Origin of the sequence: Pseudomonas sp. GW531-T4 (assembly GCF_017349615.1) — a bacterium.
Taxonomy (GTDB): Bacteria; Pseudomonadota; Gammaproteobacteria; order Pseudomonadales; family Pseudomonadaceae; genus Aquipseudomonas; species Aquipseudomonas chlororaphis_I.
Window position 1 is genome coordinate 1 of sequence record NZ_JACMZT010000001.1, and the last position, 228234, is coordinate 228234.

General features: G+C 63.0%; 213 protein-coding genes, 4 tRNA genes and 1 pseudogene (1 of these 218 only partly in view). 107 read left to right on the top strand and 111 right to left on the bottom strand.

Annotation, left to right across the window (positions count from 1 at the left end):
- The 6 genes from msrQ to J4D28_RS00030 form a co-directional block, all read right to left on the bottom strand.
- Positions 1-619, bottom strand: a 619-nt coding sequence (gene msrQ, locus J4D28_RS00005; RefSeq protein WP_041989187.1) for a protein-methionine-sulfoxide reductase heme-binding subunit MsrQ, incomplete at its 3' end; no start/stop codon positions are given.
- Positions 619-1632: a protein-methionine-sulfoxide reductase catalytic subunit MsrP gene (msrP, locus tag J4D28_RS00010; RefSeq protein WP_103331752.1), complete on the bottom strand. Its 1014-nt coding sequence runs from the start codon at positions 1630-1632 to the stop codon at positions 619-621. The genes msrQ and msrP, both read right to left, overlap by 1 nt.
- Positions 1633-1695: 63 nt before the next feature.
- Positions 1696-2553: a CDP-diacylglycerol--serine O-phosphatidyltransferase gene (pssA, locus tag J4D28_RS00015; protein ID WP_009050877.1), complete on the bottom strand. Its 858-nt coding sequence runs from the start codon at positions 2551-2553 to the stop codon at positions 1696-1698.
- Between the two features lie 145 nt (positions 2554-2698).
- Entirely contained in the window at positions 2699-3715 is a 1017-nt protein-coding gene (gene ilvC, locus J4D28_RS00020) for a ketol-acid reductoisomerase (protein WP_007959661.1), read from the bottom strand.
- A gap of 45 nt (positions 3716-3760) precedes the next feature.
- Positions 3761-4252: an acetolactate synthase small subunit gene (ilvN, locus tag J4D28_RS00025; protein ID WP_007924620.1), complete on the bottom strand. Its 492-nt coding sequence runs from the start codon at positions 4250-4252 to the stop codon at positions 3761-3763.
- 2 nt (positions 4253-4254) lie between these two features.
- Positions 4255-5979 (bottom strand): acetolactate synthase 3 large subunit, encoded by a 1725-nt coding sequence (locus J4D28_RS00030; RefSeq protein ID WP_007924621.1) that lies wholly within the window; start codon positions 5977-5979, stop codon positions 4255-4257.
- Positions 5980-6382: 403 nt separating this feature from the next.
- Here J4D28_RS00030 and J4D28_RS00035 point away from each other — a divergent pair, with 403 nt between their 5' ends.
- A complete protein-coding gene (locus J4D28_RS00035) occupies positions 6383-6805 on the top strand; it encodes a DUF4124 domain-containing protein (RefSeq protein WP_009050878.1) in 423 nt (140 codons plus the stop codon).
- A gap of 18 nt (positions 6806-6823) precedes the next feature.
- On the opposite strand, the gene J4D28_RS00040 is transcribed toward J4D28_RS00035, so the two are convergent.
- The 3 genes from J4D28_RS00040 to mrcB are packed head-to-tail and all read right to left on the bottom strand — an operon-like array spanning position 6824 to position 10231.
- Positions 6824-7159, bottom strand: coding sequence for a YqcC family protein (locus J4D28_RS00040; RefSeq protein ID WP_009050879.1), 336 nt, complete (start codon positions 7157-7159; stop codon positions 6824-6826).
- Positions 7159-7890 (bottom strand): M48 family metallopeptidase, encoded by a 732-nt coding sequence (locus J4D28_RS00045; RefSeq protein WP_016703656.1) that lies wholly within the window; start codon positions 7888-7890, stop codon positions 7159-7161. The genes J4D28_RS00040 and J4D28_RS00045 overlap by 1 nt, the downstream gene beginning before the upstream one ends.
- 16 nt (positions 7891-7906) lie before the next feature.
- Positions 7907-10231, bottom strand: coding sequence for a penicillin-binding protein 1B (gene mrcB, locus J4D28_RS00050; protein ID WP_009050881.1), 2325 nt, complete (start codon positions 10229-10231; stop codon positions 7907-7909).
- A 117-nt stretch (positions 10232-10348) separates the two neighbouring features.
- On the opposite strand from mrcB, the gene J4D28_RS00055 reads away from it, so the two are divergent.
- The 4 genes from J4D28_RS00055 to J4D28_RS00070 all read left to right on the top strand — a co-directional run bounded on the left by J4D28_RS00055 (position 10349) and on the right by J4D28_RS00070 (position 13641).
- On the top strand, positions 10349-11905 hold the full coding sequence (locus J4D28_RS00055; RefSeq protein ID WP_103331753.1) for a bifunctional aminoglycoside phosphotransferase/ATP-binding protein: 1557 nt from the start codon (positions 10349-10351) through the stop codon (positions 11903-11905).
- 90 nt (positions 11906-11995) lie between these two features.
- The gene (locus J4D28_RS00060) at positions 11996-12340 is read left to right on the top strand and encodes a pentapeptide repeat-containing protein (protein WP_009050883.1); all 345 of its coding nucleotides are present in this window, start codon (positions 11996-11998) and stop codon (positions 12338-12340) included.
- Positions 12341-12552: 212 nt separating this feature from the next.
- Positions 12553-12825, top strand: a complete 273-nt coding sequence (locus J4D28_RS00065; protein WP_009050884.1) for a TfoX/Sxy family protein — start codon at positions 12553-12555, stop codon at positions 12823-12825.
- 15 nt (positions 12826-12840) lie between these two features.
- Positions 12841-13641, top strand: a complete 801-nt coding sequence (locus tag J4D28_RS00070) for a Crp/Fnr family transcriptional regulator (RefSeq protein ID WP_028683403.1) — start codon at positions 12841-12843, stop codon at positions 13639-13641.
- Between the two features lie 235 nt (positions 13642-13876).
- Here the strand turns inward: J4D28_RS00070 and J4D28_RS00075 are convergent, their stop codons facing one another.
- From J4D28_RS00075 to J4D28_RS00090, 4 genes are read right to left on the bottom strand one after another with little or no spacing between them, the layout of a single operon-like run.
- Positions 13877-14740 carry a ChaN family lipoprotein gene (locus J4D28_RS00075; RefSeq protein WP_103331754.1) on the bottom strand — a complete coding sequence of 288 codons (864 nt, stop codon included), beginning with the start codon at positions 14738-14740 and terminating at the stop codon, positions 13877-13879.
- A gap of 21 nt (positions 14741-14761) precedes the next feature.
- The gene (locus J4D28_RS00080; RefSeq protein WP_016703660.1) at positions 14762-15529 is read right to left on the bottom strand and encodes a heme ABC transporter ATP-binding protein; all 768 of its coding nucleotides are present in this window, start codon (positions 15527-15529) and stop codon (positions 14762-14764) included.
- Complete coding sequence (locus J4D28_RS00085) at positions 15529-16512, bottom strand: iron ABC transporter permease (RefSeq protein WP_164486319.1); 984 nt, start codon at positions 16510-16512, stop codon at positions 15529-15531. Before J4D28_RS00085 ends, J4D28_RS00080 begins: the two co-directional genes overlap by 1 nt.
- Before the next feature lie 50 nt (positions 16513-16562).
- On the bottom strand, positions 16563-17450 hold the full coding sequence (locus J4D28_RS00090; RefSeq protein ID WP_103331755.1) for a hemin ABC transporter substrate-binding protein: 888 nt from the start codon (positions 17448-17450) through the stop codon (positions 16563-16565).
- A gap of 213 nt (positions 17451-17663) precedes the next feature.
- Here J4D28_RS00090 and J4D28_RS00095 point away from each other — a divergent pair, with 213 nt between their 5' ends.
- Entirely contained in the window at positions 17664-17981 is a 318-nt protein-coding gene (locus tag J4D28_RS00095) for a Rieske (2Fe-2S) protein (protein WP_009050890.1), read from the top strand.
- Here J4D28_RS00095 and sfsA read toward each other — a convergent pair.
- Complete coding sequence (sfsA, locus tag J4D28_RS00100; RefSeq protein WP_009050891.1) at positions 17978-18691, bottom strand: DNA/RNA nuclease SfsA; 714 nt, start codon at positions 18689-18691, stop codon at positions 17978-17980. The two genes, J4D28_RS00095 and sfsA, sit on opposite strands and share 4 nt — an antisense overlap.
- Positions 18691-19863 (bottom strand): pyridoxal phosphate-dependent aminotransferase, encoded by a 1173-nt coding sequence (locus J4D28_RS00105; protein WP_009050892.1) that lies wholly within the window; start codon positions 19861-19863, stop codon positions 18691-18693. The genes sfsA and J4D28_RS00105 overlap by 1 nt, the downstream gene beginning before the upstream one ends.
- A gap of 336 nt (positions 19864-20199) precedes the next feature.
- Here J4D28_RS00105 and dksA point away from each other — a divergent pair, with 336 nt between their 5' ends.
- From dksA to J4D28_RS00185, 16 genes are all read left to right on the top strand, one after another.
- Positions 20200-20640 (top strand): RNA polymerase-binding protein DksA, encoded by a 441-nt coding sequence (dksA, locus tag J4D28_RS00110; RefSeq protein WP_007924645.1) that lies wholly within the window; start codon positions 20200-20202, stop codon positions 20638-20640.
- A gap of 144 nt (positions 20641-20784) precedes the next feature.
- Positions 20785-21681: a tRNA glutamyl-Q(34) synthetase GluQRS gene (gene gluQRS / locus J4D28_RS00115; protein WP_103331756.1), complete on the top strand. Its 897-nt coding sequence runs from the start codon at positions 20785-20787 to the stop codon at positions 21679-21681.
- A gap of 77 nt (positions 21682-21758) precedes the next feature.
- Positions 21759-21935: a hypothetical protein gene (locus J4D28_RS00120; RefSeq protein WP_003176118.1), complete on the top strand. Its 177-nt coding sequence runs from the start codon at positions 21759-21761 to the stop codon at positions 21933-21935.
- A complete protein-coding gene (locus J4D28_RS00125; protein WP_009050894.1) occupies positions 21919-24873 on the top strand; it encodes a sensor histidine kinase in 2955 nt (984 codons plus the stop codon). Before J4D28_RS00120 ends, J4D28_RS00125 begins: the two co-directional genes overlap by 17 nt.
- A 22-nt stretch (positions 24874-24895) precedes the next feature.
- Positions 24896-26332, top strand: a complete 1437-nt coding sequence (locus J4D28_RS00130) for a sigma-54 dependent transcriptional regulator (RefSeq protein WP_009050895.1) — start codon at positions 24896-24898, stop codon at positions 26330-26332.
- 734 nt (positions 26333-27066) lie between these two features.
- Entirely contained in the window at positions 27067-28470 is a 1404-nt protein-coding gene (locus J4D28_RS00135; RefSeq protein WP_009050896.1) for a polynucleotide adenylyltransferase PcnB, read from the top strand.
- 4 nt (positions 28471-28474) lie between these two features.
- Positions 28475-28954 carry a 2-amino-4-hydroxy-6-hydroxymethyldihydropteridine diphosphokinase gene (folK, locus tag J4D28_RS00140; RefSeq protein WP_009050897.1) on the top strand — a complete coding sequence of 160 codons (480 nt, stop codon included), beginning with the start codon at positions 28475-28477 and terminating at the stop codon, positions 28952-28954.
- Between the two features lie 236 nt (positions 28955-29190).
- Positions 29191-29991, top strand: a complete 801-nt coding sequence (gene panB, locus J4D28_RS00145; protein WP_009050898.1) for a 3-methyl-2-oxobutanoate hydroxymethyltransferase — start codon at positions 29191-29193, stop codon at positions 29989-29991.
- Positions 29988-30842, top strand: coding sequence for a pantoate--beta-alanine ligase (gene panC, locus J4D28_RS00150; RefSeq protein ID WP_009050899.1), 855 nt, complete (start codon positions 29988-29990; stop codon positions 30840-30842). The genes panB and panC overlap by 4 nt, the downstream gene beginning before the upstream one ends.
- A gap of 109 nt (positions 30843-30951) precedes the next feature.
- Complete coding sequence (gene panD, locus J4D28_RS00155) at positions 30952-31332, top strand: aspartate 1-decarboxylase (RefSeq protein ID WP_007924662.1); 381 nt, start codon at positions 30952-30954, stop codon at positions 31330-31332.
- Between the two features lie 239 nt (positions 31333-31571).
- Entirely contained in the window at positions 31572-33236 is a 1665-nt protein-coding gene (gene pgi, locus J4D28_RS00160) for a glucose-6-phosphate isomerase (protein WP_009050900.1), read from the top strand.
- 171 nt (positions 33237-33407) lie between these two features.
- Positions 33408-35345 carry an acetate--CoA ligase gene (gene acs, locus J4D28_RS00165; RefSeq protein ID WP_009050901.1) on the top strand — a complete coding sequence of 646 codons (1938 nt, stop codon included), beginning with the start codon at positions 33408-33410 and terminating at the stop codon, positions 35343-35345.
- Between the two features lie 39 nt (positions 35346-35384).
- Positions 35385-36251, top strand: coding sequence for an oxygenase MpaB family protein (locus J4D28_RS00170; protein WP_009050902.1), 867 nt, complete (start codon positions 35385-35387; stop codon positions 36249-36251).
- A 151-nt stretch (positions 36252-36402) separates the two neighbouring features.
- Entirely contained in the window at positions 36403-37581 is a 1179-nt protein-coding gene (locus J4D28_RS00175) for an acetyl-CoA C-acetyltransferase (RefSeq protein ID WP_124309584.1), read from the top strand.
- A 184-nt stretch (positions 37582-37765) separates the two neighbouring features.
- A complete protein-coding gene (locus J4D28_RS00180) occupies positions 37766-38782 on the top strand; it encodes a class I SAM-dependent rRNA methyltransferase (RefSeq protein ID WP_016703669.1) in 1017 nt (338 codons plus the stop codon).
- Positions 38783-38895: 113 nt separating this feature from the next.
- Positions 38896-41814 carry a DUF748 domain-containing protein gene (locus tag J4D28_RS00185; protein WP_177477925.1) on the top strand — a complete coding sequence of 973 codons (2919 nt, stop codon included), beginning with the start codon at positions 38896-38898 and terminating at the stop codon, positions 41812-41814.
- A gap of 202 nt (positions 41815-42016) precedes the next feature.
- Here J4D28_RS00185 and J4D28_RS00190 read toward each other — a convergent pair whose 3' ends face one another.
- Together J4D28_RS00190 and J4D28_RS00195 are read right to left on the bottom strand one after the other, a co-directional pair.
- Positions 42017-42373 carry a BON domain-containing protein gene (locus J4D28_RS00190; RefSeq protein WP_009050906.1) on the bottom strand — a complete coding sequence of 119 codons (357 nt, stop codon included), beginning with the start codon at positions 42371-42373 and terminating at the stop codon, positions 42017-42019.
- A gap of 287 nt (positions 42374-42660) precedes the next feature.
- Complete coding sequence (locus J4D28_RS00195; RefSeq protein WP_009050907.1) at positions 42661-43077, bottom strand: pilin; 417 nt, start codon at positions 43075-43077, stop codon at positions 42661-42663.
- 364 nt (positions 43078-43441) lie between these two features.
- Here J4D28_RS00195 and J4D28_RS00200 point away from each other — a divergent pair, with 364 nt between their 5' ends.
- The 4 genes from J4D28_RS00200 to yacG are packed head-to-tail and all read left to right on the top strand — an operon-like array spanning position 43442 to position 46354.
- On the top strand, positions 43442-44659 hold the full coding sequence (locus tag J4D28_RS00200) for a type II secretion system F family protein (RefSeq protein WP_028683416.1): 1218 nt from the start codon (positions 43442-43444) through the stop codon (positions 44657-44659).
- Between the two features lie 2 nt (positions 44660-44661).
- A complete protein-coding gene (locus J4D28_RS00205) occupies positions 44662-45534 on the top strand; it encodes an A24 family peptidase (protein ID WP_009050909.1) in 873 nt (290 codons plus the stop codon).
- Entirely contained in the window at positions 45531-46154 is a 624-nt protein-coding gene (coaE, locus tag J4D28_RS00210) for a dephospho-CoA kinase (RefSeq protein ID WP_009045669.1), read from the top strand. Before J4D28_RS00205 ends, coaE begins: the two co-directional genes overlap by 4 nt.
- On the top strand, positions 46151-46354 hold the full coding sequence (gene yacG, locus J4D28_RS00215; protein WP_009045670.1) for a DNA gyrase inhibitor YacG: 204 nt from the start codon (positions 46151-46153) through the stop codon (positions 46352-46354). Before coaE ends, yacG begins: the two co-directional genes overlap by 4 nt.
- 4 nt (positions 46355-46358) lie before the next feature.
- Here yacG and J4D28_RS00220 read toward each other — a convergent pair whose 3' ends face one another.
- The 3 genes from J4D28_RS00220 to J4D28_RS00230 form a co-directional block, all read right to left on the bottom strand.
- Positions 46359-46574 (bottom strand): hypothetical protein, encoded by a 216-nt coding sequence (locus tag J4D28_RS00220; protein ID WP_009050911.1) that lies wholly within the window; start codon positions 46572-46574, stop codon positions 46359-46361.
- Positions 46575-46639: 65 nt separating this feature from the next.
- Positions 46640-47329 carry an energy-coupling factor ABC transporter permease gene (locus tag J4D28_RS00225; RefSeq protein ID WP_009050912.1) on the bottom strand — a complete coding sequence of 230 codons (690 nt, stop codon included), beginning with the start codon at positions 47327-47329 and terminating at the stop codon, positions 46640-46642.
- Positions 47326-47793, bottom strand: a complete 468-nt coding sequence (locus J4D28_RS00230; RefSeq protein ID WP_009050913.1) for a hypothetical protein — start codon at positions 47791-47793, stop codon at positions 47326-47328. The genes J4D28_RS00225 and J4D28_RS00230 overlap by 4 nt, the downstream gene beginning before the upstream one ends.
- A gap of 455 nt (positions 47794-48248) precedes the next feature.
- Here J4D28_RS00230 and J4D28_RS00235 point away from each other — a divergent pair, with 455 nt between their 5' ends.
- The 18 genes from J4D28_RS00235 (at position 48249) to J4D28_RS00320 (ending at position 70533) form a co-directional block, all read left to right on the top strand.
- The gene (locus J4D28_RS00235) at positions 48249-49685 is read left to right on the top strand and encodes an undecaprenyl-phosphate glucose phosphotransferase (protein ID WP_009050914.1); all 1437 of its coding nucleotides are present in this window, start codon (positions 48249-48251) and stop codon (positions 49683-49685) included.
- Positions 49685-51145, top strand: coding sequence for a mannose-1-phosphate guanylyltransferase/mannose-6-phosphate isomerase (locus tag J4D28_RS00240; protein ID WP_028683415.1), 1461 nt, complete (start codon positions 49685-49687; stop codon positions 51143-51145). Before J4D28_RS00235 ends, J4D28_RS00240 begins: the two co-directional genes overlap by 1 nt.
- Positions 51145-52056, top strand: a complete 912-nt coding sequence (locus J4D28_RS00245; RefSeq protein ID WP_016703673.1) for a glycosyltransferase family 2 protein — start codon at positions 51145-51147, stop codon at positions 52054-52056. The genes J4D28_RS00240 and J4D28_RS00245 overlap by 1 nt, the downstream gene beginning before the upstream one ends.
- A 6-nt stretch (positions 52057-52062) precedes the next feature.
- Positions 52063-52887, top strand: a complete 825-nt coding sequence (locus J4D28_RS00250; RefSeq protein ID WP_009050917.1) for a polysaccharide biosynthesis/export family protein — start codon at positions 52063-52065, stop codon at positions 52885-52887.
- A gap of 67 nt (positions 52888-52954) precedes the next feature.
- Positions 52955-54937 (top strand): LPS biosynthesis protein, encoded by a 1983-nt coding sequence (locus tag J4D28_RS00255; protein WP_028683414.1) that lies wholly within the window; start codon positions 52955-52957, stop codon positions 54935-54937.
- Positions 54937-56118 (top strand): glycosyltransferase, encoded by a 1182-nt coding sequence (locus J4D28_RS00260; RefSeq protein ID WP_009050919.1) that lies wholly within the window; start codon positions 54937-54939, stop codon positions 56116-56118. The genes J4D28_RS00255 and J4D28_RS00260 overlap by 1 nt, the downstream gene beginning before the upstream one ends.
- The gene (locus tag J4D28_RS00265) at positions 56115-57464 is read left to right on the top strand and encodes a cellulase family glycosylhydrolase (RefSeq protein WP_103331807.1); all 1350 of its coding nucleotides are present in this window, start codon (positions 56115-56117) and stop codon (positions 57462-57464) included. The genes J4D28_RS00260 and J4D28_RS00265 overlap by 4 nt, the downstream gene beginning before the upstream one ends.
- Before the next feature lie 25 nt (positions 57465-57489).
- Positions 57490-58704: a glycosyltransferase family 4 protein gene (locus J4D28_RS00270; RefSeq protein ID WP_009050921.1), complete on the top strand. Its 1215-nt coding sequence runs from the start codon at positions 57490-57492 to the stop codon at positions 58702-58704.
- Positions 58695-59798: a glycosyltransferase family 1 protein gene (locus tag J4D28_RS00275; protein ID WP_103331808.1), complete on the top strand. Its 1104-nt coding sequence runs from the start codon at positions 58695-58697 to the stop codon at positions 59796-59798. The genes J4D28_RS00270 and J4D28_RS00275 overlap by 10 nt, the downstream gene beginning before the upstream one ends.
- Positions 59798-61195, top strand: coding sequence for an O-antigen ligase (locus tag J4D28_RS00280; RefSeq protein WP_038635196.1), 1398 nt, complete (start codon positions 59798-59800; stop codon positions 61193-61195). Before J4D28_RS00275 ends, J4D28_RS00280 begins: the two co-directional genes overlap by 1 nt.
- Complete coding sequence (locus J4D28_RS00285) at positions 61192-62013, top strand: acyltransferase (RefSeq protein WP_028683409.1); 822 nt, start codon at positions 61192-61194, stop codon at positions 62011-62013. Before J4D28_RS00280 ends, J4D28_RS00285 begins: the two co-directional genes overlap by 4 nt.
- Complete coding sequence (locus J4D28_RS00290) at positions 62013-63419, top strand: lipid II flippase MurJ (RefSeq protein WP_103331809.1); 1407 nt, start codon at positions 62013-62015, stop codon at positions 63417-63419. The genes J4D28_RS00285 and J4D28_RS00290 overlap by 1 nt, the downstream gene beginning before the upstream one ends.
- A gap of 115 nt (positions 63420-63534) precedes the next feature.
- Positions 63535-64164 (top strand): DUF1780 domain-containing protein, encoded by a 630-nt coding sequence (locus J4D28_RS00295; protein WP_007924708.1) that lies wholly within the window; start codon positions 63535-63537, stop codon positions 64162-64164.
- A gap of 210 nt (positions 64165-64374) precedes the next feature.
- The gene (locus J4D28_RS00300; protein WP_037006010.1) at positions 64375-64548 is read left to right on the top strand and encodes a DUF3094 family protein; all 174 of its coding nucleotides are present in this window, start codon (positions 64375-64377) and stop codon (positions 64546-64548) included.
- Between the two features lie 60 nt (positions 64549-64608).
- Complete coding sequence (locus tag J4D28_RS00305) at positions 64609-65907, top strand: NAD(P)/FAD-dependent oxidoreductase (protein ID WP_009050927.1); 1299 nt, start codon at positions 64609-64611, stop codon at positions 65905-65907.
- Between the two features lie 648 nt (positions 65908-66555).
- A complete protein-coding gene (locus tag J4D28_RS00310) occupies positions 66556-67146 on the top strand; it encodes a fimbrial protein (RefSeq protein ID WP_009050928.1) in 591 nt (196 codons plus the stop codon).
- 50 nt (positions 67147-67196) lie between these two features.
- Positions 67197-67928, top strand: coding sequence for a molecular chaperone (locus J4D28_RS00315; protein ID WP_009050929.1), 732 nt, complete (start codon positions 67197-67199; stop codon positions 67926-67928).
- Positions 67929-68040: 112 nt separating this feature from the next.
- Positions 68041-70533, top strand: coding sequence for a fimbria/pilus outer membrane usher protein (locus J4D28_RS00320; protein ID WP_103331810.1), 2493 nt, complete (start codon positions 68041-68043; stop codon positions 70531-70533).
- Between the two features lie 158 nt (positions 70534-70691).
- On the opposite strand, the pseudogene J4D28_RS00325 reads toward J4D28_RS00320, so the two are convergent.
- The 8 genes and pseudogenes from J4D28_RS00325 to rluD form a co-directional block, all read right to left on the bottom strand.
- Positions 70692-70873, bottom strand: a pseudogene (locus tag J4D28_RS00325) (IS3 family transposase); the annotation flags it as partial.
- A gap of 120 nt (positions 70874-70993) precedes the next feature.
- Positions 70994-71070, bottom strand: a tRNA-Pro gene (locus J4D28_RS00330).
- A 93-nt stretch (positions 71071-71163) separates the two neighbouring features.
- Positions 71164-71239, bottom strand: a tRNA-Lys gene (locus J4D28_RS00335).
- 5 nt (positions 71240-71244) lie between these two features.
- Positions 71245-71321 (bottom strand) — tRNA-Pro (locus J4D28_RS00340).
- 9 nt (positions 71322-71330) lie between these two features.
- Positions 71331-71406 (bottom strand) — tRNA-Asn (locus J4D28_RS00345).
- A gap of 314 nt (positions 71407-71720) precedes the next feature.
- Positions 71721-74285, bottom strand: coding sequence for an ATP-dependent chaperone ClpB (gene clpB, locus J4D28_RS00350; protein WP_009050931.1), 2565 nt, complete (start codon positions 74283-74285; stop codon positions 71721-71723).
- A 130-nt stretch (positions 74286-74415) separates the two neighbouring features.
- Positions 74416-75141, bottom strand: coding sequence for a peptidoglycan editing factor PgeF (gene pgeF, locus J4D28_RS00355; protein WP_103330733.1), 726 nt, complete (start codon positions 75139-75141; stop codon positions 74416-74418).
- A complete protein-coding gene (rluD, locus tag J4D28_RS00360) occupies positions 75138-76100 on the bottom strand; it encodes a 23S rRNA pseudouridine(1911/1915/1917) synthase RluD (RefSeq protein WP_009050933.1) in 963 nt (320 codons plus the stop codon). The genes pgeF and rluD overlap by 4 nt, the downstream gene beginning before the upstream one ends.
- A gap of 152 nt (positions 76101-76252) precedes the next feature.
- Here rluD and J4D28_RS00365 point away from each other — a divergent pair, with 152 nt between their 5' ends.
- From J4D28_RS00365 to J4D28_RS00375, 3 genes are all read left to right on the top strand, one after another.
- Positions 76253-77275: an outer membrane protein assembly factor BamD gene (locus J4D28_RS00365; RefSeq protein WP_007924720.1), complete on the top strand. Its 1023-nt coding sequence runs from the start codon at positions 76253-76255 to the stop codon at positions 77273-77275.
- 134 nt (positions 77276-77409) lie between these two features.
- Complete coding sequence (locus J4D28_RS00370) at positions 77410-77643, top strand: PP0621 family protein (protein ID WP_007924721.1); 234 nt, start codon at positions 77410-77412, stop codon at positions 77641-77643.
- A gap of 273 nt (positions 77644-77916) precedes the next feature.
- Entirely contained in the window at positions 77917-79245 is a 1329-nt protein-coding gene (locus tag J4D28_RS00375; RefSeq protein ID WP_038635209.1) for a sigma-54 dependent transcriptional regulator, read from the top strand.
- On the opposite strand, the gene thiO is transcribed toward J4D28_RS00375, so the two are convergent.
- Genes thiO through J4D28_RS00410 form a run of 7 tightly spaced genes read right to left on the bottom strand, consistent with a single transcriptional unit; the run spans position 79242 to position 85984 of the window.
- The gene (gene thiO / locus J4D28_RS00380) at positions 79242-80342 is read right to left on the bottom strand and encodes a glycine oxidase ThiO (protein ID WP_103330734.1); all 1101 of its coding nucleotides are present in this window, start codon (positions 80340-80342) and stop codon (positions 79242-79244) included. The genes J4D28_RS00375 and thiO overlap by 4 nt on opposite strands.
- Before the next feature lie 54 nt (positions 80343-80396).
- Positions 80397-80798, bottom strand: a complete 402-nt coding sequence (locus tag J4D28_RS00385; protein ID WP_041987304.1) for a type IV pilin protein — start codon at positions 80796-80798, stop codon at positions 80397-80399.
- Positions 80799-80811: 13 nt separating this feature from the next.
- Positions 80812-83880 carry a pilus assembly protein gene (locus J4D28_RS00390; protein WP_103330735.1) on the bottom strand — a complete coding sequence of 1023 codons (3069 nt, stop codon included), beginning with the start codon at positions 83878-83880 and terminating at the stop codon, positions 80812-80814.
- A complete protein-coding gene (locus J4D28_RS00395; RefSeq protein WP_256587555.1) occupies positions 83867-84343 on the bottom strand; it encodes a PilX N-terminal domain-containing pilus assembly protein in 477 nt (158 codons plus the stop codon). The genes J4D28_RS00390 and J4D28_RS00395 overlap by 14 nt, the downstream gene beginning before the upstream one ends.
- Before the next feature lie 11 nt (positions 84344-84354).
- Positions 84355-85065 carry a PilW family protein gene (locus J4D28_RS00400; protein ID WP_038635219.1) on the bottom strand — a complete coding sequence of 237 codons (711 nt, stop codon included), beginning with the start codon at positions 85063-85065 and terminating at the stop codon, positions 84355-84357.
- Positions 85062-85517, bottom strand: coding sequence for a type IV pilus modification protein PilV (pilV, locus tag J4D28_RS00405; protein WP_038635222.1), 456 nt, complete (start codon positions 85515-85517; stop codon positions 85062-85064). Before pilV ends, J4D28_RS00400 begins: the two co-directional genes overlap by 4 nt.
- Complete coding sequence (locus J4D28_RS00410) at positions 85514-85984, bottom strand: GspH/FimT family pseudopilin (RefSeq protein ID WP_103330737.1); 471 nt, start codon at positions 85982-85984, stop codon at positions 85514-85516. The genes pilV and J4D28_RS00410 overlap by 4 nt, the downstream gene beginning before the upstream one ends.
- A gap of 133 nt (positions 85985-86117) precedes the next feature.
- Between J4D28_RS00410 and J4D28_RS00415 the strand changes: the two genes are divergently transcribed.
- The gene (locus tag J4D28_RS00415) at positions 86118-86642 is read left to right on the top strand and encodes a GspH/FimT family protein (protein ID WP_009050943.1); all 525 of its coding nucleotides are present in this window, start codon (positions 86118-86120) and stop codon (positions 86640-86642) included.
- Here J4D28_RS00415 and ispH read toward each other — a convergent pair whose 3' ends face one another.
- The 6 genes from ispH to murJ all read right to left on the bottom strand — a co-directional run bounded on the left by ispH (position 86643) and on the right by murJ (position 94137).
- Entirely contained in the window at positions 86643-87590 is a 948-nt protein-coding gene (gene ispH, locus J4D28_RS00420; protein WP_028683443.1) for a 4-hydroxy-3-methylbut-2-enyl diphosphate reductase, read from the bottom strand.
- Positions 87591-87729: 139 nt separating this feature from the next.
- Positions 87730-88167, bottom strand: a complete 438-nt coding sequence (fkpB, locus tag J4D28_RS00425) for an FKBP-type peptidyl-prolyl cis-trans isomerase (RefSeq protein ID WP_174248228.1) — start codon at positions 88165-88167, stop codon at positions 87730-87732.
- Between the two features lie 7 nt (positions 88168-88174).
- Positions 88175-88687, bottom strand: coding sequence for a signal peptidase II (gene lspA / locus J4D28_RS00430; RefSeq protein ID WP_009045705.1), 513 nt, complete (start codon positions 88685-88687; stop codon positions 88175-88177).
- On the bottom strand, positions 88680-91511 hold the full coding sequence (ileS, locus tag J4D28_RS00435; RefSeq protein WP_009050946.1) for an isoleucine--tRNA ligase: 2832 nt from the start codon (positions 91509-91511) through the stop codon (positions 88680-88682). The genes lspA and ileS overlap by 8 nt, the downstream gene beginning before the upstream one ends.
- A gap of 13 nt (positions 91512-91524) precedes the next feature.
- Complete coding sequence (ribF, locus tag J4D28_RS00440) at positions 91525-92469, bottom strand: bifunctional riboflavin kinase/FAD synthetase (protein ID WP_009050947.1); 945 nt, start codon at positions 92467-92469, stop codon at positions 91525-91527.
- A 129-nt stretch (positions 92470-92598) separates the two neighbouring features.
- Positions 92599-94137, bottom strand: a complete 1539-nt coding sequence (murJ, locus tag J4D28_RS00445) for a murein biosynthesis integral membrane protein MurJ (protein ID WP_009050948.1) — start codon at positions 94135-94137, stop codon at positions 92599-92601.
- Between the two features lie 253 nt (positions 94138-94390).
- Here murJ and rpsT point away from each other — a divergent pair, with 253 nt between their 5' ends.
- Positions 94391-94669, top strand: a complete 279-nt coding sequence (rpsT, locus tag J4D28_RS00450) for a 30S ribosomal protein S20 (protein WP_009050949.1) — start codon at positions 94391-94393, stop codon at positions 94667-94669.
- A gap of 154 nt (positions 94670-94823) precedes the next feature.
- On the opposite strand, the gene J4D28_RS00455 is transcribed toward rpsT, so the two are convergent.
- From J4D28_RS00455 to rplU, 5 genes are all read right to left on the bottom strand, one after another.
- Positions 94824-95288 carry a CreA family protein gene (locus tag J4D28_RS00455; protein WP_028683441.1) on the bottom strand — a complete coding sequence of 155 codons (465 nt, stop codon included), beginning with the start codon at positions 95286-95288 and terminating at the stop codon, positions 94824-94826.
- 10 nt (positions 95289-95298) lie between these two features.
- On the bottom strand, positions 95299-96417 hold the full coding sequence (proB, locus tag J4D28_RS00460; RefSeq protein ID WP_007924743.1) for a glutamate 5-kinase: 1119 nt from the start codon (positions 96415-96417) through the stop codon (positions 95299-95301).
- A 150-nt stretch (positions 96418-96567) separates the two neighbouring features.
- Positions 96568-97791 (bottom strand): Obg family GTPase CgtA, encoded by a 1224-nt coding sequence (gene cgtA / locus J4D28_RS00465; RefSeq protein WP_007924745.1) that lies wholly within the window; start codon positions 97789-97791, stop codon positions 96568-96570.
- Between the two features lie 195 nt (positions 97792-97986).
- On the bottom strand, positions 97987-98244 hold the full coding sequence (gene rpmA, locus J4D28_RS00470; protein WP_003228360.1) for a 50S ribosomal protein L27: 258 nt from the start codon (positions 98242-98244) through the stop codon (positions 97987-97989).
- A 35-nt stretch (positions 98245-98279) separates the two neighbouring features.
- Positions 98280-98591, bottom strand: coding sequence for a 50S ribosomal protein L21 (rplU, locus tag J4D28_RS00475; protein ID WP_007924746.1), 312 nt, complete (start codon positions 98589-98591; stop codon positions 98280-98282).
- Between the two features lie 241 nt (positions 98592-98832).
- On the opposite strand from rplU, the gene J4D28_RS00480 reads away from it, so the two are divergent.
- The 3 genes from J4D28_RS00480 (at position 98833) to J4D28_RS00490 (ending at position 100769) form a co-directional block, all read left to right on the top strand.
- Positions 98833-99801, top strand: coding sequence for a polyprenyl synthetase family protein (locus J4D28_RS00480; protein WP_028683440.1), 969 nt, complete (start codon positions 98833-98835; stop codon positions 99799-99801).
- Between the two features lie 146 nt (positions 99802-99947).
- The gene (locus J4D28_RS00485; RefSeq protein WP_007924748.1) at positions 99948-100289 is read left to right on the top strand and encodes a zinc ribbon domain-containing protein YjdM; all 342 of its coding nucleotides are present in this window, start codon (positions 99948-99950) and stop codon (positions 100287-100289) included.
- Positions 100290-100496: 207 nt separating this feature from the next.
- Positions 100497-100769 carry a hypothetical protein gene (locus tag J4D28_RS00490; RefSeq protein ID WP_009045712.1) on the top strand — a complete coding sequence of 91 codons (273 nt, stop codon included), beginning with the start codon at positions 100497-100499 and terminating at the stop codon, positions 100767-100769.
- A gap of 98 nt (positions 100770-100867) precedes the next feature.
- Here the strand turns inward: J4D28_RS00490 and J4D28_RS00495 are convergent, their stop codons facing one another.
- The 3 genes from J4D28_RS00495 to J4D28_RS00505 form a co-directional block, all read right to left on the bottom strand.
- Positions 100868-101485 carry an FKBP-type peptidyl-prolyl cis-trans isomerase gene (locus J4D28_RS00495; RefSeq protein ID WP_007924751.1) on the bottom strand — a complete coding sequence of 206 codons (618 nt, stop codon included), beginning with the start codon at positions 101483-101485 and terminating at the stop codon, positions 100868-100870.
- A gap of 129 nt (positions 101486-101614) precedes the next feature.
- Positions 101615-101917: a DUF6482 family protein gene (locus J4D28_RS00500; protein ID WP_009050951.1), complete on the bottom strand. Its 303-nt coding sequence runs from the start codon at positions 101915-101917 to the stop codon at positions 101615-101617.
- A gap of 135 nt (positions 101918-102052) precedes the next feature.
- Positions 102053-102541, bottom strand: coding sequence for a TIGR00645 family protein (locus J4D28_RS00505; RefSeq protein WP_007924753.1), 489 nt, complete (start codon positions 102539-102541; stop codon positions 102053-102055).
- Between the two features lie 160 nt (positions 102542-102701).
- On the opposite strand from J4D28_RS00505, the gene J4D28_RS00510 reads away from it, so the two are divergent.
- On the top strand, positions 102702-104534 hold the full coding sequence (locus tag J4D28_RS00510) for a hypothetical protein (protein ID WP_009050952.1): 1833 nt from the start codon (positions 102702-102704) through the stop codon (positions 104532-104534).
- Positions 104535-104566: 32 nt separating this feature from the next.
- Here J4D28_RS00510 and J4D28_RS00515 read toward each other — a convergent pair whose 3' ends face one another.
- Both J4D28_RS00515 and J4D28_RS00520 read right to left on the bottom strand, forming a co-directional pair.
- Complete coding sequence (locus J4D28_RS00515) at positions 104567-104878, bottom strand: hypothetical protein (protein ID WP_007924756.1); 312 nt, start codon at positions 104876-104878, stop codon at positions 104567-104569.
- A 210-nt stretch (positions 104879-105088) separates the two neighbouring features.
- Positions 105089-107527, bottom strand: a complete 2439-nt coding sequence (locus J4D28_RS00520) for a Lon protease family protein (RefSeq protein ID WP_009050953.1) — start codon at positions 107525-107527, stop codon at positions 105089-105091.
- Between the two features lie 273 nt (positions 107528-107800).
- Here J4D28_RS00520 and J4D28_RS00525 point away from each other — a divergent pair, with 273 nt between their 5' ends.
- From J4D28_RS00525 to J4D28_RS00540, 4 genes are all read left to right on the top strand, one after another.
- Positions 107801-108289: a DUF3015 domain-containing protein gene (locus J4D28_RS00525; protein WP_007924760.1), complete on the top strand. Its 489-nt coding sequence runs from the start codon at positions 107801-107803 to the stop codon at positions 108287-108289.
- A 94-nt stretch (positions 108290-108383) separates the two neighbouring features.
- Positions 108384-110237: a DUF4105 domain-containing protein gene (locus J4D28_RS00530; RefSeq protein ID WP_029526812.1), complete on the top strand. Its 1854-nt coding sequence runs from the start codon at positions 108384-108386 to the stop codon at positions 110235-110237.
- 94 nt (positions 110238-110331) lie between these two features.
- Positions 110332-110685, top strand: a complete 354-nt coding sequence (locus tag J4D28_RS00535) for a hypothetical protein (RefSeq protein WP_009050955.1) — start codon at positions 110332-110334, stop codon at positions 110683-110685.
- A 72-nt stretch (positions 110686-110757) separates the two neighbouring features.
- The gene (locus J4D28_RS00540) at positions 110758-111252 is read left to right on the top strand and encodes a GreA/GreB family elongation factor (RefSeq protein WP_009050956.1); all 495 of its coding nucleotides are present in this window, start codon (positions 110758-110760) and stop codon (positions 111250-111252) included.
- On the opposite strand, the gene gdhA is transcribed toward J4D28_RS00540, so the two are convergent.
- Positions 111249-112586, bottom strand: coding sequence for an NADP-specific glutamate dehydrogenase (gene gdhA, locus J4D28_RS00545; RefSeq protein WP_038635244.1), 1338 nt, complete (start codon positions 112584-112586; stop codon positions 111249-111251). The two genes, J4D28_RS00540 and gdhA, sit on opposite strands and share 4 nt — an antisense overlap.
- Positions 112587-112958: 372 nt before the next feature.
- Positions 112959-114623, bottom strand: coding sequence for an energy-dependent translational throttle protein EttA (gene ettA, locus J4D28_RS00550; protein WP_009050958.1), 1665 nt, complete (start codon positions 114621-114623; stop codon positions 112959-112961).
- Between the two features lie 285 nt (positions 114624-114908).
- On the opposite strand from ettA, the gene J4D28_RS00555 reads away from it, so the two are divergent.
- The 5 genes from J4D28_RS00555 to J4D28_RS00575 all read left to right on the top strand — a co-directional run bounded on the left by J4D28_RS00555 (position 114909) and on the right by J4D28_RS00575 (position 123400).
- Positions 114909-118748, top strand: coding sequence for a bifunctional diguanylate cyclase/phosphodiesterase (locus J4D28_RS00555; RefSeq protein ID WP_038635247.1), 3840 nt, complete (start codon positions 114909-114911; stop codon positions 118746-118748).
- 187 nt (positions 118749-118935) lie between these two features.
- Entirely contained in the window at positions 118936-120189 is a 1254-nt protein-coding gene (glyA, locus tag J4D28_RS00560) for a serine hydroxymethyltransferase (protein WP_009050960.1), read from the top strand.
- A gap of 354 nt (positions 120190-120543) precedes the next feature.
- The gene (locus tag J4D28_RS00565; RefSeq protein WP_009050961.1) at positions 120544-121857 is read left to right on the top strand and encodes a C4-dicarboxylate transporter DctA; all 1314 of its coding nucleotides are present in this window, start codon (positions 120544-120546) and stop codon (positions 121855-121857) included.
- An 83-nt stretch (positions 121858-121940) separates the two neighbouring features.
- Entirely contained in the window at positions 121941-122645 is a 705-nt protein-coding gene (locus J4D28_RS00570; RefSeq protein ID WP_009050962.1) for a FadR/GntR family transcriptional regulator, read from the top strand.
- 44 nt (positions 122646-122689) lie between these two features.
- On the top strand, positions 122690-123400 hold the full coding sequence (locus J4D28_RS00575) for a GntR family transcriptional regulator (RefSeq protein ID WP_016703704.1): 711 nt from the start codon (positions 122690-122692) through the stop codon (positions 123398-123400).
- 81 nt (positions 123401-123481) lie between these two features.
- Here J4D28_RS00575 and yjiA read toward each other — a convergent pair whose 3' ends face one another.
- The 3 genes from yjiA to J4D28_RS00590 form a co-directional block, all read right to left on the bottom strand.
- On the bottom strand, positions 123482-124453 hold the full coding sequence (gene yjiA / locus J4D28_RS00580) for a GTPase (protein WP_103330738.1): 972 nt from the start codon (positions 124451-124453) through the stop codon (positions 123482-123484).
- A gap of 152 nt (positions 124454-124605) precedes the next feature.
- The gene (locus J4D28_RS00585; protein WP_103330739.1) at positions 124606-124803 is read right to left on the bottom strand and encodes a YbdD/YjiX family protein; all 198 of its coding nucleotides are present in this window, start codon (positions 124801-124803) and stop codon (positions 124606-124608) included.
- 15 nt (positions 124804-124818) lie between these two features.
- The gene (locus J4D28_RS00590) at positions 124819-126885 is read right to left on the bottom strand and encodes a carbon starvation CstA family protein (RefSeq protein WP_009045728.1); all 2067 of its coding nucleotides are present in this window, start codon (positions 126883-126885) and stop codon (positions 124819-124821) included.
- Positions 126886-127095: 210 nt separating this feature from the next.
- Between J4D28_RS00590 and J4D28_RS00595 the strand changes: the two genes are divergently transcribed.
- Positions 127096-127557, top strand: a complete 462-nt coding sequence (locus tag J4D28_RS00595) for an isoprenylcysteine carboxylmethyltransferase family protein (protein ID WP_038635256.1) — start codon at positions 127096-127098, stop codon at positions 127555-127557.
- Positions 127558-127615: 58 nt separating this feature from the next.
- On the top strand, positions 127616-127984 hold the full coding sequence (locus J4D28_RS00600) for a PilZ domain-containing protein (RefSeq protein WP_028683432.1): 369 nt from the start codon (positions 127616-127618) through the stop codon (positions 127982-127984).
- 25 nt (positions 127985-128009) lie between these two features.
- Here J4D28_RS00600 and J4D28_RS00605 read toward each other — a convergent pair whose 3' ends face one another.
- The 4 genes from J4D28_RS00605 to katB all read right to left on the bottom strand — a co-directional run bounded on the left by J4D28_RS00605 (position 128010) and on the right by katB (position 132458).
- Positions 128010-128738 carry a hypothetical protein gene (locus tag J4D28_RS00605; RefSeq protein ID WP_103330740.1) on the bottom strand — a complete coding sequence of 243 codons (729 nt, stop codon included), beginning with the start codon at positions 128736-128738 and terminating at the stop codon, positions 128010-128012.
- Positions 128739-128767: 29 nt separating this feature from the next.
- The gene (gene radA, locus J4D28_RS00610) at positions 128768-130135 is read right to left on the bottom strand and encodes a DNA repair protein RadA (RefSeq protein ID WP_103330741.1); all 1368 of its coding nucleotides are present in this window, start codon (positions 130133-130135) and stop codon (positions 128768-128770) included.
- A 45-nt stretch (positions 130136-130180) separates the two neighbouring features.
- Complete coding sequence (locus J4D28_RS00615; RefSeq protein WP_009050969.1) at positions 130181-130729, bottom strand: ankyrin repeat domain-containing protein; 549 nt, start codon at positions 130727-130729, stop codon at positions 130181-130183.
- Between the two features lie 187 nt (positions 130730-130916).
- A complete protein-coding gene (katB, locus tag J4D28_RS00620) occupies positions 130917-132458 on the bottom strand; it encodes a catalase KatB (RefSeq protein ID WP_016703707.1) in 1542 nt (513 codons plus the stop codon).
- Positions 132459-132744: 286 nt separating this feature from the next.
- Here katB and mscL point away from each other — a divergent pair, with 286 nt between their 5' ends.
- Complete coding sequence (gene mscL, locus J4D28_RS00625; RefSeq protein WP_016703708.1) at positions 132745-133149, top strand: large-conductance mechanosensitive channel protein MscL; 405 nt, start codon at positions 132745-132747, stop codon at positions 133147-133149.
- A gap of 53 nt (positions 133150-133202) precedes the next feature.
- On the opposite strand, the gene J4D28_RS00630 is transcribed toward mscL, so the two are convergent.
- Positions 133203-133979 carry a ferredoxin--NADP reductase gene (locus tag J4D28_RS00630; protein WP_038635265.1) on the bottom strand — a complete coding sequence of 259 codons (777 nt, stop codon included), beginning with the start codon at positions 133977-133979 and terminating at the stop codon, positions 133203-133205.
- Between the two features lie 228 nt (positions 133980-134207).
- Between J4D28_RS00630 and J4D28_RS00635 the strand changes: the two genes are divergently transcribed.
- Positions 134208-135332, top strand: coding sequence for a class I SAM-dependent methyltransferase (locus tag J4D28_RS00635; protein ID WP_038635268.1), 1125 nt, complete (start codon positions 134208-134210; stop codon positions 135330-135332).
- 149 nt (positions 135333-135481) lie between these two features.
- On the opposite strand, the gene J4D28_RS00640 is transcribed toward J4D28_RS00635, so the two are convergent.
- From J4D28_RS00640 to J4D28_RS00650, 3 genes are all read right to left on the bottom strand, one after another.
- A complete protein-coding gene (locus J4D28_RS00640) occupies positions 135482-135649 on the bottom strand; it encodes a DUF2474 domain-containing protein (protein WP_023969448.1) in 168 nt (55 codons plus the stop codon).
- 90 nt (positions 135650-135739) lie between these two features.
- Positions 135740-136747, bottom strand: a complete 1008-nt coding sequence (cydB, locus tag J4D28_RS00645; RefSeq protein ID WP_009050973.1) for a cytochrome d ubiquinol oxidase subunit II — start codon at positions 136745-136747, stop codon at positions 135740-135742.
- 3 nt (positions 136748-136750) lie between these two features.
- Positions 136751-138187 carry a cytochrome ubiquinol oxidase subunit I gene (locus tag J4D28_RS00650; RefSeq protein ID WP_009050974.1) on the bottom strand — a complete coding sequence of 479 codons (1437 nt, stop codon included), beginning with the start codon at positions 138185-138187 and terminating at the stop codon, positions 136751-136753.
- Positions 138188-138688: 501 nt separating this feature from the next.
- On the opposite strand from J4D28_RS00650, the gene J4D28_RS00655 reads away from it, so the two are divergent.
- The 3 genes from J4D28_RS00655 to J4D28_RS00665 all read left to right on the top strand — a co-directional run bounded on the left by J4D28_RS00655 (position 138689) and on the right by J4D28_RS00665 (position 140623).
- Positions 138689-139930 (top strand): MFS transporter, encoded by a 1242-nt coding sequence (locus J4D28_RS00655; protein ID WP_009050975.1) that lies wholly within the window; start codon positions 138689-138691, stop codon positions 139928-139930.
- A gap of 108 nt (positions 139931-140038) precedes the next feature.
- Positions 140039-140317, top strand: coding sequence for a type II toxin-antitoxin system RelE/ParE family toxin (locus J4D28_RS00660; RefSeq protein WP_009050976.1), 279 nt, complete (start codon positions 140039-140041; stop codon positions 140315-140317).
- 15 nt (positions 140318-140332) lie between these two features.
- Positions 140333-140623 (top strand): HigA family addiction module antitoxin, encoded by a 291-nt coding sequence (locus tag J4D28_RS00665; protein ID WP_009050977.1) that lies wholly within the window; start codon positions 140333-140335, stop codon positions 140621-140623.
- A 3-nt stretch (positions 140624-140626) separates the two neighbouring features.
- Here the strand turns inward: J4D28_RS00665 and J4D28_RS00670 are convergent, their stop codons facing one another.
- Positions 140627-141178, bottom strand: coding sequence for a DJ-1 family glyoxalase III (locus J4D28_RS00670; RefSeq protein WP_009050978.1), 552 nt, complete (start codon positions 141176-141178; stop codon positions 140627-140629).
- Between the two features lie 69 nt (positions 141179-141247).
- Positions 141248-141697, bottom strand: a complete 450-nt coding sequence (locus J4D28_RS00675; protein ID WP_103330742.1) for a DUF4879 domain-containing protein — start codon at positions 141695-141697, stop codon at positions 141248-141250.
- A 205-nt stretch (positions 141698-141902) separates the two neighbouring features.
- Between J4D28_RS00675 and J4D28_RS00680 the strand changes: the two genes are divergently transcribed.
- From J4D28_RS00680 to J4D28_RS00695, 4 genes are all read left to right on the top strand, one after another.
- A complete protein-coding gene (locus tag J4D28_RS00680) occupies positions 141903-143198 on the top strand; it encodes an NCS2 family permease (RefSeq protein WP_007930015.1) in 1296 nt (431 codons plus the stop codon).
- The gene (gene trmA / locus J4D28_RS00685) at positions 143195-144274 is read left to right on the top strand and encodes a tRNA (uridine(54)-C5)-methyltransferase TrmA (RefSeq protein ID WP_103330743.1); all 1080 of its coding nucleotides are present in this window, start codon (positions 143195-143197) and stop codon (positions 144272-144274) included. The genes J4D28_RS00680 and trmA overlap by 4 nt, the downstream gene beginning before the upstream one ends.
- A 343-nt stretch (positions 144275-144617) precedes the next feature.
- Positions 144618-145067: a type II 3-dehydroquinate dehydratase gene (aroQ, locus tag J4D28_RS00690; protein WP_016703715.1), complete on the top strand. Its 450-nt coding sequence runs from the start codon at positions 144618-144620 to the stop codon at positions 145065-145067.
- Positions 145064-145918 (top strand): shikimate dehydrogenase, encoded by an 855-nt coding sequence (locus J4D28_RS00695; RefSeq protein ID WP_103330744.1) that lies wholly within the window; start codon positions 145064-145066, stop codon positions 145916-145918. The genes aroQ and J4D28_RS00695 overlap by 4 nt, the downstream gene beginning before the upstream one ends.
- Before the next feature lie 98 nt (positions 145919-146016).
- On the opposite strand, the gene J4D28_RS00700 is transcribed toward J4D28_RS00695, so the two are convergent.
- Positions 146017-147216 carry a benzoate/H(+) symporter BenE family transporter gene (locus tag J4D28_RS00700; protein ID WP_053269980.1) on the bottom strand — a complete coding sequence of 400 codons (1200 nt, stop codon included), beginning with the start codon at positions 147214-147216 and terminating at the stop codon, positions 146017-146019.
- Between the two features lie 138 nt (positions 147217-147354).
- Here J4D28_RS00700 and J4D28_RS00705 point away from each other — a divergent pair, with 138 nt between their 5' ends.
- On the top strand, positions 147355-148842 hold the full coding sequence (locus tag J4D28_RS00705) for a PLP-dependent aminotransferase family protein (protein ID WP_103330745.1): 1488 nt from the start codon (positions 147355-147357) through the stop codon (positions 148840-148842).
- Between the two features lie 4 nt (positions 148843-148846).
- Here J4D28_RS00705 and J4D28_RS00710 read toward each other — a convergent pair whose 3' ends face one another.
- Together J4D28_RS00710 and quiC are read right to left on the bottom strand one after the other, a co-directional pair.
- Complete coding sequence (locus J4D28_RS00710; protein ID WP_009050986.1) at positions 148847-149524, bottom strand: TetR/AcrR family transcriptional regulator; 678 nt, start codon at positions 149522-149524, stop codon at positions 148847-148849.
- 104 nt (positions 149525-149628) lie between these two features.
- Positions 149629-151536: a 3-dehydroshikimate dehydratase QuiC gene (gene quiC, locus J4D28_RS00715; protein ID WP_103330746.1), complete on the bottom strand. Its 1908-nt coding sequence runs from the start codon at positions 151534-151536 to the stop codon at positions 149629-149631.
- A gap of 649 nt (positions 151537-152185) precedes the next feature.
- Here quiC and J4D28_RS00720 point away from each other — a divergent pair.
- A complete protein-coding gene (locus J4D28_RS00720; RefSeq protein WP_009050988.1) occupies positions 152186-153523 on the top strand; it encodes an MFS transporter in 1338 nt (445 codons plus the stop codon).
- A gap of 111 nt (positions 153524-153634) precedes the next feature.
- Here the strand turns inward: J4D28_RS00720 and J4D28_RS00725 are convergent, their stop codons facing one another.
- The 4 genes from J4D28_RS00725 to J4D28_RS00740 all read right to left on the bottom strand — a co-directional run bounded on the left by J4D28_RS00725 (position 153635) and on the right by J4D28_RS00740 (position 157638).
- The gene (locus J4D28_RS00725; RefSeq protein ID WP_028683425.1) at positions 153635-154513 is read right to left on the bottom strand and encodes a DMT family transporter; all 879 of its coding nucleotides are present in this window, start codon (positions 154511-154513) and stop codon (positions 153635-153637) included.
- A gap of 136 nt (positions 154514-154649) precedes the next feature.
- Positions 154650-155465: a sugar phosphate isomerase/epimerase gene (locus J4D28_RS00730; protein ID WP_103330747.1), complete on the bottom strand. Its 816-nt coding sequence runs from the start codon at positions 155463-155465 to the stop codon at positions 154650-154652.
- 2 nt (positions 155466-155467) lie between these two features.
- Positions 155468-156523, bottom strand: coding sequence for a Gfo/Idh/MocA family protein (locus J4D28_RS00735; RefSeq protein ID WP_103330748.1), 1056 nt, complete (start codon positions 156521-156523; stop codon positions 155468-155470).
- Positions 156524-156861: 338 nt separating this feature from the next.
- Positions 156862-157638, bottom strand: a complete 777-nt coding sequence (locus J4D28_RS00740; protein ID WP_009050992.1) for an IclR family transcriptional regulator — start codon at positions 157636-157638, stop codon at positions 156862-156864.
- 209 nt (positions 157639-157847) lie between these two features.
- Between J4D28_RS00740 and J4D28_RS00745 the strand changes: the two genes are divergently transcribed.
- Positions 157848-159575, top strand: coding sequence for an FAD-dependent oxidoreductase (locus tag J4D28_RS00745; RefSeq protein WP_103330749.1), 1728 nt, complete (start codon positions 157848-157850; stop codon positions 159573-159575).
- Positions 159576-160036: 461 nt separating this feature from the next.
- Here J4D28_RS00745 and pcaG read toward each other — a convergent pair whose 3' ends face one another.
- The 3 genes from pcaG to pcaQ form a co-directional block, all read right to left on the bottom strand.
- On the bottom strand, positions 160037-160642 hold the full coding sequence (gene pcaG, locus J4D28_RS00750; protein ID WP_103330751.1) for a protocatechuate 3,4-dioxygenase subunit alpha: 606 nt from the start codon (positions 160640-160642) through the stop codon (positions 160037-160039).
- 10 nt (positions 160643-160652) lie between these two features.
- Entirely contained in the window at positions 160653-161372 is a 720-nt protein-coding gene (gene pcaH / locus J4D28_RS00755; RefSeq protein WP_009050995.1) for a protocatechuate 3,4-dioxygenase subunit beta, read from the bottom strand.
- Positions 161373-161475: 103 nt separating this feature from the next.
- On the bottom strand, positions 161476-162405 hold the full coding sequence (pcaQ, locus tag J4D28_RS00760; RefSeq protein ID WP_009045756.1) for a pca operon transcription factor PcaQ: 930 nt from the start codon (positions 162403-162405) through the stop codon (positions 161476-161478).
- A gap of 139 nt (positions 162406-162544) precedes the next feature.
- Here pcaQ and J4D28_RS00765 point away from each other — a divergent pair, with 139 nt between their 5' ends.
- Positions 162545-163438, top strand: coding sequence for a neutral zinc metallopeptidase (locus J4D28_RS00765; RefSeq protein ID WP_009050996.1), 894 nt, complete (start codon positions 162545-162547; stop codon positions 163436-163438).
- Positions 163438-164415, top strand: a complete 978-nt coding sequence (locus tag J4D28_RS00770) for a hypothetical protein (protein ID WP_038635297.1) — start codon at positions 163438-163440, stop codon at positions 164413-164415. Before J4D28_RS00765 ends, J4D28_RS00770 begins: the two co-directional genes overlap by 1 nt.
- Positions 164416-164535: 120 nt before the next feature.
- Here J4D28_RS00770 and J4D28_RS00775 read toward each other — a convergent pair whose 3' ends face one another.
- The 3 genes from J4D28_RS00775 to J4D28_RS00785 form a co-directional block, all read right to left on the bottom strand.
- Positions 164536-165129 (bottom strand): HAD family hydrolase, encoded by a 594-nt coding sequence (locus J4D28_RS00775; protein ID WP_103330752.1) that lies wholly within the window; start codon positions 165127-165129, stop codon positions 164536-164538.
- Entirely contained in the window at positions 165126-165995 is an 870-nt protein-coding gene (gene tesB / locus J4D28_RS00780) for an acyl-CoA thioesterase II (RefSeq protein ID WP_009050999.1), read from the bottom strand. Before tesB ends, J4D28_RS00775 begins: the two co-directional genes overlap by 4 nt.
- Before the next feature lie 101 nt (positions 165996-166096).
- Positions 166097-166666 carry a GNAT family N-acetyltransferase gene (locus J4D28_RS00785; RefSeq protein WP_007928906.1) on the bottom strand — a complete coding sequence of 190 codons (570 nt, stop codon included), beginning with the start codon at positions 166664-166666 and terminating at the stop codon, positions 166097-166099.
- Between the two features lie 74 nt (positions 166667-166740).
- Here J4D28_RS00785 and J4D28_RS00790 point away from each other — a divergent pair, with 74 nt between their 5' ends.
- On the top strand, positions 166741-167661 hold the full coding sequence (locus tag J4D28_RS00790; protein ID WP_009051001.1) for a histone deacetylase: 921 nt from the start codon (positions 166741-166743) through the stop codon (positions 167659-167661).
- Between the two features lie 913 nt (positions 167662-168574).
- Positions 168575-169816, top strand: a complete 1242-nt coding sequence (locus tag J4D28_RS00795) for a TIGR03862 family flavoprotein (protein ID WP_103330774.1) — start codon at positions 168575-168577, stop codon at positions 169814-169816.
- Positions 169817-170002: 186 nt separating this feature from the next.
- Here the strand turns inward: J4D28_RS00795 and J4D28_RS00800 are convergent, their stop codons facing one another.
- On the bottom strand, positions 170003-171337 hold the full coding sequence (locus J4D28_RS00800; protein ID WP_016703731.1) for a DEAD/DEAH box helicase: 1335 nt from the start codon (positions 171335-171337) through the stop codon (positions 170003-170005).
- Positions 171338-171561: 224 nt separating this feature from the next.
- Between J4D28_RS00800 and J4D28_RS00805 the strand changes: the two genes are divergently transcribed.
- On the top strand, positions 171562-172020 hold the full coding sequence (locus J4D28_RS00805; protein WP_009051004.1) for a hypothetical protein: 459 nt from the start codon (positions 171562-171564) through the stop codon (positions 172018-172020).
- Between the two features lie 68 nt (positions 172021-172088).
- Here the strand turns inward: J4D28_RS00805 and yedA are convergent, their stop codons facing one another.
- Complete coding sequence (gene yedA, locus J4D28_RS00810; protein WP_009051005.1) at positions 172089-173003, bottom strand: drug/metabolite exporter YedA; 915 nt, start codon at positions 173001-173003, stop codon at positions 172089-172091.
- Positions 173004-173164: 161 nt separating this feature from the next.
- On the opposite strand from yedA, the gene J4D28_RS00815 reads away from it, so the two are divergent.
- Positions 173165-173617 (top strand): Lrp/AsnC family transcriptional regulator, encoded by a 453-nt coding sequence (locus J4D28_RS00815; RefSeq protein WP_009051006.1) that lies wholly within the window; start codon positions 173165-173167, stop codon positions 173615-173617.
- Between the two features lie 177 nt (positions 173618-173794).
- On the opposite strand, the gene J4D28_RS00820 is transcribed toward J4D28_RS00815, so the two are convergent.
- The 3 genes from J4D28_RS00820 to J4D28_RS00830 all read right to left on the bottom strand — a co-directional run bounded on the left by J4D28_RS00820 (position 173795) and on the right by J4D28_RS00830 (position 175862).
- Positions 173795-174406, bottom strand: a complete 612-nt coding sequence (locus J4D28_RS00820) for a PolC-type DNA polymerase III (RefSeq protein WP_103330753.1) — start codon at positions 174404-174406, stop codon at positions 173795-173797.
- Positions 174407-174438: 32 nt separating this feature from the next.
- Entirely contained in the window at positions 174439-174918 is a 480-nt protein-coding gene (locus tag J4D28_RS00825; RefSeq protein WP_016703734.1) for an NYN domain-containing protein, read from the bottom strand.
- A 137-nt stretch (positions 174919-175055) separates the two neighbouring features.
- Complete coding sequence (locus J4D28_RS00830; protein WP_103330754.1) at positions 175056-175862, bottom strand: DUF2076 domain-containing protein; 807 nt, start codon at positions 175860-175862, stop codon at positions 175056-175058.
- 180 nt (positions 175863-176042) lie between these two features.
- On the opposite strand from J4D28_RS00830, the gene J4D28_RS00835 reads away from it, so the two are divergent.
- A complete protein-coding gene (locus J4D28_RS00835) occupies positions 176043-176702 on the top strand; it encodes a membrane protein (protein WP_009051010.1) in 660 nt (219 codons plus the stop codon).
- Between the two features lie 89 nt (positions 176703-176791).
- Positions 176792-177871: an endonuclease/exonuclease/phosphatase family protein gene (locus tag J4D28_RS00840; RefSeq protein ID WP_103330755.1), complete on the top strand. Its 1080-nt coding sequence runs from the start codon at positions 176792-176794 to the stop codon at positions 177869-177871.
- A gap of 124 nt (positions 177872-177995) precedes the next feature.
- Here J4D28_RS00840 and hrpB read toward each other — a convergent pair whose 3' ends face one another.
- Entirely contained in the window at positions 177996-180527 is a 2532-nt protein-coding gene (hrpB, locus tag J4D28_RS00845; protein ID WP_103330756.1) for an ATP-dependent helicase HrpB, read from the bottom strand.
- 117 nt (positions 180528-180644) lie between these two features.
- Between hrpB and J4D28_RS00850 the strand changes: the two genes are divergently transcribed.
- Both J4D28_RS00850 and J4D28_RS00855 read left to right on the top strand, forming a co-directional pair.
- Positions 180645-181064: a hypothetical protein gene (locus tag J4D28_RS00850; RefSeq protein ID WP_038635502.1), complete on the top strand. Its 420-nt coding sequence runs from the start codon at positions 180645-180647 to the stop codon at positions 181062-181064.
- A gap of 31 nt (positions 181065-181095) precedes the next feature.
- Complete coding sequence (locus J4D28_RS00855; RefSeq protein ID WP_103330757.1) at positions 181096-181992, top strand: cation diffusion facilitator family transporter; 897 nt, start codon at positions 181096-181098, stop codon at positions 181990-181992.
- On the opposite strand, the gene J4D28_RS00860 is transcribed toward J4D28_RS00855, so the two are convergent.
- Positions 181986-182984 (bottom strand): DUF6515 family protein, encoded by a 999-nt coding sequence (locus tag J4D28_RS00860; RefSeq protein WP_103330758.1) that lies wholly within the window; start codon positions 182982-182984, stop codon positions 181986-181988. The two genes, J4D28_RS00855 and J4D28_RS00860, sit on opposite strands and share 7 nt — an antisense overlap.
- A 444-nt stretch (positions 182985-183428) precedes the next feature.
- Between J4D28_RS00860 and J4D28_RS00865 the strand changes: the two genes are divergently transcribed.
- Complete coding sequence (locus tag J4D28_RS00865) at positions 183429-183908, top strand: Lrp/AsnC family transcriptional regulator (RefSeq protein ID WP_009045772.1); 480 nt, start codon at positions 183429-183431, stop codon at positions 183906-183908.
- Positions 183909-184131: 223 nt separating this feature from the next.
- On the top strand, positions 184132-184341 hold the full coding sequence (locus J4D28_RS00870) for a DUF2788 domain-containing protein (RefSeq protein ID WP_007927060.1): 210 nt from the start codon (positions 184132-184134) through the stop codon (positions 184339-184341).
- Here the strand turns inward: J4D28_RS00870 and J4D28_RS00875 are convergent.
- From J4D28_RS00875 to J4D28_RS00890, 4 genes are all read right to left on the bottom strand, one after another.
- Complete coding sequence (locus J4D28_RS00875) at positions 184336-184977, bottom strand: pseudouridine synthase (protein ID WP_009051015.1); 642 nt, start codon at positions 184975-184977, stop codon at positions 184336-184338. The genes J4D28_RS00870 and J4D28_RS00875 overlap by 6 nt on opposite strands.
- Positions 184978-185047: 70 nt before the next feature.
- On the bottom strand, positions 185048-186520 hold the full coding sequence (gene amn / locus J4D28_RS00880) for an AMP nucleosidase (protein WP_162098616.1): 1473 nt from the start codon (positions 186518-186520) through the stop codon (positions 185048-185050).
- Positions 186521-186687: 167 nt separating this feature from the next.
- On the bottom strand, positions 186688-188337 hold the full coding sequence (locus J4D28_RS00885) for an acyl-CoA dehydrogenase family protein (RefSeq protein WP_103330759.1): 1650 nt from the start codon (positions 188335-188337) through the stop codon (positions 186688-186690).
- Between the two features lie 76 nt (positions 188338-188413).
- Positions 188414-190795: a hybrid sensor histidine kinase/response regulator gene (locus J4D28_RS00890; RefSeq protein WP_016703743.1), complete on the bottom strand. Its 2382-nt coding sequence runs from the start codon at positions 190793-190795 to the stop codon at positions 188414-188416.
- 292 nt (positions 190796-191087) lie between these two features.
- Here J4D28_RS00890 and J4D28_RS00895 point away from each other — a divergent pair, with 292 nt between their 5' ends.
- From J4D28_RS00895 to J4D28_RS00910, 4 genes are all read left to right on the top strand, one after another.
- Positions 191088-191885, top strand: a complete 798-nt coding sequence (locus tag J4D28_RS00895) for a hydroxymethylpyrimidine/phosphomethylpyrimidine kinase (protein ID WP_029526837.1) — start codon at positions 191088-191090, stop codon at positions 191883-191885.
- 17 nt (positions 191886-191902) lie between these two features.
- Positions 191903-192520 (top strand): thiamine phosphate synthase, encoded by a 618-nt coding sequence (thiE, locus tag J4D28_RS00900; RefSeq protein WP_028683497.1) that lies wholly within the window; start codon positions 191903-191905, stop codon positions 192518-192520.
- A 24-nt stretch (positions 192521-192544) separates the two neighbouring features.
- Positions 192545-193828, top strand: a complete 1284-nt coding sequence (hemL, locus tag J4D28_RS00905) for a glutamate-1-semialdehyde 2,1-aminomutase (protein WP_009045779.1) — start codon at positions 192545-192547, stop codon at positions 193826-193828.
- A 216-nt stretch (positions 193829-194044) separates the two neighbouring features.
- A complete protein-coding gene (locus tag J4D28_RS00910) occupies positions 194045-194599 on the top strand; it encodes a tetratricopeptide repeat protein (RefSeq protein ID WP_007927077.1) in 555 nt (184 codons plus the stop codon).
- 47 nt (positions 194600-194646) lie between these two features.
- Here J4D28_RS00910 and J4D28_RS00915 read toward each other — a convergent pair whose 3' ends face one another.
- Positions 194647-194973 carry a DUF1820 family protein gene (locus J4D28_RS00915; RefSeq protein ID WP_007927079.1) on the bottom strand — a complete coding sequence of 109 codons (327 nt, stop codon included), beginning with the start codon at positions 194971-194973 and terminating at the stop codon, positions 194647-194649.
- 134 nt (positions 194974-195107) lie between these two features.
- On the opposite strand from J4D28_RS00915, the gene miaB reads away from it, so the two are divergent.
- The 5 genes from miaB to lnt all read left to right on the top strand — a co-directional run bounded on the left by miaB (position 195108) and on the right by lnt (position 200498).
- A complete protein-coding gene (gene miaB, locus J4D28_RS00920) occupies positions 195108-196436 on the top strand; it encodes a tRNA (N6-isopentenyl adenosine(37)-C2)-methylthiotransferase MiaB (RefSeq protein WP_177477861.1) in 1329 nt (442 codons plus the stop codon).
- Positions 196437-196614: 178 nt separating this feature from the next.
- A complete protein-coding gene (locus tag J4D28_RS00925; protein ID WP_023969268.1) occupies positions 196615-197634 on the top strand; it encodes a PhoH family protein in 1020 nt (339 codons plus the stop codon).
- The gene (gene ybeY, locus J4D28_RS00930) at positions 197627-198121 is read left to right on the top strand and encodes an rRNA maturation RNase YbeY (RefSeq protein WP_007927084.1); all 495 of its coding nucleotides are present in this window, start codon (positions 197627-197629) and stop codon (positions 198119-198121) included. The genes J4D28_RS00925 and ybeY overlap by 8 nt, the downstream gene beginning before the upstream one ends.
- Positions 198122-198126: 5 nt before the next feature.
- Positions 198127-198966, top strand: a complete 840-nt coding sequence (locus tag J4D28_RS00935; RefSeq protein WP_007927086.1) for an HlyC/CorC family transporter — start codon at positions 198127-198129, stop codon at positions 198964-198966.
- A gap of 8 nt (positions 198967-198974) precedes the next feature.
- Positions 198975-200498, top strand: coding sequence for an apolipoprotein N-acyltransferase (gene lnt / locus J4D28_RS00940; protein ID WP_009051024.1), 1524 nt, complete (start codon positions 198975-198977; stop codon positions 200496-200498).
- 72 nt (positions 200499-200570) lie between these two features.
- Here the strand turns inward: lnt and J4D28_RS00945 are convergent, their stop codons facing one another.
- Entirely contained in the window at positions 200571-201341 is a 771-nt protein-coding gene (locus J4D28_RS00945; RefSeq protein WP_009051025.1) for a YdcF family protein, read from the bottom strand.
- 127 nt (positions 201342-201468) lie between these two features.
- On the bottom strand, positions 201469-201789 hold the full coding sequence (locus J4D28_RS00950) for a hypothetical protein (protein ID WP_009051026.1): 321 nt from the start codon (positions 201787-201789) through the stop codon (positions 201469-201471).
- A gap of 259 nt (positions 201790-202048) precedes the next feature.
- On the opposite strand from J4D28_RS00950, the gene leuS reads away from it, so the two are divergent.
- The 5 genes from leuS (at position 202049) to J4D28_RS00975 (ending at position 208183) form a co-directional block, all read left to right on the top strand.
- On the top strand, positions 202049-204655 hold the full coding sequence (gene leuS, locus J4D28_RS00955) for a leucine--tRNA ligase (protein ID WP_009051027.1): 2607 nt from the start codon (positions 202049-202051) through the stop codon (positions 204653-204655).
- A gap of 88 nt (positions 204656-204743) precedes the next feature.
- Positions 204744-205349, top strand: coding sequence for an LPS assembly lipoprotein LptE (lptE, locus tag J4D28_RS00960; RefSeq protein WP_009051028.1), 606 nt, complete (start codon positions 204744-204746; stop codon positions 205347-205349).
- 39 nt (positions 205350-205388) lie between these two features.
- Positions 205389-206426, top strand: a complete 1038-nt coding sequence (gene holA / locus J4D28_RS00965) for a DNA polymerase III subunit delta (protein ID WP_009051029.1) — start codon at positions 205389-205391, stop codon at positions 206424-206426.
- A 211-nt stretch (positions 206427-206637) separates the two neighbouring features.
- Entirely contained in the window at positions 206638-206799 is a 162-nt protein-coding gene (arfA, locus tag J4D28_RS00970; protein ID WP_007927093.1) for an alternative ribosome rescue factor ArfA, read from the top strand.
- A gap of 61 nt (positions 206800-206860) precedes the next feature.
- The gene (locus J4D28_RS00975; protein ID WP_009051030.1) at positions 206861-208183 is read left to right on the top strand and encodes a lytic murein transglycosylase; all 1323 of its coding nucleotides are present in this window, start codon (positions 206861-206863) and stop codon (positions 208181-208183) included.
- 76 nt (positions 208184-208259) lie between these two features.
- Here J4D28_RS00975 and J4D28_RS00980 read toward each other — a convergent pair whose 3' ends face one another.
- The 13 genes from J4D28_RS00980 to J4D28_RS01040 form a co-directional block, all read right to left on the bottom strand.
- Positions 208260-209207: an LD-carboxypeptidase gene (locus J4D28_RS00980; protein WP_009051031.1), complete on the bottom strand. Its 948-nt coding sequence runs from the start codon at positions 209205-209207 to the stop codon at positions 208260-208262.
- A 167-nt stretch (positions 209208-209374) separates the two neighbouring features.
- A complete protein-coding gene (gene lipA, locus J4D28_RS00985; RefSeq protein WP_103330761.1) occupies positions 209375-210397 on the bottom strand; it encodes a lipoyl synthase in 1023 nt (340 codons plus the stop codon).
- Position 210398: 1 nt separating this feature from the next.
- Positions 210399-211046 (bottom strand): lipoyl(octanoyl) transferase LipB, encoded by a 648-nt coding sequence (lipB, locus tag J4D28_RS00990; protein ID WP_038635509.1) that lies wholly within the window; start codon positions 211044-211046, stop codon positions 210399-210401.
- Positions 211046-211321, bottom strand: coding sequence for a DUF493 domain-containing protein (locus J4D28_RS00995; RefSeq protein ID WP_008152827.1), 276 nt, complete (start codon positions 211319-211321; stop codon positions 211046-211048). Before J4D28_RS00995 ends, lipB begins: the two co-directional genes overlap by 1 nt.
- A gap of 80 nt (positions 211322-211401) precedes the next feature.
- Positions 211402-212559: a D-alanyl-D-alanine carboxypeptidase family protein gene (locus J4D28_RS01000; RefSeq protein WP_009051033.1), complete on the bottom strand. Its 1158-nt coding sequence runs from the start codon at positions 212557-212559 to the stop codon at positions 211402-211404.
- A gap of 183 nt (positions 212560-212742) precedes the next feature.
- Entirely contained in the window at positions 212743-213744 is a 1002-nt protein-coding gene (locus J4D28_RS01005; protein WP_028683489.1) for a septal ring lytic transglycosylase RlpA family protein, read from the bottom strand.
- Positions 213744-214757 (bottom strand): lytic murein transglycosylase B, encoded by a 1014-nt coding sequence (gene mltB / locus J4D28_RS01010; RefSeq protein WP_025807698.1) that lies wholly within the window; start codon positions 214755-214757, stop codon positions 213744-213746. The genes J4D28_RS01005 and mltB overlap by 1 nt, the downstream gene beginning before the upstream one ends.
- A 17-nt stretch (positions 214758-214774) precedes the next feature.
- Positions 214775-215878: a rod shape-determining protein RodA gene (rodA, locus tag J4D28_RS01015; protein ID WP_041987538.1), complete on the bottom strand. Its 1104-nt coding sequence runs from the start codon at positions 215876-215878 to the stop codon at positions 214775-214777.
- 31 nt (positions 215879-215909) lie between these two features.
- Positions 215910-217805, bottom strand: a complete 1896-nt coding sequence (mrdA, locus tag J4D28_RS01020) for a penicillin-binding protein 2 (protein WP_103330762.1) — start codon at positions 217803-217805, stop codon at positions 215910-215912.
- A gap of 12 nt (positions 217806-217817) precedes the next feature.
- Positions 217818-218285 (bottom strand): 23S rRNA (pseudouridine(1915)-N(3))-methyltransferase RlmH, encoded by a 468-nt coding sequence (gene rlmH, locus J4D28_RS01025; protein WP_103330763.1) that lies wholly within the window; start codon positions 218283-218285, stop codon positions 217818-217820.
- Positions 218286-218294: 9 nt separating this feature from the next.
- Positions 218295-218717, bottom strand: coding sequence for a ribosome silencing factor (gene rsfS, locus J4D28_RS01030; RefSeq protein WP_009051039.1), 423 nt, complete (start codon positions 218715-218717; stop codon positions 218295-218297).
- A 60-nt stretch (positions 218718-218777) separates the two neighbouring features.
- The gene (nadD, locus tag J4D28_RS01035) at positions 218778-219422 is read right to left on the bottom strand and encodes a nicotinate-nucleotide adenylyltransferase (RefSeq protein ID WP_009051040.1); all 645 of its coding nucleotides are present in this window, start codon (positions 219420-219422) and stop codon (positions 218778-218780) included.
- Entirely contained in the window at positions 219422-220687 is a 1266-nt protein-coding gene (locus J4D28_RS01040) for a glutamate-5-semialdehyde dehydrogenase (RefSeq protein ID WP_009051041.1), read from the bottom strand. The genes nadD and J4D28_RS01040 overlap by 1 nt, the downstream gene beginning before the upstream one ends.
- 176 nt (positions 220688-220863) lie before the next feature.
- Here J4D28_RS01040 and J4D28_RS01045 point away from each other — a divergent pair, with 176 nt between their 5' ends.
- Both J4D28_RS01045 and J4D28_RS01050 read left to right on the top strand, forming a co-directional pair.
- Entirely contained in the window at positions 220864-221550 is a 687-nt protein-coding gene (locus tag J4D28_RS01045; RefSeq protein WP_009051042.1) for a DNA-3-methyladenine glycosylase, read from the top strand.
- A 95-nt stretch (positions 221551-221645) separates the two neighbouring features.
- Positions 221646-222962 (top strand): bifunctional DedA family/phosphatase PAP2 family protein, encoded by a 1317-nt coding sequence (locus J4D28_RS01050; RefSeq protein ID WP_009051043.1) that lies wholly within the window; start codon positions 221646-221648, stop codon positions 222960-222962.
- A gap of 19 nt (positions 222963-222981) precedes the next feature.
- Here J4D28_RS01050 and J4D28_RS01055 read toward each other — a convergent pair whose 3' ends face one another.
- The 3 genes from J4D28_RS01055 to J4D28_RS01065 are packed head-to-tail and all read right to left on the bottom strand — an operon-like array spanning position 222982 to position 224658.
- Positions 222982-223572: an LON peptidase substrate-binding domain-containing protein gene (locus J4D28_RS01055; protein WP_103330764.1), complete on the bottom strand. Its 591-nt coding sequence runs from the start codon at positions 223570-223572 to the stop codon at positions 222982-222984.
- Between the two features lie 10 nt (positions 223573-223582).
- On the bottom strand, positions 223583-224299 hold the full coding sequence (locus J4D28_RS01060) for an LrgB family protein (protein WP_009051045.1): 717 nt from the start codon (positions 224297-224299) through the stop codon (positions 223583-223585).
- The gene (locus J4D28_RS01065; protein ID WP_053269999.1) at positions 224296-224658 is read right to left on the bottom strand and encodes a CidA/LrgA family protein; all 363 of its coding nucleotides are present in this window, start codon (positions 224656-224658) and stop codon (positions 224296-224298) included. The genes J4D28_RS01060 and J4D28_RS01065 overlap by 4 nt, the downstream gene beginning before the upstream one ends.
- Positions 224659-224839: 181 nt before the next feature.
- Between J4D28_RS01065 and J4D28_RS01070 the strand changes: the two genes are divergently transcribed.
- The 3 genes from J4D28_RS01070 to J4D28_RS01080 all read left to right on the top strand — a co-directional run bounded on the left by J4D28_RS01070 (position 224840) and on the right by J4D28_RS01080 (position 227787).
- Complete coding sequence (locus J4D28_RS01070) at positions 224840-225295, top strand: MaoC family dehydratase (RefSeq protein ID WP_009051047.1); 456 nt, start codon at positions 224840-224842, stop codon at positions 225293-225295.
- A gap of 103 nt (positions 225296-225398) precedes the next feature.
- The gene (locus tag J4D28_RS01075) at positions 225399-227117 is read left to right on the top strand and encodes a C13 family peptidase (RefSeq protein ID WP_038635515.1); all 1719 of its coding nucleotides are present in this window, start codon (positions 225399-225401) and stop codon (positions 227115-227117) included.
- A 28-nt stretch (positions 227118-227145) separates the two neighbouring features.
- Positions 227146-227787: an oxidoreductase gene (locus J4D28_RS01080; protein WP_023969292.1), complete on the top strand. Its 642-nt coding sequence runs from the start codon at positions 227146-227148 to the stop codon at positions 227785-227787.
- 85 nt (positions 227788-227872) lie between these two features.
- On the opposite strand, the gene J4D28_RS01085 is transcribed toward J4D28_RS01080, so the two are convergent.
- Together J4D28_RS01085 and ubiX are read right to left on the bottom strand one after the other, a co-directional pair.
- On the bottom strand, positions 227873-228160 hold the full coding sequence (locus J4D28_RS01085; protein WP_009051050.1) for a YceK/YidQ family lipoprotein: 288 nt from the start codon (positions 228158-228160) through the stop codon (positions 227873-227875).
- Positions 228153-228234, bottom strand: partial view of a flavin prenyltransferase UbiX gene (gene ubiX / locus J4D28_RS01090; RefSeq protein ID WP_007927126.1) — the final stretch only. The gene runs 551 nt beyond the window's last position; 82 of the gene's 633 nt are visible here — the last part of the coding sequence; its start codon lies beyond the right edge, outside the window — the gene reads right to left on this strand; its stop codon occupies positions 228153-228155. Before ubiX ends, J4D28_RS01085 begins: the two co-directional genes overlap by 8 nt.

A 228234-nucleotide genomic window follows, 5' to 3' on the forward strand; every position in this document is an offset into this window, starting at 1 on the left:
ACGCTTTTGTTGCAGAAGATGGTTTTTTCACCATTAAACGGGGGATTCGACGTGTCACCGGCGGCAGCCGCAACAGTAATAACAATGCGCCGATAGAAGCATAGATAGCCCACTCTTTAAGATCGGCTCGAACAATCCAGAGCATATGCAGTAAACCCAGCCCAAGAATGAGATAGACCAACCGATGCAGTTTCTTCCAACGACTGCCCAGGCGACGCTGGCTGTATCTATTGGAAGTCACCGCCAAGGCCAACAACCCGAGGAACCCCAGGCTTCCAACAATAATGTAGGGCCGCTTACGCAACTCCACTCCCAGCTGTGACCAATCGAGCCCGAGGATAAATACGGCGTAGGCACTTAAATGCAGCACCACATAAGCAAAGCACCACAAACCGAGCTGTCGGCGTACCGCGATCCAGCCCGCCCACCCCGTCAGTTTCTGTAGAGGGGTCATGCTCAGGGTGATCAGCAAAAAGATCAGCGTCCCCAGCCCCAGACGATCGACCAGCACTTTCCCTGGATCGGGTCCGAGAGCAGAGGCCCAAGCCTGGTACAACCAGAGCAAAGGCCAGATAGCCGCAACGATAAAGACGCCAAGGCGCCAGAGTGGATAGCGCATCAGTAATTCTTCCGCAGATCCAGGCCGGTATATAAAGAAGCGACTTCATCCGCGTAGCCGTTGAACATCTGCGTCTCACGCACATTGGGACTGAACAGGCCGCTAGGCAGGCGACGCTCGCGCGCCTGAGTCCAGCGAGGGTGATCAACCGTAGGATTCACGTTCGCGTAAAAGCCGTACTCATTGGCGGCGATGCTTTGCCAGGTGGTTTTCGGCTGCTGCTCCACCAGACTGATGCGCACGATGGACTTGATGCTCTTGAAGCCGTACTTCCAGGGCACCACCAAACGCAATGGCGCGCCGTTCTGGTTAGGCAGCTCGCGGCCATACATCCCCACGGCCAGAATCGCCAGCGGGTGCATCGCCTCATCCAGGCGCAGGCCTTCTACATAAGGCCAGTCGATCAGGGCAAAACCCGAACGCTGACCGGGCATGCTTTTAGGGTCCTGAAGGGTTTCGAAGCGGATGTATTTGGCCTTCGAAGTTGGCTCGACCTGCTTGAGCAACTCGGAAATCGGGAAACCGATCCAGGGAATCACCATGGACCAGGCCTCGACACAACGCAGCCGGTAGATCCGCTCTTCCAACCGATAAGGCTTCATGAAGTCTTCCAGCGCATAACGCCCTGGTTTACCCACCTCCCCGTCCACCACCACGCTCCAGGGTTCGGTTTTCAGCGCGCCGGCATTGGCAGCCGGGTCGCCCTTGTCGGTACCGAACTCATAGAAGTTGTTGTAGTGGGTGGCGTCCTTGAACGGGGTGATCGCCTCATCCTTGACGTTGACCGCCTGCCATTTTGTTTCCGGCAGTTTTTGCGCAAACCATGACGGTGCCTTGCCAGGCTCGACATCCGGATAGCGCCCCGCGTCTTCGGCACTGGCCCAGCGCGGCAGCGCACAGGCAGCCAGACCGGCAATGGCCCCGCCCAACAGGCTACGACGAGAGACATAAAGGGATTCAGGCGTGACATCCGACTCTTTGCAGTCAGACGACTTGGGGACTTTGATCAACATGGCAACTCCGCAGCATTGGAGGACTGATGCACCAATAGACTGCGGAGTATGGGGGAAATTACATTAAGGCAACGTTTTGCGCCGACGAAGATGCAACAAGTACTGAATCGGGCCAGAGGCCGCGTAGGCGAGGAAAACCAGCAGCAAAATCCGCGGCGGATCACTGAAGACCACGGCGAATACCAAAACCACGGCGAGGATCGCCACGAAAGGTACGCGCCCCTTCAGATCCAGCTCCTTGAAGCTGTTGTACTTGATGTTGCTGACCATCAGCATGCCGGCCGCCGCGACCATCAGCGCCACCAGGAACGACATCTTCGAACCCTGGATACCGTAATCGCTGAATGCCCAGACGATACCGGCCACCACACCCGCCGCGGCCGGGCTGGCCAGGCCGATGAAGTAACGCTTGTCGGCAGTACCCACCTGGGTGTTGAAACGGGCCAGACGCAACGCCGCACCAGCTACATAGATGAAGGCGACCATCCAGCCAACCTTGCCCATGTCGCCCAACGCCCAACCGAAGGCCAGCAAGGCAGGCGCAACGCCGAAGGCAACCATATCGGACAGCGAGTCATACTCAGCGCCAAAAGCGCTCTGGGTATTGGTCATGCGGGCTACGCGCCCGTCCAGGCCATCGAGCACCATGGCGACAAAGATCGCGATGGCCGCGAACGCGAAATACTTGCTCGCTCCTGCCGCGTCACCGGCGCTCAACGCGCTCTGGGCACTCATGGAATTGATGATCGAGTAGAAACCGGCGAACAGGTTCGCGGTGGTGAAGAGGTTCGGCAGCAGATAGATACCACGATGCCGGACTTTACGGCCTTCAGCGTCATGCCCCTCTTCGACATGCTCATCGATGGGTAGCAGGCTATCGGCGTCAGAGGCCTGGTTTGGCTCTTCGGGACGTTCGCTCATGGACATTACCTTGCAACGGTGTGAAAAGTTTCGACGATACCCAGGGTCATGATTGGACCACAAAGGATCCAGCTTTATACCAGAACCTGTCTATCCAAACGAAAAAACGCGGCCTAGGCCGCGTTTTCCCTGACAAGACTCGAACTTAGTTCTTGGCTTTGTCGACGATTTTGTTGGCACCGATCCACGGCATCATCGAACGCAGTTGTTCACCGATGATTTCGATACCGTGAGCGGCGTTGTTACGACGCTTGGCGGTCATCGATGGGTAGCCGGTGGCGCCTTCGCTGATGAACATCTTGGCGTATTCGCCGTCCTGGATGCGCTTCAGAGCGTTGCGCATGGCCTGACGGGATTCGGCGTTGATCACCTCAGGGCCGGTCACGTACTCGCCGTACTCGGCGTTGTTGGAGATCGAGTAGTTCATGTTGGCGATACCGCCTTCGTACATGAGGTCAACGATCAGCTTCAGTTCGTGCAGGCATTCGAAGTAGGCCATTTCTGGCGCGTAGCCAGCTTCGACCAGGGTTTCGAAACCGGCTTTGACCAGCTCGACGGTACCGCCACACAGAACAGCCTGCTCGCCGAACAGGTCGGTTTCAGTCTCGTCCTTGAAGGTGGTTTCGATGATGCCGGTACGGCCGCCGCCCACGCCAGCGGCGTAGGACAGAGCAACGTTCTTGGCGTTGCCGGAAGCATCCTGGTAGATAGCGATCAGGTCAGGGATACCGCCGCCCTTGACGAACTCGGAACGCACGGTGTGACCCGGGGCCTTCGGCGCGATCATGATCACGTCGAGGTCGGCGCGCGGAACAACCTGGTTGTAGTGGATCGCGAAGCCGTGGGAGAAGGCCAGGGTGGCGCCCTTCTTGATGTTCGGCTCGATTTCGTTCTTGTACAGCTGGGACTGGAACTCGTCCGGGGTCAGGATCATGACCAGGTCGGCGCCGGCAACGGCCGCGGCAACGTCGGTCACTTTCAGGCCATGGGCTTCAGCCTTGGCAACGGTAGCCGAGCCTTTACGCAGGCCAACGGTCACGTCGACGCCGGAGTCTTTCAGGTTGCACGCTTGAGCGTGGCCCTGGGAACCGTAACCGATGATGGCAACTTTCTTGCCCTGGATGATCGAGAGGTCGCAGTCTTTATCGTAGAAAACTTTCATGAATTTCCCCTATATCAGGCCGTTCAGGCCGTTCGCTAATTTGAGTTAGATGCTGAGTACTTTATCGCCACGGGCAATGCCGGTGACGCCACTGCGTACGGTTTCCAGAATCGAGGCGGTGCCGATCGACTGGATGAAACTGTCGAGCTTGTCGCTGGTACCGGTCAATTGAACGGTATACACGCTGGCACTGACGTCGACGATCTGCCCACGGTAAATATCGGTAGTGCGCTTGACCTCGGCGCGCTGGGCGCCGGTGGCCTTGACCTTGACCAGCATCAGCTCGCGCTCGATGTGAGCGCTTTCCGACAGGTCGACCAGCTTGACCACTTCAACCAGCTTGTTCAGGTTCTTGGTGATCTGCTCGATGATTTCATCGTGCCCCACGGTGGTCAGCGTCAGACGCGACAGGGTCGGGTCTTCGGTCGGCGCCACGGTCAGGCTTTCGATGTTGTAGTTGCGCTGCGAAAACAGGCCAACCACACGAGACAAGGCGCCCGGTTCGTTTTCCAGAAGCAAGGAGATAATGTGCCGCATGATTAAGTACGCTCCGTCTTGCTCAGCCACATATCGCGCATGGAGCCGTCTTTGATCTGCATCGGGTAGACGTGCTCGCTGGTATCGACCTGGATGTCGAGGAACACCAGACGATCTTTCATGGCGAATGCTTCTTCCATCTTCGGCTTCAGGTCCTTCAGGTCCGTGACGCGAATGCCCACGTGCCCATAGGCTTCGGCCAGCTTGACGAAATCAGGCAGCGATTCCATGTAGGAATGCGAGTGACGGCTACCGTAGTTCATGTCCTGCCACTGACGCACCATACCCAGCGCACCGTTGTTCAGGTTGATGATCTTGACCGGCAGGTCGTACTGCAGGCAGGTCGACAGTTCCTGAATGTTCATCTGGATACTGCCCTCGCCCGTTACACAGGCAACGTCAGCATCAGGGAAACTCAACTTGACGCCCATGGCCGCAGGGAAACCAAAGCCCATCGTGCCCAGGCCACCGGAGTTGATCCAGCGATTGGGCTTGTTGAACCGGTAGTACTGCGCCGCGAACATCTGGTGCTGACCCACGTCGGAAGTCACATAGGCGTCGCCCTTGGTCACTTCGCAGAGGGTCTCGATCACGGTCTGCGGCTTGATGATGCTGCCGTCGCCCTTGTCGTAAGGGAACAGGCCGCGATCACCGCGCCACTCCTCGATCTGCTTCCACCAACTGGCGACTGTGTCCTTGTTCGGGGTTTCGCCGATTTCCTTGAGGGCCGCGACCATTTCGGTCAGGACGCTCTCTACCGGCCCCACGATCGGCACGTCTGCCTTGATGGTCTTGGAGATGGACGCCGGGTCGATGTCGACGTGGATGATCTTGGCGTTTGGGCAGAATTTCGCCGGGCCGTTGATGACACGGTCGTCGAAACGCGCGCCGACTGCCAGGATCACATCGGCATGGTGCATGGTCAGGTTGGCGGTGTAGCTGCCGTGCATGCCGAGCATGCCGACGAACTGACGATCGGTGCCAGGGTAGGCCCCCAAGCCCATCAGGGTATTGGTGACCGGCAGGTTGAGCATTTGTGCCAGTTCGGTCAGCGGCGCGGAGCCACCACCGAGGATCACGCCGCCGCCTGCGTACAGCACAGGACGCTTGGCCGCCAGGAGCATTTCTGCCGCCTTGCGGATTTGCCCGGAATGCCCACGAACAGCCGGGCTGTAGGAGCGCAGCTTCGCTTTTTTAGGGAAAACGTATTCGAACTTTTCAGCCGGATTGGTCATGTCCTTAGGGACATCGACCACGACTGGACCCGGACGACCGGATTGCGCCAGGTAGAACGCCTTCTTCATGACTTCCGGGATTTCCGAAGCGTGCTTGATCATGAAGCTGTGCTTCACGATCGGCCGGGAGATACCGATCATGTCGGTTTCCTGGAACGCGTCGGTACCGACCATGGTGCTAGGCACCTGACCGGAAATGATCACCATTGGAATGGAGTCCATATAGGCAGTGGCGATACCGGTGATGGCATTGGTCGCGCCAGGGCCGGAAGTCACCAGTACCACACCGGCTTTGCCGGTAGCACGGGCGTAGCCGTCAGCCATATGGGTAGCCGCTTGCTCGTGACGAACCAGGATGTGGGTCACTTCCGGTTCTTTGAACAGGGCATCGTAGACATGAAGGAGAGCACCACCCGGGTACCCATAGATATATTTGACGCCTTCGTCACGCAAAAAGCGGACGAGCATCTCACCGCCAGATAAAAGCTCCACGTTGTTCACCTCTAAAACGCCAGAATACCGCCCTCTTGAAAGGGGACGGGTCTTAATAGGTTTACTTCTCAGCAGAGCATGAGCGACGGTGGTCGCCGACTACGTCAGCACTGACTGAGCAAGTATTGGGAGTGCCCCAAGTGTTGCGGGGTTTTCCCACCCAGCGCGAGGTAACGCGTTGCGGGTGTAGCAGGTCGGCGCGGATGTGCGCCTCATGTTCTGCCGAGTGGGTCTGCTTCTGGCAGTCCCTCTACAGCGGACTTTGGATTCTTCTGTTTCGCCCTCTGCAAGTCAAGACGTCAATGTGCTTTATTCGAACTAAGCGCATGAGAACGCAAGAAAAAACCTGTAAACCGCGAGTGTCTGCGCTTCAATTGCGCAATCCTGGATAAGGAATTCAAAAATGCGAACCTTCGCCATGACCGCTGGCCTGCTGCTCGCCATGACTCTCCCGTGCCAGGCCGGGCAGATTTACAAATGGGTCGACGCCCAGGGAGTCACCCATTTCGACGCCCAGCCACCCCAAGGCGTGGCCAGCACCGTCATCACCCTGCCGAAAAACCCGAAAGGTGCGTCCCGTACGCCGTCACCCGACAAGCCGGACACCCAGCAACAGGTCATGGACAACCAGGCCAAACAACAGGTCGCCAGACAGGAAGCCGAGCGCAGGCGTTTTTGCACACAGGCACGGGCCAGCCTGGCGCAGTTGCAGAACAACCCGCGCCTGAGCGAGAACACAGAGGAGGGAACGCGCCGCCTGACCGAGGAACAGCGTCAGCAGCGCATCGTGGAAACGCAGAAGGCGATAGACAACCACTGCCGCTAGGCAGTGGTTGCAGAGGGTTTAGCGGGTGGCGACGATCAGTTGGTCGAACTCTTTGAGCAGGATCTGCAACTGAAGGTCCCGGCCCTGCATCGGGCGACCGGCGAATACCACTTCGGCCATTTCCTGGATGCCCGAGGCGCTGGGCAGCGGCAGGTCCTGCTCAAGAATCGCCTTCATCCGCGGCAGGAAGATCCACTGCAACCATTGCTCGAACTCCAGTGTGTCCACGGCAAACGGCTCGACACTGGCCAGGGCCTCGGTGCTCGGCGGGGTGTCATCCCACAACCCCTGCAACCGCAGCTCACGCTCGATCAACAGCAACTGCTCGGCAATCTTTGGAAAACGCGCATCCATCACAGAGACACCTTGGCTTTCTGTCGGGCCTGAGCGGCACCGGCGGCATCGCCCTGTTTCTCGCGCGCCTGGGCGATCAATGCCCACAGGCTGGCCTGCAGGTCAGGACGACCGTTGGCGAAGCTCAGGCCGCGACGGGCAAACTGTTCAGCCTGCGCTGCATCGCCCTGGGCCATGCGTACCTGGGCCAGGCGATACAGCACCTGCGGCTCACGCGGTGCTACACGCTGAGCGCGCTCGAGGCTGGAGGAAGCGCCGTTCAGGTCGCCACTCGCCTGTTGCTGCTGGGCCGTAGTCAACAGTGCCAGCACCGGACCATCCAGTTGCTCATCGGCGGACAGCCCGCCAGAGCTGGCCGAAGGTACTCCGCTCGGCGTCGGCGGCAGGCTGTAGCTGCCCTGATTGATCGGCGCGGACTGGATCGGTGAGGTATCGATAGGTCCAGGCGTGATCGGGCCTGGGGTAATCGGCGCGCTGCTGATTGGTGCGGCAGTGGCCGCAGCCCCGCCCGGCACCATCACCACCACGCCCGAGTCCTGCGGAATACTTTGAGTCTGTGCCTGCGCCGGACGCTTGATGGTCGTCTGACGAAAGCCACCATTGGCCGAAATGCGCTCGCTATTGGACACGGCGGTACCGGAGTCCACCACCGGAATCGAGCCACGCTGCACGCTGGCGCAACCATTGAGCAAAGCCAGAGCTGTAATAGCTGGAATCCACCACTTGTTCACGTCAAACCCTCTTCGCTTAATTCATCCAGCCCTTGACCCAATCCATCACCGACTCGACAGGCGCCGGGACATCGCCGCCGCATGCAGGACCGGGTGGGGGTTCACTGCCGCGAATATACGGCATCTGCACGGCACCCGGACAGTTGGCATCCGAGCCTTGCCCGGTCCGCGAGTCGACCCAGGCCTGCACCACGTTATCCGGTTGCGGCATATCCAATGGCAGCGGGTCGGCCTTGCGCATGAAACTGGTCCAGACCTGCAACGCGCCAGTGGCGCCGGTGAACGGTGTCTTGCCGTTGTCATCACGCCCCAGCCAGACCACCGCCAGCAGATCCTGGCTGAAACCGGCGAACCAGCTGTCGCGGGAATCGTTACTGGTACCAGTCTTGCCCGCCAGCGCCAGGGAACGCGGCAGCACGTTGTAGACCGAGCTGCCGGTGCCTTCGCGCATGACGCGCTGCATCGCGCTCTGGATCAGGTAGATCGAACCCGGGTCGAAACGTTGCTGGATCTGGAACGGATAACGCTTCAGCGGCTCGCCTTCGGCGGTCAGCACACTACGGATCCCGCGCATCGGGGTGTTGAAACCGCCGTTGGCCAGGGTCTGGTACATGGTGGCGACTTCCATCGGGCTCAAGCCCCCCGCCCCCAGCAGCATCGAAGGGAACGCCGGGAATTCGCGGGTGACGCCAAGGCGTCCCAGGGTCTTCAGCACGTTCGGCACACCGACTTCCAGGCCCAGGCGCGCGGTCGACAGGTTATAGGAATGGGCCAGCCCCTGATAAAGGAAGACCGTGCCATGGGAACGACGGTCGTAGTTCTGGGGTTTCCACACTTGCCCGTCGCCGCCTTTCACCGAGAAGGCCTCGTCGGAGAGCCAACTGGTCAGGGTGTACTGGCTGGGTTTCTCCAGTGCCGTCAGGTAAACCGCAGGCTTGATCAGGGAGCCGATCGGCCGCACCGCATCCAGCGCCCGGTTGAAACCGGCAAAACCGGCCTGACGGCTGCCGATCATGGCCTGGACTTCGCCGGTTTCCGGGTTGGTCACCACCATCGCCGCTTCGACTTCATCCGACCCCTTGCGCCCGGCCAGACGCTTGAAGGTGTCACTGACCGAAGCCTCGGCCTTCATCTGCAGAATCGGGTCGAAACTGGTGAAAATCCGCAAGCCTTCCTCGGTCAAGTCTTCGTCGCGGTAATCCTCACGCAACTGACGCTTCACCAGGTCCAGGAAGCCGGGGAACGAGCTGTCCGCCAGGCTGCCGCGCTTGGTCACGCCCAGCGGCATTTTCTTCGCGGCTTCGACCTGTTCCGGCGTCGCCACACCCTGCTGCGCCAGCAGATCGAGCACCAGGTTACGCCGCTCCAGCGCGCGCTCCGGATAACGTCGCGGGTTGTAATAGGACGGCCCCTTGACCATCCCCACCAGCAAGGCGATCTGATGCAACTTCAGTTCGGCCAGCGGCTGGCTGAAGAAGAACTGGCTGGCCAGGCCGAAACCGTGCACCGCACGCTGGCCGTCCTGACCGATGAAGACCTCGTTGAGGTACGCCTCGAGGATCTCGCGCTTGTCGTAATGCAGCTCAAGCAGCAGGGCCATCATCGCTTCGGTGAGCTTGCGGCTCAGGCTGCGCTCGTTGGTCAGGTAGAAGTTCTTGACCAACTGCTGGGTCAGGGTACTGCCGCCCTGGCGCATGGCACCGGACGAAGTGTTGACCCACACCGCCCGGGCGATCGACTTCGGCGACACGCCAAAGTGGCTGTAGAAATCCCGGTCCTCGACCGCCACCAGGGTTTCCAGCAGATAAGGAGGCACCTGATCGATCTTGATCAGGATCCGGTCTTCGAGATTCTTCGGATACAGGCCGCCAATCAGCAGCGGCTCCAGGCGCACCACGGCCAGTTTCGAGCCTTTGCTGCCCGACAGCTCGGCCACGTAGTCGCCGGAGAAACGCACCCGCACCGGTTGTGCCTGTTCCATGCCTTCATAGAACTGGAAACCGCGGGTATTGAGTTCAACGGTGTTACCACTGACCGACGCAGCACCAGGGCCGTTGACCACGCTTTCGCGGCGATAGCCAAGTGCGTCGAGCTCGGTGAGGAAATCGTCCTTGCTGAGCTTCTGTCCGACGAACAGCTCCAGCGGGCGCGCATAGACCTTGGCCGGAATGGTCCAGCGCTTGCCGGAGAATTTCTCCTGGACCACGGCATCGAGATAAACCGCAAAGCCGGCGAGCACCACCAGAGCGACCAGACCGAGCTTCAAGGCCCAGCCCAGCCAGGGGCGCGGGCCACTAGACGGACGTTTTTTAGCGGAACGGGGGGATCGAGTACGAGTCATGGCGGCGGATTATACGCACTTTATTCATAGTCAACAGGAGCCGCCCGAGGTTTGCGTTAGCCCTGTCAGCGGCCATAATGACGCCCTTGAATTTTCCCCGACTCTGAAGGATCGCCTGTGAGCCAATCCCTGATCGCCGCCCTGCAAAACCCGGCCCTCTACCCGCATCCCGTAGGCGGATTCCAGGTCATCGAGACCCATATTTCCTGGGTCCTGCTCACCGGCCCCTATGCCTATAAGCTGAAAAAGCCGGTCAACTTCGGCTTTCTCGATTTCACCGGCCTTGAAGCGCGTGGGCACTTCTGCGGTGAAGAGCTGCGTCTCAACCAGCGCCTGACCGATGATTTGTATCTGGAAGTGTTGCCGATCACCGGCACTGTCGACGCGCCGCAGATCGCAGGCGACGGCCCGGTCATCGAATACGCGCTGAAAATGCGCCAGTTCCCGCAAAGCCAACTGCTCAGCACCCTGCAAGCCAATGGCGAACTGACCACCGCGCACATCGACGAAATGGCCCGGCAGATTGCCAGGTTCCACCTCGACGCCCCGCGAGTTCCCGCAGCCCACGTAGCCGGCACCCCGGAAAGCGTAATGGAACCGGTACGTCAGAACTTCGAGCAGATCCGCGCGTTCCTCAGCGACAAGGCCGACCTGCAGCAACTTGAAGCCCTGCAAGCCTGGGCCGAAAGCAGCTTCGAACGCCTCAAGCCGCTCTTCGCCCAGCGCAAGGCCGAGGGCTTCATCCGCGAATGCCACGGCGACATCCATCTGGGTAACGCAACGCTCATCGACGGCAAGGTAGTGATCTTCGATTGCATCGAGTTCAACGAGCCGTTCCGCTTCACTGATGTCTATGCCGACGCCGGCTTCCTCGCCATGGACCTGGAAGACCGCGGCCTGAAATGCCTGGCACGCCGCTTCATCAGCCAGTACCTGGAACAGACTGGTGACTATCAAGGCCTGGAGCTGCTGAACTTCTACAAAGCCTACCGCGCCCTGGTACGGGCCAAGGTCGCCCTGTTCAGCATGCCGGCCGACGCCAGCCCGATGCAGCGCGCCACGGCCCTGCGCCAGTACCGCAACTACGCCAACCTGGCAGAGAGCTACAGCACCATTCCATCGCGCTTCCTGGCGATTACTTCTGGCGTTTCCGCCGTTGGCAAAAGCCATGTGGCCATGCGCCTGGTGGAAGCTTTGGGCGCCGTTCGCCTGCGTTCCGATGTCGAGCGCAAACGCCTGTTCGGCGAGCAGCAGGTACAGAACGATCCGAATGTCGGCATTTATAATGCCCAGGCCAACACCGCGACCTATGACCGCCTGCATGAACTTGCCGGTATCGTCCTGCGCGCCGGTTTCCCGGTGGTCATCGACGCCACCTACCTCAAGCGCGACCAGCGTGATGCTGCGGCCAAGGTTGCCGAAGCGACCGGCACCCCTTGCCTGATCATCGACTGCAACGCCCCGCAGGCCGTCATCGCCAGCTGGCTGGCGCAGCGCCAGGCCGATCGCAACGACCCGTCGGACGCAACCCTGGCCGTGATCGAACAGCAGCAAGCCAATCGCGAAGCCCTGAGCGCCGAAGAAGTACTGCGCAGCAAGCGCGTCGAGACCAATGAAAGCGGGAGCCTCGACGCCCTGGTCGCGAATATTCGCCAGCGTCTCCCAGGCTTGTAATCAACTATTTCAGCCGTGAAACCGCAAAGGCTTCACGGCTGAAAAATAGTGGCACTATACTGGCGTCATAATTCCAGCAGGTGACGCCCCATGAGTCAGCCCAAACTTCTCGACACCCCCCTTTACGCTTTGCTGCACAAAGACGACATCGACGGCTTTAACCGGGAGCGCCCGAAAGACCAGACTGTCGACATGCGCGGCGGCGATTTTCGTGGGCTCGACCTACGTGAACTGAACGCCGACGGCATCGACTTCACCGACGCCTACTTCCGCTCTGCCGACCTGCGCGGCCTCGACCTGCGCAATTCCGCCATGGAAGGCGCCAGCCTGGCCCATGCGCAGATCTCCGGCGCCTACTTCCCGCCCGAACTGACCGCCGATGAAATCCTGATGTCCGTCAATTTCGGCACTCGCCTGCGCTACCGCACCAAGTAATCGCCGTTTTTGCTCCAAGGTCCGGCGCTCTCTGCCTTACGCTGGACTTGGCCTGCCTCCTTCCCTCCCCTCCCTCTGCTTCTGACGTACTTTCCTCTGTCGCCTTAGAAGCTTTTGCGCCAAAGCCGACCAAAGAACAGCGCTTTTCCTACTGAGCGCTACACTCCTTTGAGACTTGCCCACGCACCATTCGGCCGTCGCAAGGAGGCTTGATGAATGATGAATTGCAACACCTTAAGAACCTTGGCAAGACGTCGGCACAATGGCTGCATGCGGTGGGCATCCATAGCGCTTCGGACTTGCGCCGCCTGGGGGCGGTGGACGCCTATCGAGCCGTGCGGACCCGAGGTTTTCGAGCCTCGAAGGTGCTGTTGTACGCCATCGAAGGCGCCCTGATGGATGTGCACTGGAATGACATTCCGGCAGAACGCAAGGAAGCACTCAACAAACAGCTGGACGCCATTTCTTCACGCCACAAGAACTGACCTGGCAGGCTTTTCATGTATCTACTGGGGGAACAACCGGCTTACGCCGACGCCTTGATCAATCGGCTGCAAAGCATCCCGCCGCGCCTGCTGGAAGGCCTGCTGCCGTCCGGCGACGTAATGGAAGTGGCCCCTTCCAAGGACCTCTCCAGCAGCCTTGCCGACAGCCAGCTGTTCCTGCTCGAAAGCGGCCAGGTACAAGCCAGTATCGATGAGCGCCCACTGTTTTATCTGCATGAAGGCGATCTGCTCGGGCTACGTCGAGGAGCCGAGTTGCCGCGCTGGCAACTCAGCAGCGAGCAGCCGTTGAGCCTGATCCCCTATCAGCGTTCCGCGGTGTTCCAGCATCTGTATGCCGACGAACAGCGTTCCGAACTGTTTCTGCAGTACCTGATCGGACAAACCGCCCTGCTGTCCGATGCCGTTGCCCGCCTCAAGCAACCCGAGTTGCGCAACAGCAACGGTTTTCAACGCGTGGCCAAGGGCGAGGTGCTGATCCGCCAGGGCGATGACGCCGATCATGTGTTCGTCATTATCGAAGGGCACGCCGAAGCCTTTGTCGACGGACACAAGGTCGGAGACGTGCCCAAGGACGAGATCTTTGGTGCGATGGCCATTTTCACCGGGGAGAAACGCAACGCCAGCGTGATTGCCAGCGAGCCATGCACCCTGATGCTGATCCCCAAGAGCCAGTTTCTCAGCCTGACTCAGAGCAATCCACGTATCGCCCATAGCCTGATCGAAAGCATGGCGCGGCGAATCGACCTGTTGAACAAGGAAGTCAGCCGCTTGCACAGCCTGAGCGCCAACCTTTAAAGCCCCGTACTTACGGGCAATCCAAACGAGCGTTTGGCGGAATTCGCAGAAACAGGAAAAACCTTGTTGACTTGGTAATGAGAATCGTTATGATTATCACAACTGGTCGCGAGATCAGTCGATAACCTGGAAGACCAGTGGTTCGGACTCTCAGATTATCTCCTCATCAGGCTAATCACGGTTATTTGACCCGGCTCTTGCCGGGTCTTTTTTTGGCCTGAAAAAAGCCATCCGCCTACTGGCGCATCTCGGCGCAGTAATCCTTCTCCGGCAGCCGCGCGCTGTACCACACATAATCCGCGCTTTGCGGCGATACCTGCGCGCCCTTCTGCGCCAGCATCAGCACCACGGCGCCGTTCGAGGCGCCAAGGTCCTGCAGGTGAACCGGCACCCCGACATCCTTGCGCGCATGAAAGGCCCCGGCAAACAGCAGCGCCGGCGTCGGTGCCGCCAGCAAGCGCTCAGCCATGCGTCGGTCACGTTGCTGCTGCACCGCCAGCATCGCCGGCATCTGGCTTTCGGGCAGTAGCCCACAATGGGAGTCTCGGACTTGCTGCAACAACTCGTTACGCACCGACGCGGCACTCGAGTGTTCACCACTCAAGGCCGGTGCCTGGCGATAGATAGTGCGAACTTCGGAGCTGTCCAGATTGGCGGCCAGCAATGGATAAGGCTGGAATAACGCATAACGCACGATAGGTCCGTACAGCGCCCAGTCCCAACCCGGCGACCAGGCCAGCGCGCCAGGCAGGTCATCAGGCAGCCCCTGCGTCGCCCGGTGTTGACGGAGTGAATCGACCCGCGGTTGCTGGTCCGGCGTGAGCATTTCCAATAGCAGGCTGCCTTGCGCGCGCTGGGTCGCCATCGCCTGCAACAGCCATAGCTGCAAGGCGTGATGTTCGGGGTGGTCATGCTGTTCGCCGACAATCACCCGAGATGCCCGGGACAGACGAATGACCAGCTCCTCCGGGGTCAGGGCCTTTCCACTGCGCAGGTCCAGAATCGCCGCGCTATCAGCCTGGACCGGAAGTTCAGGCATGACCGGCACGCCCTGGCAGGCGCCCAGCAGCAACACACTCAGGATCAATAGCACACGCATCTGGCGTCTCCGCGAATCGCCTCAGCGGGCGATGATCAAAGGGTGGCCGCGCTCGGGATGCGCCTGCACCAACACCTCCAGCCCAAACACGGCCTTGAGCGGTTCGGGCCGCAGCACCTGCGCCGGACTGTCCAGCGAGTGGGGCCGCCCGCCTTCGAGCAGCAACAGGCGATCACAATATCGCGCGGCGAGGTTCAGATCATGCAGGATCACCAGGACCGCGACCCCACGATCGGCAAACTCGCGGATGGCCTGCAAGGTGACATGTTGATGCAAAGGGTCGAGGGCCGAGGTCGGCTCATCGAGCAACAGGGTCTGGCCGGCCGCGCCCGGCCATAGCTGCGCCAACACCCGGGCCAGGTGCACGCGCTGACGTTCGCCGCCCGACAAGGCCACATAGCTGCGACCGTGCAGATGCCCGGCATCCGCCGCTTGCAGGGCTTGCATGACGATCTCGTCATCCCGTGCCCGGCCGCTTTGATAAGGCAGGCGTCCCAGGCCGACGACCTCCTCGACCCGGAAAGCGAACTCGAGTGTCGAACTTTGCGGCAGTACCGCCAGCCTTTGCGCCTTTTGCCCGCCGTCCCATCTGCAGAGTTCGCACTGATCCAGCCAGACCTGGCCGTGATCGGGTTTCAACTCGCCACACAAGGCCGCCAGCAAGGTGCTTTTACCTGCGCCATTGGGGCCCAGCACTCCCAGCACTTCACCGGGCTTGAGTTCAAGGTCGATCCCCTCCAGCACGGTTTTCCTGCCACGGCGCACCGCCAGATTTTCCGCTCGCAGCATCAGGCACGCCCTCGCAACAACAGAAACAAAAAGAAGGGCGCACCGATAAAGGCGGTCACGATGCCGATGGGCAACTCCGCAGGCGCCAGCGCCAGGCGCGCCACCAGATCGGCCAGCAACAGCAGGCTGGCGCCGGCCAGTATCGACGCTGGCAACAAGGTCCGGTGGTCAGGCCCCGCCAGCAGGCGCACCAGATGGGGCACCACCAGCCCGACAAAGCCGATCAGCCCGGCAGCGGCGACAGCCGCACCGACCCCCAGCGCAGTACAGAACACCAGTTCTCGCTTCAGCCGTTCGACATCGATCCCCAGGTGACCGGCCTCGGACTCGCCCAGCAGCAAGGCATTCAAGGCCTTGGCCCGGCGTGGCAGCCACAGTGCCACAGCCGCGCTGACCAGCAACAGTGGCCACAATCTCGAATAACTGGCGCCGTTGAGACTGCCCAGGTTCCAGAACGTCAGGGTACGCAAGGTCGCATCGTCGGCCAGGTAGGTGAACAGGCCCACCGCCGAGCTGGCCAGCGCCGTCAACGCAATCCCGGCCAACAGCATGGTCGCCACATGGGTCTGGCCGTTGCGCCGCCCCAGGCGGTAGACCAGCCACGCCACCACCAGACCACCGAGAAAGGCGCAGAACGACAGCAGGTAAGGACCGATCGCTTCCGGCACGCCGCCCAGCAGCGAGCCACCGACGATGGCAAAGGCCGCGCCCAGCGCCGCGCCACTCGAGACGCCTACCAGCCCCGGGTCGGCCAAGGGATTGCGAAACAGCCCTTGCATCGCCACGCCGGACAGCGCCAGGACGCCCCCTACCGCCAACCCCAGCAAGGTGCGAGGCAAGCGAATCTGCCCGAGGATCAGTTCGGCCTGCTCCAGCCCCTGCCCCTCAATGGGCAAGCCCAGCAAACGCAGGGCGGCGCGCAGGGTATCGAGCAGCGGCAGGCTGACCGGCCCGAGCGCCAGGGACAACCAGATCGCCAACAGGCACAGCAGGCTCAGGCCAATGAACAACGCACGGGGTTTAAGCAAAGGGGTCATTGGGCGGTGCTGGCCTGGCCCGGCGCGGCTGGGTAGAAATCGGCTGACAGCCTTTTCAGGTTCTGGGGCAAGCGTGGCCCCAGGCCTCCCACCAGCAAGGTCGGATCAATCTCGAAGACCCGGCCGGCCTTCGCCGCACCGCTGGCGGCAAGGATCGGGTTTTCCTTGAACAGCGCGGCGCGGGCCGCCTCGCCGCTCAGGCTGCGATCGGCAAACACCAGCACCTCGGGGTTGAGTTCGGCCAACGACTCCGTGGAAAAGGGTTTGTACCCCGTGTGGGTGGCAAGATTGCGTCCACCCGCCTGCTGCAACAGCCAGTCGGCAGCGGTGTCCTTGCCGGCAATCAGAGGTTTGCCACCCGCATGCCCGAGCAACAGCAGCACACCCGGCGGCGCCTGCTTTTTCCGGGCCTGGCTGACCCAGGCCTGCTGCTGATCCAGTTGCTGCTTATATTGCTCGAACAGTTGCGTCGCCTTGTCTTCGCTGCCCAGCAACTTGCCCAGATGCTGCAGATTGCCCTGCAGGGTCGGCAGGTCGGCCTGGGCCGAGAACAGCTCGACCTGCACCCCGGCGCTGCGCACCTGCGAGAGCACCGGTGGTGGCCCCATCTCTTCGGTGCCCAGCAGAATCTGCGGACGCAGGCTGAGAATGCCTTCCGCCGACAGCTGGCGCTGATAACCGATGCTCGGCAGCTTCTTCAGGGATTCAGGATGCTGGCTGGTGGTGTCCACGCCCACCAGCTTCGACTCGGCGCCCAGCGCGCTCACCCATTCGGACAAGGCGCCACCGGCGCTCACCCAGCGTTGTGGCAACTCGGCCGCCACAGCGGCATGGCTGGCCAGAAGTCCGACACAGAGCGCGATTGCGCGGGCACTCGAACGCATAAAGGTATTCCTTCAGAGAGTGGGCCCACGGAAGCCGCCGTGCATGTGACATGCCCTGCAACCCAGGCATCGAAATGAGCAAGCGCCCCACAGGCGAAGCGTCCATTTGATAATTGTTTGCATTTGACCGTCAAGCACAGACATGTTTCATCAAGCGCCCGCAGGAAAACTGTGACAGCCTGAGCCCAGAGCCGTCGGTTACCGAGGATAGACATGAAGTTTCTTTGCCCCCCCGGCGATCTGCCGGAGGCTTCCAGCCGAGGTTTCAACCTCGAAGGCCAGCCACTTTTCGCGGTGCGCCGCGATCGAAAGGTCTACGTCTACACCAACCGCTGCCCCCATCGCGGGGTCGCCCTGGAGTGGCAGCCCGATCAGTTCCTCGATCCCAGCGCCAGCCTGATTCAGTGCGCCACCCACGGCGCGCTGTTTCTGATCGAAAACGGCGAATGCGTAGCCGGCCCTTGTGCCGGGCAGTCCCTGACGGCCATCCCCTGTCGGGAAGACAGCCAGGGCATCTGGGTTCAGATCTAGCCGTTGAGCAATACGTCCAGACGACGGTCGATACACACTTCCTCGGCAGTCAAGCGTACCCCATAGGCCAGTACCTCGACCCCGGACGCTACCGCCTCACGCAGCGCCGCGGCATAACCGGGGTCGATCTCTTCGGCCGGCCGCACCGCCTCGACACCCGACAGGTTGACGCAATACAACTGCACCGCCCGGATACCGTCACGCGCCAGGCAGGCCAACTCCCGCAAATGCTTGGCGCCACGCTGGGTCACCGCATCCGGAAACGCCGCGACCGCGGAGCCGTCGAAGCCCAGGGTGACGCTTTTGACCTCGACAAACGCCGGGACGTCCAAATAGTCCAGGCGAAAGTCGATACGGCTGTTTTCCTGGCCGTAGGACACTTCCCGCTTGAGCGCGGTAAAACCGTTCAACTCAGTGATCACCCCGGCGCGCAAGGCTTCTTCCACCAGCGTGTTGGCCCGCGCCGTGTTGACGCAAGCCAGCCGGCCCTGGGGCGTCTCGCTGATTTCCCAGGTCCCGGGCAATTTGCGCTTGGGGTCATTGGAACGGCTGAACCAGACCTGCCCGCCCTCGACCATGCAATTGAACATGGAACCGGTGTTGGGGCAGTGAATGGTCAGCAACTCGCCGCCAATGGTCTCGATATCGGCGAGAAAGCGCTTGTAACGACGCACCAGGCGACCTTCTTCGAGGGGAGGATGAAAACGCATCAGCCTTGCCAGCTCCGCAGGCCACGGGCAATCCGCTCCACCGCTTCCTGCAGGCGCGGCAGGCTCTGGGTGTAAGCGAACCGGACGTGGTGCCCGGCCTGATGGCGACCGAAATCCAGCCCCGGGGTAAAGGCAATGTGTTCGGTTTCAAGAAAGTGCCGGCAGAAGGCAAAGGCATCGCCGCCGAAGGCGCTGATATCGGCATACAGGTAGAACGCCCCTTCCGGCTCCACGGCGATGCCAAAACCCAGCTCGCGCAAGGCTGGCAGGAGGAAGTCGCGACGCCGCTGAAACTCGTTGCGGCGCTCTTCCAGGATACTGATGGTGCCTGGCTCGAAGCAGGCCAGAGCGGCGTACTGGGCCATACTCGGGGCACTGATATAGAGGTTCTGCGCCAGTTTCTCCAACTCGCCGACCGCCGCCTGCGGCGCCACCAGCCAACCCAGGCGCCAGCCGGTCATGCCGAAATATTTGGAAAAGCTATTCAGGACAAAGGCGCCGTCATCGACTTCCAGCACGCTGGCGGCATCGCAGCCGTAGGTCAGGCCGTGGTAGATCTCGTCCACCACCAGATGGCCATTACGCGCCTTCACCGCGGCCGACAGCCCCGCCAGCTCGTCACGGGTGAGCAAGGTGCCGGTCGGGTTGGCTGGCGATGCCACCAGGGCGCCGACGCTGTCCTGATCCCAGTAACGCTCCAGCAGATCCGGCGTCAGCTGATAACGCACGTCCGGTCCGACCGGCACCAACTGCGCCGCACCTTCCACCAGGCGCAGGAAGTGCCGGTTGCAGGGGTAGCCCGGGTCCGCCAACAGCCAGTGCTTGCCTGGGTCGACCAGCAGGCTGCTGGCCAGCAGCAGCGCACCGGAACCACCGGGCGTGATCATGATGCGTTCGGGGTCGATGTCCAGCCCGTAGCGTTGCCGATAGAAACCGGAGATGGCCGTGCGCAACTCGGGAATCCCGCGGGCGGCGGTGTAGCGAGTCTTGCCCGCCTCCAGCGCGGCCTGCCCGGCCTTGATGATCGGCTCAGCCGTGGTGAAGTCCGGTTCACCGATTTCCAGGTGAATCACATCGTGCCCGGCCGCTTGCAGCTCATTGGCACGGGCCAGCAGGGCCATCACGTGGAAAGGTTCGATAGCGCGGCTGCGCGCACTGTAGGGCTGAGCCATTAGCCTTCCTTCATTGAAGTGAGCAAAAAAAAGATTCTACCCAACCCCGGGGACAAGGGAGAGCCCAAAGCCTTCAAGCACCTGCCATCCCCCCTGTAAAGAAGACGGACACTAGGCCCAGGCTTGGCTAAAATCATTAATTGACCAGGCCCCCGAACTGACCAGGCCAGACGGCATCGACCTTTGCAAGCGCCGTGGGACGCGGGCTCGACAACCGGGAGTAGCGCCGTCCGATTTGATCTGGTAAGTTCGCCCGCTTGCAGTCGCAGGGCCGGCATGTGTCGGTGATGGAGCAATCCTGCGCAATGGATTACATGAGTAGAGGCGGTCCATTTCATGCCCACCCAAGCAAAGCAACAGAATCAATCGATCAGCGGCTTCGAGCCCTATGTTGAAACCGCGGGCGAAGAGTACATGGGCAAGCCCATGCGCGAGCACTTCACCAAGATCCTGAACAAGTGGAAACAGGACTTGATGCAGGAAGTCGACCGCACTGTTGATCACATGAAAGACGAAGCAGCCAACTTCCCCGATCCGGCCGACCGTGCCAGCCAGGAAGAAGAATTCAGCCTGGAACTGCGCGCCCGCGACCGTGAGCGCAAGCTGATCAAGAAGATCGACAAGACGCTGCAACTGATCGAAGACGAAGAATACGGCTGGTGCGAATCCTGCGGCGTCGAGATCGGTATTCGCCGCCTGGAAGCCCGCCCTACCGCCGACATGTGTGTCGACTGCAAGACCCTGGCGGAAATCAAGGAAAAACAAGTCGGCAAGTAATCGCCAGCTTGAATGAAAAACGGAGCGTGCGAACGCTCCGTTTTTGTTTCTGCCGCCTCCCCCCTGTAGGAACGAGCTTGCTCGCGATGGCGATCCTCCAGACGCCATCGTCACCTTGGGACCGAACGAAGTAACATCCTCTCCATGACCGCCTCTCACGCCTCTTCCTACATCGGGCGCTTTGCCCCAACCCCCAGCGGGCACCTGCATTTCGGCTCGCTGGTCGCCGCCCTGGCCTCCTACCTCGATGCCCGCGCCGTTGGCGGCCGCTGGCTGTTGCGCATGGAAGACCTCGATCCGCCTCGGGAAGAGCCCGGCGCCCAGGCAGCCATTCTCAAGGCCCTGGAAAGCTACGGCTTCGAGTGGGACGGCGAAATGGTCCGCCAGAGCGAGCGGCACGCGGCCTACGCCGAAGTCCTCGACCGCCTGTTCAACCAGGGCCTGGCTTACGCCTGCACCTGCTCGCGCAAGCAACTGGAGCCCTACCACGGCATTTATCCGGGCCTGTGCCGCAATGCCGGACATGGCCAGGAAGATGCCGCCATCCGTTTGCGCGTGCCGGAGCTGGAATATCGCTTCACCGACCGGGTCCAGGGCGAATTCCGCCAGCACCTGGGGCGGGATGTCGGCGACTTCGTGATCCGCCGCCGCGACGGCCTCTACGCCTATCAACTGGCGGTGGTGCTCGACGACGCCTGGCAAGGGGTGACCGATATCGTGCGCGGTGCCGACCTGCTGGACTCCACCCCCCGCCAGCTGTACCTGCAGGAACTGCTCGGCCTGCCGCAGCCGCGTTACCTGCATGTGCCGCTGATCACCCAGCCGGACGGGCATAAACTGGGCAAATCCTACCGCTCCCCGCCGCTGGCCGAGGACCAGGCCACACCACTGCTGCTGCGCGCCTTGCGCGCCCTGGGGCAGAAAACCGACAGCGAAATGGTCCATGCCAGCCCTCGGGAAGTGCTGAGCTGGGGCATCGAACACTGGGATGCTTTACTGATCCCACGCACACTGAGTGTGCCCGAAGCGCAAATACGCTGACGCCCCTTGCAGGTTGGCGCCCATCCGTTACCATCGCCGCACGTTTTCGGGCACGCACACAATAAAGAGAGGCCGAGATGTACATCTATCGCTTGGTCCTGCTGCTGGTAGTGGGGATCTATCTGTTCTCCCCCGCCATCATGGATTGGTGGATCGATGCTACGGGCGCCTGGTATCGCCCGTATCTGCTCTGGCTGATCCTGATCGTCGTGACCTTCATCCTGCAGAGCCAAAAAGATGCCGATGAGCTTTAGCCTGACCCAGATGATCCTGATCAGCGCCGCGTACCTGCTGGTGCTGTTCGGGGTGGCCTGGATCAGCGAACGCGGCATGATCCCGCGCTCGATCATCCGCCACCCGCTGACCTACACCCTGTCCCTGGGGGTCTACGCCAGCGCCTGGGCCTTTTACGGCACGGTTGGCCTGGCCTATCAGTACGGCTACGGTTTTCTTTCCAGCTATCTCGGGGTTTCCGGCGCCTTCCTGCTGGCGCCGGTGCTGCTTTACCCGATCCTGAAAATCACCCGCACCTATCAACTGTCGTCGCTGGCCGACCTGTTCGCCTTCCGTTTTCGCAGCACCTGGGCCGGTGCGCTGACCACGGTGATCATGCTGGTCGGCGTATTGCCCCTGCTGGCCTTGCAGATCCAGGCGGTCGCGGACTCCATCGGCATCCTCACCCGCGAACCGGTGCAGCACCGGGTCGCCCTGAGCTTCTGTGCGCTGATCACCCTGTTCACCATCTTCTTCGGCTCCCGGCACATTGCCACCCGGGAAAAACACGAAGGCCTGGTGTTCGCCATCGCCTTCGAATCGGTGATCAAGCTGATCGCCATCGGCGGTGTCGGCCTCTATGCCCTGTACGGCGTGTTCGATGGGCCACAACAGCTGGAACTCTGGCTGTTGCAGAACCAGACCGCCCTCGCCGCCCTGCATACACCGCTGCAGGAAGGACCGTGGCGCACCCTGCTGCTGGTGTTCTTCGCCTCGGCGATCGTGATGCCGCACATGTACCACATGACCTTCACCGAGAACCTCAACCCGCGCTCGCTGGTCAGTGCCAGCTGGGGCCTGCCGCTGTTCCTGTTGCTGATGAGCCTGGCGGTGCCGCTGATCCTCTGGGCCGGCCTGAAACTGGGCGCCACCACCAACCCCGAGTACTTCACCCTCGGCATTGGTATCGCCGCCAATAAACCGGCATTGGCCTTGATGGCCTACATTGGTGGGCTTTCCGCCGCCAGCGGCCTGATCATCGTCACCACCCTGGCGCTGTCGGGGATGGCCCTCAACCATCTGGTGCTGCCGCTGTATCAGCCACCAGCCGAAGGCAACATCTACCGCTGGCTGAAATGGACCCGCCGCGCGCTGATCGTGGCCATCATCATGGCCGGCTATGCCTTTTACCTGCTGCTGGGGGCCGAGCAGGACCTGGCCAACCTCGGCATCGTGGCCTTTGTCGCGACCCTGCAGTTCCTCCCCGGCGTGCTCTCGGTGCTGTACTGGCCGACCGCCAACCGGCGCGGCTTCATCGCCGGGCTGATGGCCGGGACACTGGTGTGGCTGGTGACCATGCTGCTGCCGCTGATCGGCAACCTGCAGGGCTTCTATATACCGCTGCTGAACATGATCTACGTGCTGGACGATACCAGCTGGCACATGGCGGCCATCGCCTCGCTGGCCGCCAACGTCCTGATGTTCACCCTGATTTCGCTGTTCACCAACGCCAGCTCCGAAGAAGCCAGCGCCGCCGAAGCCTGTGCGGTGGACAACGTGCGCCGGCCGCAACGTCGCGAACTGCATGCCGCCTCGCCCCAGGAGTTCGCCACCCAACTGGCCAAGCCCCTGGGCGCCAAAGCCGCGCAGAAGGAAGTCGAGCAGGCGCTGCGCGACCTGTACCTGCCCTTCGACGAGCGCCGCCCCTATGCCCTGCGCCGTTTGCGCGACCGTATCGAGGCCAACCTGTCCGGCCTGATGGGCCCCAGCGTGGCCCAGGACATGGTGGAAACCTTCCTGCCCTACAAGGCCGGCGGCGAAAACTACGTGACCGAAGACATTCACTTCATCGAAAGCCGGCTCGAGGACTACCACTCGCGCCTGACCGGCCTGGCCGCCGAGCTCGATGCCTTGCGCCGCTACCACCGCCAGACCTTGCAGGAACTGCCGATGGGCGTCTGTTCCCTGGCCAAGGACCAGGAAATCCTCATGTGGAACAAGGCCATGGAAGAGCTGACCAGCATTCCGGCGCAGCATGTGGTCGGTTCGCGCCTGAGCACCATCGCCGATCCCTGGAGGGAGCTGCTGCAAGGTTTCATCAACGTCCCCGATGAACATCTGCATAAACAGCACCTGGCCCTCGACGGCCAGACCCGCTGGCTGAACCTGCACAAGGCCGCCATCGACGAACCCCTGGCCCCGGGCAACAGCGGCCTGGTGCTGCTGGTGGAAGACCTGACCGAAACCCAGATGCTCGAAGACAAGCTGGTGCATTCCGAGCGGCTGGCCAGCATCGGCCGCCTGGCCGCCGGTGTGGCCCACGAAATCGGCAACCCGATCACCGGTATCGCCTGCCTGGCGCAGAACCTGCGCGAAGAGCGCGAAGAAGACGGCGAACTCACCGAAATCAGCGGCCAGATCCTCGAACAGACCAAACGCGTGTCACGCATCGTCCAGTCGCTGATGAGCTTCGCCCACGCCGGCAGCCATCAGCACAACGACGAAGCCGTGTGCCTGGCCGAGGTGGCGCAGGATGCCATTGGTCTGCTGGCGCTGAATCGACGCAATTTCGAGGTGCAGTTCTTTAACCTGTGCGATCCGGACCACTGGGTCGACGGCGACCCGCAGCGGCTCGCCCAGGTACTGATCAACCTGCTATCCAATGCCCGCGACGCCTCACCGGCGGGCAGCGCGGTACGGGTCAAGAGCGAGGCCGGCGAACACACGATCGACCTGATCGTCGAAGACGAAGGCAGCGGTATCCCGTCGAGCATCATGGATCGACTGTTCGAACCCTTCTTCACCACCAAGGATCCTGGCGAGGGCACCGGACTGGGCCTTGCACTGGTCTATTCCATCGTTGAAGAGCATTATGGACAAATCACCATCGACAGCCCGGCTGACACCGAAAGCCAACGCGGCACCCGTATCCGGGTGACCTTACCGCGTCATGTCGAAGCGACGTCCGCTGTGAACTGAGACCGTCGAGAGAATCGAATCAATGCCGCACATTTTGATCGTCGAAGACGAAACAATTATCCGCTCCGCCTTGCGCCGCCTGCTGGAACGCAACCAGTACCAGGTCAGCGAAGCCGGTTCCGTGCAGGAAGCACAAGAGCGTTTCAGCATTCCCACGTTCGACCTGATCGTCAGCGACCTGCGCCTGCCAGGCGCCCCCGGCACCGAACTGATCAAGCTCGGCCAGGGCACCCCGGTGCTGATCATGACCAGCTACGCCAGCCTGCGCTCGGCGGTCGATTCGATGAAGATGGGCGCGGTGGACTACATCGCCAAGCCTTTCGATCACGACGAAATGCTCCAGGCCGTGGCGCGCATCCTGCGCGACCGCCAGACCGCGCAGAGCAGCCCCAACGAGCGTCCGGCCGCCAAGTCGGGCAACGGCGCGGACAAGGCCGGTGCCAACGCCAGCAACGGCGAAATCGGCATCATCGGCTCCTGCCCACCGATGCAGGACCTGTACAGCAAGATCCGCAAGGTCGCCCCGACAGACTCCAATGTACTGATCCAGGGTGAATCCGGGACCGGCAAGGAACTGGTGGCCCGCGCCCTGCACAACCTGTCCAAGCGCGCCAAGGCGCCGATGATTTCGGTGAACTGCGCGGCCATTCCGGAAACCCTGATCGAGTCCGAGCTGTTCGGTCACGAAAAAGGCGCCTTCACCGGTGCCAGCGCCGGGCGCGCCGGCCTGGTGGAAGCGGCGGACGGCGGCACCTTGTTCCTCGACGAAATCGGCGAATTGCCACTCGAAGCCCAGGCCCGCCTGTTGCGCGTGCTGCAGGAAGGCGAGATCCGCCGGGTCGGCTCGGTGCAGTCGCAGAAGGTCGATGTGCGCCTGATCGCCGCGACCCACCGCGACCTCAAGAGCCTGGCCAAGATCGGCCAGTTCCGTGAAGACCTGTATTACCGCCTGCACGTGATCGCCCTGAAACTGCCAGCCCTGCGCGAACGCGGCGCCGACGTCAACGAAATCGCCAATGCCTTCCTCGCCCGCCAGAGCGCGCGCGTGGGCCGCACGGACCTGAAGTTCGCCCCGGACGCCGAGCAAGCCATTCGCCACTACTCTTGGCCAGGTAACGTTCGCGAACTGGAAAACGCCGTCGAGCGCTCGGTCATCCTGTGCGAAAGCCCGGAAATCTCTGCGGAGCTGCTGGGTATCGATATCGAACTGAGCGACCTGGAAGACGACGAATTCATCGGCCTGGCGCCCCAGGCCGCCAACGCCAACAACAGCAGCCATGAGCCGACCGAAGACCTGTCGCTGGAAGACTACTTCCAGCATTTCGTTCTCGAGCACCAGGACCACATGACCGAGACCGAACTGGCCCGCAAACTGGGCGTCAGCCGCAAATGCCTGTGGGAACGTCGCCAGCGCCTGGGCATCCCACGGCGCAAGACCGGGGTCGCCAGCGAAAGCTGAAGTCCGGCGGTAACGGGTTGCGGGTAACACGCGATCTTGTGAAAAAACTGTTACCTCAGTCATTTCACGTAACAAAAGCCGGGGCTTACGGTAACGAAGCCCCGGCTTTTTTTCGCCTGGAGAAACCTCATAACCGCGCCTAACCCCTTGTTTTACTGGGCCTCGCAAAAGTTGGCACGGCACCTGCTATATGTTTGGTACAAGAACAATAACAAGCAATGCATAAGACAATAAAAATAAGACGAATCGACTCACGCACAATAAAAACAACACGACGGAGGCGCAGCTAACTGATTCTTTTGGAGAGGCGTTGTCATTGGGGCTTGCCCCACAACCAGGCCGAGAACAACAAAAACCGCCCTAAGGCAGAGCCTGAACTGGTTGGATCACTGATCATTGCAACACAGCGACCAAAGCAATCCGTTTGCTCTTGGCTCCCGATTGGGAGGGTCACTCTGGGTTAACCAGGTGACAAGGGCGTTAAACAAAAACAAGAAGCCCGAAACCAATAATAAAAATAGAGCACGCAAACACTTCTGGGGGAGCTTCGGCTCCCCTTGTGGTTTCCGCGATTACGGTTTTACTCACGCAAAGCCCCGCCAACCCGCGTTCCCAAGCGCCGCGCACGACTCGCCGCAGCTTCCTACACCATCCCCCGACTAAATGCTAGAATCCCCGCCCATCATGCGGTCATTCTTCGTTATGGCCGAACATTCCTTCAAACAGTGCATCCCATGCTGAAGAAGTTGTTCCAGTCATTCCGTTCTCCCTTGCGTCGTACGCAACACAAACGCAGCACGCCTGAAGTGCTCAACAGCAGCCAACACTCGCTGCAACGCGCCCAGTTCAGCCGTTATGCGGTGAACATCGTCGAACGCCTGCAGAACGCCGGCTACCAGGCCTACCTGGTCGGCGGCTGCGTGCGCGACATGCTGCTCAATATCACCCCCAAGGATTTCGACGTCGCCACCAGCGCCACGCCGGAACAGGTGCGGGCCGAATTCCGTAACGCCCGGATCATCGGCCGTCGGTTCAAGCTGGTGCATATCCACTTCGGCCGCGAAATCATCGAGGTCGCGACCTTCCGCGCCAATCACCCGCAAAACGATGAAGAGGAAGACAGCAACCAGTCCTCGCGCAACGAAAGCGGGCGCATCCTGCGCGACAACGTGTACGGCACCCTCGAAGAGGACGCCCAGCGCCGCGACTTCACCATCAATGCCCTGTATTACGATCCGGTCAGCGAGCGCATCCTCGACTACGCCAACGGCGTACACGACATCCGCAATCACCTGGTCCGCCTGATCGGCGATCCGCGCCAGCGCTACCAGGAAGATCCGGTACGCATGCTGCGGGCCGTGCGCTTCGCCGCCAAGCTGGATTTCGGCATCGAGAAACACACCGCCACGCCGATCCGCGACCTGGCGCCCATGCTGCGGGAAATCCCTTCGGCACGGCTGTTCGAGGAAGTGCTCAAGCTGTTCCTGTCCGGCCATGCCGCCGACACCTTCGAGATGCTGGTCGACCTGCAGCTGTTCGATCCGCTGTTCCCGGCCAGCGCCGAGGCACTGGAGTACAACCCGACCTACACCCATACCCTGATCAGCGAAGCCCTGATCAATACCGACCTGCGCATCAAGCAGAACAAGCCGGTCACCCCGGCTTTCCTGTTCGCCGCGCTGCTGTGGCCGGCCCTGCCGGCTCGCGTGCTGCGCCTCCAGGAACGCGGCATGCCGCCGATTCCGGCGATGCAGGAAGCTGCTCACGAATTGATCAGCGAACAGTGCCAGCGCATCGCCATTCCAAAACGCTTCACCATGCCGATCCGCGAAATCTGGGACATGCAGGAACGCCTGCCACGTCGCAGCGGCAAGCGCGCCGACCAGTTGCTGGACAACCCGCGGTTCCGCGCCGGTTATGATTTCCTGCTGCTGCGCGAAAGCGCTGGCGAGCAGACCGATGGCCTGGGCGAATGGTGGACCGACTATCAGGACGCCAACGATGCCGGTCGCCGCGACATGATTCGCGACTTGAGCGGCAAGGACGAAGCCGGCACAGGTCCACGCAAGCGTCGTCGCAGCAGTGGCGCCAAACGCAAGCGCGCCACCGCCGGCGCACCGAGCGCTTCCGGCGAATAACCCGATGGAACGCATCTACATTGGCATGGGCAGCAACCTGGCTGCCCCGGCAGAGCAATTGCGCAGTGCGATCGACGCGCTGGCGCAGTTGCCACACAGCCAACTGGCAGGCGTCTCGGCCTTCTATCAAAGCGACTCCCTGCTGCCCGGCCAACCGCGCTACACCAACGCCGTGGCCGCCCTGGACAGCAGCCTCGCGCCTCTCGAACTGCTGGACGCGCTGCAAGCCATCGAAAACGGCCAGGGCCGCGAGCGCCTCAAGCGCTGGGGGCCGCGCACCCTGGACCTGGACATCCTGCTGTTCGGCGATCGCCTGATCGACGAACCGCGGCTCAAGGTCCCGCATTACCACATGCAGGCCCGGGCCTTTGTCCTCTATCCCCTGGCCGAACTGGCCCCCGCCGACCTGCAACTGGCCGACGGTCGTCACCTGCGCGATCTGCTCGCCGCCTGCCCATTTGTCGGCCTGGAACGTCTGGCCTGACTGCTGAAACGCATCAGTTACGGCGGTAACACTCACGCCGTAACAATGCGGTAACACATGCAATTGACTTCCCGAGTTCTCCTCACGACTATAGGCGTCCCGTTGCCGCCAACACGGCGTTACAGGGCGCAATCCAGGCCTTATAAGCACGACAACAGACCGTGCGCCTGTATAGATAAGAATCACGCGCGTTACTCGCAGCAGTTTCCAGAGCGCCTGAATGAGGACCCTTTTTCATGCCAGACATCACCCTGACCACCCTGCAAGGCCTCAAGCAGAAAGGTGAGAAAATCACCATGCTGACCTGCTATGACGCGACCTTCGCCCACACCTGTTGCCAGGCCGGCGTTGAAGTACTGCTGGTGGGCGACTCCCTCGGCATGGTCTTGCAAGGGCACGACAGCACACTGCCAGTCACTACCGCCGAGATGGCCTACCACGTCGCCGCGGTCAAACGCGGCAACAGTGGCGCCCTGATCCTCGCCGACCTGCCGTTCATGGCCTACGCCACCACCGAACAGGCCCTGAACAACAGCGCCCAGTTGATGCAGGCCGGTGCGCACATGATCAAGGTCGAAGGCGCGTTGTGGCTGGCCGAATCCATCCGCCTGCTGGCCGAGCGCGGTATCCCGGTCTGCGCCCACATGGGCCTGACCCCGCAATCGGTGAACATCCTCGGCGGCTACAAGGTTCAGGGACGTAACGAAAACCAGGCCCGGCAGATGCGTGCCGACGCCATCGCCCTGGAAGCGGCCGGCGCGGCGATGCTGCTGCTCGAATGCGTGCCGAGCGAACTGGCGGCGGAAATCACCCAGGCGGTGAATATTCCGGTAATCGGCATCGGTGCCGGCAGCGCCACCGACGGTCAGGTGCTGGTTCTGCACGACATGCTGGGCCTGTCCCTGAGCGGTCGCGCACCGAAGTTCGTGAAGAACTTCATGGCCGGCCAGGAAAGCATCCAGGCCGCCCTGAGCGCCTATGTCAGTGAGGTCAAGGCCGTGACCTTCCCAGGCGCCGAACACGGGTTTTCTGCATGAATACTGTAAAAACCGTACGTGAACTGCGTGCCGCCGTGGCCCGTGCCCGCAGCGAGGGCAAGCGCATCGGCTTCGTGCCGACCATGGGCAACCTGCACAGCGGTCATGCCGCCCTGGTGACCAAGGCGGCCCAGCGAGTGGATTTCGTGGTGGCGAGCATCTTCGTCAACCCGCTGCAATTCGGCGCTGGCGAAGACCTCGACAAGTACCCGCGAACCCTGGCCGCCGACCAGGAAAAGCTCCTGCAAGCCGGTTGCCATCTGCTGTTCGCCCCTAGCGTCGAAGAGATGTACCCCGACGGCATGGACGGCCAGACCCGGGTCAGCGTGCCGCAACTCTCCGAAGGCCTGTGCGGCGCCAGCCGTCCCGGGCATTTCGAAGGGGTGGCCACGGTGGTCAGCAAGCTGTTCAACATGGTGCAGCCGGACCTTGCGGTCTTCGGCCAGAAGGACTTCCAGCAACTGGCGGTAATCCGTGCCCTGGTGCATGACCTGAACATGCCGATCCAGATCATCGGCGAGCCCACCGTGCGCGCCGCCGACGGCCTCGCGCTGTCATCTCGCAACGGCTACCTGAGCGAAGAACAACGTGCCATCGCCCCGGCGATCTATCGTGGCCTGACCCAGATCGCCCAGGCCATCAGCCAGGGCCAGCGGGACTATCCAAAGCTGCTGGACGAGCAAAAACAGGTGCTCGAAGCCGCCGGCTTCCGCCCGGATTACCTGGAAATCCGCCACGCCCGGACCCTGCGCCCGGCCACCGCGCAAGACCGCGACCTGGTGATTCTGGCGGCGGCCTATCTGGGCGCTACCCGCCTGATCGACAACCTGCATCTGGACCTCGACGCCTAGGTCCCAAAGGCCGATTGCCCGAAGCCCGACCTTCGGGCAAACTGCCGCCGCCCGGGGCCTGCAGCGATGCTGCGGGCCCTGTTCGAGGATCCGACCGAGAGAACCACTCATGCACGCCATCATGCTCAAGGCCAAGCTGCATCGCGCCGAAGTCACCCACGCTGTGCTCGACTACGAAGGCTCCTGCGCCATCGACGGCGAATGGCTGGACTTGTCCGGTATCCGTGAGTACGAACAGATCCAGATCTACAACGTCGACAATGGCGAACGCTTCACCACCTACGCCATTCGTGGCGAGGAAGGCTCGCGCATGATCTCGGTCAACGGCGCCGCCGCGCACAAGGCCAAGGTTGGCGACCGGGTGATCATCTGCGCTTACGCTCACTACAGCGAAGCCGAACTGCTCAACTTCAAGCCGCGCATGCTCTATATGGCGCCGGGCAACGAGCTGAGCCACACCAGCCATGCCATTCCGGTTCAGGTCGCCTGAGCCCCAGTCATTCTCACCCCTGAAATCCTGCTCGTTGCGCGGCTCTGAGGCGCCGGTATAAAAAAGTACCGGCCGCAGGTCAGACAAAGCCAAGACAGATCAGCACGCGAGAGTTACTGTAATCGCCCTGCGTGCTTAATCGTGTCAGCGCAGGTTTGACCGAACGTTATTCTTCAAGCAGGACGTTCCGGGCTTTTCAGTGTCCAACAGGCAGTTCAAGTAAAAGGAAAACCGCAGCGATGGCGTACTACCGCACTCCTCACGACGTTACCGCTCTGCCCGCCTGGCAAGCGTTGAATGACCACCGCCAAGCCATGCAGGATTTCAGCATGCGCGAGGCCTTCAATGCCGACCCGCAGCGCTTTCATCAATTCAGCCTCAGCGGCTGTGGGCTTTTTCTCGATTACTCGAAGAACCTGATCACCCCCGAAACCCGCAACCTGCTGGTGGGCCTGGCCAATGAAGCCGGTCTGCAGGATGCGATCAAGGCGCTGTTCGCCGGTGAGCTGGTCAACTCTTCCGAAGGCCGTCCGGCCCTGCACACCGCCCTGCGCCGTCCAGTGGGCGACAAGCTGTCGGTCAACGGCGTCAACGTGATGCCGGAAGTGCACAAGGTGCTGAACCAGATCACCGAACTGGTCGGGCGCATCCATGACGGCCTGTGGCGCGGCTACACCGAGAAGCCGATCACCGACGTGGTCAACATCGGCATCGGCGGTTCGTTCCTCGGCCCCGAGCTGGTGTCCGAAGCCCTGTTGTCCTACGCCCAGAAAGGCGTGCGTTGCCATTACCTGGCCAATATCGACGGCAGCGAATTCCACGAACTGTCGTCGAAGATCCGCGCCGAAACCACGCTGTTCATCGTCTCGTCGAAATCCTTCAACACCCTGGAAACCCTGAAGAACGCCCAGGCCGCACGCGCCTGGTACCTGGCTCAGGGCGGTTCCGAGGCCGAGCTGTATCGCCACTTCATCGCGGTGTCGAGCAACAACGCCGCCGCCGTGGCCTTCGGCATCCGCGAAGAGAACATCTTCCCGATGTGGGACTGGGTCGGCGGGCGTTACTCGCTGTGGTCGGCCATCGGCCTGCCGATCGCCCTGGCCATCGGCATGTCCAACTTCAAGGAACTGCTGTCCGGCGCCTACACCATGGACCAGCACTTCCAGACCGCGCCGTTCGAGCAGAACATGCCGGTCCTCCTGGCCCTGCTGGGCGTGTGGTACGGCAATTTCTGGGGCGCGCAAAGCCACGCGATCCTGCCGTACGACCACTACCTGCGCAACATCACCAAGCACTTGCAGCAGCTGGACATGGAATCCAACGGCAAGAGCGTGCGCCAGGACGGCACGCCGGTTTCCACCGACACCGGTCCGGTGATCTGGGGTGGCGTGGGCTGCAACGGTCAGCACGCGTATCACCAACTGTTGCACCAGGGCACCCAGCTGATCCCGGCCGACTTCATCGTGCCGATCGTCAGCTTCAACCCGGTCGCCGACCATCACCAGTGGCTGTACGCCAACTGCCTGTCGCAAAGCCAGGCGCTGATGCTCGGCAAGACCCGCGCCGAAGCCGAGGCCGAGCTGCGTGAAAAAGGCATGAGCGAGGCCGAAGTCCAGAAGCTGGCACCGCACAAGGTGATCCCGGGCAACCGTCCGAGCAACACCCTGGTGGTCGAGCGCATCAGCCCGCGCCGCCTGGGCGCGCTGGTGGCGATGTACGAACACAAGGTCTTCGTGCAGAGCGTGATCTGGGGCATCAACGCCTTCGACCAATGGGGCGTGGAGCTGGGCAAAGAGCTGGGCAAGGGCGTCTACAACCGCCTGGTCGGCAGCGAAGAAACCCCGGCCGAGGATGCTTCGACCCAGGGCCTGATCAACTACTTCCGCGGTCGCCACCGCGGCTGATAGCCCGCTGGAACCTCCCCTCGCGAACCGGCCCGCTGCTACGCAAACCCTTCCATTGCGCGGCAGCGGGCCGATTCACGATCGGTCGCCCAAGACCGCCCTCCCCTTGAACCCCTTCCGATCAAGGCGCATCTTTATCGCTTGTCGCTAAAACAAGAATAAGGAACCGTCATGTTCGATATCAGCACGTTCCCCCAAGCCGATGCCGTCCGCCGGGCTGCGCAATTGAGTCAGGACGACTACCAGCGGCTGTACCGCGAATCCATCGAGCACCCGAGCACCTTCTGGGCCGAACAGGCCACCCGCTTTCTCGACTGGAGCGCCCCCTGGCAGACCGTGCAGCGCTATGACCTGAAAACCGGCGCCGCCAGCTGGTTCGCCGGCGGCCAGTTGAACGTCAGCTACAACTGCATCGACCGCCACCTGGAAAAACGCGGCGATCAGGTGGCGATCATCTGGGAAGGCGACGACCCTGCCGAGTCGCTGCAAATCACCTACAAAAAACTCCATCACTACGTCTGCCGCCTGGCCAACGTCCTGAAAAGCCGCGGCGTGAAAAAAGGCGACCGGGTCTGCATCTACATGCCAATGATTCCCGAGGCGGCCTACGCCATGCTCGCCTGCACCCGTATCGGCGCGGTGCACTCGGTGGTCTTTGGCGGATTCTCTCCGGACGCGCTGCGTGACCGCATTCTCGATGCCGACTGCCGCACTGTGATCACCGCTGACGAAGGGGTACGCGGCGGCAAGTTCGTGCCCTTGAAAAACAACGTCGACAAGGCCCTGCAAAGCTGCCCGAACGTCAGCACGGTGGTGGTGGTCGAGCGCACCCAGAACCCGGTGAACTGGGTCGAAGGCCGCGACCTCTGGTATCACCAGGCCCTGCGCGGTGTCGAAGACGACTGCCCGCCGCAACCGATGGACGCCGAAGACCCGCTGTTCATCCTCTACACCTCCGGCAGCACCGGCAAACCCAAAGGCGTGCTGCACACCACCGGCGGCTACTTGCTGCAAGCGGCGATGACCTTCAAATACGTACTGGACTACCGCGAAGGCGAAGTCTTCTGGTGCACCGCCGATGTCGGCTGGGTCACCGGCCACAGTTACATCGTCTACGGCCCGCTGGCCAATGGCGCGACCACCCTGATCTTCGAGGGCGTGCCCAGCTACCCAAGCAGCTCGCGCTTCTGGGAAGTCATCGACAAGCACCGGGTGAACATCTTCTACACCGCCCCCACCGCCTTGCGCGCACTGATGCGCGAAGGCCCCGAGCCGCTGCAGCACACCTCGCGCAGCAGCCTGCGCCTGCTGGGCAGTGTCGGCGAGCCGATCAACCCGGAAGCCTGGGAGTGGTATTTCAATAGCGTCGGCGAGCAGCGCTGCCCGATTGTCGATACCTGGTGGCAGACCGAAACCGGCGGCATCATGCTCAGCCCGCTGGTCAGCGCCAGCCACATCAAGCCGGGCTGCGCCACCCGCCCGATGTTCGGTGTGCAGCCGGTGCTGCTGGACGAGCACGGCAAGGAAATCAGCGGCGCCGGCAGCGGCATCCTGGCGATCAAGGCCAGTTGGCCGGCGCAGATCCGCAGTGTCTACGGCGACCCGCAGCGCATGGTCGAGACCTATTTCAAACCCTACCCGGGCTACTACTTCACCGGCGACGGCGCGCGGCGCGATGAAGACGGCGATTACTGGATCACCGGGCGCATCGACGACGTGATCAACGTCTCCGGGCATCGCATCGGTACCGCCGAGGTCGAGAGCGCCCTGGTCCTGCATGACAGCATCGCCGAGGCCGCGGTGGTCGGTTATCCCCATGACCTCAAGGGCCAGGGCATCTATGCCTTTGTCACCCCGATGAATGGCGTCGAGCCCAGCGACGAGTTGAAGAAGGAGCTGTTGAGCCTGGTCAGCCGCGAGATCGGCAGTTTCGCCAAGCCGGAGTTGATCCAGTGGGCGCCGGCCTTGCCGAAAACCCGCTCGGGCAAGATCATGCGGCGTATCCTGCGCAAGATCGCCTGCAACGAACTCGACAGCCTGGGCGATACCTCGACCCTGGCCGACCCGAGCGTGGTCGAGGGCCTGATCGATAAACGCCTGAACCTCTGAGCGAGGCCTCGGGCCTCAACCAAGGAACAGCCAAGCGGTATGGAATTCATTCGCAGTCGTATCGAAACCCAGGTGATGAGCCTGGGTGGCCTGTCACTGGGTCAGCTCGACCTGGACAACCCCAAGGGCGACCCGGGCCTGTTCGGCCCGGACGCTATCTGCTGGCAGGTGCATGGCGATTTCAGCAGCATGCTGATCGGCGGCATCAGCGCCTTGTTGATGCAGGCCCTGCACCCGCTGGCCCTGGCCGGGGTCTGGGATCACTCGAATTTCCGGGAAGACATGATCGGGCGCCTGCGGCGTACCGCGCAGTTCATTTCCGGCACCACCTTCGGCTCGCGGCAGGATGCCGAATGGCTGATCGACAAGGTGCGCACCATTCACCTGCAGATCGTCGGCCACGCGCCAGACGGCCGGCCCTATGCCGCCAGCGATCCGCAGTTGCTGACCTGGGTGCATGTGGCCGAGGTCAGCAGCTTTCTGGCGGCGCATCTGCGCTATCGCAATCCGCAGCTGTCGCCTGCCGACCAGGACCGTTACTACGGGGAAGTCGCGCTGATCGCCGAGCGTCTTGGCGCCAGCGATGTGCCGCGCTCGCGCCGGGCCGTGGCGGCGTACCTGGCCGGGATGCGCCCTCAGTTGCTTTGCGATGAACGCAGCCGCGAAGTGCTGCGTTTGCTCTTGGCGGCACCTGCCCCAAGCCGCCTGGCCAAGCCATTCGGCTCGTTGATGATGCAGGCCGGCATCGACCTGCTACCCGACTGGGCCAGCGACATGCTGGGCGTCAACCAGGGTCTGCTGCAACGCCAGCTGATCCGCGCCAGCGTCAACCGCAGTGCGCCGATGCTGCGCTGGGCGGTGCGCAATGGCTCGATACATCGCGCACGCCGGCGCATGGGCCTGTAATACCCGACCGGGCGAACAGAACGCGACCCATCGGTTCGCGATTGGCGGCGTCGCGACCTTCTATGCAACCATGATTTTCCAAGTTCTCGCGCATCGGTCCCCTGTCCATAGCCACCGACCGATGCCGCCCATAGCAATGAGGATTCGCGCCATGCAAGACGTCGTAATCGTTGCCGCCACCCGCACCGCGGTCGGCAGTTTCCAGGGTTCGCTGGCCAATATCCCCGCGGTCGATCTCGGCGCCGCGGTGATCCGCCAACTACTGGCCCAGACCGGCCTGGACGGCGCCCAGGTCGATGAAGTGATCATGGGCCAGGTGCTCACCGCCGGCGCCGGGCAGAACCCCGCGCGCCAGGCCGCGATCAAGGCCGGCCTGCCCCACGCCGTGCCGGCGCTGACCCTGAACAAGGTCTGCGGCTCCGGCCTCAAGGCCCTGCACCTGGGCGCCCAGGCGATCCGCTGCGGCGACGCCGAGGTGATCATCGCCGGCGGCCAGGAGAACATGAGCCTGGCCAACTACGTGTTGCCCGGCGCCCGCACCGGCCTGCGCATGGGCCATAGCCAGATCGTCGACACCATGATCAGCGACGGCCTGTGGGACGCCTTCAACGACTACCACATGGGCATCACCGCCGAGAACCTGGTGGACAAATACGGCATCAGCCGCGAAGCCCAGGACGCCTTTGCCGCCGCCTCGCAGCAGAAGGCCGTGGCCGCCATCGAGGGCGGGCGTTTTGTCGATGAGATCACCCCGATCCTGATTCCCCAGCGCAAGGGCGACCCCGTGGCCTTCGCCACCGACGAGCAGCCGCGCGCCGGCACCACCGCCGAATCCCTGGGCAAGCTCAAGCCAGCCTTCAAGAAAGACGGCACGGTCACCGCCGGCAACGCTTCGTCGCTGAACGACGGCGCCGCCGCGGTGATCCTGATGAGCGCCGCCAAGGCCAAGGCCCTGGGCCTGCCGGTGCTGGCGAAGATCGCCGCCTACGCCAACGCTGGCGTCGACCCGGCGATCATGGGCATCGGCCCGGTGTCGGCCACCCGTCGCTGCCTGGACAAGGCCGGCTGGTCCCTGGAGCAACTGGACCTGATCGAAGCCAACGAAGCCTTCGCCGCCCAGTCGCTGTCGGTGGGCAAGGAACTGGGTTGGGATGCGAGCAAGGTCAACGTCAACGGCGGCGCCATCGCCCTCGGCCACCCGATCGGCGCCTCGGGCTGCCGGGTGCTGGTGACCCTGCTGCACGAAATGCTCAAGCGCGATGCCAGGAAAGGCCTGGCGACCTTGTGCATCGGTGGCGGCCAGGGCGTGGCATTGGCGATCGAACGCTAAGCCCGCGCCCTTTCTGTAGGAGCGAGGCTGCCCGCGATAAATCGTCAACGACAACGCGCACTGTCTATAGCGCTGCGCTGTCATGACGTTTCCTTCGCGGGCAATCGAGCATCGACCGGCCGCTCCTACAGGGGGTGGCCGAAGCTGGTAAACTGCCCCACCCAATCATCCGCAAGGCGCCCGCATGTCTTCCTTGAATCAGGCGCTGCGCGCCGCCCTCGATCATCGCCAGGACCTGCTCGCCGAGCTGCATCAGCAAGGCACCGACTGCTATCGGCTGTTCCATGGCAGCCAGGAAGGCGCCGGGGGCCTGACCATCGACCGTTACGGCCCACAGCTGCTGGTGCAGAGTTTTCACCAGACGCTGGAACGCGAGGCCTTGCTGCAATTGCACGAGACCGTCCAGAAGCAGCTGGGCCTGGACACCCTGCTGGTCTACAACGACCGCTCCCGGGGCAATTCACGCATCGACCGCGAAGACCCGGTTTACCGCGCCGAAGAACAGGCGCTGCAAGACCTGGTCGGCCACGAATGGGGCTTGAACTATCGGGTACGCGGTCGCCATGCCGGCCAGGACCCGCTGCTGTTTCTCGACCTGCGCAACGCCCGTGGCTGGGTCAAGGCCCACAGCGCCGGCAAGAGTGTGCTGAACCTGTTCGCCTATACCTGCGGCGTCGGCCTGAGTGCCGCGGCAGGTGGCGCCCGCGAGGTGTGCAACCTGGACTTCGCCGAGGGCAACCTGGCGGTCGGCCGCGAGAACGGCCAGCTCAATCCGCAATTGCCGGCCATGCAGTTCGTGCAATCGGATTACTTCCCGGCGATCCGGCAACTGGCCGGCCTGCCCATCACCCAGCGCCGTGGGCAAAAGCTGCCCGGCTACCCACGCCTGGAACAGCGCCAGTACGATCTGGTACTGCTCGACCCGCCGGCCTGGGCCAAGAGTGCATTCGGCACCGTCGACCTGCTGCGTGACTATCAGAGCCTGCTCAAGCCGGCCCTGCTGGCTACCGCCGACAATGGCGTGCTGATCTGCTGCAACAACCTGGCGAAAGTCACCCTGGACGACTGGCGCGAACAGGTGCTGCGCTGCGCCGAAAAAGCCGGGCGCCCGGTACGCGAATGGCAGGTGCTGACACCCGGTCGCGACTTCCCCTCCATGGACCAGCAACCGCCGCTCAAGACCCTGATCCTGCATCTCTGATCTCCCGCGAGGAATCTGAACAATCCTGTTTGCGACAGTCATGGGATTGTTTCGGAACCGGAAACGCATGCCATACTCCAACGCACTTCCGATTCAGATAGATGAAGCCTCGCATGTCCAAAGGATTGATCCGCGCTATCGGCGCCTTGTTGACCGCTCTCGCCCTGTACAGCCTGCTGGGCTTTCTGATTTTGCCGGGCATCGCCCTGCGGGTGGCCAATCAACAGTTGGCCAACTACGCGACGGTACCGGCAAAGATCCAGCGCATCGAACTCAACCCGTTCAGCCTCGAACTGACGCTCTGGGGCCTGAACATCGGTGAGCCGGGCAAGGAGCAGGTGGCCTTCGAGCGTCTCTACGCCAACCTGCAACTGGACAGCCTCTGGACCCGCGCGCTGCACCTGGCCGATATCGAGCTGGACAAACCCAAGAGCGAGATCCTGTTCGCCAAAGACGGCAAGCTCAACCTGCTGGGCCTGTTCAACCTGCCCGCCAGCGAACCGACTCCGGACGACCCCGAGGCCAAGCCGTTCCCGCTGCGTATCGAGCGCATCAAACTGGCGGGCGGTTATGTGCACTTCCAGGACACGCGGCCCAGCGAGCCCATCGATTTCCTCTACGACAAACTCGATCTCGAGCTGAAGAACCTCAGCACCCTGCCCGATGACAGTGCCGACATGACTCTGGTCGCCGCGGGCCCCGCGGGCGGTCAGATCGATTGGAGCGGTAATTTCAGCCTGACCCCGATCGCCTCCGAAGGCACCCTGAAAGTCACCGACGGCCAGATGAAAGCCTGGTGGCCCTATGTCCGCGATGCCTTGCCCCTGGTCCTCGAAGACGGCGTGCTGAACCTCAACACCCGCTACAAGCTGAACCTGTCCAAGGAAACCGAACTGCTGCTCAGCGATGCTTCGGTAAGCGTCGCGCCTTTTGCCATCAAGGCCCCGGACGGTCGACCACTGGCCCGCCTGGAGCGCCTGGACGTCAGTGAGACCACGGTCGACCTGGCCAAGCAGCAAGTGGTGGTCGGCAAGATCCGCAGCCAGAAACTGGAAACCTGGGCAGCCCTGGAAGCCGATGGCCAACTGGACTGGCAGAAACTGTTCGCCAGCCAGCCGGCCAAAACGGTGGCCAAGCCCGCTCCGGCCGCCGCCGATAGCCCGCAGCCGGCGCCCCCGGCGCCAAGCAAACCCTGGCAGGTGTTGCTCAAGGACGTGCAACTGCGCAATTACCAGGTGCACCTGGCGGATCGCCAGGCCAAGCCAGCCGTGGCCCTGGAGGTCGGGCCGCTGAACGTCGACGTGCAGAACTTCGACAGCCTCAACCAGTCACCCTTCAACCTCAAGCTCGACACCGGGGTGGGCAAGCAGGGCAAGATCCTCGCCAGCGGTGTGGTCAACCTGCAACCGGTGACCGCCAAGCTGGCGGTGCAAACCAAGGACATCGACCTGCGGGTCGCGCAGTCCTACATCAGCCCGTTCATTCGCCTGGAGCTGCGCAGCGGCATGCTCGGCAGCGACCTGGCGGTGGACCTGAAAAACATCGATCCCCTGACATTCAGCGTGACCGGCCGCGCCCAGGTCGACCAGTTGCACACCCTGGACACCCTGAAAACCCGCGACTTCGTGAAATGGCAGCAACTGGTGCTCGAAGGCCTGAACTATCAGCACGGCGACAGCCTGACGATCAACAAGGTCAACCTGCTGCAGCCCTATGCGCGCTTCATGATCAACGATGACCGCACCACCAACATCGATGACTTGCTGATCCCGCAACCGGCCGACAGCGCACCGAAAAGTGCCGCCAAGCCGGCCGCCAAGGAAAAACCCCTGGGCATCCATATCGGCCAGATCGCCATCAACGATGGTTCGGCCAACTTCGCCGACTTCAGCCTGACCCCCAACTTCGCCACGGCCGTCCAGCAACTCAACGGCCAGATCGGCACCATCGACAGCCGCCAGGCCAAACCGGCCAGTGTCGATATCAAGGGTAAGGTCGATCGTTATGCGCCGGTCACCATCAAGGGCAGCGTGAACCCGTTCGATCCAATGGCCGCGCTGGACATCGCCACCAGTTTCAAACGCGTCGAACTGACCACCCTGACCCCCTACTCCGGCAAGTTCGCCGGCTACCGTATCCGCAAGGGCCGGCTCAACCTCGACCTGCACTACGTCATCACCAACGGCCAGCTCAAGGCCGAAAACAAAGTGGTGGTCGAACAACTGGAGCTGGGGGAAAAAGTCGACAGCCCGGATGCCGTGAGCCTGCCCCTGAAACTGGCGGTCGCCCTGCTCAAGGATGTCGACGGCAAGATCTCCATCGAACTGCCGGTGACCGGCGACCTCAACAACCCGCAATTCAGCGTCATGCCGATTGTCTGGCAGACCCTGCGCAACCTGATCGTCAAGGCTGCCGCCGCGCCCTTCAAACTGATTGGCGGTCTGGTCGCGGGCAGTGGTTCGGAAGACCTGGGCAGCGTCTCGTTCGCCCCGGGCTCGAGCGAGTTGAGCCCGGAATCGGAAGCGGCGCTGGTCAAGCTGTCCAACGCGCTCAAGGAGCGTCCGGCCCTGCGCCTGGAGATCGAAGGTACCGCCGCGCAGAGCAGCGATGGCCCGCTGATCGCCGAGCAACGCCTGGAGCGGGAATACCAGTACAACTACTACAAGATGCTCCAGCGTCGCGGCGACAAGGTGCCGGCCCAGGCATCCTTGCTGAAGGTGCCGGAAGGCGAGAAAGGTCCGCTGCTGGAAGGCATCTATCGCACGCGCCTCAAGACCCAGCCACCGGCCGAATGGAAGGATCTGGGCAAGGAAGAACGCACCGCGAAAATGCGTGAAGGCGTGATCCAGTTCTGGAGTGGCAGCGATGCGCTGTTGCGCCAGCTGGGCCAGGAACGGGCCAGCAGCATCAAGGACTTCCTGGTGGACAAGGGCCAACTGGCGGACGACCGGGTCTACTTCATCGACGCCAACCTCGGCCAGGCCGAAAGCGACGGTCGGGTCATTACCCCCATGCACCTGGACGCCGAATAACCACCCTCCCCGCCGACCCGGAAACGGGTTGGCCCTGCGGTTCTCCCCGCCATAAACAGAACAGGCCCCGACACACTGTGCCGGGGCCTGTTCTGTCTACAAAAGGAGCCACCTCCCTGTGGCCATTCGCATGAACCTTCAAGGAAGCGGTAGATGAACCATCTACCGCCTCTTCTCCCTGTCCAGGAAAGACGCTTGGGGCTTACTCGGTTTTCAAACCGTCAGCCGATACCGCCTTCACGCCCTTGATATTCTTGGCGATGTTGACTGCGGTTTCTTTCTGCGCCGCGGTCAGAGCCGTGGTGGAGGACAGGGAAACCACACCCTTGTTGGTTTCGACCTTGATGTCGGTGCCAGGAATGCCTTTTTCAGTTACGAGATCCGCTTTGACTTTGGTGGTGATCCAGGTGTCGGAAGTGGCTTCCTTGGCCTTGGTCACTTCACCCGCCGCGAGCACCATTGGCGCCTGAGTAGCTTGAGTGGTCTGGGCAAATGCAACGTTAGCCATGGTCAGGGTCAGAGCGGTAGCAGTTGCAGCAGCGATAGCGAACTTCTTCATACGAGTAACTCCTGTTCTTCTGGAAAACCTGCTCCAAGTCCTGGCAGCAGGGTTACTTAAGTAGATTGCAGGCGTTATGCCAAGTTCAGAAAAACAATAAAATCCTTAAATATCAATTACTTATAAAAATAACGAAACACTCGCGATCATGCAAAATGCATGATCGGCAAGTAATCTGCATGCAAGTTGCATTTCCAGTGGCGAGCTAACCTCCTGAATTTCCGACACTTTCCCAGAAGGCGCCGTGGCGCGTGGTGTTTCACGCGCCGAGCAGGCAAGCACCGACCTCAACTGCCACTGGCGGTGCAGCCCTTGGGGGAGTAATCGGCGGGGACAGTGGTGGTGCAGACCCAGCCATCGGCCGTGGTGCGAGTCAGGGTGACGGTCTTGTTCAGCACCGGCGCCGGTGCATTGAGGATGGTGCAGCCAATGCTTCCCGCTCCTGTCGAGGCGGAGCCCGCGGCGGTCATGGTGCAGTTCGACGTCGCCGCCTTGCCCCCCACCAGCTCCAGGGTCGGGTCGCTGCCCTGGTTCAGCACGTCCTCGAAGTTGACCTTCAGCGCCGAGGCTTCGGCCAATGCCGCGGTGACCTTGGCCCGCGCCTGGTATTTGGAATACAGCGGCATGGCAAAGGTGGCCAGGATGCCAATGATCGCCACGACGACCAGCAACTCGATCAAGGTAAAACCTTTCTGATACTTCATTTATCTGCTCCAAGCAGGGGATATCCAGGGGTCTGGGCACTCACCAGACAGCCATAGCACAGCCTGTGCCAGCGCCTGCGGCCCCGGGCGAACGGGGTTTTGGCGACACCGACCTGCGGCAGTGAGCGCCAGAAGTCGCACTATCTGACACTTTTTGTCAGCCGAGTGCCCTGGGCCGGTCGTCGTGACGGGCTACGCTGTCACTCGACCCTCGATTGCATTCACTGCCCGCCGCCGTCCAAGGAACGTATCGGGCCATTCAAACTCTATGAGCCGGACGCCACGCTCCGCGCAGCGGTCCACTCGCTAACGCACAGGGCATTGCCGGCCCTGAGGACATCCATCACAACCGGGACTCGACACCATGGCGGTCAAAGCAGCAAAAGTCAGTGTTTACCTGTGGGAAGGCACCGACAGGCAAGGCAGCAAACTGCGCGGCGAATTGAGCGGCCATACCCCCTCGCTGATCAGGGCCCAGTTGCGCAAGCAAGGCATCAGCCCGGCCAGGGTCAGGAAGAAATCCAGCTCGCTGTTCCAGCGCACGCCCCCGATCAAGGCTCGCGACATCAGCCTGTTCACCCGGCAGTTGGCGACCCTGATCAAGGCCGGCGTACCGCTGCTGCAATCGTTCGACATCATTGCCGAGGGCTTCGATAACCCGAACATGCGCAAACTGCTGGCCGAACTGAAACAGGACATCGCCGCCGGCAGCAGTTTCACCAGTGCGCTGCGCAAGAGGCCGCGGTATTTCGACGAGCTGTACTGCAGCCTGGTGGATGCCGGCGAGCAGGCCGGCGCCCTGGAAACCCTGCTGGAGCGGGTGGCGACCTACAAGGAAAAAAGCGAAAACCTCAAGACCCGAATCCGCAAGGCCATGACCTATCCCCTGGCGGTGATCTGCGTGGCGCTGGTGGTGACAGGGATCCTGCTGGTCAAGGTGGTGCCGCAATTCCAGTCGATGTTCCAAGGCTTCGGCGCGCAACTGCCGGTGTTCACCCAACTGGTCATCGCCCTCTCGGAGTTCGTGCAGCACTGGTGGTGGCTGTTGGCGGGCGGTCTGTTGCTCAGCGTATTCGGCCTGCGCCATGCCCACCGGCGCTCACCGCGCTTTCGCCAGTGGCTGGACGTGGGCCTGCTGAAACTGCCGTTGGTAGCGCCGCTGCTGTACAAGTCCGCGGTGGCCCGCTACGCCCGCACCTTGTCCACCACCTTCGCCGCCGGGGTACCACTGGTGGAGGCCCTGGGCTCGGTGGCCGGGGCCACTGGCAACCAGGTGTTCAAGCATGCGGTGAACCGCATCAGGCAGGACGTGGCGACTGGCATGCAGTTGCATTTTTCCATGCGCGCATCCGGCATTTTTCCCGGCATGGCGATCCAGATGACCGCCATCGGCGAAGAATCCGGGGCCCTGGATGGCATGCTGGAAAAAGTCGCGATCCACTACGAGGAAGAGGTCGATACCCTGGTCGACACCCTGAGCAGTCTCATGGAGCCCGTGATCATGGTAGTTTTGGGCACCCTCGTCGGCGGCCTGGTGGTCGCCATGTACTTACCCATCTTCCAACTCGGCACAGCGATCTGAACATGTCATTGACTGAGGTCCTGGCCAGCTACCCGCTGGTCTTCGTAGCATCGATGCTGGTCCTGGGCCTGATTGTCGGCAGCTTTCTCAATGTGCTGATCTGGCGTCTGCCAAAGATGCTCGAGCGCGACTGGCACGCCCAGGCCCGTGACATCCTGGGGCTGCCCGTCGAACCTGCCGGGCCGACCTACAACCTGCTGCTCCCGCATTCGCAGTGCCCTCACTGCGCACATTCGATCCGCCCCTGGGAAAACATCCCGGTGTTCAGCTACCTGCTGCTGCGCGGACGCTGCTCCGCGTGCCAGGCACCGATCGGCCGGCGCTACCCGCTGGTGGAGCTGACCTGCGGCCTGGCCTCGGCGTTCGTGGCCTGGCATTTCGGCTTTGGCTGGCAGGCCGTCCTGATGCTGCTGTTGAGCTGGGGCCTGTTGGCGATGAGCCTGATCGATGCCGATCATCAGCTGTTGCCCGACGTGCTGGTGCTGCCGCTGTTGTGGCTGGGCCTGATCGTCAATGGCTTCGAGCTGTTCGTCAGCCTCCACGATGCGCTGTGGGGCGCCGTGGCCGGCTACCTGTGCCTGTGGTCGGTTTACTGGTTGTTCAAGCTGCTGACCGGCAAGGAAGGCATGGGGCACGGTGATTTCAAGCTGTTGGCCATGTTCGGCGCCTGGGGCGGCTGGCAGATTCTGCCGATGACCCTGCTGCTGGCCTCACTGACGGGAGCCCTGGCGGGGATCGCCCTGCTGCGCCGCAACCGTGCGCAAATGTCCACGCCTATCCCTTTCGGTCCCTTTCTGGCCATTGCCGGCTGGATTGCCTTGCTCTGGGGTGGTCAAATAACCGGCTCCTATTTGCAGTTTGTCGGTTTCAGATGACCAAGCCTGTTTTCAAACCCTGGATCCTCGGCCTTACCGGCGGTATCGGCAGTGGCAAAAGTGCTGCGGCCCAGCACTTCATCGACCTGGGCATCCATGTGGTGGATGCCGATCACGCTGCCCGCTGGGTGGTGGAACCCGGCCGTCCGGCCCTGGCCCGCATTGCCGAGCATTTCGGCGACAGCGTGCTGCAGGCCGATGGCCAGTTGGACCGCGCGGCGCTGCGCAAGCTGATCTTCGAGGTGCCGCAACAACGCCTCTGGCTGGAGGCCTTGCTGCATCCGTTGATTGCCGATGAAATCGCCGCGCACCTGGCCCGCGCCGAGTCGCCCTACGCGATTCTGGTGTCACCGCTGCTGATCGAATCCGGGCAATACGCGATGACCCAACGGATCCTGGTGATCGATGTGCCGCAACAACTGCAGATCGAGCGGACCCTGCAACGCGACCGGATCAGCGAACAGCAGATCCAGGCGATTCTCAAGGCCCAGGCGACTCGCGAAGATCGCCTGAGCCATGCCGACGATGTGCTGGTCAACGACCGCGACCTCGCCTGGCTGCACAGCGAGGTCGAACGCCTGCATCACTTTTACCTTACCTTGCGTGGAGGCCAGTCATGAGCCAACCCCTGACCGTGGAATGTCCAACCTGCGGTGCGCCCGTGGAGTGGACCGCGAGCAACGTCAACCGTCCGTTCTGCTCGGACCGCTGCAAACTGATCGACCTCGGCGCCTGGGCCGCCGAAGAACACAAGATTCCGGTCAGCCCGGATGCCGAGGACGATCTGTTTTCCGACGACCTGCCGCCTCGCGCCCACTGAAGCCTCAAGGCCGCATGAAACCGTAGTCCTGCGTATCGTCGAGGTTCTCCGCGAGAAACTGCAACTCGTCGGCCAGATCCTCGGCGCTGCGCACCCGCCGACTCTCCTGCACCACCGCGCTGAGCAGGGCGCGCAGGCTCAAGCCCGGTTCGAAACCCTCTTCCTGCGCAGTATCCAGACTCCTGCGTATTTCCTGCCGCGCCCATTCATACACACTCATGACCCTGCTCCCGAACGGTTTTTGCCGAGCATGGGACCGCGTCTGCCGAACGTGTTTGATATGGATCAAGAACGCGGATCGTCGTCCTTCCACGGCGCCGAGAGGTAACGGGTGCGATTGAAGGTTTCCAGCCATTCGGGGCAGAACACCACCAGGGCGCTGATCACCATGCCGTTGATGAAAGCCTCGGGAAAGATGATCAGCCACAGGTAGCCGATGAAGTCTTCCAGCCATTCCGGCATGGCAAAACGCCCGTCGAACCACAGCAGCCCCAGGCCCACCAACAGGCACAGCAAGGCCGACAGCGCGGCGGCAAAAAAACCGGAACAGAAGATATACACAAAGGGATTACGCGGCTGCGCGCGCTCCACCAGGATCGCGCAGCATTCGGTGACCAGCACCGGCAGCAGGATCAGCAAGGCGCCGTTGATGCCGACCGCCGCCAGGTCCTGGCGGCCCAGCGCGACCAGGCCCACCTGGGCAATCAGCCCGCCGACGATCGCCAGCGGCCAGTCCAGCAACAGGGTCACGGCCGTCATGCCGATGAAGTGATAGGACACGCCGGTATCGAAATCCCGGCGCACCAACCACAGCATGAACAAGGCGAACACCGTACCGAACAGCAGATGCTGGCGCCGGCTGTCGCTGAACAGCTCGACCCAGGGCGCGCGCCAGGTGGCCCAGACCAGCACCGGCACATAGATCAGCCAGCCGACGCCGAGGGTGAGCGGCGACAGCAGCGCGGCGCTGATCATGGCTGCGCCTGCTCCAGCGCCGCGCGCAGTTCGGCGGCCGTGCCGTACTCCCGTTGAGCCACCAGCCGGCCATTGTCGAGTTGCAGCCACAGGACTTTATCCACAGCCCCGGCGTAGCGCGGCGCTACCCGCCCGTCACGGTCGAGCATGATCCGGTAGCCATAATCACGCATCGCCGGCACCGCAAACATCCTGGCGATCACCGCCGGCATACGCTGGATGTCCGCGACAAATACCGTGTGTCGCGCCTCCAGATAACCCGCAGGACGATCCTGCAAGGCGGTGTTGACCAGCTTGGCGCCGTCCATGCTGCGCGCCACCAGCAGGGTCCGGGTCTGCCCGTCGAGGCTATAGGCCCGGTCGAATTGATCGAGCAAGGTCCAGGGCGCCAGACGCTCGCCGACTTCCACTGCATGCGCCAGCAAGGGCATGCAACCCAGCAACAGCAATGACCAATACCTCACAGTTTTTCCCCTTCCTTTGGTTAGTCCACAAGCGTTCAGTCTACACCGCCAGAGCATCCGCCCGAGGGCTGCGCCAGCTTTCAGGAAGCCCGCAATCCCGGGCGAAAAGGAATAAATCGCCACGGGTTGGACAAGAGTCCCCCCCTGAACAACACTCCATTTTATCCGTCACGCCTCGCTCACGAATGAGCCAACTTCGTGACACATGCCCAGGCTGCCATTCGTCCTGGATGCGCAAGACCGTCAAAAAACCGATGCATAATGCAAAAAAAAGGTTAACCTGCCAGAATTAGTCAATTACTTGACCATCAAAGCAGAAAAGCAGTATTGTTTGGCCATCATAGGCCGCCAAAAAACAGACTTTTTTTGCAGTAAGCCTTAGTTTTTTCAGCCTGCCTCTGTAGTGGCTTCACCCTTAACAGAGCTGGGTTTTTACCTGGCAGCGACGGGATTCGATGCTTACGAAATCGATTGATAGCAGGTTTCTGACCCGAACCGGATTCATGGAACTCTTCATTTCGGGGGTGAAACTGACGCACGCCCTGTCCGCCGCCCTGCCTGGAATCCTGCTGCTCCTGAGTCTTGAATCCGCCAGTGCGGATGTCTGGCCAACCGTCCTTGGCCTGCTGCTGTTCTTTGCCGTGATCACCGTCATCCTGTTCCAGGCCCAGGGGGTCTACTCCGAAGAGTTCTTCAGCAATCGCCTGCGCCTGCGCACGATGCTGGTGGCCTGGACCTCCGCCTTCTGCATCCTGCTGGTCATGTACCTGGGGCTGCACCTGCTGCCAGTCTTCAGCCTGCAGGACCTGGCTGTCTGGTTCATCGCCAGCCTCGTGCTGTTTGGTATCGAGCGTCTGTTCCTGCTGCGCCTGTTCCACTCGTGGATGGCCAGCGGCAAATACCTGCAACGCACGGTGATCCTCGGTTTCAGCGAGAGCGCGCTATTCCTTGCCGAACACATGCAGCGCCACGGCGATATCCGCTCCGGCCTGATCGGTTTCATCGACGATCGCAGCGACCGCGTGCCCAAGGCCTTCTGCGACCTGCCCTTTCTGGGCAACACCCAGAACCTGGAAGAGCTGATCCGTTCCGAGCAGGTCAACCAGGTCCTGATCGCCCTGCCCTGGGCCGCGCACGCGCGCATCGGCGAGCTGGTGCAGCGGCTGCGGCAGTTGTCAGTGAATGTCGCGCTGGTGCCCGACATCACCACCCTGCGCTTCGGCCACAACCGCATGACCGATGTCGGCGGCATCCTGATGTTCAACACCTCGGAGTTGCCGTTGCGCGGCTGGGCGCCGCTGATCAAGCGCTGCGAGGACATCATCCTCGCCCTGCTGGGCCTGGTGCTGCTGTCCCCTGTGCTGCTGGCCACCGCCGTGGCGGTGAAACTCGATTCCAAGGGCCCCGTGCTGTTCCGGCAAAAGCGCTACGGCTACAACGACCGGCTGATCCGCGTGTTCAAGTTCCGCTCGATGTATGTCGAGCAGGCGGACCTCAATGCCGAACGGCAGACCACCCGCGAAGACCCGCGGATCACCCGGGTCGGACGCTTCATTCGCAAGACCAGCATTGATGAGTTGCCCCAGTTGTTCAATGTGCTGATGGGCAACATGTCGATTGTCGGGCCTCGCCCCCATGCCACCGCCACCAAGGCGGCGGGCGTGCCGTTCGAACAGGCGGTGCGCGAATACAGCTCGCGCCACCGGGTCAAGCCCGGTATCACCGGCTGGGCGCAGATCAATGGCTACCGGGGAGAAACCGACACCCTGCAGAAAATCCAGAAACGAGTGGAGTACGACCTCGATTACATCTCCAAGTGGTCGGTCTGGCTGGATCTGTACATCGTTTTCATGACGGTTCCGGCCGTCCTTTCGACGAAGGAAGTCTACTGATGAGCGCATTCACTGGATTGATCCCTTGCATTATTTCCGGCGGCTCGGGCTCGCGCCTGTGGCCTGTCTCTCGACAGAACATGCCCAAGCCATTCATCCGCATGCGCGATGGGCAGAGCCTGCTGCAAAAAACCTTCGTCCGCGCCAGCAACCTGGCGGACGTCAGTTGCGTGGTCACGGTGACCAACCGCGAGCTGTTGTTCCGCTCGCTGGACGAATACCGCAACGTCAATCAGGGCAAGCTGGACCTCGACCTGCTGCTCGAGCCGTTCGGGCGCAATACCGCCGTGGCCATTGCCGTGGCGGCCCTGCATGTGCGCGAGTACTGGGGTGACGAGGCACAGCTGCTGATCCTTCCGGCCGACCACCTGATCCTCGACCAGGATGCCTTCGCCGCCGCCGTGAGCAAGGCGCGCAGCCTCGCCGAAGACGGTTACCTGGCGACCTTCGGCATTCAGCCCGACAAACCCGAGACCGGTTTTGGCTACATCGAACAGGGCCCGGCGCTGAAGGAAGGTTTCCAGGTCGCGCGCTTTGTCGAAAAACCCAACCTGGCCACCGCCCAGGCCTACGTCGACAGCGGCAACTACCTGTGGAACGCCGGGATGTTCTGCTTCCGCGCCGATACCCTGCTGCAGGAACTGACCCTGCACGCTCCCGAAGTGCTGAGCGCCGCCCGGGCCTGCCTGGAACAAGGCATGACCCTGGACAACAAGCACTGCCGCCAGCGCGAACTCGATGCCGACAGCCTGAGCCGCGCCCCGGACGTTTCGATCGACGTGGCCCTGATGGAACGCTCCGAGCGGGTCGCCGTGGTGCCCTGTGACCTGGGCTGGAGCGACATCGGTTCCTGGGATGCGTTGCGCCAGCTGACCCCGAGCGACGCCGCCGGCAACCAGGTCAACGGCGAAGCCATCCTGCATGACGTGAGCAATTGCTATATCGACTCGCCCAAGCGTGTGCTCGGCGCCGTTGGCGTCAGCGACCTGATCATCGTCGACACCCCGGACGCGCTGCTGGTGGCCGACGCCTCGCGGACCCAGGACGTGCGCCATATCGTCACCGAGCTCAAGCGCCTGGGCCACAGCGCCTACAGCCTGCACCGCACGGTCACCCGGCCATGGGGGACCTACACCGTGCTGGAGGAAAGCAGCCGCTTCAAGATCAAGCGCATCATGGTCAAGCCCAAGGAGTCGCTGTCGCTGCAGATGCACCATCACCGCAGCGAGCACTGGATCGTGGTCAGCGGTGCCGCCCTGATCACCAATGGCGACCTGGAGGTCCTGCTCAACAGCAACGAATCCACCTATATCCCCGCCGGCCATAAACACCGCCTGAGCAACCCCGGGATCATCGACCTGGTGATGATCGAAGTGCAAAGCGGCGAGTACCTGGGCGAAGACGACATCGTGCGTTTCGAAGACGTCTATGGCCGTGCCCCGGCGCAGGTCAAACCATGATGAAGGTGGCGCTGATCATTCCCGCCCGCAACGCCGGAGCGCACCTCGATCGGTTGCTGCCGGCGCTGGCCGCCCAGACGCTGCAACCGGACACCGTGCTGGTGGTCGACAGCAGCTCGACGGACGACACCGTCAGCCGCTTCCGGCAGTTCGGTGCCCGGGTGGAGGTCATCGCCGCCCAGCAGTTCAACCATGGCGGCACCCGCCGCTGGGCGAGCGAACAGGTGGACGCCGACGCGCTGATCCTGCTGACCCAGGATGCGATTCCGGCCACGCCCCAGACCTTCGCCAACCTGATCCAGGAACTGGAAGAAGACCCGCGGATCGGCCTCGCCTACGGTCGTCAGTTGCCGCACCCCGGCGCCGGGATTCTCGAAGCGCAGTCGCGCCACTTCAACTACAGCCCGCAGAGCCGCAGCAAAAGCCTGGCCGACGCCGGGGAGCTGGGGATCAAGACCTGCTTCAGTTCGGACTCGTTTTCCGTCTACCGGCGCAGTGCCCTGCAAGCAGTGGGCGGCTTTCCCGAGGACGTCATCGGCAGCGAGGACGCCCACGTCGCGGCGCGCATGCTGCTCAACGGTTATCTGGTGCGCTACGCCGCCAGTGCGTGCGTACAGCATTCGCACAGCTACAGTCTGATGCAGGAGTTCCGCCGTTATTTCGATATCGGCGTGTTTTATGGCCGCGAGCCCTGGATCCGCGAAGCCTTCGGCAGCGCGGGTGGAGAAGGCAAGCGTTACGTCCAGGCCGAGTTGCGCGCCTTGCGTGACGCCGGCCAGTTGCAACGTGTACCCGAAGTGCTGCTGCGCAGCGCGCTGAAGCTGTTGGGCTATCGCCTCGGCCACGCCGAACAGCATCTGCCGACACCGCTCAAGCGTCGCTTGAGCATGTTCTCAAACTACTGGACCTGAGCTGTCATGATGACTATTAACCGACCTTCCCGGCTTTGTCTGTTGAGCATCCTGACCGCCTCCCTGTGGCTGGGCGGCTGCTCGACCCCCGCCCATGTCGCGCTCCCTGACAGCGACACCCTCAAGGCTCGCCACGCGGCGGCACTGACCCTGGCCGACCTGCCGCCAGCCCAGGTGCTGATCCAGAGCGGCGACACCCTGCGCATCGTGCGCGATGCCCAGGAGCCGGCCGCCACCGACGACATGACGCTGTTCGTGGTGCGCCCGGACGGCTTCATCTCGATGCCCAACATCGGCCGGATCAAGGCCGCGCTGCTGACCCCGGAAGACCTGGGCAAGGAAATCACCAAACGCTACACCCGTGTCTACCGCGAGCCCGAAGTGACCGTGAACATCGCCATTGCCCCGAGCAACCGGGTGTTCATCGGCGGCGCGGTGGCCAACCCGTCGTTCTTCAACCTGGCCGGCACCGTGTCGGTGGAGCAGGCCCTGCTCAGCTCCGGCGGCGTCCTGCCGTCGGCCGACAGCTCCAACATCGCCCTGCTCCGGACCGGCCCCGACGGCAAGTACAAGATGTACTTCGTCGACCTCAGCAACATGCTCAGCAACCCCAACCATCCGCTGGTCGCCCTGCAGCGCGGCGACCTGATCTACGTGCCGCAATCGACCATCGGCAGCACGGTGGAAGCGGTGGACATGTACTTCACCAAGCTGTTCCCGGTTAACAAAGGGATCGGCCTGGGCTTCAACTACGACTTGAACAGCCAGGATGTAAGAAACAGCGGCAACAGCACGACCAACATCGAAAACGTCAATAACATTTCTCAGTAGACAGGAGTGATGCGTTTGATCGGCCTCCATCAGCCACTGCTACAAGTACTTTCAACGGAGTGATCCCGTGATCGAAATACGCTCTCTACGCGACCTGTTGCGCCTGTTCTTCATATTCCGCCGCGAGTTCAAGCTGGCGGTCGTCACCACTATCGTGGTCGCGGTACTGGGCGCCTTCCTGCTGCCGACGCGCTACGAGTCGGACGCGCGCCTGCTGGTCAAGCCCGGGCGCGACAGCACCACGGTGCCGATCGAGGCCAGCAATCGCCAGACGCTGATCTCGCCCAGCACCCAGCACGACCCGATCGTCGATGAGGAGAAGATGCTCACCGGTCGGCCGATCGTGCACATCGTCGCCCAGCGCTACCTGGAACTGAGCGCGGCCGCCGAACCCCAGGGTTTCTGGAAAACCCTCAAGTTCTACGCCAAGAAAGCCATGGGCACGGCCATCGATGCGCTGCGCAGCCTGCTGCAACTGGTCGGCCTGTCGGAGCCGCAGAGCCCGCTGGACCGCCTGGCGACCCGCCTGGAAAAGAACTTCCAGGCCAGCCATGAAGCGGGCTCCTCGGTGATCGATATCAGCTTTACCTGGGACGACCCGGAAGTCGCGCAGCAGGTGGTGAAAATCTGGGTCGACACCTTCCTCGAGGAACGCGCCCGGGTCCTCGGTCGCAAGAGCCTCTACGCCTTCTATGAGGGCGAAGGCAACAAGGTGGCCGCGCAGATCCTCAGCCTCAAGGAACAGTTGCAGGGCCGCCTGAAGCAGATCGATTCGATCAGCGTCGATGCCCGCCTGGAAAACCTCACCAGCCAGATCGACCGGCTGACCGACGCCCGGGTCAATGCGCAGAACCAGCTGTCCGGGATCAGCAGCTTCCTGATCAACGCCCGCCAGCAGATCCTCGATCAGCCCGTCGAAGTGGTGACCAGTCGCGAGACCAGCCTCAACCCGACCCAGCTCGACCTCAAGCGCCAGCTCAACACCCTGCAAGTGGAACGCGCGCGCCTGCTGCGCACCTATTTGCCCGAGGCGCCGGCGGTCAAGCAGATCGAACAGAACATCCACGACCTGCAGGCCCTCAGCGAACAGGAAGAGACCCGCCTGGAACGCTCGAAGAACATTGCGCCCAATAGCCTGGTGACCAACGTCAAGCAGCAGGTCATCGATGCCCAGCTGCAACAACGCCGGCTGACCGGACAGATCGAGAACTACGACAAGACCCTGGCCACCCTGCGTGCCGAACGCGACCGGGTGCTGACCGACGAGCCTGAACTCAACCGCCTGACCCAGCAGTTGCGCACCGCTGAAAAGAGCTACGCGCTGTACTCGGAAAACCTGGAACAGGCGCGTATCGACCACGAACTCGACAGCAGCCAGATCAGCAATATCGCGATCATCGAGCACGCCACCTTCAACCCGGCGCGGGTCTTCCCCAAGAGCCTGCTGATCCTGCTGTTCGCCATTCCCGCGGGGATCGCCGTGGGTCTTTTGACCATCTATGTCTGCTACTTGCTGGACCAGCGCATCCACGACGGCTCGCGCCTGCCGGAGCTGTTCCAGGTGCCGCTGTGGGGCAGCGTGCCGGACCTCGAGGACGCCACCCCGGCGGCGATGACCGCGAGCATCTACCGGCTCTACAGCCTGTTGCCCATGGACCGCATCGAGAGCCAGGGCCTGACCCTGGGCCTGACCTCGGCGCGCCATGGCGAAGGCGTGAATTTCATCCTCGAACGCCTGCGCCGCCTGCTGGAAGAACGCGGCCATCGCGTGCGGGTCAATGACAGCGCGCCGGCCCAGCCCGGTGAAGTGCTGCTGCTGGATGCCTCGGCCCTGTTGTCGAACCAGGAGGCCTTCCTGATCCTGCGCCGCGCCGACCTGATCGCCCTGGTGATCGAGGCTCGGACCAGCACCGTGCCGATGATCGAAAATGCGCTGTCGCTGCTGACCACCGCCTTCGGCAAGGTCGACGGGCTGATCCTCAACCGTCGTCGCTTCGAAGTACCGTCCAGAGTGCTGGAGCGGATCAACAGCTGGCGCGGTGCCGCCTGATGCGTATCGCCTTGCTGGCCCCGCTGCCGCCGGAACAGACCGGTATCGCCGACTACGCCGCGCATTTCAGCAATGCGCTGCGCGGCCTTGGCATCGAGGTGCTGACGCCGCTGGCCGGCTGTCACGATCCCGCGGAACAGCTGACGCGCCTGCGTGCCTTCGACTGGACGGGCGTCGACCTGGTGCACGCCGAACTCGGGGGTGGCCGCTTCGGCGAATTCCAGGCGCTCGACTACCTGAGCAGCGAACAACCGCGGATCCCGCGCACGGCCACCGTGCATGACCCGGAACGCCTGATCTGGCGGCGCGCCCGACTGTTCTGGCCGCTGACCCTGCTCGAACGCCTGCCGCACCCGCTGCCGCAAGCGGCGGCGCTGCTCGCCGACCCGCTGACCCTGCATGAAGAACGGCGCCTGGCCCGTGGCATGCGCCGGCTGATTACCCTGACCCGGCTGGGCGGCGACTGCCTGCGCCAGCGCATGGGCCTGCAGCCGCAACAGGTAGCGGTGATCGCCCACGGCAACCTGCCGATCCCGGCAGCCGAACTCCCGCCGCTGGTGCCGCTGCGCCTGCTGTACTTCGGTTTCATCTACCGCGGCAAGGGCATCGAGGACCTGATCGAAGCCCTGGCCCGCACCCTGGCGGCCAACCCGCAGTGCCGTGGCCAGGTCCGCCTGACCCTGGCCGGCGGCACCGCCCCGGAAATGACCTTCGACCCGGCCGGCAACTACCTCGACGGCCTGCGCCAGCGTATCCGCGAACTGCAACTGGACGATGTGGTGGACTGGCAACTGGACCTGCCGTCCGCCGAGATCGCCCGCACCATCCAGGCCCACCATGTGATGGTGCTGCCGTACCGGGAATCGAAAAAGCTCGCCTGGCTCGGCCAGATGCGCGGCACCAGCGGCGCCCTGTCCTGGGCCAATGCCTGCGGTCGCGGGGTCGTCACCTCCAATGCCCGGGCCTTTGCCGAAGAGGTTGCCGGCGGCAATGGCGTGACCTATCAGCAAGGCGATGTCGAAGCGCTGAGCCAGCACCTGAGCCGCCTGGTGCTGGAGCCCGAACTGGCCCGCCAGTGGGCCGCGCGGGCCAGCGAGGCCGGGCACCAGCGTGAGTGGAGCGCGACCGCGCGCCGTTTTGCCGAACTGTTCAATGAAGTGTGCAAGGAGCGATCGATATGAAGACCCGACCAGGCCTCGAACGTCGCCCGCTATTGCGCTATCTGCCGCTGGTGGCCGCGCTGGCGGTGGGCGGCGCCCTGCTGCTCAGCGAACAAGTCGATGCCACGCCGATCAACCTGGCTCCCGATCGCACCCTGGTGTGGAAGGACTACCTGGGGGTCAACGCGCACTTCCTGTGGTTCACCCCGCAGCAATACCGCAAACAGATCGCCGCCTATAAACAGCTCGGCCTGCAATGGGTGCGGGTCGACCTGCACTGGGACCGGCTCGAGCCCACCGAAGAGGGCTACCAGCTCAGCACCCTCGACGAACTGGACCGGACCCTGAGCGACGCGAAACTCAAGTCGCTGTTCTACCTCGTCGGCTCGGCGCCCTTCGTGACCACCGCTCCCAAGGGCGGGCCCTTCCAGGATCAGTACCCGCCGCGCGATCCGAAAGTCTTCGCCACGCGCATGGCGATGCTGGCCCAGCGTTACCCGAACATCGACGCCTGGCAGGTGTGGAACGAACAGAACATCCCCAACAACTGGCGGCCGAAACCCGATGCCAAGGGCTACGGCGAGTTGTTGCTGGCGACTCATCAGGCGCTGAACCAGGTGGCGCCGGACAAGACCCAGGTCATGGGCGGCATGGCCTACTACAGCCAGATGCCGACCCAGCGCAACGCGCTGATGTTCGAAAAACTCGGCGAACTGGGCGTGCAGAGCCTGGGCATGGTCGCCGCCTACCACCCGTATTCGGAAACCCCGGAAACGGATGAGCCAGGCAAGAACGAAGTGCTGCTGCGCGGCAAGCAGCTCAACGACATGCTGCACGGCGCCGGCCTGAAGAGGGTCTGGGCCACCGAGTGGGGCTGGTCGAGCTACGCCGGGCCCAAGGAGATGCAGCGGCTGATCGGCGTCGACGGCCAGGCCGACTACACCCTGCGCCGCCTGGCGTTGATGAGCAACCAGGACTACGAGCGGATCTTCCTCTTCGCCCTTTCCGATCTCGACTCGCGCGCCTCGGCCCGCGACCAGCATTACGGCCTGCTCGACCTCAACGGCGAACCCAAGCCGGTGTACAAGGCGCTCGCGCGGTTTCTCGAGATCACTGGCGCGCGCCTCAAACCCGGCAAGACGCCCGTGTTGGAAAACCTGCCCGAGACCTTCTACAGCGTGTCCTGGACCCGCGACGACGGTAAGCGCCTGCTGATGTTCTGGAGCGCCAAGGGCGGCACCATCAAATTGCCGCAAGTGCACCAGGCCGAGCTCTACGATCCGCTCAGCGGAACCCGGGCCAGTCTCGACGCCGCGGACGGCATCCAGCCGACCGTGAAATCGTCCCTGCAGATTCTCGTGTGGTAATCGATCTCGACCTGGAGTGCCGTACGTGAAGATTCTCTGGATTCTCCCCTACCTGCCCTGGCCCATGACCAGCGGTGGCAAGACTCGCCAGTTTCACTTGCTGCGGACCTTGAGCGAGCGGGGTCATCGCATCACCTTGCTGGTGCAGTCGAAGACCGAGGCCGATGCCGCCACCCGCGCCACCCTCGAGCCCTGGCTGGAGCGCCTGATCGTGGAGCCCCGGCGCCCGCTGAAACATCCGGTCACGCTGCTGGCCGGGCTGTTCGCGCCCTGGCCGCTGCTGACCACAGTCAACGGTGTGTCACGTCCGTTGCGCGAGCGCTTCGACAGCCTGCTGCAGGAGCCCTGGGATGTGATCCAGGTCGAGCACAGCTACAGCCTGCAACCCTATCTGCAACCGCTGCTGCGGGCCGGCCGGGACTTCGTGCTCACCGAGCACAACCTCGAATCCAGCCTGGGCGGCGCGACCTATGACCGCTTCCCGGCCTGGGCCAGCCTCTTCGTGCGCTATGACCAATGGCGCTGCCGGCAGTGGGAACGCAAGGCGTTCGATTCGGCCCGCCAGGTGGTCGCGGTGACCGAAAGCGATGCCCAGGCCATGCGCCAGCTGACCCGTACCCCGGTCGAGGTGGTGGTCAACGGCGTCGACAGCCGCAGCTTTGCCGAAGTCTCGGCCGACCCGCAGAGCCAGCGGGTGCTGTTTGTCGGCAACTACGAATACGCGCCGAACCTGGACGCCGTGCAGTGGATGCTCGACGAGATTTTCCCGCGGGTCTGGAGCCACTGCCCCGAGGCGCGCCTGGCGGTGGCCGGGTATGCCTTGCCGGCCAACTGGCCCGAACGCTGGACCGACAGCCGCATCGAGTGGGTCGGCTTCGTGCCGGACCTGCCCGATCTGCAACGACGTTGCGCGCTGTTCATCGCGCCGTTGCGCCAGGGCGGCGGCTCCAAGCTCAAGGTGCTCGAAGCCATGGCCGCCGGCCTGCCGCTGGTCAGCACCGCACAAGGCGCCTCGGGCCTGGCCATCCGCCCCGAGGAACATTACCTGGCAGGCGACAATGCCCAGGCCCTGGCCGATGCCGTGATTCGCCTGTTGAGCGAGCCGACCCTGGCCGCCCAACTGGCCGGCGCCGCCCGCCTGTATGCCCGCCAGCATCATGACTGGGCCGTAGCCGGCGACGAGCTGGAACAGATCTACCGGACCCTGCCCTCCACACAGGAGCATCCCGCATGCGTGTAGCCCTCGATTATCGTCCGGCCACGGTCGCTCCCTCTTCGGGCATCGCCCGTCAGGTCAAGGCACTGGAACAGGCCCTGCGCGCCCGTGAAGACACCGAATTGCTGCTGGTGAGCGAAGCGCCACTGGAGCATGAGCAACGCCAGACCGCCTTCTGTCCGGCCTGGCCGAGCCCCCTCGATGGCGTGCAACGCCCCGGCGTGCGCCTGCGCTTCGAACGCAAATTCTTGCCGGCGACCATTCGCGAGCAGTCGGTCGACCTGTACATCGCCACCGCCAACATGGGCCTGCCCATCGGCCACAAGCCGGCGGGTACCCGTTATGTGCTGATCCTGCATGACCTGTTCCAGCTGACCCAGCGAAACTTCCACCGCTCGCAGCTCAAGGCCCTGGCCTATCGGCTGATCGATGCCGTGTCGATCGCCTGGTCGATCTGGGTCGCCGATGAAGTCTGGTGCCCTTCGCGGTTTTCCTGCAGCGAAGCGGCCCGGCTGTTTCCCTGGGCGCGGCCGAAGTTCCGCGTGCTGAACAACCTGGTGCCGGAGTTCCAGGGTGCCATCGGCCCGCTGCCGGCGGGCCTGCCCGAGCGCTACTGGCTGGCCGTCGGGACGCGGGAGCCGCGCAAGAACATGCCGTTCTTCATCGAGCAGTGGCAGCGCTGCCGCCAGGAAAACCCGCAAGTACCGGAGCTGGTCCTGGTCGGCCACGCCAGCGACCTGCCGGCGAGCCTGAGCCAGTTGCCCGGCCTGCATTGGGTCAGTGGCATCAGCGACGAGCAGTTGCAGGCCCTGTACCAGCATGCCGACTGCCTGTGGCAACCCTCCTACGCCGAAGGCTTCGGCCTGCCGGTGGTCGAGGCGCTGTGGCAGGGCACGCCGGTGGCGGTGGCCAGGGGTTCGGCCCTCGACGAGGTGTCTCCGCCCAGCGCGCGACGCTTCAATGCCCGTGATCGCGCCAGCCTGCGCAACGCACTGATCGAACAGGCCCAGGACAGCAACAGGCCGGATCCGGACAGCCTGCGCGACTGGGCCCGGCAATTTGCCGAACCGACCTACCGCCAGCGCCTCGATACCTTGCTCACAGGGCTCTTTCACTGATGCTGCCAGGAAAATTCATTGGCCTGACCCTGGGGTTGATCTTCGGGGTTCTGTTGTGGGCCCTGCCACCGGCAAAAGTCATCTTCGTGGTGATCGGCCTGGCCGTGACCCTGACGCTGATCCGCAAGCCGCTGTGGGGCCTGCTGATCTTCGCCGTGCTGGCCACCTGCATTCCTTACACCACGCTGCAACTGGGGATTCGCACCACGGTCAGTGAAGCGGTGCTGGGCCTGACGTGGGTCGGGTTGTTCTGGCAATCGTTCATCGGCAAGACCCGCAACCTCATGCTCTGGCGCCCCACCGAACGGGCCATGGCCTGGCTGATGCTGTTCAGCGCCATTCCCTTTGTCTGGGGCATGCTGATCATTCATGCCGAGGGCAACGGCCCGGTGAACTGGGTGCGCTGGCTGATGAACCTGTCGCTGCTGTTCATGGTGCCGCTGCTGCTGCGTACCGATGCCGACCGCGACAAAGTAGTGATCGCCCTGCTGCTGGGCACCCTGCTGATGCTGCTGTTGTCGATCGGCATGTTCATCAAGTCGCGCAACGCGATGTCGATGATCCCGATCCTCACCGACCTCAAGTACGCCCACCCGGAAGCGGTGAAGGACATCTTCTCCGCCAACTACCAGCGCATGGCATCGCCCTGGGTTCACCCCAACCTCACGGGTGGCGTGCTGGTGCTGTTCATTCCCCTGGCGCTGCTCTATGGCTGGACCCGCACCGGCGCACGCCGGGCCCTGGGGCTGGCGGTGGCGATCCTCGGTTGTGCCGGGCTGCTGCTGAGTATTTCCCGCGGGGCGATCCTGGCCCTGGCCCTGGTGCTGCTCTGGCTGACTTACAAGCGCGTGCCCTATAGCGGCCGGATCATCGGCCTCGGGGCGGCCTTCGCGGTGGCCCTGGTGATGTTCTATCCGCCGCTGCAGGAACGCCTGATGACCATGTTCTCGGCGACCAACGCCAGTACCGAAGTGCGTTTCGACGAGTACGCGAAATTCCCCGAGGCAATGATGCGCTACCCGCTGGGCATCGGCTTCAAGGTCGATCCGCCGGTACCGGGCACCGACCTGCCGGGCATCTCCAACCTGTGGCTGAACTTCATCTACAAGATCGGCATTCCGGGGATGCTGCTGTTCATCGCCGTCACCCTGTTGTGGTGGCGCGAGGTGCGCCCGCTGGCGCCGATCCGTCAGGTGACCGCTGACAACGCGCTGTGGCTGGGCTGCATTTCCGGCCTGCTGGCAGCGTTGCTGACGGGTCTGTTCGACCACTACTTCAGCTTCACTTTCGTGCTGATCGGTCTGTTCTGGCTGTTGATGGGCATAAGCCTGCAACAGGTCCGGTTACGCCCGGCCATCACCCTCCCCCTCATCAACCCCAAGGATCGCCAAGCATGAAACACCGTATTTTCCATTCTGCGGATCTGCCTGAACGCCTGCCGGCCCTGGCCTCGGAGCTGGGCGTCAGCCACGATGAACTGCTCGAGGCCTACAGCTGGGGGCTGAACAACGACGTGCTGTTCGTCGAGGGCGACGGCGAGCAGGCGCGCTACAGCGTCTGCGCGGTGGACATCGAACAGATCATCGAGCATCCCCTGGCCCGACGCCTGTATGGTCGTTTGAAGCAGGACATCCCCACCACCCTGGTGCCGCGCTACGGCAAGAACCTGGCTACCCTCAAGGACCGCTGGTTGCGGGCCTGGGAACAGGCCTACAACATCCTGATCAACAAGATCCCCAGCCATCACGTGCGCATCGCCTGGCTGCGCCTGGGCGGCGCGAAAATCGGCAAGGGCTCGACCATCTGGCGCAACACCGAGGTGCTGGGTGTGGAAAACCTGGTGATCGGCGATGACAGCGTGATCGCCTGGCATTGTCAGATCGACGCCCGGGCCGGGCTGATCATCGGCGATCATGTGACGATCGCCTCTCACGTGCTGATTCTCGCCGGCGGCCATGACCCGATGAGCCCCGAGTTCTGGTCGGTGTCCGCGCCCATCTACATCGATGACTACGCCTGGATCGCCACCCGGGCGCTGCTTGCCCATGGTTCGCATATCGGTCGCGGGGCGGTAGTGACCGCCAACACCCTCGTGGCCAAGGCCGTTCCCCCCTACAAGATCATCGGTGGCAGCGGTGCCAAACCCATGGGCGAGCGCCCTCACGACCTGAACTACAAGGTGGGTGGCAAAGGCCTGTTCACCCTGTTCTATTGATGCTCGGCAGCACCCTGCTGCTGACCCTGGCGACCCTCGCCGGGCTGCTCGCCGGCTTTGCCCGCGAATGGCTGCTGGTGGCGGCCTGGGGCGCGGGCAGCCGCAGCGATGCGTTCCTGGTCGCGGTGTTCATTCCCGAAGCCCTGCGCATGACCCTGGCGGCCGGTATCCTGGCGGCCGCGGCCCTGCCGCTCTATCAGGAGCGCGACGCCCAGCGCCAGCACGCCTGGCTGGCCGGCCTGAGTCCGCGCCTGCTGGGCCTGGGACTGGGGCTCTATGCCCTGCTGGCCTTGAGCGCGCCGCTGTGGATCCGCCTGATCGGTCCCGGGCTCGACAGCGCAGCCCAGGCCGAAGCCGCCGCCAACCTGCGCAGCCTGGCCGCCTGTATCCCCGGCCTGCTCCTGCATGCGCTGTTCAGCATTCCGCTGCATGCCCGGCAACGTTTTGTCCTGCCGGGGCTGGGTTCGCTGCTGTTCAACCTGCCACCGGTGCTTTATCTGTTTTTCTACGGCCAGGCGAGCCTGGGCTCCGGCCTTTCGCTGGCGTTTTTTCTCGGCAGCCTGCTGATGTGCCTGTCGCTGGTGCCGGCGATCTGGCAAACCGGCTGGCGCCCCTGGCAGGTCCGCGGGGACGCCGGGGCCAGCCGTGAATTGCTGGTGCGCCTCGGCCCGCTGCTGACCAGCAACCTGGCCAGCCAGGGCCTGGCGCTGGTGGAACGGGTGGTCGCCAGCTACCTGGGCGAAGGCGCGGTGACCTGGGTCAACCTGGCGCGCAAGCTGATCAACTTGCCGTTGATTGCCTTGATGAGCCTGAACCAGGTCCTGCTCGGCCTGATGAGCGGCAAGTCCGGCGATCAACGCCTGGGGCTGCTGCATCGCGGGCTCAACGCCGCGACCCTGCTGAGCCTGCCTGCGGCCCTCGGCCTGGTGGGCGCCAGCCCGGCGCTGATCCATTGGTTGCTGCCCGCCCAGAGCGCCGACAGACCACTGCCGGCGCTGCTGGGCTGGTTCGCCGTGTCCCTGGTGTTCGGCGCCTGGAACGCCATGCTCGCGCGCTACGCCTATGCCGCCGGCGATACCCGAACGCCGCTGTACTGCGAACTGCTCGGCAGCCTGCTCAACGCCTTGCTGCTGGCGGGCTTGCCGCTGATTGCGGGGCTGAATGCGATTCCCCTGGCCGCCCTCGGCGGCGTGATCCTGACCAACCTGTTGCTGATGCAGCGCCAGCAGTTGCTCAGCCTCATCAGCTGGCCGGTGCGCTGGGCGGTCAGCGCCGTCCTGCTGGGTGCCGCGGCACTGCTGTTGCATCCGCTGCCGAACGTCTGGCTGCAACTTGGGCTCAGCACCGTGGCCGGGCTGCTCCTGCTGATCGCCCTGGGCCTCTGGCTGAAACCCTGGCGGGCGTGAACGAGCGGCAGAGGGTTGACCTGATGTCACACTTATCCGTTATAAGTGCAGTCAGCCCCCGCCGACCCGGCAGAGTGTATTTCTTGGATCAGCGTTTGGACGCTAAGCTTGGACTATGGATGACTCAGATTACCTGCGCCTGCTCACCATTCAGGCCGAACAAGCCAACGCGTTCCTGTCCAATGCGCGCAAATGGGAGCGTGAGCGTTGGGTCTGCCAGCGCCTGCTGCAAGGCTTGAACATCCCCTACCGTGCCGACGAATTCACGCCCGCCGGGCAGGAGCCGCCGGACGTACTGTTTCGCGAGGCCTGTTTCGAGGTGTTCTTCGTGCTGGACGAAGGCCGTCGCCTCAACGATGAATGGCGCGACGAGTTGCAACGGCGCCGCAGTGCCTTCTCCCTCAGCCAACTGGTGCGGCGCGAGGCCAAGCCCAAGCGCATTCCGGCCAACGAACTGTTGCTCAGGCTGGCCCCGACCCTGCGCAAGAAAGCCCACAACTACAAGGAACGTGGCATGGACCTGGGGGAACTGGACATCATCGCCTTCGCCAGCCTCAAGCGCGAAGTGCTCGACCTCAACAGCCATTTCCCGCCACCGACCGAGTATCTGCGCCAGGGTTGGCGCTCGTTGTCGCTGGTCGGACCGACCTTCGCCCGCGTGCTGTTCGCCCATCCCGACGCGCCGGACTTCCTGCGTGGCAACCTGGGGCGCAGCATCCTCTTCGACGTCGGGATCAGCCTGTAGGTCGTTTAGCGAAGGTTTTTCCAGCCCCCCTTCAGACCGTTGTGGCATGGCGCAAACACCCTGCGAGTGTTACAAAGCGCAATCACCCGCGCGATGACAAGGTCCGCATCCGCGAGCAGCTATGCTCCGTTCCATACCGCATAGCCCGACAAGATGGCACTGCGCTGTAACCTTCATACTTTTCGCAACGTCTAGCTGACGAGGCTTTTTATGACCAGCCGCCTGAACCCCGACGACCAACGCCATGTCGAAGAATACCTGCAACTGGCCCAGCACCGAGTCGAGCGCCGGCCCTTCCGGCCGTGGATGCTCCTCGTGATAGTCCTGACCATCACCATTGGCCTGGGCCTGCTGAGCCGACTTATCAGTTACCTGACGCTATGAGCTGCATTGCGCTCGCTCGGGTAACCGTACCGATTTCTTTTAGCCTTGCGAGATATCCCCATGACTCATCGTATTGTCATCGTTGGCGGCGGCGCCGGCGGTCTGGAGTTGGCTACCCGTCTGGGTAAGACTCTGGGCAAGCGCGGCACCGCCAGTGTGATGCTGGTCGACGCGAACCTGACCCACATCTGGAAGCCCTTGCTGCACGAAGTAGCCGCCGGCTCGCTGAACTCTTCCGAAGACGAACTCAACTATGTCGCCCAAGCCAAATGGAACCACTTCGAGTTCCAGCTGGGCCGCATGAGCGGGCTCGATCGTCAGCAGAAGAAAATCCAGCTGGCCGCCACCTACGACGAAAATGGCGTGGAACTGCTGCCGGCCCGCGAGCTGGGGTACGACACCCTGGTGATCGCCGTGGGCAGCACCACCAACGACTTCGGCACCCAGGGCGCCGCCCAGCATTGCCTGTTCCTCGACACCCGCAAGCAGGCCGAACGCTTCCATCAGCAACTGCTCAACCACTACCTGCGCGCCCACGCCGGGCAGACTGATGTGGTCGAGCAGATCAGCGTGGCCATCGTCGGTGCCGGCGCCACGGGCGTCGAGCTGGCCGCCGAGTTGCACAATGCCGCTCACGAACTGGCGGCTTACGGCCTGGACCGGATCAAGCCGGAAAACATGCACATCACCCTGATCGAGGCAGGCCCACGGGTACTGCCAGCCCTGCCGGAGCGGATTGGCGGACCGGTACACAAGACCCTGGAAAAACTCGGGGTCAAGGTGATGACCAACGCCGCAGTCAGCGAAGTGACCGCCGACAGCCTGATTACCGCCGATGGCCAGGTGATTGCCGCCAGCCTGAAAGTCTGGGCCGCCGGGATTCGCGCACCGGGTTTCCTCAAGGACATCGACGGCCTGGAAACCAACCGCATCAACCAGCTGCAAGTCCTGCCGACCCTGCAGACCACCCGCGACGAGAATATCTTCGCCTTTGGCGACTGCGCCGCCTGCCCGCAACCGGGCACCGATCGCAACGTTCCACCGCGGGCCCAGGCCGCTCACCAGCAGGCATCGCTGCTGACCAAGTCGCTGAAACTGCGCATCGAAGGCAAGGCCCTGCCGGAATACAAGTACACCGACTACGGTTCGCTGATCTCGCTGTCGCGTTTTTCCGCCGTGGGCAACCTGATGGGTAACCTGACCGGCAGCGTGATGCTCGAAGGCTGGCTGGCGCGGATGTTCTATGTGTCGCTGTACCGCATGCACCAGATGGCGCTCTACGGCCCGTTCCGGACCGCCATGCTGATGCTCGGCAGCCGGATCGGCCGCGGTACCGAGCCACGGCTCAAACTGCACTGAGTCAATCGTTCAAGACAGGAATGCCCCGAGCGATCGGGGCATTTTTTTTGCATCCTGTTCAAGGTTGACTCAGGCCTTTGCCCAACTCTGGATCAACAAGAAAGTGACTGGAGATCGAAGAAAATAAACTTCCCTTAGTTGAGATCAGACTTTTCCTGGCAGTACATAGCCAGCCTCCCAGCCAAACGATAAGATTTGCCCTACTTCATCCTCAGCGCTCAAAAGTTATTCCCTCTAGTGCGAGCAATGCATACCCCTGTTTCCAGCAGCGCCTTTTAAAGCACATATAGAGAGTTGATCCAACAAGCATTAAGGCAACAGTCGCGCTCCTATCTAGTTGTATCGGTAGTTAGTCTATTCCTCCTCTCGACTCGCCCACCACCCAATGCGCTGGCCTTCCTGGGTACCACAAAACGACCGAAGGCGATACAAATCGCTCCCCTGCTTACCCGACCAGACAGACAATTCTCCTCAAGAAAATCCTCATAAGACAAAACTTTAAGAATCTTCTTATTGAAATCCCGCCAACCAACAAAGCATTAGCAGCCATTCAAAGCCACAGACTAATCAACAGTTTAAGAATGGTCTTATTGTAACGACCGAAGTGAAGATACAAGATTGCACCTCCAACTTTAGCAGGTACATGAAATGTCCAAACTTCTCAAAAGCATCGTCTCCATGGCTATCGCTGGCGCAGTCAGCACTTCCGCTCTCGCGGCAGACGGCACCATCAACTTCACCGGCGATATCGTCGCTGCATCCTGCAAAATCGCCCCCGGCACCGGTACTTCCGGTAGTAGTAGTGCCATCGATGTCAACCTCGGCAAGGTCAGCACCGACTCGCTCGGCGGCACTGCCGGAGGCAGCATCGTCGGTGGTAAGAGCATCAACCTGAACCTGGATTGCGGTGGCACCGCAGCAGGCCTGAAGTCCGTCAAGCTGCAATTCGACCCGAGCAGTGGCTCCGGCATTGACGGCGGGAACGTCTCGCTGCTGAAAATCGTCGGTGGTGCTGAGGCTGCAGAAGGTGTGGGTATCGGTCTTTACAACAGCAGCAACAAGCTGGTGAACCTCGGCGCGAACGAAACCATCGATGGCGAGCTGACGCCAAACACCGTAGAAGGCAAAACCACATACACCGCCAAGCTGAACATGCGTGCAGGTTATGTGGCAAACGGCGAAGCGTTCAAAGCTGGTAAAGCAAACGGCACCCTGCCGTTTACCTTGAGCTACGAGTAACCCGCGCCAAAGGGAGGGGCCTGCGCCCCTCCCTCCGACCTGGAGCCGCTATGAAAACCCCACTATTGACACGTCTTGCACTCGCCAGTGCCATGACTCTCTTTGCGTCGATGGCCAGTGCCGGCATTACGCTGGATGGCACCCGCGTCGTCTTTGCTGCGCCAGCCAAGGAAACATCCGTCGTCGTCAGAAATCAGGACTCGAACGACATCATGGTCCAGTCCTGGGTCGAGCCAGACAGCAGCGGGTCCGCGACCGACGTACCGTTCGCCATTACCCCTCCCCTCGTTCGCCTTGGAGGCAACAAGCAGCAAGTCCTGCGCATCCTCTATCAAGGCCAAGGGTTACCGACCGACAAGGAGTCCGTGTTCTGGCTCGCCGTGCAAGAGATTCCGCAAAAAGCCAAGGACCAGAACAGCCTGCAGATCGCCATACGCCAGCGCGTAAAACTGTTCTACCGCCCGGCCAACCTGCCGGACACCGCGGCCAATGCAGCCAAGAGCCTGCAATGGAAACTGGTGGAACAAGGCGGCAAAACCGCGCTTTCGGTGAGTAACCCCTCTGCCTACCACGTGTCCTTTTCTGGTAGCACTGTGGAGTTGCGCACTGGCAAGGGCACTTCCACCTATACCGCTGCCGCAGAAATGCTCGCGCCGGGAGCAACACGTGTCGTCGCGATCAAAGGTTCGCCCAGCGTGAGCTCCGGAGCCGCAACGGTGGAATTCGACAGCATCAACGACTACGGCGGGCTGGACCACATCACCAGCAAGCTTTCCAACTAACGAAAGCCCAGCAGTCGTTCGCGCCGCTCGCCAGCGCGCAAAGCTTTACCTATTCGACTTTTTACTCAGGTCAGTGCCTCGGCTACCCGATGCATGATCGAAAGGATTCCGCATGCCCATTTTTCAGAGAGAGCTCAGCTTCAGGATCGCCCGACGGGCGTGCGCGACCTGCCTCATGGCAGTGGGGCTGACCTCGAAGCTGTCCGCCGCAGAAGTCGAATTCAGCGAATCCTTTCTGAAAATGGAGGGTGCTCCGGTGGACCTCAAGTATTTCGAGAAAGGCAGCACCGTTCCGCCAGGCACCTACAGTGTCGACCTCTACCTGAACAACGTGCTGATCAAACGCCAGGAGATCACCTTCAGTGCCGACGCATCCGGGCAGGTCAAACCCGCCCTCTCGCTCGGGCTGCTCAAAGAACTCGGACTCAACGCGGGCAAAGCCCAGCAGGACGGGCTTATCGCCGCCGACGCCAAGGATGAGCTGCCGTTCGACGTCAGCGCCCAGATCGCCGGCGCCGCGGTGGACTTCGACGTCACCAACCTGGCATTGCAGGTCAGCATTCCGCAGGCCTACGTCCAGCGCTATTCCCGTGGTTATGTCGACCCGTCGGTCTGGGACGAAGGCATCACCGCCTTCTACAGCGACTATCAGGCCAACTTCAACCGCAACACCAACCAGGGAACGAAGAGCGACTACCACAACCTGAACCTGCGCAACGGCTTCAATATCGCCGGCTGGCGCTTTCGTAACGAATCCGCCATGACCGGCGGTACTGGTACAAAAAGCGAGTTCAAGAGCAACCGCACCTATCTGGAACGCGATGTGCGGCGCCTGAAAGGCAAGTTTTCCATGGGCGAGCTGTACACCCCAGGGGAGATCTTCGACAGCGTGCGTTTTCGCGGGGCTCAGATCGCTTCGGACCTAGGCATGCTGCCTGATAACGAGATCGGCTATGCGCCTGTGATCCGCGGCATCGCCGAAACCAACGCCACCGTCGAGGTACGGCAGAACGGCTACGTGATCTATTCCGCGTCGGTGCCGCCTGGTGCCTTCGAGTTCACTGACATCTATCCCAGCGGTTCCAACGGCGACTTGCAGATCAAGATCATCGAAGCGGATGGCCGTGTGCGCGAATACCAGCAGTCCTATGCCTATCAGCCAGTCATGACCCGACGTGGCAATCTTCGCTACAGCGTCACCGCCGGTGAATATCGCTCCACCGACCAGCCGTCGCCATCATTCACCCAAGGCACCGCGGTCTATGGTGTAACCGACAACCTGACCGGCTACGGCGGTGCGCTGCTCGCCCAGGACTATCGCGCCGTCAACCTTGGCGCAGGCGTGAACTCCAGCCTCGGCGGCATTTCCTTCGACGTGACCAGTAGTGAATCGAAGACCCTGAACAGCAGGACGAACAAGGGGCACAGTGCGCGCTTCCTGTACTCCAAGACGCTGAACGCCACCGATACCACTTTCACCATGGCCGGCTACCGCTACTCCACCGAAGGTTTTCGCAGCTTCAGCCAGCATGTGGACGACCTCATGTATCAGGAGCGTGCCGGCTTCAGCGCACAAAAGAGCCGAATCAACCTGCGCGTGAACCAGACCCTGTCGCAACGAGGGTCGCTGTATCTCAGCATGGATGAAACCAGCTACTGGAATCAGCAGGGCCGCACGCGCAACTGGCAATTTGGTTATGGCAGCAGCATCAACAGCGTCAGCTACAACCTGGCGGTGTCACGCACCCAGAGCGATCCCATGAACGGTGGTTCGGATACACAACTTACCGCCAGCATCAGCCTGCCGCTGGGAGGGAGAAGCAGTTCTCACCGCCTCTCCAGCAACGCCATCAGCTCGAGCAAGGGCGACTCTTCGCTGCAGTCGAACGTGTCCGGCTACCTGAACGACCAGGCCACCGTCAGCTACTCGGCACAGGCCGGCCACAGCAAAAGAAACGGCAGCACAGCAGGCGCCGGTCTGGACTGGGATACCCCCGTCGCCAAGCTGCGTGGTGGCTACAGCCAGGGCCGCGACGACAAGCATATCGACCTGGGTGCTTCTGGTTCCCTGCTGGTGCACAGCGGTGGAATCACCCTTGGCCAGCCGCTTGGCGAAACCTTCGGCCTGATGGAAGTTCCGGATGTCGGCGGGGTCGGGGTATCCGGCTGGAACGGCGTACGCACCAATGGCAAGGGTTACGCGGTGGTGCCCTATATGCAGCCTTATCGCTACAACTGGCTGAACCTGGACACCCAGACCCTGGGCACCGACACCGAGATCAACGAAACCTCCAGGGTGCTGGTGCCGACCCGTGGCGCCATCGTCAAGACAACCTACGCCGCACAGACCGGTCGTCGCCTGCAGTTCGTCCTGCGCGCGGAGCAAGGCGGCACCATCCCCTTCGGCGCCCAAGGCTACGACGAGCAGGGCAAGCCCCTGGGCATGGTCGACAACCTGTCGCGCCTGCTGGTCTTCGGCGTTGCCGACCAGGGCCGACTGGAAATTCGCTGGGCCGAGGGTTCCTGCACGGTGGACTACGCACTCCCGGCGGCAAACAAGGAGCTGGCATACGAACGCGTGGATGGCCTTTGCCGGGCCTTGTGAGCACCGTAAACGCCCCTCGCAACGAGGGGCCGGCAAGGGGATATGCACAGAACGGCAACGGACAACCCAAATCCCCCCCCAAAAAAGCCCCGAATTATCGGGGCTTTTTTTGCTTCACGCCCAAGGCATGAAACCATCTTCAGCAAGCCAGTATGTGTGCCTGCGCTCCAATCCTGCCGACCGTGCTTTGTATACAGCCACATCAGAACGGTCGTCTTGCCTTGAATGCCGTAGCGCGCCTGAGCCTCTTTAGACTCGGCTCCTTTTCAACCTGGTCGACGACCGGCAATTTAATAGTCAGCGTGTAATCACGCTGACAGCGCCGTTTTCTCGCTTCCAGTACGTCCTCCTGAAAAGAGATCAGAAGGTGTGAACCTTATTCAGGAAAGGACAGACACAACCGACACCAAATTCCGGGCAAAAAAAATCCCCGTATCTTTCGATACGAGGATTTTCAGTATGGTCGGGGTAAGGGGATTCGAACTCCTGACATCCTGCTCCCAAAGCAGGCGCGCTACCGGACTGCGCTATACCCCGGTAAAAAAAAGGCACCTTTTAAAGGCGCCTTCTGCGAACAGAGCTTTTGGCGTCTGATCTTAAGATTCGATTCCAGCGAGCTGGTCTCAAAAATGGTGGGTCGTGTGGGATTCGAACCTACGACCAATTGGTTAAAAGCCAACTGCTCTACCAACTGAGCTAACGACCCAAATATGGTCGGGGTAAGGGGATTCGAACTCCTGACATCCTGCTCCCAAAGCAGGCGCGCTACCGGACTGCGCTATACCCCGGTTTGAAATTGGCTCCGTGACCAGGACTCGAACCTGGGACCCAATGATTAACAGTCATTTGCTCTACCGACTGAGCTATCACGGAACTGAACATTTCAATTTACAGCTTTTACAGCAGGCTTTTATTTCTAGAAGCCTCCTCGTTGACCCTGTCCGTATCGCTACGTTCGTGTCTCTGAGGCGCGCTATTCTACAATCTTAAAAACCTCTGTCAACCCCCTAAATTGCTTTCAAGACAATGATTTGCAACTTATTTCAGTTTTTTCCTCGGGGAGGAAAAACCCTTGGGGTGACTTACTGCGGGGCGCACTTTACAAGCCTTTGCCTTACAGTTCAACGCCCTATGCAAAAAAAGGCCTCGCAATGCGAGGCCTCCTTCCCAATGACACCCTATTTGGCTCAAGCGAAGACGATTTCGTCGTTTTCCACCTTGGCCGTCACAGTGACTCCCGGCAGGAAACTGCCGGACAGAATCAACTGCGCCAGCGGGTTCTCGATCCAGCGCTGGATCGCTCGTTTGAGCGGGCGCGCGCCATAGACCGGGTCGTAGCCCACGGCAATCAGTTTGTCCAAGGCCTCGCCACTCAGCTCCAGCTTGAGCTCTCGCTCCGCCAGGCGGCCGCGCAGGCGGCCCAGCTGGATCTCGGTGATGCCGGCGATCTGGTCCCGAGCCAATGGCTCGAAGATCACCACTTCGTCGATCCGGTTGATGAACTCCGGACGGAAATGGCTCGACACCGCATCCATCACCGCCGCCCGCTGTGCTTCGCGATCCCCCACCAGTTCCTGGATCTGCACCGAGCCCAGGTTGGAGGTCATGACGATCACCGTATTACGGAAATCCACGGTACGCCCATGGCTGTCCGTCAGGCGGCCGTCTTCCAGCACCTGCAGCAGGATGTTGAACACGTCTGGATGGGCCTTCTCGACCTCGTCCAGCAGGATCACCGAATAAGGCTTACGACGCACCGCCTCGGTCAGGTAACCGCCCTCCTCGTAGCCGACGTAGCCTGGAGGCGCACCGATCAACCGAGCCACGGAATGTTTCTCCATGAATTCGGACATATCGATCCGCACCATCGCCTCTTCGGTATCGAAAAGGAATTCGGCCAGCGCCTTGCACAACTCGGTTTTACCCACACCGGTCGGGCCTAAGAACATGAACGAGCCACTTGGCCGGTTTGGATCGGACAACCCGGCACGGGAACGCCGCACGGCGTTGGCCACCGCCACCACGGCTTCGTTCTGGCCGATGACACGCTGGTGCAGCAGGCTTTCCATCTTCAGCAGCTTGTCGCGCTCGCCTTCGAGCATCTTCGACACCGGAATACCGGTCCACTTGGACACGACCTCGGCGATTTCCTCTTCGGTCACCTTGCTGCGCAACAGCTGGTTCTCGCTTTGGCCATGCTGGTCGACCATCTGCAGGCTGCGCTCCAGGTCCGGGATCACCCCGTACTGCAACTCGGCCATGCGGTTCAGGTCGCCTTTGCGGCGCGCGGCTTCCAGTTCCTGGCGGGACTGCTCGATCTTCTGCTGAATCTGCGCCGAACCCTGCACTTCGGCTTTCTCCGAGGTCCAGACTTCTTCCAGGTCGGCGTATTCGCGCTCCAGGCGGGTGATTTCCTCCTGGAGTTTCTCCAGGCGCTTGATCGCCGCTTCGTCGTCTTCCTTCTTCAGGGCCTGGGACTCAACCTTCAGTTGAATCAGGCGCCGCTCAAGACGGTCCAGCACTTCCGGCTTGGAGTCGATCTCCATGCGGATACGGCTGGCAGCTTCGTCGATCAGGTCGATCGCCTTGTCCGGCAGCTGCCGATCGGTGATGTAGCGATGACTGAGCTTGGCCGCGGCAATGATCGCGCCGTCGGTGATCGCCACCTTGTGGTGCACCTCATAACGCTCTTTCAGGCCACGCAGGATGGCGATGGTGTCTTCTTCGCTCGGCTCATCCACCAGGACTTTCTGGAAGCGCCGCTCGAGGGCCGCATCCTTCTCTATATATTGGCGATACTCGTTGAGCGTGGTGGCGCCGACACAATGCAACTCGCCTCGGGCCAGGGCCGGCTTGAGCATGTTGCCCGCATCCATCGAGCCTTCGCCCTTGCCGGCGCCGACCATGGTGTGCAGTTCGTCGATGAACAGAATGATCTGCCCTTCCTGCTTGGAGAGCTCGTTGAGCAGGGATTTCAGGCGTTCTTCGAACTCGCCGCGGTACTTGGCGCCCGCGATCAGCGCGCCCATGTCCAGGGACAGCAGGCGCTTACCTTTCAGGCCGTCCGGCACTTCGCCATTGATGATGCGCTGGGCCAGGCCTTCGGCAATCGCGGTTTTACCCACGCCAGGCTCGCCGATCAGCACCGGGTTGTTCTTGGTCCGGCGTTGCAGCACCTGGATGGTCCGACGGATTTCGTCGTCACGGCCGATCACCGGGTCGAGCTTGCCGTCTTCGGCGCGCTTGGTCAGGTCGACGGTGTATTTATCCAGGGCCTGGCGCGACTCCTCGACGTTGGCGTCATTCACCGCCTCGCCGCCACGCAGGTTATTGATGGCGTTTTCCAGCGCTTTCTTGCTGACGCCCTGGCCCAGCAGCAATTTGCCGAGCTTGCTGTTTTCGTCCATGGCCGCCAGCAGCACCAGCTCGCTGGAGATGAACTGGTCGCCCTTCTGTTGCGCCAGGCGATCGGCCTGGTTCAGCAGGCGCGCCAGATCCTGCGACATGTTCACGTCGCCGGTAGGGTTCTGGATTTTCGGCAAGCGGTCGAGCTCTTTGCTCAACTCCTTGCGCAGGCTGTTCACGTCGAAGCCCACTTGCATCAGCAGCGGCTTGATCGAACCGCCCTGCTGCTCGAGCAGGGCCTGCATCAAGTGTGCAGGCTCGATGGCCGGATGATCGAGGCCAACCGCCAGGGATTGAGAATCGGATAATGCCAGCTGCAGCTTGCTGGTTAATCGGTCTATACGCATTAGTCACCTTCCTTTTGAGCAGGTCGGAGCGATGGACACACCTAAATAGAGAAACCTGCCAGATACCCCTGTAGATGCGGTCGATTCTGGAAGATTCAAGCCTGTCGAGCTTGACACAGGTCAGAAGAGTCTAGCGTTCCAGCCAGATCAGGGAAGCGAAGCGCCCGGTGCGCGGGCTGCGGCGGTAGGAATAGAAACGCGGATCGCTCACGGTGCAGAAACCACCGCCATAGACGGCCGTGACGCCGCATGCCGCCAGGCGCAGGCGGGCCAGCGTATAGATGTCAGCCATAAGCTTGCCGGGATTGTGGCTCGGCACAAAGGCCTGCTCGGTGTGCGGCAAGTGGCGGACGAACGCCTCACGGACTTCCGGCCCGACTTCGAAGGCTTGCGGACCGATGGCCGGCCCCAGCCAGACCAGTACATCCTCAGGCGCAACCTTCAGGCTAGCGAGCGTCGCCTCCAGCACTCCGGCCGCCAACCCGCGCCAACCGGCATGGGCCGCCGCCACACGAGTACCGGCGCGGTCGCAGAACAGCGCTGGCAGGCAATCGGCGGTCATGGCGCTACAGGCGATGCCGGGCGTGGCCGTCCAGCAGGCATCGGCGGTGGCGACGACGGACGGATCCGCCTCGACCACATCAATACCGTGGACCTGCTTCAGCCAGGCTGGCTGTATGGAGAAATGATCGGTCAGGCGGCGGCGGTTTTCGGCTACTGCCTGCGGATCGTCGTCGACATGATCGCCCAGGTTGAGGCTGTCGAACGGCGCCAGGCTGACGCCGCCCGCACGGGTGGTGACGCAGGCTTTGACCCCGGCCGGCGCAGGCCAGTCAGGAATCAGCCAGTCACTCATCCGACGAAGGCCTCGCGGTCCTGCTTGAGCAGGGTCAGCAGCCAGACGAAGTCTTCCGGCAGCGGCGACTCCCAGCTCATGCGTTCACCGGTGGTTGGATGATCCAGCTCCAGGAAACGCGCATGCAGCGCCTGACGCGGGAAGTGCTTCAGGGATTCGACCATGGTCGGGCTCGCCGCCGGCGGAATGCGGAAGCGGCCGCCGTAGGCCGGATCGCCGACCAACGGGAAGTTGATGTGCGCCATGTGCACGCGAATCTGGTGGGTACGACCGGTTTCCAGCTTGACCCGCACATGGGTGTGGGAACGGAAACGCTCGAGCACGCGGTAATGGCTGACGGCCTGCTTGCCACCTTCCATCACGGCCATGCGCTGGCGCTGCTGGCCATGCCGGCCGATCGGCGCATTGATCTTGCCACCGGCGGTGACCACACCGATCACGATGCATTCATAGATGCGGCTGACGCTGCGGCTCTGCAACTGGGCAACCAGCTGGGTCTGCGCCTGGATGGTCTTGGCCACCACCATCAGACCGGTGGTGTCCTTGTCCAGGCGATGGACGATGCCGGCGCGCGGCACGTTGATGATGTCCGGGACATGGTGCAGCAGTGCATTGAGCAGCGTGCCATCGGCGTGACCGGCGGCGGGGTGGACCACCAGGCCGGCAGGCTTGTTGATGACCAGGATATCGTCGTCTTCATAGACGATATCCAATTCGATGTCCTGAGCGATCCATTCTCCCTGAGCTTCCTGCTCGGCGGTCAGCTCAAGAACCGCGCCGCCATGGACGATGTCTCGCGGGCGGATAACCGCTCCATCCACAGTCAGGCGGCCGTCTTTGATCCAGGCGGAAAGGCGCGAGCGCGAGTGCTCAGCGAATAATTGGGCGGCGACTTGATCGAGGCGTTGGCCGCCCAGTTCGGACGGCACCTCTGCGCGAAGTTCAATTTTATCGGACATGCTCAGACTAGGCGTCGGCACAGCCTTTGGTTTCGGCTGCGCGCTTGTGGTTAAATACGGCGTCTTTTGCCCCGAGGCTTTTTCAACGGGGCGCTCATCATAACAGGACGGCCCCGCCCAAGACAGCGGCCGTCATAGGGACGCAAGCCGCCATGCAAGTGAAACACCTGCTGCTGATCGCCATCCTCGCACTGACCGCTGCTTGCTCATCGAAGGAAGTCGTTGACGAAAACCTGAGCGAGGTCGAGCTGTACCAGCAGGCGCAGACCGACCTGGACAACAACAGCTATACCAGCGCCACCGCCAAGCTCAAGGCCCTGGAGTCGCGTTATCCGTTCGGCCGCTACGCGGATCAGGCACAACTCGAACTGATCTATGCCAACTACAAGAACGCCGAGCCGGAAGCTGCCAAGTCCGCCGCCGAGCGTTTCATCCGCCTGCATCCACAACACCCGAACGTGGACTACGCCTACTACCTCAAGGGCCTGACCTCCTTCGACCAGGACGTCGGCCTGCTGGCGCGCTTCCTGCCGCTGGACATGACCAAGCGTGACCCGGGTGCCGCCCGCGACTCCTACAACGAGTTCGCCCAGCTCACCAGCCGCTTCCCGAACAGCCGCTACGCGCCGGACGCCAAGCAGCGCATGATCTACCTGCGCAACCTGCTGGCCTCCTACGAAATCCACGTGGCCGACTACTACCTGACCCGTCAGGCCTATGTAGCCGCCGCCAACCGTGGCCGTTACGTGGTGGAAAACTTCCAGGAAACCCCGTCGGTGGCCGATGGCCTGGCAGTGATGACCGAGGCTTACCAGCGTCTGCACCTGGACGAACTGGCCGCCACCAGCCTGGAGACCCTGAAGCTCAACTACCCCGATCACCCGACTCTGGTCGACGGCCAGTTCGTGCCACGGGTCGCCGAGGCGGACAACCGCTCCTGGCTGAGCAAGGCCACCCTGGGCCTGATCGAGTCCCGTCCACCGCTGCCGCCGGGAGAAACCCGCGCCAACCAGGACGTGATGAAGCAATACCAGGACGCCAAGGACGCGATTCCGGCCGAGCTCAAGCCTAAAGACGCCAATGGCGACGCTGTCGAAGAAGAACAGCACGAAGCCGAAGGCAACAACAGCGATCGCTCGTGGTTCAGCTACATGACCTTCGGCGTGTTCGACTGACACCGCCGCGGTTAGCCAAAAGGGAGACTTTCGAGTCTCCCTTTTTTTGTCCGCGGATTTCAGCGCTGATTGCACTGTGCGCCCGGCATGACCTTGGCTAAACTGCCGGTTCCTCACTCACATAGCTGGCTACCATGCTTCGTTTACTGTTCTGGATCGCCCTGATTGCCGCTGCGGTATGGCTCTGGCGCAAATTCAAGCAGCCCGCCTCCGGCACCGCTGCTCCCCGCGAACCCAGCACCACGCCCATGGTGCGCTGCGCCCATTGCGGCGTGCACCTGCCCCGTGACCGGGCGCTGAGCCTCGAGCAACAGTGGTATTGCAGCCAGGCCCACCTGGAGCAAGGCCCGATCTCCCGCGATCGCTGAGCCTCGACCGGCAGTGGTGCAGATGACGTCGAAAGCGCGTTGTTTGCACCGCTGAATAATTCGCTACAAAAAAGCCTCCAGCCCACCCTCGTCCCATATCCGGCCGGCAACCCTCGGCAAACCGGGCATATGCCCTGCACATCATCCTGAACCCGGCCAAACAACCCGGCCCTGAGCAGGGCCAACGACCTCAAGCCTGCCTAGACTTCACGACACGCCAGGATGGCGGGTGCTCTCGCACCTCTTTCGCTCACGGATGAAGCAGTAAGCAGCATGAGCCCACGGCAAAAAGTCCTGATCGTCGATGACGATCCAGGCATTCGCGAATATCTGGAAATCAGCCTCGGCCGGATGCAGCGCCATACCCGTAGCGCCCGCACCCTGGGTGAAGCGCGTCACTGGCTGGCCCGGGAAGGTTTCGACCTGTGCCTGAGCGACCTGCATCTGCCCGACGGCACGGGGCTGGAATTACTCGAGCATATCCAGCACCACCGGCTGCGAATGCCGCTGGCCATCCTCAGCACCTGCGCCCGCCAGGAAACCGCGGTCCGGGTCCTGAAGGCCGGCGCCATCGACTTCCTGAGCAAACCCGTGGCCCTGGCCCGCCTGCGCGAGCTGCTGAACGGCCCCCTGCCCGAATCGACACCAGCGAACCCAGCTACCGGCCCACTGCTCGGCAATTCGACCGCCATGCACAAACTGCGTGGACAGATCCACAAACTGGCCCAGAGTCAGGCCTCGGTCTATATCAGCGGAGAGTCCGGCAGCGGCAAGGAACTGGCCGCCCGTGCGATTCACGACCAGGGACCACGGGCCAGCCAGGGCTTCGTGCCGATCAACTGCGGGGCTATTCCGCCGGAACTGATGGAGAGCGAGTTTTTCGGCCATCGCAAAGGCAGCTTCAGCGGTGCCGTCGAAGACAAACCCGGCCTGTTCCAGGCAGCGCACGGCGGCACCCTGTTTCTCGATGAGGTGGCCGATCTGCCACTGGCAATGCAGGTCAAATTGCTCCGTGCGCTCCAGGAGAAGGCGGTGCGCTGTGTCGGCGGACAGCAGGAGGTCCAGGTTGATGTGCGCATTCTCTGCGCCACCCACAAGACGCTGCAGGCGGAAGTGCATGCCGGACGCTTTCGCCAGGATCTCTACTACCGCCTCAACGTGATCGAACTGGCGGTGCCACCGCTACGGGCGCGCAAGGCTGATATCGAACCCTTGGCCACAGCCATCCTCGAGCGCCTGGCACAGGGCAACGGCCAACAGTTGGCGCGACTCCAGCCAGGCGCGCTGCTGGCACTCCAGGGCTACGACTTTCCCGGCAACGTGCGCGAGCTGGAGAACCTGCTCGAACGGGCGCACACCCTGTGCGAGAACCGGCAGATCGAAGCACGCGACCTGCAACTGACACCAAACGGCGCACACCCGGCCATCGCGCCCGGCCCGGCACAGGTGATCGACCTTGAAGGTTATCTGCAGGAAGTCGAGCGCCGGCTGATCCTCCAGGCCCTGGAGCACACCCGCTGGAACCGCACGGCGGCGGCCCAGCGCTTGAGCCTGTCGTTTCGTTCGATGCGCTACAGGCTGAAGAAACTCGGCCTGGATTAGATGCGCCCACTGGGCGCATAAGGCGCCGGGTCGATGATCGGCTCCCGGCCCAGCATCAGGTCGGTGAACAGCTGGCAGGACGCGGGCGCCAGGACCAAGCCATTGCGGTAATGCCCGCAGTTCAGCCACAGCCCCTCCAACCCCGGCACCGGGCCGATATAGGGAATGCCTTCGGGCGAACCCGGACGCAAGCCCGCCCAATGCCCCACCACCTCGGCCTGCGCCAGTGCCGGGATCAACTCGATGGCCGAAGCCTTCAGGCTTTCCAGGGCCGATGCGGTCGGGGTCTTGTCGAAGCCTTCGTGCTCCAGGGTGCTGCCGATCAGGATATGGCCGTCGCGCCGGGGAATCGCATAACGCCCCTTGGCCAGGACCATGCAGGAAAGAAAGTCCGAGGCGCACTTATAGAGAATCATCTGGCCTTTGACCGGCTCCACCGGCAATGCCAGGCCCAGGCTCTTGAGCAATTCGCCGCTCCAGGCTCCTGCCGCCAGCACCACCTGGTCGCCACGGATTTCGCCCAGGGAGGTCTGCACCCCGAGGACTCGCTCACCTTCGCGGATAAACCCGCTGACTTCGCAGTGCTCGTGAATGGTCACCGCCGGCAACGCCGACAGTGCGGCCTTCAGCGACTTGACCAGGCGCGGATTGCGCACGTTGGCCACGTCGGCCATATAGATCGCCCGCGAAAAACCGCCGCCGAGCACCGGCACCGCGTCATGAGCCACTGAGATATCCACAGCGCTCAATGGCCGCTGTTCGCGCTGGGCCCAGGCCAGCGCTTCGGCTTCGTCGTCCAGGTCCAGCCAGTACAGGCCGGTGGTATGCACTTCGGGATCGACACCGGTGGTGGCGAACAGGTGTTCGGCCAGCTGTGGATAAAAGTCCTGCGACCAATGCGCCAGCGCCGTGACTGCCGGGCTGTAGCGCCAGGGGTAGAGCGGCGAAACGATCCCGCCGCCGGCCCAGGAGGATTCCTGGCCGACATTCGAACGCTCGAGCAGCACCACCTGCTGCCCGGCGGACGCCAGGTTGAACGCGGTCAGCAGGCCGATCACTCCACCGCCGACAATCACCACTTGCTGTTGCTTTGCCATAGTCCAGTCCAGGAAGAAAAAACACCGGGCACCGCCAGCACCCGAGAAGGTTGCTCAGCGTCCCCAGCAGTCTTTGCTGGTCACCCCGTCGGCCATATTGTTGTTGCCCATGGCACCGGTGTGGCTAAGAGTGAACTCGCCGCACTTGTCGCCGGCCATCATGCTCTCGCTTTTCGGCGTCGCGGTCAGGGTGAAGCTCTGGTCGGCCAACACTGGCGTGATGCTGTAGTCATCGTTGCCGGCACTGAGGCCCGAAGCGTTGCTGTAGACACCGCCCTTGGAGTGGAAACGCTCGAGGCTCTGCGCCTGCTCCGACAGCAGGCCGGCGATTTGCGTGCGATGGGTTTTCTTCACGTACTCGGTGATGCTGGGAAGGCTCAGGGTGACGACGAGCCCGATGATCGCAATCACGATCATGATTTCGATCAGGGTAAAACCTTGGTTGGATCTACGCATGCCTCACTCTCACTTACTGTATTTGTCGCCACATGATGCGGCGGCTGCCACCGCCCGGTTTCTCGACCAGGGAGGCAATACCGCCGCCGGAATCGCTGACAATTTTGCGGGTAGCGCGGTTAAGCACAGCGCTCAACGCAGGAATGCCGCCGGTGAAAATGACACCGCTGGAAGGCGTGTCCAGGCCATCGACCACTTCGTCGCCGTTGGTGTCGAGCACCGCGTCATCGAGCATCTTACCGCTGAATGCCTCCAGCTCGACCAATTTGCCGTTGCCCGCGCTGGAACAAGGGTCGCTCGCCTCGACGGCAGCGGTGCTGAAGACAATGCGACCCGCCACCAGCGTGGCCGGGTTGATGACCCGCTCACCGCTCGACGCCTCCCCCAGCGGCAGGTACCAGCCCTGCTCGGCCGGATAACTGACGTCCGCCTGGGTGCTGGTGATATAGGAGCCCGCGCTGCCGGCAAACAGCCCGGTGATCGCTTGCGCCTGCAGGTCAGCCACGCCGATCCGCCCCCCCCCGCCCGGGGCATCCCAGACCGCATAGAAGCCCTGGGCGTCCTTGCTGCGCTTGTCGGCCAGTTCGCTGAGCTTGCCGGTGCCAAACAGCACCAGCTTGCCGCCCTCGGGATGATCCACCAGCAACGGCTGCGCGGTGATCGGCTGGGTCGCGCCACCCGGAGCGCTGAACAGCGGAGCACTGCCAAAGGCCAGGCCCCAGCTGTCCGGCGCCGAACCGCTCAAATCGAACTTCCACAGATGGCCCTGGAGGTCGCCACCATAGGCCGCCTGGACCACATTCTGGCTGTCCACCTGCAACTTCACCGAGGACAAGCCGTTCTCCTGCCCATTGCCATCGACCGGGATTTTGCTGATCAGCGAGCCATCGCGAATATCCACCACATACAAGGCAGCGACCCCGGAATGGCTGCCATAACCATTGCCGATGAAGGCCGCCCAGCGCCCGTCGGCCAAGCGTGCCACTTCCGGGCGGGCGTAGGCATAACCCAGGTCATTGAACGGGTGATTGATATCGGCTAACGCAGGCGCGGTGATTTCCCACAGCGCCTGGGGCGTATTGCCGGCCTGGCCATACAGCTGCACCGCGTAAAACGCCTTGCCGCCGGCTCCCGTGCCCGCCAGCGCCAGGGTTGCCCAGGCCGTGCCGAGCTGGGCATCGACTACCGTCACCGGTCCATCGGCCAGGAACCGGTGACGATCGCCATTGGCATAGCCGGGGTCGGCGATGTGATGCAGCAGCGGTAAGGCACTGGAGGGCATATAGGCGTAGCGACGCCGGCCATTCTCCGCGTCGATCAGCGAAAGCAGGCCGTCATTGGCGTTGACCAGCAAGCTCGGGGTCATGCCTTGGGCCTTGCTCGCCAGGTAGGCGCTGTAGTCGCTGTCGCCCTGCAGATCGGCGGCGTCCTGGGCGGTCGGCGCCGCCATGACCAGCGGCGAGTTGACGATATCCCCCAGCAGGTGGGTACGCACCTTGAGCCCAGCCCGGTTAACCCCCTGGCTCCAGGCCAATAGATCGGCCGTGGTTATGCCGGGTGGCAGATCCTGGGCAAGCGCGGCCTGCTGCGCGCCGGATAGTTGGTCATGGCGCAAGGCAACGGCGGTCCGGGTGGCGCTGTTCCAGGTCTGGAAGATCCCCGGCGACGCACCGGGGACCAGGGTCGAGTCCGTGCTCCATAGCGGCGTGCTGGTATCGACCGCGCCGGCGGGGCTGATGCCGTACGCCCTGATGGTGCCGTGCCAATCGCCGGGGTCATAAGACGCCTGGAAATAACTCGAACCGCTGGCCAGCCCGGCGGCACCCGCCGTGGCGCTCCCCGCCTGGGCCGCGGAAGCCGAAACCTCGCCCAGGGCCGAGGCCAGTGCGGCGTCGAGCCCCAGCTTGTCAGTCACCGGGTAGAACTTGCCCCGGCCATAGTTCGCCGCATCCGCCAGCATGGGGTACTGCGCGTTGAGACCGATGGTGTAGGTGTTCATGTGCTGTTGCGCGAAACCCGTCGAATCCCAGCTTTTCCCCGCGATATCCAGGCCCGCTGCGCGCATGTCGATATCCACCGCCAGCTTGGCGATGTCATCCAGATACAGGCTGCTGCCCTCCTCGTTGCCGCCAGGATCAATGCCGTCATTGGGCACTCCATCCCAATCTGGCAGGCTGGCCGCCCCCTGGGGTTCACGGGAGGGAAAACTGTGGTCGTAACTGGGCAAGCCATCGGTCACCACCAGGCCGTAATTGCGCTGGCAGCGGTACTGGATCGGGCTGCCATAGGTGGACGGCGTGCTGTTGTAGTAAGGCGTCAGGCCCCGAAAATAACGACTGATCTCGTAATAGGTTTCCGCCAGCGGCGCCTCGGCCGAGGCCCTGAGCCCGCCGATGGCGGACAGCAATGCCTGGTAGTTTGCGTCGGCCTGAGCCTGGCTGACCTGGTCGCTGACTGGTGCCAGATCGCTGATGGCGCGCACGATACGCCCGCCCGGCGCCAGATCGCCGCCTGCTGGCGGGTTGAAGCTCGCCAGGCCGATGCGCAGCGCGCGGTTGTCAGCCACCAGCTCGCTGGCGGCCTCACGGACCAGGGCCATCCGGTCCTGAGCGGGAATCGAGCCATCGGTGAAATCCCGGTCGCGGCCGTCGGCCAGGGCAAGCAGATAGGCCAAATAGGCGGCCGAATAACGGGTGCTGCCGCGCCCAGCCGGATCTGGCAGCTTGAGGCACTGTGGCCGGGCATTGTCGCGGTAGAACCCGACATAACCGCTGGCGCAGCCCGCCTGGCTCAGCGTTGAAAGGGCCATCGAATCCGCGCTCGGACTGGCTCCGGGCAGGCATTCGCCGGCCTGCATCCGGCAGGGGCTGAGCGGCGCCCGCGTCAGCCCGGGATCGAAGCCAGGGGCATAGACGATGCTGTTCATGCTCTGCGAATCGTCGAGCAGCAGCATTACATTCGGCGCCACCGCCGCCGCATTCGCCAAGGGCGCCTGGGCCGGGGTGAAACCGTAGGCCGGGGCACTCAGGTAGAGGCTCAGCAAAGCGCCAGCCAGCAGCGCCCGGGCTTCAGTACTTGGCATAGATGCTCTCCAGCACACTGCGAGAATGGCCGGCCAGCCCGACGGCGGTCACCCGGTACAGGGTTGCGGAAGTGTTGCTCGGCACATTGACCGCCCCCAGCGCCGTACCGATGTTCTGCACGCCGTAAAAGCTGTTACCGGTGGCGATCCAGGTCACGCCCGAATGGCCGTTGTGGCCCGCGGCGCTGATGACCGCGGACTCGCCGGGCGGCGCGCACTGGCCGCCGGTACAGACCGGCAGCGAATAACTGTCCTGCTGCACCGCGCTCTCACCGATGCGCAGGGCCATCTCCGCCGCCTGGAACGACTGGTTGCGCAGCCACAGGCCGCCGGACATCTTTTCCTGCAACGTGGCGTTCTGCATCGACGAAATGCCGATCAAGGTCAGCAGCAACAGGAACACCAGGCTCATCAGCAGCGCCATGCCGCGCTGCGCCCCGGGAGCCGTTCGATACGAAGTCATCGGCAGCTCACTCACAACAGACGATTGCGCAAGGCGGCCACCACATTGAACGTCTGCGGCCGCACGCGTGCCTGGGGATCGCTCAGGGTCAGGCTCAAGCGCACGCTGCGGATCCGCGCCGGGTCGCCAGGATCGCGACTGTAGCGGGAGGCCGCGATATCCGTGGCGCTGCTGGCGATGCCGAACGACACCTCGAAAGCGCTGACATTGTTCACCAGCACCGCCTGACTGGAGCCGGTGCCGGTACCCATCAGCAGTTGATCGTTCTTCAGGCTGTACACCAGGCGCCGCACCGCAAACGCCTGCTGCCCCGTAGGGGCCTTGCGGGCGCCGGTGTAGGCGGTGGCGCTGTTGCGGCAATCGGTCAGCACGGTCCAGGTCGGGGTGCCGCCGCTGTCGCCGATATCAGCCGTGACCAGCGTCAGCCGGTGGTTGGCGTTGTCCCAGCGGATCGGTGTCTGTGCATGGCCGGCGAAGTCCGAGGCGGTGCTGGAATCGGCGATGCTCTGCAGGCAGCCGAACATGCCGACCATGCGTATTTCCTGGATCATCTTGCTCAGCACGAAACGCGCGTCCTCTTGCAGGCCGGCCGAGGCGCTCTGGCTGAGGTAGGTGTTTTTGGCCGAGATGAAAATCTGCGTCACACCCAAGGCCACAATCAGGCTCAACGCCAGCGCCACCAACATTTCGATCAGGCCGAAACCGCTGTTCCCGCATCTCATCGCTTATCCCCCGGATCCACCGCCACCCGGCTGCTCACGACAAAACTGCGGGAGCCTTCAGCAGGCTGGTCCGAGACATGGGCGGCGCGGGAGTCGTCCCAGGTGATGCTGATGGTGAACACACCCTGCTTGAGGCTGATATGGCCCTCGGCGGTCGGCCCGCCAAAGCTCTCGACATTGCGCTTGAAGTCATACAGGTCCTGGTCCCGAACCACGCTGAAATTGCCGGTATCGGGCGCCGCCACGGTGTAGTCCGCGGCGCTGTTGGCGCGGATGCGATCGAGCATGTCATAGGCGATGAAGCTGGCCTGGCTGGTCATCAATGCACTGTCGGTATAACGCAGGGCATTGAGCTGGACCGCCGCGGCACCGAGCAGGCCCACGCCGAGAATCAGCACCGCCACCAGCACCTCGATCAGCGTCATCCCGGCCTGCACGCTCCTGCCCGTCATTGGCACTCCCCGTTTACCGCTATCCGTCCGTTCAGGCACAGCGTGATCGTCCTGTGTTGTGCGCCCAGCACATAGGTCATGACCGGCGGGACCGCTGCCGATACGCCACCCAGCGCGTTGAATCCGATGCTGTCGAATTCAGAGGTTAGCGTCAGCCGGGCGCCGCGACTGACCGCGGGAACAACCCGCAATACATTCGTCGCCGGCCCGTCGCCTTGATAAATCGACAGCCCCCGGCTCCAGTCCGAATCCACGGCAGCCGGACGCAGGTGAACCGGCAAGCCACGGTCGATCGCCTCCAGACGCGCGTAATTCAAGCTGCGCAGCAGTTCGCTGATGTCGCTGTCGGCCTTGGCCCGCTGCGCCATCTGACTGAATGCCGGAACCACCAGGGTCAACAAAATCGCCGAAACTGCCAGGGCGACCAGCAATTCGATCAGCGTGAACCCTTCTGTGCGGTAACGCATGCCATCCCCTTGAGCGGCCAGCGGCTATAACTGGCTCTAGCACTTCGAACCTTCATAGACCGAAGGTTCGCGGTTTTGCTCAATGGCCGGGCAAGGATTGTCCGGGCCTGCCGCACTCCATGGAGGGAGAACCATGCCGCAAAAGGGTTTCGGCCTGATCGAAATAATCGTGGGGCTGGCGCTTGCCAGCCTGTTGATGCTGTTCGCCACCACCTCATTCGGGGAGTTGTTCCAGTCGACTCGCCGGCTGGATGCCGCACAGATGCTTGCCAGCGGCATCCGCAATGCGCGCACCGAAGCCATCCTGCGCCAGCAGCGAATCGTCATTCACGGGTTGAACGACGACTGGAGCCAGGGTTGGCGGATCATTCTGGATATCAGTGGCGAGGGCTCGCAGGACGGCGATAACCCGGTGCTGCTCGAACGCCGGGGAGACGCCCGGGTGGCGATTGTCGGCAATCGCCCGGTGCAGCACTTCGTGCGTTTCAGTGGCCTGGGCGATCCGCTGCTGCCCAGCGGGGCCTTTCAGGCCGGGACGCTGCACATCTGCGGGGCCGATCCGGGAACGAGCCAGCATCAGGTGGTGCTTTCCCGCAGCGGGCGGGTCAGCCTGCGCAGCGACAAGGCCGCGCAGGCGTTATGCGACAGCCAGGGCTGATCAGAGCAACGAACGAACGCGCAGCTCTTTGGGCATGGAGAAGGTGATGTTTTCTTCGCGGCCGGCCAGTTCGTCGGCGCCGGTGGCGCCCCAGGCGTGCAATTGGTCGATCACGCCCCGCACCAGCACCTCGGGAGCCGACGCCCCAGCGGTGATGCCGATGCGCTCGACGCCGTCGAACCAGCTGCGCTGCATATCCTCGGCACCATCGATCAGGTATGCCGGGGTGGCCATGCGCTCGGCCAGTTCACGCAGGCGGTTGGAGTTGGAGCTGTTCGGGCTGCCCACCACCAGTACCACATCGCACTCGTCGGCCAGTTGCTTGACCGCGTCCTGACGGTTCTGCGTGGCGTAGCAGATATCGTCCTTGCGTGGCCCGCCAATGGCCGGGAAACGCTGGCGCAGGGCATCGATGACCCGGCTGGTGTCGTCCATCGACAAGGTGGTCTGGGTGACGAACGCCAGCTTTTCAGGATTGCGCACCTGCAGGTTGGCGACGTCGTTCTCATCTTCCACCAGGTAGATCGCGCCGCCATTGCTGGCATCGTACTGGCCCATGGTGCCTTCGACTTCCGGGTGGCCGGCATGGCCGATCAGGATGCATTCGCGACCGTCGCGGCTGTAGCGCGCCACTTCGATATGCACCTTGGTCACCAGCGGGCAGGTCGCATCGAAGACTTTCAGGCCACGGCCCGCCGCTTCGCTGCGCACGGCCTGGGAAACGCCGTGGGCGCTGAAGATCACGATGACGTCATCCGGCACCTGGTCCAGCTCCTCGACAAAGATCGCTCCGCGGGCGCGCAGGTCTTCGACGACAAATTTGTTGTGCACCACTTCATGACGCACGTAGATCGGCGGCCCGAAGACCTCCAGGGCGCGATTGACGATTTCGATCGCGCGGTCCACGCCAGCGCAGAAGCCACGGGGGTTGGCGAGTTTGATTTGCATGCTGTGCCTCGTGTCTTGCGCTGTAGGAGCGAGCTTGCTCGCGAAGAACTCAAAGACACCGCGGTCATTCAGAATGCCAGCGTTATCGTTGAAGAACTTCGCGAGCAAGCTCGCTCCTACAGCAGGCCGGGTTCGTTAGTTACAGCGCTTTAACGTCGATGATTTCGACATCAAAGGTCAAGGTTTTACCGGCCAACGGATGGTTGAAGTCAACCGTCACCTGGGCATCGTCAAAGGCTTTGACCACACCTGGCAGCTCGGTATTGGCCGCATCGTTGAAGATCACCAGCAGGCCTTCGGATAGCTCCATATCCTGGAACTGCGAACGCGGGATGATCTGCACATTTTGCGGGTTCGGCTGGCCAAAGGCGTTTTCCGGTTCGATGGTCAGGTTACGCTTGTCGCCCGCCTTGAAACCGAACAGGGCCGCTTCAAAACCTGGCAACAGGTTGCCGTCACCGACCTTGAAGGTCGCCGGGGCCTTGTCGAAGGTGCTGTCCACCGTGTCGCCGTTATCCAGGCGCAATGCGAAATGCAAAGTGACTTCCGTGTTCTGGCCGATGCGTTGTTCAGCCAATACCTGTTCAGTCATGAACGGCTTCTCCGGTTTTCTTGCTTTTGAACATATCCAGCGCAAGCATCACCGCACCCACGCTGATGGCGCTGTCGGCGAAGTTGAACGCCGGGAAGTACCAGCGGTTCTGCCAATGCACCAGGATGAAATCGATCACATGGCCCAGGGCGATGCGGTCGTACAGGTTGCCCAGCGCGCCACCCAGCACCAGGGCCAGGGCGACCGCCAGCCAGGTTTCGTTGCGCCCCAGGCGCTTGAGCCAGACCACCAGCACCGCGCTGACCACCACCGCAATCAGGGCGAACAACCAGCGCTGCCAGCCCGAGCTGTCCGCCAGGAAGCTGAACGCCGCGCCGGTGTTGTAGGCCAGGGTCCAGCTGAAGTAATCCGGGATCACCACGATCTGCTGGTACATCGACAGCGAGCTTTCGAAGTGCAGCTTGCTGGCCTGGTCGATGACCAGCACCAGCACGCTCAACCACAGCCAGCCCAGACGGCCGAAACGGCCCGTGGCATTAGGCATAGTGACGAACCTCGCCTTCGCCGCTGATGTTGTCGACGCAGCGACCGCAGATTTCCGGGTGCTCAGGGTGCACGCCGACATCTTCACGGCAGTGCCAGCAACGGGCGCACTTGGCGAAGCTCGACTTGACCACTTTCAGCTTGAGGCCGGCGACTTCGGTTTCCACCGCATCCGCCGGGGCCTGCGCGAAAGGCGCGACGCTGGCGGTGGAGGTGATCAGCACGAAACGCAGCTCGTTGCTCAGCTTGGCCAGGTCGGCGCTCAGCGCTTCTTCGGCATACAGGGTCACTTCGGCTTGCAGGTTGCCACCGACGGCCTTGGCCGCGCGCTGGATTTCCATTTCCTTGTTGACCGCGACCTTGACCGCCATGATCCGCTCCCAGTAGGCACGGTCCAGCTCGAAGCCTTCCGGCAGCTCGCTGAGGCCCTGGTACCAGGTGTTGAGCATCACCGATTCGTTGCGCTCGCCCGGCAGGTACTGCCACAGCTCGTCGGCGGTGAAGGCGAGGATCGGTGCGATCCAGCGCACCAGCGCTTCGGAGATGTGGAACAACGCGGTCTGGCACGAACGACGGGCCTTGCTGTTGGCGCCGGTGGTGTACTGGCGGTCCTTGATGATGTCCAGGTAGAAACCGCCCAGCTCCTGCACGCAGAAGTTGTGGACCTTGGAGTAGACGTTCCAGAAGCGGTATTCGCCGTAATGCAGTTCCAGCTCGCGCTGCAGCAGCAGGGTACGGTCCACGGCCCAACGGTCCAGGGCGAGCATTTCTTCGGCCGGCAGGATATCGGTGGCCGGGTTGAAGCCGCTCAGGTTGGAAAGCAGGAAGCGCGCGGTGTTGCGGATACGCCGGTAGGCGTCGGCGCTGCGCTGCAGGATCTGGTCGGAAACCGCCATTTCACCGGAGTAGTCGGTGGCCGAGACCCACAGGCGCATGATGTCGGCGCCCAGGGTGTCGTTGACCTTCTGCGGCGCGATGACGTTGCCCAGGGACTTGGACATCTTGCGACCATTCTCGTCGACGGTGAAACCGTGGGTCAGCAGTTCGCGATACGGCGCATTGCCATCGATCGCGCAGCCGGTCAGCAGGGACGAGTGGAACCAGCCGCGGTGCTGGTCGGAACCTTCCAGGTACAGGTCGGCACGCGGGCCGCTGGCGTGGCCCATCGGGTGCGAGCCGCGCAGTACGTGCCAGTGCGTGGTACCGGAGTCGAACCAGACGTCCAGGGTGTCGCTGATCTTGTCGTATTGCGAGGCTTCATCGCCCAGCAACTCGGCCGCGTCCATCTTGAACCAGGCTTCGATGCCTTCGTGCTCGACACGTTTGGCCACTTCTTCCATCAGTTCGACAGTACGTGGGTGCAGCTCGCCGCTTTCCTTGTGCAGGAAGAACGGGATCGGCACGCCCCAGTTGCGCTGACGGGAGATGCACCAGTCCGGACGGTTGGCGATCATCGAATGCAGGCGCGCCTGGCCCCAGGCCGGAACGAACTGAGTCTCTTCGATGGCCTGCAACGCGCGCTGGCGCAGGGTGTTGCCGCTGGTTGGCTGCTTGTCCATGCCGACGAACCACTGCGCGGTGGCGCGGTAGATCAGCGGGGTCTTGTGGCGCCAGCAATGCATGTAGCTGTGGCTGATGGTTTCGGTGTGCAGCAGCGCACCGACTTCGGTCAGCTTGTCGACGATGGCCGGGTTGGCCTTCCAGATGAACTGGCCGCCGAAGAACTCCAGCGAGCTGGCGTACACGCCGTTGCTCTGCACGGGGTTGAGGATGTCGTCGTTGACCATGCCGTAACGCTTGCAGGTCACGAAGTCGTCTTCGCCGTAGGCTGGCGACGAGTGAACCACGCCGGTACCGGCGCCCAGCTCGACGTAGTCAGCCAGGTACACCGGCGACAGGCGATCGTAGAACGGGTGACGGAAGTTGATCAGCTCCAGCGCCGACCCCGGGGCGGTGGCGATCACCGAGCCTTCCAGGTTGTAGCGGGCCAGGCAGGACTCCACCAGCTCTTCGGCCAGGACCAGCAGCTTGTCGCCAGCATCGACCAGGGCGTAGTTGAATTCAGGGTGAACGTTCAGCGCCTGGTTGGCCGGGATGGTCCACGGAGTGGTGGTCCAGATCACGATCGAAGCCGGCTTGCTCAGCTTGGCCAGGCCAAAGGCGGCGGCCAGCTTGTCTGCGTCGGAAATCGGGAAGGCCACGTCGATGGTCGAGGACTTCTTGTCCTGGTACTCGACTTCCGCTTCAGCCAGGGCCGAGCCGCAGTCGAAACACCAGTTCACCGGCTTGAGGCCCTTGAACACGAAACCGCCCTTGACCATTTCCGCCAGGGCACGGATTTCCCCGGCTTCGTTGGCAAAATCCATGGTCTTGTACGGGTTGGCCCAGTCGCCCAGCACACCCAGGCGGATGAACTCGGCCTTCTGGCCTTCGATCTGCTCGGTGGCGTAGGCGCGGCACAGCTCGCGGGTCTTGTCCGAGGACAGGTTCTTGCCGTGGGTCACCTCGACCTTGTGCTCGATCGGCAGGCCGTGGCAGTCCCAGCCCGGAACATAAGGCGCGTCGAAGCCCGCCAGGGTCTTCGAGCGGATGATCATGTCCTTGAGAATCTTGTTGACCGCATGACCGATGTGAATCGAGCCGTTGGCGTAGGGCGGACCGTCGTGAAGAACGAACTTCGGACGATCCTTGCCAATTTCGCGCAACTTACCGTACAGGCCAATGCTGTCCCAGCGCTGCAGAATCTGCGGTTCGCGCTGAGGCAGGCCGGCCTTCATTGGGAAGGCGGTGTCCGGAAGGTTTAGCGTGGCTTTATAGTCGGTCATTTAAGGCTCTTCATTAGCGATTGGCGCTATGGGTACGTGCAACTTCGGCACGGGCGGCGGCGACATCCGCGTTGATCGCCGTCTTCAGCGCCTCCAGAGAGGCGAAACGCTGCTCTTCACGCAGCTTCTGGTGGAAAACCACCGTCAAACGCCGGTCATACAGATCGCCGGCAAAATCTAAAAGATGGACTTCCAGGTGGGCCTTGCCATCACCTGCCACCGTCGGCCGCACGCCAATGTTGGCGACGCCCGGCCAGGTCTTGCCGTCGATGTCGACATTGACCAGGTACACCCCGGACAGCGGTACACGGCGGCGCTTGAGCTGCACATTGATGGTTGGCGTACCTAATTGGCGCGCCAGCTTCTGTCCGTGCAGGACCCGCCCGGCGATGCGGAACGGGCGACCGAGCAGACGCTCGGCCAATACGAAATCGGCAGCCGCCAGGGCATTGCGGACCTGGGTGCTGCTGACGCGCAGGCCATCCAGCTCGACAGTCTGCGCGGCCTCGACGGTAAAACCGTGGGTGATACCGGCCTTTTGCAGGAAGTCGAAGTCACCGACCCGGTCGCAACCAAAACGAAAATCGTCGCCGACTTCCAGATGCTGCACACCCAGGCCATCGACCAGGATGGTCTCGACGAACTCGCTGGCGCTGAGCTTGCTCAAGCGCTGGTTGAACGCCAGGCACAAGACCCGGTCGACGCCCTCCTCGGCCAGCAGCTGCAGCTTGTCGCGCAAGCGTGCCAGACGGGCCGGAGCGGTATCCGGAGCGAAGAATTCGCGCGGCTGCGGCTCGAATATCACCACGCAGCTGGGCACGCCCAACTCAAGCGCACGCTCACGCAGCCGGCCCAGGATAGCCTGGTGGCCACGGTGAACACCGTCGAAGTTGCCAATAGTGGCGACACAGCCCCGATGCTGGGGGCGCAGATTGTGGAGGCCTCGGACCAGCTGCATAACGCGCTTCTTGCTCATAAAGTGGTCGATTATAACCACACCCGACGGCCGGTGACAGGCAACAGCACGCGCCAAAGTGATCGAACCGACAAAACCACTGCCTCGCTGGCGTTCAAGCGCCCCCGGACCTCAGTGCAACGCCTTGCGATTGAAGTCGCGCAGGCGGAAACCGAACAAGGCCAGCATGCCGAAATAGGCCACTACGCCGGCCACCACCAGCACGCCCAGACGCAGGAAACGCGCAAGCATATGCCCCTGATCCCAGGCCGGCATGAACTGCATCAGCCCCAACAACACCGCCGACATCACGCTCACCGCAACGACCAGTTTGAGGGCAAACTTGCCCCACCCTGGCTGCGGCAGGAACATCTGCTGTTTGCGCAGTTGATAGAACAGCAGACCGGCGTTGATACAGGCCCCGGCGCTGATCGCCAGCGCCAGGCCCGCATGCTTCAGCGGACCGATGAACGCCAGGTTCAGCAGTTGCGTGACAATCAGCGTGAAAATCGCGATTTTTACCGGGGTACGAATGTTCTGCTGGGCGTAGAAGCCCGGTGCCAGCACCTTGATCACAATGATCGCGAGCAAGCCGACCGAATACGCGACCAACGCCCGCTGGGTCATCGACGCATCGAAGGCGCTGAACTGGCCGTACTGGAACAGCGATACCGTCAGTGGCTCGGCCAGAATCCCCAGCGCCAACGCGCAAGGCAGCACCAGCATGAAGCACAGGCGCAGGCCCCAATCGAGAATCCGCGAATATTCATGCCGGTCCTTGTTGGCGTAAGTCTTGGCCAGTGTCGGCAGCAGGATCGTGCCCAGCGCTACCCCCAGAACCCCCGAAGGCAGCTCCATCAGGCGATCGGCGTAATACATCCAGGACACCGAGCCGGCCACCAGGAACGAGGCGAAGATGGTGTTGATGATCAGCGAAATCTGGCTTACCGAGACCCCGAGAATGGCCGGCAGCATCTGCTTCAGCACCCGCCAGACCCCGGTGTCGCGCAGGTTCAGGCGCGGCAGCACGAGCATGCCGATCTTCTTAAGATGCGGCAGCTGATACAGCAACTGCGCCAGGCCACCCGCCAGCACCGCCCAGCCCAGTGCCATGACCGGCGGATCGAAATAAGGTGTCAGGAATACCGAGAACACGATCATGGCGACGTTCAGCAACGTCGGCACGAACGCCGGGACCGAAAAGCGGTTCCAGGTATTGAGGATCGCCCCCGCCAGGGAGGACAACGAGATCAGCAATATATAAGGAAAGGTCACGCGCAACAGATCGGTGGTCAGCGTGAATTTTTCCGGGGTGTCGACAAAACCTGGCGCCGTCGCCCAGATCACCCAGGGCGCGGCGATGATCCCCAGCGCCGTCACCAGCGCCAGCACCAGGGTCAGCAGGCCGGACACATAGGCAATGAAGGTACGGGTCGCTTCCTCTCCCTGCTGGCTTTTATATTCCGCCAGGATCGGCACAAAGGCCTGGGAAAAGGCGCCCTCGGCGAAGATGCGACGCAGCAGGTTGGGTAGTTTGAAGGCAATGAAGAAGGCGTCCGTCGCCATGCCGGCGCCGAACGTACGCGCAATGATGGTATCGCGCACGAACCCCAGAACCCGGGAAAGCATGGTGATAGAGCTGACAGCGGCCAACGACTTGAGCAGGTTCATGGAAAGGTTTTTTGCCTGTAGATAAACAGCAGGCGAACAATGCGCCCACTTGTGCGATACTCCGCGCCGCAACAGCACAGAGCCAAAGCTCGCGAGTTTACAGGTCAAGCGCCGGAAATAAATATCCCGCCTCTTCAGATCCAACCACTCAGCGGAACGCATCAGCTGCCCTTGACAAGCCTTCAACTCATCGGCATGATTCGCGGCCTATTTTGTTTGCTATTTCCCAAAAAGTCTTTCGAGGAGCTCGACGGTGGCCAACTCACCTTCCGCCAAAAAACGTGCAAAACAGGCTGAGAAGCGTCGCAGCCACAACGCCAGCCTGCGTTCCATGGTTCGTACCTACATCAAGAATGTAGTTAAAGCCATCGACGCAAAAGACGCTGAAAAAGCGCAAGCTGCTTATGTTCTGGCCGTGCCAGTTATCGACCGCATGGCTGATAAAGGCATCATCCACAAGAACAAAGCTGCTCGCCATAAAGGCCGCCTGAATGGCCACATCAAGGCTCTGAAGCTTGCTGCTGCAGCCTAAGCGACACGCTTGTTAAAAAACCGACCCCAGGGTCGGTTTTTTATTGCCTGCGATTTGCTGCTTTGAGTACTGAACCGCTATCGCCAGCAATCGAGCGCCGACCGGCCGCCCCTGCAGGAATGACACAACCTGCAGGAGCAAGCCCTGAAGGCCTTTACGGGTTCTGCGCCCAAGGCAGGATCGGAATCGCCGTCACCGCATTCTGCGGACCACCCTCGATCAACCGATCGCTATAGACCAGGTACACCAGGGTATTGCGCTTCTTGTCGAGGAAACGCACCACCTGCATGGTCTTGAACACCAGCGAAGTGCGCTCCTTGAATACCTCCTCGCCATCCTTGAGCTCACCCTTGAAGCTGATTGGGCCGACCTGCCGACAAGCGATGGAGGCCTCGGCACGATCCTCCGCCAACCCCAGCCCACCCTTCACGCCACCGGTCTTGGCGCGCGACAGGTAGCAGGTCACACCTTCCACCTTCGGATCATCAAAGGCCTCGACCACAATGCGGTCGTTGGGCCCGACAAACTTGAACACCGTCGACACCTGGCCGATCTCTTCAGCGGAGGCCAGCAGCGGCATCGCCAGCAGCAACCCCAACAATCCTCTTGCTACGCGCATTGGTTTTTCCTTAGACCAGAATCAGGTTGTCACGGTGAACCAACTCGGGCTCGGCCATGTACCCCAGCAAACCGACAATCGCATCAGAAGACTGACCGATGATTTTTTGCGCCTCCAGGGCGCTGTAGTTGGCCAGGCCGCGAGCGATTTCACGCCCGTCCGGCGCCACGCACACCACCATCTCGCCACGGCGGAAGCTGCCCTGCACCAGCTTGACCCCCACCGGCAGCAAGCTCTTGTTGCCTTGGGACAGGGCCGACACCGCACCATCATCCAGCACCAGGGTGCCACGGGTTTGCAGGTGCCCAGCCAGCCATTGCTTGCGCGCCGCCAGCATGCCGCGCTCAGGCGACAGCAAGGTACCCAGGCGCTCGCCCGCCTTGAGGCGATCCAGCACCCGCTCCAGGCGCCCACCGACAATGATGGTGTGCGCCCCGGAACGGGCCGCCAGGCGCGCCGCGCGCAGCTTGGTTTGCATGCCACCACGCCCGAGCGCACCACCGGTACCGCCCGCCACCGCATCCAGCGCCGGGTCGTCGGCGCGCGCCTCGTAAATCAGTTGGGCATCGGGGTTGTTACGCGGGTCCGCATCGAACATGCCGTCGCGGTCAGTGAGGATCACCAGCAGATCGGCCTCGACCAGGTTGGCCACCAGGGCCGCCAGGGTGTCGTTGTCACCGAAGCGGATCTCATCGGTAACCACGGTGTCGTTTTCATTGATGACCGGAATCACCTTGAGTTCGACCAGCGCACGCAAGGTGCTGCGGGCGTTCAGGTAACGCTTGCGGTCGGACAGGTCGTCATGGGTCAGCAGGATCTGCGCAGTGTGCAGGCCGTGCTCGGCAAAGCTCGATTCCCAGGCCTGCACCAGACCCATCTGGCCGATGGCCGCGGCCGCCTGCAGCTCATGCATCGCACTCGGTCGTGCGGTCCAGCCCAGGCGACTCATGCCGGCCGCGACCGCACCGGAGGAAACCAATACCAGCTCGACGCCAGCCTCATGCAAAGCCACCATCTGCTCGACCCAAACGCCCATTGCCGCGCGATCCAGCCCTTTGCCGTCCGCCGTCAGCAGTGCACTGCCGATCTTCACGACCCAGCGCTGCGCACCTGTCACCTTACTCCGCATCTTCTTCAACCTTAGCTTGAGAGCCACGCGACCGAGCGCGCCCATAAGTTATTCGTGGCTACGTTTCTTGATACTAAGCTTCTTGATACTACGTTTCCTGGATACTAAAACGCCGCTCAGTGAGCGGCGCTTGTAGTTTACTGCAACGAATCAGTCGCGGACGTAAATGATTTCCGGACCATCTTCGTCATCCACATCTTCCTCGTCCCAGTCATCGTCGCCGATGTCATGCACGCTCTTCACGCCGCTGCGGCGCAGGGCACGCTGGTCGTCCAGAGCCTGCAGCTGGGCACGCGCCTCGTCTTCGATGCGCTGATCGAGCTCAGCCAACTCGTCGGCATAAGCCGGGTCGGCCGCCAGACGATCGGCACGATCTTCCAGATAACGCATGATGTCGCGGCTCAGGCGCTCGGTACCGTCTTTGGAAATGGCCGAGATCACGTACACCGGACCGGTCCACTCCAGGCGATCGACGATCTCCTTGACCCGCGCCTCATGCTCTTCCTCGAGGATCTGGTCGCATTTGTTCAGCACCAGCCAGCGATCACGCTCAGCCAGGGACGGGCTGAACTTGGTCAGCTCGTTGACGATCACTTCCGCAGCATCGGCCGGGCTGCTTTCATCCAGTGGCGCCATGTCCACGAGGTGCAGCAGCAGGCGAGTACGCGCCAGGTGCTTGAGGAAACGGATACCCAGGCCCGCACCATCCGAAGCGCCCTCGATCAGACCCGGGATGTCGGCGATCACGAAGCTTTTCCAGCGGTCGACACTGACCACGCCCAGGTTCGGCACCAGGGTCGTGAACGGATAGTCGGCCACTTTCGGCTTGGCCGCGGACACCGAGCGAATGAAGGTGCTCTTACCCGCATTCGGCAAGCCCAGCAGACCGACGTCCGCCAGCACTTTCAGCTCCAGCTTGAGATCACGCTGCTCACCCGGCTTGCCCGGAGTGGTCTGGCGCGGCGCGCGGTTGGTACTGGATTTGAAACGGGTGTTACCCAGACCGTGCCAGCCGCCCTGCACCACCAGCAAACGCTGACCGGCCTTGGTCAGGTCACCGATCACTTCCTGGGTACCGGCGTCGATCACCGTGGTGCCGACCGGTACGCGCAGCTCGAGATCCTCACCTTTCTTGCCGGTGCAATCGGTACTGCCGCCATTGGAGCCGCGCTCGGCATCGAAATGGCGGGTGTAGCGGTAGTCCACCAGGGTGTTGAGGTTTTCGTCGGCGATCATGTAGATCGAGCCGCCATCACCACCATCACCACCGTTCGGACCACCGTTTTCGATGAACTTTTCCCGACGGAAACTCATGCAGCCATTGCCGCCGTCGCCAGCTTTTACTCGGATCGAAACTTCATCAACGAACTTCATAACAAAACGCCTCTCGCCGCACGGGCGAGCCGAAAAACACTAAGACATAAGACTCTTGCAAAAATGAGCGCAGCGACCCCGATCAACGGCCGTAACATCCAGCGCTGGCAGCCCATACAAACAGTTTTGCAAGAGACTCACCCCACAAACGAAAAAGCCCCGTCGCAAGACAGGGCTTTTCCAGCGATCGCGCAATTAAGCCGCGACAACGCTCACGTAACGACGACCGAAGGCGCCTTTTACTTCAAACTTGATCACGCCTTCGATTTTCGCGAAGAGGGTGTGATCTTTACCCATGCCAACGCCGTAGCCAGCGTGGAATTGGGTGCCGCGCTGACGCACGATGATGTTGCCGGCCTTGATGACCTGGCCGCCATACATCTTCACGCCAAGGCGTTTGGCTTCTGAGTCGCGACCGTTACGGGTACTACCACCAGCTTTTTTGTGTGCCATGAGTTCAATTCTCCTAGTGAGGAATTAGGCTGAAATTAAGCCTGAATACCGGTGATTTTGATCTCGGTGAACCACTGGCGGTGGCCCATACGCTTCATGTGGTGCTTACGGCGACGGAACTTGATGATGCGGACTTTATCGTGACGACCTTGGGAGATCACTTCAGCCTTGACGGTTGCGCCAGCAACAACAGGTGCGCCGATGTTCACGTCGTCGCCATTGGCAACCAACAGAACGCGGTCAAAAGTCACGGATTCGCCAGTGGCGATTTCCAGTTTTTCGATCTTCAGGTATTCACCTTCAGCGACCTTGTATTGCTTACCGCCGGTAACGATTACTGCGTACATGGTATTTCTCCGATAATCCTGCTCACCCAGCTCTTTATAAGAAGAGGTATTGGCTGGCATGGCTGCATGGGGCTGGAACGGCCCAAGTGCAATTGCGTAAGGCAGGTGCTGCCCAGGAAGTTCAGGGTGCGCGATTGTACGCAAGCTGTCTTGGCGATGCAAGGGGCCGTCCATCGCGCCTTGACAGCCCCGGACGTGGGTCCTAGCATGCCGCGCAACCCTTCTGGAGCACCTGTCGCTGATGCAACCCCAAGCTTTCTACCGCGCGGTGGCGGACGATTTTAGCGCCGTCGACGGCATCATCAAGAAGCAGCTGACCTCCCGAGTGCCGCTGGTATCGAAAATCGGCGACTACATTACCTCGGCCGGGGGTAAACGCCTGCGTCCTTTATTGGTGCTGCTGTGTGGCAAGGCCCTGGGTCGCGAAGGCGACGACCTGCGCCTGCTGGCCGCCACCATCGAGTTCCTGCACACCGCCACCCTGCTGCATGACGACGTGGTCGACATGTCCGGCATGCGCCGTGGCCGCTCGACCGCCAACGCCATGTGGGGCAATGCCCCGAGCGTGCTGGTGGGCGACTTCCTGTACTCGCGCTCCTTCGAGATGATGGTCGAGCTGGGCTCGATGCCAGTGATGAAGATCCTTTCGCAAGCCACCCGCATCATCGCCGAAGGCGAAGTGCTGCAGCTGTCGAAAGTCCGTGACGCCAGCACCACCGAAGAAACCTACATGGAAGTCATCCGCGGCAAGACCGCGATGCTCTTCGAAGCCTCGACCCACAGCGCCGCCGCCCTGGCCGGCGCCACCGAAGAGCAGAGCGAAGCCCTGCGCACCTTCGGCGATCACCTGGGCGTGGCCTTCCAACTGGTGGACGACCTGCTCGACTACCGCGGCGACGCGGAAACCCTGGGCAAGAACGTCGGCGACGACCTGGCCGAAGGCAAGCCGACCCTGCCGCTGATCTACACCATGCGCGAAGGCACGCCGGAACAGGCGGCCCTGGTGCGCCAGGCGATCCAGAAAGGCGGTATCGAAGACCTGGAAAGCATCCGCGCGGCCGTGGAAGCCTCCGGCTCCCTGGACTACACCGCGCAACTGGCCCGCGACTATGTCGCTCGCGCCATCGCCTGCCTGGAAGCCCTGCCGCCGAGCAAATACCGCGACGCGCTGGTGGAACTGAGCGAATTCGCTGTAGCCCGCACCCACTAAGATTCGATCGCCAGCCCGCTCCAGCCTTGCGCAGGAGCGGGCTGGCTCGCGATGCTTTCTCGCCCAATCCCCCGCGATACCCCTTCCCCGGGCAAAACCCTATATAATGTGCGCTTTTTTAGCCTTCCTGAATCCGAGGAGTCTTAGTGAGCACGTTGCCACCCTGCCCAAAATGCAATTCCGAATACACCTATGAAGACGGCGCCCAGTTGGTCTGCCCGGAATGCGCCCACGAATGGTCCGCCAACGGCGAAGCCGAGGCCGCATCCGATGAAACCGTGAAAAAAGACTCGGTCGGCAATGTCCTGCAAGACGGCGACACCATCACCGTGATCAAGGACCTCAAGGTCAAGGGCACCTCGCTGGTGGTCAAGGTCGGTACCAAAGTCAAGAACATCCGCCTGTGCGATGGCGACCACGACATCGACTGCAAGATCGACGGTATCGGCCCGATGAAGCTCAAGTCCGAGTTCGTCCGCAAGGTCTGATATTCCGGCTATCGCCCCGTGCCAGCCACGGGGTGAAGCCCTCCCCGCTCCCGCCTGATTCCCCGCCTCTCCCGCCACCTATCAAAAGGCCAGCCCTTTTGACTCACAACAATTTCCACACAGAAAAAAGCAGAAACCGCCAATAGGTACTTGCTATTCATTGAATAAGAATTATTCTCATTGAAACCCATCAAGGAGATAAGACTCATGACTTATTTGATCGACGCATGGCTGGACCGCCCACACCCTTACCTGCGAATCCTGCATCGGGAAACCGGGGAAGTCTGTGCGGTACTGGAAGAAGAAGCCTTGAACGAGCTGCAGGACCAGGGCGACCTGGACCTCAATGGCCTGAGTTCCAGCGAGCCGGTGGTGCTCAAGGAGCTGGTGCGCAACCTGTTTCTGTTCTGCTATGCACGGGCCTTGCGCCCTGCCGGAACAGCCGAAGGGCAAGGCCTGAGCGCAAAAATACGTCTATGACCCCACCTAAACCCTCTGCCAAGGCGAACCTGCGCGCGATCCGTACACCGCACACACGGCGTATGGATCGCGAGCACGCTCAGCCCGGCAACTGAGGCTTACAGAACGTCGAGCAGCTCGACGTCAAACACCAGAACGCTGTGCGGCGGGATGCTGCCAACGCCTTGCGCGCCGTAAGCCAGCTCGCTCGGCACGTACAGACGCCATTTGCTACCGGCATTCATCAGTTGCAGCGCCTCGGTCCAGCCAGCGATCACGCCGCCGACCGGGAATTCCGCAGGCTGGCCGCGCTCGTAGGAGCTGTCGAACACAGTGCCGTCGATCAGGGTGCCGTGGTAGTGGGTACGCACGCTGTCTTCACGGGATGGCTTGGCGCCTTCGCCCTGGGTCAGCACTTCGAACTGCAGGCCGGAGGCCAGAGTGGTGATGCCTTCGCGCTTGGCGTTTTCAGCCAGGAAAGCCAGGCCCGCGCCAGCAGCGGCTTCAGCCTTGGCAGCGGCTTCGGCCTGCATGATTTCGCGGATCACCTTGAAGCTGGCGGACATTTCTTCCTGGCCTACACGGCTAGGCTTGCCGGCGAACGCGTCGGTCAGGCCCGCCAGGATGGCGTCCAGGCTCACGCCCGGTGGCGGGTTGTCACGCAGCTGGTCGCCCAGCTGACGGCCGATACCGTAGCTGACGCGGGTTTCGTCGGTGGACAGATTTACTTCGGACATGACACTGCTCCGCTGTGCGGACGGCTCGGAAATCCGCCGTGCGTACACAGCGCATCCCGGGACGCCCGGAACCAAAAGGGCGAGCAGACTAGCACAGATGCCACGGTGATGAACGCGCGTCCCCGCCTGTCAGGCCGAGCGGACGGCGAGGGGCACCCGCAGGCTGTCATCGGTATTGGCCGAGAGGCCGCACATCTCATCATGCACTGAAGCGTGGATCAGGTTGAAGGGCAGCTTGGGAAAGGCATGCAGCACTTCCCGGGCATGTTCCACCGAACGCAGATGCAACATCTGCCCGTGGGCGTCGCTCAACGGATAGGCCGTCCCGTGCATCCGCGCCTCGAGCAGATAGATACCGCCTTCGAGGGAGATCAGGTTCAGCTCGTCGATTTTTCCGGCGACGGCATAAGCATTCAACTCGTGCAGGTTCATGGGTGCACCTCGCGCAGTTCAAGCCCGTGACCCTTACAGGGATATGCCTCGGCCGGTAAAAGCACAAGCCACAAACGACGCCGCCTGTCCGTTTCACCACGGCCGGGCGGCGCGGCTACAGCGGTGGTCAGGCGATCAGTGCTTGGTCAGCTTGTCCAGATAGCCCATGGCGAAAGCCGAAATCACGAAGGTCATGTGGATGATCACGTACCACATCAGGTACTGCGGCTCGATGTTCTTCGCGTCCATGAATACCCGCAGCAGATGGATCGAGGAGATCGCCACGATGGACGCAGCCACCTTCATCTTCAGCGAGGAGGAGTCCATCTTGCCCAGCCAGTTGAGCTTTTCCTTGTCCTCGTCGATGTCCAGCTGAGACACGAAGTTCTCGTAGCCGGAGATCATCACCATCACCAGCAGGCCGCCGACCAGTGCCATGTCGATCAACGACAGCAGCACCAGGATCAGATCCGACTCGGCCATGGAGAACACGTTAGGGATGACGTGAAAGACTTCCTGGAAGAACTTCAAAGCCAGGGCGAGCAACCCCAATGACAGGCCAAAGTAGATCGGCGCCAGCAGCCAGCGCGAGGCGTACATTGCATTCTCGATAAAACGTTCCATTGAATCTCACACAGGTCTGAAAACGGCGGCGAGTATATCAGCCGGCCAAAAGCCCATAAACCGCAACGAAATCCATTGCCTGCGCGTCTGCCAAAGCGTTTTTCTGCTAGTGTCGCAAGCACTTGAACAGCTCAATGACATCGGACAGGAAGCCTGGAGAATGGATTTGCGATTGCCTTTGGCGGGTACCGGCCTGTGTATCGCGGTACTGCTCAGCAGCGGCTGCTCGCCCAGCGACGAGAAGCAGCAAGTCAGCCTGGAACAGAAAACCGCACAGTTCGAACAATCCCTGGACGCCATCCAGGATCCCAAGCTCAAGGACGCCATCGCTGACCTGGGCGGTTCGCTGTTACTGCTCGAGCGAGCGCAACTGCGGCTCAAGAGCAAGCCCATCGAGACCGAATACGGCGATGACGCCCTGGCCCTGCTCAAGCACTACCCCAGCCCGCAGGCCCTGGTCGACACCTACCTCAATGGCCTGTTCGTACTGCGCAAGACCTCCAACTCCGACTACCTGACCGATCTGCAGCCGGTGTTCCCCTTCAGCTTCAACATGCCGGCGCAATTCCCCTTCCCCCACGGCCTGGAATGGCAATCCGTAACCCTGAGCAACGGCAAGGTCATCGCCTTCCAGCCCGAATGGTCGGAAACCGATCCCGGCATCCAGTTGAGCCCCTCCAGTTCCAACCTGACCAATCCGGATGACCTGACGGTGACCTACCCGTTCATCGAAGGCGTGGAAATCGAAAACAAGAACCAGCCCCAACCCGTGACGTTGCAAGGCAAGGCCGAAGTGATCGCGCCACACCAGGTGCTCACCTTCGAACTGGACAAGGCCGATGTCGGCAAGCAACGCAGCGACAAGAATGTCAGCGTGAAACTGCTGTCCCTGGACAAGAACAGCGCCGAAATCGAGTTGACCAACAGCGCCCCACTGCCGCCCGGGCTCAGCGAGACGCCGCTCAACCCGTTGCTGGTGCAGGCACGCGACACCACCGGCCAGATCCTTTCGCGCTCCGGCTCGATCAACGAGAACAGCCAACAGATCGCCTTCTACGCCAAGCAGCTCGCCGAAATGCAGAAGCAGAAGGCCTGGAGCCAGGCGTTCGAGCAGCAGCTTGAAGAGGAGCGCAAAACCTTCGAGCGCGAGCAGCACAGCCATTACACCAAGGTGTATTTCAACGGCCTGATCGACAAGCTCGAAGTCAACGTGCTGGATTTCTCTGGAGCCACCGTCACCCGCAAAGAGTTCAACCTGCCGGTGCGGCGCTTCGACCCTCTGACCACCGACAGCAAGATCCAGCCCCTGCCCATGCCGGTAGTGGTGTATGACGATCAGGCACCGAACTACCTCAAGGGCGCCAACCTCGACGAAGACACCCTGAAAAAAAGCGTGGTCATTCACCAATCCACCGAGGACGCCAGCGCGGCGCGGATCGAGTTCGACCACCCGAAAACCTTCAATGACGAATTGCTGGGCACCTCCTTCTCTACCAGCGACAGCCCGGTGACCTTCTTCACCCAGAACGAAAACGGCAAACGCGGCGAGCCCATCGAACTGCCCTCGGAGGCGGTCGAGGTCGACCCGCTGCGTAGCTCGATCACTTACGACCTGACCCTGTTCCCGGAAACCCCGGCTTACGCCGTCGGTGCGATCCCACTGTTTCTGGCCAGCATCGAGAAGAAGGCCCTGCCCGTCAGCCAGTTGCCCAAAGGGCTTGAACTGCGAGGCAATGCGCTGATCGTCGACCAGCGCCTGTTCCCGACCGAGGCCTGGCGCTTCTACGCCAAGGACAGCAGCGGTCAGTACCTGAAGGAGATTCTTGCGGTCAGCCATGAGGCGCCAGCAAAAGGTTCGGCCTCGTTCGACGTGCATTACTTCTATGGGCAGCCCACCGAGCTGGAAACCTACCAGCGCAGCGAACTCAATACCGTCGAATATGGCTTTGAGGTCAAGCTCGACAAGCTGGAGAATCCACCACCCGCCGAGTAGGACTCAGCGGTAGGGATTAAAGGGAGATCGCGTCAATGGCGGCAGCGTTCGCCATTGATCTGCCGTAGTTGCGCCTGAAGGTGCAGGCACCAGATCTGCGGATCGTCGGCCAGCTCATAGCCGTGGGTGGTCAGGCTTTCGACGATGGAATCAAGGATGGATTCGGCCACGCTGGGACCGCAGAAAGGTCCCTGGGCCTTGATGGCCGAAGGTTGTTCACCGGCCATTCCGGCCGCGAACAGTAGGGTCCACATTCCGTTATCTCCCGCCAGCGGGCGGATACTGCACTCGATACGGGTGACCAGGCCAAGACACTGGCGGGTAAGGCAGAGGTTGCGCGACATGGCGGCGACCCTCGGTAGATCCGGTATTCAGCCCTCATGTGAAGACTGTTTCGATCCAGTGACGACTGTCGTTCTCCTGCCCTGAGAATAGGAAGAAAAGACTGAGAAGCAAAGTTGACCGGCTGAACAGGCGCCGAATGGTCTATTCGAGAAAATTGACGCCAGCGGACCGGCGCCGCGACGAAGGCCGAGCCCTCGCCGCGGCATAGCTCATGCCGGCTTGGTTTGCGCCAATGCTTCTTGTGCCTGCTCTTTTTCCGCTTCCTTGAGATCGTCCTCGCTGATCATTTCCGCGATAACCCGCAGACGCTCCACCACCCGCGCGTTGACACTGCCTTCCGGGAACTGGCCATCCGCATCCGGCTCGCCCGCGGGCTCGCCGACCAGCAGGCTCAGGGCCTCGTCAGCCTGGCGCACGGCATACACGTGGAATTTCCCGGCGCGGACCGCTGCCAGTACCTTCTCGTCGAGCATCAGGGTGGCGACATTGGCGTGAGGAATGATCGCGCCCTGCTCGCCCGTCAGGCCCCGCGCTTCGCAGAGGCGGAAGAAGCCTTCGATCTTCTCGTTGACCCCGCCAACCGCCTGCACTTCGCCGAACTGGTTGATCGACCCGGTAATGGCAAAACATTGCTTGAGCGGGGTTTTCGACAAGGCCGAGATCAGCGTGCACGCCTCGCCCAGCGACGCACTGTCACCATCGACATAACCGTAGGATTGCTCCAGGGCGATGCTCGCCGAGATCGCCAGGGGGAATTCCTGCGCGTAACGGCTGCCCAGGTAGCCGGTGAGAATCATCACGCCCTTGGAGTGAATCGGCTGGCCGAGATTGACCTCGCGCTCGATGTCGACGATACCGCTGCCCCCCGGATACACCGTGGCGGAAATCCGCGCCGGAATACCAAAGGCCGAGTCGCCCACTTCCAGCACCGTCAGGCCGTTGCACTTGCCCACGGCCGCGCCATCGGTGTCGATCAGAATGATCCCCGCCAGCATGTCGTCGAGAATCCGCGCCGAGACCCGCCCGGTACGGGTGGCCTTGGCTTTGAGCGCCCGTTCGATATGCCCGGCATCGGTCATCTCGTCCGAGGCCAGGTGACGGATGAAGTCCGCCTCGCTGACCAGCTGGAACAGATCGCCAATACGCGCCGACAAGCGCCCCTGGTGTTCCGCCAGCCGGGCGCTATAGGTCGCCAGGCGTGCCACCGCGTCCGCGGTCAGCGGCGCCATGCCTTCTTCGGAGGTGCGAGTTTTCAGCAGCTGGGCGAACTGTTCGAGGCTTTCGTCCACCATCGGGATGTCTTCGTCGAAGTCCACCAGCACGCGGAACATTTCCTGGAAGTCCGGATCCAGGTCCTGCAGCGTGTAGTACAGCTGGCGAGCACCGATGATCACGACCTTGACCTGCAGCGGGATGTGTTGCGGGGTCAGGGTCACGGTGGCCAGGCGCCCCAGTTCGCCCAGCGGCGATTCCATCTTCAGCTTGCGCGATTGCAGGGCCCGCTTGAGGGCATCCCAGACAAAGGGTTCGCTGAGCATTTTCTCGGCTTCGAGAATCAGGAAACCGCCGTTGGCCCGATGCAGGGCACCCGGACGCAGCTGCCGGTAAGTGGTGTAGAGCGCGCCCTGGTCGGTGCTGTATTCGATGCGGCCAAACAGGTTGTCGTAGGTCGGGTGCGGCTCGAACACCACCGGCGCGCCGCCACTGGCCGGATGGCCGACCACCAGGCTCGGACCATACTGTTCTTCCAGCAGCTTGCGGGCCACGGCGTCGGTCTTGCTGTCGTCCACCAGTTGCTCGACCACGGTCTTGAGCAGGTACACCTGCATGGCTTGCAGGTAGCCACACACGCCGGCATTTTCCGCGTACTTCTCGGACAGCGGCGCCAGCAATGGCTGCAAGGCCAGGGTGATGGTTTCTTCGTTGAGGTGACGCAGCTGGTTGCTCGACTCGCGCTTCCACTGCGGCAGGCTCGCCAGTTCTTCGTTGAGGCGCTCCTCCAGGGCGGAAATGTCCTCGTGGAAACGCTCGCGATCGGCCTCGGGCAGTTGCGCGAACTCTGCCTCGTCCAGCGCCTTGCCGTCGAGCATAGGGGTGAAGGCAATATTGCTGCTGTCGCGGTACAGCGCGACGTCCTTCTCCAGCGCCAGGCGCTCGATCACATCGAGGGCACGGTCGTAACGCTGGTTGAACGCGCGGTCGATGGCGCTTTTCTTCTGTTGATAGGAGGGATGCTCGAAGACCGCCGGAAAGGTCGCCAGCAGGTTGTCGATCAGGCCGTTGATGTCACTGATGAACGCCCCCGCGGCCCCCGAAGGCAGCTCCAGCGCGCGCGGCTCGCGCGGCTCATCGAAATTGTTGACGTAGACCCAGTCGGACGGGGTCTGCAGGCGTTTGCCCTCAGCCTTCAGGTAGCGTTTGACGAAAGAGAAGCGACCAGTGCCGGGCTCGCCCATGACAAAGACGTTGTAACCGGGGCGTGGCATGGCCACACCGAACTGCAAGGCTTCGACCGCACGTTCCTGGCCAAGCACACCGCGAAAGGGCTCCAAATCATTGGTGGTCGAGAAGCTGAACTGTTCAGCGGAAAACGGACGGGTCAGCGCTTCGGGCGCTAGACGCAAGCTGGCAGCAACAGGATCAGGCATCGGGCTTCCTTACATCAGGCGGGGCAGATGGGGCATTCTGGCGCCGGGTACAGCGGCTGGCAAGGCGCGAGGCAGCGAAAGCGCGGACAGATCCCAGGCGCCACGCGGACAGCATAAAAACCGTCTATTTCAAGGAATGTCATGCAAAAAAACACGGAACCCTTGGAATCTGCCTAAACTCCAAGCTGCGCGGCTGGACTAATAACCGGCCCACTGGCGCCGACATGGGCCAGAACCCTTGTCCATTGGTTTGCACACAAAGAGAACAAAGCTATGAAACGGATTCTTCTCGGTACTCTCTTCACCGCTGTTTCCATCAATGCAATGGCCCAAGCGCCAGGCGGTCCGGATTGTGGGTGGGGCAACCTGCTGTTCGAAGGACAGCGCGGCACTCCGGCTCACTTCCTGGCCTCCACCACCAACGGCACCTCCGGTAACGCGACTTTCGGTATGACTTCCGGCACCAACGGCTGCTCGACCAACAGTGCGCTGACTTACGGCGGCAAATCCTGGTTTGCCATGAATGGCATGATGAACGAGCTCTCCGAAGACATGGCCAAAGGTGAAGGCGAAGCGCTGACCACCTACGCCGTGGTCCTGGGCGTCGCTCCCGAAGACCGCGCGCACTTCGCCGCCGTCACCCACGAGCACTTCCAGCAGATCTTCAGCAAAGCCGACGTGACCGCGGAAGATGTGCACACCAACACCCTGGCCGTGCTGAAAAGCGATGCACGCCTGGCCAAATACGCCACCCCGGCTTAATCTCGACCCGCCCGCTCTTTTCGGGGAGCGGGCTTTTGTTTTTCGGACATGACCCCTCCCGGGTCTTTGTTTTTTCCGACTCAAGTTGCCCACCATGCTCAAACGCCTTGCCTCCCTGGCGCTCTGTGTCTGCGCCCCGCTGTCCGCCGCGCCACAAATCGACCACTCACGTTTGCAGCAACTGGCCAACGATCCGTTCTGGATTTCCCTTGGCCACTACGAAACCGCCAAGCTCGGAGGCTGGCGCAGTTATGTCAGCGACCCGAAGTTTTTCCTCGCCAGCGACGGCGCCGAACACCCCGACGCCGAACTCAAGGCCACGCTGAACGCGCTCTACGCCCCCGCCAGCAGCGGCAACCAGCATGCTCAATGCGTGTACCCCGCCCGCACCCGCTGGCTCAAGGCCCAACTGAGCCTGAGCGATCTGCCGACGGTGGACTGCAATGAGTTCAACCAGTGGTTCAAGGACGTCGCGCCACACAGCACGGTGATGATTTTCCCGGCGGCCTACCTGAACAGCCCGTCGTCGATGTTCGGCCATACCCTGCTGCGCATCGACCAGGCCGATGTGCAAAGCAACCACACCGCCCTGCTCAGCTACGCGATCAATTTCGGCGCCTATATCGAAGGCTCGGACAACAGCATTCTCTATGCCTGGAAAGGCCTGATGGGCGGCTATCCCGGGCTGTTCGCCCTGGTGCCCTACCAGGAGAAGCTCTCGGAATACCGCAGCCTGGAAAACCGCGACTTGTGGGAATACCGGCTGAACCTGACCCAGGCGGAAACCGAACGCATGGTCGAGCATGTCTGGGAACTGAAGCAGATCAAGTTCGACTACTTCTTCTTCGACGAGAACTGCTCTTACCGTTTGCTCGAGCTGCTGCAAGTGGCGCGCCCCAGCCTGCGCCTGACCGGACAATTCCCGTTGACGGCGATTCCCACCGACACCGTCAAGGCGGTGAAGGAAGCCGGCCTGGTGGAGAAAATCGAGTACCGCCCGTCCCGCGAACGTGAGCTGCTGGAGCGCGCCAAGCCGCTGAGCAACGACGAGCAACAATGGGTGCTGAAGGTCAGCGCCGACCAGCAACAGCTGCAGGAGCCGGCCTTCAAGGCCCTGCCACGGGACCGCCAGGCACTGATCATCGATGCGGCCTATCGCCTCGAGCGCTACCGGGCCAACGGTCAGGAGCGCGATCCGCAACGGGCGCAGCGCAGTTTCGAACTGTTGCGGGCGATCAACCGCAACCCGCCGCCCGAACTGTCCATCGAACGCCCAGGCCTGCCGGAAGACGGCCATGAGTCGCGCACCTGGCAGGTCGGCGTGGGCACCCGCGGCGACCAGGCTTTTGGCGAATACGGGCTGCGCATGGCCTATCACGACCTCAACGACAATGCCGAAGGTTTCCCCCTGGGCGCACAGATCGAAATCCTGCAGATGAAGCTGCGCCAGTACGAAGGCAACAATTGGCAGCTGCAGCAACTGGACCTGGCGACCATTCGTTCACTGACGCCGCGCAACGAACTGCTGCAACCCTGGTCCTGGCAGGTCACCGGCGGCCTGGAGCGAGTGCCGGGCAAACACGACGATGAAACCCTGGTCAGCCATGTCAACGGTGGCGGTGGCGGCACCTGGCAGCTCAGCGAGAACATGCTCGGCTTCGCCCTGGGCACCGTGCGTGTCGAGCACAACGCCGATTTCGCCGGTTTCATCACTCCGGCGGCCGGCTTCAACACCGGCCTGCTGTGGAAAAACCCGCTGGGCAATTTCAGCGTCGAAGCCAAGGGCGACTACTTCACCAACGGTGAGGTACGCCGCAGCTTGAGCCTCAACCAGCAATGGGAGCTATCACGCAACCTGGGCCTGCGCCTGAGCGCCCAGCGCGAGTTCAGCCACCTGGCCACGGCGGAAAACGAGGTGATGCTGGAGCTGAAGTGGTACCACTACTGACCCCCGGTCGCATTCTCACCGCGCTTTCACAAACCACTGACGAATCCCCTTCTAGACTTTCTCTATGAGCCGTTGAGCGGCGTGGGAGTCAGAGATGTGGCGGTATGCGGTGGTGGCATGGCTGGCGTTGCTGAGCGGTTGTGAGACGACCCACGAACAGTTGCTCAAGCAGGGTTATCCACCGGCCTTCGCCGACGGCTTCGATGACGGCTGCGCCAGCGGTCGCCAGGCCGCCGGGGCGATCAACGGCGAATTTCGCAAGAACGTGCCGCGCTACCTCAAGGACCCGCAATACGCCGAGGGCTGGAGCGACGGTTTTCGCCAGTGCCAGGCCATGCTGGAAAACCAGGATCGCAATGACTATCGGCAGCGTCACTGGGACGAACGCGAACGCGCCTGGCGAGAGGAAAAAGACCGCGACGCCGCGCGAGCCTATCGCTCGCAGTAAGTCGCTTTCAGACATGGCCCGAAACCAAAAGGCTGCGACCATGGCCCAAACCTTCATTACGGGAAAACTCCCATGAGCCGAGCCTTCGTCAATGAGGAACTGACTGCCGCCCAGGCCGACCAGCCCGTGGAGCGGCAGATCAGCGCGCAGCCCAACTACGTCACCCCACAGGGCCTGAGCGAACTGCAAGCCAAGGTCGCGTTCCTGCAAACCCGGCACAACCAACAGTCGGCGCTGGGCGACCAGGCGGACCCACAGCAACTGGCCGATATCGAACGCGACCTGCGCTACTTCAACCAGCGCCTGCAAAGCGCCCAGGTGGTTCCCCAGGCGACATCGCGCTCGAAAGTGCAGATCGGCAGCCGGGTCATCTTCGCCGACGAGCACGGTACCGAGCAGTGTGTGCAACTGGTGGGAGAGGATCAGGCCGATGTCGCCAAGGGCCTGATCAATTGGGGCTCGCCGCTGGGCCGCGCGCTGCTGGGCACCCAGCTTGGCGATGAAGTGCTGTGGCAGCGCCCGGCGGGCGATCAGTTGATCGAGGTGATCCGCATCGACCCGGCTTAAACCACGCCCTGGGCCAGCATGGCATCGGCGACCTTGACGAAGCCGGCGATGTTCGCCCCCTTGACGTAGTTGATCCGGCCGTTTTCTTCTCCGTAATGCACGCAGGCGTGGTGGATCGACTGCATGATGCCGTGCAGCTTGCTGTCCACCTCGCCGGCGCTCCACAGCAGACGCATGGCGTTCTGCGACATCTCCAGCCCGCTGACCGCCACGCCCCCGGCGTTCGAGGCCTTGCCCGGGGCGAACAGAATGCCGGCCTCGATAAAGATATCCACAGCCTCCAGGGTGGTCGGCATGTTCGCCCCTTCAGCCACGCATATGCAGCCATTGCGCAGCAGCGCGCGTGCCGACTCGGCGTCCAGCTCGTTCTGGGTGGCGCACGGCAGCGCGATATCGCAGGGCAGCGCCCAGGGGTGCTGGCCGGCGAGGAACTCGAGGTTGAATTGCGTCGCCAGCTCGCTGATGCGCCCGCGCTTGACGTTCTTCAGCTCCAGCACCGCCTGCCATTGCTCCTCGGTCAGCCCGGCCTCGCAGTACAGCGTGCCTTCGGAGTCCGACAGGGAGATCACCTTGCCGCCCAGGTCCATGACCTTGCGCGCCGCGTATTGCGCCACGTTACCGGAACCGGAAATCGCTACGCGCTTGCCTTCCACCCGATCGTCACGGCGCTTGAGCATTTCTTCGGCGAAGTACACGCAACCGAAGCCGGTAGCCTCCGGGCGGATCAGGCTGCCGCCGTAACTCATGCCCTTGCCGGTCAGCACCGAGGTGAACTGGTTGCTCAGGCGCTTGTACTGGCCGAACAGGAAGCCGATTTCCCGGGCGCCCACGCCAATATCCCCCGCCGGTACGTCCACATCCGAACCGATATGGCGATACAGCTCGCTCATGAAGGCCTGGCAGAAGCGCATCACCTCGGCGTCGCTCTTGCCCTTCGGATCGAAGTCCGAACCACCCTTGCCGCCGCCCATGGGCAGCGAGGTCAGGGAGTTCTTGAAGGTCTGCTCGAAGGCGAGGAATTTCAGCACCCCCAGATTGACCGAAGGGTGGAAACGCAAACCGCCCTTGTACGGGCCGATGGCGCTGTTCATCTGGATGCGGAACCCGCGATTGACCTGGACCTTGCCCTGATCGTCGACCCACGACACACGGAACACCACCGCCCGCTCCGGCTCGCAGATACGCTCGAGAATGCCCGAGGTCAGGTAATGCGGATTGGCCTCCAGGAATGGCCACAGGCTGCGCAGCACCTCTTCCACCGCCTGGTGGAATTCAGGCTGGTCCGGGTCGCGCTTTTTCAGGCGGGCGAGGAAGTCTTCGACGGATTCGATCATGGGAAAGTCTCGGCAAATTTATTGTCGTTAACGGAGATTTGCCCGGGACTTTAGCAACTCGAACAGCACCATGACAGAGCAAAATGTCGCAGTTATGAATTTAAATGGTGCAATAGATATAAATATTTGGCTGTTTTCGGCCTTTTACGCACCATTCAAGGGATCGAAACCACAGGCCTCGCCCCACGATGGGCAGCTCGAAAATTGGCGGTGCCAGTCAGGGCGCATCGCGAGCAAGCTCGCTCCTACAAGAACGACACAGCCCCTGTAGGAGCGAGCTTGCTCGCGATAAGAGCCGCAGGCTCCACCTGGAAACACGCGCAAAAAAAACGGAGCCCGAAGGCTCCGTTTCTTTCAAGCAACCGACCCGGGTCAGGCCAGTTTCTTGTAACGCACGCGGTGCGGTTGGGCTGCAGCGTCGCCGAGGCGCTTCTTGCGATCGGCTTCGTACTCGGTGTAGTTGCCTTCGAAGAACACCGCTTGCGAGTCGTCTTCGTACGCCAGGATGTGGGTCGCGACACGGTCAAGGAACCACCGGTCGTGGGAGATCACAATGGCGGCGCCCGGGAAGTCCAGCAGGGCTTCTTCCAGGGAACGCAGGGTTTCGACGTCGAGGTCGTTGGACGGTTCGTCGAGCAGCAGGACGTTGCCGCCCTCCTTCAGGGTCAGGGCCAGGTGCAGACGACCACGCTCACCACCGGACAGGTCCTTGACGAACTTCTGCTGGTCGCCGCCCTTGAAGTTGAAACGACCGACGTAGGTACGCGACGGGATCTCGTAGCTGCCGATGCGAATCTGGTCGGAGCCGTCGGAGATCTGCTGGAACACGGTCTTGCTGCCGTCCAGGTCCTCGCGGCTCTGGTCGACGCAAGCCAGTTGCACGGTTTCACCGACTTCGATGCTGCCCGAGTCCGGCGTTTCCTTGCCCATCAGCATGCGGAACAGGGTGGATTTACCCGCGCCGTTACCGCCGATCACGCCGACGATGGCGCCTTTGGGCATGGAGAACGACAGGTTGTCGATCAGCACGCGATCGCCGTAGCCCTTGGTGACGTTCTTGAACTCGATGACCTTGTCGCCCAGGCGCGGACCGGCCGGGATGTAGATCTCGTTGGTTTCGCTGCGCTTCTGGAATTCCTGCGATTGCATTTCTTCGAAGCGGGCCAGACGGGCCTTGGATTTCGACTGGCGAGCCTTGGCGCCTTTGCGCACCCACTCCAGTTCTTCCTTCATGGCCTTTTCATGGGCCGACTGCTGCTTGGACTCCTGGGCCAGACGATCGGACTTGGCTTCCAGCCAGCCCGAATAGTTGCCCTCGTAAGGAATGCCCGCGCCGCGGTCGAGCTCGAGGATCCAGCCGGCGACGTTGTCCAGGAAGTAACGGTCGTGCGTGATCGCAACCACGGTGCCCGGGAAGTCGTGGAGGAAGTGCTCCAGCCAGGCCACGGAATCGGCGTCCAGGTGGTTGGTCGGTTCGTCGAGCAGCAGCATGTCCGGGGCGGATAGCAGCAGGCGGCACAGGGCCACGCGACGTTTTTCACCACCGGACAGGTGTTCGACCTTGGCGTCCCAGGCCGGCAGGCGCAGCGCATCGGCGGCGACTTCCAGCTGGCGCTCCAGGTTGTGGCCATCACTGGCCTGCAGGATCGCTTCGAGCTTGGCCTGCTCGGCGGCCAGCTTGTCGAAGTCGGCATCCGGATCGGCGTAGGCCGCGTAGACCTCGTCCAGGCGTGCCTGGGCGTCCTTGATCACGCTGACCGCTTCCTCGACCACTTCACGCACGGTCTTGGCCGGGTCCAGCTGAGGCTCCTGGGGCAGGTAGCCGATGTTCAGCTCGGGCATCGGACGGGCTTCGCCCTCGAACTCGGTGTCGACGCCCGCCATGATTTTCAGCAGGGTGGACTTACCCGAACCGTTGAGGCCCAGCACGCCGATCTTGGCGCCCGGGAAGAACGACAGAGAAATGTTTTTCAGGATTTCCCGCTTCGGCGGAACAACTTTTCCCAGCCGATGCATGGTGAAGACGTATTGAGCCATGATGAACCTAGCGTCAGTGACTGATGAATGAAGAGCGGGCGAAGCCCGGGCCAGGCCATGCGCGGCGCCGGCATTTGATCGCGATCAATGCCTGCGTACGGAAAAAGCCTGATTGTCTGGAGCTGGAGCGCTCCCGCGTAACCGGCAAAGCTACCTCAATGGCCGGGCAAGGTCCAGCCAGCCAGGGCTGGCACTTTGCCACAACTCAAGGCATGCTAGCCGCCCTTCGGGCGTCCGGCTTATAGTGCACGTCGCGCCAGTCCAGCCAAACCGCAGGATCACAGTTTGTCCAATGCCACTCCGCCCTCTTCCCTGCGCGCAACTGCGCCTGCGTCCGGCTCGCCCCTGCGCGGTACCCTGAAAGGCGTGCTGGCGACCCTGGTCCTGTTGCTGCTCGCCCTGCTGTTCTGGCAACTGCTCGACCAACTGCAACAGACCCGCAAAGACCAGCGTCAACACGCAATCGACTACAACGCCGACCTGGCCGAACACATCAGCCTCAACCTGGCGCTCAATGCGCAGATCGCCCTTAACCTGCTGCCGATCGTCGAGCCACCCCAGAATGCCGAACAGCAGCAACTGCTGCTGAAGAAGCTGCAACTGTCCCTGCCCGACCTGCAAAGCATCGCGCTGCTGGATGCCAAGGGCCAGCTCATCAGTGACAGCGACGCCGACGGCCAGGACGCCGCCTGGCTCGCCGAGCTGACCAGCCGCAGCCGGGGCCAGCGCTACTACTACAGCAATGCCAGCCACGGCGCGCTGGTCCAACTGCTGCTGCACCAGCCCAGCGGTGCACTCAAGAGTTACTGGGTGCTGCGCCTGGCTCCCTCCTTCGCCCAGTCCCTGAGCCCCAGCCCCGACCAGGGTTTCCAACCGACCTGGGTCATTGAAAACCGCCTGAACCAGAAAGCCCTCAGTCGCGACGACGGCAGCAGCACCCCGGTGACCACCGACGACATAGCCAACAGCGTGCTGGTCGCGCCGCTGGGCAACAGCGACTGGCAATTGCGCGGCCTGTTCGACGATCGCGCGGTGATCGAGCAACTGTTGCCGGCGTTTATCGCCAAGTGCCTGCTGGGGCTGGCGTTCTCCCTGCTGCCGGTGATTGCGCTGCTGAACATGCGCCGCCGCCAGCGTCAGCTGCACGAAGGGCGCCGGCGCTACCAGGACATTTTCGAAGGCACCGGGGTCGCCCTCTGCGTCCTGGATATCTCCGGGCTGCCGGCATTTCTCGACAAGGCGCAACTGCACGACAGCGAACAACTCAAGGCCTGGCTGGAGCACAACCCACAGCAGCGCCAGCTGCTGCTGGAAGAACTGCGCGTCACCGAGGTCAATCAGGTGGCCTTGCGGCTGCTCAACGTCGACTCCTGCGAGCAGGCCTGGAAACTGCTAATCGAAGGCAGCCCGCTCCACAGCAGCGCCATCGGCAACCAGCTGCTGGAAACGGTGATCAACCAGCACAAACAGCTGGAGCTGGAAATCCGCCTCAGCGACGCCCAGGGCCATGACCAGCACTTGTGGCTGGTGCTGCGCCTGCCGGAAGACCCGGCCGACTACCGGGCGGTGATCCTCAGCATCAGCGACATCACCAGCCGCAAGCTCATCGAGCTGTCGCTGCTGGAGCGCGAGGGCTTCTGGTCGGACGTGGTGCGCACTGTGCCGGACCACCTTTATGTGCAGGACGTCATCAGCCAGCGGATGATCTTCAGCAACCACCACCTGGGCCAGACCCTCGGCTACAACAAGACCGAACTGCACCAGATGGGCGAGTACTTCTGGGAAATCCTCCTGCACCCGGAAGACGCCGACCTCTATCACCGCCTGCGCCAGGAACAGCGGCATGCCGGCTACCTGCAATTGCTGCAGTGCCATTTGCGCTTTCGCCACCGCAGCGGCCAATGGCGCTGTTTCGACATCCGCGAACAGGCCCTGGCGCGGGACAAGTACGACCAGGTCACGCGCATCATCGGCGTGGCCAAGGACATCACCGACCAGATCGAGGCCAGCGAATCCCTGCGCGACAGCGAACGGCGCTATCGTATGCTCGCCGAAAGCATCAGCGACGTGATTTTCTCCACCGACAGCCAGATGGCCCTCAACTATGTCAGCCCCTCGGTGCAGTCGGTACTGGGCTATGACGCCGAGTGGATCTTCCAGAACGGCTGGCAATCGACCATCGCCAACCCGCAACAGCTGACCGGCATCTATGCCCTGATGGAGCGGGTCAGCAAGGCCCTGGACAAACCCGAGCAACTGGCGCGATTGCGCAACCAGGTGCAGACCCAGTTGTTCCTGTTCGACTGCCTGCGGGCCGACGGGCGCAAGATTCCGATCGAGCTGCGCCTGGTGCTGGTGTGGGACGAACACGGTGCCTTCGAAGGCGTGCTCGGGGTCGGCCGCGATATCAGCCAGCAGCGCCGCGCGGAAAAAGACCTGCGCATGGCAGCCACGGTATTCGAGCACTCGACCTCGGCGATCCTGATCACCGACCCTGCGGGCTACATCGTCCAGGCCAACGAGGCATTCAGCCGGGTCAGCGGCTACGCGGTGTCCCAGGTGCTCGACCAGTTGCCGAACATGCTCACCGTCGACGAACAGCAGGAAGCCCACCTGCGCTATGTGCTCAAGCAGCTGCACCAGCACAGCACCTGGGAAGGCGAAGTCTGGCTCAAGCGCCGTAACGGCGAGCACTATCCGGCCTGGGTCGGCATCACCGCGGTGCTCGATGACGAAGGCGACCTGGCCAGCTATGTGTGCTTCTTCACCGACATCAGCGAACGCAAGGCCAGCGAGCAGCGCATTCACCGCCTGGCCTACTACGACGCCCTGACCCACCTGCCCAACCGCACGCTGTTCCAGGACCGCCTGCACACCGCCCTGCAGTCGGCGGAGCGGCAAAAGTCCTGGGTGGTGCTGATGTTCCTCGACCTGGACCGCTTCAAGCCGATCAACGACTCCCTGGGCCACGCCGCGGGCGACCGCATGCTCAAGGAAATGGCCACCCGCCTGCTCGATTGCGTCGACGATGACGACACCGTGGCGCGCATGGGTGGCGATGAATTCACCTTGCTCCTGCAACCGCGGACCAGCCGCGAGATCGCCCTGAACCGGGCGATCCACGTCGCCGAGCAGATTCTCGCCAGCCTGGTGAAGCCGTTCGTGCTCGAAGGCCGTGAGTTCTTCGTCACCGCCAGTATCGGCATCGCCCTCAGCCCGCAGGACGGCAACGAGCTGAGCCAACTGATGAAAAACGCCGACACCGCGATGTACCACGCCAAGGAACGCGGCAAGAACAACTTCCAGTTCTACCAGGCCGACATGAACGCCAGCGCCCTGGAACGCCTGGAGCTGGAAAGCGACCTGCGCCACGCCCTGGAACAGCAGGAATTCATCCTGTACTACCAGCCGCAGTTCAGCGGCGACGGCAAGCGCCTGACCGGTGCCGAGGCCCTGCTGCGCTGGCGCCATCCGCGGCGCGGGCTGGTACCGCCGGGGGACTTCATTCCGGTGCTCGAAGAACTGGGGCTGGTGGTGGATGTCGGCGACTGGGTGATCAGCGAAGCCTGTCGCCAGCTCAAGGCCTGGCACCAGGCCAAGGTCCGGGTGCCGAAGGTCTCGGTGAACATCTCGGCCCGCCAGTTCTCCGACGGCCAGCTGGGCATGCGGATCGCCACCATCCTCAAGGACACCGGTCTGCCGCCGGCCTGCCTGGAGCTGGAACTGACCGAAAGTATCCTGATGCGCGAAGTCAGCGAGGCGATGCAGATCCTCGACGGCCTGAAAAACCTTGGCCTGAGCATCGCGGTCGACGACTTCGGCACCGGCTATTCATCGCTGAACTACCTCAAGCAGTTCCCCATCGACGTGTTGAAGATCGACCGCACCTTCGTCGACGGCCTGCCGTCCGGCGAACAGGATGCGCAGATCGCCCGCGCTATCATCGCCATGGCCCACAGCCTGAACCTGGCGGTGATCGCCGAGGGCGTGGAAACCCATGAGCAGTTGGACTTTCTGCGTGAGCACGGCTGTGACGAAGTCCAGGGCTATCTGTTCGGTCGGCCGATGCCGGCCAACAGCTTCGAAGGGCAGTTCAGCAACGACGCGCTGTTCATGTTCGACTAAAAAGCAGCGGCAAGCTTCAAGCGACGAGCGGCAAGATAGAAGCCGTTCGCCTGCAGGCTTCTAGCTTGAGGCTTCTAGCTTGAAGCTTGAAACTGATTTGCGTGCGACATGATGTCCTTTCATATGCCATCTAAAACCCGTTGGGTTAGAATGCCCCCCTTTTCTGCCCCGATCCTTGAGGACCGCCATGTTCAGCCGTGATTTGACTATTGCCAAGTACGACGCCGATCTCTTTGCCGCCATGGAGCAAGAAGCCCAGCGCCAGGAAGAGCACATTGAGCTGATCGCTTCGGAAAACTACACCAGCCCTGCGGTGATGGAAGCTCAAGGCTCGGTACTGACCAACAAGTACGCCGAAGGTTACCCAGGCAAGCGTTACTACGGCGGCTGCGAATACGTCGACGTGGTTGAGCAACTGGCCATCGACCGCGCCAAGGAACTGTTCGGCGCCGACTACGCCAACGTCCAGCCGCACGCTGGCTCGCAAGCCAACGCCGCCGTTTACCTGGCGCTGCTGTCGGCTGGCGACACCATCCTGGGCATGAGCCTGGCCCACGGCGGTCACCTGACCCACGGCGCCAGCGTTTCCTCCTCCGGCAAGCTGTACAACGCCATCCAGTACGGCATCGATGCCAACGGCCTGATCGACTACGACGAAGTCGAGCGCCTGGCGGTCGAGCACAAGCCGAAAATGATCGTGGCCGGTTTCTCTGCCTACTCGCAGGTCCTGGACTTCCCACGCTTCCGCGAAATCGCCGACAAGGTCGGTGCTTACCTGTTCGTCGACATGGCTCACGTAGCCGGTCTGGTCGCCGCTGGCGTCTACCCGAACCCGGTGCCTTTCGCCGACGTGGTCACCACCACCACCCACAAGACCCTGCGCGGTCCACGTGGCGGCCTGATCCTGGCTCGCGCCAACGCCGACATCGAGAAGAAGCTGAACTCCGCGGTATTCCCGGGCGCCCAGGGCGGCCCGCTGGAGCACGTGATCGCGGCCAAGGCGATCTGCTTCAAGGAAGCGCTGCAGCCTGAGTTCAAGGCCTACCAGCAACAAGTGGTGAAGAACGCCCAGGCTATGGCCGGCGTGTTCATCGAGCGCGGTTTCGACGTGGTTTCCGGCGGTACTCAGAACCACCTGTTCCTGCTGTCGCTGATCAAGCAGGAAATCTCCGGTAAAGACGCCGACGCCGCTCTGGGCAAGGCCTTCATCACCGTGAACAAGAACTCCGTGCCAAACGACCCACGCTCCCCGTTCGTCACCTCCGGCCTGCGCTTCGGTACTCCGGCAGTGACCACTCGCGGCTTCAAGGAAGCCGAGTGCAAGGAACTGGCTGGCTGGATCTGCGACATCCTGGCCGACCTGAACAACGAAGCGGTGATCGACGCCGTTCGTGAGAAAGTCAAAGCCATCTGCAAGAAGCTGCCGGTATACGGCGCCTGATTCGCAGAGCGTTGCATGAAAAGCCCGGCCTTCGCGCCGGGCTTTTTTTCGTCCGCGAATTGTCTGGCCCGGGACCTGTAGCCGCTGCCACAGGCTGCGATCGGCCGGCACGGCCGTGACACTTTGAAGATCGCAGGAAGGCCTTCGGCCTTATCGCAGCCTGCGGCAGCGGCTACAGGACCAGCACCACTGGTCAGACCGGTCATGCCAATTTTCGGATCTGCCCTTGTATTCGCGGGAAAATCGGGCATAGACTGCGCCTGCACTGGACATACCGGTAAGACCACAATAATTAAGTCCCGAATCTGATGCGCTCCGCGCACGGCAGCCGGGACACCGACCAGGATTCCCCTCATGCTCAGATGGTGCTCGCGTTCGATTTTCCTCCAGGTAGTCCTCGGACTGATGCTCGGCATCGTGTGCGGACTGACACTTCCCGAATACTCCTCGCAACTCAAGCCACTGGGCGATGCCTTTATCAAGCTGATCAAGATGCTGATCGGCCTGATCGTCTTCTGTGTGGTGGTCAGCGGCATCTCCGGCGCCGGCGACCTGAAAAAGGTCGGACGCATCGGGCTCAAATCCGTCATCTACTTCGAAGTCCTGACCACCATCGCCCTGGTGATCGGCCTGGTCTTCGCCTTCACCACCGGCATCGGCAGCGGCGCCAATATCCACCTGGAGCAGCTGTCCGCCGCCGACATGGGCGACATCGCCCAACGCAGCCAGCACATGCACGGCACCTCTGAGTTCCTGATGGGGCTGATCCCCAACTCGGTACTGGGCGCCTTCGCCGAAAACAATATCCTGCAAGTGCTGCTGTTCTCCGTACTCTTCGGCAGTGCGTTGAACCTGGTGGGCGAAGCGGCTTCCGGCATCTCGCGGCTGATCAACGAACTCAGCCACATCATCTTCCGCATCATGGGCATGATCGTGCGCCTGGCGCCGATCGGCGTGTTCGGTGCCATCGCCTTCACCACCAGCAAGTACGGCCTGGACTCGCTGCAGCACCTGGGCAGCCTGGTGGGCCTGTTCTACCTGACCTGCTTCGCGTTCGTGGCCATCATTCTCGGCGTGGTGATGCGCTGTTCCGGCCTGCGCATGTTGCCTTTCCTCAAATACCTGCGCGAAGAGCTGCTGATCGTCCTCGGCACCGCCTCCTCCGACGCCGTACTGCCACAGATCATGCGCAAACTGGAGCACCTGGGCATCGGCAGCTCCACGGTCGGCCTGGTCATCCCGACGGGCTACTCGTTCAACCTCGACGGTTTCTCGATCTACCTGACCCTGGCCATCGTCTTCATCGCCAATGCCACCGGTACGCCGTTGTCGATGTCGGATTTGCTGACCATCCTGCTGGTGTCGCTGATCACCTCCAAAGGCGCCCACGGGATTCCCGGTTCGGCGCTGGTGATCCTGGCCGCCACCCTGACGGCGATTCCGGCCATCCCAGTGGTGGGCCTGGTGCTGGTGCTGGCAGTGGACTGGTTCATGGGCATCGGCCGGGCGCTGACCAACCTGATCGGCAACTGCGTCGCCACCGTGGCCATTGCCCGCTGGGAAAGAGACATCGATATCCAACGCGCCAACAAAGTCCTGAGCGGCCAGCAGGGCTATGGTTTCCAACCGCGAAAACCGCTGCCCGGCGCGCAGCAGCAGGAGTTCTGAGGCATGCCTTGTGCCTGTCGCCGGCAGGCACAACAATCAGCGCCTGCCATGGGCCTCATCCGCCATATACCAGGGAGTGAACAGTGATCACCTCGTCAACGGTTGTAAATTCAGTGGTAGAAAAGCTGCGCGCGGCCTTGGCCCGTGGCCAATGGCGCTCCGGCGACATGCTGCCGGGGCAGCGTGAATTGGCCGAGCAGCTGGGCATCAGCCGCCCGAGCCTGCGCGAGGCGGTGACTGTTCTGGAAACCCTGGGCCTGGTGCGTTCCATGCCCGGCAAAGGCGTGGTGGTCCTGGAGGCCAGCCTCAACGAACAACCGGCCAGCGACAGCGGCGTGGCGGGTGCCAGCCTCGAGGATGTGCTGCAACTACGCTACACCCTCGAACCCTTCATCGTCGGCCTGGTGGCGCAATCCATCAGCAGCAAGGAAGTGGGCCAGCTGCGCCTGACCCTGATGGACATGCGCGAAGCCCTGGAGGCCAACGACAGCGAAGCCGGGATGAACGCCTACATCGCCTTCCATGAAGAACTGTTCACCCTGACCTCCAACCCGATCTTCCAGAACGTGGTGCAGCAAACCAGCAATGCCCTGAAGCAGAGCGCGGAAATCCTGCGCAACTCGCCGGAGCACCTGGCCGAACGCCTGGAAGAAAACGAAGCGGTGGTCCGGGCGATCCGCAACAAGAACAGCGCATTGGCCAGTGCCGAAATGCGCCGGCACATCCTCAAGGAAGGCCAGCGCATGGGCATCGAGCTGAACATCCCGGACGACCATCTGGGCAACTAAGCCGCACAACACTTTCGTATCGGTAACCGGACTGGAGACAGGCCATGGCCAGCTACGCCTTGAACAAACTTGCATTCCCCCTCCCCGGTGCCCTGCCACGGCGCCGCACCGGCGAGAAAAAACTGCTGGTCGACGATGTCTATCCGCAGATTTTCGATGCCATTCTCGAACAACGCATCGCCCCCGCCAGCCGTTTCACCGAGGACAGCCTCGGCGAAGTGTTCGGGGTCAGTCGCAGCATCATTCGCCAGGTCCTGGCGCGTTTGTCCCACCAGCAGGTGATTATCCTGCGGCCCAACCACCGTCCCCAGGTGGCAGCACCGGACCATGAACAGACGCGGCAGATCCTGCACGCCCGCCGCCTGACGGAAATCACCCTGGTCAGGCTCGCCTGCCAGCAACCGGCGCCGCGCAACCTCAAACGCCTGCGGGAATTGATCGCCGCTGAGCGCGACTGCATCGACCGCGGCTTGCGTGGCCCGGCGATCCGCCTGTCCGGCGAGTTCCACCTGCAATTGGCCGAGGTGGCCGGCAACGCGCCGCTGGCGCATTTCCTCGGCAGCCTGGTGCCGCTGACGTCACTGGCGATTGCCCACCATGAAACCCGCGCCTGCAGCCATTGCGCCTGGCAGGAACATGCGGCGATTGTCGACGCCATCGAAGACGGTGACGTCAAGGCCGCAGTCGCCTTGATGACCGGGCACCTGGATCATCTGGAGGACAGGTTGCTCAAGGCCAGCGCGGGTTCACAGTAACCGGCGTTTCGCGAATCCGCTCGCTCCTGCGGACCGGAGCGAGCGTGCCCGCGATGACCTTACAGCAAGGCTGTAACGAAACTACTGCGCCGCCATCCGGGCGAACCCGGCACGGATCCTCTCTTCCGGCAGATCGTCGGCAATGAACACAATCACGCTCTCCCGCGTCTCGCCTTCGGCCCATTCGGTATCCCAGTCGAAACCGTACAGCTTGAGCACGCCCTGGAACACCAGGCGCCGTGGCTCACCGGCAATGTTCAGCACGCCCTTGTAGCGCAGCAGTTGCTTGCCGTGTTCTTCCAGCAGCTCGTTCATGAACTCGCTGAGCCGGTCGATATCCAGCGGCGCATCGGTGCGCAGCACCAGGCTGGAAATACGGTCGATGGAGGGCGCCTTGCTCACCGGACGCAGGCTAACACCGCCACCCAGGTCGGCATTCAGGTTGAAGCCACGCACATCCAGCAGCTCGGCCAGGTCGATGCGGCCATGCTCGACCACACGGATCGGCGCACGACGGTTGATCCGGGTCAGGCGCTCGCTCAGCGCATTGAAGGTCTGCTCGTCCACCAGGTCGCGCTTGCTCACCAGCAGGCGGTCGGCGAAGCCGATCTGGGCCTGGGCGATGGTCTGGGTCAGGTGGTGCTCGGCATGCTTGGCGTCCACCAGGGTGATGATGCCGTCGAGGATATAGCGCTCGCGCAGTTCTTCGTCGATGAAAAAGGTCTGGGCCACGGGCGCCGGATCGGCCAGCCCGGTGCATTCGATCACCAGCCGGTCGAAGGCGATCTCGCCGCTGTCCAGCCGCTCGAGCAGCAAGAACAGCGCCTTGGTCAGGTCAGTATGGATGGTGCAGCAGACGCAGCCGTTGGACAGCGTCATCACTTGCACCGGCTCGTCGCCCAGCAACTGGGTGTCGATGCCGGCATCGCTGAATTCGTTTTCGATCACGGCGATTTTCAGGCCGTGCTCGGCCTTGAGCAGATGGCGCAGCAAGGTGGTCTTGCCGGCGCCGAGGAAACCGCTGAGAACGGTGACGGGGATTGGAGAGGACAAAAGCGGTTCTCCTGAAAAAAATGGGAACGCAAAAACAACTGTAGGAGCGAGCTTGCTCGCGAAGAACTCAAGGACACCACATGCGTTCAGAATGAACTCGGCGTCTTTAGGTTTTTCGCGAGCAAGCTCGCTCCTACAGAGACACTAACGAATCAACAGCATTTCGGCCCGGCTTTGCCACCGTACCGCGCTTCCTGGCGTTCCCGGAAGAACGCCTCGTACGACATCACCGGCTTGTCCGGGTGCTTGGTCTGCATATGCTCGACGTAGTTGTCGTAGTCGGGCATGCCGACCATCAGGCGCGCGGCCTGACCGAGGTATTTACCGAGGCGACTCAGGTCACTGAACACGATTGCAATCCTCGATTACGCATCCGGCAGTGCATGGAATGGCGATTCTTTATCCGTGCGTTCTTTTTTACCCCAGGCGGAGATACCCACCTTGAGGGCGTAGAACAGGATGCTGAATACCACCAGCAGGAACAGCACCGTCAGCGTGGCGTTGGTGTAGGCGTTGAAGATCACATGCTGCATCTGCGTGATGTCCTTGGCCGGAGCGAGGATCTGACCATTGGCCAGGGCATCGCTGTACTTCTTGGCCAGGGCCAGGAAACCGACTGCCGGGTTGGCGTCGAACAGCTTGATGAGGCCCGCGGTGGTGGTGCAGATCAGCAGCCAGGCAGCTGGCAGCAAGGTCACCCAGATGTAGCGTTGACGCTTCATCTTGATCAGCACCACGGTGCCGAGCATCAGCGCGATACCCGCCAGCATCTGGTTGGAGATGCCGAACAGCGGCCACAGGGTGTTGATGCCACCCAGCGGATCGATCACACCCTGGTACAGCAAGTAACCCCAAAGGGCCACGCAGCCGGCGGTGGCGATCAGGTTGGCGGTCCAGGACTCGGTGCGTTTCAGGGCTGGCACGAAGGAACCCAGCAGGTCCTGCAGCATGAAACGCCCGGCACGGGTACCGGCGTCCACCGCGGTCAGGATGAACAGCGCTTCGAACAAGATCGCGAAGTGGTACCAGAACGCCATGGTGTTCTCGCCCGGCAGCACCGTGTGCAGGATCTGTGCGATACCGACCGCCAGGGTCGGCGCACCGCCGGCACGGGCCAGGATGGTGGTTTCACCGATGTCCTTGGCCACTGCTTGCAGGGCGTCCGGAGTAATGGCGAAGCCCCAGCTGCTGACCGTCTGCGCCACGGTTACCACGTCACCGCCGACGATGGCCGCCGGGCTGTTCATGGCGAAGTACACGCCAGGCTCGATCACCGAAGCGGCGACCATCGCCATGATGGCCACGAAGGACTCCATCAGCATGCCGCCATAACCGATGTAACGGGCGTTGGTTTCGTTATCCAGCAGCTTCGGCGTGGTCCCGGAAGAGATCAGCGCGTGGAAGCCGGACACCGCGCCACAGGCGATGGTGATGAACAGGAACGGGAACAGGCCGCCTTTCCAGACCGGGCCGGTGCCGTCGGTGAACTGGGTCAGCGCCGGCATTTTCAGCTCGGGCATGGTGATCAGGATGCCGATCGCCAGGGCGATGATGGTACCGATCTTGAGGAAGGTCGACAGGTAGTCTCGCGGCGCCAGGATCAGCCATACCGGCAGCACCGCGGCGACGAAACCGTAGCCGATGAGCATCCAGGTGATCTGTACGCCGGTGAAGGTGAAGGCCTTGGACCACACAGGATCCGCGGCGATCTGGCCCCCCAGCCAGATCGAGCCCAGCAGCAGGAGCACGCCGATGACGGAGATTTCACCGATGCGGCCCGGGCGGATGTAGCGCATGTAGACGCCCATGAACATCGCGATCGGGATGGTCGCCATCACCGTGAAGATGCCCCACGGGCTTTCGGCCAGGGCCTTGACCACGATCAGCGCCAGCACCGCGAGGATGATGATCATGATCAGGAAGCAGCCGAACAGCGCAATGGTCCCCGGGATCCGGCCCATTTCCTCACGGACCATGTCGCCCAGGGAACGGCCGTTGCGCCGGGTGGACATGAACAGGACCATGAAGTCCTGCACCGCCCCCGCCAGCACCACCCCGGCAATCAGCCAGAGCGTTCCGGGCAGATAGCCCATCTGCGCCGCCAGTACCGGACCCACCAGCGGGCCCGCGCCGGCGATGGCCGCGAAGTGGTGACCGAAGAGAATGTGTTTGTTGGTCGGAACATAGTCCAGACCGTCGTTGTTGAGCACGGCGGGGGTGGCCCGGCGCGCATCGAGCTGCATCACGTTGTTAGCGATGAACAGGCTGTAGTAACGGTATGCGACCAGATAGATGGCCACGGCAGCGACCACGATCCACAAGGCGTTGATCGCCTCGCCGCGGCGCAATGCAACTACGCCGAGGGCGCACGCTCCTACGATTGCCAGCACCAGCCAGGGTAAGTGGCGTAGCGGGCTATTATTATTTTTCATTTTATTATTCCAGCCAGGGTGGACAAGAAAGACAGCCATCCGGAGTTTAGCGCTACTGGCCCCAAAGGCCACCCCCCACGTTGGTCTAGAGCGCCCTTTTGAGTTTTTTCTTAGGTTTTGCACCGCCTCGGTGCAACCGCTTCTGGAAGCACTGAACCACCCGGGCGAAAAAGCGGTCGCACCTTTAACGACTCGCCGTCTGGAGTGCCCATGCCCGCTCCGCCCGATGGACCGCCGCTGTCACCGCCGCTGCTGTATCTGCTGTTCCTGATAGCAGCGCTGTTGCTTGCCGACGCTGTGCCCTTGCCGGTCCCGGTCAACGGCTGGCTGCGCACCCTGGCCCTGCTGCTGATCATCGGCGGCCAGGGCCTGTCGTTCTGGGCGATGTGGCGTCTCAGGCAACGGCACACCACCACCAGCAATCGCGGCGAACCCCAGCGCCTGCTGTGCGACGGCCCATTCGCGATCTCGCGCAACCCCATCAATCTCGGCGACACCCTGGGTTACTGCGCCATTGCCCTGCTGCTCGGCAGCCTGTGGCCGTGGCTGCTGTTGCCGCTGCTGATTTACCTGATGAACCGGACGGTGATCCGGCCGGACGAGAACCATCTGCTGGAGTTGTTCGGCGACCGCTACCGTGACTATTGCCGCAAGGTGCGCCGCTGGCTGTAGCGGTGGGAGCGCACCCGGGTCTGGTCTATAGTCATTTCACCACGCAGAGGGGCTGCTCATGAGCGAACACCATGCCGATCGTCGCCGTTTCAAACGCATCGCCTTCGATGCCCGCACCGAACTGAGCCAGGGCCCTTATCGCTGGTCCGTGCAACTGGTCGATCTCTCGCTCAGGGGCATGCTGATCCAGCGTCCCGATCCCTGGCTGGGGGACGAAAGCCAGCCGTTCGAAGCCGATATCCATTTGAGCGATGACGCCGAAGTGCGCATGGACGTGCAACTGGCGCACGACGATCACGGCCAGCTGGGCTTTGTTTGCCTGCATATAGACCTGGAATCGATCGAGCACCTGCGCCGGCTGATCGAACTGAACCTCGCCGATCCGCAGGAGCTGGAGCGTGAGCTGGGGGCGCTGCTGGAGGTTTGAGCGCCCGCCTCTTCCCGTCAGACGCTCAAGGAAATGCCGAGGGCGCGGGGAATTCGCTTTCCATATCCCAATAACCGGGCTGTTGCCGACTGGCGGCGACCCACTGCCCGTCCACCCAGCGATAAGTCCGGTACGTGGTCACAAAATCGTCACCCTCGCTGGCAGGCGCCGAAGACACCTGGGCAATCGCCTCGGTAGCGCCCGCTGCCGATGGAAGGATCTGCCAGGCCGCCTTGCCGGTCTGGGCCAACCCCAGCGGGCGCTGCTCCCCGCTTTCGTCCCGATACCGAACCGGCTCCAGCCGGCTTTGTGTCGGCACCAGGAGCTGCGTGGCCGGACCGCTGTAGCTGCCCATCGGCGCCGTCTGATCGACGGTGAGGAAAAACGCCGGGTATGGCAGGCCGCTGAGCGGCGCCTTTTCCACCTTCGCCAGCGGGTAGCCCAGGGACTGCTCGGCAAGCACCTCGCCGACCTCCGACACCAGGCGCACCCGGGCCTCCAGCTGTGGCTGGTGCTCGCTGTCCGTCGACTCGTCGAAGGTTTCCTCGTCCAGGCCGCTGCCCCAGCTCTGCGCGTGCAGTTGCGCGGTGATACGCCGGTCTTCCAGCACCTCGAGCACCGTGCCGTCGCCGACCAGCAATTCCTGAGCGATCCGATAGCCGCGCGGTGCATCCTCCTGGCTGGCTACAGCCAGGCCGCTACCCCACAACAACGCAAAACCGAGGGCACCCAGGCCCGCTGCTGTCATCCGCATGAACTGCTTCCTTTCAGTGGCACAAGGGGTCATTCGAACAGCGCATCCAGCGCCTGCTCCAGACGGGTTACCGCAATGATCCGCAAGCCCTGTGGCGGCTCTTTCGGGGCATTGCCCTTGGGCACGATGGCCCGTTTGAAACCGTGCTTGGCCGCCTCCTTGAGGCGCTCCTGGCCGCTCGGCACCGGGCGTACTTCGCCGGACAGGCCGACTTCGCCGAACACCAGCAGATCGTGGGGCAAGGGCCGGTTGCGCAGGCTGGACATCACCGCCGCCATCAACGCCAGGTCGGACGCGGTTTCCAGCACCTTGACCCCGCCGACCACGTTGAGGAACACGTCCTGATCGTGGGTCGGAATGCCGCCGTGGCGGTGCAGCACCGCCAGCAGCATCGCCAGGCGGTTCTGGTCCAGGCCCAGGGTGACCCGCCGCGGATTGGCCAGGTGGCTGTCATCCACCAGCGCCTGGACTTCCACCAGCATCGGCCGGGTGCCTTCCCAGGTGGCCATGACCACGCTGCCCGGGACTTCTTCCTGGGCACGGGTGAGAAAGATCGCTGAAGGGTTGGAAACCTCTTTCAAGCCGCGATCGGTCATGCCGAACACGCCCAGCTCGTTGACCGCGCCGAAGCGGTTCTTCACCGCCCGCAGCAAGCGCAGGCGGCCGTCGGACTCACCTTCGAAATACAGCACGGTGTCGACCATGTGCTCGAGGACCCGCGGCCCGGCCAGCGCGCCCTCCTTGGTCACGTGGCCCACCAGGAAGATCGCCGTGCCGCTCTGCTTGGCGTAGCGCACCAGCAGCGCCGCGCTTTCGCGCACCTGGGAAACCCCGCCGGGGGCCGATTGCAGTTGCTCGGTGAAGATGGTCTGGATCGAGTCGATCACCATGACCTTGGGCTTCTCCTGCCGGGCCGTGGCGATGATGGTTTCGATACAGGTTTCGGTCATCACCCGTAGCTGGTCCTGGGGCAGGCCCAGGCGCCGGGCACGCATCGCCACCTGTTGCTGCGATTCCTCGCCGGTAACGTAGAGCGCCGGCATGCGGGTGGCGATGTTGCACAAGGTCTGTAACAGAATGGTCGACTTGCCGATCCCCGGGTCGCCGCCAATCAGCACCACCGAACCGTCGACCAGACCGCCGCCGAGCACCCGGTCCAGTTCGCCGGAAGCCGTGGAAAAGCGTGGAATCTCTTCGACGCTGACCTCGGCCAGGGTCTTGATCTGCGCCTGCTGCCCGGCCCAGCCGGTGCGACCGCTGGGGGCCGCGGCGCCACCGCTTTCCACCATGGTTTCGGTCAGGGTGTTCCAGGCTCCGCATTCGCCGCACTGGCCGGCCCATTTGGAAAAGGTTGCGCCGCACTCGGTGCAGCCGTACATGCGCTTGGCCTTGGCCATCTGATCCCCCGGCAAAAACCGCGATGATAGCTCAGCTGGAGCGGATCAGCGCGGCGCGGCCGTGTGGATTTCACCGTCGGCCAGACGCGCGGCGCTGTTGCCCAGCGGATCTTCGGCATTCAGGTCGGCGCCCTTGGTCGCCAGGGCATCGAGCAGCTCCACCCGCTTGAACAGCCCGGCGTACATGGCCGCGGTCTGGCCAGCGCCGTTGCGCTGGTCAGGGTTGCAGTCGGTGGCCAGCAGGCGCCGGGCGATCTTCACTTCGCCCTTGAAAATGGCGCCCATCAGCGCCGTGTTGCCTCTTTTATCCTGGGCGCAGGCATCGGCACCGGCGGCCAGCAAACGCTCCACCGCCGGCCCCTGGCCGTGATACGCCGCAAGGATCAGGGCGGTGTAGCCCTTCTCGTCCTGGGTATCGAGGGAATAACCGGCCTCGATAAAGGTATTGAGCATCTCGACGTCGCCACGACGGGCCGCATCGAAGTAGTAATTCTGTAACTGGGCCTTGACCGCCGCCGGGTCCGTGGGCACCGGTTGCTGCGCATAAGCGCCCAGCGAGCAGGCGGCCAGCAGCAGCGAAATGAACAAGCGCATGGTGCGACTCCCTTGCCTTGCAAAAACCTGTAGGAGCGAGGCTTGCCCGCGATGACTTCGGCCCGGGTAAATACGTTCGTCAGGGAGAACGCAGTCACCGGTATTGGGGCCGCTGCGCGGCCCATCGCGGGCAAGCCTCGCTCCTACAAAAAGGAAGCGTCACGCCGGGGCGTGACGCTGGTTGAGGTTAATCCGACAGCTTGGCGGCCAGGGCCTTGACCCGGGCCAGGTCGCCCTTGGCCACCTTGGTCACGCCAGTGCCGTACTCGGGATCGGCCTTGTAGAGGAACGACAGCATGATGTGCTTGCTCTCGTCATCGGTGGTCGCCAGGGAACCGCCGAAGTTCTCGATCAGGTCCTGGCGCTCTTTCTGGCTCAACGAGCGATACAGATCGCCGGCCTGCTTGAAGTTCTGCTCGCGCTGGATCTTCGCCTGCTGGGTGCTGCCACTCAGCGCCAGCTGGCTGTAACGCGCGCTTTGCGGCTCTTCGCGCGGCATCAGGCGGCTCGGCTGGTAATTCACACCGGTGCTGGTGCTGCCACTGTTCATCGCGCCATCCTGGTTGCCGTTGTTCACCGCGACTTTCGGCGCGTTGATCGGCAATTGCAGGGCGTTGGCGCCCAGGCGGTACAGCTGGGTATCGGCATAGGAGAACACCCGGCCTTGCAGCAGGCGGTCTTCCGACGGCTCGATGCCCGGCACCAGGTTGGCCGGGGCCATGGCCACCTGTTCGGTTTCCTGGAACACGTTGGCCGGGTTGCGGTTGAGCACCATCTGCCCGACCTTGCGCTCAGGCACGCCCGGCCAGATCTTGGTGGCATCCAGCGGGTCGAAATCGAACTTGGCCAGGTCTTCCGGCTTCAGGACCTGGACATACAGGTCCCATTTCGGGAAATCGCCCTTGTTGATATGCGTGACCAGGTCATTGGTCATATGGCTGTAATCACGCCCCTGCACCTCGACCACTTGTTTGGGATCGAGGTTGTTGATGCCCTGCAAACTCTTCCAGTGAAACTTCACGTAATGCACTTCGCCCTTGGCATTGATCAACTTGTAGGCGTGCACGCCATTACCGTCCATTTCCCGGTAACTGGCCGGAGTACCGGAATTGGAATACAGCTCGGTCAGGGTCCGGGTGGCTTCCGGAACATGGGAGAAGAAATCGAAGCGCCGGGAATCGTCATCCAGGTTGGTCCGTGGATCAGGTTTGAACGCATGAACCATGTCCGGGAATTTGATTGCGTCGCGAATAAAGAAAGTCGGGAAGTTGTTGCCGACCAGATCCCAGTTGCCGTCGGCGGTATAGAACTTGGTGGCAAAACCGCGCGGGTCACGCAGGGTTTCCGGCGAATGATTGCCGTGCACTACCGCAGAAAAACGCACGAATACCGGCGTGACCTGTCCGGCGGCGAATACCTTGGCCTTGGTCAGGTCGCTCAGGCTGTCGGTCACGGTGAAGGAACCATGGGCACCGGTGCCACGGGCATGCACCACCCGCTCTGGAATGCGCTCGCGATCGAAACGCTGGAGCTTCTGGATCAACTGCACATCCTGCAGCAATACCGGCCCGGTAGCGCCCGCGGTCTGCGAGTTCTGGTTATCGCCCACCGCGGCCCCGTTATCCCGGGTCAAAGTAGCGGCCTGTACGGAAAGAGAAAGCATACTGGCGGCGAGTACGCCCACTATGCGTCGTTGGGAAAAACTCCCAAGGCCAATGATCATGGTCATGTTTTATTCCTCTGGTTTTAATCAAACGCATCCAGGTGCGCCTGTCAGAGGCTAGTGACCAAAGAGTCGAAATCTAAATAGAAAGGTCGCAACAGTCTGATTGAAAAAATATTCTGGTATGAAAGAGCAAGCGCGAGTATTTCGCGCGCGATTGATGGCACTTTGTAAACTATTTGCCGTTAACCCGGTCGATAACTCCGAACGCTGTAAGCAGTTGTTGCAAGCAAGATGCCTTTTGCTGAATTACACTGCGTTCACCAACCTCATCTGTAACAAGGAATAACCTATGGGCGTGCTAAGTGAGTTCAAGGCCTTCGCGGTCAAAGGTAATGTGGTCGACATGGCCGTCGGTATTATCATCGGCGCCGCATTCGGCAAGATCGTCTCGTCGTTTGTTGGCGATGTGGTGATGCCGCCAATCGGCTTACTGATCGGTGGGGTGGACTTCAGTGATCTGGCGATCACGCTCAAGGACGCCGTCGGCGAGACACCGGCCGTGGTGCTGGCCTACGGCAAGTTCATCCAGAGCCTGATCGACTTCATCATCGTTGCCTTCGCCATCTTCATGGGCGTGAAAGTGATCAACCGCCTGAAGCGTGAAGAAGCCGTGGCACCGGCCGCTCCTACCAAGGAAGAAACGCTGCTGGGCGAGATCCGCGACCTGCTCAAGGCGCAGAACAACAAGCCCTGAGGCTTGTGCCGCAACAAAACGGCGCCCCCTGCAAGTCAGGCGGCGCCATTTTTTTACCAGTAGTTTTCCACCGCCACCTGCCCGGGCCGCCGGGTCAGGCTCAGGTGCATGTCGCGCTGTTTAAGCAGGGCGCGGGTGTCGTCGATCATCTGCGGGTTGCCGCAGAGCATCACTCGCGAGTGCTCGGCGCTCAGCGGCACACCGGCGACGCGCTCCAGCTCACCGCTCTCGATCAAATGGGTGATCCGCCCATTGAGGCTGCCCGGATGCTGTTCCCGGGTTACCGTGGTGATGACTTGCAGCTTGTGGGCAACTTCCGCCAGATAATCGCGCTGCTTCAGCTCGGCCAGCAATTGCTGATAAGCCAGCTCCTTGGCCTCGCGCACGCTGTAGACCAGGATGATCCGCTCGAATTTCTCCCAGACTTCGAAGTCCTGGAGGATCGAAACAAAAGGCGCGATCCCGGTGCCGGTGGACAGCAGCCAGAGGTCGCGGCCATCGACGAAACGGTCGAGGGTCAGATAACCGAACGCCTGCCGGTCCACCATCAGGGTATCGCCCTCCCCCAGCCGGCTCAGCTCACTGGTGAACTCGCCGTCGGGCACGACGATGGAGAAGAACTCGAGAAACTCATCAAAAGGCGAAGACACCATGGAGTACGCCCGCCACACCGTGCTGCCGTCGGCCTTGGTTACCCCCAGGCGGGCGAATTGCCCGGCGCGAAAGCGAAAACCCGCGTCCCGCGTGGTGCGCAGGGTAAACAGGCTGGGAGTCAGGGGCTGGACGTCGAGCAAGGTCTGGCGCGTGTATTTTTCTGCACTGGCAGTCATGGCAGGCTCCAATAAGCGAATGCCCTTAGTGTCCCGCAAAGCGCGCGACAGAAACACCGGTGGTTTGTAATGGCATAGAGCGCGGGCAATCGAGCGCAAAAAAAAGTACCATTGGCCCCCTCTTCGGGCAGCTGCCACGCGGCCTGCGCGCCACCTGCCCGAACGGTCCAGCCCGCATCGCGCCCCTCCCGCCGGCAGGACATTCACCGATTACCAAGAGTCCGTCCCATGCCCCTGCTCGAAAGCCCCTTCGCCCAGCTCGACCTGATCCGCCAGCCCGAACAACAGAACGAGCCCCTGCAAGCTTTCGACGCGGCGGACGAGTACCTGCTCAATCACCTGGCCGAACAGCAGCCGACGACGGATACCCGGGTGCTGGTCCTCAACGACAGCTTCGGCGCGCTGGCGGCAAGCCTGGTCGGACGGGTGCAGGTGCGCAGCAGCGGCGACTCGTTTCTCGGCGCGCTGGCGCTGGAGAAAAACCTGGTGCGCAATGGCCAGCCATTCGACGCCGTCACAGTGGTGCCGGCCAGCGAGCCGTTGACCGGGCCGTTCGACCGCGTTCTGATCCGCGTGCCCAAGACCCTGGCCCTGCTGGAAGAACAGTTGATCCGCCTGCAAGGCCAACTGGCGCCGGGCGCCCAGGTGGTGGCGGCGGCGATGGTCAAGCACCTGCCACGGGCCGCCGGCGATCTGCTGGAGCGCTATATCGGCCCGGTACAGGCCTCGCTGGCGGTGAAAAAAGCCCGTTTGCTGATCGCCACGCCGGAGGCGAAAACCCCGGCGGTTTCACCCTACCCGACCCGCTACAAGCTCGACGAGCCCGCCATCGAGCTGCTCAACCACGCCAATGTGTTCTGCCGCGAAGGCCTGGATATCGGCACCCGCGCCTTCCTCCCGCACCTGCCGAAAAACCTCGGCAAGGCCCGGGTCGCGGACCTGGGTTGCGGCAACGGTGTGCTGGCCATCGCCAGCGCCCTGCACAACCCCGATGCCCACTACACCCTGGTGGACGAGTCCTTCATGGCCGTGCAATCGGCCCTGGAGAACTGGCGCGCAACCCTGGGCGAGCGCGAAGTGACCGTGCGCGCCGGCGACGGCCTGGCCGGCCAGGAGCCGCAGTCGCTGGACGTGGTGCTGTGCAACCCGCCCTTCCACCAGCAGCAGGTGGTCGGCGACTTCCTCGCCTGGCGCATGTTCCAGCAGGCCCGCGAAGCCTTGGTGGTGGGCGGCGCGCTGTACATCGTCGGCAACCGTCACCTGGGCTATCACAGCAAGCTGGCGCGGCTGTTCCGCGGCGTCGAGCAAGTGGCCGCCACGCCCAAGTTCGTGATCCTCAAGGCGCGCAAATAATCCCCCCGGCAGCCGACCCATTCGCGGTCGACTGCACGGCCATCGCCAGCCCCCCTTTCTCATAAAACCCCAGGCCAAAAAAAACCCTCCAGAGGAGGGTTATAAAACCGTGCCGCAAGGCAACGGGATGGGATGAGCGGTGGTGAAAATCAGTGCGTGGTCAGGCCCGCGGCGTTCATGAACATGCGCATCAGGCTGGCGACGATAAACAGCGCCAGCACGCTGCCGACCCAGATCCCGGCGAGCCAGCCCAGGCGCTGCCAGAGCGGTTTCTTCTCGGCTTCTTCGATTTCCTGCAACGTGGGTTTGCCAGCCATCATCGAATACTCCTCTCGGAATGGAGACGATGGCGTCGCTCGGGCGCCATCGCGAGCACGTCCGCTCCCGCACAGGGAGCGGCGCATTGACTAGTGGTAGCCGTCTTCGTGGGTGACCTTGCCGCGGAACACGTAGTAGCTCCAGAAGGTGTAACCCAGGATGAACGGGATGATGAACAGCGTGCCCACCAGCATGAAGCCCTGGCTTTGCGGCGGCGCGGCGGCGTCCCAGATCGAGATCGACGGCGGCACGATGTTCGGCCACAGGCTGATGCCCAGGCCGCTGTAGCCGAGGAAGATCAGCACCAGGGTCAGCAGGAACGGCGTGTAGTGGGCATTGCGGGCCACGGCGCGCAGCAGGCCGTACATGGTCACCAGCACCAGGATCGGCACCGGCAGGAACCAGAACAGGTTCGGCAGGGTGAACCAGCGCGAAGCGATTTCCGGGTGGGCCAGCGGCGTCCAGATACTGACGACACCGATCACCGCCAGCAGCACGAAGGCCAACGGCCGCGCCAGGTCATGCATCTGCTCCTGCAGCTTGCCTTCGGTCTTCATGATCAGCCAGGTGCAACCGAGCAAGGCATAGGCCACTACCAGCGCGACGCCGCAGAACAGGGTGAACGGCGTGAACCAGTCCAGCGAACCGCCGGCGTACTGGCGGTCGACCACCGGCAGGCCATCGATGAAGGCACCCAGCGCCAGGCCCTGGAAGAAAGTCGCCGCCAGCGAACCGCCGATGAACGCCTTGTCCCAGATGTGGCGCTTGGCTTCCTTGGCCTTGAAGCGGAACTCGAAGGCCACGCCGCGGAAGATCAGGCCGATGAGCATCAGGATCAGCGGCATGTACAGCGCCGAGAGCACCACCGAATAGGCCAGCGGGAAGGCGCCGAACAACGCGGCACCGCCCAGGACCAGCCAGGTTTCGTTACCGTCCCAGACCGGGGCGACGGTGTTCATCATCACGTCACGGTCGCGGGAGTCCTTGACGAACGGGAAGAGAATCCCGATGCCCAGGTCGAACCCGTCCATGACCACGTACATCATGATGCCGAAGATGATGATCACGGCCCAGATCAGCGGAAGATCAATACCCATGACTCAATTCCCCTTGTTCAGGCTGGTGCCGTTGTCTTCGGCATCGTCGTCGGCGGCCGACAGCGGACGGGCCGGTGTGCGTTTCTGGCCAGGACCACCGTGGCTGACTTCCGCGCCTTCGTTGGTCTTCGGCCCCTTGCGCACCAGGCGCATCATGTAGCCGATACCGACCCCGAACAGCGAGAAATACACCACGACAAACAGCGCCAGGGTGATGCTCATCTGCATCAGGCTGTGCCCGGACGAAGCGTCCGCAGTACGCATCAGCCCATAGACCACCCACGGCTGACGGCCGATCTCGGTGGTGAACCAGCCGGCGAGGATCGCGATCAGGCCGGATGGGCCCATCCACAACGCCAGGTACAGGAACGCGCGGTTCTGGTAGATGCGGTCACGCTTGCGCAGCCACAGGCTCCACAGGCCGGTGAGGATCATCAGCATGCCCAGGCCGACCATGATCCGGAACGACCAGAACACAATGGTCGAATTCGGCCGGTCTTCCGGCGGGAATTCCTTGAGCGCCGGCACCTGTTTGTCCAGCGAGTGAGTGAGGATGATGCTGCCCAGATACGGGATCTCGACGGCGAACTTGGTCTTTTCTTCCTTCATGTCCGGCCAGCCGAACAGGATCAGCGGGGTCGGCTCGTTACCGACGTTTTCCCAGTGCCCTTCGATCGCAGCGATTTTCGCCGGCTGGTGCTTGAGGGTGTTGAGGCCGTGGAAGTCGCCGATCACGGCCTGGATCGGCGCGACGATCAGGGCCATCCACATCGCCATCGACAGCATGCGGCGGATTGCCGGGTTATCGCGGCCACGCAGCAGGTGCCAGGCGGCGGACGAACCGACGAAAAACGCAGTGGCGACAAAAGCGGCCGTGGCCATGTGCGCCAGGCGGTACGGGAACGACGGGTTGAACACCACCGCCAGCCAGTCCACCGGAATCACTCGGCCGTCGATGATTTCGTAGCCTTGCGGGGTCTGCATCCAGCTGTTGGACGAGAGAATCCAGAAGGTCGAGATCAGCGTACCGATGGCCACCATCACGGTGGCGAAGAAGTGCAGCTTGCGCCCGACCCGGTTCCAGCCGAACAGCATCACGCCGAGGAAGCCGGCTTCGAGGAAGAAGGCCGTGAGCACTTCATAGGTCAGCAGCGGCCCGGTAACGGAACCGGCAAAGTCGGAGAAGCGGCTCCAGTTGGTGCCGAACTGGTAGGCCATGACCAGGCCCGAGACCACCCCCATGCCGAAGTTGACGGCGAAGATCTTCGACCAGAAGTGGTACAGGTCACGGTAGGTATCGTCGCGGGTCTTGAGCCACAAACCTTCGAGCACCGCCAGGTAGCTCGCCAGACCAATGGTGATGGCGGGGAACAGGATGTGGAACGAGATGGTGAACGCGAACTGAATTCGGGCGAGATCTAGTGCCTCCAAACCGAACATAAGCTTTCCTCTGTCAGGTAATACCGGCTGCCGGCTGGAGGCCTGCACCCACTGCCCCCACGGATCTGGAGTGTGGCGAATTCGAATTCGTTCTTTTTAAACCCATCGCAACGCAGGGAGTCTGGCCATCTGGCCGCCAGACCTAACCTTGGAAAAGGTTTTGATCTGGATCAATCAACGCTGAAAGAGTAGTCCTATTTTCGCCGTTGGTTTGTGTGGTCTTTTGTCGCGTGACAGGTTGCCTCACCACGTCAAGAACGGGGTTTCTCCGAAGTTTTGCTCTCCCTGTAGCAACTGTCGCCGGCTGCGATCGGCCGGAGCGGTCGTGGCGATTTCTGCGCCGTAGAAGGTCCTTCGGCCCTTATCGCAGCCTGCGGCAGCGGCTACAGGGATTGGGCTATTTCGAATAAACGGGATAGATGCGGGGCTAACGATTCTGCAACTATTGGTTACATCTTGGTGATAACCTCGCCCTACTCCACGCCCAGACCTGCCTTTCAGATGCCCAGCCAAGACCCTCTGCTGCTTCGCCATCACCGTCCGTTCATTGCCTTCTGGCTGGCGCGGATCTTCACCGCCAGCGGCTTCCAGATGCTCACCGTGGCCATTGGCTGGAACCTCTACCAACTGACCGGCAACGTGCTCGACCTGGGCCTGGTCGGGCTGGTGGAGTTCGCGCCGCGGGTGCTGTTCATGCTGCACACCGGGCATGTGGCCGACCGCTATGACCGGCGCAAGGTGGCGGCCATCTGCCAGTCGCTACAGGCGCTGATCGCCCTGTCCCTGGCCATCGGCAGCGCCACCCACCATGTCACCCGCGAGATGATCTTCATCCTCGCCTTCCTGCTCGGCGCCGCCCGTTCCTTCGAGATGCCGACCACCCAGGCGCTGCTGCCGAGCATCGTGCCCAGCGCGCTGTTCCCCCGCGCCGTGGCCGCCGCGCAGTCCGCCCAGCAATCGGCGACCATCGTCGCGCCGGCCCTCGGCGGGCTGCTCTACGCCTTTGGCAGCGTGTGGGTCTATGGCCCGACCGTGCTGCTGTATGTGATCGCCTGCTGCCTGATGCTCAACCTGCCCGCGCGGCAGACGCCGCTGAACAAGGGCAAGGCCACCCTGGATTCGTTGCTCGCCGGGGTGCGCTTCATTCGCAGCCGCCCGGATATCCTCGGGGCGATTTCCCTGGACCTGTTCGCCGTGCTGCTGGGCGGCGCCACCGCGCTGCTGCCGGTGTTCGCCAAGGACATCCTGCTCACCGGCGCCTGGGGCCTGGGCCTGCTGCGCTCGGCGCCGGCGGTGGGGGCCTTGCTGATGTCGCTGTGGCTGGCGCGCTTTGCCGTCGACCGCCATGTCGGGCGAGTGATGTTCACCGCGGTCGGTGTGTTCGGCGTTGCCACCATCGCCTTCGGCCTGTCGACCTCGTTCTGGTTCTCGCTTGCGGTGCTGGTGGTGCTGGGCGCGGCGGACATGATCAGCATGGTGATCCGCGCCTCCTTCGTACAGCTGGAAACCCCGGACGAAATGCGTGGCCGGGTCAGCGCCGTGAACGGCCTGTTCATCGGCGCCTCCAACCAGCTCGGCGAGTTCGAGTCCGGGCTCACCGCCCACTGGTTCGGCACCGTGCCGGCGGTGGTCCTCGGCGGAGTCGGCACCCTGCTGGTGACCGGGGTGTGGATAAAACTGTTCCCGACCCTGGCCCATCGCGATCGCATGCATGCGCCGGCGGAAGAAGAAGCCAAGGCCTGATTCGAGACAGGCAGGAAGCTCACAGGACGTCGCCGTTGATCGTCCGATTCACGCGCTGCAATACATATCCGATGGGAAGAGTGTAAGGTATCGCCTTACACTCGCCGCATGATCAAGTCCTTTCAGCACAAAGGCCTCAAGGCCTTCTATGAAACGGGATCGACTCGAGGGATCCGAGCCGATCATGCGAGGCGCCTGGCGCGCATGCTGCCTTTCATGGATCACGCGACAGAGCCTGACGACCTCGACCTCCCGGGATGGCGGTTGCATCCGCTCAAGGGCGAGCGTCGCGAATACTGGTCACTGACCGTATCGGGCAATTGGCGAGTGATTTTTCGTTTTACGGGTTCGGATATCGAGCTGGTCGACTATCTGGATTACCACTGAACAGGAGGCAGGATCATGCCCATGCACAACCCGCCACATCCCGGTGAAACACTGCGTGTGGACGTATTGCCCGAGTTGGGAATCAGCGTGACGGAACTGGCCAGGCATCTTGGCTATGCCCGCCCCCATCTCTCCAAGGTGCTGAACGGCCACGCGCCGATCCGGCCGGAACTGGCGGTAAGGCTGGAACGCGCCGGAATAGGTAAAGCCAAGGTCTGGCTGGCGGTACAGGCGGACTACGATATCTGGCAGACCGAACAAGCCTTGTTACCGCGCATCGAGCCCATTGCCGCTCATGTCTGCTGATCGCTAAACCAGCAACTCCCCCTCCACCACCGTCCGCCGGCCCCTGCCGCACAGTTGCTCCACCAGGGTCAGGGCGAAACTCAGGGCCGCCCCCGAGCCTTGCGCGGTGATGCAGTTGCCATCCACCACCACCGGCTGGTCGACGAAGTTGCAGCCCGACAGCTGATGGCTGGCGCTGGGCAGGCAGGTCATGCGCCGCTGGCGCAGCACCCCGTAACTCTGCAACGCCAGGGCCGGCGCTTCGGCAATGCCGGCGAACAGGCGCCCGGCGGCGGCCTGGTCCTTGACCAATTGCATCAGCGGTTGATGGGCCGCCAGGTGCTGCGCGCCGACGGCGCCACCGGGCAGCACGATCAGGTCGAAGTTCTGGGCCAGCACATCCACCAACATGCCGTCGGCGGTCATCCGGGTGCCGCGGGCGCAGGTGAGCATGCGCCGCCCTTCGATACTGGCCACCAGCACTTCGACTTGAGCGCGGCGCAGCACATCGATCAGGGTCACGCTTTGCAGGTCGTCGACACCCTCGGCGAGGGGAATCAGGGCTCTAAAGGTCATGGGCTGTGTCCGCGGTAGGGTCTTTAAAGCTTAGTCAGCTTTAAAGCCCTCCGCGTTCGGACGCTGCCGTTACTTGATGTAGATCTGCGCGCTCATGCTGTTGCCCGGCGCATTCAGCGAGGTGTTGCTGAAGGTGAAGGTGCCTTCCTGCTTGCCGGCCAGGTCGAAGGTATAGATGTAGCCGACGGTGATCCCGGAGTTGCCACACGGCACCAGGCTCGAGCCTTCTTCGCAGACCGCCGCGCGCGCGCCGTTGACCTCGAAGCCGTCCAAAGCTACTCGGGGCTGGCGGCCGTAGCCGATTTCCAGCACGTACACCTTGATGTTCGGCCCCTGGTGATCGCAGGCGGTCTTGTCGCGCCCGTCCGACACATCCTCCAGGCCGCAGGACGACGACTCGACCTTGAGGATTTCCACCTGGCTCAAGGGCGGTGCGGAACGCGCCATGGCCGGTGCTGTCCCCAACCACAGGCTGCTGGCCACTACCGCCAAGGTCATCGCTTTTATCATGCTGTGCATAAGTCCCCCCAAAACGTCGGCGCAGTATGCCCCAGTCGCCACTCGGGCAAAACATCGCCGACGATCGCAGCCATAGCCTTACGCTGCTGGTATGATGCGCGGCTTTTTCCGACCCGCACAAAATCCCCGGACGCTTTTTTATGGTCTGTGCTTTGCTGTCTGGGTCGATACATTCACGGCGCCCAGCGCGCCACGGGGAGCAGACATGCTGGAAAGGCTGTTTCAACTCAAGGCACACAACACCAACGTGCGGACCGAGATTCTTGCGGGCCTCACGACCTTCCTGGCCATGGCCTACATTCTCTTCGTCAACCCGAGCATCCTCGGCGAGACCGGCATGGACAAGGGTGCGGTGTTCGTCGCCACCTGCCTGGCCGCCGCCATCGGCTCGACCGTGATGGGCCTGATCGCCAACTACCCGATCGCCCTGGCTCCGGGCATGGGCCTGAACGCCTTCTTCACCTACACCGTGGTCCTGCACATGGGCCATACCTGGCAAGTGGCGCTGGGCGCGGTGTTCATTTCGGCGGTGCTGTTCTTCCTGCTGTCGATCTTCAAGATCCGCGAATGGATCATCAACAGCATCCCGTTGCCGCTGCGCTCGGCGATCGCCGCCGGTATCGGCCTGTTCCTGGCGCTGATCGCCCTGCACAACGCCGGCATCGTGGTCGGCAACCCGGCGACCATGGTCGGCCTCGGTGATCTGAAGCAACCGGCACCGATCCTCGCGACCCTGGGCTTCGCCCTGATCGTCGCCCTGGAAGCCCTGAAGGTCCGCGGCGCGGTACTGATCGGCATCCTGTCGGTGACCATCGTCTCCATCGCCCTGGGCTTCACCCCGTTTGGCGGCGTGACCTCGATGCCGCCTTCGCTGGCCCCGACCTTCCTGCAACTGGACATCAAGGGCGCGCTGGACATCGGCCTGGTCAGCGTGATCTTCGCCTTCCTGTTCGTCGACCTGTTCGACAACTCCGGCACCCTGATCGGCGTCGCCAAGCGCGCCGGCCTGATGGGCAAGGACGGCCACATGCCGAAAATGGGCCGGGCCCTGATCGCCGACAGCACCGCGGCCATGGCCGGTTCCCTGCTGGGCACCTCGACCACCACCAGCTACATCGAGTCCGCAGCCGGCGTCAGCGCCGGTGGCCGCACCGGCCTGACCGCCATCGTCGTAGCGATCCTGTTCCTCCTGGCACTGTTCTTCTCGCCACTGGCGGCCAGCGTCCCGGCCTTCGCCACCGCGCCTGCGCTGCTGTTCGTCGCGGTGCTGATGACTTCGGGCCTGGCGGAAATAGACTGGGACGACATCACCGTCGCCGCGCCGGTGGTGGTCACCGCCTTGGCCATGCCATTCACCTACTCCATCGCCAACGGCATCGCCTTCGGCTTCATTGCCTGGACCGCGATCAAACTGCTGTCGGGCCGCGCCCGTGAGCTGAACGCGCCGCTGGTGATCCTGTCGGTACTGTTTGTGATCAAGTTGGGTTGGTTCAACGCATGACTTTCGATTCCCAGGCTTACGCCACCCAGCTCGCCGACAAGGTCGCGCGCCTGCGTGAACTGCTGGCGCCGTTCGATGCCCCCGAGCCCCAGGTCTTCGACTCGCCGCTGCAGAACTTTCGCCTGCGCGCGGAGTTTCGCCTGTGGCGCGAAGCCGGCGAGCGTCATTACGCGATGTTTTCCCAGGAAGACAAACGCACGCCGATCCTGATCGAGGAATTCCCGATCGCCAGCCAGCGCATCAATCAGCTGATGCCGCAACTCAAGGCCGCCTGGCAAGCCAGCAGCGCCTTGAGCCACAAGCTGTTCCAGGTCGAGTTCCTCACCACCCTGGCCGGCGACGCGATGATCACCCTGTGTTATCACCGCCCGCTGGACGAACACTGGCACGCCGCGGCGAACAAGCTGGCGACCGAGCTGAACGTCAGCGTCATCGGCCGCTCCAAGGGCAAGCGCGAAGTGATCGGCCACGATTACGTGGTGGAAAAACTCGAAGTCGGCGGGCGCACCTTCAGTTACCGCCAACCGGAAGGCGCCTTCACCCAGCCCAACGGCACGGTCAACCAGAAGATGCTCAACTGGGCCTACGACGCCCTGGGCGATCGCCCGGACGACCTGCTGGAGCTGTACTGCGGCAACGGCAACTTCACCCTGCCCCTGGCCACCCGGGTGCGCAAGGTGCTGGCCACCGAGATCAGCAAGACCTCGGTCAACGCGGCCCTGAGCAACCTCGGCGAAAACGCGGTGGAGAACGTCACCCTGGTGCGTCTGTCCGCCGAAGAGCTGACCGAGGCGCTGAACGAAGTGCGTCCGTTCCGCCGCCTGCAGGGCGTGGACCTGAAGAGCTACGAATTCGGCAGCGTATTCGTCGACCCGCCGCGCGCCGGCATGGACCCGGACACCTGCGAGCTGACCCGGCGCTTCGACAACATCCTGTACATCTCGTGCAACCCGGAGACGCTGGCGGCCAACATCGCCCAGTTGCACGACACCCACCGCATCACCCGCTGTGCGATGTTCGACCAGTTCCCGTGGACCCACCACATGGAATCCGGGGTCTTGCTGACCCGGCGTTGATAGCCTGTCGCGGACCACAAAAAAGCCGTCCCTGCGACGGCTTTTTTGTGGCCACTGCCTAGCATGCCAACGCCTGCGCCTTTCTTATTGATGAACCGTCGCCTGGGGTGATTGAGATCGGTTCCGCAAGCTCCGGCAACCCTGGCCAGGTGGCAAGCCCTTCTTGCAGTACCGGCTTTTATTGCTGGCAGCGGCATGAATATGTTCGATCAGCGAACACTTAATGACAGGACCCACCGTCCCCCATCCAGCCGCAATTGACCAAATTAACTAGTTAGTACAATTTAGCGACAGCCGCTGGCCGCTCAAGCCGCGCCCACAATAACAACGGAGAATTCCCCTCATGCGCCCTATCGTTCTGGTGCTCAACGGCCCGAACCTGAACCTGCTTGGCACCCGCGAACCCGCTACTTACGGTCACGAGACCCTGGCCGACATTTCCGCCCTGTGCGGGCGTGCCGCCGAGGAGTTCGGCCTGACCGTGGAGTTTCGCCAGACCAACCACGAAGGCGAACTGCTGGACTGGATTCACGGCGCCCGTGGCCGTTGCGCCGGGATCCTGATCAACCCGGCGGCCTGGACCCACACCTCGGTGGCGATCCGCGATGCCCTGGTGGCCAGCGAGCTGCCGGTGATCGAAGTGCACCTGTCGAACGTCCACGCCCGCGAACCGTTTCGCCATCACTCCTTTGTCTCGGGCATCGCCCTGGCGGTAATGTGCGGCTTCGGCAGCCATGGCTATCGCCTGGCACTGGCGCATTTCAGCCAGCGTTTTCAAGGAGCCCAGGCATGACCCAACAGAACAAAGTACTGGCCGGACTGATCGGCGCCGGCATCCAGGCCTCGCGCACCCCGGCACTGCATGAACACGAAGGCGACGCCCAGGGCGTGCGCTACCTGTACCGACTGATCGACCTGGACCAGCTGCAACTCGACAGCAACGCCCTGCCCGACCTGCTGCTGGCTGCCGAGCGCATGAACTTCACCGGGTTGAACATCACCTTTCCCTGCAAGCAGAGCATCATCCCGCTGCTCGATGAGCTGTCGCCGGAAGCCCGCGGCATCGGCGCGGTGAACACCGTGGTGCTCAAGGACGGCAAGCGCGTCGGCCACAACACCGATTGCCTGGGTTTTGCCGAAGGTTTCCGCCGCGGCTTGCAGGGCGTGGCCCTGGAGCGTGTGGTGCAGATGGGTGCCGGCGGCGCCGGGGCGGCGGTGGCCCATGCGCTGCTCAGCGAAGGCGTGCAGCAGCTGAGCATCTTCGATGTGGAAAGCGCCCGCGCCCAGAGCCTGGCGGACAACCTCAACCAGCATTTCGGCTCCGGCCGGGCCAAGGCCGGCGTCGACCTGCCCGCCACCCTGGCCGCCGCCGACGGCCTGGTGAACACCACGCCGATGGGCATGGCCAAGCTGCCGGGCATGCCGGTGCCGGTCGAGTTGCTGCGCCCTGGGTTGTGGGTCGCGGAGATCGTCTACTTTCCCCTGGAAACCGAACTGCTGCGCAACGCCCGCGCCCTCGGTTGCCGCACCCTGGACGGCGGCAACATGGCGGTGTTTCAGGCGGTGAAGGCGTTCGAGCTGTTCAGCGGCATAACGCCAAATGCCCAGCGCATGCTCGCGCATTTCCAGAGCATGAATGGCTGACAATGCATGAGCGGCTCAGGGCGGGGCTGTGGTCGGCTCCGCTCTCGACCGATGCCTGCCGCACGGTCAGGCACCTCGTTGCACTCCTCCCCTTGCGACTACGCACGTTCCTGACGACCGACTGGCCGCAGCCGGCCGTGCATCACGCCGTGCGCCAGCAACCCCGCCAGCAAGCCCCAGAACGCGCCGCCCAAACCGAACAAGGTGATATTGGCAGCGGTCGCCAGGAAGGTGATCAAGGCGGTTTCCCGGCCACTCGGCTCGACCAGCGCGGTGGCGAGGCTGCCGCCGATCGCACCCAACAGGGCCAGGCCCGCCAGGGTGGTGATAAAGGTCGCCGGCAGGACCACGAACAGCGCCGCCAGGGTGCTGCCGAAAATCCCCACCAGCAGATAGAACACCCCACAAGCGAGCCCGGCCAGATAACGCTTGGCGGGCTCCTCATGCGCCTCCTTGCCCGTACAGATGGCGGCGGTAATCGCAGCGACATTGAATGCATGGGAACCGAACGGCGCCATCAACAAGGAGCCCAGCCCCGTCGTCGTGAGAATCGGATTGGCGCTGGTCTTGAACCCATCGTTGCGCAGCACCAGCATGCCGGGCATGTACTGGCCGGTCAGGGTGATCAGGAACAACGGCAGGGCCACGCTCAGCAGCGCATTCAGCGAGAACACCGGCAAGGTCAGCACCGGAAGGGCCGGCTTGAGTTCAAGGCTGGCGAAACTGACCTGCCCCAACCCGAGCAACAGCACGATGCCGATCAGCAATACCCCGACAATCGCATAACGCGCGGTAAAGCGGCGTAGCAGCACATAGCTGAGCAGCAGCGCGCCCACCAGCAGCGGATCGACCCCGGCCCCGTCGAAAGCGCCGATCCCGAAGCGCAGCAAAATGCCCGCCAGCAGACCCGCTGCGATTCCCGGCGGGATCAGCTTCACCACCCGCTCGAAATAGCCCGATATCCCCAGCACGACGAAGCCGACAGCCGACAACATGAAGGCGCCGATCATTTCCGGGTAAGGCGTGCTCGGCAGTACCGCAATCAGGAAGGCCGCGCCCGGGGTCGACCAGGCGGTAATGATCGGCTCGCGGTAGCGATAGCTCAGCCAGGCGCCGGTCAGGCCGACGCCGATCGAGATCGACCAGATCCACGAAGCGGTCTGCTCGGGGCTCAGCCCCGCTGCCTTGGCTCCCTGGAAAACCAGAATGAAGGTGCCCCCGTAATTGACGATGACCGAAATCAACGCGGCAACGCTCGGATGCAGCAGGTCAGCGATTCTGATGCTGGCGGTTTTCATCGGTGGGCCCCTCTGGATGTGTTGGCGAGGCGAGGGAGTATCGGCAGGCAATGGTCTATATAAAATATCCACTTTCCATCAATATCCCAGACCACTTTTCCAGCTTGTCGCGCAGTCCCACGACCCACAGGCCCCCCGATGAAAACCCGTAAAACCGCCTATCCCATCTGGAACCGTCTGCAACTGGCCAAGGACGGCCACTTGTCCTTGCGCGAGCAATTGCTGCTGTTCCTGCGCAAAGGCATCGCCGATGGCAGCGTCAAGGCCGGCATCCGCCTGCCAGCCTCACGTGTGTTGGCGGCCCAGCTGGGGCTGTCCCGCATGACCGTGACCGAGGCCTATGGGCAGTTGATCGCCGAGGGATTCCTGGAGGCCCGGACAGGTTCGGGCACCTTTGTCATGGCCCGCATCGCCGAACCAACGGCCTCGCCGCCCGCCCGGACAGAGGCCGTCATCGGCTCCACCCGGGCCCGGGCGTTGACGGGGAACGACTCGATGTCCATGGTCCCCGCCGCCTGGCCGCTGACTCCGGGCCTGCCGGCGCTGGACGCCTTTCCCTATGCCCTGTGGGGGCGCCTGGAGGGTCGGTTCTGGCGACGCCGGCCACTTCCCGACCTGTCCTACGGCGACCCACAGGGTTTCCTGCCATTACGCGAAGCCCTGGCGGCTTACCTGGGCGCGGCACGCGGAGTGGTCTGCCAGGCCCGTCACATCGTGATTACCCCCGGCGCCCAAGCGGCGGTGTCGATTGCGACACTGGCGCTCACCGACCAGAGGGATCGCGTCTGGGTCGAGAACCCCGGCTACGATGCGGCCTACCGCAGCGTGTTGCTGGCTGGCGTGCAGGCGGTGGGCGTTCCCGTGGATAAAGAAGGGCTGGATGTGCAGGCCGGCCGCCGGCTCGCGCCAGACGCCAGGCTCGCGCTGGTATCGCCTTCGCACCAGTATCCCCTGGGGGTCGGCATGAGCCTGGCGCGACGCCTGGCCTTACTGCAATGGGCCCACGACGCCAATGCCTTCATCCTCGAAGACGATTACGACAGCGAGTTTCGCTACGGCGGCGCGCCAACACCGGCGCTCAAGGCCCTGGACGGCAATCAGGGGCGGGTGATCTATGTGGGGACCTTGAGCAAGCTGCTGGCGCCGGGTCTGCGCCTGGGGTTCCTGGTCGCCCCCGAGGCGGTGGTGGACCTGTTGCGCGACGTGCGCAATGGCAGCGGCCACCGCGTACCTTTGTCACTCCAGGCGACGGCGGCGGAGTTCATCGGCAATGGCCACCTCGGTAGCCATATCCGGCGTAGCCAGGCAGTTTATGCACAACGTCGCGCAGCCTTGCTGGCGGCCATTCACGACGCCGGCAGCGAGCGTATGACGGTAGCCAGCAGCGCTACCGGGTTGCATCTGCTCGCCGAACTGCCCTATGGGCTCGACGACCAGGCTATCGCTGCCGCCGCCCATGCCCGAAAAATCGGCGTCGCGCCGCTGTCAGGTTTTTTCGTTGGCGCCCAGGGTCGGCCACGTCCTGGCTTGTTGATGGGCTTTGGCAATACCCGGGCGGAGTCGATGCAGGATGCGGTTGCAACCCTGTGCCGTCTGATCGACCGGCAACGGGGTTCAACCCTCTAGGCGATCAGGCCTGCAAGTAACGCAGCACCGACTCGCAGATCATCTCGCGGTGACGCTGCTTGATCGCCTCGTCGGGCAGGTCGATCTGGAAGATCTCGCCGAAGGTGTGGCGGTTGGAGACGCGGTAGAAGCAGAACGAACTGATCAGCAAGTGCACATCCAGAGCGTCCAGGCCGGCGCGGAACACGCCCTCGTCGACCCCGCGCTGCAGGATCTCGCCCAGGGCATGGAGGATGGTGTTGTTCATCGCCTTGATCGCCTCGGAACGCTTCACGTACTCGGCGTTGTGGATGTTCTCGATGCTGACGATGCGCACGAAATCGACGTTGCGATCATGGTGATCGAAGGTGAACTCCACCAGCCGGCGAATCGCATCGCGCGGCGCCAGCTCCGCCAGGTGCAGGCGGCTCTCGGTGCTGCGGATATCGCCGTAGAGCTTCTCCAGCACCTCGACGTACAGCTGCTCCTTGCTGCCGAAGTAGTAATAGATCATGCGCTTGGAGGTGTGGATGCGCTCGGCGATGGCATCCACCCGAGCGCCGGACAGGCCCTGCTGCACGAACTCCACAATGGCTTCTTGCAGAATGTTCTCGCGGGTCTTTTCCGGGTTGTTCTTGCGACTCTTGCGCGGCTCGTTCACGGACTGCTCGGGCGCTACGGAGAGTTCTGTGGTCATTGTCATTCTGGGGCTCACGGCCATCGCTGCACACGCGGGCGATTATGGGCCGCGTCGCGCAGCGAAGGAAAGCAGGACGGCGGCCCTTTGCCGCCGCCGTTACGAAACTCCTACAACTTGACCTGTCGCACCCCGCCACTGCGCGACTTGGCCATGGCCGCCAGGCGCACCGCGACGTTCGCCGCGCCATAACCGACGTAGCCATTCTTGCGCTGGATGATCTCGAAGAAGAAGCGCCCCTCGAACGGTTCGGTGTAGACGTGGAACAGCTCGCCGCCCTGGGCGTCGCGGTCATAGAGCACGTTGTAGTAGGCCAGCTCGCTGAGGAACTCGTCGTCGAAATCGAAGCGCGCCGCCAGGTCGTCGTAGTAGTTCAGCGGGATGTCCAGCAGCGGCACACCCGCCTCCTTGGCCCGGCTGACTTCGGCAAAGATATCGTCGCAATCGAAGGCGATGTGATGCACGCCCGAGCCGCCATAACTGGACAGCGCATGGGAGATCGCGGTCTTGCGGTTCTCGGAAATGTTCAGCGGCAGACGGATGGTGCTGCAACGGCTGCGCAGCGCCCGGCTCTTCACCAGCCCGTAGGGATCGGGCAGCACCACTTCGTCGTCGGCGGTGAAATCCAGCAGGCTCTTGTAGAACAGCACCCAGCTGTCGAGGTTATCGGCCGGCAGCGCCATGGCCATGTGGTCGATGCGCTTGAGGCCGCCCTTGGCCACGACCCCGGGGAGCATATTGAAATCGGTGTCGTACAGGTTCCCGCCCTGCTCCTGATCCACCAGGTAGATCAGGCTGCCATCCAGCTCGCGCACGGCGGCCAGTTCCAGTTCGTTGGGGCCCACCAGCCCGCGGTACGGCTGGCCCTTGTAGGCCACCGCGCGCTCCAGCGCCTTGGCGCTGTCCTTGACCCGGATCGCCGTGGCGCACACCGAGGGGCCGTGGGCTTCGAAGAAGCTGTGGGCAAAGGAATAAGGTTCGGAGTTGAGGATCAGGTTGATATCGCCCTGGCGCATCAGGCTGACGTTCTTCGAGCGATGCTGGCCGGCCTTGGCAAACCCCAGGCGTTCCAGCCAGCCGCCGAGCTTGGCGCCCAGTGCTTCGTCCACGGCGAACTCGAGAAACTCGGTGCCGCCGTATTCACTGGCCGGCGGCGGCGCGAACAGCGTATCGATATTGGCCACTGGCGTGGCTTCCTGCGCCAGGCGCTGGCGGGTCTTCTCCTCGAGGTACAGCAGCGAACGCAGGCCGTCCGCGGCATTGGCCCGCGGTGGCGCGGCGCGGAAACCGTCGTTGAAGATCTCCAGGGACAAAGGCCCGGTGTAGCCGCTCTTGATGATCGGCGCGAGGAACCCCGGCAGGTCGAAATCGCCCTGCCCCGGGAAGCAGCGAAAATGCCGGCTCCACTCCAGCACGTCCATGGCCAGGATCGGCGCGTCGGCCATCTGCACGAAGAAGATCTTGTCCCCCGGGATCTCGGCGATCGCCGCCGGGTCGCCCTTGAGCGACAGGGTGTGGAAGCTGTCGAGCAGCACACCGAGGCTTGGATGGTCGGCCTCGCGAACGATGTCCCAGACCTGTTGATAAGTATTGACGTGCCGGCCCCAGGCCAGGGCTTCGTAGCCGATCCGCAGGCCACGGCTGCCGGCGCGCTCGGCCAGCAGGCGCAGGTCGTCCACCAGGATCTGCCGGTCGCCGACACTGTCGGCCGCGGCATTGCTGCACACCAGCACCAGGTCGGTGCCCAGTTCCTGCATCAGGTCGAACTTGCGCTCGGCACGTTCCAGGTTGCGTTGCAGGCGGTCGCGGCGGCAGCCTTCGAAGTCGCGAAAGGGTTGGAACAGGGTGATGGCGATGCCCAGGTCCGCGCACATCTGGCGGATTTCCCGGGGGCTGCCGTCGTAGTAGAGCAGGTCGTTCTCGAAAATCTCAACGCCGTCGAAACCGGCGGCGGCAATGGCTTCGAGCTTTTCCGGCAGGGTACCGCTCAAGGAGACGGTGGCAATGGAACGCTGCATGTTTCAACTCCCGGTAATGACCACAGATCGGGCGCCGTGCCTGTAGCCGCTGCCGCAGGTCCTCCAGCGCACTGAAGATCCCGTGCCCGCTTCGCGGACGATCGCAGCCTGCGGCAGCGGCTACAGGTGCACGTTTGTTATTGGATGGGGCGGATTATTGAGCCGGGCATTACAGACAGCAATTCAAAGTGTACGAACCAGTTAGTTTTTCGTGCGATTATCGAACAAAATGGCCGTTGGCGAATTGACGACTTTTCGTCCACTGCGCACCATCGACAGCACATTGAGCCGGCACCGAACTGCCGGCTTCAATCGCCAAAGACCCAGAACACACCATAAAAATTTCAAAAATCGGGTACACCCTCATGCTTGCACTCAACGCCACACCTCTCTGCCCGGTCCTCCGGCTTTCACCTGGCCAGACTTCCAACAGCCGCCTTCAGACGGACACACTACGGCCCCTGGGCTGAACCGTGCTTGCACGCTGACCCGACCGCTTTCAATCGTCGCGCCCGGTGCGCGTCGAGCAAAGCACTCAGCCGATCGATCATCGAGTTCACCCGCGGCCCGGCCGCCCAGCCGACGATCGATCACGCGCCCTTGAGTCCCGACGAGTTGTCCCTCGTCAGTCATTGAACGGATGGCACACATGATTCCTTCTCAAAGCTCCCGCATGGCCCCGAGCCTCGGCACCGCCTCCGGCGGCATCGGCGACAAGATCCGCGGCGCCATGGCGGTCGGCAAGACCCGCTGGGGCATGCTCGCCCTGGTGTTCTTCGCCACCACCCTGAACTACATCGACCGCGCCGCCCTGGGTGTGATGCAGCCGATCCTGGCCAAGGAAATGAGCTGGACGGCGATGGACTACGCCAACATCAACTTCTGGTTCCAGGTCGGCTACGCCGTCGGTTTCGTCCTGCAAGGACGGTTGATCGACCGGGTCGGCGTCAAGCGCGTGTTCTTCTTCGCCGTGCTGCTGTGGAGCCTGGCCACCGGCGCCCACGGCCTGGCCACCTCGGCCGCGGGCTTCATGGTCTGCCGCTTCATCCTCGGATTGACCGAGGCCGCCAACTACCCGGCCTGCGTGAAGACCACGCGCCTGTGGTTCCCGGCCGGCGAACGCGCGGTGGCCACCGGCATCTTCAACGCCGGGACCAACGTCGGCGCCATGTTCACCCCGATGCTGCTGCCGTTGATCCTGCACGCCTGGGGCTGGCAGGCGGCGTTCCTGTGCATGGCCGCGCTGGGCGGTATCTGGCTGCTGTTCTGGGGCCTGAAGTACTTCAACCCGGAAGATCACCCGAGCGTCAAACAGTCCGAGCTTGAGTACATCCAGAAAGAAGTCGAACCGGAACAGACCCGCGTGCCTTTCTCGCGCATCCTGCGCATGCGCGGCACCTGGGCCTTCGCCCTGGCCTACTCGATCACCGCGCCGGTGTTCTGGTTCTACCTGTACTGGCTGCCGCCGTTCCTCAACCAGCAGTACAACCTGGGTATCAACGTGACCCAGATGGGTATCCCGCTGATCATCATCTACCTGACCGCCGACTTCGGCAGCGTCGGCGGCGGCATCCTCTCGTCGTTCCTGATCGGCCGCGGCGTCAACCCGATCAAGGCGCGCCTGATGTCCATGCTGCTGTTCGCCTGCTGCATCGTCGGTGTGATCATGGCCGCTGGCGCCAGCAATCTGTGGCTGGCGGTGTTCGCCATCTCCCTGGCCATCGGCGCGCACCAGGCCTGGACCGCCAACATCTGGAGCCTGGTGATGGACTACACGCCCAAGCACATGATGAGCACGGTGTTCGGTTTCGGCGGCATGTGCGCGGCCATCGGCGGCATGTTCATGACCCAGCTGGTGGGCCATATCCTGACCGTCACCAACAATAACTACACCGTGCTGTTCACCCTGATCCCGGCGATGTACTTCATCGCCCTGACCTGGATGTACTTCATGGCTCCGCGCAAGATTCCGAAAGTGGAAGACTGACACTTTCCTCTCGCAGGCCCGGTTCCGGGCCTGCTTTTTTTCTCCCTCCGCCCTCTTCTCTCGGTCGATGCCGCCCAACGCCGGCAACTGACGCCCCGTTACGAATGCCGCTCAGCGCTGGCGTTGTTGCCAGGCAGCCGCCAGGCCGCTGAGGCAGATCACCGCGATGCCCAGCTGGGTGATCGGCTGCGGCGTATGGCTGAACAACAACCAACCCAGCAGCCCGGCGAAGACGATCTGGCAATAGCCGAAGGGCGCCAGCAGCGCCGGTGCCGCGTGGCGGAATGCCTGGGTCAGGAACAGGTGGGCGGTCATGCCGCAGGCCCCCAGCGCCAGCATCAGCACGCCATGGATAACGCTCGGCACCTGCCAGAAGAACGGCACCAGCGCACTCATCACCAGGGTGTTGCACAGGCCGGCGAAGAAGTTGCTGGTGGTCGGGCTGTCGTGCTCGGCGAGCTTGCGGGTCAGCAGTTGGTAAAAGCAGAAGAACAGCGCCGAGCAGAAAGGCAGCAGCACCGCCGGGGTGAACAGGTCGCCGCCCGGGTGAACGATGATCAGCACCCCGACAAAACCGCAGATCACCGCCAGCCACTGGCCCTTCGTGACCCGCTCGCCCAGCAGCGGCACCGACAGCGCGGTGACCAGCACCGGAGCCAGGAAGTTGACCGCGGTGGCTTCGGCCAGCGGGATAAACAGCAGCGCCGAGGTGAACAGCAGGCTGGTGCTGAGCAGGCACAAGGCCCGCGCCAGCTGCAGCAACGGCCGCTTGGTGCGCAACACCCGCAGGCCCGATTGCGGCAGGAAGATCCCGGCCATCAGCAGGGTATGAACCAGGTAGCGGGCCCAGACCACCATCACGATCGGATAGAACCCCGAAAGGTATTTCGACAAGGCGTCGTGACTGGCGAACAGGAAGGTCGCCACGACGACCAGCAGGATGCCCTTGAAGGGCTGGTTGACACCGGAAAGGGGTGTGCTGAGGGTCATCCGCGGGGTCTCTCAAGATAGGGTTTGTTTGTAGAAACAGCTTCGCGGGCAAGCCTCGCTCCTACGGTCAACACCGTCTGTAGGAGCAGGGGGGACGCCCAGTTCTTGCCCGCGATAGGGCCATCAGGGCGATCAACTAAAGCCGGGCCAACAACGCCCGGGTCTTGTCCAACGCCATCTGCGCCCGCTCCAGGGCGCCGACGCCCTGCTCGAGCAATTTCACCGTGGGAATCTCCAGGCTCAACGGCAGGTTGGCCGGCAGGCAATGCAAGAGCCCCGCCAGGTCGCAATCGCCATCCCCGGGGAAACGCCGTTCGTTGCGGGCCTGGCGCAGGATCTCCTGCATATCGTCCGGGCGCGTGCCGGCCACGTCGCACAGCTGGGCATAACGCAGCCGTGACGGCGCGACCTTTGCCAGGTCCTCCAAGCGCGAGGCCGAGCGATCGAAGTGGAAGGCGTCCACCAGCACCGCGGCGTTGTCGCGACCGGCGTTCTCCACCACCCGCACCGCCTGTTGCAGATCGCGCGCATCGGTCCAGGGCATGAACTCCAGGTGCGGGTGCAAGCCGTAGATCGACGCCAGGTCGCAAAGTTCGGCGAAGCGCTCGGTCATGCGCGCCTCGTCGGGGTCGTTGCCGGCCACCAGCAGTTCGCTGGCGCCGAACTCGGCGCCGACCGCCAACACCGCTTCGAAATCCGCGACCCGGGTTTGCGGCTTGAGCCGCAGGATCTCCACATCCAGCACGCAAATGCCGGTGTCGCGCAGGCGGCTGAGGGTCTGCCGGCGCAGCTCGGGATCGGCCACCAGGGCAAAGTGATGCTCCTGCGGCGTCGCCGGGACCAGGCGCAAACCGACGTGGCTGTAACCGGCGCGGGCCGCCACCTCGACCATCTGCGGCGGCGAGATCTCCAGCACCGTGAGGCTGGCCAGGGAAAGAATGCGTTCGCTCATGTTCATCCCTCGATCAGCGCCGGGGCGCAGGCGCGACCGGTCGCCGCCGCTTCGCGGATCGCCTCGATCAGCGCCAGGGTCCGCGCCGCATCGGCCACGCTGACCAGCGGCTCGACCTCGCGCCGCGCCACTTTGACGAAATGCTGCAACTGCAGGCGCAGGGCTTCGGCGGCGGTGAAAGGTTCCTCGACCGCCAGCAACGGCTGATGCCACCCGGCCCCGGCCTCGGCGTAATGCCAGCGCTTGAGTTGCGGAATGCTCAGGGCGCCAGCGGTGCCGGCCAGCAGGTAGCACGGCTGGTCGGCCTGGCGCGGGTACACCGGGTTCTCGCCGGAATCCAGCTCCCAGCTCCAGGGCGCCGCCACTGCGTCGGAACCGATCAGGCTGCCCAGGGCGCCGTTGGCGAATTGCAGCAGGACGGCGGCGCAATCCTCGTTGGCGAAACCACGCACCGCATTGCTGGTGACGGCCTGCACCTGATGCACCTCACCGCACAGGTGGCGCAGCAGGTCGAGGTCGTGAATCAGATTGGTCAGTAGCATCCCGGCACCGGGCTCACGGCGCCAGGGAATCTCGAAATAGCTGTCGGGCTTCTGCAATTGCCAGAGCGCGGTGACCGTGGTCAGCCGGCCCAATGCCCCGCCCTGCACCAGCGCATGGGCGCGGACGATCAGCGGGTTGTGGCGCCGGTGATGGCCCACCAGCACCGACACGCCGCTGTTTTTCACGGCGGCCACCAGTTCACGCGCTTCATCCAGGTGCACGCCGACCGGTTTCTCCAGCAACACCGGCACCCCGGCCGCCAGGCAATCCAGGGCGGTGCTGACATGCAGGTTGTTCGGGTTGGCGACTATCACCGCGTCGGGGCAGGCCTGGTCGAGCATCTGTCGATAGTCGGGGTAATGCGCCACCTGCCACTGCGCGGCGATCCCGGCGGCTTGCGGGCCGGGATCGGCCACGGCGCAGAGTGTGGCTTCGGTCAGGGTCTTGAGGTGCTGGTAATGCTGCTGGCCCATGTTGCCGGCGCCGATCAGGGCAATGCGCAAAGGCGAGTCCAAGGCGGGATCCTCTTGTGATTGTTATCGGAACGCGAGATTTCAAATATTTAGAACTCGGTTCCACTTTCACACAAGAGCAAAACAAAATAGTGTCCGATCAGCGAACAGCTTTAAGACTTGAGATCGTGAAGGCCCTGCGTATCGCAGCCTACGCCAGCGGCTACAGGAAAACGCACAGCCCCTGTAGCCGCTGCCGAGCAGCGCGAGGCTGCGAACGGCTCCGCAGGAGACGCAAAGCCTGCCATCGCAGTGTGCCTGGCTAGACTCGGCAGGTAGTTTCACGGCCGCTGCGCGGCCGATCGCAGCCTTCGGCAGCGGCTACAGGAAATTCTGCAGATTCAGCTGAAAAGCTCGGAAGCCTGGCTGGCAGCCGAAAGCTCATCGGCAAACTTCAACAGCAGCGGCGCCAGTTCATGCAGGCGCGCCAGCGGCATGCGCGCGCTCGGGCCGGCGATGCTCAGCACCCCGACCACCCGGCCGTCGACCGGATGACGCACCACCGCGGCCACCGCCGAGGTGCCCACCGCCGAACTTTCCTCGACCCAGGCGTAACCCTGCTCCCGGGCCAGGCGCAGGCGTTCGAGCAGCTCGATATTCGAGCGCGGCGCGTTCGGGCCCAGGTCCGCGGGGATCTCGGCGGCCTGGCGCTCCACCAGCGACAAGGCCTCGGCATCGCTCAGGCAGGCCAGCCAGGCGTGCCCGGAAGCGGTGTAGAACAGCGGCGCCTCGCGCCCCATGTCGGGGTCGTAGCGCAACCCGGAACGGGCGCCCTGGGACTTGGCGATCCAGGTCTGGCGCTCGTCCTCGATCACCCCGAGGCGCACCAGTTCGCCGGTTTCCTGGGCCAGCCGGTCGAGCACCGGCTGGACGATATCCGCGCCGCTGCTGGACAGGTAGCGAAAGCCCATCGCCACCAGCTTGGTCGACAGGTGATAACGCAGGCTGTCCGGGTTCTGGCGCACGTAGCCCAGGCGGATCAGCTCCGCCAACAGCCGGTGGGTGGCGCTTTTGGGGATGTCCAGCTGCTCGGCCAGGGTCTGCATCGGCAGGCCGCGGGGGTCGCTGGTAAGACTTTCCAGAACGCTGAAGACGCGCTCGATTTGACTGCCGGCCATGGTCGGGTCCAGACGAAATTTGGCCGATTCTAGTGACAACCGGCGCAATGGGAAACACACCGCGGCATCGTTCGATAACCGCCCATAAAAACCTCGGCACGGCGCAGATGATCCTGCCCTCGCCTTGCTGCCGACTATTCGACTCCGTATATTTTTTGGAATCAAGTTCCAAAAACAATAACTGTTCGTTTAGCGGAGTTGCTTCTTCCATGCCTGCCACCGCCTCCCTGCACCACCCCGATATCGATTGCGACGTGCTGGTCGTCGGCTCCGGCGCCGCCGGCCTCTCGGCGGCCGTGACCGCGGCCTGGCATGGCCTGAAAGTCATAGTGGTGGAGAAAGACCCGGTGTTCGGCGGCGCCACCGCCTGGTCCGGCGGCTGGGCCTGGGTGCCGTGCAACCCGCTGGCGCGACGGGCCGGCATAGTCGAGGACGTGGAACTGCCACGCACCTACCTGAAACACGAACTGGGCGAACGCTACCAGCCAGCAATGATCGACGCCTTCCTCGAAGCCGGCCCGCGCATGGTGTCGTTCTTCGAGCGCCATACCGCGCTGCAATTCGCCGACGGCAACGCCATCGCCGATATCCACGGCGACACCCCGGGCGCCGGCACCGGCGGACGCTCGGTGATCGCCGCGCCCTACGATGGGCGCGAGGTCGGCACGCTGCTCAAGCGCCTGCGCAAGACCCTGCGCGAAACCTCGTTCATGGGCATGCCGATCATGGCCGGCGCCGACCTTGCGGCCTTCCTCAACCTGAGCCGTTCGCTGTCGGCCGCCTGGCACGTGAGCAAGCGCTTCGGCCGCCACCTGCGCGACCTCGTCACTCACCGCCGCGCCCTGCAACTGGTCAATGGCGTGGCGCTGGTGGCGCGCCTGGCCAAATCGGCGCAGGACCTGGGCGTGCTGCTCTGGGAATCGGCGCCGGTCACCGAACTGCTGCGCGACGGCGACGCGGTGACCGGGGCGATTGTCAGCAGCGCCACCCGGGGGCCCATTCGTATCCGCGCCCGCAAGGCGGTGGTGCTGGCGGCCGGCGGTTTCCCCAACGACATCGAACGGCGCAAGGCGCTGTTCCCACGCACGCCCACCGGCCACGAGCATCTGGCCCTGCCGCCCTTGGCGGTCTCGGGCGATGGCTTTCGCCTGGGGGAAAGCGTCGGTGCCCGGGTCGATACCGACATGGCATCCCCCGTGGCCTGGGCCCCGGTCTCCGCGGTGCCCTACAAGGACGGCAGCCGCGGGCACTTCCCGCACATCATCGAGCGCGGCAAACCGGGGATCATCGGCGTCCTGCGCAACGGCCAGCGCTTCGTCAACGAAGCCGACGGTTACTACGACTATGTGCGGGCGATGGTCGCGGCGGCGCCCGAGGGTGAAGAAGTGGCGTCGTGGCTGATCTGCAGCCACGGCTTCCAGCGCCGCTATGGCCTGGGCATCTCCCGGCCCTTCCCGGTGCCGCTGGCGCCCTTTATCCGCAGCGGCTACCTGAAGCGTGGCGAGAGCATCGAGGAACTGGCCCAGGCCTGCGGCATCGATGCGGACGGCCTGTGCGCCACCCTGGCGGAATACAACCGGCATGCCCGACAAGGCCAGGACCCGCAGTTCGGTCGGGGTTCGACGCCCTACAACCGCAAGCAGGGCGACCCGCGCCAGCAACCCAACCCGTGCGTGGCGCCCATCGAACAGGGGCCGTTCTACGCGGTGAAGGTCCAACCGGGATGCTTCGGCACCTTCGCCGGGCTCAAGGTCAACCCCCACGCCCAGGTGCTCGACGACCAGGGCCAGGCCATCGCCGGCCTGTACGCCGCCGGCAGCGACATGGCCAGCATCATGGGCGGCCACTACCCCGCCGGCGGTATCAATCTCGGCCCGGCGCTGACCTTCGGCTACATCGCCGGTCGGCATATCGCCGGGGCCAGCGCTTACGAATAAGGCTGCAATCAAGCTTGAAAAGGGCGTGGTTCCTGAGATCGCAGGAAGGTCCTGCGGACCTTATCGCAGGCTGCGCCAGCGGCTACAGGAAGCATGGAATCCCTGTAGCCGCTGCCGAGCCCCGCGAGGCTGCGATCGGCTCCGCAGCAGACGCAAACTTGAGATCGCAGGAAGGCCCTGCGGGCCTTATCGCAGGCTGCGCCAGCGGCTACAGGAAGCACGGAATCCCTGTAGCCGCTGCCGAGCCCCGCGAGGCTGCGATCGGCTCCGCAGGAGACGCAAACTTGAGATCGCTGGAAGACCCTGCGGGCCTTATCGCAGGCTGCGCCAGCGGCTACAGGAAGCATGAATCCCTGTAGCCGCTGCCGAGCCCCGCGAGGCTGCGATCGGCTCCGCAGCAGACGCAAACCGGCCGATGCGGCAGACCAGACCGCCCCGGAAGAGCGGTCGCGGATGGCCGATCAGAAATCGAAAAACACCGTCTCCCCTTCCCCCTGGATGCGGATATCGAAGCGATACGCCCGCTGCCCGTCCACTTCGCAGGGGTGCGCCAGCAGGGTGTCGCGCCGTTGCGGCTGCTCAATCAGGTTCAGTACCGGGCAGGCGGCGTTGGCTTCCGGCTCGTCGGCGAAATACAGGCGGGTGTGCAGGTGGATGTTGATCCCTCGGGCGAACAGCGCCACGTTGATGTGCGGCGCCATCGGCACCCCGGCGGCATTCTTCACCACGCCCGGCTTGACCGTGTGCAGCGTCCACTCGCCGGCATCGAAGGTGGTGGCCGTGCGCCCGAAGCTGTTGAAGGCTTTCTCCGAATCGAACACGGGGTCGTAGACACCCTCGTGGTTGGCTTGCCAGAACTCGAGGAACGAGTCGCGCACCAGATGGCCGTTACCGTCATACACATGGCCGATCAGCAGGATCTTTTCCCCCTGGGCATCGGGCCCGGCCATCCGGTTCCAGATCTCGTCGCTGCGGGTCGGGTTGCCCGCAGCGGCCAGCGCCAGGCCGATGTGCACGTAAGGTCCGGCCGTTTGCGAGGGGGTTTCAGGCAGCAATTGGATAGGCATGGCAGGCTCCTCAGCAATTCTCGAAGTGGGTCTTGCGCTGGCCGCGCAACACGATGTCGAAGCGATAGGCCAGGCAGTCCATCGGGTTGGCGCTGCTCATGTCCAGGCGCGCGATCAGGCTCTGCACCGCTTCCGGGTTGGCGATCGATTTAACGATCGGGCACAGCGGGATCAGCGGGTCGCCCTCGAAATACAGCTGGGTGATCAACCGCGTGGCGATCGACGGCCCGCTGATGGAGAAGTGGATATGCGCCGGGCGCCAGTCGTTCGGGCCGTTGCGCCACGGGTAAGGGCCGGGCTTGATGGTGCGGAAACTGTAGTAGCCATCACGGTCGGTCAAGGCCCGGCCGACGCCGCCGAAATTCGGGTCCAGGGGCGCCAGGTAGCGGTCGTTCTTGTGCCGGTAGCGGCCGCCGGCGTTGGCTTGCCACATCTCCACCAGGGTGTGGGGAATCGGCTGGCCGTACTGATCGCAAACCCGACCGGCGACGATGATTCGCTCGCCCACCGGCAAGCCGCCGTTATTGAAGTTGAGCAGCAGGTCGTTATCGAAACGTCCGGTCTTCAGATGGGAGAAATCGGGGCCGCTGGTTTCGCTCAGCGATTGCGGGATGCTCACCAGCGCCTGGCGCGGCGAACGGGCCACGGAGGTCTTGTAGTCGGGAGTCAGGGCCTTGGGATGCCAATTGCGGTCACGGATAACGAAACGACTGCTGTCTGCATCAGACATGTCGGTCTCCTGTTGTTTGATTTATGGAGCGCAGCCCGCGCAGTTTCAAACAACGGCAACCCGACGACTATTGAAAAGGCCCTTCAAGAACATAACCAAAAGGTTATGGATAACGCCCCTCGCGATAGGCCTGCCCGACTTCCCGCAGCACCTCGACGCACCATTGCGCCGCCAGCGACAGCGGCAGGCTGGCATTGCTGGAGATGCCCACCGAGCCACCCGGCTCGCGCTGCCCGAGGTCGATCTCGCGCAGCTCGCCATTGGCCAGGTCTAGGCGTACCGCGTCCAGCGGGGCGATCCACAGCGCATCGCTGGACAGCGCATAGCGCCGGCTCAAGGCCACCGAGAGGGTTTCCAGGCGCTGGCGCGACTGGCTGATGCCGCACTGCACGAACAGGCTGTCGGCGAACTTGCGGATGGTGGTGCCGGCCAGCGGCAACACCAGCGGGTACTGCTCCAGCGCATGCCGATCCAGCGGCCCGTGCAGCAACGGATGATCGGGGCGCGCCACCAGGGTCATGGACTCGCTGTACAGATGCTCGAAGCTCAGGCCCTGGATCTGCGGGCTGTCCGTCATGCGCCCGACCACCAGGTCGACGTCGCCGACCCGCAGCTGCGACAGCAGGTAGGCGCTGGGGCCGGTGACCACACTCACCACCAGCGCCGAATGCCGCTCGTGCAGGCGCCGCACCACTTCCGGCAGCAGCAGGCTTTCGGCGGTCGAGAGCACACCCAGGCGTACCACGCCGGCGGCATATTCGCCGCCGCGCAAGGTGTTCACTCCCTCGCGCAGGGCCTGCACCGAGGGCCCGGCGTAACGCAGAAAAGCCATGCCGGCCTCGGTCAGGCTGAGCCCGGCCTTGCTCCGGGCGAACAGCCGGGTGTCGAGCAGTTCTTCCAGTTCCTTGAGGGTTTTCGACATCGCCGGCTGGCTCACCGCGAGCACATCCGCCGCCCGCGCCAGGCTGCCCTGGCGAGACATTTCAAGAAAACATACGAGGTGACGGAATTTGATGCGGGTATCGATGTTCAAAGGAGGCCCCGGCTGTGTCGCGACAGAATCGATGCGGCTGCGGGCAATGGTAGCGTGCATGCAAAAGGCTGACGATCGGACTGGCGTCGGCCCTGCTCACCAGCAACACTGATCAGCACATTAAAACGAGGATTCACCCATGCTTTGGAAGAAAGGACGGCGCAGCGACAACGTGGTGGATGCTCGCGATGACAGTGGCGGCGGTGGCGGCGGTCTGCGCTTTGGCGGCGGCAAGGGCCTGAGCCTGACCGCCATCATCCTGATCGTCGGCATCGGCTGGGTCACCGGCCAGGACCCGTTGCAGATCCTCGGACAACTCGTCGGGCAGATGGATCAGTCCTCGGCACCCGCCACCACCCAGCAGACCCGCCAGGCGCCGCCAGCCAATGACGAGCAGGCGGAATTCGTCCGTTCCATCCTCGGCGACACCGAAGACACCTGGGGCCAGATCTTCCAGCAGGCCGGACGCGCCTACCAGCAACCCAAGCTCATCCTGTTCCGCGGCCGGGTGAATTCCGCCTGCGGCTCGGCGACTTCCGCCACCGGCCCGTTCTATTGCCCGGCCGACCAGCAGGTGTACCTGGACATGGACTTCTTCCGCGAGATGGACCAGCGCTTCTCGGCCGCCGGCGACTTCGCCCAGGCCTACGTGATCGCCCACGAAATCGGCCACCACGTACAGACCCTGCTCGGCGTCTCGGCGAAGATCCAGGCGGCCCGCCAACAGGGCCGGCAGATGGAAGGCGACGGCGGCCTGCTGGTGCGCCAGGAATTGCAAGCCGACTGCCTGGCGGGCGTCTGGGCCAACCATGCGCAGAAGCGCCTGAACTGGCTGGAGCCGGGGGATATCGAAGAAGCCCTGAACGCCGCCAACGCCATCGGCGACGACCGCCTGCAACAGCAAGGCCAGGGCCGCGTGGTACCGGACTCCTTTACCCACGGCAGCTCGGCGCAACGGGTACGCTGGTTCAAGGCCGGCTTCACTCAGGGCCAGATCGGCCAATGCGACACCTTCGCGGCGAAGAGTCTGTAATGCGCCGGGGACTGGTGCTGCTCACGTTATGGATGATCTGCGCCGGCGCGCAGGCAGCGGAAAGTGGCGTCAAGACGATCAGCCCCGCGCGGTTGAACCTGGAAGGCGGCGAACTGGCCGTCGGCCTGAGCCAGGACTGGCAACAGCCGCGGCCTGAGATCCAGCGGGCACTGATCATCGTCCATGGGCGCCTGCGCAATGCCCAGACCTACCTGCACAGCGCCGAACAGGCCGCCAGCCAGGCCGGGCAAAGCGCGACCACCCTGGTGATCGCGCCGCAGTTTCTCAATCAGAGCGATATCGAGCGTCACCAGCTGCCCGGTTCGCTGCTGCGCTGGCAGGGCAATGACTGGATGGCCGGCGAGCCATCCAGCGGGCCCAAGGCACAAAGCTCTTATGCGGTGCTGGACGCGATCATCACGCGGCTGAGCGATCGCCAGCGGTTTCCGTCCCTGACCGAGATCGTCATCGCCGGCCACTCCGGTGGCGCCCAAGTGGTGCAGCGCTTTGCCCTGCTCGGCCAGTATCATCCGGGCCTGGTGGATGACGGCATCAAGCTGCGCTATGTCATCGCCAACCCGTCGTCCTATGCCTACTTCGACGAGCAGCGCCCGATGAAAGTCGACGCCAATGCGTGCCCCGGTTTCAACCACTGGAAGTACGGCCTGCTCAAGCTGCCGGCCTACGCCGCCGGCCAGACCGCACAGCAACTGGAACAGCGCTACGTCAAACGCGATATCACCTACCTGCTGGGCAAACAGGACACCGACCCGCACCACCCGGCGCTGGACACCAGTTGCGCCGCCGAGGCCCAGGGCGCCTACCGCTTGATTCGCGGGCACAACTATTTCGACTACCTGAAACAGCGCCATCCGCAGGGATTGCAACAGCAGTTGCTCGAAGTGCCCGGGGTCGGGCATGACGGCGACAAGATGTTCACCTCGCCCGAGGGGCAGAAGGCGTTGTTCGGCCAGTAGATGTAGTGGTGTCAGGAAGGACGCTATCGCGGGCAAGCCTCGCTCCTACAGGTTCGTTGTCGTACCCGGCAGAGGGCTACACCGCAGATCCGTAGGAGCGAGGCTTGCCCGCGATGCTTTTTAAGCCAACACCATCCGCCGTAGAACGCTGCAATCCTCGGCATGCCAGTCGGCCAGCTCCGGCCACGGGTTATCCGGCAGGTTCACCAGCACCGTGTGGGTGCCCGCCGCGCGACCGCAGTCGAGATCGAAGCGGTAGTCGCCGACCATCACCATCTCGGCCGGCGCCACCTCCCAGGCCGCGGCCAGTTTCAGCAAGCCGCCCGGGTGTGGTTTGGGCGGTGCCTCGTCGCGCCCCAGCACGTCCTCGACGGCAAAGCAGTCGGCCAGGCCGATGGCCTCCAGGGTGACATGGGCCAGCTCCCGCGCATTGCGGGTCAGGATGCCCAGGCGATAGCCCCGTGCCGCCAGCTCCCGCACCAGTTCCACCGCCCCCGGCGCCGGGCGCGAACCCAGGGCCAGGTCGCGCTCGTGCTCCAGCAGCCAGGCGTGTTTCGCCGCGGCTTCGGCGGCGGGCAAGGCCGCGAGGTGGGTCAGGATGTCGTGCTCCGGTGGAATCCCCAGCGCTTCGCGGATGGCCGCGAAATCATGCACGGCCACCGTCAGGGTGCCGTCCATGTCGAACACCCAATGACGCACCCCGGCCAGGCTCATGCCCAGTCCTTGCGATGGCGGATCAGGCCTTCCTGGGTCACCGAGGCGACCAGCTGGCCGGCGCGGTTGAACACGCTGCCACGGGAAAAACCGCGGGAATTGCCGGCCCAGGGGCTGTCCATGGCATACAGCAACCAGTCGTCGGCGCGCAGGTCGGCATGGAACCACAGGGCGTGGTCGAGGCTGGCGACCTGCATGTCCTTCTGCCACACCGACTTGCCGTGGGGCAGCATCGAGGTGGTCAGCAGGCCGAAGTCCGAGGCGTAGGCCAGCAGGTATTTATGCAGCGCGGGAATGTCCGGCAGCTCGCCGTCGGCACGGAACCAGACGTATTTGATCGGGTCCGCCGGCTGCGGGTTGTAGGGGTCTTTTTCGGTCACCGGGCGCACTTCGATGGGCTTGGGGCACAGCAGTTTTTCGCGCATGTGCTCAGGGATCAGGTGCGCGCGCTGCTGGGTGATCTCCAGCTCCGACGGCAGGTTTTCCGGGCCGACCACCTGGGGCATCGTGTCCTGGTGCTCGAAGCCTTCCTCGTCGTACTGGAACGAGGCGCTGCAGGTGAAGATCGGGTTGCCCTTCTGGATCGCCGTCACCCGGCGAGTGCTGAAACTGCCGCCATCGCGCACCCGGTCGACCTGGTACACCACCGGCAACGCCGCATCGCCCGGACGCAGGAAATAACCATGCAGCGAATGCACATGGCGGGCCTCTTCGACAGTCTGGCTGGCCGCGGACAGGGACTGGCCCAATACCTGGCCGCCGAACAACTGGCGGAAGCCCAGGTCCTGGCTGCGACCGCGAAACAGGTTTTCCTCGATCGGTTCCAGGGTCAACAGGTCGACCAGATCATCCAACACGTGGCTCATTCAGACTCTCCTCACACAGAGCAATGCCGCGCAGTCTTGGCTGTCGCGGTCGATTCAATCGGGTTCACACACATGGGCACACTCCAGATGCCCCCGACCTGCTATCCATGCAAGGTTTCCAACCATTGTTCGCGGTTGATGCGATACAGCACATGATGACGCAGCGGATGCTCGCTGCCGAGCTTTGGGTGATCGAAATCGTCGTGCGCAGCGTGTTGCATGCCGATGGCCTGCATGACTTTCTGCGACGGCAGGTTGCTGGTGGTGGTGAAGGCAACGATCTCCTTCAGGGCCAGGCGATCGAAGCCACAGCGCAGCGCGGTCCAGGCCGCTTCGCTGGCGTAGCCCAGGCCCCAGTGCTCGCGCGCCAGGCGCCAGCCGATTTCCACCGCCGGGGTGAACGGCGCTTCGAAGCCCACCACACCCAGCCCGGTAAAACCGATAAAGGCCCCGGTATCCTTGCGCTCCAGCGCCCAGGTGCCAAAACCGTGCTCGGCGAAATGCCCACGGATCCGCCCGATCAGCGCGGCGCTTTCCAGGCGGCTCAAGGGGGCCGGAAAGTAACGCATCACTTGCGGGTCGGCACACATCGCCGCAAACGCCGGCAAATCCTCGTCGCGCCACTGGCGCAACAGCAGTCGAGCACTTTCGAGTTGCAGTATCGGCTCCATCGTCCCCTCCATTTCCATGCGTGCCAGTCTACATCGCTGGTAGGATCCTTTTCGGATTCCTACATGAAATTGCCATGCCACTGCCGCTGATCTACCACGACGACTACAGCCCCGAGTTCCCGGCGGAGCACCGTTTCCCCATGGACAAGTTTCGCCTGCTGCGCGACCACCTGGTGGACAGCGGCCTGACCCGCGATGCCGACCTGATGCGCCCGGAGCTGTGCCCGAAGGAGATTCTCGCCCTGGCCCACGATCCTGGGTATATCGAACGTTATATGGCCGGCGAGTTGTCGCGGGAAGACCAGCGGCGCCTTGGCCTGCCCTGGAACGAAGCCCTCGCCCGGCGCACCGTGCGCGCTGTCGGCGGCTCGCTGCTGGCCGCCGAACAGGCCCTGGAGCATGGCCTGGCCTGTCACCTGGCCGGCGGTACCCATCACGCCCACTACGACCACCCGGCGGGCTTCTGCATCTTCAACGACCTGGCGGTGATCAGCCATTACCTGCTCGAAGCCGGTCGGGTCGGCCGGGTGCTGATCTTCGACTGCGATGTGCATCAGGGCGACGGCACCGCGCGGATTCTCGAACATACCCCGGACGCCGTGACCGTCTCGCTGCACTGCGAAAAAAACTTCCCGGCGCGTAAGGCCACCAGCGACTGGGACATCCCCCTGCCGATGGGCATGGGCGACGCCGATTACCTGAAGGTGGTCGACGATGCCCTCAATTACCTGCTGCCGCTGTACCAGCCGGACCTGGTGCTGTACGACGCCGGGGTGGATGTGCACAAGGACGATGCCCTGGGTTACCTGAAGCTGACCGACCAGGGCGTCGCCGCCCGCGACGAACAGGTGATGCGCCATTGCCTGGGCCGCGACATCCCGGTGCTCGGGGTGATCGGCGGCGGCTACAGCAAGGACCGCCAGGCCCTGGCCCGCCGCCACGGCATCCTCCACCACAGTGCTCAACGGGTGTGGACGTCATCAGGTTGTCACTGAACGCTGGGCGCCTTACCCACAATGGCTGTGGAGCCGCTTGTGGATAACCTGAGTGCAAGCGGCTACAGACCATGCTGGCTGTGCCTTACAGACAGGTGATCATTTTCTGATCAGGCCCGATAAGCACAGCTGAATGCTGCGAAATGGGAGCGCCAACAGTGATAGCGCAGGAGGTCCTTCGGACCTTTCGCAGCCTGCGGCAGCGGCTACAAAAGCTGCATCAGGCGGTCATGAAAGTGTGGATGCCTTACCCCCAATCTCTGTGGAGCCGCTTGTGGATAACCTGAGTGCAAGCGGCTGCAGGTCAGGCTGACCGTGCCCTACAGACAGGCGATCATTTTTTGATCAGGCCTGGTAAGCACCTCTGAATACTGCGAAGCGGGAGCGTTGATAGTGATGCCGCTGGAGGTCCTGCGGACCTTTCGCAGCCTGCGGCAGCGGCTACAAAAGTTTCATCAGGTGGTCATGAAAGTGTGGATGCCTTACCCCCAATCTCTGTGGAGCCGCTTGTGGATAACCTGAGTGCAAGCGGCTGCAGGCCATGTTGGCTGTGCTCTACAGACAGGCGATCATTTTTTGATCAGACTCTATAAGCACCACTGAGCGCGGCAAAACGGGAGCATAAATAGTGATGCCGCTGGAGGTCCTGCGGACCTTTCGCAGCCTGCGGCAGCGGCTACAAAAGCTTCATCAGGTGGTCATGAAAGTGTGGGCGCCTTACCCCCAATCTCTGTGGAGCTGCTTGTGGATAACCTGAGTGCAAGCGGCTACAGGCCATGCCGTACAAGCCCTGCAGAGCACTGAACATTTTTTGATCACCCCTTGCATAAGCCACTGCGGGGCGCATGGAGCATTGGCGGCGGGCCTGCCTCGGGTAGAATGCCTGGCTTATTCCGCCACGCCGCCGCCCGCCATGACTTTATCCAGCACCACCCTGCCCCATCACGTCGCCATTATCGGTGGCGGCCCCGCCGGCTTGATGGCGGCCGAGGTGCTGAGCCTGGCAGGCATCCGCGTCGATCTCTATGACGGCATGCCGTCGGTGGGCCGCAAGTTTTTGCTGGCCGGGGTCGGCGGCATGAACATCACGCATTCCGAGGCCTACCCGGTCTTTCTCTCGCGTTATGCCGAACGGGCTCCGCAGATGGCCCCGCTGTTGCGCGAGTTCGGCAGCGAGGCGCTGTGCCAATGGATTCACGGCCTGGGCATCGAGACTTTCGTCGGCAGCTCGGGCCGGGTGTTCCCCACCGATATGAAAGCCGCGCCGCTGCTGCGCGCCTGGCTCAAGCGCCTGCGCGATGCCGGCGTGGTTATCCACACTCGCCATCGCTGGCTCGGCTGGAATGTCGATGGCAGCCTGCGCATCCACAGCCCGGAAGGTGAAAAGTCGGTCCAGGCCGACGCCCTGCTGCTGGCGCTGGGCGGCGGCAGCTGGGCACGCCTGGGTTCGGATGGGGCCTGGATGCTGCCGCTGGAACAGCACGGCGTGCAACTGGCGCCCCTGCAACCGAGCAACTGCGGGTTCGAAGTGCAGGACTGGAGCGATCTGCTGCGCAGCAAGTTCGCCGGCGCCCCGCTGAAGAATGTGGCCATTGGCCTGAACGACGATATCCCCCGCCTCGGCGAATGCGTGATCACCACCACCGGGGTCGAGGGCAGCCTGATCTATGCGCTGTCGGCGCCGATTCGGGACGCGATCAACCGCCACGGCTCGGCCACCGTGCATATCGACCTGCTGCCGGGCAAACCCCATGACCGGATCCAGGCCGCGCTGAGCAAGCCACGGGGCTCGCGCTCCATGGCCAAGCACCTGCACAGCCAGCTGGGCATCGACGGGGTGAAAGCCGCACTCTTGCGCGAACTGACCACTGCCGATTGCTTCGCCGACCCGGCGCTGCTGGCCAAGGCGATCAAGGCCCTGCCGTTGACCCTGGTGAGGACCCGGCCGCTGGACGAAGCCATCAGCAGCGCCGGCGGCGTGACGTTCGAGGCCATGGACCAGCGCTTGATGCTCAAGCAATTGCCCGGCGTGTTCTGCGCCGGAGAAATGCTCGACTGGGAGGCGCCCACCGGCGGCTACCTGCTCACCGCGTGTTTCGCCAGCGGGCGGGCGGCGGGGTTGGGGATGATCGAGTGGTTGCGGGAAAAGGCTTGAGGCCTTTCGTGTAGCCGCTGGCGCAGCCTGCGATCGGTCTGGGCGGCATTGCGACGTAACGGCGTAAAACCAAACGCCCCGGTTTTCCAGGAAAACCGGGGCGTTCGTTTTTGCGAGGACTTCGTCCTCGATCGCAGGCTACGCCAGCGGCTACAGAAGCGAGCGGTGTTGAACGCTCGCCAAGGCTTACGGCTTGCGCTTGCGCGGCCCGGTGTTGAACGCCGGCACCTTGCGCACCGGTTTCACCGCCGGGGCTTCGGCCACTTCGCCGCTGTCCACCCACTTGCCCAGGTTGCGCTTGCCGCCACCGCCGGAAGCCTTGGGCTTCTTCGGCTTTTTCGGCTTCTTGATCACCTGGCCGCTGGCGTCGGTTTCCGGCACCCGGTGATCCGGAATGAAGTCCGGCTCGTCATGGCGCTTGAGGGTCTGGCGGGTCAGCATCTCGATGGCCGACAGCAGGTTCACTTCATCGGCGCACACCAGCGAGATCGCCTCACCGGTGGAGCCGGCGCGGCCGGTACGGCCGATGCGGTGGATGTAATCCTCGGCGACGATCGGCAGGTCGAAGTTGACCACCAGCGGCAGGTCCTCGATGTCCAGGCCACGGGCCGCCACATCGGTGGCCACCAGGATCTGGATCTCGCTGGCCTTGAAGCGGTCCAGCGCACGCTGGCGGGTGGCCTGGGGTTTGTCGCCATGGATGCCGTCGGCATTCACGCCCTGGCCCTGCAGCCTTTCCACCAGCGCGTCCACGCCATTGCGGGTCTTGGCGAATACCAGCACCTGCTTCCAGCGATTCTTGCGCAGCAGGTGGCTGAACAGCTCCGGCTTGCGCTTCTTGTCCACCGTCACCACCCATTGCTTGACGGTGTTGGCGGCAACGTTGCGCGGGCTGACTTCAATGCTCAGCGGATCGTTGAGCATCTGCCCGGCCAACAGGCGGATGGCGTCGGAGAAGGTCGCGGAGAACAGCAGGGTCTGGCGCTTTTTCGGCAATGCCGCGTAGATGTCCTTCAGCTCTTCGGAGAAACCCAGGTCGAGCATGCGGTCGGCTTCGTCCAGCACCAGGGTCTGCAACTGGCTGAACTTCACCGCGTTCTGCCGGTACAGGTCGAGCAGGCGCCCCGGGGTCGCCACCAGCAGGTCGATGCCTTTGCGCAGCTTCATCATCTGCGGGTTGATGCTGACGCCGCCGTACACCGCGTAGGTGCTCAGCGGCAGGTGCTCGGCGTACTGGCGCACGCTCTCGTGCACCTGTTCGGCCAGCTCGCGGGTCGGCACCAGGATCAGCGCGCGTACCGAGTTGCTGGCCACTTTCGGCCCTTCCAGGGTCAGCGATTGCAGGAGCGGCAAGGCGAAGCCGGCGGTCTTGCCGGTGCCGGTCTGGGCCGCGGCCATCAGGTCGCGACCGCCCAGCACCGCCGGAATGGCTTGCGCCTGCACCGGTGTCGGGGTCTGGTAGCCAAGCGTTTCGAGGGCGCGCAGCAAGGGTTCGATCAGGCCAAGAGTGGCGAATGTCATGGGGATACCGTAGGGAAAAAAGTCAGCGCAGGTGTGCAATGGGCGGCAGTTTACCCTAATTCAGGCGGGTTTCTTTCGGGCTGACGAGTTGCCCTGCCTCCCGCCGTTACGGGGCCCCGGGCGGTGAGCAGCGATAATCTTTGTAGACGCGCCTTGAGCTGCCGGGAGAGGATTCACCTCTTTCATCCCCATCGCCCCGTCGAAGATCCAGGAGCCTGACCCGTATGGACACCCCCAACCCCTTCCAGACACCGGCCGCCGAGTTGCAGACTCCGGCTGCATCGACCGCGCCATTGCGCCTGTACAGCATCAACGCCGTCGGCCTTGCCACCTTCCTCGGCACTTCCCTGGCGGGGTCCTACATCATCGCTGCCAACCTCAAGGCGCTCGGCCGCGAAAGCGAAGTGAAGAAGGCCTGGTATGTCGGTATCGGCCTGCTCGTCCTGATGATGGTGTTGAGCGCGGTGTTGCCGGAAAGCGTTCCAGCCGTGGTCTTCGTACTGCCACCGCTTTTTGCGATGAACACCTACGCGCGCCAGCTCTTCGGTCCGGTCGTCATCGAACACAAACTCAGCAAGGGGCCTTTCTTCTCCTTGTGGCGCGTCGCCGGGATCAGCCTGCTGTTCATGCTGGCCTTCGTCGTGGCGCTGATACCGCTGGTGATGCTGTTCAACCCGGCCTGAGTACGACAGGCTGGAACAAAAACGCCGGGCAATGCCCGGCGTTTTCGATCGTGCGCCAACCGGCCACTTCAAGCGGTGGCTTCTTCCTGTATCGCGGCGGCTTTTGGCTTGCGCCATTGCGGCAGGCCGATCAACACCACGGCACTGATGATCACCACCATCGCCAGCGCCTCCTCCAGGCCGATGGTCTCGCCGACAAACACGATCCCCAGCAGCACCGCCACCGCAGGGTTGACGTAGGCATAGCTGGTGGCCGCCGCCGGGCGCACGTGCTTGAGCAGGTACATGTAGGCGTTGAAGGCGATGATCGAGCCGAAGCCGGTCAGGTACGCCAGGGCCGCCCAGCCTTCGATCGGCGGAACGGCGGCCAGTTGTTCACCGCTCCACCAACTGCCGATCAACAGCACCGCGCCACCCACCAGCATCTCGACGGCACTGGCCATCGCCCCTTGCGGCAACGGCAGGTGTTTGCTCCACACCGAACCGAAGGCCCAGGCCGCCGCCGCGAACACCAGCAAGGCCGCGCCGGTCGGGCTCGACTGCAGGTTGGAACCGAGGTTGAGCATGGCAATGCCGATCAGCCCGAGGACGATCCCGGCCCATTCCAGGCGGGTGTTGCGCGCGCCCCAGAAGTAACCGCACAGCAGGGTGAACAGCGGCACCGTGGCCACCGCCAGGGCCGCCACTCCGGACGCCACGCCCATGTGTTCGGCGACGGTGACCGCGCCATTGCCGCAGCTCAGCAGCAGGATGCCGATCACCCCTGCCGCCCGCCATTGCGCCCAGGTCGGCGCCGGTGCCCCGCGCCAGCGCAGGAAGCCGTACATCAGGCTGCCGGCGATGACAAAGCGGATGCCGGCGAGCATCAGCGGCGGCCAGTATTCGACACCGATACGGATCACCAGGTAGGTCGACCCCCAGATCACGTACAGCGCAAAAAAAGCGGCAATCAAAGGCAAGGGAAAACGGCGTAGACCAGGCATGGGAAGCTCGAAGACAGGCAAGGGAGAGGGCTTATTCTAGAAAGCCGGCCGGCGGAACTTAAGTTACAAAACCTGTTTAAAGCGCCAGTACACTTTTCAAAACACGGAGATTGTGGCTATAACCCATGCTTTCGAAAGTCGCTGTATTTGGAAGCCTTATCATGGACAAATATGACCGCATGCTCCTCGCCGCCCTGCTGGAAAATGGCCGGGCGAGCTACGCCGAGCTGGCGCGCAAGGTGAACCTCTCCGCTCCGGCCGTGGCCGAGCGGGTGGCCAAACTCGAAGCCAGCGGAGTGATCACCGGCTACCAGGCCAAGGTCGACCTGGCCAAGCTCGGGCTGCCGATCCAGTGCGTGATCGAACTGCGCATGGCCCAGCACGGCAATCAGAAGGCCTACGACGAACTGAGCCGGATCCCGCAACTCACCGAATGCCAGCGGGTCACGGGCGATCCGTGCGTGATCATGCGCGCCGCCGTCGGCTCGATGCCGGAGCTGGAAGAGCTGATCAACCGCGTTGCCCAGTTCGGTTTCAGCAAGACCTCGATCGTGCTCTCCAGCGCCATCGAACAGCGCGTGCCGCTGGGGCATCTGGAAAGCAACGGCAAATAAGCCAATCCACGCCGCCTGTAGCCGCCTGTAGCCGCTGCCGAGCCCCAGCGAGGCTGCGATCGGCTCCGCAGGAGACGCGCTCTTGAGGGCCTTGGAAGGCTCTTCGAGCCTTATCGCAGCCTCGCCAAGGCTCGGCAGCGGCTACAGATGGCTACAGGCGGCCACAGGGATTACGGATCAGGCGCCGCGATGACGCTTGAGGTGTTCGCCGATCTTGGCGGCCGGCACTTTCTGCAATTTGCACAGGAAGTCGTGGGACAGCTCGCGCAGCCCGTGTTTCTGCCGCAGCTCCAGCGCCAGGTGCGCGGTGAGGTTGGCGGCCATTTCCGCGTCGGCCATGGCCCGGTGAGCCTGGCCGGTATGGGGCAGGCTGGCGAACGTGGTGAGGGTGCCGAGCTTGTGGTTGGGCGCCGCCGGCATCAGGCGCCGGGCCAGCAACAGGGAACAGGCGAAGTTCTGCAAGCGAGTGCGCTTGATCCGGCCCAGCTCGTAGTCCCAGAACTTCTGGTCGAACGCGGCGTTGTGCGCCAGCAGCGGCGTGGTGCCGACGAACTCGTTGACCTCGTTCATCACCTGCTCGGCCGGCGGCGCGCTGCGCAGCATGGTGTTGCTGATGCCGGTCAGCTGTTCGATGAAGGCCGGCACCCGCACGCCGGCATTCATCAGGCTCTGGTAACGCTCGACGATGCGCCCCTGCTCAAGGATCACCACGGCGATTTCCGTGGCCCGGCAACTGCTGCTCGGGGAGATCCCGGTGGTTTCAAAGTCGATGACTGCGATGCGTTCCAAACCTGTCCAGCTCCATCCAAAAAATAGTCAGCTCAGCTTTTGAGCAGTAGCGCGCCTTCGATCGGCACGTAGCGCGTGGCCGCGCGAATCAGCGAATTGGCGGTGAGTCCCGGTACGCCATAGGCAACCGCTTCGACGCCGTGCTTGCTGATGATGCGCTCCAGCAACAGGTCGAAATCGCCATCACCGGAGGCCAGCACCACTTCGTCGACATGGTCGGCGGCGTCCATGATGTCGATGGTGATACCCACGTCCCAGTCGCCCTTGGCAGAGCCATCGCTGCGCTGGATATAGGGTTTGAGTTTTACCGTGAAGCCCAGGTTGCGCAGGATCTGCTGGAACTGCTGCTGCTTGCTGTCGCCCCGATCGATCGCATAGGCATAGGCCTCGACTATCTGCCCGCGTTGGCTGATGTCGGCCCACAGGGCGGCATAGTTGAAGTGGCAGCCATAGGCCTGGCGCACGGTGTAATAGAGATTCTGGACATCGGCGAACACAGCGATTTTTTTCACCGCTTATCCTCATGGCGCTCACGCGCGCGAACTGGGCCGGGACTCAAACCCTGAAAAGTCGCCCAGTATGCCAGCCAGAAGGAAGGTTCCGCGAATAATCGGTCCGGGACGCAGTGGCGTTCCGGACCGATGGCGGATCAGACGAAGGAATCGTCGTCGGAAAAGAACGAGCTGTCGTCGTTGCCGTAGTCGGCATCGCTGAAGCCGCCCTGGTCGTTGTTGCCCCAGGAGTCGTTGTTGGCCATGCGCTGCTCGTCATTGCCCCAGCCACCCGCATTGTCGCTGGCGGGTGCCGGTTCTTCCTTGATCACTTCGACGATTTCCTGCGGCTGCTGGTTGCCGTGGAACAGGCTGCTGAGGCCTTGCGCCAGCATCACGCCACCCGCCACGCCGGCGGCGGTCTTCAGCGCGCCGCCGAGGAAGCTGCTGCCAGCCGCGGCCGGAGCCTGCTGGGGCGCTGCATAGTTTTGCTGGGGATAGCTCTGTTGCGGGTAATTCTGCTGCGGCGCGCCGAAGTTCTGCTGCGGCTGCGGGCTGAACGCCGGCCGCGCCGGCTCGCGCCAGCCACCGCCGGACGAGGCCGGAGCACTTTGCGTCGGCGTCGGTGCCGGCTGCGGATCGCGGGAACCGCCACCGAAGATGCTCGAAAGGAACCCGCCACCGCTGCTGGGCGCCGGTGCCGCGGCCTGGGACCTGGCCTGCTGCAGCTCGGCCTGCAATTGCTGGACCTGCTGGGTGAGTTGCTTGTTCTGCTCGTCGAGGCTCTTGATTGCCGCCTCTTGCACCAGAATCGCCTGGGTCATGAAATACCCGGCGGCAGGCTGCCGGGCCAGATGCTCCTTGATCCGCGTCTCGGCCTGGGCGTCGCGCGGGGCTGAATCCTTCTCGGCTTGCTGCAACCGTGAAAACAGTCCATCGATCAGGGTTTGCTCTTCGCTGTTCATGGCGACCTCTTTAGATTGCCGGTAAAAAACTGGGCCTTGCCTGTCATGCACAAGGTGCAACCAGTAATGGGGTTGCCCAGCGGGCTTTCAATAGCCTTTACCTAACGTTTACGTTTGCTCGCCCGGGGGCTGCATCGGTTAAAGTGTCCAACCGCTTTTTGTGATCTGCGATAACCACTGATGAATCCGTTAACCGTTCTGCGCGACTCCCTGTACTTCTGCCAGCGCAACCTGGGGCGCATCGTCCAGCTGTGCCTGCCGCTGGTGGTCCTCGAAGCGCTGCTGCAGCAGGCGGTGGACAGCTCGCTGGGCCCCGAGGCCTTTCCCGGCTATAGCGTGGTCGTCGGCCTGCTGATCTACCCACTGTACACCGGGGTGCTGATCCTGTTCCTCGATGCCCGCAGCCGTGGCGAATCGCCACTGGCCCGCGACCTGCTCGCCGCGACTGTCAGCCTGTGGCCGCGTTTTGCCCTGCTGACCGCCATCAACACCCTGCTGATCCTGCTGGGTCTGTCGCTATATTTCCTGCCCGGGCTGTGGCTGATGGTGACCCTGGCCTTCGCCGAATACCTGCTGGTGCTCAAGGGTCTGCAACCACTGGCCGCGATCAAGGAAAGCTTCCGCCTGACCCGCGGGCACTTCCTGCGGATCCTGGTCTGCATCCTGGCCGTGATGGCCCCGCTGTGGGTGCTCAAGGGGGCCAGCCTGGCGGCGTATCCCGAGCCGGGTCCGATGCTGTCGCTGCTGATCGAAAGCGCCCACAGCTTCCTGCAATTGTTCACCAGCGTGGTGGTGTTCCGGCTGTTCATGCTGATCGGTGACTCGCCCGAACAGGCGTGACGCCAAGGTCCGGCCGCTCTACCCCTTGGGCCGCGGCCCCGCTCTCGGTTATGCTCGGGCTCAATCTTGCAACGCCATAAGCCGAGCCGATGCCCCGTCCACTTCGCCTCATCCTCCTGGGCCTGCTGATCAGCGCAGGCCTGTTGTCAGCCCTGGTCTACAGCCTGACCTGGCGCCCCGACGCCAAGGAGCCGCTGCCAGTCGCCTGCACGGGCAAGGTGCCCAGCCTGGTGCCGGGCCAGGCGCTGAAGGTGATGACCTGGAACGTGCAGTACCTGGCGGGCAAGCGCTATGTGTTCTGGAACGACCAGGCCCGGGGGCCGGACGAGCGCCCGACCCCGGAGGACATGGCCTTCAGCCTGGACGAGGTGGCCCGGGTGATTCGCGACGAGCAGCCGGACATCGTGCTGGTGCAGGAACTGGACGACGGCGCCAAGGCCAGCGATTACCAGGACCAGCTCAAGCTGCTGCAGGAACGCCTGACCGACCTGTATCCCTGCAGTACCCGGGCCTTCGACTGGAAGGCCGATTTCGTACCCTCCCCGCACATCTTCGGCAGCGTTGGCCGGCAACTGGCGACCTTGAGCCGCTATAACATCGAACACGCCGAACGCCTGCAATTGCCGGTGCCCGAAGCCAACTTCATCAGCCGCCAGTTCCAGCCGAAAAACGCCGTGCTGGTCAGCTACCTGCCGTTAAGCGATGGCGGACAGATGGCGGTGCTCAACACCCACCTGGACCGCGCGACGAAGCCCGACGACACCCTGCAAGCCCAGGTGAACGCGGTAACCAGGATCCTCGACCGCTTCGAAGCCCGCGGCACGCCCTGGCTGATCGGCGGCGACTTCAATCTGCTGCCCCTGGGCCAGTACCAGCGGCTCGCCCCCGAGCAACGCACGCCCTACTCCGCCGACAGCGCGTTGCACAGCCTCTGGGACAAGTACCCGATGATCCCCACCAACAACGAAGCCAGCGGCATCGACCGCGCCCTGTGGCTGACCCACTACCCCAACGACCCGGCCCTGAACAGCCCGGATCGCACCGTCGACTACCTGTTCCACAGCCCACGGATCAAACGGGTCGAGGCCCAGGTACGGCAGGACGACACCCTGCGCATCTCCGACCACCTGCCGCTGATCGCCCGCTTCCTGCTGCCCGCCGCGCAGTAACCTGTAGCCGCTGCCGCAGGCTGCGATCGACCTGGGCGGCATTCCGACAACGCGGGCGCAGGATCTTGAGACCGCTGAAGGCCTTCGGCCTTATCGCAGCCTGCGGCAGCGGCTACACGGTAGGTTACTTGCGCGGTTTGGCGCGGGCCGTGGCCTCGGCCACCAGCGGGTCATCCGGCCAGTAGTGTTTCGGGTAGCGGCCCTTGAGGTCCTTCTTCACCTCGGCGTAGGTGCTGCGCCAGAAGTTCGCCAGGTCCTGGGTGACCTGCACCGGCCGCCGTGCCGGGGACAGCAGGTGCAGCTTGACCACCTGCCGGCCACCGGCGATCCGTGGTGTTTCCGCCAGGCCGAACAGCTCCTGCAAACGCACCGCGAGAATCGGTGGCTGCTCGCTGTAGTCGAGGCGGATCGACGAGCCGGACGGCACCGTCAGGTGGTGCGGCGCCAGCTCGTCCAGGCGCTGCGGAAATGGCCATGGCAGCAGGTTGTGGACAATGCTGGCCAGCTCCAGGTTGGCGAAGTGGCTGAGGCGCGAAACCTTGCCCAGGTACGGCAACAGCCAGCTCTCCAGGCTCTTGAGCAAGGCCGCGTCGCTGACATCCGGCCACTGGCTTTCGCCCGTGGCCTCTAGATCGAGCTGGCGCAACAAGGCCACCCGCGCCTGCCACTGGCGCAGTTCCGGGGTCCAGGGCAACAGCTCCAGGCCCTTGCGCCGCACCAGATTGACCAGGGCCTGGCACCGCGCCGCCTCGTCCAGCCCGGTCAGCGGCTCACGGCTGAGCACCAGTTCGCCGACCTTGCGCTGGCGCTCGGCACGCAACACGCCTTCGCGCTCGTCCCAATCAAGCTGGTCGACGCTGCGCACCTGCTCGGCCAGGACCGAGTCGAACAGCGCCGGATCGAAATCCGCCGCCAGGTAGATGCGCTCTTCCCGCTGCCCCTGGCGACTGCCCAGGTCGGCGATCACCAGCCAGGGTTGCTTCATCAGGCTGTCGGTTTCGCTGAACAATGCCGCGCGGCCGTTGGCCAGCCGGTACTCGGCACCGCCAGGACGGCGTTGCTGGGCGACCCGATCCGGATAGGCCAGCGCCAGCAAGGCGCCCAGCCAGCGCGGATGGTCCGGGTCCGCCACCGCCTGGCTCGGCTGCCCACGCAGATAACCGCGGTACTGCCGGGCCAGTTGCCGAGCCCGCTGTACGCCGCCCTGGGCGCCGCGGGCCGCGCGCTCTTCGCCGGACAGCAGCACCAGACGGCTATGCAGGTCGGCACCGCCGCCGCGCAGGATGTCGCGCTCGCCGAGCAAGGCGGCGACGTCGCAGGCCATGTTCGCCAGCCCCAGGGCCTGGCCGCGCAACAGCAGATGGGCAATACGCGGATGGGCCGGCAACTCGGCCATCGCCTGGCCATGGGCTGTCAGCTTCCAGTCCTCGCCGGCTTTGGCGGTCAGGGCGCCGAGGCGCTCGAGCAGATCCTGGGCCTGGGCATAAGCCGCGCCGGGCGGCACATCCAGCCACACCAGTTGCGCTGGCGTCACGCCCCAGCGCGCCAGTTGCAGGGCCAGGCCCGCCAGGTCCGCCTGGAGGATTTCCGCACTGCCATAGGCCGCCAGCTGTTCGTGCTGGTCCTGGGACCACAGGCGATAACACACGCCCGGTTCCAGGCGCCCGGCCCGACCGGCGCGCTGGGTGGCGCTGGCCCGGGAAATACGCTGGGTGTCGAGACGGGTCATGCCACTGCCCGGGTCGAAACGCGGCACCCGCGCCAGACCGGCATCGACCACCACGCGCACGCCGTCGATGGTCAGGCTGGTCTCGGCGATATTGGTCGCCAGCACCACTTTGCGCTTGCCCGGCGGAGCCGGTTCGATGGCCGCGCGCTGCGCCGCCAGGTCCAGCTCGCCGTGCAGCGGACAGAGCAGGATCTCCGAGCGCTCGCCCACGGCATCGGCCAACTGCTGATGCACCCGGCGGATCTCGGCCTGCCCCGGCAGGAACACCAGGACGCTGCCGCTTTCATCGTTCAACGCTTCAAGGATGGTCTGCACCAGCCGCGGCTCGATGAACTCGCACGGCTGGAAAGGCCGCCCCCAGCGCACATCGACCGGGAACATGCGGCCTTCGCTGCGCAGGATCGGCGCGTCGTCCAGCAGCCCGGCCAGGCGCTCGCCTTCCAGGGTCGCCGACATCAGGAGGATTTTCAGCGGCTGCTCGTCACGGAACAGATCACGGCCATTGAGGCTCAAGGCCAGGGCCAGGTCGGCGTCGAGGCTGCGCTCGTGGAATTCGTCGAAAATCAGCAGGCCGACGCCTTCCAGCGCCGGATCGTCCTGCAGGCGGCGGGTCAGGATCCCCTCGGTGACCACCTCGATGCGGGTGTTCGGGCCGACCTTGCTGTCGAGGCGAATACGGTAGCCCACGGTTTCGCCGACCTTTTCCCCCAGTTCGCTGGCCAGCCGTTCGGCCGCCGCCCGCGCCGCCAGGCGCCGTGGTTCGAGCATGAGAATGCGTTGTCCGGCCAGCCAGGGTTCGTTCAACAGGGCCAAAGGCACGCGGGTGGTCTTACCGGCGCCGGGCGGTGCTTCGAGCACGGCCTCGTGGCGTGTCGCCAGGGCTTCACGCAGGGCAGGTAAAACTTCATCAATTGGCAAAGAATTCATACTGGCTCCCAAACAGAGGCGCGAGTATAACGGCGAACTGCCTGGCGTTAATCACGGTCTGAATTCATACCGGCAACGCTTCAGCCTTGCTCTTTCGTGTCTGTTCAGGAGATTTACATGCGTATTCCTTTCCGCATCATCGGCGGCGTCCTGGTTGCCACCCTGCTGACTCAGCTCACCGCCTGCGGCTCGATCTTCTTCCCCGACCGGCGCGGCCAGATCGACGGCAAGATCGACCCGCTGGTAGCCGTGCTCGACGCCGTGGGCCTACTGTTTTATGTGATCCCGGGGCTGATCGCCTTTGGCGTCGACTTCGCCACCGGCGCCATCTACCTGGAACCGGGCAAGACCGCGCAGATCGACCCGCACAAGCTGCAGCAAGCCATAGGCGCCGACGGCCAGGTCGATAACCACAAGTTGCAGGCTATCCTCGAAAGCGAGCTGGGCCGCAGCTTCCCGCTGGACGATCCACGCCTGATCCAGCACAAGGGCAGCGCGCAGCAGCTGGCCCTGTACGGTCTGCAACCGGCAGCCTGACCCTCGCGTTTCTTGAAGGAACAAGCCTTGTATGAGCAGTAACCCGGAACACGCGCGCCTGTTGCGCCTGGCGACCCGCGCCTCGCTGGCGGTGGCCAGTATCCTGATCGTGGCCAAGGCCATCGCCTGGTGGCTGAGCGGCTCGGTCAGCCTGCTGGCAGGCCTCACCGACTCGCTGCTCGATGGCGCCGCGTCGTTCCTCAACCTGCTGGCCGTGCATTACGCCCTGCGCCCGGCCGACGCCGATCACCGCTACGGCCATGGCAAGGCCGAGTCCTTGTCGGGCATGGCCCAGGCGCTGTTCATCGCGGTGAGCGCGGTGCTGATCGGGGTACAGGCCGTCGAGCGCCTGCAGAACCCGGAACCGCTGGGCGCTCCGTGGGTCGGTATCGGCGTGATGCTGCTGTCCCTGGCGCTGACTGTTGCATTGCTGATGGTGCAACACCGGGTGATCCGCGAAACCGGCTCCACGGCGGTGCGTGCCGATTCGCTGCACTATCGCTCCGACCTGCTGCTCAACGGCAGCATCCTGCTGGCGCTGGTGCTGGCCAGTTTCGGCTGGCAGCAACTGGACGCCTGGTTCGGCCTGGCGATTGCCGTCTACATCCTGTGGAGCGCGATCCAGATCGCCCGCGAAAGCGTAGCGGTGCTGATGGACGAGGAGCTGCCGCCCGAGGTCAGCCAGCACATGCTGGAACTGGTGTGCGCGGTGCCCGGGGTACTCGGCGCTCATGATCTGCGCACGCGGATTTCCGGCAACCACTGGTTCGTGCAACTACACCTGGAATTACCCGGGGAGCTGACCCTGTCGGTGGCCCACGGCATCAGCGATCAGGCCGCCGAGGCGATTCATGCGGCCTATCCGCGGGCCGAGGTGCTGGTGCACGCCGACCCGCAGGAAGTGGTGCAGGCCGTCCGGGCTCAGTAAGTCACCTGATAGCCGCGCGAGCTCAGGCAACCACCCTGGGCCTGGCGGTAGGTCTGGACCACTTCCGGCGCCGGTGGATAGGTCATTGCCGCCGGATCGAAGCCACTCTGCTGCACCGCCCAGCGATAACAGTCGTAGCGATCCTGATTGATCTGCTGCGGGCTCTGCCCCCTGACCGGGTAGGCCAGCACGTTGTAATCATTGCCGGCCTGCGGTGGCGGGCTGGCCGCAGGCGGCTCGACCACCACGTACTGCTGGGTACTGGCCTCGTAGCTGTAGTAGGCACCAGCGGCCAGGAAGAACAGCGCGCTGCCGATCCACACTTCCCGCGCGTAGTCCGGCAGGTAGGCCACACGGATCCCGTAGGGTGGGTGCACCACCACATACCGTGGGCCTTGCGGGCGGTACCAATAGCCACCGGAGAAGTAATAGTCCCGGCCGCGATAAGGAACGCGGTAATGCCGGTCCGGGAAGCGATCGATCACATAACCCGGCCGATATTGCGGACCTGGCCCCCAGCCATTGCCACGCCCCTCCGGACGGCCCGGCCAGCGATAGTCGTAAGGACGCGAGCCCGGTCCGCCGGCCTGCCAATGCGGGTTGTAGTCGTTACGGCGCGGGATGTCCTGATAATAACCCTGGCGCGGTTCCTGGGTCTGGCGGACGGTATCGGGGCGGCCCTGGATCGGCAGGTTGGCGGATGGCTGTGCCAGTCGTCCCCGCCCTTGATCATTCGACCCGTGGTTCTGCCAGCGCCCGTTCTCGACGTTGCGCTCGAACTGCTGGCTGTTGTCGCCGCGAATGATTTCAGTCTGCTGGCGCGACTGATGGCTTTCGCCTCGCCCCTGGCCGTTGCCCGGATAGCCGTCGTCACTGCGCTGGCCGCCATTGGACCAGCCACGGCCGTCATTGCGGTCATCGGCGAGCCCCTGCGCACTGACGCCCACACAGAGCAAACCAACACCTGCCAAACGCCAGATGCGCGATTTCATGCTATTCCTCATTACGGATAGGGGCCTGTAGATAAGACTGGAAAAGCCCAGGCCGGTTCTGCCACAGGTTATCAGTCGCAACACTTATTTATTGAGGGTGCCACGGGATATTTCCTGGCGCGCAGGCAATAAAAAAGAGGGACCCGTCGGCCCCCCTTTGAGAATTTCGTCCGTGCTCGGCGCTTATGACGCCGGCTCACCTCACGCCGTCTTCTGGACAGTGTGTAGCCCGGGGGCCGGCTCAACCCTGTGGGATTGGCGGCCGCGGCAGGCCTGATTCGGCGGGCCGCAGTGGACTCTATGTCCGGGCAGTGATTCTGGTGATAAGAATAGGCCTGGGCCGCCGGCAGAGGATTGCGAAGATTGCTCTGACAAACATGACTTGCGCAATTTTTAACTCAAGACAGATAATATCGCGCAATAGTTATGACAAAGGCCTGATCCATGAGCAAACTCGACCGATACGATCTCAGCATTTTGGCGGAATTGCAGCGCGACGCCCGCATCTCCAATCAGGAACTGGCCGAACGTATCGGCCTGTCGCCTTCGCCGTGTTCGCGTCGGGTCAAGCAACTGGAAGACGACGGCTACATTTCCCGCCAGGTCGCCCTGCTGGACCGCAAGATGCTCGGCCTGAGCCTGACCGCCTACGTGCTGATCGGCATGGACCGCCACACCCCCGAGCGTTTCGAGAACTTCGAGGCGGCGATCCGCAGCCTGCCGCAGGTCCTCGAATGCAGCCTGGTGACCGGGATGGACGCCGACTACCAGCTCAAGGTGGTGGTGCCGGACATGGACCACTACCAGAAACTGCTGCTGGGCCATCTGACCCGCATCGAAGGCGTGACCAGCGTGCGCTCCAGCTTCGTGCTCAACCAGGTGCTCAACAGCACCGAATTGCCGCTGACCCACCTGCGCAACTGAGTCTGTATCTGTAGGAGCAAGGGGGACGCCCAGTTCTTGCTCGCGATAGGGGCGTTCGGCCGCAGCCGATGTGTAGTCAGGAACATTTATCGCGAGCAAGCTTCGCTCCTACAGAAGATCCCGATGGTGTGACGACGAAGCGCACCCGGATCAATGCCCGGCCGCGGCCCCTTGGCGTATACTCGCCCGCGCCTTTTAGCCTTGCCTGTGCTGGAGATATTCGATGGATCCTGCAGTATTCGAAGAGTGGATGATGACCGGCCTGGTAACCATCCTGATCATTTTCATGGCCTTCATCGTCTGGGATCTGGCGAAGAAGTCCAAGGCCGGACGCTTCGGCTCGTTCATCCTGTTCTTCGTCCTGGGCCTGGGCGTGGCCGCGTTCATCATCAAGAGCGTGGTGATCGGCCTGATCGAATCCGGCGCCTTATAAACGCGCCGGAACCTCCTTCCACTGGCCCTGATCGAGCCCCTCGATCGTCCAGTCGCCGATCCTGACCCGCACCAGGCGCAATGTCGGCAAACCCACGGCAGCCGTCATGCGCCGCACCTGGCGATTGCGCCCTTCACGAATGATCAACTCCAGCCAGCTGGTGGGCACGCTCTTGCGAAAGCGCACCGGCGGGTTGCGCGGCCACAGCTGCGGCTCCTCCAGCTGCCGGGCTTCGGCCGGCAGGGTCATGCCGTCATTCAATTCCACGCCATCTCGCAGACGCTGCAATTGCTCAGCCGTGGGCTCGCCTTCCACCTGCACCCAATAGGTCTTGGCCAGCTTGTGCTTGGGATCGGCGATGCGCGCCTGCAGCTGGCCGTCGTTGGTCAGCAGCAGCAAGCCTTCGCTGTCGCGGTCGAGGCGGCCAGCCGGGTAGATGCCGGGTATCGCGATGAAGTCCTTGAGGGTCGCCCGCCCTTCGCCGTCGCTGAACTGGGTCAGCACATCGAAGGGTTTGTTGAACAGGATCAGCTTCGGCTCGGCCGGTGGCGCTTTGGCAACACGGCGCGGCGCGGAGGAAGACGAAGGACTCTTCACGCCAGGGCGGCGGGAAGCGGGACGCGGAGGACGAGACATGGCGGACAGAACATCTAACGGTCAGGGCCGACCATGCTAGTGGCCCGACCGTTAAATGACCATCCCGCGATCAGCGGAACGGCGGCTCGTCGAAGCTGCGCAGCTTGCGCGAGTGCAGCGAATTGAGCTCGGTACGCAGCAGGTCCACCGCGGCGATACCGATCTTCAGGTGCTGGCTGACCGCGCGCTCATAAAAGGCGTTGGCCGAACCCGGCAGCTTGATTTCGCTGTGCAGCGGCTTGTCCGAGACGCAGAGCAACGTGCCGTACGGCACCCGCAGGCGATAACCCTGGGCGGCGATGGTGCCGCTTTCCATGTCCACCGCCACGGCGCGGGACAGGTTGATCAGCGGACGCTCCTGGGCCCAGCGCAACTCCCAGTTGCGGTCGTCGTAGGTCAGCACGGTACCGGTACGCAGGCGTTTTTTCAGGTCGTCGCCCTTCTCGCCGGTGACGTTGGCGGCGGCCTGCTGCAAGGCCAGCTGCACTTCGGCCAGGGCCGGAATCGGGATATTCGGCGGCACCACGCGATCGAGAATGCCGTCGCGACGCATGTAGGCGTGGGCCAGCACGTAGTCGCCGATGGTCTGCGACTGCCGCAGGCCGCCGCAGTGGCCGATCATCAGCCAGCAATGCGGACGCAATACCGCCAGGTGGTCGGTGATGTTCTTGGCATTGGACGGGCCGACGCCGATGTTCACCAGGGTCACGCCGTGGCCGTCGCTGGCCAGCAGGTGATAAGCCGGCATCTGGTAGCGGTGCCAGACCACCCCGGCGGCGATCGATGAGGCCTCGCCGTGGTCCATGCCCTTCTCGATGATCACATTGCCCGGCAGGACCATGCGCACGAACCGCGGATCGCTGCGCAGCTGTTCAAGACCGTGGGTGATGAACTGGTCGACATAACGGTGGTAGTTGGTCAGCAGGATCCATGGCTGCACATGGCGCCAGTCGCTGCCGGTGTAGTGCACCAGGCGGCGCAGGGAGAAATCCACCCGTGCGGCATCGAACAGCGCCAGGGGCAGCGGATTGGTGTTTTCCCAATCGTACAGCCCGTCGGCGATGCCATCGGTGGCGGCGGACAGGTCGGTGCTGGGGAACACCCGCGCCAGCACCGCGGCAGTAACGCCGGAACCAGCCAGTTCATCGCCCTGCTCGACCACGTACGGATACGGGATGTTCTGCTCGCTGACGCCCACTTCCACGGTCACGGTGAAGTCGTGCATCAGTGGCACCAACTGCTCCAGCAGGTACTTACGGAAGGCGGCGGGATGGGTGACCGTGACGCTGTAGGTGCCCGGCAACTGGACCTTGGCGTAGGCCCGGGTGGTCTGCGGGACTTCGCCCTGGCAGTGATAGGTCAGGCGCAATTGCGGGTAACGAAACAGGGCGCGCTGTTCGGCGTCGGGTTCGACGCGGTCCTTGAGGTAACGCTTGAGCGCCTGGCTCAGCGACGTGGTGGCCCGCTCATGCAAAGCAGCAAGCCGGTCCACGGCTTGCTCGGCGGTTTGAACGACAATAAAAGCTTCGGTCACGGTAAGCATCCTGTGTTCTGATCTTGCAGGCCTTCATCTTGCCTGCAACGCCGTCTCACGGGAACAGTGGAATATCTGCCAGGAACGAGCCTGCTCGCGAAAGACCTTTCAAGCCCCAAGGAATCGGTGGCCCGGAATATTTATCGCGAGCAAGCTCGCTCCTACACCTGGCGGCGTCAGAAGCCTGCCGGGGTCGAGCGCGCGACTATCGCCTCGACATCCAGCCCCCGCGACAAGGTGCCGTAGACCCTTCCTCCCGAACCCAGGCGACTGGCAATAAAGGCATCGCTGACCACCGCGTTGCCGGCTTCCAGCAACAGCTTGGCCTGCAGGCCCAGGGCGATGTCCTCGGTCAGTTGGCGAGCGCGGTACTGAATGTCGTCGGTGTCCTGGAAGGCGCCTTTCAGGTTGGCGATATGCGCGGCCAGGCGCCTGTCGCCATGGCCGTCGCCCAGCTCGGCGAACAAGGCATCGAGCACACCCGGCTCCTTGGACAAGGCGCGCAGCACATCCAGGCACTGCACGTTGCCGGAGCCTTCCCAAGTCGAGTTGACCGGCGCTTCGCGGTACAGCCGCGGCAGGATGCTCTCCTCGACATAACCGGCGCCGCCCATGCACTCGGCGGCCTCGTTGATCATCGCCGGGGCCCGCTTGCAGATCCAGTATTTGCCCACCGCGGTCACCAGTCGCGAGAACATTGCTTCTTGCGGGTCATCCAGATTGTCCAGCGCGCGACCCATACGCAGGCTCAAGGCCAACGCCGCCTCGCTTTCCAGCGCCAGGTCGGCCAGCACGTTCTGCATCAAGGGCTGCTCGCTGAGCACCCGCCCGCCCACCAGCCGATGGGCGCAGTGATGGCTGGCCTGGGTCAGGGCCTGGCGCATCAGCGAGCTGGAACCGACCATGCAATCGAAGCGAGTCATGGCCACCATCTCGATGATGGTCGGCACACCGCGCCCCTCTTCCCCGACCATCCACGCCAGAGCCCCGCGGAACTCCACTTCGCTGGAGGCATTGGAGCAGTTGCCGAGCTTGTTTTTCAGGCGCTGGATATAGAACTGGTTGCGGCTGTCGTCCGGACGGTGGCGAGGCAACAGGAAGCAGGTCAGGCCTTTTTCGGTCTGGGCCAGGGTCAGGAAGGCGTCGCACATCGGCGCCGAGCAGAACCACTTGTGGCCCACCAGTTCATAGGCCTGCCCCGGCCCCGTAGCGCCCACCGGATATGCCTTGGTGGTGTTGGCGCGCACATCGGTGCCGCCCTGTTTCTCGGTCATCGCCATGCCGATGGTGACGCCGGCCTTGTGGGCCATGCCGACATTGCGCGGGTCATATTCGGTGGCGAGCACTTTCGGCAGCCATTGCTCGGCGAGGTCCGGCTGCAGCTTCAGCGCCGGCACACAGGCGAAGGTCATGGTCAGCGGACAACCGCTGCCGGCTTCGGCCTGGCTGTGCAGATAGGACATGGCGGCGCGGGCGACATGCGCCCCAGACTGCGGATGAGCCCAGGGCAAGGACGTCAGGCCATGCTCGATGGCGGTACGCATCAGCTCGTGATACGCCGGATGAAACTCCACCAGGTCGAGGCGATGCCCATACCGGTCATGGCTGGTGAACACCGGTTTGTTCTGGTTGGCCAGGAACCCCGCTTCCATCAGCGGCCCACCGGCCAGGGCACCATAGGCGTCAATCCGCGATTCGGCCCAGCCGGCGCCAAAACGCCGTGCCCACTCCTGCAACGGCAGATCGATTCGATAGAGGTTGGTACCGTCCAGGGAAGGTGGCTGGTTGGTGACTTCGTGGGTCTCGGCGAACTGGTGCAGGTTCATCTCGGGGGCTCCTTGAGGGGTGTGCCAGAACCTCAGTTAAGCACCCCCTCCCCGACGAACAAAGTGGCATACCCGCCTAAATACCGGCGCTTTCGCCCTGTTCCGGAGCCAGCACACGACGCGCCAGAACGCTTTGCAACTCTTCGAATTTCACCGGCCAGGAGAGGTAATCGAGCAGGCAGCGCTCAGCCTCCAGGCCATGTGCCGAGGCCGACACCAGCAGCACCGGCAACCCGGCGCAACCCGGCATGCCATGCACCTGGTCGCACAGTTTGAGCGCCTCGGCCTGCTCGATCTGGCAATCGAGCAGCACCGCATCCACCGACTCTCGGCGCAGCAACGCCAACGCCCCGCGAGCATTCTCCGCCGTGCGCACCTGATACCCCAGCTTGAGCAGCATGCCGCGGATCACCAGCTGATTGATGCTGTTGTCGTCCACCAGCAGCACGCTGCAATCCTGCGGCAGGCGCCGGACGGAGCGGACCCGCAAGGCCGGCTGGGACGCCATCGGCTGTTCGCCGTCCAGATCAAAGGTCACCTCCAGGCGGAAACAGCTGCCGCGCCCCGGCTCCGATTCATGGGTCAGATGGCCACCCAACAGATCCACCAGTTGCCGACAGATCGCCAGCCCCACGCCCAGCCCGCCATATTCGCGGGTCATCGAACCATCGAGCTGGAAGAAACGCTGATACAGCGAAGCCTCATCGAGATTGACGAAACCGATGCCGGTGTCGATCACCGCGAAGGTCATCGCCAGCCGTCCCGGCGCCGTCGGCTTGCCGGTCACTCGCAGGACCAGGCCGCCCACCCGGGTGAACTTGATGGCATTGTCCAACAGGCACTCCAGGCACTGGCTCAACTTGCCGCGATCGCCTAAAAGCCGGTCAGGCAGCCCGGCGGCCAGGTCGACATCGAAGCCCAATCCCTTGGCCGAGGCATTGGCGCAAAACTGGCCCCGCAAGGCATCGAGCAGCGAACGCAGGCTGAAGGTCTCACGCTGGGCGCTGAGCTTGCCGGCCTGCAGCTCGGTCAGGGTCAGGATGCCGTTGACCATGCGCATCATGTCCCGGGCCGAACCGGCGGCGGTCTGCTGGTACTGCTCCAGCTCCGGGTCGAGATCGACGGTCTGCATCAGCTCCAGCGAACCGATCACGCCATTCATCGGCGTGCGCAGTTCGTGGGTCAGGGTGGCGAGGAATTCATCCTTGAGCCGGTTGCTGTGGGCCAGCTGCTGGTTGAGCACTTCGAGCTTCTGCCCGGCATCGAACAGGGTCTGGGCCTGCTGTTCGCGCATCGAATTGATGCGGTCGGCCAGGGCCAGTGACAACAGCGCCACTTCGATGGCCGAACCGATCTGGCTGGAATACATGGTCAGGAACATATTCGGCAGATAGCCCAGCACCATCAGGGTATTGATGATCCCGCCCACCAGGAACGCCGACCAGGCGATGATGAAGTAACGCGCCACACGCATGCCGCGGCACCAGGCAACGATGCCGGAGACGAAGATCACCACGGTAAAGATCAGCGCCAGGGCCGTGGCCAGGCGCAACGCCAGGGCGTAGCTGGTCATCAGCGACAGGGCCACCACCACGGCACTGCACAGGATCAGCACCAGCAGCAGGCGATCGACCCATCGGCTGTGGCGGGCGGTCTGCAGGAAGCTGCGGGCGAACAGGCTGCCGAACAGGGCCGCCGCGCCAATGAAGAATGGCGTCGCCGCGTTGGCCCACCACGGGTTGTCCGGCCAGAAGTACTCCACCGCGGCGCCGTTCACCGACACCTGGTACAGCCCGAACGAGGCGATGTAGAGGATGTAATAGAGGTAACTGGTGTCGCGCACGCTCAGGTAAATGAACAGGTTGTAGACCAGCATCCCCAGCAGCACGCCGTAGATCAGGCCGAGCACATACAGGCGCACCGGCTGCGCTTCCAGGTACGCCGTGCTGGACCAGAGCGTCACCGGCGCCTGGACCGAGCCCTGGCTCTGCAGGCGCAGGAACAGGGTCTTTTGCTCGTAGGGCGCAAAACTCAGGTCGAACAGGTAATTGTTCTGGCGGATCTGCCGGCTGTCGAACGGCAAGGCATCGCCGGTACGCTGGGCCAGGCGGTAGCCACCGGCCTCATCGGGCAGATACAGCTCCAGATGATCGAGCGGCGGATAGGCCAGTTCCAGCAGCCAGGTGTGTCGTATGGAGGGGTTGGCGGGACGGTAGCCGAGGTCGATTTTCAGCCAGAATGCCGAGCGGGAGTAACCGGCGTTGAGGGTGGGCTTGTCATGGGCTTTGAAACTGCCGGCCATGGCCGGTGAACTGACATCCGCGATCGTTGCCTGACCACTCGCGTCTTCAAACACTTGCATCACCCGACCCAAGGGCAGGCTCTGGGTGAACTCGTCGAACTCGACCGCGCCAGCCAGCATCGGCAAGCTCAACAGCAACATCAGCAAATAGCGCATAAAGCCCCAGCGTGGCCTGTCCGGTGGTGTCAGGAAGCCCCCCATTTCCCTTTGAGTAGACGTGAAACCGGCATGACCTGTTATTGGTTTGGATCCACTCTAGCATAGCCGTTGGTGGCCAAAGAACACCATGAAAAGTTTTAGTTTAAAGGCTCTAGAACGGGCGTTTCAGCGCTATCCGTTGATCTAGAGCTGTTGCCTCGGTCAACTTGTCGGCAAGGTGGAAAATCCAGCCCCGGCCGACACGCGAGGAGCCGTGCAAAAAAGACGTTTGGTGGTAAGCTCGCGCACCATGAATATCTACAGCTCTCGTCCCGTTGTCCTCTGTCTCTCCGGCCACGACCCCAGTGGTGGCGCCGGCCTGCAGGCAGATATCGAAGCCCTGCTCGCCCAGGGTTGCCATGCAGCTCCCGCTGTGACCGCGCTGACCGTGCAGGATACGGTCAACGTCAGCGACTTCCGTGTACTGGATCGCGAGTGGGTGTTAGCCCAGGCCAACGCCGTGCTCAACGACTCCGTGGTCGCCGCGGTCAAGTTGGGCATGCTTGGCTCACTGGAAATGGTCGACACCGTGGTCGAGCTGTTGCAGGCGCACCCGCATCTGCCGATGGTCTGCGACCCGGTGTTGCGCGCTGGCGGCGGTGGTCGCCTGGGCAAGGACGAGGTCGGCTACGCCATGCGTGAACGCCTGCTGCCACTGGCGACCATCGCCACCCCGAATCTTCCGGAAGCGCGAATCCTCGCCGAGTTGCCCGAAGGCAGCGCGGATCAGTGCGCCGAAAAGCTCCTGCCGTTCGTCAAGCACCTGCTGATCACCGGCGGTCATGGTGACGAGCATGAAGTGCATAATCGCCTGTACAGCCGCGATGGCAGTCGTCACACCTACACCTGCCAGCGGCTGCCGGGCAGCTATCACGGTTCCGGTTGCACCCTGGCCAGCGCCCTGGCTGGACGCTTGGCCCAGGGCGAAAGCCTGGCCAGCGCCGTGAAGTCGGCCCTCGATTACACCTGGCGCACCCTGCGCGACGCCGAGCAACTGGGCCAAGGCCAGTTCGTACCGCGCCGTCTGCCGCTGGACTTCTGCTCGTAAGCCATGAGGCCCGCTCGATGAAACTACGTGGTCTGTATGCCATTACCGACAGCCAATTGTTGGCCGGCAAATTCCTGCAGTACGTGGAGGCGGCGCTCGACGGTGGCGTGACCCTCCTGCAATACCGCGACAAGAGCAGCGACGAAGCCCGCCGCCTGCGCGAAGCCGAAGCCCTGCACAGCTTGTGCGAGCGCTACAAGACCCAACTGATCATCAACGACGATGCCGAACTGGCTGCGCGCATCGGCGTCGGCGTGCACCTGGGCCAGACCGACGGCCCGCTGACTCCGGCCCGCGCCCTGCTCGGCCGCCAGGCGATCATCGGCTCGACCTGCCACGCCCAACTGGAACTGGCCGAGCAAGCCGCCAAAGAAGGCGCCAGTTATGTCGCCTTCGGTCGCTTCTTCAATTCCAACACCAAGCCCGGCGCACCGGCGGCCAACCTGGAGCTGCTGGACCAGGCCCGCCCCCGGCTGCACCTGCCGATCTGCGCGATCGGCGGCGTCACCCTGGAGAACGCCGCGCCGCTGGTCGCCCATGGTGTCGACCTGCTGGCCGTGGTCCATGGCCTGTTCGGCGCCGATAGCGCCCAGGAAGTGACCCGCCGTGCCCGCGCCTTCAACGCCCTCTTCTAACCGCTGATTTCCGAGAGCCCGATCATGTCTCGTTCCGAAACCCTGTTTGCCAATGCCCAGAAACACATCCCCGGTGGCGTGAACTCGCCCGTGCGTGCGTTCAAGAGCGTGGGTGGCACGCCGTTGTTCTTCAAGCACGCCGAAGGCGCCTACGTCACCGACGAAGACGACAAGCGTTATGTGGACTACGTCGGTTCCTGGGGCCCGATGATCCTCGGCCACAGCCATCCGGACGTGCTGGACGCGGTGCGCAAACAGCTGGAACACGGCCTGTCCTACGGCGCCCCGACCGCCATGGAAACCGAAATGGCCGACCTGGTCTGCTCCATCGTGCCGTCCATGGAAATGGTGCGCATGGTCAGCTCCGGCACCGAAGCGACCATGAGCGCGATCCGCCTGGCCCGTGGTTTCACCGGCCGCGACAGCATCATCAAGTTCGAAGGCTGCTACCACGGCCACTCCGACAGCCTGCTGGTCAAGGCCGGCTCCGGCGCGCTGACCCAGGGCGTGCCTAGCTCGGCCGGCGTACCGGCGGCCTTCGCCAAACACACCTTGACCTTGCCGTTCAACGACATCGACGCGGTCGAGAAGATGCTCGCCGAAGTCGGCCAGGAAGTAGCCTGCATCATCGTCGAGCCCGTAGCCGGCAACATGAACTGCGTGCCACCGGCGCCGGGTTTCCTCGAAGGCCTGCGCAGCCTGTGCGACAAGCACGGCGTGGTGCTGATCTTCGATGAAGTGATGACCGGCTTCCGCGTCGCCCTCGGCGGCGCCCAGGCGCACTACGGCGTTACCCCGGACCTGTCCACCTTTGGCAAGATCATCGGCGGCGGCATGCCGGTGGGCTGCTTCGGCGGCAAGCGCAAGATCATGGAACACATCGCGCCGCTGGGCCCGGTCTACCAGGCCGGCACCCTGTCGGGCAACCCGCTGGCCATGGCCGCCGGCCTGACCACCCTGCGCCTGATCAGCCGCCCGGGCTTCCATGCCGAGCTGAGCGACTACACCAGCCGCCTGCTCGACGGCCTGCAGCAACGCGCTGACGCCGCCGGTATCCCGTTCGTGACCACCCAGGCGGGCGGCATGTTCGGCCTGTACTTCAGCGGCGCCGACGACATCGTCACTTTCGACGACGTGATGGCCAGTGATGCCAACCTGTTCAAACGCTTCTTCCACCTGATGCTCGAAGGCGGTGTCTACCTGGCCCCGAGCGCCTTCGAAGCCGGCTTCACCTCGATCGCCCACGGCGACGCCGAGCTGAAACTGACCCTGGACGCGGCCGAACGCGCTTTCGCCGCCCTGAAGTAACCCTCCCCGTAAAACCGGCTCCAGCACTTCCTGGCGCCGGTTTTACGCGGCATTCGCGCCCCAACTCCCGAAACAGCCCCGAAAGCGGCGGATATCGCGCCCGCGCAGCAGAAAAACGAGTAAAGACTTTGTAAGGTTGGCCCTGCTTATTTCATAATGCGCGCTTATTGGATCCCTCGATGGGTCCGCGCGCCCTTCAGAGGTAAGTCGATTCCCATGAACCGCACCGGCCGCGCCCTTGCACTGGGCTGCCTGTTGCTCCTTCAGCCCCTGCTCGCGCACGCACAAGCAGGCGGCAACTCGTTGTTGATCCCAGCGATGGGTCGCTGCACCCTCAATACTCAGTCACAGGATCTGTCCGAGGCCCTGGCGGTCTGCCAGAAGGCGGCTGACGAAGGGGATGCGCAAGCGCAATACGAGTTGGGCGAGTTCTACTACGAAGGTAAAAATACCCCGCGCGATCTCAATCAGGCCCTGAGCTACTTTGAAAAGGCCTCGCTGCAAGGCCACGCCCAGGCGCAATTCAAGCTCGGCACCATGTTCTTCCGCGGCGAAGGCGTACCGGCCAACAACGTCCAGGCTTATATCGTGCTGAAGATGGCGGCGGTCAATGGCGCCGAAGAGGCACTGGACACGGCCGACGAAGTGGCCGAGCACATGCAGCGCGATGAGCTGGAAGTCGCCACCCAGGTGCTGGGGCAGATTTTCCGCAAATACCTGATGGAACTGCAGAGCGCCGACGGGCGTTCGCCCTTCTCACCCCTGCCTTGATGACATCGCGAGCAAGCTTGCTCGCGATAGCACACTCGATACAGCCCTTACTTCTCAGGCATCGGCATCGGAAACGGCATGACGTTGCTCACGCCACGCGCCTCGCTGATCTTCGGCGTGCCCAGGCGCTCGACCTCGTCGATACGCACGATCGAATGCATCGGCACAAAGCTGCGCACCACACCTTCGAACTGGGCCTTGAGCTTCTCTTCGCTCGGATCGACGACCACTTGCGTGCGCTCGCCAAAGACGAACTCTTCCACCTCCAGGAAACCCCACAGATCACTTTGATAGATCTGCTTGGCGTACATTTCGAACACCTGTCCCTGGTTGAGGAAAATCACCTTGTAGATTGGAGCTTCACGTTTGGTCATGGTGGGCGGGTAACACATCGGGGATATAAAAGAGGGCGCGAACTATAGCATAGCCACCGGACGCGCAGCGGTAGGAACCTAAGGCCATGTTCCCTATAATGCGCGGTTCTTTGAATCACGTGATGACCCCTTCCATGGCCAAGAAGCTTTACATAGAAACCCACGGTTGCCAGATGAACGAGTACGACAGCTCGCGCATGGTCGATCTGCTGGGTGAACACCAGGCCCTGGAAGTCACCGCCCGCGCCGAAGACGCGGACGTCATCCTGCTCAACACCTGCTCGATCCGCGAACGGGCCCAGGACCGGGTGTATTCCCAACTGGGTCGCTGGCGCGAGCTGAAGCTGGCCAACCCGGACATGGTCATCGCCGTCGGCGGTTGCGTGGCGAGCCAGGAAGGCGCGGCGATCCGTGACCGGGCACCGTACGTCGACGTGGTCTTCGGCCCGCAGACCCTGCACCGCTTGCCGGAAATGATCGATGCCGCCCGCAGCAGCAAGCTGCCGCAGGTCGACGTCTCGTTCCCGGAAATCGAAAAATTCGACCACCTGCCAGAGCCGCGCATCGACGGCCCGAGTGCCTATGTCTCGGTGATGGAAGGCTGCAGCAAGTACTGCACCTTCTGCGTGGTGCCCTACACCCGTGGCGAGGAAGTCAGCCGGCCGTTCGACGACGTGATCTCCGAAATCATCCACCTGGCGGAAAACGGCGTGCGCGAAGTCACCCTGCTGGGGCAGAACGTCAACGGCTACAAGGGCCAGACCCATGACGGCCGCCTGGCCGACCTCGCCGAACTGATCCGCGTGGTCGCGGCGGTCGATGGCATCGAGCGCATCCGCTACACCACCTCCCATCCGCTGGAGTTCTCCGACAGCCTGATCCAGGCCCACGCCGAGGTTCCGGAACTGGTGAAACACCTGCACTTGCCGGTGCAATCGGGCTCCGACCGGATTCTCGCAGCCATGAAGCGCAACCATACGGCGCTGGAATACAAGTCCAAGCTGCGCAAACTGCGCGCCGCCGTGCCGGGTATCTGCATCAGCTCGGACTTCATCGTCGGTTTCCCCGGTGAGACCGAAAAAGACTTCGAACAAACCATGAAGCTGATCGAAGACGTCGGCTTCGACTTCTCCTACTCGTTCGTCTACAGCCAGCGCCCGGGCACCCCGGCGGCCGATCTGGCGGACGACACCCCGGAAGAGCTGAAAAAGGAACGCCTGAACGCGCTGCAACACCGGCTGAACCAGCAAGGATTCGAAATCAGCCGACAGATGGTCGGCTCGATCCAGCGCATCCTGGTTACCGATTACTCGAAGAAAGACCCGGGCGAACTGCAGGGGCGGACCGAGAACAACCGTATCGTCAACTTCCGCTGCGACAATCCAACCCTGATCGGCCAGTTTGCCGACGTGCATATCGACTCGGCCCAGCCTCACTCGCTGCGCGGATCGCTGCTGCAATAACCTCCTGCCGATGCTGGCTGACCAGCGGTAGCGGCCTCGGGCACGCCATCGCTGGAAAGCCGGCTCCCAAGGAAAATGTGGCGAAAGACATTGCTTTGTATAAGAGCTTTCGCACCCAGGCCACTGGCGTTATCCTTGAATTCATCCTTTATTGCCGTTGGGCGGCTAAAAAACGACCTTGAACGCACCCATAGAACCACATCGTTTTATCCTCGAGCCCTTTGAGGCTCGCCGCTTCGCCAATCTGTGCGGGCAATTCGACGAGCATTTGCGCTTGATCGAGCAGCGCCTGACCATCGAGATCCGCAACCGCGGCAATCAGTTCGAGCTGATCGGCGAACCCAAGCACACCACCTCCGCGGAAAACCTCCTGCGCCGCCTGTACCGGGAAACCAAGGGTACCGAGCTGTCGCCGGACATGGTGCACCTGTTCCTCCAGGAATCCGCCGTCGAAGAGCTGAACAACCACCCTGTCGCCGAAGCGGCCGTGGCCCTGCGCACCAAAAAAGGCATGATTCGCCCACGCGGTTTGAATCAGCAGCGCTACGTCAAGGAAATCCTCGGCAACGACATCAACTTCGGCATCGGCCCGGCCGGTACCGGCAAGACCTACCTGGCCGTGGCTTGTGCGGTAGACGCACTGGAGCGCGAGCAGGTACGGCGCATCCTGCTGGTGCGCCCGGCGGTCGAGGCCGGCGAGAAACTCGGCTTCCTGCCTGGCGACCTGGCCCAGAAGATCGACCCGTACCTGCGCCCGTTGTATGACGCCCTGTATGAAATGCTCGGCTTCGAACATGTCGCCAAGCTGATCGAGCGCCAGGTCATCGAGATTGCGCCGCTGGCCTACATGCGCGGCCGTACGCTGAACAACAGCTTCATCATCCTCGACGAAAGCCAGAACACCACCGTCGAGCAGATGAAGATGTTCCTGACCCGGATCGGCTTCGGTTCCACCGCGGTGATCACGGGCGACATCACCCAGGTCGACCTGCCCAAGGGCACCAAGTCCGGCCTGGCCCATGTGATCAACGTCCTCAAGGATGTGCCGGGCATCAGCTTCACCCACTTCATGCCCAAGGACGTGGTGCGCCATCCGCTTGTGCAACGCATCGTCGAAGCCTACGAGCGTTTCGAACAGCGCGTGGCCGACGAGTCCGCCCAGCCCGCCGCGGAAAAAGGCAATCGCCACGATGCTTGAGCTTGATCTGCAACTGGCAAGCGACAAGCCTGCTCCCAGCGAAGCCCTGTTCCGCCAATGGTGTGAGCTGGCCCTGCGCCAGCGCACCGCCGACTCGGAACTGACCATCCGTCTGGTGGACGAGCCTGAAGGCCGCGAACTGAACCGCACCTGGCGGCAGAAGGACTATGCCACCAACGTCCTGTCGTTCCCCGCCGATGTGCCGGACGAGCTGCTGGACATTCCATTGCTCGGCGACCTGGTGATCTGCGTCGAAGTGGTCGAGCGCGAAGCCGCCGAACAAGGCAAGGACCTCCAGGCCCACTGGGCCCATCTGGTGATTCACGGCTGCTTGCATCTATTGGGTTACGACCACATAGATGACGACGAAGCCGAAGAAATGGAAGCACTGGAACGAACGTTGCTTGCAGAACTGGGTCATCCCGACCCTTATGCGGACGACGAAACCGAAGAACATCCATCTGTAACAACCAAGGATTTAGAGTAATCGCTATGAGCGAAGACCGATCGAGCAGCGGGCAAAAGTCGTGGCTGGGAAAACTGACCCAGGCTTTTGCCCATGAGCCGAAAAACCGCCAGGAGCTGCTGGAGCTGCTGCGCGAAGCCCATCAGAACAAGTTGCTGGACAGCGAAGCGCTGGCCATCGTCGAAGGCGCCATCCAGGTCGCTGACCTGCAGGTACGGGACATCATGGTTCCGCGCTCGCAGATGATCAGCATCAAGGCAACCCAGACTCCCCGCGAATTCCTGCCGTCCGTCCTCGATTCCGCGCACTCGCGGTATCCGGTGATTGGCGAAAGCCATGACGACGTCATGGGCGTTCTGCTGGCCAAGGACCTGCTGCCGCTGATCCTCAAGGAGAACGGCGACAGCTTCAACATCAAGGACCTGCTGCGTCCAGCGACCTTCGTGCCCGAGTCCAAGCGCCTGAACGTGCTGCTGCGCGAGTTCCGCGCCAACCACAACCACATGGCCATCGTCATCGACGAATACGGCGGCGTGGCGGGGCTGGTGACCATCGAGGACGTGCTGGAACAGATCGTCGGCGATATCGAAGACGAGCACGACGTCGAGGAAGACAGCTACATCAAGCCCCTGCCGAGCGGCGATTTCCTGATCAAGGCGCTGACGCCGATCGAGAACTTCAACGAGTTCTTCGACAGCGAGTTCTCCGACGACGAATTCGACACCGTCGGCGGCCTGGTGATGAGCGCGTTCGGGCACCTGCCTAAACGCAACGAAATCACCGAAATCGGTGCCTATCGCTTCCGTATCCTGAATGCCGACAGTCGTCGGATTCATCTGCTGCGACTAACGCCTATCCCCCGTTAAGGATCGACATGCTGCGCTTAACCCGCCCCGGCTGGCCCGGTAACCTGCTGGCCATGGCGGCTGGCGCAATCACCACCCTGGCCCTGGCGCCATACGACATCTGGCCGCTGGCACTGCTGGCGGTCGGCTTCTTTTATGCCGGCCTGCGCGAGCTGAGCCCGCGTCAGGCGCTGTGGCGCGGCTGGTGTTTCGGCTTCGGCCTGTTTGCCGCCGGCACGAGCTGGATCTACGTCAGCATCCATACCTACGGTGGCGCCTCGGTGCTGCTGGCCAGTTTGCTGATGCTGGCCTTCATTGCCGCCATCGCCTTCTTTTTCGCCCTGCCGGCCTGGATCTGGGCGCGCTGGCTGCGGCGCAATGAGGCCCCCCTCGCCGACGCCCTGGCCTTCGCCGCCCTCTGGGTGGGCCAGGAAGCCTTCCGCGGCTGGTTCCTGACGGGCTTCCCCTGGCTCTACTCCGGCTACAGCCAGCTCGACGGCCCTCTGGCCGGCCTGGCCCCGCTGGGTGGCATGTGGCTGATCTCCTTTACCCTGGCGCTGACCGCCGCCCTGCTCTACAACCTGCCGGGCCTGATCCGCGCCGGGCGCAAGGGGTTTATCGCCGCCGGCCTAGTGCTGCTGGTCGCCCCCTGGGTGATCGGCATCGCGCTCAAGGGGCACGCCTGGACCAGCCCGTCGGGCGAGCCGCTGACCGTAGCGGCGATCCAGGGCAATATCGAACAGAGCCTGAAGTGGGACCCCGCACAGCTCAACTCCCAACTGGCGCTGTACCGCGACATGAGCTTCGGCTCCAAGCGCGTGGATCTGCTGGTGTGGCCGGAAACCGCGGTGCCGGTGCTCAAGGAGTCGGCCGAAGGTTATCTGAACATGATGGGCAACTTTGCCGCCGACCGGCATTCGGCGCTGATCACCGGCGTACCGATCCGCCAGGAAGTGCACCACCAGAAACGCTACTTCAACGGCATTACCGTGGTCGGCGAAGGCGATGGCGAATACCTCAAGCAGAAGCTCGTGCCCTTCGGTGAGTACGTGCCCCTGCAAGACCTGCTGCGCGGCCTGATCGCGTTCTTCGACCTGCCCATGTCGGACTTCGCCCGCGGCCCTGCCGACCAGCCTTTGCTGCAAGCCAAGGGCTACCAGATCGCGCCGTTCATCTGCTATGAGGTGGTGTATCCGGAATTCGCCGCCGGCCTGTCAGCCCGCAGCGACCTGCTGCTGACCATCAGCAACGACACCTGGTTCGGCACTTCGATCGGCCCGTTGCAACACTTGCAGATGGCCCAGATGCGCGCCCTGGAAGCCGGCCGCTGGATGATCCGCGCTACCAACAACGGGGTGACCGGCCTGATCGATCCGTTCGGCAAGATCACCGTGCAGATTCCGCAGTTCGAACGCGGGATCCTGTACGGCGAAGTGGTGCCGATGCACAACCTGACGCCTTACCTGCAGTGGCGCTCCTGGCCACTGATCATCCTGAGCGTCCTGCTATTCGGCTGGGCCCTGCTGGCCAGCCGGATCGCCAAGACCGTCTGACCTCATCGCGAGCCTGCTCGCTCCTGCCGGGGATTTGCGATTCCTGTGGGGGCGGACTGGCTCGAGATGAACCTAGTCCTCTCCACGATAAAACAGCTTGTAGCCCACCAGCCCCACCGCCTCGTTCAGTAACTGGCCGCTCTGCCAGATCGACTTGAACTCCGGCATCCAGCCGCCCAGCGGCCTGGCGTTATCCACCCCGAGGAATCCCACGGGGGCCGGCACCACGGTGAATCCTGCCTGCTCGAAACTCCAGACAGCCCGCTGCATATGCCAGGCCTGGGTGACCAGCACTATGCGTTTGACACCTTGCGGCTCCAGCACTTGTGCGGTGAATTGGGCGTTTTCCCAGGTCGTGCGGCTACGCCCTTCCTGCCAGCGCACCTTCACGTCGAAATCGTTCAGCAACGACTCGGCCATCAGCGCCGCTTCCGTAGGCGGCGTGCCGTAGTGCAGGCCTCCGCTGGTCAGGATCGGCAACCCGGAAGCCTTGGCCAGGCGCGCCGCGTAACGCTGACGCTCGAGCCCGACCCCGGTCGGCTGGTCGGATCCCCAGGCCGGATCGCCACGCTCCCGCCCCGAGCCCAGCACCACGATCGCATCGGCCTGTTCGGCCAGGGTCGACCACTGGCTTTGCGTCAGCGCCGGCTCACTCTCCAGGGCACCCGCGCCCCACTCCACCATCACAGGCAGGCTCATCAGCCAGAACCCGCCCAGGCCGAGGGCAAAACACGCACCGGCCAATCGCGGCCTCGAGCGACGAAACCACCAGGCGAACAGAAGCAGCAGCAACAGAAGGCCGGGCGGCAGGAGTAGTTGTTTGACGAAATAACGAAAAGGCATCGAGCATCTCCAAAGATGCTCGAAGCCTAAGTGGGTAAAAGCAAAGCAACAACAGATACGAAACAGATTTTGCGCACAAGGTACGCGGCGTTGACGCTGCGCAGATGCCCGAACGGGCTGCGCAGACTCACTTGAAGTGCAGGGATCGGACCTTTACCGCATCCCGGGCGGGCACCTTGTCTTTCAACCAGATGACCTTGGCCGAATGTGGAGTCACTTCGTGCCTCAGGCATTCGAGCACGCTCAATTGCGTCTCACGTTCGCTACGATCCAGATAGGCTTTGATCACCTCGAGCTCGGCATGACTCAGGCCCCGCAACTCCAACTCCGCAGGACGCTCATTACGCAAGCTTCCTGCTGTTCTCGCTGTATCCAGGGCCAAAGCCAGACGATCTATCAATCGTTCGTACAACTCGGGTTTTGTAACTTTCCGCTGCGACTCAACCATCCACTCACCTCATGAAAGTAAGACTCACTCCCCTTTTTGAGCTTAGCCGCACTGCCGAAACCGGCCGGGTGCCGCGACCAACGGCCCACGGCGCGTAATCAGGGTTTCCCTCGGTAGAGCGCGGTCATGTATGCTACGGCGCTTCCTGTAACTCCACTTCCAGCTCGACTGGGTAGCGAAAACGCCACATTTGGCGTCATCACCGCCCAACGTTGCATTGAAGAGGATTAGGCCACCCCTATTCAGTTCAAAAGTAGCCATGCACGAACACTATCAGCCCCGTGAAATCGAAGCCGCCGCCCAGTCGTTCTGGGATGAGCAAAAGTCCTTTGAAGTCAGTGAACAGCCAGGCAAGGAGACTTACTACTGCCTGTCGATGTTCCCTTACCCCAGCGGCAAGCTACACATGGGGCATGTGCGTAACTACACCATCGGCGACGTGATCTCCCGCTACCAGCGCATGCAAGGCAAGAACGTGCTGCAACCCATGGGTTGGGACGCCTTCGGCATGCCGGCGGAAAACGCCGCGATGAAGAACAACGTCGCACCGGCCAAGTGGACCTACGAAAACATCGCCTACATGAAGTCCCAGCTGCGCAGCCTGGGCCTGGCGGTGGACTGGTCCCGCGAAGTCACTACCTGCAAGCCGGACTACTACCGCTGGGAACAGTGGCTGTTCACTCGCCTGTTCGAAAAAGGCGTGATCTACCGCAAGAACGGCACCGTGAACTGGGACCCGATCGACCAGACCGTCCTGGCCAACGAACAGGTGATCGACGGTCGCGGCTGGCGCTCCGGCGCGCTGATCGAAAAACGCGAAATCCCGATGTACTACTTCAAGATCACCGCCTACGCGGATGAGCTGCTGGAGAGTCTCGACGAGCTGCCGGGCTGGCCCGAGCAGGTCAAGACCATGCAACGCAACTGGATCGGCAAATCCCGTGGCATGGAAGTGCAATTCCCCTACGACCAGGCCTCCATCGGCGAAGCGGGCGCACTGAAAGTCTTCACCACCCGCCCTGACACCCTGATGGGCGCGACCTACGTTGCCGTGGCCGCCGAGCACCCGCTGGCCACCCTGGCGGCGCAGAACGATCCGGCGCTGCAAGCCTTTATCGCCGAGTGCAAGGGCGGCAGCGTCGCTGAAGCCGACATTGCCACTCAAGAGAAGAAAGGCCTGCCGACTTCGCTGTTCGTCGAACACCCGCTGACCGGTGAAAAACTCCCGGTATGGGTCGCCAACTACGTGCTGATGCACTATGGCGATGGCGCGGTAATGGCTGTTCCGGCGCACGATGAGCGCGATTACGAATTCGCCACCAAGTACAACCTGCCGATCAAGAACGTGGTGCGCACCAGCGCTGGCGACGAAACGCCTGCGCCTTGGCAGGACGCCTACGGCGAGCACGGCGAACTGATCAACTCCGGCGAGTTCAACGGCCTGGATTTTGCCGGCGCCTTCGACGCCATCGAAGTGGCCCTGCTGAAGAAAAACCTTGGCCAATCCCGTACCCAGTTCCGCTTGCGCGACTGGGGCATCAGCCGCCAGCGCTACTGGGGCTGCCCGATCCCGATCATCCACTGCGACAGCTGCGGCGATGTACCGGTACCGGAAGACCAACTGCCGGTAGTACTGCCGGAAGACGTGGTGCCGGACGGCGCCGGCTCGCCACTGGCGCGCATGCCCGAGTTCTACGAGTGCAGCTGCCCGAAATGCGGCAAGCCTGCCAAGCGTGAAACCGACACCATGGACACCTTCGTCGAGTCCTCGTGGTACTACGCCCGCTACGCCTCGCCAAAATACGAGGGTGGCCTGGTCGACCCGGCCGCGGCCAACCACTGGCTGCCGGTGGACCAGTACATCGGCGGTATCGAACACGCGATCCTGCACCTGCTCTACGCCCGCTTCTTCCACAAGCTGATGCGCGACGAGGGCCTGGTCAGCTCCAACGAGCCGTTCAAGAACCTGCTGACGCAAGGCATGGTGGTCGCCGAGACCTACTATCGCCGCGAAGCCAACGGTGCCTACACCTGGTACAACCCGGCCGATGTCGAGCTGGAGCGTGACAGCAAGGCCAAGATCGTCGGCGCCAAACTGATCAGCGACGGCCTGCCGGTGGAAATCGGCGGTACCGAGAAAATGGCCAAGTCGAAGAACAACGGCGTCGACCCTCAGTCGATGATCGAGCAGTACGGCGCGGACACCTGCCGCCTGTTCATGATGTTCGCTTCGCCACCTGACATGAGCCTGGAATGGTCCGACTCCGGCGTCGAGGGTGCCCATCGCTTCCTCAAGCGCGTCTGGCGCCTGGCCCAGTCTCACGTAGCCCAGGGCCTGCCGGGCGCACTGGAACTGGGTGCGCTGAACGACGAACAGAAAGTCATTCGTCGCGCCATCCACCTGGCGATCAAGCAAGCCAGCCAGGACGTCGGCCAGAACCACAAATTCAACACCGCCATCGCTCAGGTCATGACGCTGATGAACGTGTTGGAAAAAGCACCGCAAGCCACCCCGCAGGACCGTGCCCTGTTGCAGGAAGGCCTGGAAACCGTGGCCCTGCTGCTGGCGCCGATCACCCCGCACATCAGCCACGAGCTGTGGAGCCAGCTGGGTCGCAGCGGCGCCATCATCGACGCCGGCTGGCCGGTGCTGGATGAGAACGCGCTGGTTCAGGACAGCCTGCAACTGGTCATTCAAGTGAATGGCAAACTGCGTGGCCAGATCGAAATGCCAGCCAGCGCCAGCCGTGAAGAGATCGAAGCCGCCGCTCGAAGCAACGAGAACGTGCTGCGCTTCACCGAAGGCCTGACGATTCGTAAAGTGATCGTCGTGCCTGGCAAGCTGGTCAATATCGTCGCTAGCTAATTGGATCAGGCGTCAGCCCAAGGCTGACGCCGAATAAAACCTCCAGGGCCGCCCTGTCGGCCCACATGGTTTCAAGGGGAGCAACAAGATGATCAAACGCAACCTCCTGGTGATCGGCCTGGCCGTACTGCTGAGCGCCTGCGGCTTTCAGCTGCGCGGTACCGGCACCACCGAACTGGCGATCAAGGAACTCGACCTGAGCGCCCGCAACGCTTACGGCGAAACCGTGACCCAACTGCGCCAGGTCCTGCAGAGCAGTGGCGTCAAGGTCTATGCCGGCGCGCCTTACAAGCTGGTGCTGACCCGCGAACAGGAATCCCAGCGCAGCCTCAGCTACGCCGGTGCCGGTCGTTCGGCCGAGTATGAAATGACCACCGTGCTGAACTACGAAATCCAGGGCCAGAACAACCTGTCCCTGCTCAGCGACAAACTGCAAGTGCAGAAGGTCTACATCCACGACGGCAACAACCTGGTGGGTTCCGACCAGGAGTCGCTGGAAGTGCGCAAGGAAATGCGTCGCGACCTGGTGCAGAACATGATGCTGCGCCTGCAACTGCTGACCCCGACCCAGCTGGATCAACTGCAGCAGACCGCGGATGCTCGTGCCAAGGCCGAGGCCGAGGCGCTGGAAGCCGCGCAGAAGGCTGAGGCGGAAACCCCGCAACAGTCGCCCATGCAGTTGCCGAACCAGTAAGTCTCGTGGGGCGCGCAAGCGCCCCGCTTGCCCTTCCTTATGAAACTCGCCCCCGCTCAACTCGGCAAACACCTGCAAGGCACGCTCGCACCGATCTACGTCATCAGTGGCGATGATCCGTTGCTGTGCCAGGAAGCCGCCGATGCCATTCGCAGCGCCGCCCGCCAGCAGGGCTTCGATGAACGCCAGGTATTCAGCGCCGACGCCAATTTCGATTGGGGCACCCTGCTGCAAGCCGGTGCGAGCATGTCGCTGTTCGCCGAAAAACGCCTGCTGGAACTGCGCCTGCCTTCGGGCAAGCCCGGCGACAAAGGCGCAGCGGCCTTCATCGAATACTGTTCACGGCCGGCCGAAGACACCCTGCTGCTGATCAGCCTGCCCAAGCTCGATGGCAGCGCGCAAAAGACCAAGTGGGGCAAGGCCCTGATTGATGGCGAGCAGACCCAGTTCATCCAGATCTGGCCGGTGGATGCCAGCCAGTTGCCGCAGTGGATTCGCCAACGCCTGTCCCAGGCCGGGCTTTCCGCCAGCCAGGACGCCGTGGAACTCATCGCGGCCAGGGTAGAAGGCAACCTGCTGGCCGCGGCCCAGGAAATCGAAAAGCTCAAGCTGATGGCCGAGGGTGGCCAGATCACGGTGGAAACCGTGCAAGCGGCAGTCGCCGACAGTGCGCGCTTCGACGTTTTCGGGCTGGTGGACGCGATCCTCAACGGTGAGGCGGCGCATGCCCTGCGCATGCTCGAAGGCCTGCGCGGCGAAGGTGTCGAGCCTCCGGTGATTCTCTGGGCACTGTCCCGGGAACTGCGGTCGCTGGCCAATATGTCGCTGCAGTACAGCCAGGGCACTCCGCTGGATAAAGTGTTCAGCCAGGCCCGCCCGCCCGTCTGGGACAAACGCAAGCCGCTGATGAGCAAGGCCCTGCAGCGCTATTCCGCGCCACGCTGGGCGCAATTGCTGCTCGATGCCCAGCGCATCGATGCGCAGATCAAGGGGCAGGCTGCTGGCTCGCCCTGGAGCAGCCTGAGCCGCCTGTCGCTGCTGATGGCCGGACAACGCCTGCCTCTCCCCGCCGAATAACCTGACACTTTGTAGGAGCGAGCTTGCTCGCGATCAGCGCCAGCCGGTACCGCGGTTTCCTGGCCGATCGCTATCGCGAGCAGGCTCGCTCCTACAGGTTCGGGAGATCCAACGAAAGACACTGAAAAATCCTACACATCACAGGGCTGGACAGCGGGGTAAAGCTGGCCGATCATCTGCCGCGCAAACCCACCTCAAGCGAGAACCCAAAATGAGCAAGCCATCCAAGCATGGCCCCAACAAGGCCAAATCCATCATCGCCCAGCCCCTGTTCCGCAGTCGTCAGGAACGACCCGCCAAGGGCAAAGGCAGCTACCGCCGCGAAGCCTTCCAGTCTAAAAGCTGGGAGGCTTCTTACTTTCTGGCTGCATAAAGCAGAGAACCCCGCCGGCGTGATAAGGTCTGTATCTGATTCGTATTCTCTGGACCTGTGCATGCCCTTCTGTCTTTCCCGTCGTTGGCACCTGCGCCAACTGATCGCTGCCTCCAGCCTTGCCCTGCTCGTCGCCTGCGCGGAAAAACCCACCGCCGCCGATGCCCAGCCACTCCAAAGCATTCAAGCCGCCCCTCTCGCCGCGCCTGCAACCGTCGCTCCGCTGGCCGTCGACAACCTGGACATCCAGCCAACCCAGACCTTTGCCCAGTGGCAGGCAGGTTTCCGTGTCGAAGCCCTGAACGCAGGGATCCGCGCCGATCTTTTCGACCGGGCGTTCGCCGGTATCACCCCGGACATGGGCGTGATCAAGGCCGACCGCAGCCAGCCGGAATTCACCCGGCCGGTGTGGGAGTACCTCGACGGCGCCCTGTCGCCGTTGCGTGTGCGCAAAGGCCAGGCGCTGATCAATCAGTACGCCGACATCCTGCAGCAGATCGAACAGCGTTATGGCGTCGATCGCCAGGCGCTGGTAGCGGTCTGGGGCATGGAAAGCAATTTCGGTGAGTTCCAGGGCAACAAATCGGTCATCCGCTCCCTCGCGACCCTGGCCTACGAAGGCCGTCGCCCGGCCTTTGCCAACAGCCAGCTGCTGGCCGCCCTGCAGATTCTCCAGCACGGCGATATTCAACCCGAGAAGATGCTCGGCTCCTGGGCCGGCGCAATGGGGCAGACCCAGTTCATCCCAACCACCTACAACACCCACGCCGTGGACTTCGACGGCGATGGCCGCCGCGACATCTGGAACAGCCCGGCCGACGCCCTGGCCTCGACTGCGCACTATCTGCAAAGCTCCGGCTGGCAGAAAGGCCAGCCATGGGGTTTCGAAGTGGAGTTGGCGAGCGGCTTCGACTATGCGCTGGCGGACGGTGCGATCCGTAAACCGGTATCCGAGTGGCTGCGCCTGGGCATGAAGCTGCCCAACGGCGCCAGCGTTCCGCCAGGCTCCGAGCAGCTTTCGGCGGCCTTGCTACTGCCAGCGGGTTATCGCGGACCGGCGTTCCTGATCCTCGACAACTTCCGCGCCGTTCTGAAGTACAACAACTCTTCGTCCTATGCCCTGGCGGTGAACCTGCTGTCGCAACGCTTCAACGGTTCAGGCTTGATCAACGGCGTCTGGCCGAAAGACGACATGCCCCTCAGCCGCTCCGAGCGCATCGAGTTGCAGAGCCTGCTCAGCGCCAACAATTACGATGCTGGCAACCCGGACGGCATTATCGGCGCCAATACCCGCAAGGCGATTCGCAGCGCGCAGCAATCGCTGGGCTGGCCTGCCGATGGCTATCCGACCCACAAGCTGCTGGAGAGCCTGCGCTCGCGTTGAGCCGGCCTGCGCGCCAATCACCAGGGTCATCGTCTTGGACACGCTCGCTCCCACAAGGGGAGCGGGCACGGGCTGATCAGCCGAACACCACGTCCTGTTCCAGGATCAACTGCTTCTCCCCCGCATCCAGCCTGACCATCGCCCCCAACGGCAGGGTCAGGTTCGGATCGCAGTGGCCACTGCGCCACCCAGCCAGCACCGGGATGCGCAGGGGTTCGAAGGTCTGCTTGAGCAGCCCGGCAAGCGCCTGGGGCTCCACGCCCGCCACATCCCCCACCAGCACACCACGAAGCCTGTCGAGCGTGCCGGCCAGGCGCAGGTGCGTCAGCAGACGGTCGATCCGGTACAGCGGCTCGTTGATGTCTTCGATGAACAGAATGATGCCGTCAGCATTGATCTCGTACGGCGTGCCCATGGTCGCAGCGATCAACGACAGATTGCCCCCCAGCAGTTGGCCGCAGGCGATGCCGGGCTCGATGGTGGTCAAGGGATAAGCCGCCGGATGCGCCAGCAGGCTGCCAGCCTTCAGTTGCCCCCTGAGCAGGCTGAACAGCGAAGACTCGGTCGGTGGCTGTTTTTCGCCCAGCAGGTCGGCATTGAGCATCGGCCCGTGAAAGGTCACGAACCCCGCATGACGATTGATGGCCAGATGCAGCGCGGTGATGTCGCTGTAGCCGACAAACGGCTTGGCATGGCGGCGTAACAGGTCGTAGTCGATCCGGTCGAGCAAGCGTGGGCTGCCGTAGCCACCCCGCAGGCACAGGATCGCATCGACATCGTCATCGGCGAAAGCGGCGTGCAGGTCGTTCAGGCGGACCTCGTCGCTACCGGCCAGATAGCCGTCCTTCTGCTGGATCCCGGGGTAGATCCGCAGCGAATAACCTCGAGCGCGCATCCAGCGGGCGGCTTGCTCGGTATCCAGGGCCGCGGGCCCGGCAGGTGCAATCAAGCCGATCAGCCCTTGCGAAGGCAGCGCCGGCACCGGCCGTTGCGCACAAAGGACGTCAGTCGGTTGGAGGGTCATCCAATGGTTCTCCCTGTGTGGATTCTCTAGTGCACAGTAGCCATGAAAGCGGGCAAACAGAAGTGCCGAAACGCCACGGCGCTTGCAGGAAAAGTCTATGAAGGGAGAGAGATGCGGGCGTAACGGAAGATGACGCCCGCAAGGAAAGACCTTGCGGGCGCATTACATCAGGAGACCAGGCCTTCTTTGGCCAGCTTCGCCTGCTCGTCGGCGTGGTAGGAGGAACGTACCAGCGGGCCCGAGGCGACGTTCTTGAAGCCCATCTTGTAACCTTCCTCGGCGAACCAGGCGAAGGTGTCCGGGTGCACGAAACGCTGCACCGGCAAGTGGCTGCGGGACGGTTGCAGGTACTGGCCGAGGGTCAGCATGTCGATGTCGTGCTCGCGCATGCGCTTCATGACTTCGATGACTTCGTCGTCGGTCTCGCCCAGGCCCAGCATCAGGCCGGATTTGGTCGGTACGTGCGGCACCAGCTGCTTGAACTTCTGCAGCAGGGTCAGCGACCACTGATAGTCCGAACCCGGACGCGCGGCCTTGTACAGGCGCGGTACGGTTTCCAGGTTGTGGTTGAACACATCCGGCGGCTCGGCGGCGGTGATTTCCAACGCGACGTCCATGCGGCCACGGTAGTCCGGGACCAGGGTTTCCAGCTGCACGTTCGGCGACAGCTTGCGGATTTCGCGGATGCAGTCGGCAAAGTGCTGGGCACCGCCGTCGCGCAGGTCGTCGCGGTCGACCGAAGTAATCACCACGTACTTCAGGCGCAGGTCGGCGATCGCTACCGCCAGGTTCATCGGCTCATCGACGTCCAGAGGCTTCGGACGGCCGTGACCGACGTCGCAGAATGGGCAGCGACGGGTGCAGATGTCGCCCATGATCATGAAAGTCGCGGTACCGCCGGAGAAGCACTCACCCAGGTTCGGGCAGGAGGCTTCTTCGCAGACGCTGTGCAATTTGTGCTTGCGCAGCAATTGCTTGATCCGGTCGACTTCCGGGGACACCGGAATTCGCACGCGAATCCAGTCCGGTTTCTTCGGCAGTTCGGTGGTCGGGATGATCTTCACCGGGATACGTGCGACTTTCTCGGCACCGCGCAATTTAACGCCGGTTTCAACTTTCGCACGGGCCGGGCGCTCGGAAACATCCAGCGTCGGGATCAGGGTTTGCACAGTGTCTTGCGCAGTAGTCATATCAGTCGATTCCGCCCGTTAGGGTCGTCTGCTCAGCATAGTCGAGGTGTTTGACGAGCTGCGCACGCAGCCGGGCACTTACCTCGGCAAATTCAATCGGTCCTGCGTGGTCGCTCAGCTGGGTCATTGCCAGCCCGGCATAGCCACAGGGGTTAATCCGTCGAAACGGCTGCAGATCCATGTCCACGTTCAAGGCCAGGCCATGAAAGGAACAACCATGGCGGATCCGCAGGCCCAGGGAGGCGATTTTCGCGCCATCGACGTAAACGCCGGGGGCATCCGGCTTGGCCGCCGCAGCCACGCCGTAGCCGGCCAGCAGCTCGACCAGGCACTGCTCCATCCGGCTGACCAGGTCTCGCACGCCAAAACCCAAACGGCGCACGTCCAGCAGCAGATAAGCCACCAGTTGGCCAGGACCGTGATAGGTCACCTGGCCACCCCGGTCGACCTGCACTACCGGGATATCCCCGGGAAGCAACAGGTGTTCGGCCTTGCCCGCCTGGCCCTGGGTAAAGACCGGTGGATGTTGCACCAGCCAGACTTCATCGGGAGCGTCGGTGCCGCGTTCGTTGGTAAAGCGTTGCATGGCCTGCCAGACCGGCTCGTAGGCCATCTGGCCGAGCTCGCGAAAGCCCAGCGTTTGTGGCATCACAGCACCATGTGCACGAAACCGGTGGCCCGCAACTCGCTGTTGATGTCGTACAGCTGTTCTTGACCGGTGGCGATGATGTGCAGCTGGATGGTCGTGTACTTGCCGTTGGTGCTCTGGCGCTCGGCCAGGGTCTTGTGGTCAACGGTCGCGTGTTTTTCAAGGATCGCGATGATCTTGTCCTTGAAACCCACGCCGGTGTCGCCGATCACCTTAATCGGGTAATCCGCGCAGGGGAATTCGATCTTTGGCGCCTTTACTTCGGTGTCTGTCATGGCGTAACGGCCTCGTAAGCCGTGGCGACGGACGCGGCCCCCGCTCTACTTCAGAGCGAGGGCCACGCGGGTCGACAATATCAGTTGAACAAGCCGTAGAAGAATAGGCGGATGCTATCCCACATGCGGCGGAAGATACCACCTTCGTCGACCGCGTCCAGAGCGATCAGGTCGGCACTGTGCACCACCTTGTCGTCCAGTTTCACTTCGACTTTACCAATCACGTCGCCCTTGGCGATAGGCGCGATCAATTGTGGATTCATGGTCATGCTGGCCGCGAGCTTCTTCAGCTGGCCTTTTGGCATGGTCATGCTCAGGTCCTGGGCCAGACCGGCCTTGACCTGGGAGGCAGTGCCTTTCCAGACAGGCGCCTGAGCCAGCTCGGTGCCCTTCTGGTAGAAGGTCTGGGTTTCGAAGAAGCGGAAACCATAGGTCAGCAGCTTCTGGGTTTCGGCTGCACGAGCCTGCTCGCTGTTGGTACCGAACACCACGGCGATCAGGCGCATGCCGTCACGCACGGCCGAGGACACCATGCAGTAGCCGGCTTCGTCGGTGTGGCCGGTTTTCAGGCCATCGACGGTCTTGTCACGCCACAGCAACAGGTTGCGGTTAGGTTGCTTGATGCCGTTCCAGAAGAACTCTTTCTGCGAGTAGATCGCGTAGTGAGCCGGATCTTCGTGAATGATGGCGCGAGCCAGGACCGCCATGTCGTGCGCCGACGAGTAGTGCTCGGGGTTCGGCAGGCCGGTCGGGTTCATGAAGTGGCTATTGGTCATGCCCAGGTCGCCGGCGGTCTTGTTCATCATGTCGGCAAAGGCGTCTTCGCTGCCGGCGATGTGCTCGGCAACCGCGACGCTGGCGTCGTTACCCGACTGAATGATGATGCCGTGCAGCAGGTCGCTGACAGTGACCTGCGAACCGACCTTGATGAACATCCGCGAACCGCCGGTACGCCAGGCGTTCTCGCTGACGGTCACCGGGTCGTTCTCACCGATCTGGCCGCGACGGATTTCCAGGGTCGCGATGTAGGCCGTCATCAGCTTGGTCAGGCTGGCTGGCGGCAGACGCTGGTCACCGTTGTTCTCCACCAGCACGTTACCGCTGCTGGCCTCCATGAGCACATAGGACTTGGCGGCCAGCTGCGGTGGCGACGGCATCACTTCTACCGCCCAGGCGGCAGGCGTGATGATCAGCGGGACAAGCAGACACAGGCGTTTGGCAAAGGTGGTGATGTTCATCCGTCTCTCGAAATTGCTAATGGAAACTTGTCCTCGCGGACAAAACTATTCAGACAGCCTTCTAAAGGGCTGTCGCGTGTTCAGTTGTTCACTCACGACCCTTGCCGGGCTTTTGTTGTACGACGAGCCAACAACCTGGGTTCCCCCCCAAATACCGCGGGTGAACCATGAATCAGAATCCGATTACTCGGCGGTTACCAGGCTCGGCTGCCCCAGATTGGCCAGCCGGACACTGTTCTGCACTTGCTGGATCTCACCCTGCGAGCCGATCGGCCCCAGGCGTACCCGGTGCAGGGTCTGTTGATTGCGCACGATCGAGCTGATGAACACCGGAGCGCTCACCATCCCGCTCAGCTTCGAGCGCAGGAGCTCGGCAGCGTCCGGGTTGGCGAAGGCGCCCACCTGCAGATACTGGCCAGAGGCTTGCGCAGAAGCGTTTTTTTTTGCATCCAGCTGCACCGGCACGACGGCCGCGGCGTGCTGCTGCGCAGGTGGAGTCCATTGCTCGACGGTCCCCGTGGACGCCGTCATCACTGGCGCGGCTTTCGGCTCGTTGAGCATCAAGGGCGCCGGCCGGCCGCGCTGGGCCCACCATTCCTGCGGGTCGATGCCCTCGACCTTGACCCGGGCAGTGCCGATCTCGGCATAACCGAGCTTCTTGGCCGCGGCATAGGACAAATCGATGATCCGGTCCGAATAGAACGGCCCACGGTCGTTGACCCGCAGGATCACGCTCTTGTGGTTGTCCAGGTTGGTCACTCGGACATAACTCGGCAAGGGCAGGGTCTTGTGCGCGGCACTCATGCCGTACAGGTCATACACCTCGCCATTGGCGGTGTTCTGCCCGTGGAACTTGGTGCCGTACCAGGAAGCCGTGCCCGAAGCGACATAACGCTTGGATTCGGCCATCGGGAAATAGGTCTTGCCCAGCACCGTATAAGGGTTGGCCTTGTACGGGCCGGTGTGCAGGGTCGGCGTGGCGTCAGGGATACGCGATACATCGACGTCCCACCAGGGCGCGCCGTCTTTGTGGGCGCGGTTGATGTCCAGGACCGGTTTCGAACGTGCGGCCGTCGCCGGGCCTTTCTGTTTCGGCGCCTGGGTTGACGAACAACTGACCACCAGCAAGGACAACGCGGCAAGAGCCACCAGCTTCAGGGGTTTGCGGATTGGCGATGCCAGCATTACTTGACGCCCCGTGCTTGGACCAGCTGTTCAGAGAGCTGATGTACGGCCATGGCGTACATCACGCTGCGGTTATAACGCGTGATCGCGTAGAAATTCTTCAGGCCCATCCAGTATTCGGGGCCATTGTCACCTTCCAGGCGAAAAGCCGTGACCGGCATATCATCGCGCAGCGCATCATGACTCGACCAGCCCAGCGCCCGCAACTCCCCAACGGTTTTCGTCGGTTCGATACCGGTGGTCAGGCCTTCGTCGACCTGATCGCCACGCACTTCGGCCCGGCTGACCACCGGCTGCCCGGCCTCCCAGCCGTGACGCTTGAAATAGCTGGCAACACTGCCGATGGCATCGTCCGGATTGGTCCAGATATTGATGTGGCCGTCGCCGTCGAAGTCCACAGCATAGGCGCGAAAACTGCTTGGCATGAACTGCGGCAAGCCCATGGCGCCGGCGTAGGAGCCTTTGAGGGTCAGTGGATCGACCTGTTCCTCGCGCGCCAGCAACAGGAATTCGCGCAATTCCTTGCGGAAGAACTCGGCACGTGGCGGGTAATCGAAGCCCAGGGTCGACAGCGCATCGATCACCCGATAGTTACCGGTGTTGCGCCCGAAGAAGGTTTCGACACCAATGATCGACACGATCACCTGGGCCGGCACCCCGTATTCCTGCTCGGCACGGGCCAATACCGCCTCGTGCTGGCGCCAGAAGTCCACACCGCGGGCGATACGCGCGTCGGTAATGAACATCGGCCGGTATTCTTTCCACTGCTTGACCCGCTCGGCGGGCCGGGAAATGGCGTCGAGGATCGACTGCTTGCGCTCGGCCTCGCGAAACACCCCCATCAGCTGTTCGCCCGCGAAGCCATAGTCGCGAGTCATTTCGCCCACGAACTCGGCCACTTGGGGCGAACCTTCGTATTCGCCGCCGGCCAGCGCTTCCTGCGCTGCACCAAGGATGCCTACCAGACCGACCCACGGCGCATACCGAGCGGTCCAGCCACGCATTGCTTGCATTGAATTCTTCACCTTATTCAAACCTGCGCGATCCACTTGCGATGGGTATGGATCGACATCAAAACCCCAAACGCTGACAGCAGCGTCACCAGCGAAGTTCCTCCGTAGCTAATGAACGGCAACGGCACCCCCACGACCGGCAACAGGCCACTGACCATACCGATGTTGACGAAAACGTAAACAAAAAACGTCATGGTCAGGGCGCCAGCAAGCAATTTGCCGAACAGCGTCTGCGCCTGGGCGGTGATCACCAGCCCACGACCGATCAGCAGCAGATAGATCAGCAGCAGGGCGCAAATGCCCACCAGGCCGAACTCTTCGCCCATGACCGCGATAATAAAGTCGGTGTGGCTCTCGGGCAAAAAGTCCAGGTGGGACTGAGTGCCCAGCAACCAGCCCTTGCCGAAGACGCCACCGGAACCGATGGCCGCCTTGGACTGAATGATGTTCCAGCCGGTGCCCAGCGGATCGCTTTCCGGATCGAGGAAGGTCAGGATCCGCTGCTTCTGGTAGTCGTGCATGATGAAGAACCACATGGCGATCGCCACCGGCACCGCGGCAGCCAGCACGCTGAGGATCCAGCGCCAGCGCAGGCCGCCCATGAACAGCACGAAGGCGCCACCGGCAAGGATCAGCAGCGAGGTGCCGAGGTCCGGCTGGCGTACGATCAGAATGAACGGGATTCCGATCAGGATCAGGCTGATGCCCACATGCTTGAGCTGCGGCGGCAAGCTGCGCTTGGCCAGGTACCAGGCGATGGTCGCCGGCATGATGATCTTCATGAACTCCGAGGGCTGGAAGCGGATCACCCCGGGAATGTTGATCCAGCGGGTGGCGCCCATGGCGTTGTGTCCCATGACATCCACCACCACCAGCAGCACCACGCCGAACACATAGGCCAGTGGCACCCAGCGCGCCATGAACCGGGGCTCGAGCTGGGCGATGATGATCATCGACACCAGGCCGATGCCGAATGACGTCGCCTGCTTGCCCAGCAAGTCCCAGCTCTTGCCGCTCGCCGAATACAGGACGAACAGGCTGCCGGCCGCCAGGGTCAGCAGCAGGATCAGCAATGGGCCGTCAATGTGCATGCGCTGCAACAGCGTCGCACGGCGACGCATCACATCCTCGCTGGACAGGATGCGATCGAAATTACTCTTCACGGGCCGTAGCCTCCGCACTGATAGGGCCGGCAAACTCAGGCTTGAGCAGGCCATCCGGGCCGAGGAGCCAGGCGTCCATCACCTGGCGCACCACCGGGGCCGCCACGCCGGAGCCGGACTCGCCGTTCTCGACCATGACCGAGACCACGATTTTCGGGTTTTCCGCCGGCGCGAAGCCGACGAACAGGGCGTGGTCGCGATGGCGCTCCTGGACCTTGGAGCGGTCGTACTTCTCGCCCTGCTTGATCGCGACCACCTGGGCCGTACCACTCTTGCCGGCGATCCGGTATTGCGAACCGATGGCCGCCTTGCGCGCCGTACCACGGGCACCGTGCATCACCTGCTGCATGCCGTGGTTGACCTTCGTCCAGTCCGACGGATCGCGCAGGACAATGTCCGGCATCGGGTTTTCATCCACCGGCTTTTCGCCCTCGATGGTCCTGGCCAGGTGCGGACGGTTCCATTTGCCCTTGTTCGCCACCAGCGCCGTGGCCTGGGCCAACTGCAACGGGGTGGACTGCATGTAGCCCTGGCCGATCCCGAGAATCAGCGTCTCACCCGGGAACCAGGCCTGGCGGCGGGTGGCGCGCTTCCATTCCCGCGACGGCATCAGGCCCGGCGATTCCTCGAACATGTCCAGCGAGACCTTCTGGCCGATACCGAACTTGTTCATGTAGGCCGACAACCGATCGATCCCCAGCTTGTGGGCCAGGTCATAAAAGTAGGTGTCGTTGGACCGCATGATCGCGGTGTCGAGGTCGACGTAACCGTCACCGCTGCGGTTCCAGTTACGGTACTTGTGGTCGTAGTTGGGCAGTTGGTAGTAGCCCGGGTCATAGACCCGCGTGGAGGCCGTCACCACTCCGGAATCGAGGCCGGCGATCGCCACCGCCGGCTTGATGGTCGAACCCGGCGGGTACAGGCCGCGCAGCACCCGGTTGAACAGCGGACGGTCGATGGAGTCGCGCAGCTCGGCATAGGCCCTGAAGCTGATGCCGGTCACGAACAGGTTCGGGTCGAAGCTCGGCTGGCTGACCATGGCCAGCACTTCCCCGGTGTTCGGGTCCAGCGCTACCACCGCGCCACGCCGCCCGCCCAAGGCAGCCTCGGCGGCTTCCTGCAGCTTGATGTCCAGGCTCAGGACAATGTCCTTGCCGGGAATCGGGTCGGTCCGCTTGAGCACCCGCAACACGCGGCCGCGAGCGTTGGTTTCGACCTCTTCGTAACCCACCTGGCCGTGCAGCTCGGGCTCGTAGAAACGCTCGATACCGGTCTTGCCGATGTGGTGGGTGCCGCTGTAGTTCACCGGGTCCAGGGTCTTCAGCTCTTTCTCGTTGATCCGCCCCATGTAGCCCACCGAGTGCGCGAAGTGCGCGCCCTGGGGGTAATGGCGGACCAGCTGCGCCACCACTTCCACCCCGGGCAGGCGGAACTGGTTGACCGCGATCCGGGCGATCTGCTCTTCGTTGAGCTCGAACAGGATCGGCACCGGCTCGAACGGCCGGCGTCCCTGCTTCATGCGTTTCTCGAACAGCACCCGGTCTTCCGGCGTCAGCTCCAGCACTTCGACAATGACGTCGAGCACCTGGCGCCAATCGCCGGAACGCTCGCGGGTCATGCTCAGGCTGAAGCTCGGCCGGTTATCGGCCACTACTACGCCATTACGGTCGAAGATCAGGCCGCGGGTCGGTGGAATCGGCTGAACGTGGACCCGGTTGTTTTCCGACAGGGTCGAGTGATAGTCGTACTGGATCACCTGCAGGTAATACAGGCGCGCGATCAGCACCCCGATCAGGCAGACCACGGCAATAGCCCCGAACACGACCCGGCCACGCACCAGACGGGCGTCTTTTTCGTGGTCCTTGATACGGATCGGCTGGGACATTAGGGGCGCGGGCTATTTGTGATAAGGGTGCCCGGACAGGACTGTCCAGGCGCGATACAGCTGTTCACCGATCAGGATCCGTACCAGCGGGTGCGGCAAGGTCAAAGGCGACAGCGACCAGCGCTGGTCCGCCCGCGCGCAGACTTCCGGCGCCAGCCCCTCGGGGCCGCCGACCATGAAGTTCACGGTGCGCGAGTCGAGGCGCCAGCGATCCAGTTCCACCGCCAGCTGCTCGGTGCTCCAGGGCTTGCCGTGGACCTCGAGGGTGACGATCTGCTCGTTCTGGCCGACCTTGGCCAGCATGGCTTCGCCTTCCTGACGGATGAAACGGGCCACATCGGCGTTCTTGCCACGGGTATTGAGCGGTATTTCCACCAGTTCCAGCGCCAGTTCGGATGGCAGACGCTTGGCATACTCGTGCCAACCCTCTTCCACCCACTTGGGCATGCGTGAACCGACAGCGATCAGACGCAGGCGCACAGCCGTCCCTTATTGCTGGTCTTTGTTGAGCTTGGTGAAGTGCTCATGGGTGTGTTCCGGGCTGTGGTGCTTGCCATCAGCCGCACGGCTCTGCTCGGCGCCCTGCCACAGGCGTTCCAGGTCGTAGAACTGGCGTGCGGAGGCGGTCATCATGTGCACGATCACGTCGTCCAGGTCCAGCAGCACCCAGTCGCTGTCGCCCTTGCCTTCTTCACCCAGCGGCTTGACGCCCTGGGCCTTGACCATCTCGCGGACCTTTTCCAGCATCGCGCCGATCTGGCGGTTGGAAGTACCGGTGGCGATGATCATGTAGTCGGTGATGCTCTGCTTGTCGCGAACATCGATCACCAGGACGTCCTGGGCCTTGACGTCTTCCAGCGCGGCGACTGCCACCTTGACCAGATCTTCGCCTTTCATTACTTGGTTAGTCATATAAAACTCGTTCAGCTCGTATGTTTGGCGCGTTGCACGGCATCGGCCGGCAGCGCGCCTTCAGTTCGGCCCACGGTAAAGACCGTGTGCATCGATATAGGCCAGGACCGCATCAGGCACCAGGAAACGTACCGACTTACCGCTGGCCAGCAGTTGACGGATCTGGGTGGCGGACACCGCGAGCGGTGTCTGCCAGACGAATGCAATGTGTCCTCCAGGCCCTTGCAGGGCCAGGGGATCGCTCACCGAGCGCGCCGCCAGCAGGTTGCGCAACGCATCCGGCGGCTCGCTGTCGGCATCCGGGCGTTGCAGCACCAGGATGTGGCAATGCTGGAGCAACTCTTCCCAGCGATGCCAGGTAGGCAGGCCGCAAAAAGCGTCCCAGCCCAGCAACAGGAACAACTGGTCATCCGCGGCCATCTCGGCCCGCATCTGTTCCAGGGTGTCTATGGTGTAGGACGGCTTGTCCCGTTTCAGCTCACGGTCGTCCACCACCAGGGGTGAAACGCCCGCCACCGCGCACTCGACCATCGCCAGACGGTCCAGGGCCGACACCTGCGGCGTATCGCGATGCGGTGGCCGCGCGCTGGGCGTCAGCCGCAGCTCATCGAGCCCCAGCGAATCGGCCACCTCCAGCGCGCTGCGCAGGTGACCGATGTGCACGGGGTCGAAGGTACCGCCCAGCAGACCGATACGTTTGCTCATCAAGTGCGCACATGGCCGTCGCCGAAGACGACATATTTCTCGCTGGTCAGCCCTTCCAGGCCGACCGGACCACGGGCGTGCAGCTTGTCGGTGGAAATACCGATCTCCGCGCCCAGGCCATATTCGAAACCGTCGGCAAACCGGGTCGAGGCATTGACCATCACCGAGCTGGAATCCACCTCGTTGAGGAAACGCCGGGCGTCGGTGAAGTTCTCGGTGACGATGGCGTCGGTGTGCTGCGAACCGTAGGTGTTGATGTGTTCGATGGCCGCGTCCAGGCTGTCGACCACCAGGATCGACAGGATTGGCGCGGTGTATTCGGTGCGCCAGTCTTCTTCGGTGGCCTCGATCACATCGTCGCCCAGCAAGGCACGGGTACGCGGGCAACCGCGCAGCTCGACCTTCTTGTCGCGATAGATCGCCGCCAGCGGCGGCAATACGCGCTCGGCAATACCGGCGTGGACCAGCAGGGTCTCCATGGTGTTGCAGGGCGCGTAACGCTGGGTCTTGGCGTTATCGGCGATGCGAATCGCCTTGTCCAGGTCTGCCGCCACGTCGATGAACACATGGCAGACGCCGTCCAGGTGCTTGATCACCGGCACCTTGGCGTCGCGGCTGACCCGCTCGATCAGGCTCTTGCCGCCACGCGGCACGATCACGTCGACGAACTCGGGCATGGTGATCAGCGCGCCAACGGCCGCGCGATCGGTGGTTTCCACCACCTGCACCACTTGCGCCGGCAGGCCGGCCACCGCCAGCCCTTGCTGGATACAGGTGGCAATGGCGCGGTTGGAATTGATCGCCTCGGAGCCGCCACGCAGGATGGTCGCGTTGCCGGACTTCAGGCACAGGCTGGCAGCATCGATGGTCACGTTGGGACGCGACTCGTAGATGATGCCGATCACGCCCAGGGGCACGCGCATCTTGCCGACCTGGATGCCCGAAGGCAGGTAGCGCATATCGCGGATTTCACCGATGGGGTCAGGCAGCTTGGCCACCTGACGCAGGCCTTCGATCATTTCGTCGATACGCACCGGGGTCAGCGCCAGACGATCGAGCAATGCCGGTTCCAGACCATTGGCCCGGCCGTTGGCCAGGTCCTGCTCATTGGCCGCGCTCAGCTCGGGGCGAGCAGCGTCCAATGCATCGGCAGCCGCCAGCAATGCGCGGTTTTTCTGCGCAGTGGTGGCACGGGCGATTACCCGCGAGGCTTCGCGGGCAGCGCGACCCAAACGGGTCATGTAGTCAAGAACGGACTCAGTCATGGTCTGCTGTGGTCTTGGCAAAGAGGAAAGCGGCTGATTATAGCTGTCGCGCCGGTCCACGGACAGCGGTCACGGGCGGATGGTCGAAATGGACGGCAAATACCTCTCGTTCAGCCTGAATTAAGCCTGGAATTGATATCATTCCGACCCAATTCCCGTCATCGCTCCTGGCCACCATGTCCATTCTGTCCACTCCGACGCTGCCCAAGGCCCTGCCCGACAGCTTTTTCGATCGAGACGCCCAGGTCCTGGCCCGTGAACTGCTCGGCAAAATCATCCGCCATCGGGTCGGCGACCTGTGGCTGTCGGCGCGCATTATCGAAACAGAAGCCTATTACTGCGAGGAAAAAGGCAGCCATGCCTCCCTCGGCTACACAGAAAAGCGTAAGGCTTTGTTTCTGGACGGTGGCCACATCTATATGTACTACGCCCGCGGCGGCGACTCGCTGAACTTCAGCGCCCAGGGGCCGGGCAACGCGGTGCTGATCAAGTCGGCCTACCCCTGGGTCGACGAAATCTCGGGCCCCGCCAGCTTGGCGCAGATGCTCCTGAACAATCCCGACGCCAGCGGCCGGCCGCGCCCCTCGCAGAAGCTCTGCGCCGGCCAGACCCTGCTGTGCAAGGCACTGGGCCTGAAAGTCCCGGTGTGGGATGCCAAGCGCTTCGACCATGAAGTGCTGTTCGTCGAGGATGTCGGCACGCCCGTCGCCAGCGTCATCCAGACCACCCGCCTGGGCATCCCTCACGGCCGCGATGAGCACTTGATGTACCGCTTTGTCGACGCTGCCTACGCCCCCTACTGCACCCGGAACCCGCTACGTCGCGGGCAGGTCGAAGGTCGCGACTATTTGCTGCTCGATTGATCCCTTTCGCAGGAACCGGCGTGCCCGCGGATGGTTTTATCGCGAGCAAGTCCGCTTCTACAGTTAACCCACCGAATAATCGGAGTTGAAAACCTATGGGCCAATGGCTCGACGGAATAACCGGCTGGCTGACGATGAATCCCCAATGGCTGGCGGCAGCCGTGTTCATCGTCGCCTGCGTCGAATGCCTGGCGATTGCCGGCCTGATCGTGCCTGGCACCGTGCTGCTGTTCGCCATTGCCGTGATGGCCGGCAGCGGCGCGCTGTCCCTGGGTGAAACCCTGGCGCTGGGGTTCTTCGGCGGTTTGCTCGGGGACGTGGTGTCCTACCTGCTGGGCCGGCGTTTTCACCAGAACATCCGCCGCTTGCCGGGGCTGCGCCATCACCCGGAATGGATCAACGGCGCCGAAGCCTATTTCCAGCGTTACGGTATCGCCAGCCTGTTGGTCGGACGCTTTATCGGTCCCTTGCGCCCCATGCTGCCGATGGTCGCCGGCATGTTCGACATGTCGTTCCCGCGTTTTTTCGCCGTCAGCCTGCTGGCCGCGGCCGGCTGGACAGTCGCCTACCTGCTGCCGGGCTGGGCCACGGGCGCGGCGATCCGCCTGCCCTTGCCTGAAGGTTTCTGGCCGCAAGCGGGAATAGTCGCCGCCAGCATCGCCGTGCTGCTGGGCCTGAGCATCAACAGCACCGTGCGCCGCCATCGCAAGGCCAGCCCGTTGGTGGCCGGCCTCAGCCTGGCGATCCTGGCAGGCCTGTTCATCGGTTACCCCTACCTGAACCATTTCGACCAGGGCCTGATGGCGCTGGTCCAGGAGCACCGCAGCCCGGCAATGGACGAGGTGATGGTGGTGCTCACCCAGTTCGGCGAATTCCGCACCATGCTGCTCGCCAGCGCCCTGGTCACCCTGCTGTTGCTGGTTGCCCGGCAATGGCGGCAGGCGATTTTTGCGGGCGCCACGCTGCTGTGCACTGCGCTGGCCAACACCGGCACCAAGCTGTTCTTCGCCCGCGTGCGCCCGGAAGTCCTGACCGACCCACTGACCAGCTACAGCATGCCCAGCGGCCACAGTTCCGGCTCGTTCGCCCTGTTCCTGACCCTGGCGGTGCTCGCCGGTCGCGGCCAACCGCCACGCATGCGCCTGACCTGGCTGCTGCTGGGCTGTCTGCCGGCGGCCGCGATTGCCGTGTCGCGGATTTACCTGGGTGCGCATTGGCCCTCCGACATCCTCGCCGGCGCCATGCTTGCCGCCTGCGTGTGCGCCGCCAGCCTGTGGGTCGCCCAGCGCCAGACCCCGCTGGAACCCATGCCGGCCAAGATCTGGTGGCTGGTATTGCCGGCGCTGATCGCGTTGTTCGGTTTCGAAGCAGTCAGGCATCTACCGCACGCCATGCTGCGTTATGCGTATTGAGGTGTTGTAGCCGCGAGGATCAGGCGAACAGCTCGCCCTGCAATTCGTCCAGCAAGGCCTGGATCGCATCCAGGCGTTGTTGCGGATCGTCCAGTTGCAACAGGTCGATCTTGTCCAGTTCGGAGAATGGCAACAGATAAGCCAACTGGTTGGCCAGCGACTGCTGGCCAGTGGCTTCGGTACCCATGTTCAGGGCTTCGACCATCGGGTGCTCGGCCAGCACCTTGAGCAAGGCGATCAGGTCCCCGTCTTCCTCCTGCAGCGGCCGCTCCGGCGCCTCGCCCAGCCACTCGACTTCAGCCACCCGCAACTGATCGCGCTGCACTTCGCTGCTCAGCACCCGAAAACGCCGCCCGCCCTTGACCCGGATCCCCAGCAGGCCGTTGTCCTGCTGATGGAAGTCGGTGATCAGCGCTTCGCAGCCCACCCGCGCAAAACCTTCCGGGGCGATGCCCACCTCTTCGCCCTCAAGGATGCACACCACGCCGAAGCCACTGCCCTGCTTCATGCAGCGACCGATCATGTCCAGGTAGCGCGCCTCGAAAATCTGCAAATCGAGAATGCAGTCGGGGAACAGCACCGTGTTCAGCGGGAAAAGCGCCAGGCTCATACAGGTTTCCTTAAACCACCAACGACACCGCCAACGGCAGGAAGACCGCCGTGGCCACACCCATCAGACTCATCGCCAGCGCCGCGAAAGCACCGCACTCGTCACTTTCCTGCAAGGCCACCGAAGTGCCCACCGCGTGAGCCGTCATGCCCAGCGCCATGCCTCGGGCTTCCGGGCTGTGCACCTGCAGGCGGTTGAGAATGGCCGGACCGAAAATCGCCCCGATCACCCCGGTGATCAACACGAATACCGCGGCCAGCGCTGCGACACCGCCAATCTGTTCAGCCACCAGCATGGCGATCGGCGAGGTCACCGATTTCGGCGCCATGGTCATCAGGATCATGTTCTCGGCACCGAACCACCACCCCAGCAGTACGCCCAGGCCGGTGGCGACCACCCCTCCAATCACCAGCGTAGTAAATATCGGCCAGAACAACTGCCGAATCCGCCGCAGGTTGAGGTACAGCGGTACGGCCAGCGCCACTGTGGCCGGGCCCAGGAGAATACTGAGGATCTCCGTGCTCTTGCGGTACTCGGCATAGCTCAAGCCACAGCCCAGCAGCACACCGATCACCAGCAACATGGAGACCAGCACCGGTTGCAGAAAGATCCAGCGGGTTTTCTCGAAGGCCGCGAGCACCAGTTGATAGGCGCCCAGGGTAATGCCGATGCCGAACAAGGGATGGTGGATCACCGACGCCCAGGCGCCCTGCCAGTCGAACATCATTGGCCGCCCTCCCGATGTCCGTGGCGCTTGACCAGCCGCTGCATCAACACGCCGACGAAAGCCATGGAGATCACCAGCGACAACACCAGGGCGCCGACTATCGCCCAGAAATCCGCAGCGATATCCGCCGCGTACACCATCACCCCCACCGCGGGCGGCACCAGCAACAGCGGCAGGTAACGCAGGAGGCTGGAGGCGGCCAGGTTCAGCGGCTCGCCCACCTCGCCGCGCGCCACCAGGAAGATCAGCAGCAACAGCAGACCGACAATCGGCCCCGGCAGGATCGGCAACAACAGATGATTGATCGCCGTGCCGAGCAATTGAAACAGCACCAACCATGTCAGACCGCGTAACAACATCTCTCATCCCCCCCGAAAAAACGCCGGGCATTATAAGCACGCGAACGCTATGCACCGGCATTCGCCAAAAGCATGGAAGGTTGACCGGAGCAAACCCCCATGATGATCTACAGTGGGTTGTCAGGGGGTACGCCCCCGCCCCTTTAGAACGATAAAACCGATGAACCCAAGGAGAGTCTCAATGCCGTATGTTCCTGTTGCAGAGCTCAAAGATTATGTCGGAAAGGAACTAGGACGTTCCGAATGGCTCACCATCGATCAGCAGCGTATCAACCTGTTCGCTGAAGCCACGGGTGACTTCCAGTTCATCCACGTAGACCCGGTAAAAGCCGCCCAGACACCGTTCGGCGGCACCATTGCCCACGGTTTCCTGTCGCTGTCGCTGATCCCGAAACTGATGGAAGACATCCTGATCCTGCCCGAGGGTCTGAAGATGGTGGTCAACTACGGCCTGGACAGCGTGCGCTTCATCCAGCCGGTCAAGGTCGATTCCAGGGTCCGCCTCAAGGTCGACCTGGTGGACGTCACCGAGAAGAAACCCGGCCAATGGCTGCTCAAGGCTACCGCCACACTGGAAATCGAAGGCCAGGAAAAACCAGCCTACATCGCCGAGCCATTGTCCCTCTGCTTTGTCTGAAACCTTCCTGATGCGAAACAGCTCATGCTGTTTCGCGCAGCCTCTCTATATATAAGCCTCGTTGCTGCGGCATACTCGGTCCCCTAATTATCCGGATCCCGCTATGCGCCCACTTGTACCCCTGGCTCTGACCCTGTTGCTCACCGCATGTGGAGACGGCGAATCGCTGCTGCCTCCCGATGCCCGTCTGCCGGACGGTGGTCGCTACCGCGGCGATGTGGTCAACGGGTTGTTGCAGGGACAAGGCCGCATCGACTACCCCAACGGCAGTTGGTATGCCGGCCAGTTCGACAGCGGCCAGTGGCATGGCCAGGGCGAATGGCACGGCAGCGACGGCGAGGTCTACCGCGGACAATTCCAGCAGGGCCTGTTCCACGGCCAGGGCAGCCTGACCACCAAGGACAGCAGCTACACCGGTGGTTTCAAACTGGGCCGGCGCGACGGTGAAGGCACCCTCAAGGAACGCGGCATGACCTACCGCGGCGAATTCAAGTCCGACCTGTATTCCGGGCTCGGCCGCCTCGAGCTGGAAGACGGCAGCCAGTACCAGGGCCAGTTCTCCCGCGGCAAGCCCAACGGCCAGGGCCAGCGCAGCGATGCCAGCGGCAACCAGTTCAGCGGCCAGTTCGTCGACGGCCAGCTGGAAGGCAACGGCACTTTCAGCAGCGCCGAGGGCGATCTCTACGTTGGCGGCTTCAAACAGAACCAGCTCAGCGGTAAGGGTCGCTACGAAAACGCCGACGGCGATGTCTGGATCGGCCAGTTCAAGGAAGGCGCCCTCAGTGGCAAGGGTGAACTGATCGGCGTCGACGGCAGCCATTACATTGGCCGTTTCAGCGACTGGCGCTTCAGCGGCCAGGGCCGCCTGAACCTCAGCGACGGCAGCTTCTATATCGGTGGCTTCGAAGGCGACAACTACCAGGGCCACGGCGTGCTGGTACTGCGCGATGGCACCGTGCAAAGCGGCGACTGGATCAACGGCCTGCGGGTTCGCGATGCCGACGGCCGACTGTTGCCCGACCCGTTGGAGACCGGCCTCTTGGCCCAGGGCCGCCTGCTCGACGACGCCCTCGGCGCGGTGCCGGCGTCGACGCCCGCCATCGAGCTCTACAGCCTGACGCTGGCCGGCGATGGCAAGCAAAGCGTATTTCTGCGCGAGGCCGACTATGTCAGCAACATGCTCGCCACCCGCTTCGGCGCCTATGGGCAGATCCGCCTGGTCAACCACCGCGACCGCCTCGACAGCCGGCCCATGGCTACCCGGGAAAACCTGCGGCGCGCGGTACAGGTCCTGGCCGAACGCAGCGGCCCGGAAGACCTGCTGTTCATCTATCTGACCAGCCACGGTACCAGCGAACACGAACTGGTGCTCGACCAGCCACGCCTGGAGCTGGCCGACCTGCCGGCCGACGAGTTGGCCGCGGTGCTGGCGCCCCTGAAAAACCGCGACAAGATCATCGTGATCTCGGCCTGTTATTCCGGCGGATTCATTCCCGCGCTCAAGGATGAGCGGACCCTGATCATGACCGCTTCACAGGCCGACCGCGTATCGTTCGGCTGCTCGGAAGAGGCCGACTTCACCTACTTCGGCGATGCCCTGTTCGCCCAGGCGCTGAACCAGACCGACGACCTGGAACAGGCCTTCAAACTGGCCCGGGCGACCGTGGCCGAACGCGAACTGGCGGATAACTTCGAAGCCTCCGAACCGCAGATCTGGGCGCCCAAGGGGGTCTTGGCGCACTGGCAGCATCTGCGCAAGCAGCAAGCACGAAAGGCGCTGCAAAGCGCCGCCAACGACAGCAAGGAAGCAAAGAGCAACTAAGCTGAAACAGTATCAAGGGGGAAACACTATGTACTTGACGCCTCAGCATATCTTGCTCGCCGGCGCGACCGGCCTGACTGGCGAGCACTTGCTCGACCGCCTGCTCAACGAACCCACGGTAACCCGCGTACTGGCGCCCAGCCGGCGTCCCTTGAGCGAACACCCACGCCTGCAAAACCCGGTCGGCGACCCGGCGGTACTCCTGCCGCAACTCAGCGGCCGGGTGGACCTGGCGTTCTGCTGCCTGGGCACCACCCTCAAGAAAGCCGGCTCCGAACAGGCGTTCCGTGCCGTCGACCTGGACCTGGTGGTGGCCTTCGGCAAGCGCGCACGGGAGATGGGCGCGCGGCACCTAGTCGTGATCAGCGCCCTGGGCGCGGACGCGAAATCCTCGATTTTCTACAACCGGGTCAAAGGCGAAATGGAACAGGCGCTGAAGGCCCAGGACTGGCCGCAACTGACCATTTGCCGGCCATCGCTGCTGCTGGGCGAACGCCTCGAGCCGCGTCTCGCCGAACAGCTGGCCGGGCCGCTGTCCAAACTGATTCCCGGCAAATACCACGGCATCGAAGCCTGCCATCTGGCCCGGGCCATGTGGCGCCTGGCACTGGAAGAACAGGATGGCGTGCGGATCGTCGAGTCCGACGAATTGCGCAAGCTGGGTAAATAACGAGTATCAGAAAGCATCGCGGGCACGCCTCGCTCCTACAGAAACAGGAGCGAGCGGGCGGCGATCCGACTTGCCCGCGAAGGAACTACAACCCGCCCGTAGCCTGAAACCCAACCCCCAATACCGTCAGCACCGACAGCGGCAACAGCAGCGTGTCGAGCAAGGCGCTGGCCGGCAGGTCGACACCCGGATAGCTCGGCGCTTCAGCCCCGAAACGATCCATCGGGCAACAGCCGCCCTGCATCACATACAGATCCAGGCGCGTCCCGGAATACACCACCGGCGCCCCCGGTTTGGCCGCGTTCAGCGTACGCGCCGTGGCGCAACCGCCCAGCTGCAGGGCGACCAGCAGGATCAGCAGCGACTTACTCATCGCTGCTCAGATGATGCTCGCCCCACCGCGGCAACATGTCCTGCGGGATGTTCAGCAGATTGAGAATCCGCGCC

Coding starts and splice junctions, on each gene's coding strand:
- rpmA (WP_003228360.1), bottom strand. CDS start 98,244: ATGGCACACAAAAAAGCTGGTGGTAGTACCCGTAACGGTCGCGACTCA.
- ybeY (WP_007927084.1), top strand. CDS start 197,627: ATGCTTGAGCTTGATCTGCAACTGGCAAGCGACAAGCCTGCTCCCAGC.
- J4D28_RS01045 (WP_009051042.1), top strand. CDS start 220,864: ATGTCCATTCTGTCCACTCCGACGCTGCCCAAGGCCCTGCCCGACAGC.
- pssA (WP_009050877.1), bottom strand. CDS start 2,553: ATGAGCGAACGTCCCGAAGAGCCAAACCAGGCCTCTGACGCCGATAGC.
- J4D28_RS01005 (WP_028683489.1), bottom strand. CDS start 213,744: ATGCTGGCATCGCCAATCCGCAAACCCCTGAAGCTGGTGGCTCTTGCC.
- miaB (WP_177477861.1), top strand. CDS start 195,108: ATGGCCAAGAAGCTTTACATAGAAACCCACGGTTGCCAGATGAACGAG.
- J4D28_RS00605 (WP_103330740.1), bottom strand. CDS start 128,738: ATGCGGATGACAGCAGCGGGCCTGGGTGCCCTCGGTTTTGCGTTGTTG.
- ilvC (WP_007959661.1), bottom strand. CDS start 3,715: ATGAAAGTTTTCTACGATAAAGACTGCGACCTCTCGATCATCCAGGGC.
- lspA (WP_009045705.1), bottom strand. CDS start 88,687: ATGCCTAATGCCACGGGCCGTTTCGGCCGTCTGGGCTGGCTGTGGTTG.
- J4D28_RS00775 (WP_103330752.1), bottom strand. CDS start 165,129: ATGAGCCTGGCCGGGGTGCGTCATTGGGTGTTCGACATGGACGGCACC.
- J4D28_RS00705 (WP_103330745.1), top strand. CDS start 147,355: ATGAAAACCCGTAAAACCGCCTATCCCATCTGGAACCGTCTGCAACTG.
- J4D28_RS00565 (WP_009050961.1), top strand. CDS start 120,544: ATGCTCAGATGGTGCTCGCGTTCGATTTTCCTCCAGGTAGTCCTCGGA.
- J4D28_RS00790 (WP_009051001.1), top strand. CDS start 166,741: ATGCCACTGCCGCTGATCTACCACGACGACTACAGCCCCGAGTTCCCG.
- katB (WP_016703707.1), bottom strand. CDS start 132,458: ATGACCATGATCATTGGCCTTGGGAGTTTTTCCCAACGACGCATAGTG.
- J4D28_RS00510 (WP_009050952.1), top strand. CDS start 102,702: ATGGATTTGCGATTGCCTTTGGCGGGTACCGGCCTGTGTATCGCGGTA.
- J4D28_RS00180 (WP_016703669.1), top strand. CDS start 37,766: ATGTCTTCCTTGAATCAGGCGCTGCGCGCCGCCCTCGATCATCGCCAG.
- J4D28_RS00850 (WP_038635502.1), top strand. CDS start 180,645: ATGCGTATTCCTTTCCGCATCATCGGCGGCGTCCTGGTTGCCACCCTG.
- nadD (WP_009051040.1), bottom strand. CDS start 219,422: ATGAGCAAACGTATCGGTCTGCTGGGCGGTACCTTCGACCCCGTGCAC.
- J4D28_RS00410 (WP_103330737.1), bottom strand. CDS start 85,984: ATGCGTTACCGCACAGAAGGGTTCACGCTGATCGAATTGCTGGTCGCC.
- J4D28_RS00105 (WP_009050892.1), bottom strand. CDS start 19,863: ATGGCTCAGCCCTACAGTGCGCGCAGCCGCGCTATCGAACCTTTCCAC.
- hemL (WP_009045779.1), top strand. CDS start 192,545: ATGTCTCGTTCCGAAACCCTGTTTGCCAATGCCCAGAAACACATCCCC.
- lptE (WP_009051028.1), top strand. CDS start 204,744: ATGATCAAACGCAACCTCCTGGTGATCGGCCTGGCCGTACTGCTGAGC.
- J4D28_RS00265 (WP_103331807.1), top strand. CDS start 56,115: ATGAAGACCCGACCAGGCCTCGAACGTCGCCCGCTATTGCGCTATCTG.
- J4D28_RS00495 (WP_007924751.1), bottom strand. CDS start 101,485: ATGTCCGAAGTAAATCTGTCCACCGACGAAACCCGCGTCAGCTACGGT.
- J4D28_RS00385 (WP_041987304.1), bottom strand. CDS start 80,798: ATGCGTAGATCCAACCAAGGTTTTACCCTGATCGAAATCATGATCGTG.
- J4D28_RS00455 (WP_028683441.1), bottom strand. CDS start 95,288: ATGCGCGTAGCAAGAGGATTGTTGGGGTTGCTGCTGGCGATGCCGCTG.
- lnt (WP_009051024.1), top strand. CDS start 198,975: ATGCTGCGCTTAACCCGCCCCGGCTGGCCCGGTAACCTGCTGGCCATG.
- panC (WP_009050899.1), top strand. CDS start 29,988: ATGAATACTGTAAAAACCGTACGTGAACTGCGTGCCGCCGTGGCCCGT.
- J4D28_RS00910 (WP_007927077.1), top strand. CDS start 194,045: ATGAACCGCACCGGCCGCGCCCTTGCACTGGGCTGCCTGTTGCTCCTT.
- J4D28_RS00695 (WP_103330744.1), top strand. CDS start 145,064: ATGACCCAACAGAACAAAGTACTGGCCGGACTGATCGGCGCCGGCATC.
- J4D28_RS00295 (WP_007924708.1), top strand. CDS start 63,535: ATGGATGACTCAGATTACCTGCGCCTGCTCACCATTCAGGCCGAACAA.
- J4D28_RS00815 (WP_009051006.1), top strand. CDS start 173,165: ATGGACAAATATGACCGCATGCTCCTCGCCGCCCTGCTGGAAAATGGC.
- J4D28_RS00675 (WP_103330742.1), bottom strand. CDS start 141,697: ATGCACAGCATGATAAAAGCGATGACCTTGGCGGTAGTGGCCAGCAGC.
- J4D28_RS00200 (WP_028683416.1), top strand. CDS start 43,442: ATGGCGGTCAAAGCAGCAAAAGTCAGTGTTTACCTGTGGGAAGGCACC.
- J4D28_RS00310 (WP_009050928.1), top strand. CDS start 66,556: ATGTCCAAACTTCTCAAAAGCATCGTCTCCATGGCTATCGCTGGCGCA.
- J4D28_RS01060 (WP_009051045.1), bottom strand. CDS start 224,299: ATGATGTTCGACTGGCAGGGCGCCTGGGCGTCGGTGATCCACCATCCC.
- gdhA (WP_038635244.1), bottom strand. CDS start 112,586: ATGATCGAATCCGTCGAAGACTTCCTCGCCCGCCTGAAAAAGCGCGAC.
- J4D28_RS00840 (WP_103330755.1), top strand. CDS start 176,792: ATGCCCCGTCCACTTCGCCTCATCCTCCTGGGCCTGCTGATCAGCGCA.
- J4D28_RS00415 (WP_009050943.1), top strand. CDS start 86,118: ATGCCGCAAAAGGGTTTCGGCCTGATCGAAATAATCGTGGGGCTGGCG.
- arfA (WP_007927093.1), top strand. CDS start 206,638: ATGAGCAAGCCATCCAAGCATGGCCCCAACAAGGCCAAATCCATCATC.
- J4D28_RS00890 (WP_016703743.1), bottom strand. CDS start 190,795: ATGCGCTATTTGCTGATGTTGCTGTTGAGCTTGCCGATGCTGGCTGGC.
- J4D28_RS00535 (WP_009050955.1), top strand. CDS start 110,332: ATGTGGCGGTATGCGGTGGTGGCATGGCTGGCGTTGCTGAGCGGTTGT.
- J4D28_RS00320 (WP_103331810.1), top strand. CDS start 68,041: ATGCCCATTTTTCAGAGAGAGCTCAGCTTCAGGATCGCCCGACGGGCG.
- murJ (WP_009050948.1), bottom strand. CDS start 94,137: ATGAACCTGCTCAAGTCGTTGGCCGCTGTCAGCTCTATCACCATGCTT.
- clpB (WP_009050931.1), bottom strand. CDS start 74,285: ATGCGTATAGACCGATTAACCAGCAAGCTGCAGCTGGCATTATCCGAT.
- radA (WP_103330741.1), bottom strand. CDS start 130,135: ATGGCCAAGGCCAAGCGCATGTACGGCTGCACCGAGTGCGGCGCAACC.
- tesB (WP_009050999.1), bottom strand. CDS start 165,995: ATGAGCCACGTGTTGGATGATCTGGTCGACCTGTTGACCCTGGAACCG.
- coaE (WP_009045669.1), top strand. CDS start 45,531: ATGACCAAGCCTGTTTTCAAACCCTGGATCCTCGGCCTTACCGGCGGT.
- J4D28_RS00600 (WP_028683432.1), top strand. CDS start 127,616: ATGAGCGAACACCATGCCGATCGTCGCCGTTTCAAACGCATCGCCTTC.
- J4D28_RS00875 (WP_009051015.1), bottom strand. CDS start 184,977: ATGTCTCGTCCTCCGCGTCCCGCTTCCCGCCGCCCTGGCGTGAAGAGT.
- J4D28_RS00130 (WP_009050895.1), top strand. CDS start 24,896: ATGCCGCACATTTTGATCGTCGAAGACGAAACAATTATCCGCTCCGCC.
- J4D28_RS00175 (WP_124309584.1), top strand. CDS start 36,403: ATGCAAGACGTCGTAATCGTTGCCGCCACCCGCACCGCGGTCGGCAGT.
- pilV (WP_038635222.1), bottom strand. CDS start 85,517: ATGACGGGCAGGAGCGTGCAGGCCGGGATGACGCTGATCGAGGTGCTG.
- J4D28_RS00065 (WP_009050884.1), top strand. CDS start 12,553: ATGAATGATGAATTGCAACACCTTAAGAACCTTGGCAAGACGTCGGCA.
- J4D28_RS00135 (WP_009050896.1), top strand. CDS start 27,067: ATGCTGAAGAAGTTGTTCCAGTCATTCCGTTCTCCCTTGCGTCGTACG.
- J4D28_RS00650 (WP_009050974.1), bottom strand. CDS start 138,187: ATGTTCGGTTTGGAGGCACTAGATCTCGCCCGAATTCAGTTCGCGTTC.
- pgeF (WP_103330733.1), bottom strand. CDS start 75,141: ATGAGTGACTGGCTGATTCCTGACTGGCCTGCGCCGGCCGGGGTCAAA.
- J4D28_RS01055 (WP_103330764.1), bottom strand. CDS start 223,572: ATGAGCCTGGCGCTTTTCCCGCTGAACACGGTGCTGTTCCCCGACTGC.
- J4D28_RS00635 (WP_038635268.1), top strand. CDS start 134,208: ATGCCCCTGCTCGAAAGCCCCTTCGCCCAGCTCGACCTGATCCGCCAG.
- J4D28_RS00590 (WP_009045728.1), bottom strand. CDS start 126,885: ATGAAAAATAATAATAGCCCGCTACGCCACTTACCCTGGCTGGTGCTG.
- thiO (WP_103330734.1), bottom strand. CDS start 80,342: ATGGCAAAGCAACAGCAAGTGGTGATTGTCGGCGGTGGAGTGATCGGC.
- J4D28_RS00275 (WP_103331808.1), top strand. CDS start 58,695: ATGCGTGTAGCCCTCGATTATCGTCCGGCCACGGTCGCTCCCTCTTCG.
- J4D28_RS00120 (WP_003176118.1), top strand. CDS start 21,759: ATGTACATCTATCGCTTGGTCCTGCTGCTGGTAGTGGGGATCTATCTG.
- panD (WP_007924662.1), top strand. CDS start 30,952: ATGCACGCCATCATGCTCAAGGCCAAGCTGCATCGCGCCGAAGTCACC.
- J4D28_RS00800 (WP_016703731.1), bottom strand. CDS start 171,337: ATGACATTCGCCACTCTTGGCCTGATCGAACCCTTGCTGCGCGCCCTC.
- J4D28_RS00390 (WP_103330735.1), bottom strand. CDS start 83,880: ATGCCAAGTACTGAAGCCCGGGCGCTGCTGGCTGGCGCTTTGCTGAGC.
- J4D28_RS00040 (WP_009050879.1), bottom strand. CDS start 7,159: ATGGATGCGCGTTTTCCAAAGATTGCCGAGCAGTTGCTGTTGATCGAG.
- J4D28_RS00865 (WP_009045772.1), top strand. CDS start 183,429: ATGAGCAAACTCGACCGATACGATCTCAGCATTTTGGCGGAATTGCAG.
- J4D28_RS00540 (WP_009050956.1), top strand. CDS start 110,758: ATGAGCCGAGCCTTCGTCAATGAGGAACTGACTGCCGCCCAGGCCGAC.
- msrP (WP_103331752.1), bottom strand. CDS start 1,632: ATGTTGATCAAAGTCCCCAAGTCGTCTGACTGCAAAGAGTCGGATGTC.
- J4D28_RS00375 (WP_038635209.1), top strand. CDS start 77,917: ATGAGCCCACGGCAAAAAGTCCTGATCGTCGATGACGATCCAGGCATT.
- J4D28_RS00250 (WP_009050917.1), top strand. CDS start 52,063: ATGATGACTATTAACCGACCTTCCCGGCTTTGTCTGTTGAGCATCCTG.
- J4D28_RS00745 (WP_103330749.1), top strand. CDS start 157,848: ATGCCTGCCACCGCCTCCCTGCACCACCCCGATATCGATTGCGACGTG.
- J4D28_RS00740 (WP_009050992.1), bottom strand. CDS start 157,638: ATGGCCGGCAGTCAAATCGAGCGCGTCTTCAGCGTTCTGGAAAGTCTT.
- J4D28_RS00400 (WP_038635219.1), bottom strand. CDS start 85,065: ATGAGATGCGGGAACAGCGGTTTCGGCCTGATCGAAATGTTGGTGGCG.
- J4D28_RS01075 (WP_038635515.1), top strand. CDS start 225,399: ATGCGCCCACTTGTACCCCTGGCTCTGACCCTGTTGCTCACCGCATGT.
- yedA (WP_009051005.1), bottom strand. CDS start 173,003: ATGCCTGGTCTACGCCGTTTTCCCTTGCCTTTGATTGCCGCTTTTTTT.
- J4D28_RS01085 (WP_009051050.1), bottom strand. CDS start 228,160: ATGAGTAAGTCGCTGCTGATCCTGCTGGTCGCCCTGCAGCTGGGCGGT.
- J4D28_RS00170 (WP_009050902.1), top strand. CDS start 35,385: ATGGAATTCATTCGCAGTCGTATCGAAACCCAGGTGATGAGCCTGGGT.
- J4D28_RS00575 (WP_016703704.1), top strand. CDS start 122,690: ATGGCCAGCTACGCCTTGAACAAACTTGCATTCCCCCTCCCCGGTGCC.
- J4D28_RS01080 (WP_023969292.1), top strand. CDS start 227,146: ATGTACTTGACGCCTCAGCATATCTTGCTCGCCGGCGCGACCGGCCTG.
- J4D28_RS00095 (WP_009050890.1), top strand. CDS start 17,664: ATGAAGTTTCTTTGCCCCCCCGGCGATCTGCCGGAGGCTTCCAGCCGA.
- thiE (WP_028683497.1), top strand. CDS start 191,903: ATGAAACTACGTGGTCTGTATGCCATTACCGACAGCCAATTGTTGGCC.
- J4D28_RS00660 (WP_009050976.1), top strand. CDS start 140,039: ATGATCAAGTCCTTTCAGCACAAAGGCCTCAAGGCCTTCTATGAAACG.
- J4D28_RS00730 (WP_103330747.1), bottom strand. CDS start 155,465: ATGAGCGAACGCATTCTTTCCCTGGCCAGCCTCACGGTGCTGGAGATC.
- J4D28_RS00370 (WP_007924721.1), top strand. CDS start 77,410: ATGCTTCGTTTACTGTTCTGGATCGCCCTGATTGCCGCTGCGGTATGG.
- J4D28_RS00480 (WP_028683440.1), top strand. CDS start 98,833: ATGCAACCCCAAGCTTTCTACCGCGCGGTGGCGGACGATTTTAGCGCC.
- J4D28_RS00630 (WP_038635265.1), bottom strand. CDS start 133,979: ATGACTGCCAGTGCAGAAAAATACACGCGCCAGACCTTGCTCGACGTC.
- J4D28_RS01040 (WP_009051041.1), bottom strand. CDS start 220,687: ATGACTGAGTCCGTTCTTGACTACATGACCCGTTTGGGTCGCGCTGCC.
- pcaG (WP_103330751.1), bottom strand. CDS start 160,642: ATGCCTATCCAATTGCTGCCTGAAACCCCCTCGCAAACGGCCGGACCT.
- J4D28_RS00395 (WP_256587555.1), bottom strand. CDS start 84,343: ATGACTTCGTATCGAACGGCTCCCGGGGCGCAGCGCGGCATGGCGCTG.
- J4D28_RS00895 (WP_029526837.1), top strand. CDS start 191,088: ATGAATATCTACAGCTCTCGTCCCGTTGTCCTCTGTCTCTCCGGCCAC.
- J4D28_RS00240 (WP_028683415.1), top strand. CDS start 49,685: ATGAGCGCATTCACTGGATTGATCCCTTGCATTATTTCCGGCGGCTCG.
- pgi (WP_009050900.1), top strand. CDS start 31,572: ATGGCGTACTACCGCACTCCTCACGACGTTACCGCTCTGCCCGCCTGG.
- J4D28_RS00725 (WP_028683425.1), bottom strand. CDS start 154,513: ATGACCCTCAGCACACCCCTTTCCGGTGTCAACCAGCCCTTCAAGGGC.
- J4D28_RS00490 (WP_009045712.1), top strand. CDS start 100,497: ATGACTTATTTGATCGACGCATGGCTGGACCGCCCACACCCTTACCTG.
- rsfS (WP_009051039.1), bottom strand. CDS start 218,717: ATGACTAACCAAGTAATGAAAGGCGAAGATCTGGTCAAGGTGGCAGTC.
- cgtA (WP_007924745.1), bottom strand. CDS start 97,791: ATGAAGTTCGTTGATGAAGTTTCGATCCGAGTAAAAGCTGGCGACGGC.
- J4D28_RS00060 (WP_009050883.1), top strand. CDS start 11,996: ATGAGTCAGCCCAAACTTCTCGACACCCCCCTTTACGCTTTGCTGCAC.
- trmA (WP_103330743.1), top strand. CDS start 143,195: ATGACTTTCGATTCCCAGGCTTACGCCACCCAGCTCGCCGACAAGGTC.
- panB (WP_009050898.1), top strand. CDS start 29,191: ATGCCAGACATCACCCTGACCACCCTGCAAGGCCTCAAGCAGAAAGGT.
- J4D28_RS00290 (WP_103331809.1), top strand. CDS start 62,013: ATGCTCGGCAGCACCCTGCTGCTGACCCTGGCGACCCTCGCCGGGCTG.
- ribF (WP_009050947.1), bottom strand. CDS start 92,469: ATGCAGCTGGTCCGAGGCCTCCACAATCTGCGCCCCCAGCATCGGGGC.
- J4D28_RS00640 (WP_023969448.1), bottom strand. CDS start 135,649: ATGGCTGGCAAACCCACGTTGCAGGAAATCGAAGAAGCCGAGAAGAAA.
- J4D28_RS00935 (WP_007927086.1), top strand. CDS start 198,127: ATGAGCGAAGACCGATCGAGCAGCGGGCAAAAGTCGTGGCTGGGAAAA.
- J4D28_RS00805 (WP_009051004.1), top strand. CDS start 171,562: ATGGACACCCCCAACCCCTTCCAGACACCGGCCGCCGAGTTGCAGACT.
- gluQRS (WP_103331756.1), top strand. CDS start 20,785: ATGACCGCCTCTCACGCCTCTTCCTACATCGGGCGCTTTGCCCCAACC.
- J4D28_RS00205 (WP_009050909.1), top strand. CDS start 44,662: ATGTCATTGACTGAGGTCCTGGCCAGCTACCCGCTGGTCTTCGTAGCA.
- J4D28_RS00195 (WP_009050907.1), bottom strand. CDS start 43,077: ATGAAGTATCAGAAAGGTTTTACCTTGATCGAGTTGCTGGTCGTCGTG.
- amn (WP_162098616.1), bottom strand. CDS start 186,520: ATGCTTACCGTGACCGAAGCTTTTATTGTCGTTCAAACCGCCGAGCAA.
- J4D28_RS00075 (WP_103331754.1), bottom strand. CDS start 14,740: ATGCGTGTGCTATTGATCCTGAGTGTGTTGCTGCTGGGCGCCTGCCAG.
- J4D28_RS01070 (WP_009051047.1), top strand. CDS start 224,840: ATGCCGTATGTTCCTGTTGCAGAGCTCAAAGATTATGTCGGAAAGGAA.
- J4D28_RS00035 (WP_009050878.1), top strand. CDS start 6,383: ATGCGAACCTTCGCCATGACCGCTGGCCTGCTGCTCGCCATGACTCTC.
- J4D28_RS00515 (WP_007924756.1), bottom strand. CDS start 104,878: ATGTCGCGCAACCTCTGCCTTACCCGCCAGTGTCTTGGCCTGGTCACC.
- J4D28_RS01000 (WP_009051033.1), bottom strand. CDS start 212,559: ATGAACATCACCACCTTTGCCAAACGCCTGTGTCTGCTTGTCCCGCTG.
- J4D28_RS00700 (WP_053269980.1), bottom strand. CDS start 147,216: ATGAAAACCGCCAGCATCAGAATCGCTGACCTGCTGCATCCGAGCGTT.
- J4D28_RS00720 (WP_009050988.1), top strand. CDS start 152,186: ATGATTCCTTCTCAAAGCTCCCGCATGGCCCCGAGCCTCGGCACCGCC.
- J4D28_RS00765 (WP_009050996.1), top strand. CDS start 162,545: ATGCTTTGGAAGAAAGGACGGCGCAGCGACAACGTGGTGGATGCTCGC.
- J4D28_RS00285 (WP_028683409.1), top strand. CDS start 61,192: ATGAAACACCGTATTTTCCATTCTGCGGATCTGCCTGAACGCCTGCCG.
- J4D28_RS00915 (WP_007927079.1), bottom strand. CDS start 194,973: ATGACCAAACGTGAAGCTCCAATCTACAAGGTGATTTTCCTCAACCAG.
- J4D28_RS00260 (WP_009050919.1), top strand. CDS start 54,937: ATGCGTATCGCCTTGCTGGCCCCGCTGCCGCCGGAACAGACCGGTATC.
- J4D28_RS00665 (WP_009050977.1), top strand. CDS start 140,333: ATGCCCATGCACAACCCGCCACATCCCGGTGAAACACTGCGTGTGGAC.
- hrpB (WP_103330756.1), bottom strand. CDS start 180,527: ATGAATTCTTTGCCAATTGATGAAGTTTTACCTGCCCTGCGTGAAGCC.
- J4D28_RS00190 (WP_009050906.1), bottom strand. CDS start 42,373: ATGAAGAAGTTCGCTATCGCTGCTGCAACTGCTACCGCTCTGACCCTG.
- J4D28_RS00245 (WP_016703673.1), top strand. CDS start 51,145: ATGAAGGTGGCGCTGATCATTCCCGCCCGCAACGCCGGAGCGCACCTC.
- J4D28_RS00070 (WP_028683403.1), top strand. CDS start 12,841: ATGTATCTACTGGGGGAACAACCGGCTTACGCCGACGCCTTGATCAAT.
- J4D28_RS00300 (WP_037006010.1), top strand. CDS start 64,375: ATGACCAGCCGCCTGAACCCCGACGACCAACGCCATGTCGAAGAATAC.
- rodA (WP_041987538.1), bottom strand. CDS start 215,878: ATGCGTCGCCGTGCGACGCTGTTGCAGCGCATGCACATTGACGGCCCA.
- J4D28_RS00365 (WP_007924720.1), top strand. CDS start 76,253: ATGCAAGTGAAACACCTGCTGCTGATCGCCATCCTCGCACTGACCGCT.
- J4D28_RS00655 (WP_009050975.1), top strand. CDS start 138,689: ATGCCCAGCCAAGACCCTCTGCTGCTTCGCCATCACCGTCCGTTCATT.
- glyA (WP_009050960.1), top strand. CDS start 118,936: ATGTTCAGCCGTGATTTGACTATTGCCAAGTACGACGCCGATCTCTTT.
- J4D28_RS00870 (WP_007927060.1), top strand. CDS start 184,132: ATGGATCCTGCAGTATTCGAAGAGTGGATGATGACCGGCCTGGTAACC.
- quiC (WP_103330746.1), bottom strand. CDS start 151,536: ATGCAGCGTTCCATTGCCACCGTCTCCTTGAGCGGTACCCTGCCGGAA.
- mscL (WP_016703708.1), top strand. CDS start 132,745: ATGGGCGTGCTAAGTGAGTTCAAGGCCTTCGCGGTCAAAGGTAATGTG.
- J4D28_RS00710 (WP_009050986.1), bottom strand. CDS start 149,524: ATGACAATGACCACAGAACTCTCCGTAGCGCCCGAGCAGTCCGTGAAC.
- J4D28_RS00975 (WP_009051030.1), top strand. CDS start 206,861: ATGCCCTTCTGTCTTTCCCGTCGTTGGCACCTGCGCCAACTGATCGCT.
- mrdA (WP_103330762.1), bottom strand. CDS start 217,805: ATGTCCCAGCCGATCCGTATCAAGGACCACGAAAAAGACGCCCGTCTG.
- aroQ (WP_016703715.1), top strand. CDS start 144,618: ATGCGCCCTATCGTTCTGGTGCTCAACGGCCCGAACCTGAACCTGCTT.
- dksA (WP_007924645.1), top strand. CDS start 20,200: ATGCCCACCCAAGCAAAGCAACAGAATCAATCGATCAGCGGCTTCGAG.
- J4D28_RS00280 (WP_038635196.1), top strand. CDS start 59,798: ATGCTGCCAGGAAAATTCATTGGCCTGACCCTGGGGTTGATCTTCGGG.
- J4D28_RS00185 (WP_177477925.1), top strand. CDS start 38,896: ATGTCCAAAGGATTGATCCGCGCTATCGGCGCCTTGTTGACCGCTCTC.
- lipA (WP_103330761.1), bottom strand. CDS start 210,397: ATGACTACTGCGCAAGACACTGTGCAAACCCTGATCCCGACGCTGGAT.
- ispH (WP_028683443.1), bottom strand. CDS start 87,590: ATGCAAATCAAACTCGCCAACCCCCGTGGCTTCTGCGCTGGCGTGGAC.
- J4D28_RS00505 (WP_007924753.1), bottom strand. CDS start 102,541: ATGGAACGTTTTATCGAGAATGCAATGTACGCCTCGCGCTGGCTGCTG.
- mrcB (WP_009050881.1), bottom strand. CDS start 10,231: ATGACTCGTACTCGATCCCCCCGTTCCGCTAAAAAACGTCCGTCTAGT.
- J4D28_RS00315 (WP_009050929.1), top strand. CDS start 67,197: ATGAAAACCCCACTATTGACACGTCTTGCACTCGCCAGTGCCATGACT.
- yacG (WP_009045670.1), top strand. CDS start 46,151: ATGAGCCAACCCCTGACCGTGGAATGTCCAACCTGCGGTGCGCCCGTG.
- rplU (WP_007924746.1), bottom strand. CDS start 98,591: ATGTACGCAGTAATCGTTACCGGCGGTAAGCAATACAAGGTCGCTGAA.
- ilvN (WP_007924620.1), bottom strand. CDS start 4,252: ATGCGGCACATTATCTCCTTGCTTCTGGAAAACGAACCGGGCGCCTTG.
- J4D28_RS00860 (WP_103330758.1), bottom strand. CDS start 182,984: ATGAAATCGCGCATCTGGCGTTTGGCAGGTGTTGGTTTGCTCTGTGTG.
- J4D28_RS00125 (WP_009050894.1), top strand. CDS start 21,919: ATGCCGATGAGCTTTAGCCTGACCCAGATGATCCTGATCAGCGCCGCG.
- J4D28_RS00235 (WP_009050914.1), top strand. CDS start 48,249: ATGCTTACGAAATCGATTGATAGCAGGTTTCTGACCCGAACCGGATTC.
- J4D28_RS01065 (WP_053269999.1), bottom strand. CDS start 224,658: ATGTTGTTACGCGGTCTGACATGGTTGGTGCTGTTTCAATTGCTCGGC.
- J4D28_RS00220 (WP_009050911.1), bottom strand. CDS start 46,574: ATGAGTGTGTATGAATGGGCGCGGCAGGAAATACGCAGGAGTCTGGAT.
- lipB (WP_038635509.1), bottom strand. CDS start 211,046: ATGCCACAAACGCTGGGCTTTCGCGAGCTCGGCCAGATGGCCTACGAG.
- acs (WP_009050901.1), top strand. CDS start 33,408: ATGTTCGATATCAGCACGTTCCCCCAAGCCGATGCCGTCCGCCGGGCT.
- J4D28_RS00520 (WP_009050953.1), bottom strand. CDS start 107,527: ATGCCTGATCCTGTTGCTGCCAGCTTGCGTCTAGCGCCCGAAGCGCTG.
- ettA (WP_009050958.1), bottom strand. CDS start 114,623: ATGGCTCAATACGTCTTCACCATGCATCGGCTGGGAAAAGTTGTTCCG.
- J4D28_RS00615 (WP_009050969.1), bottom strand. CDS start 130,729: ATGCGCTTGTTCATTTCGCTGCTGCTGGCCGCCTGCTCGCTGGGCGCT.
- proB (WP_007924743.1), bottom strand. CDS start 96,417: ATGCGGAGTAAGGTGACAGGTGCGCAGCGCTGGGTCGTGAAGATCGGC.
- J4D28_RS00525 (WP_007924760.1), top strand. CDS start 107,801: ATGAAACGGATTCTTCTCGGTACTCTCTTCACCGCTGTTTCCATCAAT.
- J4D28_RS00225 (WP_009050912.1), bottom strand. CDS start 47,329: ATGATCAGCGCCGCGCTGCTGTCGCCGCTCACCCTCGGCGTCGGCTGG.
- J4D28_RS00680 (WP_007930015.1), top strand. CDS start 141,903: ATGCTGGAAAGGCTGTTTCAACTCAAGGCACACAACACCAACGTGCGG.
- J4D28_RS00950 (WP_009051026.1), bottom strand. CDS start 201,789: ATGGTTGAGTCGCAGCGGAAAGTTACAAAACCCGAGTTGTACGAACGA.
- ileS (WP_009050946.1), bottom strand. CDS start 91,511: ATGACCGACTATAAAGCCACGCTAAACCTTCCGGACACCGCCTTCCCA.
- J4D28_RS00670 (WP_009050978.1), bottom strand. CDS start 141,178: ATGACCTTTAGAGCCCTGATTCCCCTCGCCGAGGGTGTCGACGACCTG.
- sfsA (WP_009050891.1), bottom strand. CDS start 18,691: ATGCGTTTTCATCCTCCCCTCGAAGAAGGTCGCCTGGTGCGTCGTTAC.
- J4D28_RS00980 (WP_009051031.1), bottom strand. CDS start 209,207: ATGACCCTCCAACCGACTGACGTCCTTTGTGCGCAACGGCCGGTGCCG.
- J4D28_RS00090 (WP_103331755.1), bottom strand. CDS start 17,450: ATGCGTTCGAGTGCCCGCGCAATCGCGCTCTGTGTCGGACTTCTGGCC.
- pcaH (WP_009050995.1), bottom strand. CDS start 161,372: ATGTCTGATGCAGACAGCAGTCGTTTCGTTATCCGTGACCGCAATTGG.
- rluD (WP_009050933.1), bottom strand. CDS start 76,100: ATGTCCGATAAAATTGAACTTCGCGCAGAGGTGCCGTCCGAACTGGGC.
- J4D28_RS00530 (WP_029526812.1), top strand. CDS start 108,384: ATGCTCAAACGCCTTGCCTCCCTGGCGCTCTGTGTCTGCGCCCCGCTG.
- leuS (WP_009051027.1), top strand. CDS start 202,049: ATGCACGAACACTATCAGCCCCGTGAAATCGAAGCCGCCGCCCAGTCG.
- J4D28_RS00795 (WP_103330774.1), top strand. CDS start 168,575: ATGACTTTATCCAGCACCACCCTGCCCCATCACGTCGCCATTATCGGT.
- folK (WP_009050897.1), top strand. CDS start 28,475: ATGGAACGCATCTACATTGGCATGGGCAGCAACCTGGCTGCCCCGGCA.
- J4D28_RS00885 (WP_103330759.1), bottom strand. CDS start 188,337: ATGAACCTGCACCAGTTCGCCGAGACCCACGAAGTCACCAACCAGCCA.
- J4D28_RS00595 (WP_038635256.1), top strand. CDS start 127,096: ATGCCCGCTCCGCCCGATGGACCGCCGCTGTCACCGCCGCTGCTGTAT.
- J4D28_RS00855 (WP_103330757.1), top strand. CDS start 181,096: ATGAGCAGTAACCCGGAACACGCGCGCCTGTTGCGCCTGGCGACCCGC.
- J4D28_RS00785 (WP_007928906.1), bottom strand. CDS start 166,666: ATGGAGCCGATACTGCAACTCGAAAGTGCTCGACTGCTGTTGCGCCAG.
- J4D28_RS00770 (WP_038635297.1), top strand. CDS start 163,438: ATGCGCCGGGGACTGGTGCTGCTCACGTTATGGATGATCTGCGCCGGC.
- J4D28_RS00995 (WP_008152827.1), bottom strand. CDS start 211,321: ATGACAGACACCGAAGTAAAGGCGCCAAAGATCGAATTCCCCTGCGCG.
- J4D28_RS01050 (WP_009051043.1), top strand. CDS start 221,646: ATGGGCCAATGGCTCGACGGAATAACCGGCTGGCTGACGATGAATCCC.
- J4D28_RS00835 (WP_009051010.1), top strand. CDS start 176,043: ATGAATCCGTTAACCGTTCTGCGCGACTCCCTGTACTTCTGCCAGCGC.
- mltB (WP_025807698.1), bottom strand. CDS start 214,757: ATGCAAGCAATGCGTGGCTGGACCGCTCGGTATGCGCCGTGGGTCGGT.
- J4D28_RS00080 (WP_016703660.1), bottom strand. CDS start 15,529: ATGCTGCGAGCGGAAAATCTGGCGGTGCGCCGTGGCAGGAAAACCGTG.
- J4D28_RS00945 (WP_009051025.1), bottom strand. CDS start 201,341: ATGCCTTTTCGTTATTTCGTCAAACAACTACTCCTGCCGCCCGGCCTT.
- cydB (WP_009050973.1), bottom strand. CDS start 136,747: ATGGGTATTGATCTTCCGCTGATCTGGGCCGTGATCATCATCTTCGGC.
- J4D28_RS00500 (WP_009050951.1), bottom strand. CDS start 101,917: ATGAACCTGCACGAGTTGAATGCTTATGCCGTCGCCGGAAAAATCGAC.
- J4D28_RS00830 (WP_103330754.1), bottom strand. CDS start 175,862: ATGAACAGCGAAGAGCAAACCCTGATCGATGGACTGTTTTCACGGTTG.
- J4D28_RS00305 (WP_009050927.1), top strand. CDS start 64,609: ATGACTCATCGTATTGTCATCGTTGGCGGCGGCGCCGGCGGTCTGGAG.
- holA (WP_009051029.1), top strand. CDS start 205,389: ATGAAACTCGCCCCCGCTCAACTCGGCAAACACCTGCAAGGCACGCTC.